Annotated in this window: 214 protein-coding genes, 4 tRNA genes, 1 other RNA gene and 3 pseudogenes (2 of these 222 running past the window's edge); 107 read left to right on the forward strand and 115 right to left on the reverse strand. The window is 64.3% G+C overall.

The window, feature by feature from the left end:
- Positions 1-154 carry the beginning of a histidinol-phosphate transaminase gene (gene hisC, locus AABD04_RS01410; protein WP_341439952.1) on the reverse strand. The gene continues 902 nt to the left of window position 1, outside the view, so only the first 154 of its 1,056 coding nucleotides appear in the window; its start codon is at positions 152-154; its stop codon lies beyond the left edge, outside the window.
- A 93-nt stretch (positions 155-247) separates the two neighbouring features.
- Between hisC and AABD04_RS01415 the strand changes: the two genes are divergently transcribed.
- From AABD04_RS01415 to AABD04_RS01435, 5 genes are all read left to right on the forward strand, one after another.
- Positions 248-1,012, forward strand: a complete 765-nt coding sequence (locus tag AABD04_RS01415; protein ID WP_243597425.1) for a dienelactone hydrolase family protein — start codon at positions 248-250, stop codon at positions 1,010-1,012.
- A gap of 123 nt (positions 1,013-1,135) precedes the next feature.
- Positions 1,136-1,225, forward strand: a tRNA-Ser gene (locus tag AABD04_RS01420).
- A 55-nt stretch (positions 1,226-1,280) separates the two neighbouring features.
- Positions 1,281-1,353, forward strand: a tRNA-Arg gene (locus tag AABD04_RS01425).
- A gap of 137 nt (positions 1,354-1,490) precedes the next feature.
- Positions 1,491-2,171 (forward strand): hypothetical protein, encoded by a 681-nt coding sequence (locus tag AABD04_RS01430; protein ID WP_341439953.1) that lies wholly within the window; start codon positions 1,491-1,493, stop codon positions 2,169-2,171.
- A gap of 90 nt (positions 2,172-2,261) precedes the next feature.
- On the forward strand, positions 2,262-2,852 hold the full coding sequence (locus AABD04_RS01435) for a GNAT family N-acetyltransferase (RefSeq protein ID WP_341439954.1): 591 nt from the start codon (positions 2,262-2,264) through the stop codon (positions 2,850-2,852).
- A 20-nt stretch (positions 2,853-2,872) separates the two neighbouring features.
- Here the strand turns inward: AABD04_RS01435 and AABD04_RS01440 are convergent, their stop codons facing one another.
- From AABD04_RS01440 to AABD04_RS01455, 4 genes are read right to left on the reverse strand one after another with little or no spacing between them, the layout of a single operon-like run.
- Entirely contained in the window at positions 2,873-3,655 is a 783-nt protein-coding gene (locus AABD04_RS01440; protein ID WP_341439955.1) for an SDR family NAD(P)-dependent oxidoreductase, read from the reverse strand.
- A gap of 11 nt (positions 3,656-3,666) precedes the next feature.
- The gene (locus AABD04_RS01445; RefSeq protein ID WP_341439956.1) at positions 3,667-4,998 is read right to left on the reverse strand and encodes an MFS transporter; all 1,332 of its coding nucleotides are present in this window, start codon (positions 4,996-4,998) and stop codon (positions 3,667-3,669) included.
- Positions 4,999-5,021: 23 nt separating this feature from the next.
- Positions 5,022-6,461, reverse strand: a complete 1,440-nt coding sequence (locus AABD04_RS01450; RefSeq protein ID WP_341439957.1) for an FAD-dependent oxidoreductase — start codon at positions 6,459-6,461, stop codon at positions 5,022-5,024.
- A complete protein-coding gene (locus AABD04_RS01455) occupies positions 6,454-7,278 on the reverse strand; it encodes an SDR family NAD(P)-dependent oxidoreductase (RefSeq protein WP_341439958.1) in 825 nt (274 codons plus the stop codon). Before AABD04_RS01455 ends, AABD04_RS01450 begins: the two co-directional genes overlap by 8 nt.
- Positions 7,279-7,495: 217 nt before the next feature.
- On the opposite strand from AABD04_RS01455, the gene AABD04_RS01460 reads away from it, so the two are divergent.
- The gene (locus AABD04_RS01460; protein WP_243594453.1) at positions 7,496-8,158 is read left to right on the forward strand and encodes an IclR family transcriptional regulator; all 663 of its coding nucleotides are present in this window, start codon (positions 7,496-7,498) and stop codon (positions 8,156-8,158) included.
- Positions 8,159-8,177: 19 nt separating this feature from the next.
- Here AABD04_RS01460 and AABD04_RS01465 read toward each other — a convergent pair whose 3' ends face one another.
- The 3 genes from AABD04_RS01465 to AABD04_RS01475 form a co-directional block, all read right to left on the reverse strand.
- Entirely contained in the window at positions 8,178-8,597 is a 420-nt protein-coding gene (locus AABD04_RS01465; RefSeq protein WP_341439959.1) for a nuclear transport factor 2 family protein, read from the reverse strand.
- A 124-nt stretch (positions 8,598-8,721) separates the two neighbouring features.
- Positions 8,722-9,000: a hypothetical protein gene (locus tag AABD04_RS01470; RefSeq protein ID WP_341439960.1), complete on the reverse strand. Its 279-nt coding sequence runs from the start codon at positions 8,998-9,000 to the stop codon at positions 8,722-8,724.
- Between the two features lie 184 nt (positions 9,001-9,184).
- Complete coding sequence (locus AABD04_RS01475; RefSeq protein WP_341439961.1) at positions 9,185-9,643, reverse strand: hypothetical protein; 459 nt, start codon at positions 9,641-9,643, stop codon at positions 9,185-9,187.
- Between the two features lie 111 nt (positions 9,644-9,754).
- On the opposite strand from AABD04_RS01475, the gene AABD04_RS01480 reads away from it, so the two are divergent.
- Positions 9,755-10,630: a bifunctional methylenetetrahydrofolate dehydrogenase/methenyltetrahydrofolate cyclohydrolase gene (locus AABD04_RS01480; protein WP_341439962.1), complete on the forward strand. Its 876-nt coding sequence runs from the start codon at positions 9,755-9,757 to the stop codon at positions 10,628-10,630.
- Here the strand turns inward: AABD04_RS01480 and AABD04_RS01485 are convergent.
- From AABD04_RS01485 to AABD04_RS01510, 6 genes are all read right to left on the reverse strand, one after another.
- The gene (locus AABD04_RS01485) at positions 10,600-11,403 is read right to left on the reverse strand and encodes an IclR family transcriptional regulator (protein WP_243594422.1); all 804 of its coding nucleotides are present in this window, start codon (positions 11,401-11,403) and stop codon (positions 10,600-10,602) included. The genes AABD04_RS01480 and AABD04_RS01485 overlap by 31 nt on opposite strands.
- A gap of 60 nt (positions 11,404-11,463) precedes the next feature.
- The gene (locus AABD04_RS01490) at positions 11,464-12,156 is read right to left on the reverse strand and encodes a GntR family transcriptional regulator (RefSeq protein ID WP_341439963.1); all 693 of its coding nucleotides are present in this window, start codon (positions 12,154-12,156) and stop codon (positions 11,464-11,466) included.
- Positions 12,157-12,197: 41 nt separating this feature from the next.
- A complete protein-coding gene (locus AABD04_RS01495) occupies positions 12,198-13,349 on the reverse strand; it encodes an aromatic ring-hydroxylating oxygenase subunit alpha (protein ID WP_243594420.1) in 1,152 nt (383 codons plus the stop codon).
- A gap of 97 nt (positions 13,350-13,446) precedes the next feature.
- Complete coding sequence (locus tag AABD04_RS01500; protein WP_341439964.1) at positions 13,447-14,610, reverse strand: NAD(P)/FAD-dependent oxidoreductase; 1,164 nt, start codon at positions 14,608-14,610, stop codon at positions 13,447-13,449.
- On the reverse strand, positions 14,607-14,969 hold the full coding sequence (locus AABD04_RS01505; RefSeq protein WP_032405160.1) for a bifunctional 3-phenylpropionate/cinnamic acid dioxygenase ferredoxin subunit: 363 nt from the start codon (positions 14,967-14,969) through the stop codon (positions 14,607-14,609). The genes AABD04_RS01500 and AABD04_RS01505 overlap by 4 nt, the downstream gene beginning before the upstream one ends.
- A 401-nt stretch (positions 14,970-15,370) precedes the next feature.
- A complete protein-coding gene (locus AABD04_RS01510) occupies positions 15,371-16,456 on the reverse strand; it encodes an S-(hydroxymethyl)mycothiol dehydrogenase (protein WP_341439965.1) in 1,086 nt (361 codons plus the stop codon).
- Positions 16,457-16,947: 491 nt separating this feature from the next.
- Between AABD04_RS01510 and AABD04_RS01515 the strand changes: the two genes are divergently transcribed.
- The 3 genes from AABD04_RS01515 to purU all read left to right on the forward strand — a co-directional run bounded on the left by AABD04_RS01515 (position 16,948) and on the right by purU (position 21,979).
- The gene (locus AABD04_RS01515) at positions 16,948-18,462 is read left to right on the forward strand and encodes a BCCT family transporter (protein WP_243611019.1); all 1,515 of its coding nucleotides are present in this window, start codon (positions 16,948-16,950) and stop codon (positions 18,460-18,462) included.
- 177 nt (positions 18,463-18,639) lie between these two features.
- Positions 18,640-21,105, forward strand: coding sequence for a GcvT family protein (locus tag AABD04_RS01520; protein WP_341439966.1), 2,466 nt, complete (start codon positions 18,640-18,642; stop codon positions 21,103-21,105).
- 25 nt (positions 21,106-21,130) lie between these two features.
- On the forward strand, positions 21,131-21,979 hold the full coding sequence (purU, locus tag AABD04_RS01525) for a formyltetrahydrofolate deformylase (RefSeq protein ID WP_341439967.1): 849 nt from the start codon (positions 21,131-21,133) through the stop codon (positions 21,977-21,979).
- A 143-nt stretch (positions 21,980-22,122) separates the two neighbouring features.
- On the opposite strand, the gene AABD04_RS01530 is transcribed toward purU, so the two are convergent.
- The 8 genes from AABD04_RS01530 to glyA are packed head-to-tail and all read right to left on the reverse strand — an operon-like array spanning position 22,123 to position 31,118.
- The gene (locus tag AABD04_RS01530; protein WP_341439968.1) at positions 22,123-23,505 is read right to left on the reverse strand and encodes an L-serine ammonia-lyase; all 1,383 of its coding nucleotides are present in this window, start codon (positions 23,503-23,505) and stop codon (positions 22,123-22,125) included.
- Positions 23,502-23,912, reverse strand: a complete 411-nt coding sequence (locus tag AABD04_RS01535) for a glycine cleavage system protein H (RefSeq protein ID WP_341439969.1) — start codon at positions 23,910-23,912, stop codon at positions 23,502-23,504. Before AABD04_RS01535 ends, AABD04_RS01530 begins: the two co-directional genes overlap by 4 nt.
- 19 nt (positions 23,913-23,931) lie before the next feature.
- A complete protein-coding gene (gene folP / locus AABD04_RS01540) occupies positions 23,932-24,834 on the reverse strand; it encodes a dihydropteroate synthase (RefSeq protein WP_423228109.1) in 903 nt (300 codons plus the stop codon).
- Between the two features lie 30 nt (positions 24,835-24,864).
- Positions 24,865-25,440, reverse strand: coding sequence for a sarcosine oxidase subunit gamma (locus AABD04_RS01545; protein ID WP_341439971.1), 576 nt, complete (start codon positions 25,438-25,440; stop codon positions 24,865-24,867).
- On the reverse strand, positions 25,433-28,276 hold the full coding sequence (locus tag AABD04_RS01550) for a 2Fe-2S iron-sulfur cluster-binding protein (protein WP_341439972.1): 2,844 nt from the start codon (positions 28,274-28,276) through the stop codon (positions 25,433-25,435). Before AABD04_RS01550 ends, AABD04_RS01545 begins: the two co-directional genes overlap by 8 nt.
- On the reverse strand, positions 28,273-28,551 hold the full coding sequence (locus AABD04_RS01555) for a sarcosine oxidase subunit delta (RefSeq protein ID WP_032377699.1): 279 nt from the start codon (positions 28,549-28,551) through the stop codon (positions 28,273-28,275). The genes AABD04_RS01550 and AABD04_RS01555 overlap by 4 nt, the downstream gene beginning before the upstream one ends.
- Positions 28,552-28,602: 51 nt before the next feature.
- The gene (locus AABD04_RS01560) at positions 28,603-29,841 is read right to left on the reverse strand and encodes a sarcosine oxidase subunit beta family protein (RefSeq protein ID WP_032367894.1); all 1,239 of its coding nucleotides are present in this window, start codon (positions 29,839-29,841) and stop codon (positions 28,603-28,605) included.
- A complete protein-coding gene (glyA, locus tag AABD04_RS01565; protein ID WP_341442927.1) occupies positions 29,838-31,118 on the reverse strand; it encodes a serine hydroxymethyltransferase in 1,281 nt (426 codons plus the stop codon). Before glyA ends, AABD04_RS01560 begins: the two co-directional genes overlap by 4 nt.
- Positions 31,119-31,284: 166 nt before the next feature.
- Between glyA and AABD04_RS01570 the strand changes: the two genes are divergently transcribed.
- From AABD04_RS01570 to AABD04_RS01590, 5 genes are all read left to right on the forward strand, one after another.
- Positions 31,285-31,956 carry a GntR family transcriptional regulator gene (locus tag AABD04_RS01570; RefSeq protein WP_341439974.1) on the forward strand — a complete coding sequence of 224 codons (672 nt, stop codon included), beginning with the start codon at positions 31,285-31,287 and terminating at the stop codon, positions 31,954-31,956.
- A 275-nt stretch (positions 31,957-32,231) separates the two neighbouring features.
- Complete coding sequence (locus tag AABD04_RS01575) at positions 32,232-33,767, forward strand: acetyl-CoA acetyltransferase (protein ID WP_341439975.1); 1,536 nt, start codon at positions 32,232-32,234, stop codon at positions 33,765-33,767.
- Positions 33,751-34,560 (forward strand): enoyl-CoA hydratase/isomerase family protein, encoded by an 810-nt coding sequence (locus AABD04_RS01580; RefSeq protein ID WP_341439976.1) that lies wholly within the window; start codon positions 33,751-33,753, stop codon positions 34,558-34,560. The genes AABD04_RS01575 and AABD04_RS01580 overlap by 17 nt, the downstream gene beginning before the upstream one ends.
- A 187-nt stretch (positions 34,561-34,747) precedes the next feature.
- Complete coding sequence (locus AABD04_RS01585; protein ID WP_341439977.1) at positions 34,748-36,400, forward strand: BCCT family transporter; 1,653 nt, start codon at positions 34,748-34,750, stop codon at positions 36,398-36,400.
- 43 nt (positions 36,401-36,443) lie between these two features.
- Positions 36,444-37,037: a hypothetical protein gene (locus AABD04_RS01590; protein WP_341439978.1), complete on the forward strand. Its 594-nt coding sequence runs from the start codon at positions 36,444-36,446 to the stop codon at positions 37,035-37,037.
- Between the two features lie 79 nt (positions 37,038-37,116).
- Here the strand turns inward: AABD04_RS01590 and AABD04_RS01595 are convergent, their stop codons facing one another.
- A complete protein-coding gene (locus AABD04_RS01595; RefSeq protein WP_341439979.1) occupies positions 37,117-38,022 on the reverse strand; it encodes a serine hydrolase in 906 nt (301 codons plus the stop codon).
- Positions 38,019-38,873, reverse strand: a complete 855-nt coding sequence (locus AABD04_RS01600) for a LysR family transcriptional regulator (RefSeq protein WP_341439980.1) — start codon at positions 38,871-38,873, stop codon at positions 38,019-38,021. Before AABD04_RS01600 ends, AABD04_RS01595 begins: the two co-directional genes overlap by 4 nt.
- A gap of 103 nt (positions 38,874-38,976) precedes the next feature.
- Between AABD04_RS01600 and bla the strand changes: the two genes are divergently transcribed.
- Positions 38,977-39,906, forward strand: coding sequence for a class A beta-lactamase (gene bla, locus AABD04_RS01605; RefSeq protein ID WP_341439981.1), 930 nt, complete (start codon positions 38,977-38,979; stop codon positions 39,904-39,906).
- Positions 39,907-39,917: 11 nt separating this feature from the next.
- Here the strand turns inward: bla and AABD04_RS01610 are convergent, their stop codons facing one another.
- From AABD04_RS01610 to AABD04_RS01630, 5 genes are read right to left on the reverse strand one after another with little or no spacing between them, the layout of a single operon-like run.
- A complete protein-coding gene (locus tag AABD04_RS01610; protein WP_341439982.1) occupies positions 39,918-40,727 on the reverse strand; it encodes an HpcH/HpaI aldolase/citrate lyase family protein in 810 nt (269 codons plus the stop codon).
- A complete protein-coding gene (locus AABD04_RS01615; RefSeq protein ID WP_335740126.1) occupies positions 40,724-41,206 on the reverse strand; it encodes a MaoC family dehydratase in 483 nt (160 codons plus the stop codon). Before AABD04_RS01615 ends, AABD04_RS01610 begins: the two co-directional genes overlap by 4 nt.
- Positions 41,203-42,369, reverse strand: coding sequence for an acyl-CoA dehydrogenase family protein (locus AABD04_RS01620; protein WP_341439983.1), 1,167 nt, complete (start codon positions 42,367-42,369; stop codon positions 41,203-41,205). The genes AABD04_RS01615 and AABD04_RS01620 overlap by 4 nt, the downstream gene beginning before the upstream one ends.
- Positions 42,366-44,360 carry an acetyl/propionyl/methylcrotonyl-CoA carboxylase subunit alpha gene (locus tag AABD04_RS01625; protein ID WP_341439984.1) on the reverse strand — a complete coding sequence of 665 codons (1,995 nt, stop codon included), beginning with the start codon at positions 44,358-44,360 and terminating at the stop codon, positions 42,366-42,368. The genes AABD04_RS01620 and AABD04_RS01625 overlap by 4 nt, the downstream gene beginning before the upstream one ends.
- Before the next feature lie 6 nt (positions 44,361-44,366).
- Positions 44,367-45,944, reverse strand: coding sequence for a carboxyl transferase domain-containing protein (locus AABD04_RS01630; RefSeq protein ID WP_341439985.1), 1,578 nt, complete (start codon positions 45,942-45,944; stop codon positions 44,367-44,369).
- 114 nt (positions 45,945-46,058) lie between these two features.
- On the opposite strand from AABD04_RS01630, the gene AABD04_RS01635 reads away from it, so the two are divergent.
- The 3 genes from AABD04_RS01635 (at position 46,059) to AABD04_RS01645 (ending at position 49,062) form a co-directional block, all read left to right on the forward strand.
- Entirely contained in the window at positions 46,059-46,661 is a 603-nt protein-coding gene (locus tag AABD04_RS01635) for an SACE_7040 family transcriptional regulator (RefSeq protein ID WP_341439986.1), read from the forward strand.
- A 122-nt stretch (positions 46,662-46,783) separates the two neighbouring features.
- A complete protein-coding gene (gene nicT, locus AABD04_RS01640) occupies positions 46,784-47,908 on the forward strand; it encodes a Nickel transporter NicT (RefSeq protein ID WP_341439987.1) in 1,125 nt (374 codons plus the stop codon).
- A 53-nt stretch (positions 47,909-47,961) separates the two neighbouring features.
- Positions 47,962-49,062, forward strand: coding sequence for a lipase family protein (locus tag AABD04_RS01645; RefSeq protein WP_341442928.1), 1,101 nt, complete (start codon positions 47,962-47,964; stop codon positions 49,060-49,062).
- Here the strand turns inward: AABD04_RS01645 and AABD04_RS01650 are convergent.
- The 4 genes from AABD04_RS01650 to AABD04_RS01665 are packed head-to-tail and all read right to left on the reverse strand — an operon-like array spanning position 49,059 to position 53,534.
- Positions 49,059-49,874, reverse strand: a complete 816-nt coding sequence (locus AABD04_RS01650) for an SDR family oxidoreductase (protein WP_341439988.1) — start codon at positions 49,872-49,874, stop codon at positions 49,059-49,061. The two genes, AABD04_RS01645 and AABD04_RS01650, sit on opposite strands and share 4 nt — an antisense overlap.
- A complete protein-coding gene (gene mhpA / locus AABD04_RS01655; protein WP_341439989.1) occupies positions 49,871-51,472 on the reverse strand; it encodes a bifunctional 3-(3-hydroxy-phenyl)propionate/3-hydroxycinnamic acid hydroxylase MhpA in 1,602 nt (533 codons plus the stop codon). Before mhpA ends, AABD04_RS01650 begins: the two co-directional genes overlap by 4 nt.
- Positions 51,469-52,404 carry a fumarylacetoacetate hydrolase family protein gene (locus tag AABD04_RS01660; protein WP_341439990.1) on the reverse strand — a complete coding sequence of 312 codons (936 nt, stop codon included), beginning with the start codon at positions 52,402-52,404 and terminating at the stop codon, positions 51,469-51,471. The genes mhpA and AABD04_RS01660 overlap by 4 nt, the downstream gene beginning before the upstream one ends.
- Entirely contained in the window at positions 52,401-53,534 is a 1,134-nt protein-coding gene (locus tag AABD04_RS01665; RefSeq protein WP_335740121.1) for a VOC family protein, read from the reverse strand. Before AABD04_RS01665 ends, AABD04_RS01660 begins: the two co-directional genes overlap by 4 nt.
- A gap of 125 nt (positions 53,535-53,659) precedes the next feature.
- On the opposite strand from AABD04_RS01665, the gene AABD04_RS01670 reads away from it, so the two are divergent.
- Positions 53,660-54,313: a TetR/AcrR family transcriptional regulator gene (locus AABD04_RS01670; protein ID WP_341439991.1), complete on the forward strand. Its 654-nt coding sequence runs from the start codon at positions 53,660-53,662 to the stop codon at positions 54,311-54,313.
- 16 nt (positions 54,314-54,329) lie between these two features.
- Here the strand turns inward: AABD04_RS01670 and AABD04_RS01675 are convergent, their stop codons facing one another.
- Genes AABD04_RS01675 through AABD04_RS01690 form a run of 4 tightly spaced genes read right to left on the reverse strand, consistent with a single transcriptional unit; the run spans position 54,330 to position 58,679 of the window.
- Positions 54,330-55,163, reverse strand: coding sequence for an SDR family NAD(P)-dependent oxidoreductase (locus AABD04_RS01675; protein ID WP_341439992.1), 834 nt, complete (start codon positions 55,161-55,163; stop codon positions 54,330-54,332).
- On the reverse strand, positions 55,160-56,689 hold the full coding sequence (locus tag AABD04_RS01680; protein WP_341439993.1) for a flavin-containing monooxygenase: 1,530 nt from the start codon (positions 56,687-56,689) through the stop codon (positions 55,160-55,162). The genes AABD04_RS01675 and AABD04_RS01680 overlap by 4 nt, the downstream gene beginning before the upstream one ends.
- 17 nt (positions 56,690-56,706) lie before the next feature.
- Complete coding sequence (locus AABD04_RS01685) at positions 56,707-57,768, reverse strand: PDR/VanB family oxidoreductase (RefSeq protein ID WP_341439994.1); 1,062 nt, start codon at positions 57,766-57,768, stop codon at positions 56,707-56,709.
- Complete coding sequence (locus AABD04_RS01690; RefSeq protein ID WP_341439995.1) at positions 57,765-58,679, reverse strand: metal-dependent hydrolase; 915 nt, start codon at positions 58,677-58,679, stop codon at positions 57,765-57,767. The genes AABD04_RS01685 and AABD04_RS01690 overlap by 4 nt, the downstream gene beginning before the upstream one ends.
- 104 nt (positions 58,680-58,783) lie before the next feature.
- Between AABD04_RS01690 and AABD04_RS01695 the strand changes: the two genes are divergently transcribed.
- From AABD04_RS01695 to AABD04_RS01720, 6 genes are all read left to right on the forward strand, one after another.
- Entirely contained in the window at positions 58,784-59,365 is a 582-nt protein-coding gene (locus AABD04_RS01695) for a TetR/AcrR family transcriptional regulator (RefSeq protein WP_341439996.1), read from the forward strand.
- Between the two features lie 102 nt (positions 59,366-59,467).
- Positions 59,468-60,220, forward strand: a complete 753-nt coding sequence (locus AABD04_RS01700; protein ID WP_341439997.1) for an IclR family transcriptional regulator — start codon at positions 59,468-59,470, stop codon at positions 60,218-60,220.
- Between the two features lie 67 nt (positions 60,221-60,287).
- Positions 60,288-61,463, forward strand: coding sequence for a 4-hydroxybenzoate 3-monooxygenase (locus AABD04_RS01705; protein ID WP_341439998.1), 1,176 nt, complete (start codon positions 60,288-60,290; stop codon positions 61,461-61,463).
- 79 nt (positions 61,464-61,542) lie between these two features.
- Positions 61,543-62,742 (forward strand): MFS transporter, encoded by a 1,200-nt coding sequence (locus tag AABD04_RS01710; protein ID WP_341439999.1) that lies wholly within the window; start codon positions 61,543-61,545, stop codon positions 62,740-62,742.
- A gap of 203 nt (positions 62,743-62,945) precedes the next feature.
- On the forward strand, positions 62,946-64,256 hold the full coding sequence (locus tag AABD04_RS01715; RefSeq protein ID WP_341440000.1) for an MFS transporter: 1,311 nt from the start codon (positions 62,946-62,948) through the stop codon (positions 64,254-64,256).
- An 88-nt stretch (positions 64,257-64,344) separates the two neighbouring features.
- Positions 64,345-65,829 (forward strand): amidase, encoded by a 1,485-nt coding sequence (locus AABD04_RS01720; RefSeq protein WP_341440001.1) that lies wholly within the window; start codon positions 64,345-64,347, stop codon positions 65,827-65,829.
- On the opposite strand, the gene AABD04_RS01725 is transcribed toward AABD04_RS01720, so the two are convergent.
- On the reverse strand, positions 65,826-66,878 hold the full coding sequence (locus AABD04_RS01725; protein WP_341440002.1) for an NAD(P)H-binding protein: 1,053 nt from the start codon (positions 66,876-66,878) through the stop codon (positions 65,826-65,828). The two genes, AABD04_RS01720 and AABD04_RS01725, sit on opposite strands and share 4 nt — an antisense overlap.
- Positions 66,879-66,965: 87 nt before the next feature.
- On the opposite strand from AABD04_RS01725, the gene AABD04_RS01730 reads away from it, so the two are divergent.
- A complete protein-coding gene (locus tag AABD04_RS01730) occupies positions 66,966-67,766 on the forward strand; it encodes an alpha/beta fold hydrolase (RefSeq protein WP_341440003.1) in 801 nt (266 codons plus the stop codon).
- Positions 67,766-68,911, forward strand: coding sequence for a PP2C family protein-serine/threonine phosphatase (locus AABD04_RS01735; RefSeq protein WP_423228198.1), 1,146 nt, complete (start codon positions 67,766-67,768; stop codon positions 68,909-68,911). The genes AABD04_RS01730 and AABD04_RS01735 overlap by 1 nt, the downstream gene beginning before the upstream one ends.
- On the opposite strand, the gene AABD04_RS01740 is transcribed toward AABD04_RS01735, so the two are convergent.
- From AABD04_RS01740 to AABD04_RS01750, 3 genes are all read right to left on the reverse strand, one after another.
- On the reverse strand, positions 68,888-69,247 hold the full coding sequence (locus AABD04_RS01740; RefSeq protein ID WP_341440005.1) for an STAS domain-containing protein: 360 nt from the start codon (positions 69,245-69,247) through the stop codon (positions 68,888-68,890). The genes AABD04_RS01735 and AABD04_RS01740 overlap by 24 nt on opposite strands.
- Positions 69,248-69,314: 67 nt before the next feature.
- The gene (locus AABD04_RS01745) at positions 69,315-70,646 is read right to left on the reverse strand and encodes an MCE family protein (RefSeq protein ID WP_341440006.1); all 1,332 of its coding nucleotides are present in this window, start codon (positions 70,644-70,646) and stop codon (positions 69,315-69,317) included.
- Positions 70,647-70,777: 131 nt separating this feature from the next.
- Positions 70,778-71,761, reverse strand: a complete 984-nt coding sequence (locus AABD04_RS01750; RefSeq protein WP_243610970.1) for a sugar-binding transcriptional regulator — start codon at positions 71,759-71,761, stop codon at positions 70,778-70,780.
- 122 nt (positions 71,762-71,883) lie between these two features.
- Here AABD04_RS01750 and AABD04_RS01755 point away from each other — a divergent pair, with 122 nt between their 5' ends.
- From AABD04_RS01755 to AABD04_RS01770, 4 genes are all read left to right on the forward strand, one after another.
- Positions 71,884-72,738 (forward strand): MIP/aquaporin family protein, encoded by an 855-nt coding sequence (locus tag AABD04_RS01755; protein ID WP_243594373.1) that lies wholly within the window; start codon positions 71,884-71,886, stop codon positions 72,736-72,738.
- A complete protein-coding gene (gene glpK / locus AABD04_RS01760) occupies positions 72,735-74,252 on the forward strand; it encodes a glycerol kinase GlpK (RefSeq protein ID WP_243594372.1) in 1,518 nt (505 codons plus the stop codon). The genes AABD04_RS01755 and glpK overlap by 4 nt, the downstream gene beginning before the upstream one ends.
- A complete protein-coding gene (locus tag AABD04_RS01765; RefSeq protein ID WP_341440007.1) occupies positions 74,249-75,955 on the forward strand; it encodes a glycerol-3-phosphate dehydrogenase/oxidase in 1,707 nt (568 codons plus the stop codon). Before glpK ends, AABD04_RS01765 begins: the two co-directional genes overlap by 4 nt.
- 139 nt (positions 75,956-76,094) lie before the next feature.
- Positions 76,095-77,609 carry an alkaline phosphatase D family protein gene (locus tag AABD04_RS01770; protein ID WP_341440008.1) on the forward strand — a complete coding sequence of 505 codons (1,515 nt, stop codon included), beginning with the start codon at positions 76,095-76,097 and terminating at the stop codon, positions 77,607-77,609.
- A 123-nt stretch (positions 77,610-77,732) separates the two neighbouring features.
- Here the strand turns inward: AABD04_RS01770 and glgX are convergent, their stop codons facing one another.
- Positions 77,733-79,775, reverse strand: a complete 2,043-nt coding sequence (gene glgX, locus AABD04_RS01775; RefSeq protein WP_341440009.1) for a glycogen debranching protein GlgX — start codon at positions 79,773-79,775, stop codon at positions 77,733-77,735.
- Positions 79,776-79,898: 123 nt separating this feature from the next.
- On the opposite strand from glgX, the gene AABD04_RS01780 reads away from it, so the two are divergent.
- Positions 79,899-82,289 carry a response regulator gene (locus AABD04_RS01780; protein WP_341440010.1) on the forward strand — a complete coding sequence of 797 codons (2,391 nt, stop codon included), beginning with the start codon at positions 79,899-79,901 and terminating at the stop codon, positions 82,287-82,289.
- An 89-nt stretch (positions 82,290-82,378) separates the two neighbouring features.
- Here AABD04_RS01780 and AABD04_RS01785 read toward each other — a convergent pair whose 3' ends face one another.
- Both AABD04_RS01785 and AABD04_RS01790 read right to left on the reverse strand, forming a co-directional pair.
- Positions 82,379-82,759, reverse strand: coding sequence for a DUF5313 family protein (locus AABD04_RS01785; RefSeq protein ID WP_243610461.1), 381 nt, complete (start codon positions 82,757-82,759; stop codon positions 82,379-82,381).
- Positions 82,756-83,208 (reverse strand): MarR family winged helix-turn-helix transcriptional regulator, encoded by a 453-nt coding sequence (locus AABD04_RS01790; protein WP_341440011.1) that lies wholly within the window; start codon positions 83,206-83,208, stop codon positions 82,756-82,758. Before AABD04_RS01790 ends, AABD04_RS01785 begins: the two co-directional genes overlap by 4 nt.
- 243 nt (positions 83,209-83,451) lie before the next feature.
- Here AABD04_RS01790 and AABD04_RS01795 point away from each other — a divergent pair, with 243 nt between their 5' ends.
- Positions 83,452-84,429 (forward strand): alpha/beta hydrolase, encoded by a 978-nt coding sequence (locus tag AABD04_RS01795; protein WP_341442929.1) that lies wholly within the window; start codon positions 83,452-83,454, stop codon positions 84,427-84,429.
- 7 nt (positions 84,430-84,436) lie between these two features.
- Here the strand turns inward: AABD04_RS01795 and paaK are convergent, their stop codons facing one another.
- The 10 genes from paaK to AABD04_RS01845 all read right to left on the reverse strand — a co-directional run bounded on the left by paaK (position 84,437) and on the right by AABD04_RS01845 (position 93,281).
- Positions 84,437-85,750 (reverse strand): phenylacetate--CoA ligase PaaK, encoded by a 1,314-nt coding sequence (paaK, locus tag AABD04_RS01800; RefSeq protein WP_341440012.1) that lies wholly within the window; start codon positions 85,748-85,750, stop codon positions 84,437-84,439.
- An 18-nt stretch (positions 85,751-85,768) separates the two neighbouring features.
- The gene (gene paaE / locus AABD04_RS01805; protein ID WP_341440013.1) at positions 85,769-86,863 is read right to left on the reverse strand and encodes a 1,2-phenylacetyl-CoA epoxidase subunit PaaE; all 1,095 of its coding nucleotides are present in this window, start codon (positions 86,861-86,863) and stop codon (positions 85,769-85,771) included.
- Positions 86,863-87,324, reverse strand: coding sequence for a 1,2-phenylacetyl-CoA epoxidase subunit PaaD (gene paaD, locus AABD04_RS01810; RefSeq protein ID WP_423228199.1), 462 nt, complete (start codon positions 87,322-87,324; stop codon positions 86,863-86,865). Before paaD ends, paaE begins: the two co-directional genes overlap by 1 nt.
- A gap of 41 nt (positions 87,325-87,365) precedes the next feature.
- Positions 87,366-88,283, reverse strand: a complete 918-nt coding sequence (gene paaC / locus AABD04_RS01815) for a 1,2-phenylacetyl-CoA epoxidase subunit PaaC (RefSeq protein ID WP_341440014.1) — start codon at positions 88,281-88,283, stop codon at positions 87,366-87,368.
- A gap of 28 nt (positions 88,284-88,311) precedes the next feature.
- Positions 88,312-88,674, reverse strand: a complete 363-nt coding sequence (gene paaB, locus AABD04_RS01820) for a 1,2-phenylacetyl-CoA epoxidase subunit PaaB (RefSeq protein ID WP_037175753.1) — start codon at positions 88,672-88,674, stop codon at positions 88,312-88,314.
- Positions 88,671-89,618, reverse strand: coding sequence for a 1,2-phenylacetyl-CoA epoxidase subunit PaaA (gene paaA, locus AABD04_RS01825; protein ID WP_341440015.1), 948 nt, complete (start codon positions 89,616-89,618; stop codon positions 88,671-88,673). The genes paaB and paaA overlap by 4 nt, the downstream gene beginning before the upstream one ends.
- A gap of 129 nt (positions 89,619-89,747) precedes the next feature.
- Complete coding sequence (locus AABD04_RS01830) at positions 89,748-90,518, reverse strand: enoyl-CoA hydratase-related protein (protein WP_341440016.1); 771 nt, start codon at positions 90,516-90,518, stop codon at positions 89,748-89,750.
- The gene (locus AABD04_RS01835; protein WP_341440017.1) at positions 90,515-91,366 is read right to left on the reverse strand and encodes a 3-hydroxyacyl-CoA dehydrogenase family protein; all 852 of its coding nucleotides are present in this window, start codon (positions 91,364-91,366) and stop codon (positions 90,515-90,517) included. The genes AABD04_RS01830 and AABD04_RS01835 overlap by 4 nt, the downstream gene beginning before the upstream one ends.
- A complete protein-coding gene (locus tag AABD04_RS01840) occupies positions 91,363-92,085 on the reverse strand; it encodes an enoyl-CoA hydratase/isomerase family protein (protein ID WP_341440018.1) in 723 nt (240 codons plus the stop codon). Before AABD04_RS01840 ends, AABD04_RS01835 begins: the two co-directional genes overlap by 4 nt.
- The gene (locus AABD04_RS01845; RefSeq protein ID WP_341440019.1) at positions 92,082-93,281 is read right to left on the reverse strand and encodes a thiolase family protein; all 1,200 of its coding nucleotides are present in this window, start codon (positions 93,279-93,281) and stop codon (positions 92,082-92,084) included. The genes AABD04_RS01840 and AABD04_RS01845 overlap by 4 nt, the downstream gene beginning before the upstream one ends.
- Before the next feature lie 110 nt (positions 93,282-93,391).
- On the opposite strand from AABD04_RS01845, the gene AABD04_RS01850 reads away from it, so the two are divergent.
- The 5 genes from AABD04_RS01850 to AABD04_RS01870 all read left to right on the forward strand — a co-directional run bounded on the left by AABD04_RS01850 (position 93,392) and on the right by AABD04_RS01870 (position 98,043).
- Complete coding sequence (locus AABD04_RS01850) at positions 93,392-94,003, forward strand: TetR/AcrR family transcriptional regulator (RefSeq protein WP_222081366.1); 612 nt, start codon at positions 93,392-93,394, stop codon at positions 94,001-94,003.
- Between the two features lie 163 nt (positions 94,004-94,166).
- Positions 94,167-96,194: a phenylacetic acid degradation bifunctional protein PaaZ gene (paaZ, locus tag AABD04_RS01855; protein WP_341440020.1), complete on the forward strand. Its 2,028-nt coding sequence runs from the start codon at positions 94,167-94,169 to the stop codon at positions 96,192-96,194.
- Positions 96,191-96,508 carry an EthD family reductase gene (locus tag AABD04_RS01860; RefSeq protein ID WP_341440021.1) on the forward strand — a complete coding sequence of 106 codons (318 nt, stop codon included), beginning with the start codon at positions 96,191-96,193 and terminating at the stop codon, positions 96,506-96,508. The genes paaZ and AABD04_RS01860 overlap by 4 nt, the downstream gene beginning before the upstream one ends.
- A 23-nt stretch (positions 96,509-96,531) precedes the next feature.
- Positions 96,532-96,900, forward strand: coding sequence for a hydroxyphenylacetyl-CoA thioesterase PaaI (gene paaI, locus AABD04_RS01865; protein WP_341442931.1), 369 nt, complete (start codon positions 96,532-96,534; stop codon positions 96,898-96,900).
- Positions 96,901-96,930: 30 nt separating this feature from the next.
- On the forward strand, positions 96,931-98,043 hold the full coding sequence (locus AABD04_RS01870; RefSeq protein ID WP_341440022.1) for a PucR family transcriptional regulator: 1,113 nt from the start codon (positions 96,931-96,933) through the stop codon (positions 98,041-98,043).
- On the opposite strand, the gene AABD04_RS01875 is transcribed toward AABD04_RS01870, so the two are convergent.
- The gene (locus AABD04_RS01875; protein WP_341440023.1) at positions 98,027-99,433 is read right to left on the reverse strand and encodes an FAD-binding oxidoreductase; all 1,407 of its coding nucleotides are present in this window, start codon (positions 99,431-99,433) and stop codon (positions 98,027-98,029) included. The two genes, AABD04_RS01870 and AABD04_RS01875, sit on opposite strands and share 17 nt — an antisense overlap.
- A gap of 298 nt (positions 99,434-99,731) precedes the next feature.
- On the opposite strand from AABD04_RS01875, the gene AABD04_RS01880 reads away from it, so the two are divergent.
- Positions 99,732-101,033: an MFS transporter gene (locus tag AABD04_RS01880; RefSeq protein ID WP_341440024.1), complete on the forward strand. Its 1,302-nt coding sequence runs from the start codon at positions 99,732-99,734 to the stop codon at positions 101,031-101,033.
- Positions 101,034-101,133: 100 nt separating this feature from the next.
- Here AABD04_RS01880 and AABD04_RS01885 read toward each other — a convergent pair whose 3' ends face one another.
- On the reverse strand, positions 101,134-101,982 hold the full coding sequence (locus AABD04_RS01885; RefSeq protein ID WP_341442932.1) for a sigma-70 family RNA polymerase sigma factor: 849 nt from the start codon (positions 101,980-101,982) through the stop codon (positions 101,134-101,136).
- 84 nt (positions 101,983-102,066) lie between these two features.
- Here AABD04_RS01885 and AABD04_RS01890 point away from each other — a divergent pair, with 84 nt between their 5' ends.
- Positions 102,067-102,312: a DUF1059 domain-containing protein gene (locus AABD04_RS01890; protein ID WP_341440025.1), complete on the forward strand. Its 246-nt coding sequence runs from the start codon at positions 102,067-102,069 to the stop codon at positions 102,310-102,312.
- A 63-nt stretch (positions 102,313-102,375) separates the two neighbouring features.
- Here the strand turns inward: AABD04_RS01890 and AABD04_RS01895 are convergent, their stop codons facing one another.
- From AABD04_RS01895 to AABD04_RS25125, 3 genes and pseudogenes are all read right to left on the reverse strand, one after another.
- On the reverse strand, positions 102,376-102,669 hold the full coding sequence (locus tag AABD04_RS01895) for a winged helix-turn-helix transcriptional regulator (RefSeq protein WP_341440026.1): 294 nt from the start codon (positions 102,667-102,669) through the stop codon (positions 102,376-102,378).
- Complete coding sequence (locus tag AABD04_RS01900) at positions 102,666-103,070, reverse strand: VOC family protein (RefSeq protein ID WP_341440027.1); 405 nt, start codon at positions 103,068-103,070, stop codon at positions 102,666-102,668. The genes AABD04_RS01895 and AABD04_RS01900 overlap by 4 nt, the downstream gene beginning before the upstream one ends.
- Before the next feature lie 53 nt (positions 103,071-103,123).
- A pseudogene (locus AABD04_RS25125) lies at positions 103,124-103,219 on the reverse strand (alpha-ketoacid dehydrogenase subunit beta); the annotation flags it as partial.
- Positions 103,220-103,904: 685 nt separating this feature from the next.
- Here AABD04_RS25125 and AABD04_RS01905 point away from each other — a divergent pair.
- Complete coding sequence (locus AABD04_RS01905) at positions 103,905-105,194, forward strand: cation:proton antiporter (RefSeq protein WP_341440028.1); 1,290 nt, start codon at positions 103,905-103,907, stop codon at positions 105,192-105,194.
- A complete protein-coding gene (locus tag AABD04_RS01910) occupies positions 105,188-107,452 on the forward strand; it encodes an MMPL family transporter (RefSeq protein ID WP_341440029.1) in 2,265 nt (754 codons plus the stop codon). Before AABD04_RS01905 ends, AABD04_RS01910 begins: the two co-directional genes overlap by 7 nt.
- 93 nt (positions 107,453-107,545) lie before the next feature.
- Here the strand turns inward: AABD04_RS01910 and AABD04_RS01915 are convergent, their stop codons facing one another.
- Positions 107,546-108,397, reverse strand: coding sequence for a class I SAM-dependent methyltransferase (locus tag AABD04_RS01915; protein ID WP_341440030.1), 852 nt, complete (start codon positions 108,395-108,397; stop codon positions 107,546-107,548).
- Complete coding sequence (locus tag AABD04_RS01920) at positions 108,394-109,821, reverse strand: ABC1 kinase family protein (protein ID WP_341440031.1); 1,428 nt, start codon at positions 109,819-109,821, stop codon at positions 108,394-108,396. The genes AABD04_RS01915 and AABD04_RS01920 overlap by 4 nt, the downstream gene beginning before the upstream one ends.
- Before the next feature lie 179 nt (positions 109,822-110,000).
- Between AABD04_RS01920 and AABD04_RS01925 the strand changes: the two genes are divergently transcribed.
- The 6 genes from AABD04_RS01925 to AABD04_RS01950 all read left to right on the forward strand — a co-directional run bounded on the left by AABD04_RS01925 (position 110,001) and on the right by AABD04_RS01950 (position 121,706).
- On the forward strand, positions 110,001-110,594 hold the full coding sequence (locus tag AABD04_RS01925) for a nuclear transport factor 2 family protein (RefSeq protein ID WP_341440032.1): 594 nt from the start codon (positions 110,001-110,003) through the stop codon (positions 110,592-110,594).
- Between the two features lie 109 nt (positions 110,595-110,703).
- Positions 110,704-111,711: a DUF1702 family protein gene (locus AABD04_RS01930; protein ID WP_341440033.1), complete on the forward strand. Its 1,008-nt coding sequence runs from the start codon at positions 110,704-110,706 to the stop codon at positions 111,709-111,711.
- A gap of 40 nt (positions 111,712-111,751) precedes the next feature.
- Entirely contained in the window at positions 111,752-113,524 is a 1,773-nt protein-coding gene (locus AABD04_RS01935) for an NAD(P)/FAD-dependent oxidoreductase (RefSeq protein WP_341440034.1), read from the forward strand.
- 14 nt (positions 113,525-113,538) lie between these two features.
- Positions 113,539-115,254, forward strand: coding sequence for an NAD(P)/FAD-dependent oxidoreductase (locus tag AABD04_RS01940; RefSeq protein ID WP_341440035.1), 1,716 nt, complete (start codon positions 113,539-113,541; stop codon positions 115,252-115,254).
- 52 nt (positions 115,255-115,306) lie between these two features.
- Complete coding sequence (locus AABD04_RS01945; protein WP_341440036.1) at positions 115,307-116,146, forward strand: thioesterase II family protein; 840 nt, start codon at positions 115,307-115,309, stop codon at positions 116,144-116,146.
- Positions 116,136-121,706 (forward strand): type I polyketide synthase, encoded by a 5,571-nt coding sequence (locus tag AABD04_RS01950; RefSeq protein WP_341440037.1) that lies wholly within the window; start codon positions 116,136-116,138, stop codon positions 121,704-121,706. The genes AABD04_RS01945 and AABD04_RS01950 overlap by 11 nt, the downstream gene beginning before the upstream one ends.
- Before the next feature lie 141 nt (positions 121,707-121,847).
- Here AABD04_RS01950 and lpdA read toward each other — a convergent pair whose 3' ends face one another.
- Genes lpdA through pdhA form a run of 4 tightly spaced genes read right to left on the reverse strand, consistent with a single transcriptional unit; the run spans position 121,848 to position 126,581 of the window.
- A complete protein-coding gene (gene lpdA / locus AABD04_RS01955; protein WP_341440038.1) occupies positions 121,848-123,215 on the reverse strand; it encodes a dihydrolipoyl dehydrogenase in 1,368 nt (455 codons plus the stop codon).
- On the reverse strand, positions 123,212-124,468 hold the full coding sequence (locus AABD04_RS01960; protein ID WP_341440039.1) for a dihydrolipoamide acetyltransferase family protein: 1,257 nt from the start codon (positions 124,466-124,468) through the stop codon (positions 123,212-123,214). The genes lpdA and AABD04_RS01960 overlap by 4 nt, the downstream gene beginning before the upstream one ends.
- Positions 124,465-125,469, reverse strand: coding sequence for an alpha-ketoacid dehydrogenase subunit beta (locus tag AABD04_RS01965; RefSeq protein ID WP_243610427.1), 1,005 nt, complete (start codon positions 125,467-125,469; stop codon positions 124,465-124,467). Before AABD04_RS01965 ends, AABD04_RS01960 begins: the two co-directional genes overlap by 4 nt.
- Entirely contained in the window at positions 125,466-126,581 is a 1,116-nt protein-coding gene (gene pdhA / locus AABD04_RS01970; protein ID WP_341440040.1) for a pyruvate dehydrogenase (acetyl-transferring) E1 component subunit alpha, read from the reverse strand. Before pdhA ends, AABD04_RS01965 begins: the two co-directional genes overlap by 4 nt.
- A gap of 158 nt (positions 126,582-126,739) precedes the next feature.
- On the opposite strand from pdhA, the gene AABD04_RS01975 reads away from it, so the two are divergent.
- Complete coding sequence (locus AABD04_RS01975; protein ID WP_243594341.1) at positions 126,740-127,225, forward strand: Lrp/AsnC family transcriptional regulator; 486 nt, start codon at positions 126,740-126,742, stop codon at positions 127,223-127,225.
- 28 nt (positions 127,226-127,253) lie between these two features.
- Here the strand turns inward: AABD04_RS01975 and hppD are convergent, their stop codons facing one another.
- A complete protein-coding gene (gene hppD, locus AABD04_RS01980) occupies positions 127,254-128,459 on the reverse strand; it encodes a 4-hydroxyphenylpyruvate dioxygenase (RefSeq protein WP_341440041.1) in 1,206 nt (401 codons plus the stop codon).
- 165 nt (positions 128,460-128,624) lie between these two features.
- Here hppD and AABD04_RS01985 point away from each other — a divergent pair, with 165 nt between their 5' ends.
- Both AABD04_RS01985 and AABD04_RS01990 read left to right on the forward strand, forming a co-directional pair.
- Complete coding sequence (locus tag AABD04_RS01985) at positions 128,625-129,143, forward strand: Lrp/AsnC family transcriptional regulator (protein WP_341440042.1); 519 nt, start codon at positions 128,625-128,627, stop codon at positions 129,141-129,143.
- 165 nt (positions 129,144-129,308) lie between these two features.
- On the forward strand, positions 129,309-130,136 hold the full coding sequence (locus tag AABD04_RS01990) for a transporter substrate-binding domain-containing protein (RefSeq protein ID WP_341440043.1): 828 nt from the start codon (positions 129,309-129,311) through the stop codon (positions 130,134-130,136).
- A 17-nt stretch (positions 130,137-130,153) separates the two neighbouring features.
- On the opposite strand, the gene fahA is transcribed toward AABD04_RS01990, so the two are convergent.
- The 4 genes from fahA to AABD04_RS02010 all read right to left on the reverse strand — a co-directional run bounded on the left by fahA (position 130,154) and on the right by AABD04_RS02010 (position 133,917).
- Positions 130,154-131,320 carry a fumarylacetoacetase gene (fahA, locus tag AABD04_RS01995; RefSeq protein ID WP_341440044.1) on the reverse strand — a complete coding sequence of 389 codons (1,167 nt, stop codon included), beginning with the start codon at positions 131,318-131,320 and terminating at the stop codon, positions 130,154-130,156.
- A 19-nt stretch (positions 131,321-131,339) separates the two neighbouring features.
- A complete protein-coding gene (locus AABD04_RS02000) occupies positions 131,340-132,128 on the reverse strand; it encodes a hypothetical protein (protein ID WP_341440045.1) in 789 nt (262 codons plus the stop codon).
- Positions 132,125-133,318 (reverse strand): homogentisate 1,2-dioxygenase, encoded by a 1,194-nt coding sequence (locus tag AABD04_RS02005; protein WP_341440046.1) that lies wholly within the window; start codon positions 133,316-133,318, stop codon positions 132,125-132,127. Before AABD04_RS02005 ends, AABD04_RS02000 begins: the two co-directional genes overlap by 4 nt.
- A 71-nt stretch (positions 133,319-133,389) precedes the next feature.
- Positions 133,390-133,917: a MarR family winged helix-turn-helix transcriptional regulator gene (locus tag AABD04_RS02010; RefSeq protein ID WP_341440047.1), complete on the reverse strand. Its 528-nt coding sequence runs from the start codon at positions 133,915-133,917 to the stop codon at positions 133,390-133,392.
- Positions 133,918-134,011: 94 nt separating this feature from the next.
- On the opposite strand from AABD04_RS02010, the gene AABD04_RS02015 reads away from it, so the two are divergent.
- Positions 134,012-134,221 (forward strand): hypothetical protein, encoded by a 210-nt coding sequence (locus AABD04_RS02015; protein WP_243594328.1) that lies wholly within the window; start codon positions 134,012-134,014, stop codon positions 134,219-134,221.
- Here AABD04_RS02015 and AABD04_RS02020 read toward each other — a convergent pair.
- Entirely contained in the window at positions 134,193-134,594 is a 402-nt protein-coding gene (locus AABD04_RS02020) for a GAF domain-containing protein (RefSeq protein ID WP_341440048.1), read from the reverse strand. The two genes, AABD04_RS02015 and AABD04_RS02020, sit on opposite strands and share 29 nt — an antisense overlap.
- An 83-nt stretch (positions 134,595-134,677) precedes the next feature.
- Here AABD04_RS02020 and AABD04_RS02025 point away from each other — a divergent pair, with 83 nt between their 5' ends.
- The 4 genes from AABD04_RS02025 to AABD04_RS02040 all read left to right on the forward strand — a co-directional run bounded on the left by AABD04_RS02025 (position 134,678) and on the right by AABD04_RS02040 (position 139,018).
- Positions 134,678-135,559: a dioxygenase family protein gene (locus AABD04_RS02025; RefSeq protein ID WP_341440049.1), complete on the forward strand. Its 882-nt coding sequence runs from the start codon at positions 134,678-134,680 to the stop codon at positions 135,557-135,559.
- 272 nt (positions 135,560-135,831) lie between these two features.
- A complete protein-coding gene (locus AABD04_RS02030) occupies positions 135,832-137,181 on the forward strand; it encodes a lipase family protein (RefSeq protein WP_341442933.1) in 1,350 nt (449 codons plus the stop codon).
- A gap of 54 nt (positions 137,182-137,235) precedes the next feature.
- A complete protein-coding gene (locus AABD04_RS02035) occupies positions 137,236-137,877 on the forward strand; it encodes a TetR/AcrR family transcriptional regulator (protein WP_243594325.1) in 642 nt (213 codons plus the stop codon).
- Between the two features lie 31 nt (positions 137,878-137,908).
- A complete protein-coding gene (locus AABD04_RS02040; RefSeq protein ID WP_341440050.1) occupies positions 137,909-139,018 on the forward strand; it encodes a CaiB/BaiF CoA transferase family protein in 1,110 nt (369 codons plus the stop codon).
- A 101-nt stretch (positions 139,019-139,119) separates the two neighbouring features.
- Here the strand turns inward: AABD04_RS02040 and AABD04_RS02045 are convergent, their stop codons facing one another.
- Both AABD04_RS02045 and AABD04_RS02050 read right to left on the reverse strand, forming a co-directional pair.
- Complete coding sequence (locus AABD04_RS02045; RefSeq protein WP_341440051.1) at positions 139,120-139,848, reverse strand: SIMPL domain-containing protein; 729 nt, start codon at positions 139,846-139,848, stop codon at positions 139,120-139,122.
- Between the two features lie 38 nt (positions 139,849-139,886).
- Positions 139,887-140,438: a YceI family protein gene (locus tag AABD04_RS02050; RefSeq protein WP_341440052.1), complete on the reverse strand. Its 552-nt coding sequence runs from the start codon at positions 140,436-140,438 to the stop codon at positions 139,887-139,889.
- 65 nt (positions 140,439-140,503) lie between these two features.
- Between AABD04_RS02050 and AABD04_RS02055 the strand changes: the two genes are divergently transcribed.
- Positions 140,504-142,153 (forward strand): dihydroxyacetone kinase family protein, encoded by a 1,650-nt coding sequence (locus AABD04_RS02055; RefSeq protein WP_341440053.1) that lies wholly within the window; start codon positions 140,504-140,506, stop codon positions 142,151-142,153.
- Here AABD04_RS02055 and AABD04_RS02060 read toward each other — a convergent pair.
- The 5 genes from AABD04_RS02060 to AABD04_RS02080 all read right to left on the reverse strand — a co-directional run bounded on the left by AABD04_RS02060 (position 142,150) and on the right by AABD04_RS02080 (position 145,999).
- Positions 142,150-142,635 carry a GAF domain-containing protein gene (locus AABD04_RS02060; RefSeq protein ID WP_341440054.1) on the reverse strand — a complete coding sequence of 162 codons (486 nt, stop codon included), beginning with the start codon at positions 142,633-142,635 and terminating at the stop codon, positions 142,150-142,152. The genes AABD04_RS02055 and AABD04_RS02060 overlap by 4 nt on opposite strands.
- A complete protein-coding gene (locus AABD04_RS02065; protein ID WP_341440055.1) occupies positions 142,611-143,300 on the reverse strand; it encodes a DUF998 domain-containing protein in 690 nt (229 codons plus the stop codon). The genes AABD04_RS02060 and AABD04_RS02065 overlap by 25 nt, the downstream gene beginning before the upstream one ends.
- A 9-nt stretch (positions 143,301-143,309) precedes the next feature.
- Positions 143,310-144,353 carry a hypothetical protein gene (locus AABD04_RS02070; protein WP_341440056.1) on the reverse strand — a complete coding sequence of 348 codons (1,044 nt, stop codon included), beginning with the start codon at positions 144,351-144,353 and terminating at the stop codon, positions 143,310-143,312.
- Positions 144,354-144,437: 84 nt separating this feature from the next.
- Positions 144,438-144,854 carry a very short patch repair endonuclease gene (locus AABD04_RS02075; RefSeq protein ID WP_341440057.1) on the reverse strand — a complete coding sequence of 139 codons (417 nt, stop codon included), beginning with the start codon at positions 144,852-144,854 and terminating at the stop codon, positions 144,438-144,440.
- Positions 144,851-145,999, reverse strand: a complete 1,149-nt coding sequence (locus AABD04_RS02080; RefSeq protein ID WP_341442934.1) for a DNA cytosine methyltransferase — start codon at positions 145,997-145,999, stop codon at positions 144,851-144,853. The genes AABD04_RS02075 and AABD04_RS02080 overlap by 4 nt, the downstream gene beginning before the upstream one ends.
- A gap of 255 nt (positions 146,000-146,254) precedes the next feature.
- Here AABD04_RS02080 and AABD04_RS02085 point away from each other — a divergent pair, with 255 nt between their 5' ends.
- Both AABD04_RS02085 and AABD04_RS02090 read left to right on the forward strand, forming a co-directional pair.
- Positions 146,255-148,048 (forward strand): ABC transporter ATP-binding protein, encoded by a 1,794-nt coding sequence (locus AABD04_RS02085; RefSeq protein WP_341440058.1) that lies wholly within the window; start codon positions 146,255-146,257, stop codon positions 148,046-148,048.
- Positions 148,041-149,864 (forward strand): ABC transporter ATP-binding protein, encoded by a 1,824-nt coding sequence (locus tag AABD04_RS02090; protein ID WP_341440059.1) that lies wholly within the window; start codon positions 148,041-148,043, stop codon positions 149,862-149,864. The genes AABD04_RS02085 and AABD04_RS02090 overlap by 8 nt, the downstream gene beginning before the upstream one ends.
- Here the strand turns inward: AABD04_RS02090 and AABD04_RS02095 are convergent.
- On the reverse strand, positions 149,861-150,202 hold the full coding sequence (locus AABD04_RS02095) for a hypothetical protein (RefSeq protein ID WP_341440060.1): 342 nt from the start codon (positions 150,200-150,202) through the stop codon (positions 149,861-149,863). The genes AABD04_RS02090 and AABD04_RS02095 overlap by 4 nt on opposite strands.
- A 188-nt stretch (positions 150,203-150,390) precedes the next feature.
- Between AABD04_RS02095 and AABD04_RS02100 the strand changes: the two genes are divergently transcribed.
- On the forward strand, positions 150,391-150,906 hold the full coding sequence (locus AABD04_RS02100; protein ID WP_335741094.1) for a putative glycolipid-binding domain-containing protein: 516 nt from the start codon (positions 150,391-150,393) through the stop codon (positions 150,904-150,906).
- Here AABD04_RS02100 and AABD04_RS02105 read toward each other — a convergent pair.
- Positions 150,879-151,850 carry a prephenate dehydrogenase gene (locus AABD04_RS02105; protein WP_423228200.1) on the reverse strand — a complete coding sequence of 324 codons (972 nt, stop codon included), beginning with the start codon at positions 151,848-151,850 and terminating at the stop codon, positions 150,879-150,881. The two genes, AABD04_RS02100 and AABD04_RS02105, sit on opposite strands and share 28 nt — an antisense overlap.
- 63 nt (positions 151,851-151,913) lie before the next feature.
- On the opposite strand from AABD04_RS02105, the gene AABD04_RS02110 reads away from it, so the two are divergent.
- The 4 genes from AABD04_RS02110 to AABD04_RS02125 all read left to right on the forward strand — a co-directional run bounded on the left by AABD04_RS02110 (position 151,914) and on the right by AABD04_RS02125 (position 153,388).
- Positions 151,914-152,453, forward strand: coding sequence for a tRNA adenosine deaminase-associated protein (locus tag AABD04_RS02110; RefSeq protein WP_243594312.1), 540 nt, complete (start codon positions 151,914-151,916; stop codon positions 152,451-152,453).
- Positions 152,454-152,456: 3 nt separating this feature from the next.
- Positions 152,457-152,912, forward strand: coding sequence for a nucleoside deaminase (locus tag AABD04_RS02115; protein ID WP_243594311.1), 456 nt, complete (start codon positions 152,457-152,459; stop codon positions 152,910-152,912).
- A 95-nt stretch (positions 152,913-153,007) separates the two neighbouring features.
- A complete protein-coding gene (locus AABD04_RS02120; RefSeq protein ID WP_341440062.1) occupies positions 153,008-153,205 on the forward strand; it encodes a CsbD family protein in 198 nt (65 codons plus the stop codon).
- 93 nt (positions 153,206-153,298) lie between these two features.
- Positions 153,299-153,388, forward strand: a tRNA-Ser gene (locus tag AABD04_RS02125).
- A gap of 208 nt (positions 153,389-153,596) precedes the next feature.
- On the opposite strand, the gene AABD04_RS02130 is transcribed toward AABD04_RS02125, so the two are convergent.
- Genes AABD04_RS02130 through AABD04_RS02140 form a run of 3 tightly spaced genes read right to left on the reverse strand, consistent with a single transcriptional unit; the run spans position 153,597 to position 156,003 of the window.
- On the reverse strand, positions 153,597-154,058 hold the full coding sequence (locus AABD04_RS02130) for a hypothetical protein (RefSeq protein WP_341440063.1): 462 nt from the start codon (positions 154,056-154,058) through the stop codon (positions 153,597-153,599).
- A gap of 23 nt (positions 154,059-154,081) precedes the next feature.
- Positions 154,082-154,996 carry an alpha/beta hydrolase family protein gene (locus AABD04_RS02135; protein ID WP_341440064.1) on the reverse strand — a complete coding sequence of 305 codons (915 nt, stop codon included), beginning with the start codon at positions 154,994-154,996 and terminating at the stop codon, positions 154,082-154,084.
- The gene (locus AABD04_RS02140; protein ID WP_341440065.1) at positions 154,993-156,003 is read right to left on the reverse strand and encodes a PHP domain-containing protein; all 1,011 of its coding nucleotides are present in this window, start codon (positions 156,001-156,003) and stop codon (positions 154,993-154,995) included. The genes AABD04_RS02135 and AABD04_RS02140 overlap by 4 nt, the downstream gene beginning before the upstream one ends.
- A 108-nt stretch (positions 156,004-156,111) precedes the next feature.
- Here AABD04_RS02140 and AABD04_RS02145 point away from each other — a divergent pair, with 108 nt between their 5' ends.
- On the forward strand, positions 156,112-156,801 hold the full coding sequence (locus AABD04_RS02145) for a YceI family protein (protein ID WP_341440066.1): 690 nt from the start codon (positions 156,112-156,114) through the stop codon (positions 156,799-156,801).
- Here AABD04_RS02145 and AABD04_RS02150 read toward each other — a convergent pair.
- Complete coding sequence (locus AABD04_RS02150) at positions 156,782-157,687, reverse strand: sterol desaturase family protein (protein ID WP_341440067.1); 906 nt, start codon at positions 157,685-157,687, stop codon at positions 156,782-156,784. The genes AABD04_RS02145 and AABD04_RS02150 overlap by 20 nt on opposite strands.
- A 113-nt stretch (positions 157,688-157,800) precedes the next feature.
- Here AABD04_RS02150 and AABD04_RS02155 point away from each other — a divergent pair, with 113 nt between their 5' ends.
- The 7 genes from AABD04_RS02155 to tgt all read left to right on the forward strand — a co-directional run bounded on the left by AABD04_RS02155 (position 157,801) and on the right by tgt (position 167,109).
- A complete protein-coding gene (locus AABD04_RS02155; RefSeq protein WP_341440068.1) occupies positions 157,801-158,436 on the forward strand; it encodes an SOUL family heme-binding protein in 636 nt (211 codons plus the stop codon).
- A gap of 60 nt (positions 158,437-158,496) precedes the next feature.
- On the forward strand, positions 158,497-158,955 hold the full coding sequence (locus AABD04_RS02160; protein WP_243594437.1) for an RrF2 family transcriptional regulator: 459 nt from the start codon (positions 158,497-158,499) through the stop codon (positions 158,953-158,955).
- Between the two features lie 86 nt (positions 158,956-159,041).
- Entirely contained in the window at positions 159,042-159,719 is a 678-nt protein-coding gene (locus tag AABD04_RS02165) for a TetR/AcrR family transcriptional regulator (protein ID WP_341440069.1), read from the forward strand.
- Positions 159,720-159,721: 2 nt separating this feature from the next.
- Positions 159,722-162,010 (forward strand): MMPL family transporter, encoded by a 2,289-nt coding sequence (locus tag AABD04_RS02170; RefSeq protein WP_341440070.1) that lies wholly within the window; start codon positions 159,722-159,724, stop codon positions 162,008-162,010.
- Positions 162,011-162,099: 89 nt separating this feature from the next.
- A complete protein-coding gene (locus AABD04_RS02175; RefSeq protein WP_341440071.1) occupies positions 162,100-163,833 on the forward strand; it encodes an ABC transporter ATP-binding protein in 1,734 nt (577 codons plus the stop codon).
- Positions 163,834-163,928: 95 nt separating this feature from the next.
- On the forward strand, positions 163,929-165,788 hold the full coding sequence (locus AABD04_RS02180; protein ID WP_341442935.1) for an ABC transporter ATP-binding protein: 1,860 nt from the start codon (positions 163,929-163,931) through the stop codon (positions 165,786-165,788).
- 82 nt (positions 165,789-165,870) lie between these two features.
- On the forward strand, positions 165,871-167,109 hold the full coding sequence (gene tgt, locus AABD04_RS02185) for a tRNA guanosine(34) transglycosylase Tgt (RefSeq protein ID WP_341440072.1): 1,239 nt from the start codon (positions 165,871-165,873) through the stop codon (positions 167,107-167,109).
- Here the strand turns inward: tgt and AABD04_RS02190 are convergent.
- A complete protein-coding gene (locus tag AABD04_RS02190; RefSeq protein ID WP_423228201.1) occupies positions 167,063-167,746 on the reverse strand; it encodes a pyridoxamine 5'-phosphate oxidase family protein in 684 nt (227 codons plus the stop codon). The two genes, tgt and AABD04_RS02190, sit on opposite strands and share 47 nt — an antisense overlap.
- A 143-nt stretch (positions 167,747-167,889) precedes the next feature.
- On the opposite strand from AABD04_RS02190, the gene AABD04_RS02195 reads away from it, so the two are divergent.
- The 5 genes from AABD04_RS02195 (at position 167,890) to AABD04_RS02215 (ending at position 174,817) form a co-directional block, all read left to right on the forward strand.
- Entirely contained in the window at positions 167,890-168,750 is an 861-nt protein-coding gene (locus AABD04_RS02195) for a hypothetical protein (RefSeq protein ID WP_341440074.1), read from the forward strand.
- 116 nt (positions 168,751-168,866) lie between these two features.
- Positions 168,867-169,043, forward strand: a complete 177-nt coding sequence (locus tag AABD04_RS02200) for a PIN domain-containing protein (protein ID WP_341440075.1) — start codon at positions 168,867-168,869, stop codon at positions 169,041-169,043.
- A 110-nt stretch (positions 169,044-169,153) separates the two neighbouring features.
- The gene (locus AABD04_RS02205) at positions 169,154-173,578 is read left to right on the forward strand and encodes an amino acid adenylation domain-containing protein (RefSeq protein WP_341440076.1); all 4,425 of its coding nucleotides are present in this window, start codon (positions 169,154-169,156) and stop codon (positions 173,576-173,578) included.
- A 50-nt stretch (positions 173,579-173,628) separates the two neighbouring features.
- Positions 173,629-174,105 carry a DUF2231 domain-containing protein gene (locus AABD04_RS02210; RefSeq protein WP_243594297.1) on the forward strand — a complete coding sequence of 159 codons (477 nt, stop codon included), beginning with the start codon at positions 173,629-173,631 and terminating at the stop codon, positions 174,103-174,105.
- Positions 174,098-174,817, forward strand: coding sequence for a VIT1/CCC1 transporter family protein (locus tag AABD04_RS02215; protein WP_341440077.1), 720 nt, complete (start codon positions 174,098-174,100; stop codon positions 174,815-174,817). The genes AABD04_RS02210 and AABD04_RS02215 overlap by 8 nt, the downstream gene beginning before the upstream one ends.
- Positions 174,818-174,819: 2 nt before the next feature.
- Here AABD04_RS02215 and AABD04_RS02220 read toward each other — a convergent pair whose 3' ends face one another.
- The 3 genes from AABD04_RS02220 to AABD04_RS02230 all read right to left on the reverse strand — a co-directional run bounded on the left by AABD04_RS02220 (position 174,820) and on the right by AABD04_RS02230 (position 176,569).
- Positions 174,820-175,701: a M56 family metallopeptidase gene (locus tag AABD04_RS02220; protein WP_341440078.1), complete on the reverse strand. Its 882-nt coding sequence runs from the start codon at positions 175,699-175,701 to the stop codon at positions 174,820-174,822.
- Complete coding sequence (locus AABD04_RS02225) at positions 175,698-176,075, reverse strand: BlaI/MecI/CopY family transcriptional regulator (RefSeq protein WP_341440079.1); 378 nt, start codon at positions 176,073-176,075, stop codon at positions 175,698-175,700. Before AABD04_RS02225 ends, AABD04_RS02220 begins: the two co-directional genes overlap by 4 nt.
- Before the next feature lie 122 nt (positions 176,076-176,197).
- Positions 176,198-176,569 (reverse strand): MerR family transcriptional regulator, encoded by a 372-nt coding sequence (locus AABD04_RS02230; RefSeq protein WP_341440080.1) that lies wholly within the window; start codon positions 176,567-176,569, stop codon positions 176,198-176,200.
- A gap of 111 nt (positions 176,570-176,680) precedes the next feature.
- Between AABD04_RS02230 and AABD04_RS02235 the strand changes: the two genes are divergently transcribed.
- The 3 genes and pseudogenes from AABD04_RS02235 to kynU all read left to right on the forward strand — a co-directional run bounded on the left by AABD04_RS02235 (position 176,681) and on the right by kynU (position 179,022).
- Positions 176,681-177,640 (forward strand): aromatic alcohol reductase, encoded by a 960-nt coding sequence (locus AABD04_RS02235; protein ID WP_341440081.1) that lies wholly within the window; start codon positions 176,681-176,683, stop codon positions 177,638-177,640.
- Positions 177,641-177,688: 48 nt separating this feature from the next.
- Positions 177,689-177,814: pseudogene (locus AABD04_RS02240) on the forward strand (tryptophan 2,3-dioxygenase); the annotation flags it as partial.
- Positions 177,811-179,022, forward strand: a complete 1,212-nt coding sequence (gene kynU / locus AABD04_RS02245) for a kynureninase (RefSeq protein ID WP_341440082.1) — start codon at positions 177,811-177,813, stop codon at positions 179,020-179,022. The pseudogene AABD04_RS02240 and the gene kynU, both read left to right, overlap by 4 nt.
- A gap of 204 nt (positions 179,023-179,226) precedes the next feature.
- Here the strand turns inward: kynU and AABD04_RS02250 are convergent, their stop codons facing one another.
- From AABD04_RS02250 to AABD04_RS02265, 4 genes are all read right to left on the reverse strand, one after another.
- Entirely contained in the window at positions 179,227-179,970 is a 744-nt protein-coding gene (locus AABD04_RS02250) for a queuosine precursor transporter (protein ID WP_341440083.1), read from the reverse strand.
- Positions 179,971-180,048: 78 nt separating this feature from the next.
- Positions 180,049-180,906: a hypothetical protein gene (locus tag AABD04_RS02255; protein ID WP_341440084.1), complete on the reverse strand. Its 858-nt coding sequence runs from the start codon at positions 180,904-180,906 to the stop codon at positions 180,049-180,051.
- A gap of 103 nt (positions 180,907-181,009) precedes the next feature.
- Positions 181,010-181,870 carry a tRNA glutamyl-Q(34) synthetase GluQRS gene (gene gluQRS / locus AABD04_RS02260; protein WP_341440085.1) on the reverse strand — a complete coding sequence of 287 codons (861 nt, stop codon included), beginning with the start codon at positions 181,868-181,870 and terminating at the stop codon, positions 181,010-181,012.
- Between the two features lie 84 nt (positions 181,871-181,954).
- Positions 181,955-182,356, reverse strand: a complete 402-nt coding sequence (locus AABD04_RS02265; RefSeq protein WP_341440086.1) for a hypothetical protein — start codon at positions 182,354-182,356, stop codon at positions 181,955-181,957.
- A 135-nt stretch (positions 182,357-182,491) separates the two neighbouring features.
- Here AABD04_RS02265 and AABD04_RS02270 point away from each other — a divergent pair, with 135 nt between their 5' ends.
- Together AABD04_RS02270 and AABD04_RS02275 are read left to right on the forward strand one after the other, a co-directional pair.
- Positions 182,492-182,953, forward strand: a complete 462-nt coding sequence (locus AABD04_RS02270; protein WP_423228202.1) for a hypothetical protein — start codon at positions 182,492-182,494, stop codon at positions 182,951-182,953.
- Positions 182,954-183,078: 125 nt separating this feature from the next.
- Positions 183,079-183,303 carry a hypothetical protein gene (locus AABD04_RS02275; RefSeq protein WP_341440088.1) on the forward strand — a complete coding sequence of 75 codons (225 nt, stop codon included), beginning with the start codon at positions 183,079-183,081 and terminating at the stop codon, positions 183,301-183,303.
- Between the two features lie 61 nt (positions 183,304-183,364).
- Here AABD04_RS02275 and AABD04_RS02280 read toward each other — a convergent pair whose 3' ends face one another.
- The 4 genes from AABD04_RS02280 to AABD04_RS02295 are packed head-to-tail and all read right to left on the reverse strand — an operon-like array spanning position 183,365 to position 187,225.
- Positions 183,365-184,396 (reverse strand): ABC transporter ATP-binding protein, encoded by a 1,032-nt coding sequence (locus AABD04_RS02280; RefSeq protein ID WP_341440089.1) that lies wholly within the window; start codon positions 184,394-184,396, stop codon positions 183,365-183,367.
- Positions 184,393-185,181, reverse strand: coding sequence for an ABC transporter permease (locus AABD04_RS02285; protein ID WP_341440090.1), 789 nt, complete (start codon positions 185,179-185,181; stop codon positions 184,393-184,395). The genes AABD04_RS02280 and AABD04_RS02285 overlap by 4 nt, the downstream gene beginning before the upstream one ends.
- A complete protein-coding gene (locus AABD04_RS02290; protein WP_341440091.1) occupies positions 185,178-186,017 on the reverse strand; it encodes an ABC transporter permease in 840 nt (279 codons plus the stop codon). The genes AABD04_RS02285 and AABD04_RS02290 overlap by 4 nt, the downstream gene beginning before the upstream one ends.
- On the reverse strand, positions 186,014-187,225 hold the full coding sequence (locus AABD04_RS02295; RefSeq protein ID WP_341440092.1) for an ABC transporter substrate-binding protein: 1,212 nt from the start codon (positions 187,223-187,225) through the stop codon (positions 186,014-186,016). Before AABD04_RS02295 ends, AABD04_RS02290 begins: the two co-directional genes overlap by 4 nt.
- A 168-nt stretch (positions 187,226-187,393) precedes the next feature.
- Here AABD04_RS02295 and AABD04_RS02300 point away from each other — a divergent pair, with 168 nt between their 5' ends.
- Both AABD04_RS02300 and AABD04_RS02305 read left to right on the forward strand, forming a co-directional pair.
- Complete coding sequence (locus tag AABD04_RS02300; protein WP_341440093.1) at positions 187,394-188,062, forward strand: TVP38/TMEM64 family protein; 669 nt, start codon at positions 187,394-187,396, stop codon at positions 188,060-188,062.
- Positions 188,059-188,670, forward strand: coding sequence for a CDP-alcohol phosphatidyltransferase family protein (locus AABD04_RS02305; protein WP_341440094.1), 612 nt, complete (start codon positions 188,059-188,061; stop codon positions 188,668-188,670). Before AABD04_RS02300 ends, AABD04_RS02305 begins: the two co-directional genes overlap by 4 nt.
- Here AABD04_RS02305 and AABD04_RS02310 read toward each other — a convergent pair.
- Positions 188,642-190,105: a dihydrolipoyl dehydrogenase family protein gene (locus AABD04_RS02310; RefSeq protein WP_341440095.1), complete on the reverse strand. Its 1,464-nt coding sequence runs from the start codon at positions 190,103-190,105 to the stop codon at positions 188,642-188,644. The genes AABD04_RS02305 and AABD04_RS02310 overlap by 29 nt on opposite strands.
- Before the next feature lie 36 nt (positions 190,106-190,141).
- Between AABD04_RS02310 and AABD04_RS02315 the strand changes: the two genes are divergently transcribed.
- Positions 190,142-190,792 carry a class I SAM-dependent methyltransferase gene (locus AABD04_RS02315; RefSeq protein WP_341440096.1) on the forward strand — a complete coding sequence of 217 codons (651 nt, stop codon included), beginning with the start codon at positions 190,142-190,144 and terminating at the stop codon, positions 190,790-190,792.
- 106 nt (positions 190,793-190,898) lie between these two features.
- Here AABD04_RS02315 and AABD04_RS02320 read toward each other — a convergent pair whose 3' ends face one another.
- On the reverse strand, positions 190,899-191,612 hold the full coding sequence (locus AABD04_RS02320) for a TetR/AcrR family transcriptional regulator (RefSeq protein WP_032373951.1): 714 nt from the start codon (positions 191,610-191,612) through the stop codon (positions 190,899-190,901).
- An 82-nt stretch (positions 191,613-191,694) separates the two neighbouring features.
- Between AABD04_RS02320 and AABD04_RS02325 the strand changes: the two genes are divergently transcribed.
- The 4 genes and pseudogenes from AABD04_RS02325 (at position 191,695) to AABD04_RS02340 (ending at position 194,657) form a co-directional block, all read left to right on the forward strand.
- Positions 191,695-192,555 (forward strand): NmrA family NAD(P)-binding protein, encoded by an 861-nt coding sequence (locus AABD04_RS02325; RefSeq protein ID WP_032368624.1) that lies wholly within the window; start codon positions 191,695-191,697, stop codon positions 192,553-192,555.
- A gap of 119 nt (positions 192,556-192,674) precedes the next feature.
- Complete coding sequence (arr, locus tag AABD04_RS02330) at positions 192,675-193,103, forward strand: NAD(+)--rifampin ADP-ribosyltransferase (RefSeq protein WP_341442936.1); 429 nt, start codon at positions 192,675-192,677, stop codon at positions 193,101-193,103.
- A gap of 37 nt (positions 193,104-193,140) precedes the next feature.
- Positions 193,141-194,007 carry an alpha/beta fold hydrolase gene (locus tag AABD04_RS02335; RefSeq protein WP_341440097.1) on the forward strand — a complete coding sequence of 289 codons (867 nt, stop codon included), beginning with the start codon at positions 193,141-193,143 and terminating at the stop codon, positions 194,005-194,007.
- Between the two features lie 33 nt (positions 194,008-194,040).
- Positions 194,041-194,657 (forward strand): annotated as a pseudogene (locus AABD04_RS02340) (dihydrofolate reductase family protein).
- A 13-nt stretch (positions 194,658-194,670) separates the two neighbouring features.
- Here AABD04_RS02340 and AABD04_RS02345 read toward each other — a convergent pair.
- Together AABD04_RS02345 and AABD04_RS02350 are read right to left on the reverse strand one after the other, a co-directional pair.
- Positions 194,671-195,393, reverse strand: a complete 723-nt coding sequence (locus AABD04_RS02345; protein ID WP_341440098.1) for a mycothiol-dependent nitroreductase Rv2466c family protein — start codon at positions 195,391-195,393, stop codon at positions 194,671-194,673.
- 58 nt (positions 195,394-195,451) lie between these two features.
- On the reverse strand, positions 195,452-196,360 hold the full coding sequence (locus tag AABD04_RS02350; RefSeq protein WP_341440099.1) for a LysR family transcriptional regulator: 909 nt from the start codon (positions 196,358-196,360) through the stop codon (positions 195,452-195,454).
- Positions 196,361-196,497: 137 nt separating this feature from the next.
- On the opposite strand from AABD04_RS02350, the gene AABD04_RS02355 reads away from it, so the two are divergent.
- Together AABD04_RS02355 and AABD04_RS02360 are read left to right on the forward strand one after the other, a co-directional pair.
- Entirely contained in the window at positions 196,498-197,913 is a 1,416-nt protein-coding gene (locus AABD04_RS02355; protein WP_341440100.1) for an MFS transporter, read from the forward strand.
- Entirely contained in the window at positions 197,910-198,656 is a 747-nt protein-coding gene (locus AABD04_RS02360) for a 3-hydroxybutyrate dehydrogenase (protein ID WP_341440101.1), read from the forward strand. The genes AABD04_RS02355 and AABD04_RS02360 overlap by 4 nt, the downstream gene beginning before the upstream one ends.
- 219 nt (positions 198,657-198,875) lie before the next feature.
- On the opposite strand, the gene AABD04_RS02365 is transcribed toward AABD04_RS02360, so the two are convergent.
- Positions 198,876-198,963: transfer RNA gene (locus AABD04_RS02365), tRNA-Ser, on the reverse strand.
- A 95-nt stretch (positions 198,964-199,058) separates the two neighbouring features.
- Here AABD04_RS02365 and ffs point away from each other — a divergent pair.
- An RNA gene (gene ffs / locus AABD04_RS02370) (signal recognition particle sRNA small type) lies at positions 199,059-199,153 on the forward strand.
- A gap of 54 nt (positions 199,154-199,207) precedes the next feature.
- Entirely contained in the window at positions 199,208-200,494 is a 1,287-nt protein-coding gene (locus AABD04_RS02375; RefSeq protein WP_341440102.1) for an aminotransferase class I/II-fold pyridoxal phosphate-dependent enzyme, read from the forward strand.
- A gap of 69 nt (positions 200,495-200,563) precedes the next feature.
- On the opposite strand, the gene AABD04_RS02380 is transcribed toward AABD04_RS02375, so the two are convergent.
- A complete protein-coding gene (locus tag AABD04_RS02380) occupies positions 200,564-202,081 on the reverse strand; it encodes a DHA2 family efflux MFS transporter permease subunit (RefSeq protein ID WP_341440103.1) in 1,518 nt (505 codons plus the stop codon).
- Positions 202,082-202,186: 105 nt separating this feature from the next.
- Here AABD04_RS02380 and AABD04_RS02385 point away from each other — a divergent pair, with 105 nt between their 5' ends.
- On the forward strand, positions 202,187-202,858 hold the full coding sequence (locus tag AABD04_RS02385) for a TetR/AcrR family transcriptional regulator (protein ID WP_341440104.1): 672 nt from the start codon (positions 202,187-202,189) through the stop codon (positions 202,856-202,858).
- A 136-nt stretch (positions 202,859-202,994) separates the two neighbouring features.
- Positions 202,995-204,272, forward strand: coding sequence for a lipase family protein (locus AABD04_RS02390; protein WP_374640480.1), 1,278 nt, complete (start codon positions 202,995-202,997; stop codon positions 204,270-204,272).
- Positions 204,273-204,297: 25 nt separating this feature from the next.
- Here the strand turns inward: AABD04_RS02390 and AABD04_RS02395 are convergent, their stop codons facing one another.
- Positions 204,298-204,627, reverse strand: coding sequence for a YnfA family protein (locus AABD04_RS02395; protein ID WP_094612013.1), 330 nt, complete (start codon positions 204,625-204,627; stop codon positions 204,298-204,300).
- Positions 204,628-204,732: 105 nt separating this feature from the next.
- Here AABD04_RS02395 and phoU point away from each other — a divergent pair, with 105 nt between their 5' ends.
- Genes phoU through AABD04_RS02420 form a run of 5 tightly spaced genes read left to right on the forward strand, consistent with a single transcriptional unit; the run spans position 204,733 to position 211,691 of the window.
- Positions 204,733-205,386: a phosphate signaling complex protein PhoU gene (phoU, locus tag AABD04_RS02400; RefSeq protein WP_243594260.1), complete on the forward strand. Its 654-nt coding sequence runs from the start codon at positions 204,733-204,735 to the stop codon at positions 205,384-205,386.
- Positions 205,387-205,423: 37 nt separating this feature from the next.
- Positions 205,424-206,227, forward strand: a complete 804-nt coding sequence (locus tag AABD04_RS02405) for a transglutaminase-like domain-containing protein (RefSeq protein ID WP_341440105.1) — start codon at positions 205,424-205,426, stop codon at positions 206,225-206,227.
- A 53-nt stretch (positions 206,228-206,280) separates the two neighbouring features.
- Positions 206,281-206,856: an HhH-GPD-type base excision DNA repair protein gene (locus AABD04_RS02410; protein ID WP_341440106.1), complete on the forward strand. Its 576-nt coding sequence runs from the start codon at positions 206,281-206,283 to the stop codon at positions 206,854-206,856.
- Positions 206,857-206,907: 51 nt separating this feature from the next.
- A complete protein-coding gene (locus AABD04_RS02415; RefSeq protein ID WP_341440107.1) occupies positions 206,908-209,301 on the forward strand; it encodes a helicase-associated domain-containing protein in 2,394 nt (797 codons plus the stop codon).
- A 44-nt stretch (positions 209,302-209,345) separates the two neighbouring features.
- Positions 209,346-211,691: a DNA polymerase III subunit gamma and tau gene (locus AABD04_RS02420; RefSeq protein WP_341440108.1), complete on the forward strand. Its 2,346-nt coding sequence runs from the start codon at positions 209,346-209,348 to the stop codon at positions 211,689-211,691.
- Between the two features lies 1 nt (position 211,692).
- On the opposite strand, the gene AABD04_RS02425 is transcribed toward AABD04_RS02420, so the two are convergent.
- Positions 211,693-211,929 carry a hypothetical protein gene (locus AABD04_RS02425; RefSeq protein ID WP_243611152.1) on the reverse strand — a complete coding sequence of 79 codons (237 nt, stop codon included), beginning with the start codon at positions 211,927-211,929 and terminating at the stop codon, positions 211,693-211,695.
- A 234-nt stretch (positions 211,930-212,163) separates the two neighbouring features.
- Between AABD04_RS02425 and AABD04_RS02430 the strand changes: the two genes are divergently transcribed.
- Both AABD04_RS02430 and AABD04_RS02435 read left to right on the forward strand, forming a co-directional pair.
- Positions 212,164-213,375 carry an acetyl-CoA C-acetyltransferase gene (locus AABD04_RS02430; protein ID WP_032395308.1) on the forward strand — a complete coding sequence of 404 codons (1,212 nt, stop codon included), beginning with the start codon at positions 212,164-212,166 and terminating at the stop codon, positions 213,373-213,375.
- A gap of 9 nt (positions 213,376-213,384) precedes the next feature.
- Positions 213,385-215,520, forward strand: a complete 2,136-nt coding sequence (locus tag AABD04_RS02435) for a 3-hydroxyacyl-CoA dehydrogenase NAD-binding domain-containing protein (RefSeq protein ID WP_341440109.1) — start codon at positions 213,385-213,387, stop codon at positions 215,518-215,520.
- Between the two features lie 59 nt (positions 215,521-215,579).
- On the opposite strand, the gene AABD04_RS02440 is transcribed toward AABD04_RS02435, so the two are convergent.
- From AABD04_RS02440 to mihF, 4 genes are read right to left on the reverse strand one after another with little or no spacing between them, the layout of a single operon-like run.
- Positions 215,580-216,236 (reverse strand): GntR family transcriptional regulator, encoded by a 657-nt coding sequence (locus tag AABD04_RS02440; RefSeq protein WP_341440110.1) that lies wholly within the window; start codon positions 216,234-216,236, stop codon positions 215,580-215,582.
- Between the two features lie 12 nt (positions 216,237-216,248).
- The gene (locus AABD04_RS02445; RefSeq protein ID WP_341440111.1) at positions 216,249-217,421 is read right to left on the reverse strand and encodes a cation:proton antiporter; all 1,173 of its coding nucleotides are present in this window, start codon (positions 217,419-217,421) and stop codon (positions 216,249-216,251) included.
- A gap of 19 nt (positions 217,422-217,440) precedes the next feature.
- Positions 217,441-217,923 (reverse strand): cation:proton antiporter regulatory subunit, encoded by a 483-nt coding sequence (locus AABD04_RS02450; RefSeq protein ID WP_341440112.1) that lies wholly within the window; start codon positions 217,921-217,923, stop codon positions 217,441-217,443.
- A 42-nt stretch (positions 217,924-217,965) separates the two neighbouring features.
- Positions 217,966-218,280, reverse strand: a complete 315-nt coding sequence (gene mihF, locus AABD04_RS02455; RefSeq protein ID WP_008712632.1) for an integration host factor, actinobacterial type — start codon at positions 218,278-218,280, stop codon at positions 217,966-217,968.
- A gap of 333 nt (positions 218,281-218,613) precedes the next feature.
- Between mihF and AABD04_RS02460 the strand changes: the two genes are divergently transcribed.
- On the forward strand, positions 218,614-219,663 hold the full coding sequence (locus tag AABD04_RS02460; protein ID WP_341440113.1) for an alpha/beta hydrolase: 1,050 nt from the start codon (positions 218,614-218,616) through the stop codon (positions 219,661-219,663).
- A 16-nt stretch (positions 219,664-219,679) separates the two neighbouring features.
- On the opposite strand, the gene AABD04_RS02465 is transcribed toward AABD04_RS02460, so the two are convergent.
- Both AABD04_RS02465 and AABD04_RS02470 read right to left on the reverse strand, forming a co-directional pair.
- Positions 219,680-220,567: an oxygenase MpaB family protein gene (locus tag AABD04_RS02465; protein ID WP_341440114.1), complete on the reverse strand. Its 888-nt coding sequence runs from the start codon at positions 220,565-220,567 to the stop codon at positions 219,680-219,682.
- A 3-nt stretch (positions 220,568-220,570) separates the two neighbouring features.
- A complete protein-coding gene (locus tag AABD04_RS02470; RefSeq protein WP_341440115.1) occupies positions 220,571-222,067 on the reverse strand; it encodes an aldehyde dehydrogenase family protein in 1,497 nt (498 codons plus the stop codon).
- A gap of 135 nt (positions 222,068-222,202) precedes the next feature.
- On the opposite strand from AABD04_RS02470, the gene AABD04_RS02475 reads away from it, so the two are divergent.
- A complete protein-coding gene (locus AABD04_RS02475; protein WP_341440116.1) occupies positions 222,203-222,859 on the forward strand; it encodes a GntR family transcriptional regulator in 657 nt (218 codons plus the stop codon).
- Between the two features lie 31 nt (positions 222,860-222,890).
- Here the strand turns inward: AABD04_RS02475 and AABD04_RS02480 are convergent, their stop codons facing one another.
- The 3 genes from AABD04_RS02480 to AABD04_RS02490 are packed head-to-tail and all read right to left on the reverse strand — an operon-like array spanning position 222,891 to position 226,165.
- Positions 222,891-225,257 carry an FdhF/YdeP family oxidoreductase gene (locus AABD04_RS02480; protein ID WP_341440117.1) on the reverse strand — a complete coding sequence of 789 codons (2,367 nt, stop codon included), beginning with the start codon at positions 225,255-225,257 and terminating at the stop codon, positions 222,891-222,893.
- A gap of 48 nt (positions 225,258-225,305) precedes the next feature.
- A complete protein-coding gene (locus AABD04_RS02485; protein ID WP_008712642.1) occupies positions 225,306-225,566 on the reverse strand; it encodes an acyl-CoA-binding protein in 261 nt (86 codons plus the stop codon).
- A 26-nt stretch (positions 225,567-225,592) separates the two neighbouring features.
- Entirely contained in the window at positions 225,593-226,165 is a 573-nt protein-coding gene (locus AABD04_RS02490) for a TetR/AcrR family transcriptional regulator (protein WP_243594244.1), read from the reverse strand.
- A 23-nt stretch (positions 226,166-226,188) separates the two neighbouring features.
- Here AABD04_RS02490 and AABD04_RS02495 point away from each other — a divergent pair, with 23 nt between their 5' ends.
- Together AABD04_RS02495 and AABD04_RS02500 are read left to right on the forward strand one after the other, a co-directional pair.
- The gene (locus AABD04_RS02495) at positions 226,189-227,121 is read left to right on the forward strand and encodes an oxygenase MpaB family protein (RefSeq protein ID WP_341440118.1); all 933 of its coding nucleotides are present in this window, start codon (positions 226,189-226,191) and stop codon (positions 227,119-227,121) included.
- 29 nt (positions 227,122-227,150) lie between these two features.
- A complete protein-coding gene (locus AABD04_RS02500; protein WP_341440119.1) occupies positions 227,151-227,933 on the forward strand; it encodes an alpha/beta fold hydrolase in 783 nt (260 codons plus the stop codon).
- Positions 227,934-228,020: 87 nt separating this feature from the next.
- Here AABD04_RS02500 and AABD04_RS02505 read toward each other — a convergent pair whose 3' ends face one another.
- Together AABD04_RS02505 and AABD04_RS02510 are read right to left on the reverse strand one after the other, a co-directional pair.
- On the reverse strand, positions 228,021-229,337 hold the full coding sequence (locus tag AABD04_RS02505) for a class I SAM-dependent methyltransferase (RefSeq protein WP_341440120.1): 1,317 nt from the start codon (positions 229,335-229,337) through the stop codon (positions 228,021-228,023).
- Positions 229,334-230,686 carry the 3' portion of an FAD-binding oxidoreductase gene (locus AABD04_RS02510; RefSeq protein WP_341440121.1) on the reverse strand. 93 nt of this gene lie beyond the right edge of the window, so 1,353 of the gene's 1,446 nt are visible here — the last part of the coding sequence; its start codon lies off the right edge, out of view; it ends in the stop codon at positions 229,334-229,336. The genes AABD04_RS02505 and AABD04_RS02510 overlap by 4 nt, the downstream gene beginning before the upstream one ends.

Consider the following 230,686-nt stretch of genomic DNA (forward strand, 5'->3'; position numbering starts at 1 on the left):
TGACGCCCCCGACGGCCTCGGCGATCGCCGCATGCACGCTGGGCAGCGGGCCCTGCGTTGTTTCGTTGCTCGCCAGCTTGATTGCCCCCGGAAAGCTACGGCCGGGAATGTAAGCGGGGATTGCGTCGAGGTCGGGGCGGATGTGCGCGGTCACGGCTGCCATTATGCGCCCAGGTTCGGGGTTGACTTCTACGCGTCCGTGATATTGCTGTGCATGACCGGACCGATCGTCCTATCTTCGGTAAGTATGTCGGGAATCTTCAGCGACGCCGCAGTCCTTCGTTCCGCCCCCGCGCCCACATTCGGCGCAGACGACGTGGTGGATACGTCCGCGCACGAGTCACCCCCACAGGAGAAGGTTCCGTTGACGGCCGTCGAACCCGATGGTCCACCTCGCGGCGGAATCGTCGTACTGCACGAGGCGCGTGAGGTGCCCGAGTCTCTGCTCGACCTGCTGCGCGCACTCGCTCTGGAAGGTTGGCTGGCCGTCGCGCCGAACCTGTTCCATCGAGGCCATGGGGACGACAAGGAGGTCTTCGGAGACGACCTCTTCGCGGACTTCGACGCCACCGCCGACTGGCTCGTCAAACGCGGCGTCTACCCCGATTGTGTCGGGGTCATCGGATTCGACGACGCAGGAACGGCAGCCCTCATCGTGGCCACCAGTCGACCGGTCGGCGCGGCGGTCAGTGTCGCTGCAGCGGGCATCGTGGAACCGCTCAATTCCGACGCGGTTGCGTTGGTCGAGGCCGTACCCCGGCTGCAGGCGCCCTGGCTCGGTCTCTACGGCGAGGACGACCCGCACACCCCACCCGATCACATCGAAGCCCTCCGCGACGCCGCCACGCGCGCCTCAGTGGCTACGAACGTCGTCAGCTATTCCGGTGTGAAGCATCGAGCCGACCATCCGAAGGAGCAACCGGGCAGCAGCGACCACACAGATCCCGCCGAGGCCGCTCTGGTCGATGCGCAGACCCGCATCTTCGATTGGTTCGACAGCTTCATGCGGTGACGAGCAACAAGCATCTTTTACGCGAACGCCGTGCGAACCGAAGGCGTCGACCAGCCGTTTTGCCTTCTGGCCTCAGCCGTGTGTAATCTCTTTCCTCGGCGGTCCGAGAGGGCCGGCAGCCTAGGAGGCGTGCCAGAGCGGCCGAATGGGAGTCACTGCTAATGACTTGACCCTTCACCGGGTCCGGAGGTTCAAATCCTCTCGCCTCCGCCACGCTGATCCGCAAGGATCGGCACGTCGGTTCTCCGGAACCGGCACAACTGAACATGCGCCCGTAGCTCAACGGATAGAGCACTTGACTACGGATCAAGAGGTTAGGGGTTCGAATCCCTTCGGGCGCACAGAAGAAGAAGCCCCGAACTGCAGCGATGCGGTTCGGGGCTTCTTCGTTGCGTAGGGATGATCGGCTGAACCCGAAGACGGTGGACAATGAAACAAACCGGGCATAAGGTTTGTCGACATCGTCGGAGGGGGTCACGTGAGCGATCGGCCGGGCAGAATCTCGGACGAACGCGCTCGGCCGGACGGGGTCGGTGCCGATTCTCGACTGCACGACGTCACCGCGCGGTTGTCCGTCCCGCTGTTGCTCATCGCGGTGACGTTCACCGGCGCCTTGCCGTTCTACGTTCGGCAGCCGTTCGGTTCCGGGGAGTCGGTATCGAGTCCGATGTGGTTCGGCGGATCTGCGTACCTCGCATCACCGGGAGCGGGTCTGTATTGGCTGATTGCATTGCCGGTGTGCATCGGGGCAGTCGCTCTCTACTGCACGTGGAGTGAACGTAGATCGGGCACCGGCCTGCACGTTCGTCTGTGGCTCGTAGCCAGTGTCGGACTGTGTGCGGCAACGGTCGTGCTGCTGCGCAGCGGATTGTTGTTCTTCGCGGGCAACCTGACGATCCGCGGACTTCTTCCGCTGTTGACGATGTCGGCAGCAGTGTTGGTCTGGGGCGTTGCTCTGCGGTCGCGCGTAGTGGTCGGGGTGGGAGTCGTGGCCGTCGCCGCGAGTCTGGTGTCCAACCTCTACAACGTAGAAAACCTTGCGCCACAACAGTTCGCGTTCGACGCCCGGTACGGTCTCTGGCTGAACATCCTGCTGACATCGCTCGTCTTCGTCATCGGGGCAGCGGTGTCCGCGTTGTTCGAACGATCGAGGCGATAACGTTCCGGCTGTCGATCGCTACGTGTGCGTGGGTGCCGCGTGCGACCACCTGCAAACGCGTTCGACCGCCTCGAACTAGAGTTCCCGTATGTGAATGCGAAGCAGACAATCCGACCGGCAGTTCCGGCGGACGTGGACCGCGCTGCTCGGTCTCTGGGCCGCGCCTTCTCGGACTATCCGTTCACTCGGCACACCGTCGCGGCCGATGATCACCACGAGCGGGTGGCATCACTGCAGCTTATCTATCTCGACGTCATCGGCTTGCAATGCGGTCGAGTATGGGTCTCCGATGACGTTGCGGCCGTTGCGGTGTGGCTCACCCCGTTCTCGGTTGGGGTAGGCGAAGCATTCGAGTCCGTCGCCGAACGCATCGAGCAACTGCACGGTGATCGCATCGATATCGCGCGAAGAGCAGACGAAGCCACCGAATCGTTGAAGCCGTCGGAGCCGGTGTGGCTGTTGGCGACGGTAGGCGTCGATCCATCCGTGCAAGGGCAGGGCTTGGGGCGCGCCGTCCTCGCACCCGGCCTCCTGCAGGCCCGGGAGGAAGGGTGTCCGGCTTACTTGGAGACGTCCTCGACAGCGAATCTCCACTTCTATGCAGGGTTGGGATTCCGAGTGACCGGGTCGGTGCAACTCCCCGATGATGGCCCCGAAGTGTGGGCTATGTTGCGCCGATAGCTGTCGCCACGTGCCAGGTGTCAGTTCTTCGCCTTCAACTCATTGGTGATGCGGTGGTAGATCCCGCCGGAGGTCAGGCCACCGTCGACGACGATTTCTGTGCCGGTGATGTACCGCGATGAATCCGACAGCAGGAACGCGACTGATTCCGCTATTTCTTCGGCGTCGGCGACACGCCCAGCGGGTACCGATTGCAGGCTTGTCTCCACGAAATCCCCTGAGCCGGAGTGCAGTAACGGTGTGTCGACCAGGCCGGGATGGATCGAATTGACTCGAACTCCGTACTCGGCGAATTCGAGTGCTCCTACCTTCGACAGGCCACGCACTCCCCATTTGCTGGCACCGTATCCTGCAGCGAAGTAGCCGAGCATTCCAGCGATGGACGACACGTTGACGATCGAACCACCACCACCCCGTTTGAGAAGTGGCACACAAGCTTTCATTCCATAGAACACCGAGCTCAGATTGATGTTCATGACGCGGTGCCAGTCGTCGACGGTCGTGTCCTCGATGCCCGTTCGGTGACTGACACCGGCGTTGTTCACCAGTCCGTCGAGGTCACCATCCGATGACTCGATGGTTTTCGCCAGTGCCGTCCACGAGTCCGGTGCGGTGACATCGAGCTGGTAGAACTCTGCCTGACCGCCGGAATCGAGGATGCTCTTCACCACCGCTTCACCTGTGGCCTCAGAGATATCGGTGACCCACACCTTGGCTCCCTGGGACGCCAGCATTTCCGATTCGACTCGGCCCATGCCGCTGCCTGCGCCGGTCACCACGATCGTCTTGTTCGCGAAGTTCATACGAGGGCCTCTCACTCTGTTTTCAGTTCGGTCCCCTTCGTCTCGGTCACGAAGAAGACCGTGGCGAAGGTGATAACGGCGCAGAAGACGAAGTAGCCAGCGGGTGCGAGCGGATTTCCGGTGAGTGAGATCAGGTACGTGGCGATGAAAGGTGCTGTGCCACCCAGCAACATGTTGGTGGTGTTGTTGCCCAAGGCCAGGCCTGTGTACCGCACCGAGGTCTTGAGCATTTCCACGTAGGTGACGTACGAGGCACCGTTGACGACGGACACCGCGATGAACAACACCGACTGCCCGACGACGGCCTGCCACAGCGTGCCGCCGGCCATCATCATGAACATCGGGACACCGAGAACGATGGCCGCGAAGCTACCCGCGAACAGGACGGGCTTCCGCCCGAATCTGTCGGCCATGTAACCCGAAACAGGCAGAGTGATCACTCCCAGAACCAACGCGAGCGAGGTCGACAGAAAAGCTGCTTGCGAAGTCTGGCCGCCCTCGGTCCTGAGGTACGTGGCGGCGTAGACCGATGCGATGTAGTAGCCACCGGTGATGAGCGCACCGAGCAGGATGATTTTCACAACGCTGCCGCCCGAGGTGCTCAGTAGCTCCGAGATGGGGAGCTTCTTGGTCTCGCCCTTGTCCTCGAGCTCTTTGAACTCCGGGGTGTCGTCCAGACGGCTTCTTATCCAGATGCCGACGCCGCCGATCACGAGGCTGAGCAGAAACGGGATTCGCCATGCCCAAGAGAGGATCTGTTCGTCGGTGAACACCGAGTTCAGTGCCAGTGCGCACAGTGAGGCGAGCAATGATCCGATGTAGGTTCCGGTGTTGACCATCGACGTCTGGGTCGCACGCCACCGCGTCGGCGCAGACTCGGAGACGAACGCGTTCGCCCCTCCGAGCTCACCACCCGCAGCGAATCCCTGTAGGCACCTGCACAGGACGAGAACCGAGGTGGCCCACACTCCCAGAGTGACGTATGTCGGGAGCAATCCGATTCCGGCGGTGGCGACCACCATCAGCAGGATGGTCCAGGACAGTGCGTTCTTGCGGCCGTACTTGTCGCCTATGTGTCCGAAAAAGATTCCGCCCGGAACCCGAAGGAAGAAGGCAACGGCGAACGCCGCGAACGTGCCGAGAAGGGCGGCCGTCGGATCGTCGGACACGAAGAACAGCGCGGCGATGGTGGTGGCCATGTAGCCGTAGATGCCGAAGTCGTAGTACTCGACGACGGTTCCGACGACGGCGGCCCGGATCACTGTCAGGGGAGATTGTTTCGGGTTCGTGCTGGGGGCTCGTGCATCCGACTCGGGCTGCACGGCGCGATCGTTCGTAGTCATCGGTGTCCTCGAGGTCGGGGTGGTCAGGCCGTCAGTGGTTGTGCATCGACGGTGTGAAGGGCGGCGTTTCGACCGGCAATCCGGCCCATGGTGAGTGCATTGGCGACAGCGTTACCGCCACCGACGTAGCGCTGTCCGAGAACTCCCGCTCCTGCCTCGCCTGCAGCGAACAGACCGGGTACGCGGGTGCCGCGAGTTGTCAGCACGGCGGAATCGGAATCGATCTCCAAACCTGCATGTGTGCACACCAATTCGGCGGGGAGGATTCGTGCGGCATAGAAGGGGGCGGTCTCGATGGATTCGGGATTCGACATACTGCCCTTGTTGGCGAGTGTCCGATGGCGCAGAAAGTCGGGGTCCTCGCCGTGGGGCAGATGCGCGTTCCATCGCTCGACCGTGGAATCGAGGGCCGCGGCGGGCACCGCCATGAGTTCGGCAAGCTCAACGAGGGTGGATGCTCGAAGCGTCCGGCCGGCGTCTGCCTCGTCCTTGATACGGTCGGGGGCCCAATCGGCATATCCCGCAGGCAGATTCTGTCGAGCGTTGTCGTCGAAGATCATCCAGGCGGAGCCACCCTGACCGTCGATGATTCCGGTCGAGACCGCGTACGAGGCGTCCTCGTCCATGAATCGACGTCCCGCGGCGTTCACGTGAATACGTGATTTCGGGGGAAATCCCGACTGCCAGTGGTGGTAGCGCTGAAAGTAGACGGTGGGCAGCATGAGTCCCCACCCGTGACCTGCTATGGACGCGTCCACCGACGGCGCGTAGCGAATGTGGTCACCGCGGCTGCCCTCGGCAGCAACGACGAAGAGATCGGAGCCGGCCCGGTTGGCAGCTGGAAAATGAATATCGACCAGCTCGGGATCCCGAGCGAAACCACCGGAGGCCACGACGACTGCCGCAGAACGGAGTTCGACATCATCGGCGACGACTCCCGCGACCCGGTCGTTCTCGGTGAGTAGCGCCTGCACGCGGGTGTCGAGAACGACCTCGATTCCGTGCCTGCGGCGTGCAGCGTCCAAAACCTGGACGAGGCCGAATCCCTGGTCCTTCGGAACGTGCCCCCTCCAGACGTCTTCGACGCCAGCCTGGCTCAGGCCTGGTTGGTGTGCGTTGCCGGAAGTCTTTGCGGGGATGTCCAATCCGAGTTCGAGCAGCCACTCCAGTGTAGGTCCTGCCTGCTCGCAGAAGGTTCTGATCAGGCCGGGTTTGAGCATCCACTGATTGAGATCCATGTAGTGCTGGAAGTACTTCTCTGCGCTGTCGTCGATTCCGAGGGCGCGTTGCACGCTTGTTGCTGCAGCGGTGAACAATCCTGCTGACAGCGCCGTCGATCCACCCAGTTCCTTGCGCGCCTCGAAAAGAATGACGGACGCACCGTTCTCCGCTGCAGTGACTGCCGCGGCAAGCCCCGCGCCGCCGCCGCCGATGACGATGACGTCGTAGTCGGTGTCAGACATGTCGCGACCCACCGTCCACTGCGATACTGTGCCCGGTCACGTAACGAGCACTGTCCGACAGCAGGAACAGGAGAGGCCCGAAGACTTCTTCCGGTGCGCCGAGCCGATGCAGGGGAACGGAATCGAGTGCCTTGGCCAGCGCTTCGGGATCTTCCTGCACCCACCGAGTCATCTCGGTGTCGATGTAGCCAGGTGCAATGGAGTTGACGCGAATGCCCACATCTCCGAGCTCGACGGCAAGGGATTCCGTCAGGTGGGCAACGGCCGCTTTGGACGTGCAGTAGGCACCGCGACCCTTACGGACGCGAAGCGCGGATACCGAGGACATATTGACGATCGCGCCACCGTCGCGCATATGGCGCGCTGCTGCTTGCGAACCGAACAGAACGCCTTCGACGTTCACGCTGAGCGTGGCACCTATCTGCTCGGGGGTGATGTCCGCGGCGTACGCGAACGGGAAGATCCCCGCGTTGTTGATCCAGAAGTCGATCCGCCCGAATTCGGCCAGCGCAGTTCGGGCGAGAGCCTCGTGATCATCGGCGACGGTGACGTCGGCTCGCGCACCGATGATCGTTCCGGGTTGCTCGACCAAGGAGTCGGTGGCCAGCTCCGTGTTGAGTTGCTCCGCTGTTTCCTTCATTCGAGCGTCGTTGATGTCGGCACCGACGACATGTACACCGCGCGCCGCAAGTCCCTTGGCGAACACCGATCCCATTCCCTGAGCGGCCCCCGTGACAACAGCAACCTTGCCTGGCAGTTCGGGGTAGACCGCAGTCATCGTGCGATCGACGACGCGTCCTGGATTGGGGTTGTTCATGGCGTTCTCCTCGTGCGAAAGATCGTGATCGGGCCTGCGAAGCGGTCCGAAGGGACAGCTTGCGGCAATCCAGCTTTTGTGCGATAATCGCACGCGGTGTGCGATTCACGTCGAACTGTAGGTGGTCCACTTCACACTCGTCAATAGGGGGCGCTTCATGACCGACACCGATCCACGCCGCACGGACGGCAGTCACTCCGTGGCCATCGATTCTGGGATGTCCAAAACGCTGCACCACGGCCTTGCCGTGCTCGAGTTACTGGCCGAACATCCGAACGGCTTGTCGATCACCGAGATCGCCGACGGAATCGGGGTGCACCGCACCGTCGCGCACCGGCTGGTTCGCACGCTCGAGGCTCATCATCTGTGCCGGCGAGACGACTTCAAGCGCATTTCGCTCGGGGCCGGGCTGGTGGCACTCGCCGAACCCGTCGAACAAGATCTGCGAACCGTGGCGCGCCCCGTTCTCGAAGAACTGGCGGATCAGCTGGGAGCGACCGTCCATCTTGTCGTTCGCGAAAATTCGACGGAGGTCCGGGCTTTGATGGTTGTCGAGCCACGAGGCGCGAAGGTGCACGTGGCATTTCGTGGGGGGCAGGTCGATCCGATCGATCGAGGATCTGCCGGCCTGGCGATGCTCGCATCCTTGCCCCCGGCGGATGGGGAGCGTGCTGAAGTGGCGAGGGCGCGACGCATCGGATATGCGGTCACCCATGGCGAAGTGATTCCATCGGTCGGCGGAGTGTCCGCCGTGGTGCCGGGTCGCCGCGGAGACGCCATGGCGAGTGTGGGTGCGTCGGTGTTCGAGATCGACGACGAAGAGGAACTCGGTGCGGCCGTCGTCGCAGCGGCGGCACGGTTGGGGCGTTTGCTTCGTTAGCCGGTGGTTGGGGGTCGTGTCATGCGTCGTCGCGAGACACGGTCCTGTGTTGGATACGCCACCGATTATCCACTCGCACAACATGATCCCGGACCGATGTGAATCGGACGAGCCGGGTCTCGCCGCCGCGTGGTGTTGCCATGATCTGGAGGTAGCAGTCGACTGTCAGTTCGTCGACGCTCACGAGATCGACGGCAATGTTCGTGATGACGTGCCGACGCCTCTCGTTCGCGTCGGCCGCGCTGTCGAAGAAGCGTTGGGCAAAGGCGGTCAGCTGGTCGCTACCGACCTCGGGTTCGGGGTAACTGGGCGAATCGAAGACGCCGTCTGGGGTGAATGTCTCTGCCCACTCCGTCGCGCGTCCGGAATCGATTGCGTGGCTTTGCCTGCCGTACAGGAGTTGAACCTCGGCAACGGTTGTCGAGTCCGGTTCGGGCATCAGCGTCTCCTTCGGTGCGCTATTCGCACGGATGGTGCGGATCGATGCGACGTTACGTTTCGATCCGTTCGGCAGTCGAGTCAGGGTATGTCCGCGGTTCTCGCATTCCCAGTTCGCCGTGAGATCACATGGACGATGCTGCGAATGTCAGAAACACGATGAACAATCCGACACCACCGAGTGCCGCACCGATCACCGCCTCCCGGCCGTTGGATGCATCGCCTTCCACCGCGCGGCCGAGACCGATCCAGCCACTGACCACCGCGACGATTCCGGTCGGGATGGTCACGAAGTCGCCGATGAACGGTACGAACGCGCAGATGACCGCCATGATGCCCGCCACCAACGCCAGGCTTCCAGCGCCGTCGCGGAACATCGACTGAGAAGGGGACTTACGTTTCACCGTTCTCCTTCTCGGTCCATCGTCGAAGCACCGTTCCGGCCCGTTTCCACAGTTTGCCGACAAAGACGCCTCCATAGTAGAGATCCATTGCCCTGCGCCCCGGTTCGATCCGGGATCGGGCTTCGTTCGAACAGTCGAGGGGCCGCCGGAGTGATGACGTCGAACTTCGCACCTGACCGGGCCGTCAGAGGTTGGGCGTGCTCCTACGGACCCGATGGTTGTGCCATGCCTGTGTCGTCAGGGGCACCGCTATGAAGGCGAAGCCGATGATCGGCAGCGATATCGGCCACGGAATCGACAGGTTGTTCGCCGCCAACAGTGCACCGGCCAACGCCATCGACGCGCCGACGCTTTCCAGCAGGTCGATCTTGCGGGGCCGGACCGGCGGGAGTCCGATCCACGGGATACGTCGTCCCGCGTTCTCTCGTGAAACCCGCCGCGCCGCAGCGATGGAGAGCGCGGTTCCGATCGCGAGCATGCAGACCCCGGCGACGACGGCCCACTCGTGACCTCCGTCGATCCACATCGAAGCCAGGTACAGCGCCGGGCCGCCGGCATAGGCGCAAAACACCTTCCAGGGAGGTGCGGACTCTCGCTCGTCGTGCTGCACGTCGACCGGCCGCATCGGCTGCAGGGGCTCCATGGCTCGACCCTCCCACATCAGTGCTCTTGACCGGCCGCACCAACGCGCCGTACCCTGACCGACAGTTGATATACCAGAAGGCACGACATCGAAGACCCGAGGAACCACAGTATGACCACAGCGCTCAAGATCGACGGGACGGCGGTCAGCGCGGTCGTCAAGGACGATCTGCGCCACCGCGTCGAACTGCTGGCGCAGCACGGAATTCGGCCCGGTCTGGGCACGATTCTGGTAGGCGACGATCCGGGTAGTCGTTCCTACGTCGCGGCCAAGCATCGCGACTGCGCCGAGGTGGGACTGCATTCGATTCAGGTCCGGTTGCCCGCGACCGCGAGCCAGCACGAGATCGAAGACGCCGTGCACGCCCTCAACGACGATCCCGAGTGCACCGGTTTCATCGTCCAGCTGCCGCTTCCCCCACACATAGACACCCATCGGGTGATCGAGCTGATCGATCCACGCAAGGACGCCGACGGACTGCATCCGACCAATCTGGGTCGGCTCGTGCTCGGCATGGACGGACCGCTGCCCTGCACGCCGCGCGGGATAGTGGAACTGCTTCGCCACCATGATGTTCCGATCACCGGCGCACGCTTCTGCATCATCGGGTGCGGTATCACCGTCGGGCGACCGCTCGGGTTGATGCTCACGCGTCGAAGCGAACACGCGACGGTGACGATGTGCCACGAAGCAACCGTGGACACCGCCGCGCACACGCGCGCCGCCGACGTCGTCATCGCCGCGGCGGGTGTTGCGCATCTGGTGCAACCGGATTGGATCAGTGCCGGGGCAACGGTGCTGTCGGTGGGAATCACCCGCACCGTCGAGGGCATTCTCGGTGACGTGCACCCCGGCGTCGAGCAGATCGCGGGGCGGCTCAGTGGAGCGACCGGCGGCGTCGGTCCGATGACGCGGGCCATGCTGCTGACGAACGTGGTGGAATGTGCGGAAGCGGCTCAGGCAGAGGGAATGAAGGACTCGCGGTAGCCCATCTTCTCGCTGATCTCCGCCGTGGCGGCCAGTACGTCGGGGACGATGGCCCGCATTCTGGTTTCGTCGAAGCGATACACCGGACCGGAGACGCTCAGCGCCGCGGTCGTCTTTCCGGTGTAGTCCAGGATCGGGGCAGCGATGGCATTGAGTCCGGTCTCGAACTCCTCGACCACCACGGCATAACCGAGCGAATCGGCAGCGTCGAGTTCGGCGACGAGGCCGGCCGTGGTGGTGAGCGTGTGTTCGGTGTACCGATGGAGGTCGAGAGAGTCGACCACCGTCTGCCGGGTATCGGCATCCAGAGAGGCAAGTAGCACCTTGCCGCTCGCGGTGGCGTGCAGGGGAGTTTGCTCCCCGATCCAGTTGTGGGTTCCTACCGAGCTGGGTCCACGTGCTTGATCGAGGTGCACCGCCGTATTCGCCCGCAGCACAGCGATATTCACGGTTTCGCCGAGCTTTCCGGCGAGACGTTCGCAGACGGCGTGGCCGTATTCGGTGATCTCCAGGCGCTCGGGTACGGCGGCAGCGAGCCGAAGAACCCCGAGGCTCAGCCGATACTTGCCGCGGTTGTGTGTCTGCATCACCATGTCGTGTTCTTCGAGTGACGCGAGCAGCCGCGACACCGTCGACTTGTGCACGCCGATCTCGGCGGCGATGGCGCTCACGCCTGCCTCCCCGAGCCGTGCCACGACCTCGAGCACTCGAAATGCGCGGTCGACGGATTGGACGCCGCCCTCCGGGGCACGTGTCGAATCGTCGGTTGCCACCTTCGCGACTATACGTAACCGGACATTCACCGGGTGGGACGCCCCCTGGGGCGGTGAGGTCTAGATGACGGCCCGAACGGCGTCGTCGAACTCGGTCACGTGTGCTCGGGCGATGGTCGCGGCATTCTCCGAGTCCCCGGCCGCAATGGCCCGCAACAGCTCGGCGTGAGTACCCACATGGTCGGCCAGTGGGGGCAGTCGATCCATGAACAACCAGAAGATCCGTGTGGCCAAGTTGTTGTAGCGGATCAAGGCATCTTCGAGAACCGGATTCGCTGCCAGCCGGTAGACGGTGCGATGCACCTCCGCATCCCACGTGATCAGATCGTGTTGGGTGGGTGACGCAACCTCGAACTCCTCGGTGCGGTCGGCCATGCCCAACAGAACCTGGCGCTGAGTTGCTGTTGCCGCGGTGGCGGCTTTGGCTGCGGCCAGCGGCTCGAGCCGCTGCCGGATCTCGGAGATGTCGCCCAGGTCGGCGACGTCGATCGACGTCGCGAAAGTGCCGCGCCGAGCGTGCGAGATGACGAGTCGTTCGTATTCGAGGCGTTTGAGCGCTTCCCGGACGGGGGTGCGGCCGACGCCGAGCTCGGCTGACAATGCCGATTCGACGACAGCTTCACCCGGCTTGATCACCAGCTTGATCAGCTTGTCGCGAACTGCCGAGTAGGCGACGTCGGCCATGGTCGCCGCCGGTTCGCCCGGCACCCCCGACGGTCCGGGGTTGCTGGACGACGCGACCTCGACACTCATGGTCACCGAGTCTATCGGCACCGAGAATGCGACAGGGGCGATCAGCCCTCGATGCGATTCTTCAACCAGTCGTGGAAGATGCCGATGTGGTGTTCACTACCCACCAGCACACCGCCGTCACGGTACTTCCGTGAGCTCATGGCGGGCTGGCAGCGTTCGCACGCCTCGAAGTCCTGCAGGTTGACGCGGTGGAACAATTCCACCGAGTGCTGTAAGTCCCGTCCTGATGCGACGACACCGGGCAGATACAGCCAATCGCATTCCACCAGAGTGCGATCGGCGGCAAGCGGATACATCCGATGGATGATGACGTGATCCGGGACGAGGTTGACGAACACTTGCGGTCGGACGGTGATGGCGTAGTAGCGCCGGTCCTGTTCGGGTGCGATCCCGGGGAAGGCGTCGTGCCCCTCGGAGCCGTCGAGCGTGAATCCCCTTACGGATTCTCCGAACTCGGCTCCGTGGCCCACGTAGTACTGGGCGGCGTAGCCGTCGGCGAACTCGGGTAGTACCTCGGTCAGCTCGGGGTGGATGGTGGCGCAGTGGTAGCACTCCATGAAGTTCTCGATGATGAGCTTCCAGTTGGCCTTGACGTCGTAGCTCACCCGCCTGCCGAGGCCGAGATCCTCGATCTTGTAACGGTCGATGGATTCGACGTCGCCGAGTCGATCGCGGATGTCCTGCACCACCGTGGTGTCGAAGGATGCGGGGTTGTCGCTCAGGTTGACCCAGACGTATCCGAGCCATTCCTCGACGGCCACCGGCGACAAACCGTAGCGAACCCGGTCGATGTCGGGCATCTTGGTGAGATTCGGTGCGGCGATGAGCTTTCCGTCGAGGTCGTAGGTCCAGGCGTGGTACGGGCACTGGAACGATCGCTTGACCTCGCCCTTGTCCTCCATACAGATTCGCGCTCCGCGGTGAGCGCAGACGTTGAGGTAGGCCTTGATGGCACCGGTTCGCGTCCGAGTCACGATCACACTCTCCCGGCCGATCTGTACGGTCCGGAAAGCGCCTGGCTTGTCCAGGTCCGCGGCGCGAACCGCGCAGATCCACAGCTCTTCGAAGATCTTCTCCTGCTCGAGCTCGAAGATCGCCGGGTCGGTGTAGTAGCGACCCGGGAGAGTGGAGATCAAACTTTCGGGCAGGGGGAGAGGCGTTGCGGGGGCAGTGGTGTCGGGAATGGTGGTCAAGGGGTCCTCCGTACGTGGCCGACCTTGTGGGTCGGTGACGAGACGTCAACTGGCATAAAGTAATACGACGGGTGAAGCATCCGGAACGACGGTGGTGTCAGACTGTTCGAGCGGGTGCCGAGAGCTGACGGCGCCAGCGGGTGAACAACCGGACTTGATTGACACCGAGTACGCCGACCGGAAATCCGTCGGATCGGTACACGGCGAGAAAGCTGCCCACCTCGGGCGAGCCCTCCTCGATGGTGCATTCACTGTCCGGGCCTGCGGTGCCGGCGAATTGAATGCGAGAACCGTACTGATCGGACCAGAAGTACGGGGGTTTGACGTGTTGGCCGCCGTAGCTGCCCGCAAGCAGCGTTGCCACCGCGACGGTGGGGCGTTCGGACGCACCGGCCCAATGCTCGACTCGTCGATGGGTCCCGGTCGAATCGAGCCACGCGGCGCAATCGCCGACGGCGACCACTCCGGGCACAGCGGTCGCGCCGCCGCCGTCGCACAGGATTCCGTTGCCCAGTGCGAGTCCGCTGGTGCCGAGCCACTCGATGTTCGGAATGCCGCCGATGCCGACCACCACGACGTCTGCGTCGAGGAGTCGGCCATCCGCGAGCCGAACGCCGGTCACTCGGTCGGTGCCGGTCAGTCCGTCGACGGCGGTGCCGCAGATCAACGTGGTGCCGTTCTCGTGGTGCAGATTGCCCACCGCGCTACCCAGTCGCGCGCCGAGTGGCCCGGCGAGCGGTGACGGGGCGGCTTCGACGACGGTGACATCGAGGCCCAGTTTCCTTGCGGTGGAGGCCACTTCGGCTCCGATGAAGCCGGCCCCGATGACCACCAGCTTCGCTCCCGGCGCGAGCTCCACCCGCAACCGATCGGCGTCGTCGATCGTGCGCAACACGTGCACCCCCGCGAGGTGCTCGGTACCGGGAAGCGACCGCGCGCGCGAGCCGGTCGCCAGGATGACGCCGTCGGAGGTGAGTTCGGCACCGTCGTCGAGGGTGACGGTTCGACGCGATGGATCGAGTGCCGTGGCTGTACGGCCCAGAATCCAGGTGGCATCGAGGTTTTCGTCCTCCGGCTCGAGTGCGAGAGTGCTCACGTCCACGTCGCCTGCGAGGTATTCCTTCGACAGGGGAGGGCGGTCGTAGGGGCGGTGGCTCTCGGCGCCGACGATGGTGACCGCGCCGTCGAACCCGGTCGCCCGCAGTGCCCGGGCAGAGCACAGACCGGCCAGGGATGCTCCAACGATGGTGACGCTCTTCATGAATGTCCCTCGGCGGCCAGCCGGCTGCGAACGTCGGGCGGAAGATTGGGAGTCGCGGTGCTCAGCTCGATGTAGATCACACCGTCGTCGACGACAACGGTGTGAGTGCGCACCGGGAGCTTCGCGGGCGGAGCATCGACTGCTCCTGTGCGCAGGTCGAATGTGGACGCATGCAGCGGGCATTCGACCGCGCATCCCTCCAGCCAGCCGTCGGCGAGCGACGCGTCCTGATGCGTACAGGTGTCGTCGATCGCGAACAGCTCACCGTCCTCGGTGTGGAACACCGCCACTGGTGGGGTGGTGTCGACGCGTAGAGCTTCGCCGCCGGGGAGGTCGGCCAAAGGGCACACCTTGAGCATCCAGATCCTTCCTGTATCGCTATGCGGAACACGTCTTACTGGACGCAACAATAGTGTGAACATTCACACAGGGGCGTGTCAATAGGTGACAGCACTTTTCACTCCTGCGAAACACGACGTAACCGGAAGCGGACAAACTACGCGTTGTACCAGCTGAGCACGTGTTTAGCATGCGCAATGACGTGCTCGTGCGGTGCGAGGTGACCCCGGCTCGGCGGTGCGCACAGGGGGTCCACGGGCCTGTGCGCAGCGCCGATTCTCCGCTACCGCCGGGTAGTTACTGACATGCTTGATATATCAGAGGGCTCAGCTGCCGCGGGCGATCCATTCTTCGAGGTGTGGTGCCTCGTCGCCGATGCGGGTTCGGTTGCCGTGTGCGGTGTTGACACGGAATGTCCCGCTCACAGGATCACCACCGAACGCAGGACGGTGCCCTGGTGCATCTTCTCGAACGCGGCTTCGACGTCGTCGAGGGTGATGCGTTCGGTGACGAACTTCTCGAGCGGCAACCGGCCCTGCTGGTACAGATCGACCAACTGTGGGAAGTCGCGTTCGGGCAGGCAGTCGCCGTACCAGGACGATTTGAGCGAGCCGCCGCGGGAGAAGAAGTCGATCAGCGGCATCTCGAGGGTCATCTCGGGTGTCGGTACGCCGACGAGCACCACGGTTCCGGCGAGGTCGCGGGCGTAGAAGGCCTGCGTCCAGGTTTCCGGGCGACCGACGGCGTCGATGACCACGTCGGCGCCGAACCCGCCGGTGAGTTCCTGCACCGCTTCGACGGCGTCGACGAGGGAGGAGTCGACGGTGTGGGTGGCTCCGAGTTCGAGGGCCCAGTCGAGTTTTCCTTTGTCGCGGTCGACGGCGATGATCGTCGACGCCCCCGCCAGGCGGGCTCCGGCGATCGCGGCATCACCGACACCACCGCACCCGATCACGGCGACCGAATCTCCGCGGGAGACGTTGCCGGTGTTCATCGCGGCCCCGAGCCCGGCCATGACCCCGCAGCCGAGCAGTCCGACGACGGCAGGATCGGCGTCGGGGTCGACCTTGGTGCACTGGCCCTCGTGGACGAGGGTCTTCTCGGCGAACGCTCCGATACCCAGAGCAGGGGTCAGTGCGGTGCCGTCGTCGAGGGTCATCTTCTGGGCGGCGTTGTGGGTGTCGAAGCAGTACCACGGGGTGCCGCGTTTGCAGGCTCGACATTCCCCGCACACGGCACGCCAGTTCAGGACGACGAAGTCGCCGACCTCGACGTGCTCGACGCGATCGCCGATCGTCTCGACGATGCCGGCGGCTTCGTGTCCGAGCAGAAACGGGAATTCGTCGTTGATGCCGCCCTCGCGGTAATGCAGATCGGTATGACACACCCCGCACGCCTGGATCTTCACGACGACCTCGTTCGGGCCGGGATCGGGAATGGTGATCGTCTCGATCGAGACGGGCTCGCCCTTGCTCTTGGCGACGACGGCGCGGACCTGCTGCGGCATGGTTGGTACTCCTGAAGTAGGGGAAGGAACGGCATCGAAGCCGCTGGCGGCACTTGGGATTGCATTAATATATCAGTTACCAGGCAGTGCGAAATGTTAAATACGAGTATCGAATTCGGACATCTTTCGGAAAGCCTGCCTGTGTAACTGCAGTTCACAGCGTTGTTCGGTTTCCGTAAGCCGTGCTGATGAGCCTGCAATGGATGGCCATCTCTTGACATCGCCCCTGGGTCGGCCCAGTCTTGTTCGGGTTCCAGCAAATTCAAGTTGCGCAGAGAGCAACGAGTCGCGTATCCATCCGACCACCCACGCTGCGTGCACGGGCGACACACCTATTCGGCGAGAGCCGGAGGGAGAACGATGTGACAACGAACAGCAAACCCCGGGTCGACAAGCCTCGGGTCGCGTCATCCGAGAAACATGCGCCCCACCATTACGGCCCACTCGAGGTCTATCACCACGGAGACGGGGGAAAGCCGCGTACCGACAAGGTGGTCTTCGGTGTCACTGCCGCCATCGTGATCGCCATTCTGGCGTGGGGCATCCTCGGCACCGAGAACATGAAGTCCGTCAACGCGTCCGTACTCGATTGGGTGGTGACGAACGTCGGCTGGCTGTTCATCTTCTCGGCCACCGGGTTCGTGATCTTCGCGATCTGGCTCGCGCTCAGTCGCTACGGGAAGATTCCGCTCGGCAAGGACGGCGAGAAGCCCGAATTCAACACCGTCAGCTGGATCGCGATGATGTTCAGCGCCGGCATGGGGATCGGCTTGATCTTCTGGGGAGTGGCCGAGCCGCTCACCCACTTCGTCACCCCGCCGCCCGGAATCACCGATTCGACTGTGGGAACGGCGCTTTCGACGGCCATCTTCCACTGGGGATTGCACCCGTGGTCGATGTACGCGGTGGTCGGATTGTCGATCGCCTACGGCACCTACCGGATGGGCCGCAAGCAGCTCATCAGCTCCTCGTTCATCCCGCTGATCGGCCGTCACGCCGAAGGCCCCATCGGCAAGGTCATCGACATTCTGGCGATCTTCGCCACGATGTTCGGCACCGCGGCATCCCTCGGCCTCGGCGCACTCCAGATCGGTTCGGGTATCGAGGTTCTCGGCTGGGTCAACCAAGCGGGGACGCTTCTGCTCGTGGCTGTCGTCGCGATCCTGACGCTCGCGTTCGTCGCCTCGGCAGTATCGGGAATCTCCAAGGGAATTCAGTGGCTGTCCAACATCAACATGGTGCTGGCCCTGCTGCTCGCGGTGTTCGTGTTCGTCCTGGGACCGACGGTGTTGATCCTGAACCTGCTGCCCACCACCCTCGGTGACTACGCCGCGCACATCGCCGGAATGTCGGCGCGGTCGGCGGCATCCGGTGGTCCCGAGACCGAGTCCTGGCTCTCGTCCTGGACGATCTTCTACTGGGCCTGGTGGATTTCGTGGACCCCCTTCGTCGGTATGTTCCTCGCTCGCATCAGTCGTGGCCGCACCATCCGCCAGTTCGTCATCGGCGTCATTCTCATTCCGACGTCGGTGAGCTTGGTCTGGTTCTCGATCTTCGGTGGAGCCGCAATCGGCGAGCAGCAGAAGGGGACCGAAGACCTGGTGGCCCTCGGTAAGCCGGAATCGCAGCTGTTCGCGGTCCTCGGTCAATTCCCGTTGGCCGGCATCTCGTCGGTGCTGGTGATGGTGTTGGTCGGCATCTTCTTCGTCAGTGGAGCCGACGCCGCCTCGATCGTGATGGGCACCCTGTCGCAACGAGGAACCCTGGATCCGTCCCGTGGAGTCGTCGCCTTCTGGGGCGTGGTCACCGGCGGCATCGCAATCCTGATGCTGTGGACGGGAGGATCGGACGCCCTCAACGGGTTGCAGACGATGACCATCATCGTGGCGGCACCGTTCGTGCTGGTGATGATCGGTACCTGTGTCTCGCTGTACAAGGACGTCACGAGCGACCCGTTCATCGTCAAGAGTCCCAAGGCTCCGCCGAAAGTGAAGTCCGACAAATGAAGTGAGCCGGTGGTGCGGGGCGCGTACACACGCGTCCCGCGCCTTCGGTATTTCGGGGGTTGACCTCGATCACCCCTGCCCATACTCTTGATATATCAATCTATGGTTAGTTGTCGTGCAGGCCGTCGATCGTCCCGGCCGAGCTCCATCTCTCCACCCCGATACGGAAGGACCACCATGGGTTCACCGAGAGTTGTCATCATCGGCGCCGGCATCGTCGGTACCAACGTGGCCGACGAGCTCACCGCACGCGGTTGGGATCGCATCACCGTGCTGGATCAGGGGCCGCTCCCTCTCACGGGTGGATCCACCTCGCACGCACCGGGTCTGGTTTTCCAGACCAATGCGTCCAAGACGATGACCGAACTCGCCCGGTACACCGTCGAGAAATTCATGGGCCTCGAGGTGGACGGGCAATGGTGCTTCAACCAGCTCGGCGGTCTCGAAGTGGCAACCACCGAGGAGCGACTGGCCGACCTGCATCGCAAGCAGGGGTGGGCCACGTCCTGGGGCATCGAAGGATCGGTCATCGACCCGTCCGAATGCGCCAAACTGCATCCGCTGCTGGACCGTTCGCGTGTTCTCGGCGGTCTGTACGTCGAGACCGACGGACTCGCCAAGGCGTCGCGCGCTGTGGTGGCACTGACCCGTCGCGCAGAATCGCGCGGAGCGGTCTTCCGTGGCTCCACCAAGGTCGTCGGTATCGAACAGACGGGTGGTCGAGTCACCGGTGTGGCGACCGACCAGGGCGTCATCGAGGCCGACATCGTGGTGTCCTGCGCCGGCTTCTGGGGACCCGATGTGGGCGAACTGGTCGGCATGAAGGTGCCGCTGCTGCCGCTGGCGCACCAGTACGCCAAGACCGATCAGATCCCGGAACTGGTGGGACGCAACACCGAAGCGGCCGAGGCCGGCATGCCCATTCTTCGTCACCAGGATCAGGACCTGTACTTCCGCGAGCACGTCGACCGTCTCGGCATCGGCAGCTACGCGCACCGACCGATGCCCGTCGACACCAGGACCCTGCCCGGCGGAGACAGTGTGTCCGACCACGCCATGCCGTCCATGCTCGACTTCACGCAGGAGGACTTCGCCCCGTCGTGGGAGCAGTCCAAGCTGCTGTTGCCCTGCCTCGAGACCGCAAAGATCGATCACGCATTCAACGGAGTCTTCTCGTTCACACCGGACGGCGGACCGCTGCTCGGTGAGTCCCCGGACGTCAAGGGCTTCTGGATCGCCGAGGCCGTGTGGGTCACGCACTCGGCCGGAGTCGGCAGGGCCATCGCGCAGTTGCTGGTCGACGGACGCTCCGAGGTGGAACTGCACGGATGCGACGTCAACCGCTTCGAGGACTTCCAACTCGATCCCGCGTACGTCAGCGAAACCTCGCAGCAGAACTTCGTCGAGATCTACGATGTCCTGCATCCCTCGCAGCCGCGAATGTCCCCGCGTGACGTTCGGGTCAGCCCCTTCAATGCGCGGCAGCATCAACTCGGTGCCGTGTTTCTCGAAGGCGGCGGGTGGGAGCGCCCGCACTGGTACGAGGCCAATGCCGATCTGGTGCAGCAGCTTCCGGCCGAGTGGCAGCCGCCGAAGCGTGACGAGTGGGCATCGATGTTCCATTCGCCCATCGCCGCGGCCGAGGCCTGGAAGACCCGTACCGCCGTCGCCATGTACGACATGACCCCGCTCAAGCGGCTGCGCGTGCGCGGCCCCGGTGCGCTGGCCCTGCTCGAAGGATTGACGTCCGGCAAGATGGACAAGACCGTCGGAGCCGTCACGTACACGTTGGCTCTCGACGAGAAGGGCGGCGTACGCAGCGATCTCACCGTCGCTCGGTTGTCGGCCGACGAATTCCAGGTCGGTGCCAACGGCAACCTCGACTACGACTACCTCCGCCGCGAAGCGCCGAGTGACGGCAGCGTCACCGTCGACGACATCACCGGCTCCACGTGCTGCATCGGTCTGTGGGGTCCGCACGCCCGCGACGTCGTGGAGAAGCTGACCCAGGACGACTTCTCGAACGAGAACTTCAAGTACTTCCGCTGCAAGCAGGTTCGGATCGGCGGAGTGCCCGTGACTGCGATGAGGCTGTCGTACGTGGGCGAGCTGGGTTGGGAGCTGTACACCACCGCCGATTACGGTCAGCGACTGTGGGACATGTTGTGGCAGGCCGGTTCCGAGTTCGGCATCATCGCCGGCGGGCGCGCTGCGTTCAACAGCCTGCGGATGGAGAAGGGCTACCGATCGTGGGGGTCGGACATGACCACCGAACACAACCCCTACGAGGCAGGTCTCGGCTTCGCGGTGCGCCCGCAGAAGGGTGAATTCCGCGGCCGCGACGCCGTGCTCGAGATGTCCGACGACACCGTCTCGAAGAAGTTGGTCTGCCTGAAGATCGACGACGGCACGTCGGTGGTACTCGGTCACGAGCCCGTCCTGGTGGACGGTGAACCCGCCGGCTACGTCACCAGCGCCTCGTTCGGCCATACCGTCGGTGCGCCGATCGCCTACGCCTGGGTTCCTGCCGGTAGCGCAGAACCCGGTGCAGCAGTAGAGATTCGATACTTCGATCGGCTCGTGTCTGCCACCGTCGTGGCCGAGCCCCTCGTCGACCCCGAGATGGCCAAGATCCGCAGCTGACGACCCACCAGTACCAGGAGATTCGATGACCGAGAACTTCACCCTCACGCTCAGCTGCGGCCAGCGGCCGGGCATCGTCCGGGCCGTCAGTGCGTTCCTCTTCGACAACGACTGCGACATCGCCGAACACCAACAGTTCGACGACTCGACGGACGGCTCGTTCTTCCTGCGCACCTCGTTCGTGGCCAGCCGCACTACCGACATCGAGAAGCTGACCGAGAGTTTTCGGGAGGTGGCCGACCGATTCTCGATGATGTACACCTTCAACGGGTGCAGTCAGCCGCGCGTACTCGTCATGGTGTCCAAGATGGGGCACTGCCTCAACGACCTCATCTTCCGGTGGCGCTCCCAGAATCTCGGCGGCGAACTGGTGGCCGTGGTGTCCAACCACGAGGTGCTGCGGCCGATGGCCGAGGCTGCCGGGCTGCCGTTCGTCCATGTTCCCGTCACTCCGGGTACCAAGGCCGAGGCCGAGCAGCGTCTGCTGGACCTCGTCGCCGAGTACGAGGTCGATCTGGTGGTGCTGGCCCGGTACATGCAGGTGCTCTCCGACGAGACCTGTCGAGCGTTGCACGGTAAGGCAATCAACATTCACCACTCCTTCCTGCCCGGCTTCAAGGGCGCGAAGCCCTACCACCAGGCCTTCGACCGGGGCGTCAAGCAGGTCGGAGCGACGGCGCACTACGTCACCCCCGATCTCGACGAGGGCCCGATCATCGAGCAACAGGTCATTCGTATCGACCACACCCATGACCCGTCTCGTCTGGCCACCGTCGGACAGGACGCCGAGGCGCTCGCACTGTCGCGGGCGGTGCGCTGGCACTGCGAGAATCGCGTTCTGCTGCACGGACACCGGACGGTCATCTTCAGCTGAGCCGACACACACGAGGGGCCCGTACCGGAATCGGTACGGGCCCCTTGCGTGTGAACCTCACACCCTTTCTGCCGGGTGCGCGCTGGTTCTCTGTGCGGAGAATCAGCGCGCACCCTCGAAAAAGGGTGTGAGGTTCTGTCCCTCTAGCACTCCACGAAGCTGACCGGCACGTTGATCGCGAGACCGCCGCTGGAGGTTTCCTTGTATTTCGAGTGCATGTCGGCCCCGGTGGAGCGCATCGTCTCGATCACCTGATCCAAGCTGACGCGGTGAGTACCGTTGCCGCGCAGCGCCATCCGTGCCGCATTGATTGCCTTGCCGGCCGAGATGGCATTGCGTTCGATGCACGGAATCTGCACCAGCCCGCCGATGGGGTCGCACGTGAGACCGAGGCTGTGTTCCATGGCGATCTCGGCCGCGTTCTCCACCTGCTCCGGTGTGCCGCCCAGCACCTCGGCCAGACCGGCGGCGGCCATCGAGGCAGCCGAACCCACCTCGCCCTGGCAGCCCACTTCGGCTCCCGAGATCGATGCCATCTCCTTGTAGAGCGATCCGATCGCGCCGGCGGTGAGCAGAAAGCGCACCGTGCTGCCGTCGGGGTCGGCGACCCCTGCGGCGGTATAGCGAGTGGCGTAGTGCAGCACGGCCGGGATGATGCCCGCCGCGCCGTTGGTGGGTGCTGTCACAATTCGGCCGCCGGATGCGTTCTCCTCGTTGACCGCCAGTGCGACGAGATTGACCCAGTCCTCGGCGAATTCGCTCGAGCGGTGCGGATCCTCGGCGGCGAGCCGTAGAAACCAGTCGCGTGCTCGACGCCGCACTCCGAGCGCGCCGGGAAGGTAGCCGTCGCGAGAGATGCCGCGAACCTCGCACTCGACCATGACGTCACGGATGTGCAGCAGCCCGTCCCGGATCTCGTCGTGCGTCCGGCGTTCGAGTTCGACCTCGGTCATGACGTCACTAATGCTGCAGCGTCGCCGCTCGCAGAGCTGGAGCAGTTCCTTGGCCGACCCGAATCCGTTCGCCGAGGCGAGGGGTGCGACGGCCTCGACGCTTTCGCCCTCGGTGACCACGAAGCCCCCACCGATCGAGAAGTAGATCTCGGTGTGCAGTTCGGTCGAATCCGCCGCGCGTGCAGTCAGCTTCATTCCGTTGGGGTGGAACGGCAGTACCGTCAACGGATGCAGCACGATGTCGTGGACCGCCAGGTCGATCTCGCGGTGACCACCGAAGACGATGCGACCGGTGGCCGCCATCGATGCCTGACGCTCTTCCATGATCTGGGTCGAAATACTCTCGGGTGCAAAGCCTTCCAGACCCAGCAGTACGGCGGTCATGGTGCCGTGTCCTGCTCCGGTCGCGGCCAGCGAGCCGTACAGGTCCACCGCCACCTCTCGGACGTCCTTTAAGGCAGACATGGTGTGCAGATCGTCGACGAATCGAGCGGCCGCGCGCATCGGGCCGACGGTATGCGAACTCGAGGGGCCGACTCCGACGGAGAAGAGGTCGAACACACTGATGGTCATGAGTCCACCCGAACTGCGTCGGTAGGCTCGCGCGTGGTGAGGGCTTCGAACGACGCGGCGGCGGGAGTCAGGACGGCGTACAGCCAGCCGGCACCGAGTGGATCGGCGGCCACGATCGAGGGATCCTCCTGTACAACGGGATTGAGGATAGTGACCAAGCCGCTCGCCGGGGCGTACACCGTGACGGATCCGGCCGAGGTGTGGATGGTGCCGCACGCCTCACCTGCGGTGAGCACGGCACGTACTGCCGGGAGGTCGACGCTCAGAACGTCGGCCGCGCCGTCGAACGCCGCAGGTGTCACTCCCACTCGGCTCGGGGTCTGGGCGGGTGAGCCGAACGGGTCGACGGCCATCCAGCCGTGCTCGGTGCTGAAGAGCCGGCGGGCGGAGGAGAGGGATGCAGTCATGAGGTGGCCTCGGCATTCGTCATGGGTTGACCTGGGGTGAGAGCACTACGTCGAGCGAACGCACTGCCCGGAGAACGGCCAGTGCGTCGATGGTGGCGGCGACGTCGTGGACCCGCAGGAGTGACGCCCCGTTCTGAGCCGCGATGATTGCGGCGGTGAGTGATCCGGCGAGTCGGCCGTCGACATCTCGGCCGGTGATGGCACCGATCATCCCCTTGCGCGACACACCGGCCATGATCGGTCTGCCACCCGAGGTGAGCGTTCGAAGGCCCTGAAGCAGTTGCAGATTGTGTTCGAGGGTCTTGCCGAATCCGAACCCCGGATCCACCAGAATGCGGTACGCCGGTATCCCGGCCCGGATGCATTCGGCGGCCCGCTCTTCGAGAAACTCGCACACCTCCTCGGTGACGTCGCCGTAGCGAGGGGAGTGCTGCATCGTCGACGGTTCGCCCTGCATATGCGTCAGACACACGGCGGCGCCCAGCTCGGCTGCTGCGGCCAGTGCACCGGGAAGGCGAAGGGCGCGAACGTCGTTGATGACGCTCGCCCCGGCGCGCACCGCCTCCCGCATCACCTCGGGGCGTGAGGTGTCGACCGACAGCGGTGTCGAGGTGCGTCTGGACAGGGCGTCGATCACCGGTACGACTCGGGCGATCTCCTCGTCGACGGTGGGTGGGATTGCCCCGGGCCGGGTCGACTCACCGCCGATGTCGAGCAACTCCGCTCCCTCGTCGACCATCGACAGTGCATGCGCCACAGCACGATCCGAGTCCAGGAACATCCCACCGTCGGAGAACGAATCCGGGGTGACGTTGACGATTCCGCAGACCACGGGATGTAGGGTCGTCAGTCGGGCCAGCAGTCGATCGCGGGCATCGGCTGCCCGTGTAGCTGTGGAGACGGTCGTGAGCACTGCGGTCACCTCTTCTCTCGCGCGAGTCCAACGGGACGATCAGACGTCGGTGTATTCCTCGGCCGCGTCGGTCAGCCAGGTTGCGAGATAGCGTGCGAACGACGAGCGCACGAGGATGCGGTAGTCCGTTCCGGTGTCGTCGCAGGCGATCAGGATCATGCCTGCCATCGCCAGCATCGTCTGTACCGTCGACCCGGCCGGAAAGACGCGGGGGTGCAGATCGATCGAGCACCCCTTGGCCAGCACGTCGCGGGCTCTGGAACCGCTCAGGCGCAAGCTGGTTCGCTGTGCGGACACATCGGTAGCCGCACCCCGATGCTGACGAACGGCCGATCCGAGACGGTGTTCGAGTTCGACCGGATCGAGCCCGGCTCCGATCACCAACCACTCCTCGGGGCCGAGCCAGATGACCGTGGTGTTCGTGCCCTCGGCGACGCGGCCTGGGCCGGGGAGCTCGGTGCCGAGCTCGGCCGAGGTGGCGGCACCGCCCGGTCCGTTCGGGTCGACCCACAGGTCGATCCCGGCCATGAACGGCTCCTCCACGATGCGGACAGCAGGCGAGTCCGGCAGGACTGTTTCTGCGAGTGGGCTTCTGGTGGCGAGACGGTCAGCCATCACGGCGGTTTCCTTCCGGGTCGACGAGTACGGAGCCGGTGACTTCCACGGCGACCAGGGTGTCGCCCACCGGGACGTGCAGGATGTCGCCGAGTCGGTCACGCCCGGCTTCGAGCAGGGCCAACCCGAACGGCCGACCCAATTCTGCGCTGGCGTAACTCGACGTGACGTGGCCGAGCATCGGTACCGGAAGTTCGGGCAGGACGCCGCTGTCGGAGTATTCGATGATCTGCGATCCCTCCGGAAGGACCGTTTCCCGGTCGACCGGCAGAAGGCCGACGAACTGCTTGCGCAACGGGTTTCGGTTCTCGGCTCGGTCGAACGAGCGCTTGCCGATGAAGTCGAGCTTCTTCTTCGATACCGCCCAGCTCATGCCGAGATCCTGCGGGGTGACGGTGCCGTCGGTGTCCTGGCCGACGATCGGGTAGCCCTTCTCGGCCCGCAGCACGTGCATGGTCTCGGTGCCGTACGGGGTGATGCCGAACTTCTCTCCCGCATCGATCAGCCGCGACCACAGTGCGTGGGCGTGCCAGGAATCGATGTTCACCTCGAAGGCCAGTTCACCGGAGAAGCTGATGCGCGCCACTCGTACCGGCACACCGTCGATCGAGGCGTCTCGCCAGGCCATGAACGGGAACGCCTCGTTGGACACGTCGAGTTCGGGAAAGATCTCGCCGACGAGATCGCGGGAGCACGGTCCGACGACGGGGAACGTGGCCCACTGCTCGGTCACCGACGTCAGCCGAACCGCGAGGTGCGGCCACTCGGTCTGCAGCCATTCCTCCATCCAGTCGAGCATTCCTGCTGCGCCGCCGGTGGTGGTGAACACCTGGAATCGATCGTCCGCCAGACGCATCACGGTGCCGTCGTCGATCACCATGCCGTCGGCACCGCACATCACGCCGTACCGAACCATGCCGACCTTCAAGTTGCTCATCATGTTCGTGTAGAACATGTCCAGCACCACACCGGCGTCCGGGCCCTGTACGTCGATCTTGCCGAGGGTCGAACCGTCGAGCATGCCGACGCCCGAGCGTACGGCCGCACACTCGCGGAGCACGGCGTCGTGCATCTCCTCGCCCGGAAGCGGGTAGTAGCGTGGCCGCTTCCACTGTCCGACGTCCTCGAAGACCGCGCCGCGTGCGACGTGCCAATCATGCACTGCCGTAACCCGTTCCGGGTCGAATGCCATACCGCGGTTGCGGCCGGCCAACGCCGCGAACGCCACCGGGGTGTACGGCGGTCGGAAGGTGGTGGTGCCCAGGTTCTCCACCGGCTTGTCGAGCAGTTCCGCCACGATGCCCGAGGACACCACACCGGAGGTCTTGCCCTGATCGTGCGCGGTACCGATCGTGGTGTAGCGCTTGATGTGTTCCATCGACGACATGCCTGCACCGACGGCGCGGATCAGATCGGCGACGGTCGCGTCACGCTGCACGTCGACGAACTGGCTGTCGGCTCCGAAGTCGTCACGCACCCGCCACAGCACCAGCGAGTCGCTGCTGGGTACGGAATCGATTACAGGAAGCGAGGTTTCGGGAGCATCGAAGCCGAGTCTGGTCAGCAAGCCTGCCGCGGCCGAGTTACCGTCGTGGAGACATCCGGCCAGATCGAAGACCCCCGAGGCCGATCCGGCGACACTGATGCCCTCGACGTCGTCCGCTGGCACGAATGCGCCGAGTTCGCCGTCGTAACGCAGTTTTCCGCGGGCTTGGCTGAACAGGTGGACGGCCGGGTTCCAACCACCGCTGACGAGCAGTACGTCGCACGCCACGGTGTCGGTGGCACCGTCGGGCCCGGTGACCAGTGCATGAGTGACGCGGGTGTCACCGTGGGTGCCGGACACGACGCTGCCGGTGCGTACCTCGATACCGCGTTCGCGGCACAGGTCGAGCCAGTATTCGGGTGCCGCGGCGCGGGCATCGACGATGCTCGCGATGCGGACCCCTGCGTCGTGCAGATCGACGGCTGCCTTGTACGCACTGTCGTTGGTGGTGAAGACCACGGCCTCGGTGCCCACCGTGACGCCGTAGCGATGCAGGAACGTACGTGCGCTGTGCGCCAACATGATTCCGGGTCGGTCGTTGTCGGTGAAGACGACCGGACGTTCGTGGGCACCGGTGGCCACCAGGATGTGACGCGATCGAATGCGCCAGACGCGTTGACGGCTCAGTGCTGCAGGAGCTTCCAGTCCCAGGTGATCGGTGCGGCGCTCGAGGGCGAGAACGAAGCCGTCGTCGTAGGAACCGAACGCGGTGGTGCGGCGCAGCAGGGTCACGTCGGGGAAGGTCGACAACTCGGTCACCGCGTCGGAAACCCAGTCCAGGGCCGGCCGGCCGTCGATGACGTCGTCGGAGCCGAGCAGGGAGCCGCCGAATTCGCTCTGATCGTCGACGACGACCACCCGAGCGCCACTGCGGGCGGCGATCAGTGCGGCCGTCAGACCGGCCGGGCCTGCACCGACGACCAACAGGTCGGCGTGGGCGTGCATGGCGTCGTACTTGGCGGAGTCGGAGATCTCGGCGAGCCGCCCCTGTCCGGGGATGCCCCGAGCGACCAGGCCGTCGTACAGCTCGATCGTCGTGGCGAGCAGCATCGGCTCGGGGAACGGCTCCTCGATCTGCACGAGTCCGCCGGTGTCCTCGGCCCATGCTGCGGTGAATCCACGGGGCCTGCCGAGCTTGATGCTGGTGGTCACCTGATGAATGCCGTTGGCGAGCAACGCGGATGCCAGCGTGTCGCCGGGATGTCCCTGCAGAGCAGAACCGCCGAACGCGAAGTCGAAGGTGCTCGTGCGGTCGATGCGGCCGCCGGATGCGGTGCGGAATGCGGTCATGGGTTCACCGGCTTCGGGTCGTCGAGGCGATAGACACTGTGGATTCGGTAGGTGGCGGTGTCTCGTACGGCGTTGAACCAACGCCTACACCCCGCGCTGTGACTCCACCGTTCTGCGAAGAGCCCCTTGGGGTTGTCGCGGAAGAACACGAAGTGCGCCCACTGTTCGTCGGTGAGTGCCGATGGCTCCTCGGGGTAGGCGATGTGCGCCTGGCCGCCGTAGTGGAACTCGGTCTCTTCTCGACTCCCGCACCACGGGCATTCGATCAATTGCATTGCCACTCCAAGATTTCTCGTTCGGGTGCTGCGTGTGTCGGGGCGGAGAGACTAGTGAGCCACGCCTGCGGCACCGTGCTCGTCCACCAGCGCGCCGGTGACGAATCGGTCCAGACTGAACGGTGCGATGTACTCGTGCACCTCGTCGTTGGCGATGGTGTCGGCCAGGCACCAGCCGGCACCGGGGGTCGCCTTGAATCCGCCTGTACCCCAACCGCAATTGAGGAACACGTTGTCGAACGGCGTGCGCCCGACGATGGGGGAGGCGTCGGGACAGACGTCCACGATGCCGGCCCAGGTGCGCAGCAGATGCGCGCGAGCGAAGACGGGGAACAACTCGACCGCAGCGGCCATCTGCCGTTCGATGATGTGGAACGCACCGCGCTGTCCGTAACCGTTGTAGGAGTCGACACCTGCGCCCATCACCAATTCACCCTTGTGCGCCTGAGAAACGTACACGTGCACGGCATTCGACATGACCACCGTGGGATGCACCGGCTCGAGCAACTCCGAGACCAGGGCCTGCAGCGGATGGCTCTGAAGCGGAGTCTTGATGCCGAGCATGTCCGTCAAGGTCGACGTGTGCCCGGCCGCGCACAGCGCCACCTGGCCGGTGGCGATGTCGCCACGCGTGGTCTTGACCCCGGTGACGCGGTTGCCGTCGGTGGTGAAGCCGGTGACCTCACAGTTCTGGATGATGTCGATACCGGCCGCGTCGGCGCGTCGGGCAAATCCCCAGGCGACGTAGTCGTGCTTGGCGATGCCGGCGCGCGGCTGGTACGTCGCACCGAGTACCGGGTAGCGAATGTCGCTGGAGATGTTGACGATCGGGCACAGCTTCTTGACCTCGTCGGGGTCGACCCACTGAGCGTCGATGCCGTTGAGTCGGTTGGCCTCGACGCGTCGAACGCTGTCACGCACGTCCTGCAGGCTGTGCGCGAGGTTGAGGACGCCGCGCTGGCTGAACAGGATGGGGTAGTCGAGGTCGTCGGCGAGCCCTTCCCACAGCTTCAGGGAGTGCTCGTAGATACGGGCGCTCTCGTCCCACAGGTAGTTCGACCGGATGAGGGTTGTGTTGCGCGCCATGTTCCCACCGGCGAGCCATCCCTTCTCCAGCACAGCCACATTGGTGATGCCGTGGTTCTTGGCGAGGTAGTGCGCGGTGGCCAGGCCGTGTCCGCCGCCGCCGATGATCACGACGTCGTAGGACTTCTTCGGCTCGGGGTTGCGCCACAGGAAGTCCGGGTGGTCGGGCAGATGTGCGCCCGGTGGGGTTGCGGGGGCGGTCATCGGTAGCCTTCCGTCAGGTCGGAGTAGAGGGGGAACTGCGCGGCAACGGATTCGACCCGGATTCGCAGTGCATCGAGGCCGCGGTCGTCGGTGTCGGGACGCAACGCGTGAGCGATGACGTCGGAGACCTCGGCGAACGCCGTGGCGTCCAGGCCGCGGGTCGCGAGGGCCGGGGTGCCGATGCGGACTCCCGAACTCACCATGGGCGGCCGTGGATCGAACGGAACTGCGTTGCGGTTCACGGTGATTCCCACGTGATGCAGTCTGTCCTCGGCCTGCTTGCCGTCCAGTTCGGACGTGCGCAGGTCCACGAGCACGAGATGGACGTCGGTGCCGCCCGAGACCACGTCGATGCCTGCGGCTGCTGCGTCCTCGGTCAGCAGTCGGTCGGCCAGGATCTTCGCGCCTTCGAGGGTGCGCGCCTGCCGTTCCCGAAAGTCCTCTTCGGCAGCGAGTTTGAAGGACACTGCCTTGGCTGCGATGACATGTTCCAACGGTCCACCCTGCTGGCCCGGGAAGACCGAGGAATTGAACTTCTTGGCCAGCGCGGCGTCGTTGGTGATGATGACGCCGCCGCGCGGTCCGCCGAGCGTCTTGTGCGTCGTCGAGGTGACCACGTGTGCGTGCGGTACCGGTGACGGGTGCAGTCCGGCAGCGACGAGCCCCGCGAAGTGCGCCATGTCCACCATCAGGTAGGCACCGACGTCGTCTGCGATACGGCGGAATTCGGCGAAGTCGAGGTGACGGGGGTAGGCGGACCACCCGGCCATGATCAGCTTCGGACGGTGCTCGTGCGCGAGGCGCTCCACCTCTGCCATATCGACAAGATGGTCGTGCTCGCGGACGTGGTAGGCCGAGACGTCGTAGAGCTTGCCCGAAAAGTTCAGCTTCATGCCGTGCGTCAGGTGTCCGCCATGGGCGAGTGCGAGACCGAGAATCGAATCGCCCGGCTGCAGCAGGGCAGCCATCGCAGCGGCATTGGCCTGGGCACCGGAGTGCGGCTGCACGTTGGCGAACGACGATCCGAACAGGGCATTGAGCCGGTCGATCGCGAGTTGCTCTATGACGTCGACGTTTTCGCATCCGCCGTAGTAGCGACGGCCGGGGTAGCCCTCGGCGTACTTGTTCGTCAGTACCGAACCTTGCGCCTGCATGACGGCCAGCGGAGCGAAGTTCTCGCTCGCGATCATTTCCAGGGTGTTCTGCTGGCGGCAGAGCTCGGCACTGATCGCGCGGTGCACCTCGGGGTCGAGATCGGCGAGCACGCGGTTCGTCACGCCTCTGGGGTGCGGTGCCGTCGCCGTCGGTGCGAAGTCCTGCGTCAAGATGGCCGCCCTTCTGGAAGATCAATGATCTGGAACTGATATATCAAGATGCCAATAGAGTAAGATCACAACGCAGAGCCGTCAAGGGCGGGGCGTCGACCGGGAGTGAGCACAGAAGATGACAATCGGGATTCCACCGGTGATCGATGCAGCGCAGTCAGTCGGAACCAACGCCGATCGGGCGTACGAAATAATGCGTGAGCAGCTGATCATGCTGGAAATTCGGCCCGGCGAGCCCATCAACGACGACCGCCTGGCCGAGCAATTGGGACTGGGACGAACCCCGATTCGCGAGGGTCTCAAGCGACTGGAACGCGAGCGACTCGTCGTCGCCTATCCCCGGCGCGGAACGTTCGCGACCGCTGTCGACATGACCGACCTGGCCAACATCTCCGAAATTCGCAAGCAGCTCGAGCCTGCGGCCTCGGCGCGTGCGGCCCGCACGGCCACGCGCGCATCGCGAGACCGGCTGACGGAGCTCGCTGCCTCCATCGCGAGTATCGACGACACCGACGATCCACGTGAGGTGCTGCGCAAAGATGTTGCAGTGCATCGGGAAATCTATCGGGCGTCGGGAAATCCCCACCTCGAAGACATCCTGGTCAGCCTCGACGCCCATGCCACCCGCATCTGGTGCCTGTTCCTCGACCGACTGCCGAACGTCGCCGGCCATGTTCGTGAACACGTCGTGCTGCTGCAGGCCATCATCGACGGCGATGCCGACACCGCAGCGGAACTGACCCTCGAACACGTCACCGGGTTCGAGAACGCCATCAGGGAATTGTTGTAGTCCCTCGTGCGCGTTTTGCGTAGCCACAGCTACGCAAAACACTCACGACCGCAGCTACACACCGCCTAGGGGCACGTCGACCAGGTCCTCGGCGCAGGCCGTCGGTATCCGCCTGATCGACACCGTCACGGGGTACGAGAACGTGATGTGGCTGAGAACCGCGCCCGTCATCACCTAGAGGATTGTGGTGGTGTCTGCGGACTCCGCAACTCACCCCGGCTCTGAGCTTCGTACACGATCGGTCGTGCTGCTTGCAGTCGGATAGGTTTCTGTTCATGAGTTCTCCACGCCACGAGGCGTCGACGGTGGATCCGACACGTGTTCCGGTGATCGTGGCTATCGGGGAAACGAGCGGCCGCGGTGAACCCATGGGCGTCGAACCCATGGAACTGATCACGCTGGCTGCCACTGCGGCTCTCCAGGACTCGCAGTCGTCGGAGCCGTGGATTCGACGCGCGGACAGCATCGCGTTCTGCCACATCGCCAGCTGGGCCTACGCCAGTCCCGCCGCTGCGCTGGCACGTGGATTCGGTGCCACACCCGCAGATCTGTTCGACGCTCCGATCGGCGGGCAATGGCCTGCGCGGCTTCTCGATCGCGCGGCCACGCGCATTGCCTCGGGAGAGTCGACGGTGGCGGTGATCGCGGGCGGTGAAGCCCAGGCCTCGATGAGCGCGCTGGTCAAGGCCGGTCGAGACCCCGTCGACGACGGCGGGTGGAGCACCGATCCAGGCGGTCCGCCCACCTTCGATCTGGACCAACTGGGCAGCGCCGCAATGCAGGACGCCGGTCTGATCTCGCCGGTTCGGATCTATCCGTTGTTCGAGAGCCGCTTCAGATTCGAGTCCGGAATGGACCCGGAAGCACGGCAGGCCGAGTGCAGCGAGCTGTATGCCGCCTTCTCCGTTGTTTCCGAGAAGAATCCGTACTCGTGGAACGGCCGTGCGCGGACGGCTGCAGACATCGGCACGCCGTCGGCGAAGAATCGCATCGTGTGCGAGCCGTATCCGCTGTCGATGAACGCCATGCCGTTCGTCGACCAGGCCGCATGCATCGTGGTGACGAGCTTGGCCGAAGCCCGCGAACGCGGTGTGCCGGAGCGCGACATCGTGTACGTCTGGGGCGGTGCGGGTGCCGAGGACTCGGTGGACATTCTGGACCGCACTGGTTTCGGTCGATCCGAAGCGATGGACAACGCGCTGGACCGAGCGTTGCATGCCGCAGAGATCGGAGTCGAGCAACTCGACGTGCTGGATGTCTACAGCTGCTTCCCGATCGTGCCGACCCTTGCCACCCGACACCTCGGAACGCCGAAATCATTGGTGCCCAGTGTGACCGGTGGTCATTCGTCGTTCGGTGGGCCGCTGAGCAGTCATTCGTTGCATTCGATCACTGCCTCTGTCCGTCAGATTCGCGCGGGGAAGACCTGTGCACTGGTGCACGCGAACGGTGGCTACCTGACGTATCACCACTCCGTGCTGCTCGGTGGCGACCAGCATCCACTCGGCTACATCGGAAGTCCCGAACCCGTTGTGCTGACGACGGACCCACCGCCTCGGGGGCCTGTCCAAGAGGGGAATCTCGTGGTGGAAACGGTCTCCGTCGAGCATTCTCGTCAGCAGGAGCCGAACCAGGCCTTCGTCGTCGGCCGAGACATCAGTGGTCGACGCGTCGCCGCACAGACGGCACCCGGTGACACGGCCAGCGCCCATGCGGTGTCGTTGTATCGGAAGAGTCCTGCATGCGAAATCATCGGGACCACAATCACTGTCGAGATCAGCGAAGGGAACATTCGTGTCCGAAGCCGGTAGCACCGAACCTGTCGTCCTGACGAGGCGGGAAGGCCATGTACTCGTCGTCACGATCAATCGGCCGAGGGCGGCCAACAGCATCGACGCCCGCGTGCACACGTTGCTCGGGGAGGCGTGGGAGTCGGCCGAGGCGGATCGCGACGTCAGGGCCATCGTCTTGACCGGTGCGGGTTCGGCGACCTTCTGTGGTGGTGCTGATCTGAAAGCACTCGGAACCGGAGGGCCTGCCGCGGTCACCCCACTCGACACCGAGCACTGGGGGTTCGCCGGGATCGTTCGGCACCCGATATCGGTACCCGTCATCGCGGCCGTGAACGGATCGGCGATGGGAGGAGGAACCGAGATCGCCCTGGTCTCGGATATGGTCGTCGCCTCGGACACGGCCGCGTTCGGCCTGCCCGAGATTCGCCGCGGACTCATCGCCGGTGCAGGTGGTGCTTTCAGGCTGATGTCGGCCGTCCCGGAACACATCGCGCTGGAGATGATCTTGACGGGGCAGCCGATCTCCGCGCAGGATGCGGCGCGGTGGGGGTTGGTCAACAGGGTGGTCGCGCCGAACGACGTCCTCGACACGGCACTCGGTCTCGCACGCCTCTGCGCGGAGGGTGCGCCGCTCGCAGTGCGCGCCTCCAAACGGCTGGCCCGACGCATCACTGATGGAACTATCGCGCACGAAGAAGACTCGTGGTTGCAGAACCGTCAGGAACTGGATCGACTCACCACCACGAAGGATGTCATCGAAGGAATCACCGCATTCCTGCAGAAACGTGATCCGACCTGGACCGCGCAGTGAGTCCGCGGCACTGAGGGGCACCACCAGGAATGGGCGCGTTCACAATTCGAGCAGGTAACAAATCGGCAGCAACGGTGGACAGGGCCGGTCTGGTAAACAAAGCTTAAAGATCGGCGACGGCACGCCCCAACGACCGAGCAGGATCCGAATCCGACGAACCGTGCCGTCGAGGATGGTGACGGCAACCGTGGACACACTTGCTCGCAAACTGGGCCTCAGAACCGATAATCACATCTTCTTCGTTTCGGCCGGGCTGACGCTCGCGCTGCTGATCTTGTTCCTCGTCTTCCAGGACTGGGTGGGGAACGCGTTCGGGGTCGGGAGGGAGTGGATCGTCACCAACCTCGGGTGGTTCTTCATCATCGGCGTCACGGTGTGGTTGGTGTTTCTGATCTGGGTCGCCATCAGCAGGTACGGTCATCTGCGGCTCGGGGAAGACGACGACAGACCTCAGTACTCGAACCTGTCGTGGTTCGCCATGCTGTTCGCGGGCGGAATCGGCACCGTGCTGATGTTCTGGGGTGTGGCAGAACCTATTTCGCACTTCTCCTCCCCACCCTTCGATGGCGTGGAGCCGTACAGCGTCGAAGCGTCCCAGGACGCGATGAGCATCTCCCTCTATCACCTCAGCCTGCACACCTGGGCAATCTTCACTTTGCCCGGATTAGCGTTCGGTTTCTTCATCTACCGATACAAGTTGCCGATGCGAGTGTCGTCGGTGTTCTATCCGATTCTGAAGGAACGCATTTCGGGTCCGATCGGTAAGACGATCGATGTGTTTGCAGTGTTGGGCACGATCTTCGGATTGGCAGTGTCGTTGGGGCTCGGCACTTCTCAGATCAATGCGGGCTTGAGTGAGCTCATCGGACTTCCCGATGCCGTGTGGTCGAAGGTGCTGATCATCGGCCTGCTCACGCTGGTTGCGACGATTTCCATTGCCGTCGGTTTGGACAAGGGCGTGCGTCGGCTGTCCAACCTGAACATTCTCGTCGCGGTCGGTTTGATGATCTTCGTGCTGATCGCGTCGGATACCGTCTTTCTGCTGCGCCAGGTGTTCGAGAGCTTCGGCAACTACGCACAGGACATCGTTCCGTTGTCCTTCTGGAACGACGCCATGGCCGAGTTCACCTCCGACGGCGGGTGGGGATGGCAGGGCGGTTGGACCGTCTTCTACTGGGCGTGGACCGTCACCTGGGCTCCGTTCATGGGCGTCTTCCTTGCACGTATTTCGCGGGGCCGCACGATCCGCCAGTTCGTCGTGGGCGTTCTGGTTGCTCCCTCGCTGTTCACGCTGGTGTGGTTCGTCGTATTCGGTTGGTCGGCAATGAGAATCGACGGAATCGGAGGCAACGGCGGTTCGATATCCGACGCAGTGTCCGAGAGCGTGCCGTTGGCGATGTTCACGTTCTTCGAGAACTTCCCGGCTGCGACTCTGGTTCAGGGAATTGCAGTGGTCGTCGTGGCGCTGTTCTTCGCGACATCTTCCGACTCGGCATCGCTGGTGGTCGACATGCTGTGCTCCGGCGACGGTGAGGCAGGCCCCGTGCGGCAACGAGTGTTCTGGGGTGTCACCGAAGGCGCAGTGGCCGCAACGTTGATCGTGCTCGGCGGTGAGGCGGGACTGCAAGCCCTGCAGCAGGTCATCACCGTGATCGGGCTACCGATCTTTATTCTGGTGTCGCTGATGATCATTGCGTTGGTGATGGGACTGCGAGCCGAGAAGGTGAAGGTGCAGCCGCTCACCAGAGAACAATTCCGCGAACATATCGGCAAATCGACCGTCACCGAGTCCGAGAAAGTGCGGTCGTCTCCACTGGCCAGAGACTCCGGCGACGACTGATGTCGACCTCGCCGGAGTGGAGCGCAGTGCGAGGCCGTTCGGGATGAAGCGGGTGATTCGCGGGGCTCTGGCCGTTGTTCTGGTCGCGCCGCTCAGCGTGGCACTGACGTTCGCTCGGCCGGGCGTCGCTCATGCCTGCACGTGTGCTTACAACACAGACGGAACGCAAGCCGAACAGCAACTCGAGGACTTCTCCTCGGGGGACAACGCTGTGTTCACCGGAACGGCGGTCGCCGAGCGTCGAGAAGGTTTCACCGTCTACTACGACTTCGATGTCCGCGAGATATTCCGTGGCGACGTCGGCGCGAAGACGACGTTGTCCACTGCACGTGACAGCGCAGCGTGTCGAACCGGCTTCGACCTGAAGGAGGAATACCTCGTCTTCGCCGGCACCTACGACACACAGGACGCACCGTGGTCGGTGACCATGTGCTCGGCAACAACGCTGTCCACCAACGAACTCACCCGGGCTGCGACGCTGAAGCAGTTCGGAGAACCCCGCGCCGTGACAGCGGACGAGCGTGCCGCCGCGGACTACCCGCACGGACTATCGATCGTCCAGTGGGTGGGTATCGGTGTCGCTGCCGGCCTGTTCGCCGCCGGAACAGTGTGGATACTCCGAAGAGCACGGCACTGATCGGCGAGGCCCCGAATCGTTCGCCTGCGCTCAGACGACGCGATGGTCTTGCCATACCGATTGCGACGCGGCTTCTCTGTCACGGTGCTGCCGGCCGCGGTGACTGCCGCACAGCTGTGACTGCGATGCGTGCGGCGGTGCCGATGGCCTGATCGACCAGTGGGAGAAACAGATCCATGCGCGCAGCTCGCGTGAAGACCGAGACTGCGACGGGATGCTCGCCGGGAAACGACACCACCGCAACCTCGTTGCGGACGGGCCCGATGGTGCCGGTCTTGCCCGCGACCTCGACTTCCGGGTATGGAATTCCGCTGCGGATCCGGTGCGGCCACACCTGCTGAGACAGCACCTCTTTCATGAACGTGCACTGTCTACGAGATGCGGCCGAGTTCGACCAGATGGCACGGAGAATTGCGTTGCTGTCGTGGGGTGTGGTGCACGAGGTGTAGGCAGGATCGAAACCAGCGCTGTCGATCACTGTGTAGTTACTCGCCAGCAGGCCCAACGCCTCGTCCGCACTCAGCCGACCCGTGTCGCGAACGATCTGGGCACCCAAAGTCTTCGTGCCGCCGACGATCCGGGTGTCTTTCAGTCCGAGATGGTCGATCACTTTCGCGATCGCATCGAGTCCTACCGCGCCGAGCAACGCGTCGGCAGCTGCGTTGTCGGACACGGTGATCATCGATCGAGCCACATCACGCCAACTCATCGTCACCGGATCGGAGCAGTTCGAAATTCCCGTCGGTCCGGGACTGCACCGTGCCGGAACGAGCCGCACCGAATCCGTTGCAATCAGAACACCCTCGTCGAATGCACGTGCCGTCGCAACCAGCAGGACCAGCTTCCATACCGACGCGGCGACGACTGGGTCGTCACCCTCGAGGTCGACGACCGAACCGACGCCGTCGATGCGCTCGGCCCGAAGCCAACCGCGGCACCCTGCGTCGGCGAACACTGCGCGCAGTTGTTCGTCGGCGCGATTCATCCTCTGGCCTGCAACAGGATTCGATCGATCATGTGCGTGACCGGTGCCACCTCTTCGTCTCGACGGACGATCCGCACTCGCAGTGCGACGTCCTCGGCTGCGAGATCGAGATGCGTGGTTCCGGGTAAGGGGCGGTTCCCAGCCGGAACGAGACCGAAGCAGCGACCCGATGCGACGCCGATCGCAACATCGCGAAAGGTGTTCGCAATTACTATTTCCGGATCGAGTGCGTGACGTCGAAACACGTCGAGTATCAGATCGTGGGCGGGTGGATTCGAAGTTCTCGGAGTGGTTGCGAAGGCGAGATCGGACAACATCGTCAAGCGTGGACGCTGCGCCTGCACCGATCGATGACCCACAGGAACGCTGACGCATCGGGGCAATGCGATGACGGGGCCGGCCGCGAGTCGGTCGAGAACCACTGGATGGTCGATCACCGCGATGTCGAGTTCGTGTGCTCTCAGGCGATCGAGCAACGACACCGCAGTACCGGTTTCCAGCCGCGCCTGGAGGCCGACGGATGCGGCCATCCGAGCAGCGATCGCGTCGTCCAACTGCGGGATCAGGCCGATTCGGACCGTTCCGGATGCAGTGAGTGACTGTGCCGTTGTGGTCAATCGGTGCGCGTCGTCGACGATCAGCCGCGCGCGAGGGAGCAGTGCGGCACCGTGCTCGGTGATGGTGGCACCGTCGGGGGTTCGCTCGACGAGCGTGAGTCCGAGATGGTTTTCCAAGGCCTTGATCGCCCGAGATACGGGTGGCTGCGTCACGCCGAGGGTGGCAGCTGCGCGACCGAAATGACGCTCTTCGGCAACGGCGACGAAATATTCGAGATGGCGAACCAGATCCATCGACCTATTGAAACACGCTCACCTGCTCCGATACCGAACCAGTATGGCGGACTTGTGTCCCGCGACTTGGCTCGAGCGCCGGTGTTTGTGATCGGCTGTCGCCATGCGAATTTGGACATCCACCCGACTGATCACCCTGATCGCGGCGGCGACCCTGACCGCGGGCGTTGCCTGCTCCTCGACGACCGTCACCGAACCACCACGACCCGACACGAGCACGTCCCAGTCCGGCACCGAGCAAGCTTCAGCCGACCGGAACTATCTCGAACTCGAGGCAAGAGAGACCGCCCGTCTCGGCGTCAGTGCCATCGATCTCGTCTCCGGTTCGACCGAGACATATCGCGGCGACGAACGTTTCGCGTTCTGCTCTACGTTCAAGGTGTATGCCGTCGGCGCAGTTCTGGCAGCCGTGGATGCCGGAGAACTGCAGTTGACCGACACCAGAACGATCACCGCGGAAGACAAGGTGCCCGAGTCCGCAGTCGATTGGGAACCAGGCTCCGTGGTCACCATCGCAGATTTGGCGGCGGCCGCATTGACCAAGAGCGACAACACCTCCGGCAATCTTCTGATCCGCGAGGCCGGCGGAACAGCGGCTCTCACCGAGTTCGCGAGGTCGCTGGGCGACACCGAATTCCGGCTCGATCGCGTCGAGCCGGAACTCAACACCGCCATTCCAGGCGATCCACGGGACACCACGACACCGAATTCGATGGCTGCCGGCTACCGAACTCTGCTCGACGGCGACGTACTGACGCCGGCCTCGCGCGATCAGTTGCTGGCGTGGATGGCCGACACCCAGACTTCCGACGCCCGGTTCCGCGCTGGAATCCCCGAACAGTGGACCTCGGCCGACAAGACCGGCACCGGCAGCTACGGCGTCTCCAACGATGCCGGACTGCTACTCGGACCGGACGGGCAGAAGGTCCTGCTGGTCGTTCTCAGCGCGACGACCTCTGGCGTCGAGGATTCACCCGCTATGAATTCCCTCGTTGCCGACGCGACCCGGACGGTCGTCGACGCAGTGCAGTGATTCGCGCCGGTCTACGACGGCCGTCTTGCGATGATGCGTCGAGCATGCGCCAACACCGGGGCATCGACCATCCCACCTCGGAAGGTGAAGACGCCGCGGTTCTGCGCCACCGCGTCGAGCACGGCCGTCGCCCAGTCGATGTCCTCGTCAGTCGGCGCATAGGCCTGGCGAATCACCGGGATGTGGCTCGGGTGAATGGCCACCTTGCCGTCGAAGCCGACGGCTACCGCGTCCTCGGCTTCGACGCGGACACCGTCGAGATCGGGGATGTCGAGGAACACGGAGTCCAATGCGAACAGCCCCCTGGCCTTGGCTGCGAGCAGCGTCTGTGACCGAACATGCTGTGCCACATCGCGGTACTGGCCGCCCGAGTACCTGCTCGAATTGCCACCCATGGCTGCGACCAGATCCTCTGCACCCCACATGGCACCGATGGCGTTGTCGGCGGCGAGGGCGTCGAACACCGTCATCGCACCGAGCGGTGACTCGATCAGGGCGACGACGTTCAGCGGTATCAAAGTTGCTATCTGATCGGCGGATTCACACTTGGGCAGCATGACGGTCGTGTACTCGGTGCGCTTCAGCGCCTCGAGGTCCGCGGCCTGATCTTCGGTGCCGTGCGCGTTGACTCGCACGATGGTGCGCGACGGGTCCAGCGGTGTCGACACGACGGACTCGCGGGCGTCGGCTTTGTCTTCGGCACCGACTGCATCCTCGAGGTCGAGTATGACCACATCGGCTCGGGCTGCGGCCTTCTCGTAGCGTTCGGGCCGGTCGGCCGGGCAGAACAGCCATGCCGGACCAGGGGGTAGCCAACTCATGCGGAACCCTCCGGGCGCATCCGAACGAGCGTCTTGCGAACCGCGATCGCGACGATGTCACCGTGTTGGTTTCGGCCGGTATGGGTGAATGTCACGATCCCCTCGCCGGGCCGAGACTTCGATTCGCGCTTGTCCGAGATCACGGTTTCGGCGTAGAGGGTGTCGCCGTGGAACAGCGGCTTAGGAAACGAGACCTCGGAGAAGCCGAGGTTCGCGACGATGGTGCCCTGGGTCAATTGCGTCACCGACAGTCCGACGAGGGTCGAGACGGTGAACATAGAGTTCACCAGTCGCTGGCCGAACGCTGTTGTCTCGCTGTACGCCGCGTCGAGATGCAGGGCCTGGGTGTTCATCGTCTGTGTGGTGAACAACGTGTTGTCCGCCTCGGTGATGGTGCGGCCGGGTCGGTGCTCGTAGACGGTGCCGAGTTCCATCTCCTCGAACCACAGGCCGCGCTGACGAATCCGCTTGTCGCTCACAGTCCCAGGCTCCGAGCGATGAGCATCAGCTGCACCTCGGTTGTGCCCTCACCGATTTCGAGGATCTTGCTGTCGCGGTAGTGGCGAGCGACCACGTACTCGTTCATGAAGCCGTAGCCGCCGTGGATCTGCGTGGCGTCGCGCGCATTGTCCATCGCGGCCTCGGAGGCGACGAGCTTGGCGATGGACGCGGCCTTCTTGAACGGCTTGCCCGCCAACATCAATGCCGCTGCATCGTAGTACGCGGTTCGCGCGGTGTGGGCGCGGGCCTCCATGCGAGCGATCTTGAACGAGATCGCTTGGTTGCGCGCGATCGGGGCACCGAAGGCCTCACGCTCCTTGGCGTACTTCACGCTCTCGTCCACGCAACCCTGCGCGGCACCGACCGACACCGCGGCGATGGCGATCCGTCCCTCGTCGAGGATGTGCAGGAAGTTCGCGTATCCACGGCCTTCCTGCCCGAGCAGATTCTCCTGTGGCACGCGCACATCGGTGAAGCTGAGCGGATGCGTGTCGGACGCGTTCCAACCGACCTTGTTGTAGGCAGCCTCTGCGACGAAGCCGGGAGTGTCGGTGGGCACCAGGATCGAGGAGATCTGCTTGCGTCCGGTCGCCTCGTCGACCCCGGTCACCGCGGTGACGGTGACGAGCTCGGTGATGTCGGTGCCGGAGTTGGTGATGAACTGCTTGCTGCCGTTGATGATCCAGTCGCCACCGTCGCGCTTGGCGGTGGTCTTGGTGCCGCCCGCGTCACTGCCGGCTCCGGGCTCGGTCAGACCGAACGCGGCCAGGGCCTTGCCTGCGGTGAGCTTGGGCAGCCACTGCTGCTTCTGTGCGTCGTTGCCGAAGCGGTACACCGGCATGGCACCGAGTGAGACGCCGGCTTCGAGCGTCATGGCGACGCTCTGATCGACCTTGCCGAGCTCCTCGAGTGCCAGGCACAGGGCGAAGTAGTCGCCGCCCATACCGCCGTACTCCTCGGGGAACGGCAGACCGAACAGGCCCATCTCGGCCATCCCGGCGACGACCTCGTACGGAAACGAGTGCTCGGCATCGTGTTTCGCCGAGACCGGTGCGACGACCGTGCGGGTGAAGTCGGCAACGGATTTGACGAGTTGCTGGTACTCGTCGGGCAGATTCGACGACGACAGGTGATCGGTCATGGCTGGTCCTCTTCGGTGTGGGTGGGAACGATTCGGGCGAGGATCTGATCGACTCGGACCTGATCCCCCACTGCGACAGTCAGTTCGACGGTGCCGTCGATCGGGGTGGTCAGGGTGTGTTCCATCTTCATCGCCTCGACGACGACGATGGCCGTGCCTGCGGTGACGGCGCTGCCGGAGTCGGTTCCGATCGCGATGATCGAACCCGGCATCGGCGAGAGGATCTCGGCGTCACCGGAGTGGGCATCGTCTGCCCGGACGCTCGCCTCGGCAATCCGATCGATTCGCCAGGTACCGCGGGAGCTGGAAATCCAAGTAGCCGAGCCGTTTCGGGCGAAGGTCATCGATTCGCGTAGGCCGTCGACGACGATATTCACGGAATCTTCGGTGCCCGTTGCGCGGAGGGTGCGCGGCGATCCGTCGTCGACGACGACTGTCGCCGCACCGAGGGGTCCCGTGATGGACACGTGCGCCGTCCGACCTCCCGACGCGAGTCGACGGTGGAACGGAGCATGCGTTCCCACTCGCCACCCCGATGGCGCTGCCCAGATGTCCTGACCCGCCGACTGCCACGTGTCGAGCCATTCCACCGCGGTGGCGGCGATCAATGCCTCGTCCGTCGCCTCGGCGGCTGCGAAATGCTCGACGCGACGGTCGAGCAGGCCGGTGTCGAGATTACCCGCGCGAACGTCGTTGTCGGCGAGCAGGAACCGTGCGAACTCGATGTTGGTGACGACCCCGAGTACCGCGGTGTCGGCCAACGCCCGATCGAGGCTGCGCAGTGCGGTCGCGCGATCGGGTCCGTGCGCGATGACCTTCGAGAGCATGGGATCGTAGTTGCTGCCCACCTCGGTTCCGACGGCAAGTCCGGAGTCGACGCGGATTCCCGAGCCGGTGGGTTCGCGTAGACCGACGACGGTGCCGCCGGTGGGGAGGAATCCGCGTCCGGGATCCTCGGCGTAGACGCGGGCCTCGATCGCATGTCCGGTGAGCGTGATGTCGTCCTGCTCGAGAGTCAGAGGCTCACCCGATGCCACCCGAACCTGCCACTCGACGAGGTCGAGGCCGGTGACCATCTCGGTGACCGGATGCTCGACCTGGAGCCGAGTGTTCATCTCCATGAAGAAGAACTCGTCGGGACTGTCGGCCGAGACGATGAATTCGACTGTGCCGGCACCGGAGTAGTCCACGCTGCGGGCGGTGTTGCAGGCGGCCTCGCCGATGCGCGCCCGGGTCTGTTCGTCGAGCAAGGGCGACGGTGCCTCTTCGATGACCTTCTGGTGCCTGCGCTGGAGGCTGCATTCGCGTTCGCCGAGGTGGATGACATTGCCGTGTCCGTCGGCGAGGATCTGCACTTCGATGTGCCGGGGCCGCAACACGAATCGTTCGAGGAAGAGGGTGTCGTCACCGAATGACGACGCCGCTTCACGGCGAGCGCTGGTCAATGCCGCGGGAAGGTCCTCGGCGCGCTCGACGAGCCGCATACCCTTCCCGCCGCCACCGGCGGAGGGCTTGACGAGCACCGGGAAGCCGACGTCGGGTGCGCCGGCGATGAGATCGGCGTCGGACAGGCCCGGTCGGGAGATGCCGGGTACGACGGGGACACCGAAGGCGCTGACGGCGGCCTTGGCGGCGATCTTGTCGCCCATCACTTCGATGGCCTTGGCCGGTGGTCCGAGGAATGCGATTCCCGCTGCAGCACAGACGGTTGCGAACTCCGAGTTCTCGGACAGGAAGCCGTAGCCGGGATGAATTCCCTGTGCTCCTGTGGCTTTCGCCGCCGCGATCACCTTGCCGATGTCGAGATAGCTCTCGCGAGCACTGGCCGGTCCGAGCCGCACGGCCGTGTCGGCCTCGCGGACGTGGCGGGCATCGGCGTCGGCGTCACTGTAGACGGCGACGCTACGAATTCCCATGCGGCGCAGTGTTCGTGCCACCCGTACGGCGATTTCGCCGCGGTTGGCGATCAGAATGGTGTCTATCGTGGTCATCTGTCGTCACATCCTGAAAACGCCGTAGGAGACCGGCTCGAGCGGCGCGTTTGCGCACGCCGAGAGGGCCAGTCCGAGAACCTGTCTGGTGTCGGCCGGATCGATGATGCCGTCGTCCCACAGGCGGGCCGTCGAATAGTAGGGGTTGCCCTGGCTTTCGTACTGATCACGAATCGGAGCCTTGAACGATTCTTGGTCGTCCTCGCTCCACGGCTTTCCCGCCGCGTCGAGTTGCTCGCTGCGCACCGTGGCGAGCACGGACGCCGCTTGCTCTCCGCCCATCACCGAGATGCGCGCGTTCGGCCACATGAACAGGAAGCGCGGAGAGTATGCGCGGCCGCACATCGAGTAGTTGCCGGCACCGTAGGAACCGCCGATGACGACGGTGATCTTGGGGACTCGGGCACAGGCGACCGCGGTGACCATCTTCGCTCCGTGTTTGGCGATGCCGCCTGCCTCGTAGTCGCGACCGACCATGAAGCCGGAGATGTTCTGCAGGAAGACGAGCGGGATACTGCGCTTGTCGCACAGTTCGATGAAATGTGCGCCCTTCATGGCAGATTCGGCGAACAGCACACCGTTGTTGGCAATGATTCCGACGGGATGACCGTGGAGGTGGGCGAATCCGGTGACGAGCGTCTTGCCGTATTCGGCCTTGAACTCGTCGAATTCGCCTGCATCGACGACCCGGGTGATCACCTCACGCACGTCGTACGGGGTGCGTGGATCGGTGGGGACGACGTCATAGAGCTCGGTCTGATCGGTGATGGGCTCACGCGTGGCGACGATGTCCCACGGCCGTGGGGTCCGGGGTCCGAGCGTCGAGACGATGCGGCGCACGCGGTGCAGCGCGTCCCGATCGTCCTCGGCGAGATGGTCGGTGACGCCGGAGATCTTGGAGTGCAGATCACCACCGCCGAGTTCTTCTGCGGTGACGACCTCGCCGGTCGCGGCCTTCACCAGTGGCGGACCACCGAGGAAGATGGTGCCCTGGTTCTTGACGATGATCGCCTCGTCGCTCATCGCCGGCACGTAGGCACCGCCTGCCGTGCACGAACCCATGACGGCGGCGATCTGCGCAATTCCCTTGGCGCTCATGGTCGCTTGATTGAAGAAGATGCGTCCGAAGTGGTCGCGGTCGGGAAAGACCTCGTCCTGACGCGGGAGGAACGCGCCGCCCGAGTCGACGAGGTAGATGCACGGCAGGGTGTTCTGCAGTGCGATCTCCTGCGCGCGCAGATGCTTCTTCACCGTCATCGGGTAGTAGGTGCCGCCCTTGACGGTGGCGTCGTTGGCGATGATCACGCACTCGCGTCCGGAAACACGTCCGATGCCGGCGATCACTCCTGCACCGGGGCACTCGTCGTCGTAGAGACCGTTGGCGGCCAACGGTGCGATCTCGAGAAACGGGCTGCCGGCATCGAGCAACTCGTCGACGCGGTCGCGGGGGAGCAGCTTGCCGCGGGCGATGTGCCGTTCCCGAGACTTCTCGCTGCCGCCGAGCGCCGCCGCGGCGAGCCGTTCGGCCAGCTCGCTGGTGAGGAGCTCGTGATCTGCGCGGTTGGCAGCAATATCGATTGCCATGAGGTGCACGCCTTAGGGGTTGGACGCCGGTGTCACAGGAGTTCAGTTAATGGTTGATAACTGACATCATAGTAAACTACGATTAACTGAGAGTCCAGAGTCGAGGGGGAGCCCGTGCAGGAGCTGGAGGCAAAGCCGACGACGGTACGCGAGCAGCGCAAGGCCGAGCGGCGACAGCAGTTGCTCGACGCCGCGGCATCGCTGTTCGCCGAGCGTGGGTTCACCTCGGTGCGGCTCGAGGATCTGGGCGCGGCAGTCGGAATCAGCGGACCGGCCGTCTATCGCCACTTTCCGAACAAGGAGGCCGTACTCGTCGAGCTGATGGTCGGGATCTCGGAGTATCTGCTCGACGGCGGTCGTGCGGTGGTCGATCGTGGTGAGGTCGCCGTGGACACCGTGTCTGCGTTGGTCGAGTTCCACCTCGACTTTGCTTTCGACACACCGGCATTCATCCGAATTCAGGATCGGGACCTGCAGAGTCTGCCCGAGGGTGCGCGACGCAAGGTACGCCGAATGCAGCGTGAGTACGTGGAACTGTGGGTCGAGGTGCTCTGTGCCGTCGACCCGGAGTTGAACGAGGCCGATGCTCGGACCACAGCGCACGCGGTCTTCGGCCTGATCAACTCGACGCCCTACAGCGCGGGACGTACTCCGTCTCGTAGTGCCAGGCCGGTGCTGCGAGCGATGGCGCTGGGGGCCTTGGGCGTATCGCACTGACCTGAGTGTCCACAATTCGCTTCACCGATCGCGATCCCGCCTGCGGACACAAATAGTGGACACTCAGCGCACCTACGCTCCATAGGAAGAGCAACTCGTCGTCATCGGCGACAATGATCGACATGACGACCCAACTATCGCGTGTCGAGCTCGGCAGACGGCAGAGTCGATTCACTCTCGACGAGATTCCCCGCCTGCTGGCGATGGCCGGCTTCGTGGCCGCTCTGCACGTGATCGGGTGGGGCCTGTTCACGCACTACGACTCCATCCCGAGCATCCACGGACTCACCGGGGCCGACGGCACCCTCGTCTACGCCGGAGCAGGCGTGTTGGCCTACACCCTCGGCCTCCGGCACGCGTTCGACGCCGATCACATCGCGGCGATCGACGACACCACCCGCTTCCTGCTGCAGAAGGGCAAGCGGCCGTTGGCCGTCGGGCTCTTCTTCTCGCTGGGACATTCGACGGTCGTGTTCGTCTTCGTGGCCGCTATCGCGTTCGTCGCGTCGCAGGCGACGGCGTTTCAGGACGCGTTCGCCGGAGTCGGTGGCGTCATCGGCACGCTGGTGTCCGGAACGTTCCTGTATCTCATCGCGGCGTTGAACATCGCAGTGCTCGCGGGAATCGTCGGAGTCTGGCGACGCGCGAAGCGAGGTGAGTACACCGAAGCCGGTCTCGACGAGTTGCTGGCCAAGCGCGGGCTGATGAATCGACTGTTCCGGGGCCGCTACGACAAGATGATCAACCACTCGTGGCAGATGTACCCGCTGGGTCTGCTGTTCGGTCTCGGCTTCGATACCGCCACTCAGGTCGGTCTGCTCGCGATCGCAGGCACGACGGCCATGGCCGGGGGACTCCCGCCGATGGCGATCATCGCGCTCCCGGTTCTGTTCGCCGCGGGCATGACCACCATGGACACCATCGACGGCATCTTCATGTCCAAGGCCTACGGCTGGGCATTCGTGACGCCGGTGCGCAAGATCTACTACAACATGACGATGACGGGACTGTCCGTCTTCGTGGCACTGGTGATCGGCACGGTGCAGCTACTGACCCTGCTCGCCGAGCAGTTCGAGCTGACCGGCGGACTGTGGGACGCGTTGGCCGTCATCGATCTCAACCTGGCCGGCCAACTCGTCGTCGGCACGTTCTTCGTCGTATGGATCGGAGCGGTCGTGTATTACAAGGTGGCGCGCATCGACGAACGCGGTGGCTTCGCACACTCGAACGAAATGGAGACCCAGTGACCTCTCGGCGTCGGATCGGTGCCCTCGCAGTTGCCGCGGCTGTCGCGTCGAGCATGATGACGGCGCTGCTGGCCGTACCTGCTTCCGCTGCACCGGCGATCACTCAGGAGATCGGCGACGTCGTCTCGACGCGCGATCTCGACCGCGATCTCTGGATTCCCGGCGCGGCCTCGGCCGAGGTGCTCACCTACGTCACCACCGACACCTTCGGGGAGAAGGCGCTGAGCACCGGCACCGTCTTCCATCCGCCGGGCACTGCGCCGGAGGGTGGCTGGCCGGTGATCTCGTGGGCCCACGGCACCTCCGGGCTCGGCGACTCCTGTGCGCCGTCGCTGATCGGTCCGTCCTACGCCGAGCGGGATCTGCCGTACCTGGCGAACTGGCTCGCGCAGGGCTACGCCATCGTCGCCAGTGACTATGCCGGCCTCGGAACGCCCGGATTGCCGACCTATCTCGACGGTCGAACCACGGCTCACAACGTGGTCGACATGGTGAAGGCGGGCCGCAACCACAGCGAGGACCTCTCACGATCCTGGGTGGCCGTAGGCCAATCGCAGGGCGGTGGCGCAGCGATCTACACCGCTCGATACGCGACCGAATTCGGCGGCCCCGATCTCGACTACCGCGGGGCGGTCGGTACCGGAACTCCCGCGTACATCGAGAAGTTGGTCTCGATCGGTGGACCCGGCGTTCCGCCGGTGGAACTGCCGTCGGGCCTGACCGCCTACGTCGCGTACATCGGCGCGTCGCTGCGCTACGCGCATCCCGAGCTCGGGCTGGACGACATCCTGACCCCGCTCGGGAAGAAGTACGCAGACCTGGCCGAGACGACGTGCGTATCGGACTTCGAGGCACAACTCGACGGTGTGACGATCGGAGACTTCTTCACCGCGCCACTGACCGGTCTGCCGAACTTCACCGCCGTGCTCGACGAGTACATGGCGATGCCCGAGACCGGTTTCGACAAGCCCTTCTTCATGGGCAACGGCCTGCAGGACATCGACGTTCCGTTTCCGACGACTGCGGCCTACGTCGCACGTCTGACGGCCAACGGTCAGCCGGTGACGTTCAGGGCCTACAACACCGACCACAGTGGGGCCTTCGTCCAGTCGCAGGCCGATACGATTCCGTTCGTCACCAACCTGTTCCGCTAGTTCACCGGCCGCTTGCTGGGCAGTCCGTAGGCACGGGCCGTGAACAGTTCGAGCACTGTGCGCGGCAGCAATCGTTGGGCGAAGAACACCGCCGGAGCATTGCTGCCGACCGCGTAGATGGGCAGCGTCTTCTTGTCCTCGACGGCTCGGAGGACGGTGAGGGCCACGGTCTCGGCCGTGATCCCCTCGGCCTCCTTGGCGTCGAGTTGCGAGATCACCGTGGTGAAGTCGCGAAGGTACGGCGAATGCGGGCCGCAGTACTTGGTGCGGCGGGCCGAGAGCCCGGTGGCGATGGAGCCGGGTTCGACTGTGGTGATGTCGATTCCGTAGGGCTTGAGCTCGTAGCGTGCGGCCGTGGCGAACCCCTTGATGGCCGCCTTGGTGGCGGCGTACGACGAACGGTAGGCCAGCGGAAAACTTGCGAGCATCGACCCGATGTTGACGATCTTTCCGCTGCCACGATCGCGCATGCCCGGCAGTACGGCCTGGGTCAACTCGATCGCTCCGAAGACGTTGAGCTGGAAGAGACGGGTGATCGCCTCGATGGGCAGCTCTTCGAGTGGACCGCACTGGCTTTCGCCTGCATTGTTGATCAGCACGTCCACCGTGGTGTCGGCGAGGCCGTCCGCGAACGCTCGGATCGAGGCCGGGTCCGTCAGATCCAGATCGCGATAGTCGACACCGGGTATGGGGTCGACCACGGAGGAGCTGTTGCGGCTTGTTCCGATGACGCGGTAGCCGCGAGCGATCAGCACCTCGGTGACGGCCTCGCCGATACCGGACGTCGCTCCGGTGACAATTGCAGTGTTCATCTACGCCTCTTGGTTGCTGTGCGCGTGGGCCTCGGCTTCGTCGCAACGGGTTCTGGGCATGTGCTCGTCCGATAAGCAGTGGTCGGCACCTTGGTGTACAGGGACGGCACCGAGGTGCCCGACGTCATGACCGTGCGGTCCGGTCGCACGATCGCGGCGACAGCGTGCCCGCTGCGCAGCCAGACTCCCAGATCGGACGATGCCGCCACCTCGACGACGACGGCCCCCCGACGTTCGATCTCTCGACGGTGCCCGCTGGCCAAGGGCGTCGACGAGACGAACATGAACTTCCCCGGTGCGAGGCGGTCCACACGCATTCCGTTGTCCAACGGGCTGTTGGGACAGAGCTTTCCGGCCAGCGTGCGGACCGGCACGGGCGAACGCAGAACGTACTGCGATCGAGCGAGTGCCGGTGTGGTGCTGGCGGTGACCTTGGCTCCGACGAACGGCAGGTAGCCGAGAGCAGGTGCGATGTTCGTGCGCAGGATGCCGGTGAGCCGGCTGCCGCCGGTCATGGCCCGTCCGATCGCCACTGCCAATTCGATCATCTGCTTGGCGTGGGTCCTTCGCTCGGTCTCGTAACTGTCGAGCGAGGTCTCCTGCAGATGCCCGTCGAGCACGCCGACGAGTTTCCAGATCAGGTTCCGCGCATCTCGCAGCCCTGCGCCCATCCCTTGCCCGATGAACGGCGGCGTCAAGTGTGCGGCATCGCCGAGCAGAAAGACCCGGCGATCGCGCCACCGGTCGACGACCTGTGCCCGAAAGGTGTACTCGGCGCAGCGAATCAGCTCCATGTCGGGATCGTCCACAGCTCCGAGCCACGGCGCGATCAGGGGACGGATCGACGCCAAGTCCGTGTAGGCGTCCATGGTCTCGTCGTCGCGTAGTCGAAACTCCCAGCGATAGCGGCTGGTGCCGATGCGCATGTACGTCGCCGAGCGCTCCGAGTCACACACTTGGTGCACGCCGTCCCACTGGTCGAGCTCCGCATCGGTGGCGATGTCGACCACGAGCCATCGCTGTGCAAACCCGAGGTCCTGCATCTTCGACCCGATGGATGCCCGCACGATGCTGTTCGCCCCGTCGCAGCCGAGGACGTAGTCGGCGGTCACCCAGTGCGGGGTTCCGTCCTCGGTCGAGTCGTATCGGACCCGAACCGAGTCCCTCAGGTTCTGCACGTCGGTGATCTCGCAGTTGCCGCGCATCTCCACGCAGTCGAATCGCGCAATGTGGGTGCGCATCAGACGTTCGAGATCGGGTTGATCGAACATGTTGGCCTGTGGGTAGCCGTGTGGTCGATCGTCGGGATCTCGCTCGAACTCGGCAAGCGTGCGAATGGTGTTGTCGCACAATCTCAGTCCTCGACCGGGGCGGGAGATGGCGGCGAAGTCCTCGGCCAGACCCAGATCGCCGAGGATGCGGTACACCTCGTCGTCGAGGTGCACGGCGCGCGGCTGAGGGTAGACGTCCTCCCACCTGTCCAGCACGAGGCAGCGCACGCCGTATCGACCCAGCAGCAATGCAGCGGTCATCCCCGTCGGACCGGCACCGACGATCACCACCAGAAAGTGAGTGCCGTCGGACTCGGTACCGGTCATCGGTAGGAGACCCGGGTGCGCTGGACACCCAGATCGAGGGCTCCGTCGGGAGTCGAGCAGGTCAGTTCGAGGACGTCGCCGTCTTTGAGGAACGCGGGATTCTTGGCCTGCTTCTTGAAGAAGACCTTCCACTTGACCGACGGCGGAACCAACGATCCGATCATTTCGATCGGCTTGGCGGGGGCCTTCAACGCCGTACCGCCGGGAGTGCCGGTGAGCAGCAGATCACCCGCGTCGAGGCGCTGGAACTTGCTCAGCGCCTTCAGTGATTCGACCGGACGGTAGATCATATCGGCGACCGTACTGTCCTGCCGCACAGAGCCGTTGACCCGCAGCGTCAATGCGAGTTCACCGAACCGGTCGAACTCACCGGCCTCCAGAAGGACCAGGCGCGGTCCGACCGGAGTGAAGGTGGGATACGACTTGCCCTCGTAGAACTGAGTTTTCGGCAGCTGAACATCGCGGGCCGAGACGTCGTTGGTGATCACGAGCCCGGCGACGTAGTCCGCCACGTTGGAGGCGTCGACCTTGGTTCCGACGGTGAGCGTCTTGCCGAACACCAGGCCGATCTCGATCTCGTAGTCGAGCAGCTTCACGTGCGGCGGCTTGATCACGTCGTCGGTGGGTCCGCTGATGGAACCGGAGGTCTTGCGGAAGAACGTCAGCGGAACCGTCTCGGGGTTCATCCCCGAGTCCTTGACGTGGGAGACGTAGTTGGTCATGTTCGCCATGACGCGGCAGGGTGCCGTCACCGGCGAGATCAACGACAGTGTCTCCGCAGCAACGACATCGGTAGCGTTGCGCGCGGACTCGATGGCCGCCCGATCGGCGAGTAGCTCGGCGGTGGTGACCGCGGAGGTGTCGATGCGGGATGCGCCGGCGGGGGTTTCGACCCACCAGGCGTCGGCGGTGCGGAGTACAGCGATGCTCATGAGGATGCCACTTTCATCAGGCCGCGAAGGCGTTCGGTGTCGAATTCGTTGTCGTTGCGTAGCGAGGAGAGGATCGACTTCAGCTCGTGCAATGACGCTCTGCTTGGGGCGATTCCGAGAAAGTCCTTCGACGCAGGCGGTCCCCACTGGGCCAGGCCGGATGCCGTCATCGGGGCCCAGCCGGGTTCGAGGGAGTTGTCGAACATGTCGCCGTCGCTGAAATGTTCCACCAGGAAGCCGTCGGGATCACGCCAGTAGTCGAAGATCTGGCTGCCCTGGATATGCCTGCCGATACCCCACGAATGTCGGTACCCGCGTTGGGTCAGGTACTCGCCGCCCGCGGCGATGGCGTCGAGATCCGACACCTGGTACGCGGAATGCACGTATCGGTTGGATGGGCCGAGAGTCATTGCGAGAGTGTGATGATCGGACGGAGTGTTGCCACGGTCGCAGCGGATGAAGCTCATCACCGGACCACGATCACGCTGGCCGTCGTAGTAGAGGAAGTCGCTGACGATCAGGCCGAGGTGGTGCAGGTACCAGTCGAGATTCTCGAGATAGCCGGTGCGCTGGAGCACTACATGCCCCAGACGCTGGACTCGGGCGGGTTGACGCGGTGGCCGCTGCGTCGCGTTCAGTCGGTGACGCGGGTCGCCGAAGTTGTAGGTGTGCGCTTGCTGGCCCGGTAGTTCGGGATGCTCGGTGTACCCGGACACCACCTGGACCGGCTGCCCGCCAGGGTCGGTGAGAGTGACCGCTATGCCTCCGAGTGTGTCGGGTAGACGCTGCACCCGCTGCCCGGTGGCGTCGGCCAGTGTCACGAGGTCCGCGTCGTCGGCCGCGGCGAAAGCGGCACCGACGAAGCGTGTTCGCTTACCCCGCCGGATGATCACACACGGTGCGCCGACCTGTGTGCCGCGTAGGTGGATCTCGTCCGGCGTGCGCAGCGAGACGGTGAAACCGAAGGCAACGGCGAAAGCCTCTGCCTTGATCAGGTCCGGCTTGCGAAATTCCAGCCAGGCGATGTCTCGAACCTTGATGATCGGATCTTTCGCGCGACCGGGGTGCTCGCCGGGGAGTGCGCCTTGGTCCACGTGCATGTCCTTGTGGCCGTCGACGTCGTGTCCCATGAAGCCCTCCCTCGTTGGTGACACTATCGTCACCTATGACTGCATCATCAGTCAAGGGTGTTGACAAATTCGTCAGCGGTGAGGAAGAGTCAAAGCGTCGTCCAGTGGAGAATCGAGTAGGGACCATGACCCAAACCCCCAATCGACTCGAGCGTCGCAAAGCCCAGACGCGTGGTGCGTTGATTTCCGCCGCGCAGGGCTTCATTGCCAGCGGGGAACTGAACGTGCCGATTGCGGAGATCACCAAGGCCGCGGATGTGGGCATGGGTTCCTTCTACAACCACTTCGAGAGTCGGGACCAGCTGTTCCAGGCTGCAGTAGACGGTGCCCTGGAGTTGCTGGGCATGTATCTCGATTCGCTGACCGATGTCGATGCCGATCCGGCCGATGCGTTCACTCGATCGTTTCGGATCTCCGGCCGCCTCTTCCGTCTGCAACCGGAACTGAGCCGGGTGCTCATTCACTCCGGCCCCGAACTGATCACCTCGCAGCACGGTCTGGGCCCCCGAGCGGTGAGAGACATCGGAGCCGGAGTGGACGCAGGGTACTTCCGGGTACCGGACATCCAGCTGTCCCTGGCGCTCGTGGCAGGCGCGCTCCTCGGCTTGGGTCAACTACTGCTCGAGCAGCCGGATCGTGACGACGCGCAGGCCGTCGACGCGATGGCATACAGCGTGCTGCTTGCGCTGGGGGTCCCCGACGACGATGCCCAGGATCTGTGCGCACGACCTCTGCCCCCGATGAGTGACGTACCCAGCGTGGACGGGGAGCGCGAGTAGCCCAGGCCGGAAAGAGTCAGTGGGCGTGTGTCTTCTCCAGATCACGGATGATGCCCGCGACTCGACGGTCCCGGACGAGCCTGCGTTCCAGAACCGGATTGAGAACTCCGCGGAACCAGAAGTACGGCGTCCATACGGCAGGCGCGACGAGCCGTGCCCGACGCGTATGCACCGCCCGGACCAGCAATTCCGCGGCGCGTTGGGAGGGCAATCGCCTGTTCAGTGGCCATGGGAGGAATCCGCCGATTCGCCGGCCCATCGGATCGTTGTCGAGAGTGTGGCGTGCGAGGTCGGTATCCACCACACCGAAGTAGGCAAGACCGGCCGATGCTCCGACGGCGGCGAGTTCGATCCTCAGGGCGCGACCGAGCTGTTCGACCGCCGCTTTGCTCACCATGTACGCGGACCCGCCCATGCCGGGAGTGAAGGCGGCACAGGATGATACGAGCAGAATGTGACCCCCGCTCGCCACGATCTCGTCGGCTGCGGCCCGCACGATGTTGAGCACACCGCCGAAGTTCACGGCCATCACCGAGTCGAAGACCGCGCGGTCGATCGACCGAATCGTGGCGGGCGGCGGTGTGATGCCGGCGTTGGCGATCACGATGTCGAGACCGCCGAACGTTCTCACCGTCGCGGCGACGCAGTCTGTCATCGCATCGGGATCGGTGACGTCACCGGTGAGCCGCAGGATTCGTCCGGAACTCGCGGCGTCCGTCGCGAAATCCCTGTCCACCACTGCCACGGAGGCTCCCGCGGACACCAGTTCCGCGACCGTCGCGGCTCCGATTCCACGCGCTCCACCGGTCACCAACGCCACTTTCCCGGCCAGTTCCATACGGTTCTTCATGCGAGGTCCTTCGTCGTGACGAGCTGGGTATCGGGTGGGAAATCCGCACTGCGCCAGTGGTAATGGTCGAGATCGATCGTGGCCATACGCTGGGTGAAGTTACGCACCGAACCGGGCCAGTACGTCACGTTCCGGCCCGACGGGCTCAGGTAGTAGCTGCTGCACCCGCCGGAGTTCCACACCGAACCCGCGAGCGTGCGGTCGGTGTGTTCGGCGAATGCCGACTGCGCACGCATGCTCACCTCTAGCGCGGTGATCGCGTGGGAGTCCATGGCGCGCAACGCCGCGAGAATGTAGTTCACCTGCGCCTCGATGGTGACCACCTGCGAGGTGTACACCACCGAATTGGGGCCGAGCAGCATGAAGAAGTTCGGGAAGCCGTGCACCGTGGTACCCCGGTACGACGACATTTCACCGTCGGGCCATTTGTCTGCCAACGACTTTCCATCGCGGCCGACGATGCGTCGGAAGCCTGAATGGCCGGCAACGGTGAAGCCGGTGCCGAGGACGATGGCATCGACCTCGTGCAGCGTCCCGTCGGTGGTGACGATGCCCTCGGGCACGATCCGAGCGATGCCGGTGGTCTCGACGGTGACGTTCTCTCGGCACAGTGCGGGATAGAACTTGTTCGAGAACGTGGGTCGCTTGCAGCCGAATTCGTAACCGGGCGTGAGTTTATTGCGAAGAACAGGATCCTTCACCTGGCGACGCAGGTGGGCACGCCCCATGGCCGTGAGCGGTGCCAGCAACGAGTGATGGCTGATGAGTCCGGGGACCAACGCTTCCTGGAACAGATCGAACACGCGGCGCATGGCCCGCTGGGCCCGGGGGTACTTCCTGAGCACGGATCTGCCGGATTCGGAGATCGGCCGGTCGGGGTGCGGAAGAATCCATGTCGGCGTTCGCTGGAACAGAGTCAGATGTGCGGCCTCGGGGGCCAGACGCGGAACGAACTGGACCGCAGATGCTCCGGTGCCGATGACGGCGATGCGTCGCCCCTCGGCGGAGTGCTCGTGGTCCCACTTCGCCGAGTGGAATACGGTGCCTCGGAACGATTCCAGGCCGTCGATCTCGGGCGTGGCCGGCTCACTGAACGGACCGAGGGCTCCGATGAGGATGCGCGCCGACCACGTTCCTGCACTCGTCCGCACCACCCATCGGGCCTGCTCGTCGTTCCAGGTTGCGTCCAGTACCTCGTGACCGAAGCGGATTCGATCCCGGATCCCGAACTTGTCGGTGCAGTCGTTGAGGTACGCCTCGATCTCGGGCTGCAGCGGGTACAGCCGCGTCCAGTCCGGGTTGGGCGCGAACGAGAAGGAGTACAGCGCGGACGGGATGTCGCACTGAGCACCGGGATAGGTGTTCACGTGCCACGTTCCACCGGCGGCGGCGTTGCGTTCGAAGATCAGAAAGTCGCCGCGTCCTTCCTGCTCGAGTCGGATTGCGGCACCGAGACCGCCGAAACCCGCGCCGATGATAGCGACGTCGATCTGCGGCATTACCGTGCCGGATTGTGTTGCAGTCATGAGAGTTCGAGCTCCTTCTACAGATCGAGGACGAGAACTTCGCCGTCGACGGCACCACGCGAGACGCACAGGGTCAGAGAGTTCTCGCGTTCGGAGGCATCGAGAACGCGGTCGCGGTGATCGACGCGTCCGCCGACGAGACCGACTACGCACGCTCCGCAGAAGCCCTGGCGGCAGGAATAGGGCTGGTCCGGCCTCGACCGACGGAGGGCGTCGAGAGCGGTCTCCTGGGCACCGACCTCGACGGTCTCGCCGGAACGGTCGAGCTGCAACACGAACGGCGTGCCGTCGACCACCGTTGCGGGCGCGAACAATTCGGTGTGGAATTCACGGACGGCCGTACTCGAGAGGGCCTCGGCGCGAAGCCTGCTCGACAGTGCCGCAGGCCCGCAAACGTACATCGCGGAGTTGCCCATCCCGAGATCGACGATGTCCGAAGGAACGGGAAATCCGTCTACATCGTCGGTCTTGACGATCACGTGACCACGCGAGGTCAATGCCATCTGCTGCAGCGCGGCGACGAACGGCAGACTCGCCCGAGAGCGACCGTGGTAGTACAGCGTCCACCGCGCTCCATTCTGGGCGGCGCGTTCGATCATCGCCCGGATCGGTGTGATGCCGATTCCGGCGGCCACGAAGAGGTAGTGCTCGGCCTCGGCCATCGGAAAAGCGTTGCGGGGTCCGCGAACTCGGAGGACATCGCCGCGGGTGAGGGTGTGAATCTCGGTGGACGCGGTGCCGCCGGTGATCTTGCGGACGCTGATGCGGTAGCGATCACCTGCGCCGGGAAGACCGGCGAGCGAGTACTGTCGCACCGAGCCGGACGGGGTGGTGACGTCGATGTGCGCACCGGGCAACCACGTCGGAAGCAGTGCACCGTCTTTGCGAGAGAGCAACAGTGAGCGAACGTCCTCGGCCTCGTCGATCGTGTCGTCGACGACGGTCTCGAATTCGTATCCGACGCGTCGCCGGGGCCGCGCGGGGGACAGGGCCGTCACGATCGACGAATCGGTGACGAGTTTGGCGTAGAGGCGGGACGCGGCACCGACGGCCCGCAGTCCGTTTCCCGGTGCCGTCACCGCTGCGCTGCCACGGCCGCAGGGGACACAGCCAGATACTGCACGGCCTTGTCGATGTCGCCCATCTTCGAAGGGTGGAAGCCCGGACGGATGTAGAGGGCGAGCTGTACGAACAGGAACGACAGACCGGGGATGAGGTTCTTGCGTGACGCGCGTGCGAAAGCGAGCGGCCAGGGGGTGCGCATTCGGCGCTTGCCGGTGCGCGGCGTGGCAACCGAATTCTTGTACAGGTACGCGGCGGTGGTGAACCACAGCACGGCCAATCCGGCGCTGGCGACAACTGCCGTTCGTGCTCGGCGGAATCCGCCACCGTCGACGTACTGGAACGCGTCGAATGCGACGTTGCGGTGCTCGAGCTCCTCCGCGCCGTGCCAGCGCAGCAGGTCCAGCATCGTGGGGTCGACGCCGATGCGGTCGAACTGCGTGTTGTCGAGCAGCCATTCGCCCACCACGGCAGTGAAGTGCTCTGCCGCTGCATAGATTCCGAGGCGCTCGTTCAGCCATGCTTTTCCGGCGCGGCCGCTGAGTCCGTGGTCGCCGAACACCACACCGACGGCGAAGCGAATGCGCTGCAGAATCGGTTCGATGTCCACCCCGTGCGCGACGAGGTAATTGCGGAAGCTCTCGTGGGAGGACGCGTGCGTTGCTTCCTGGCCGACGAATCCGACGACTTCCTCGTGCAGTCGCCGGTCGGCGATGAACGGCAGGGCGCGGGCGAACACATCTGCCATCGCGCGTTCCCCCTCGGGCAGGACCAGGTGCATCACGTTCCAGAAGTGCGTGGCGTACCACTCGTGGGGGATGTACTGCAGCGGAACGCCGGACCAGTCGAATGCCACCGCGCGCGCCACGATGGCGTAGGACTCGTCCGTGTAGCGCCCGTTCGAGTCGACCGTCTTGTTTCGTGACATTTCGAACCCCGTTTCTTTCCGATGTCGAATTCGATGCTACATAGCAACATAGAGTGTTGCAATGTTGCATTCAGCTCGAGTCGGTCGACCGTTAGGATCGAGCGATGCATCCTGACGGTGACGACGGCCCGATTCTCGATGCCGCCTTGGAGCTGTTCGGTGAGGTCGGAATTCCTCGGACCACCATCGGCGACGTCGCCAAGCGCGCCAGGATCAACCGGGTGACCGTCTATCGCAGGATCGGATCCAAGGACGACTTGGTCCGGGCCGTCATGGCGCGGGAGTCGTCGCGACTGTTGGTGGCGGTGACGGCTGCGGCCGCGGAGCAGACGTCACGGGCGGATCGGGCGGCGCACGGATTCGCCACGACCATCGACTCGGTGCGCACCAATCCGGTGCTGCTCACGATGTTCGATTCCGAGAGTTCGTTGGTGCTCGAGCAGTTGACCACGAATGCGTCGGCGTTGCTGGGGCCCGCGATCGACGCTGCCGCGCACATCGCAAGGGGTGAACTGCAATCCGATACGTTCGCCGTGCCCGACGCGCCGGAAATCGTTGTACGCGTTGTTCATTCGATTCTGCTGACGCCGACGGCCGCTGCTCCGCTCGATACCTACGACGATCTGCTCGCGTTCGCGCACCGCAACATCGTGCCGCTGCTCGTCAGTGGGGACCACCGTAACTGACAGTTGCATTCGAGCAGCTGCCTGCCGAACTCGAAGTTATGGATGGATTTGCGTCCGAATTCATCCATAACTTCGAGTTCGCCGGGGGCTATCGTCGTGCAGGTGGCAGGCAATACGCGGAATCCCGGGGCATCGGTGGCCTCGCGACTGTTGGCTCTGCTTGCGGCGTTCGACGAGAAGACCCCTGCGCTCACGCTGACGGAGCTGGCGGACGGTGCCGACCTGCCCCCTGCCACCGCGCATCGTCTGGTGCGTGAACTTGTCGACTGGGGCGCGCTCGTCCGCGGCGACGACGGCCGCTACGTGGTGGGGAGGCGACTGTGGAAGTTGGGCTTGCTGGCACCGGATCACGCCGATCTGCGAGAGGTCGCCTCGCCGTTTCTGCACGACATCTACGGCGCGACGCTCGCCACGGTGCACTTGGCCATTCGCGACGGCGACGAGGTGCTCTACCTCGACAGGTTGGCCGGACACGCGTCGGTGCCTGCGGTCAGCCGGGTCGGGGCTCGCCTGCCCCTGTATGCGACCGGAGTCGGCAAGGTGTTGTTGGCCTACGCCCCGCGCGAGGTGCACGATCGCGTGCTGAGGAACCTGGCCCGCATCACCCCGTACACGGTGACTCATCCGGGAACGTTGGACGGCGAACTACGTCGCGTGCACCGCGAGGGGTACGCGCAGACAGTGGAGGAAATGACGCTCGGAGCGTGTTCGGTGGCCGTGCCGGTTCGCGGCGAGGACGAGAGTGTGGTGGCTGCGCTGGGCATCGTGGTGCCGAGTATCGGTCGTGATCGAGCCAGATTGGTTGCAGCTCTGCAGGTTGCAGCCCGAGGGATCGGGCGAAGCCTGCGCGGATGACTGCAGTAGTTTCACTGAGTGGAAGTTCTGTCTTGTTCGCGGCCTCGACGCGCTGTGTACTCGATGCATGCGTACACAGGTCGCCATCATCGGTGCAGGGCCCGCGGGTCTTCTGCTCTCCCATCTGCTCGCGGAACAGGGAATCGACTCCATCCTGATCGAGTCGCGCACACAGGAGTACGTCCTCTCTCGAATCCGCGCGGGCATCCTCGAACACTCGACAGTCCAGTTGCTCGACGACCATGGCCTCGGCGAGCGGTTGCATCGCGAAGGTCACGAGCATCGCGGAATCTACCTGCAGTGGCCGGAAGAGCGGCACCACATCGACTTTCGTGACCTGGTGGATCGAAGCGTGTGGGTGTACGGGCAGACCGAGGTGACCAAGGATCTCGTGGCGGCCCGTGAGAAAGCGGGCCAACAGATCTACTACGACGTCTCCGACACCGCGTTGCACGACGTCGAGTCCGACGCCCCGTACGTCACGTTCACCGATGCCTCGGGCACCTCGATGCGGATCGATGCGAACGTGGTTGCCGGGTGCGACGGTTCCTTCGGTCCGAGCCGCGCCGCGATGCCGGATTCGGTCCGAAGTACATGGGAGCGAACGTATCCGTATTCGTGGCTGGGGGTGCTCGCGGATGTGGCACCCTCGACCGACGAGCTCATCTACGCCTGGCATCAGGATGGATTCGCGATGCACTCGATGCGATCGTCGACGGTCAGCCGGCTGTATCTGCAGGTTCCGAACGGCACCGACATCGACACGTGGTCCGACGACCGAATCTGGGATGCGTTGGCACGCAGACTCGGTCACGGTCAGGACGGTTGGGAGCTGACGCCGGGGCCGATCACCGAGAAGAGCGTACTGCCGATGCGCAGCTACGTGCAGACACCGATGCGACACGGCAATCTCTTTCTGGCCGGCGACGCCGCGCACATCGTGCCGCCGACCGGAGCGAAGGGCCTCAACCTTGCAGTGGCCGACGTGGCCCTGTTGGCACCTGCTCTGACGTCGCTGCTGGGCAAGAACGACTCTCATGCCGCCGATACCTACAGTGACGACGCCCTCCGACGCGTCTGGCGCTGCACCCACTTCTCCTGGTGGATGACCACGATGCTGCACACCGGAGACGATCCGTTCGACACGCAGTTGCAACTCTCGCAACTCAAATGGGTGGCGTCCAGCGAAGCAGGTGCCACGGGACTGGCGGAGAACTACGCGGGACTGCCCATCGGATTCTGAGCCCCGGCGGCGATCGCTCGGTTCAAGCTGCCGTTCGTTACCCTTGCGGAACAACGAGAGAACGGATCGGTGATTCACAGTGTCTGAGGTCGTCGTCTCGGCGCGTACGACCGAGGCGGTACGTGCGACCTACATCGCGTTCATCGGAGCAGGCTTCGCGTTCGCCAGTTGGGCATCGCGCATTCCGCAGGTCCGGGATCGGCTCGAGCTCACGTCGTCTCAACTCGGCATCGTACTGTTGGCCATTGCGGTCGGCTCTCTACTGGCACTGCCGTTGTCCGGGATCATCATCAATCGCTTCGGGTCTCGGCTCACGGTCACCGTGATGTCCCTCGTTCTTGCGGTCGGTCTGACGATCATCGCCAGCGGCTATCTGGTGGGTGTAGTGCCGTTGCTCATCGGACTGTTCGTGCTCGGATTCGCCAACGGTGCATGGGATGTCGCCATGAACGTGCACGGTGCGGTGGCCGAACGTCGTCTCGGACGCTCGATCATGCCGCGGTTCCACGCGGGTTTCAGCGCCGGCACTGTGGCCGGAGCCCTGATCGGCACTGCGATGGTGGCGCTGAACATCTCGGTCACGGTGCATCTCCTCGCGGTAGCGGCCGCGGTCGTCGTGGTAATTCCGTGGGGGGTTCGCAATTTCCTGAACGAATCCGAAGCAGAGCCCGCGGAGCCGGTTGCCGACTCGCCGCGCAGCAACGCTCTCGCGCGGTGGAAGGAACCGCGCACGCTGTTGATCGGTGTCGTGGCGTTGTCGTTCGCGTTCGCCGAGGGCAGTGGAAACGATTGGCTCAACGTCGCATCGATCGACGGATACGACGCATCCGCCGTTGTGGGGACCCTCGTGTTCACCACGTTTCTGGTGGCCATGACCGCCGTGCGATGGTTCGGCAACGGGCTGCTCGATCGATACGGTCGTGTCGTCGTTCTTCGCGGCCTGGCCGGAGTATCCGTCGTGGGGGTGCTGCTGTTCGTCCTGAGTCCTGTTGTGCCGCTGGCCTTCGTGGGTGCCTTTCTGTGGGGAGCGGGCGTCTCTCTCGGATTCCCGGTTGCCATGAGTGCTGCCGCCGACGAACCCGCAGCCGCAGCCGCCCGCGTGAGTGTGGTCGCCTCCATCGGATACTTCGCGTTCTTGGGAGGCCCGCCCCTCATCGGCTTCCTCGGCGGGCACGGCGACGTACTTCGGGCGTTGCTCGTCGTCGCCGCACTCCTCGCGGGCTCGTTGATCCTGATCGGAGCACTGCGACCCCTACCCGGGTCGAATTCGAGGCATTGATCGTTGCGAGGACGGGTGAGCGCGTCGAGCGAATCCTGGTTCAGGCAGCGAGCGGTCTGATTGCGTCGAACAAACAGGCGTCGGGTAGCCGTTCTACACTCCTACCGTCCATGCCGACCAGGAATGCGGGTTGACGATCGACGCGCCAACGCGAACGCCGCAGAACTCGATTCCCGCAGACACAGATCCACGGAGGCTTCGTCATGACCACATCCACCGCGTGGGACGGAGTGCATCCCACGATCGATCGGCGCCGTCAGCTGATCACCGGAGGAGTCGGTCATCTGATCGAGTACTTCGATTGGAGTGCTTACTCGTTCCTGGCGATCTACTTCGCCCACCAGTTCTTCCCCGGTGGTGAGTCCTCGCTCGTCCCCTTGCTCAGCACCTTCGCCGTCTTCGCCGTCGGCTTTCTGGCGCGGCCGGTCGGCGGGATCGTGCTGGGGAAAGTCGCGGACCGGCGCGGCCGCAAAGCTGCGCTGAGTCTGTCCGTTGCGATGATGGGAATCGGGAGCCTGATCATCGGACTCTCGCCGACCTTCTCTCAGGTCGGTGTGCTGGCACCGATCGTTCTGGTGATCGCCCGTCTCGTTCAGGGATTCTCGACCGGTGGCGAATTGGCCACGGCGAGCGCATTCTTGATGGAATCCGCCCCCGACGATCGCCGCGGGACATTCACCAGTTTCACCAATGTCACCTCCAGCGCGGGCAAGGTTCTGTGCTTGGGCATCATCACCGGCCTGGTTCACCTCGTCGGTACGGAGAACATGAGCGAGTGGGCCTGGCGCGTACCGTTTCTGATCGGTGCAGCCGGTGCGGTCGTGGCCTGGTGGATACGCCGACGGGCTCAGGAAACGCTGGCGGCGGCGACCGATTCCGGCGAGGTGGAGCGAGTGGCGCGGATGAATCGCGGGAGTTTCGCCGAGTTGTTCACCGACCACCGCGGTGCGTTCTGGAGAGCATTCGCCATCGCTGCCCTGACGGGCGCGATGTTCTACGCATGGGGCACCTTCGTCCCCACATGGGCGGTGGTGACCGCGGGTCTGGACAAGGAAAGCGCCGTGCTGATATCGACCATCGCTTTTGTCTTCTACGGGCTTCTCCAGGTCCCGCTGGGGCGACTGTCCGACCGCATCGGACGACGTCCGATGCTCCTGACCTTCGTACTCGGCAACAGTGTGCTGACCGTTCCCCTGTTCCTCCTGATCTCCTCGAATGCACTCGATACCCTGCTCGTTCAGTGCGCAGGTCTCGCGCTGACCGCGATTGTCATGTCGATCAGCGGTGCCATGGTCGGTGAGATGTTTCCCAGTCACGTCCGGGTGCTTGCGACCGGCACGGCAATGTCGTTCGCAACAGCGATCTTCGGTGGCACGGTCCCGCTGATCGGAACCTGGCTGCACAGTGCCGGGGCAACCGAGCTCTTTCCGGTCTACCTCGTAGTCCTCAACGTCGTCGGGGCGATCGTGTTGTGGCGAATTCCCGAAACGGCCCACGCACGACTTCTTCCCTGACATCACGTGCGACACGGAGTCGACCGAACGACCATCGGTGCCGGCCGGAATGCGTCGGCTGTGACGGCCGTCGCACTAAGCTGCAGTCATGCGCATCGACGAGTATCGGAAGTACGACGGTCTCGGCCTGGCCGAGTTGGTTGCCAATCGTGAGGTGACACCGCGCGACTTGCTCGACTGTGCACTGGGACAGGTCAAGTCGATCGATCCGCGGCTCAATTCGGTGGTGCGGGTGATGTCGAAGCAGGCAGACGAGCAGCTGACGCGGCCGCTGCAGGGACCCTTCGCCGGTGTGCCGTTCCTGATCAAGGATCTCTCGCAGGATTATGCAGGCCTGCCCACATCGAGTGGATCGCGTTCGTTGACGGATCTGGCGATGCCGGAGCACTCCACGGTGGTGCAGCGCTGGCTCGATGCAGGCCTGGTGATTTTCGGCAAGACCAACACCCCGGAATTCGGGGCGAAGGGAATCACCGAACCTGCTGTGCACGGTGCGACTCGAAACCCGTGGGATCGCAGCAGGACTCCCGGTGGCTCGTCGGGTGGGTCGGCCGCAGCGGTCGCGTCCGGCATCGTTCCCGTGGCCGGAGCCAACGACGGCGGTGGATCCATTCGGATTCCGGCGGCGTGCTGCGGACTGGTCGGGCTCAAGCCGGGACGCGGACTGGTGCCGTCGGGACCGACCTTCGGTGAGCCGATGCACGGGGCAGCGGTGCAGGGCGTCGTGTCGCGATCGGTGCGCGATACCGCAGCGATGCTCGACGTGCTGGCGGGCGGCGAGGCGTCGTCCGGCTACTTGCCCGCGCGTCCGGACGGAACGTTCCTGTCTCGAGTGGACAAGGATCCGAAGCCGTTGCGCATCGGCATGTATGCCGTGACATCGGTCAATCCGTCGCCCCACCCGCAGGCCGTCGCAGCGATGGAATCGGCGGCGAAGACGCTGACCGACCTCGGCCACACCGTCGAACTTCTCGACGCCCCGCCGTACGACGACAAGAGCCTCAATCGCGAATTCCTGTTGGCCTGGTTCACTTACCTGGCGTGGGAGATGGACGAGGTCAAACGCAGAACTGGCTGCGGCGACGACGCGTTCGAGCGTGACACCCGAATCATGGCGGCTCTGGGCAGAGCTGCCAGTGGCATCGACTATCTCGACGCGGTGGAAGGTCGCCACGTACACGTTCGGGCGCTGGCGACGTACTTCGAGACGTACGATCTGCTGCTGACGCCCACCCTGGCCGAGCTACCGCCGAAGATCGGCGCGTTCGACCTCGCGAAGCCGCTGCAAATGGCGTCGGACTTGTTGTTGCGCAGTAGAACTGCCGGCTTGCTTCGGCACACCGGCATCGTCGATCAGATGATCGACGACAACATCTCGTGGATTCCGTACACCCAGTTGGCCAACGTCACCGGCCGTCCCGCGCTCTCTCTGCCCGTCCACTGGACCCCCGACGGACTACCGATGGGCGCGCACTTCACCGCGCCGCTCGGTGGCGAGGCGCTGCTCGTCCAACTGGCCGGCCAGATCGAACGTGCAGCGCCCTGGGTGGATCGCTACGACACTCTCGACTAGCGGGTCGCTCCCAGTTGAACCTTGCCCAGAATTCCCGACGGCCGTTGCCGCACATGGCCGTCGACGATGTCGACGACTCCGCCGGCCCATTCGGGATCCGTGTCGGCGGCAGCCTGGGGATCGGCGTGGGCGTCGGTGCCCTCCTCGGCCACCACGGTGATGGAACGCTGCAGGGCCTCTCGGACGCTCATCGGCGTCGTATCGGGCTCGGCGAACACCTCCGTTGCGGCGTTGCCTCGACGCACCACCATGTCGTGAGTGAGGCTGTCCACCAACGAGATCACCGTGCCCGGAGGCATGCCGGTGATGGTTGCGACGGCGCGGCCCACCAATCCGGTCGGCAACAGCGGAACCGGGATCTGGGCGCGGCGCAGGCCAGCAACGCTGCCGTATGCCTGCAACAGTTCCGGATAGCTCATCGTCTCGGTGCCGCCGATGTCGAACGAACCCGGACGCGCGGTGTCGCCGAGAGCACGAGCGATGATGGCGACCACATCGACGACGGCGATGGGCTGCACCTGCCTGCGCATCCACGTCGGGATGGGCGTGAGCGGCAGACGCTCGGTCATCCGTCGCACCAGCTCGAACGAGGTCGATCCCGAGCCGAGGATGATCGCCGCCCGCAGCACGGTGGCGTCGACGGAGCTGTCGAGGAACGTCTCCTCGACCTGCAGGCGAGAGCGCAGATGATCGGACAGCGGGGTTCCGTCGTCGGGGATGAGGCCGGAGAGGTAGACGATCCGGCGCAGGCCGTTGCGCTCCGCGGCGGCGGCCATCGACTGCGCGGCGTGTCGATCCTTCTCGACGAAGTCGCCTTCGTCCATCGAATGCACCAGGTAGACGACGGCGTCCACATTCTCGGTCGCAGTGTCGAAGGTCTCGTGATCGTCGAGGTCGAAGTGCACCGCGGTGACGTGAGCGCCCCAGGCGAAGCGTGACTTCTTGCTCGGATCGCGCATGGCGGCGTGCACGTCGTGACCCTGTTCGAGGAGGACCGGGATCAGCCGAGACCCTATGTATCCGGTTGCGCCGGTGACCAGCACTCGCATGTAATTCTCGTTTCTGTAGACATGAGGCCATACCCCGTCGGAGCAGTCTCACTCCCCGGCGTCGGAGGCAGATGACACACTGTCGGGGTGAGTGCGCGTATCAGGAACAACGTGAGGGTCGTCGGGGCAGTCGACGGGCCCGTGGTGATGCTGGCTCACGGGTTCGGGTGTGACCAGACGCTGTGGCGTTCGGTGACCGATATCCTGGCTCCGGTTTTCAGGGTCGTGCTGTTCGATCACGTCGGGTCCGGCGCGTCGGACCCCTCTGCGTGGGATGCCGACAAGTACGCGCCGCTGGAGGCCTACGTCGACGACATCGTCGATATTGTCCGGGAACTCGATCTTCACGATGTGACGTTCGTGGGTCACTCGGTGGCGTCGATGATGGGTGTTCTCGCGGTCCAGGCGGCCCCCGAGCGGTTCGACAAGCTCTTTCTCCTGACACCGTCCCCTCGGTACATCGACGACGGTGACTACCGCGGTGGGTTCAGCCGTGAGGACATCGACGAGCTGCTCGAGTCGTTGGACAGCAATTACCTGGGCTGGTCCGCATCGATGGCACCGATCGTGGTGAATGCGCCGGACCGCCCCGATCTCGAGAACATGTGGACAGCGAGCTTCTGCCGAACCGATCCCGAGTGCGCACGGGTGTTCGCCCGCACCACCTTCCTGTCCGACAATCGCGCTGATCTGGCCGGGGTTGCCCTGCCCACGATGATCGTCGACTGTGCGCGGGATTCGCTGGCACCGCCTCAGGTCGGCAGATACGTTCACGAACACATCGCCGGCAGCGCCCTGAAGACCCTCGACGCCAGCGGGCACTGCCCGCACGTCACCGAACCCGAGCAGACCGCCGAGGCGATTGCGGCCTTCGTGAGATCGTCGTGATCAACGACCTCGACATCGAGGACCTGTACGAGAACGCACCCTGCGGCTATCTGTCGGTTCGTCCGGACATGCGGATCGTGAGACTCAACTCGACGCTGGCGAACTGGCTCGGCTTCGACGTCGACGCCTTGATCGGGACCGACTTCACCCACCTTCTCACCGCCGGTGGCCGGATCCACTACGAGACCCATTTCGGTCCGATTCTGCGCATGTCAGGACAGCTCGACGGCATCGCGCTCGATTTCGTGACGTCGGATCGTCGTCGGTTGCCGGTGTTCATGACCGCGAACGTCAAGACCGACGGGTCCGGCACACCGGTGCTGATTCGCATCACCGCGCTCGACGCCAGGGACCGGCGCACCTACGAACGCGAGTTGCTCGAGTCACGAACGCGAGCGGAGCTGCTGGCGAAGACACTGCAGCGGTCGTTGCTGCCGCCTGCGCTGCTGCCGCCGTCGGGAATGACCGCAGCCGCGCACTATCACGCGGCATCGAGCGACGAGGTGGGTGGAGATTTCTACGATCTGTTCCCGCTGTCGGACGACCGCTGGGGATTCTTCCTCGGCGACGTCTGCGGCAAGGGTGCGTCGGCCGCAGCGGTGACGTCGTTGACGCGGTACACCCTGCGCGCGGCCGCGGTGTACGACCACGACCCGGTCGCTGTTCTGCACAATCTGGATTCGGTCCTGCGGCAGGAGTTCCGCGAGAACGACGCGCAGTTCTGCACAGCGGTGTTCGGCGTGCTCAGTCGTTCGGCCGAGGGATTCGAGGTGTGCATGGCCAGCGGCGGTCATCCGCCTCCGCTGGTGATGCGCGCCGACGGCAGCGCGCACTACGTCCATATGGCGGGTGGGCAACTCGTCGGAATCCTGCGTCATGCGCGGTTCGTGCCTGCCACCGTGACGTTGAGCGCAGGTGACACCCTGCTGCTCTACACCGACGGCCTCACCGAGGCACGGGTGAGCACAGGTCGATACGACGACGAGGGTGCGCTGCTGGAGTTCGCGACCGCCCATGCCCCGGCGGCACCGGCGGGCATCGTCGAGGATCTACGGGTCCTGCTGAACAGCTTCGGCGACGGATTGGCCGACGACGCAGCGGTGATGGCGCTGGGAGTGTCGTCAGTCGAGAGCGGCGAGGGCTGACGCCAGATCTGCGTGCAGCGCGAATTCCTGATCGAGGCCCATCAGTTTGATCGGGCGGCTGGTGGTCGGCCCATCGGCGACGACCGAGAAGGCGACGGTGTCCCCGTGGTCCTTCTGCGTCGTTGCCAGCACGGTCATGGCAGCCGAGGCCAAGAACGAGACCTTGCTCAGGTCGACGATCAGTGCAGTAGGCGTGGTGGCGATCTGTGCGTCGATTGCGCTCGACAATGCGGGGGCCGTGGTGACGTCGAGTTCACCGGCGACCGCGACGACGGCCGCGCGGCCGTCGTTGCTGGACTGGATGGAAAATCCGGCGGTGTTCGTATCGGCTGGCATGTGTGCTCCTGAATCGTTACCCGCCGCGCTCGTCGACGGGGCATGCGGACCATTCAATCAGTAGGTCCTACTCGAACGTGACCTGCGTTCCTCTGAGTGCGGGAGCGCCGACCGTCGTGGTCCAGGACGGCACTGCGTCGGGCTCGATCCCCGTGGCCCCGCCGTAGAGGACGGCCAGGGTCTGCTGCTCGGTGACCGAGCCGGCGTAGGAGGCGGGCACGGGGGAGAGCTGCGGAACCGGAAGTGACGGAATGTCCTGTTCACCGGGGTTTCTCGACGGCACCTGGTACGAACCGTCGTTGGGGGAGCTGCCCGGGTACTGCGGGAAGTATTCGCCCGTCGAGCGGTCGAGGGAGGTGTAACAGGTGGGCCCGCGGTCCTGCTCGAACAATCGCGGCTCGTCCTGGTTGGGCAGATACCGGCCCTTCGGGTTGACGAACGGCATCGAGACGTTGATGCCGGGATACTCGTCACCGTCGCCGAGCAGGATCTTGCCGCGTCTGGCACCCTCGGCGAACTGTGAGACGGTGCAACCGAGGGCAGGCGAGAATTCGGCGAACACCTCGAGGGCCTCGCGTGAATTCGCGGCCAGTCCGATGATGTCCGCGGAGTTGGCGTCGAGGAAGTCGGCGGTGGTGGTGGAGGCGGATGTCAACGACGCGTAGAGCGTCTCGAGGGCCGGGCGCTTCTCGACGACGGTATTGCCCGTGGTCCGCAGATTGTCCAGTGCGTTGATCAACTCGGGGGCGGCATCGGCGTAGGTCTGCGAGAAGTCGGCCAGACCACGCAGGTCCTCCTGAATTGCCGGCAGCTCTGTGTTGAGCCCGGCGAAGATGTTCTCCAGGCGGTCGATCGTCAGGCCGAGCTCCTCGCCGCGACCGCTCAGTCCTTGCGCCAGCGCACCGAGCGTGTTGGACAGGTCCTGCGGTGGCACGGCCTGGAGCAGCGGCAACAGGCCGTCGAGCAGTTGTCCTACCTCGATGGCGTTGCCGCTGCGATCCTGCTTCAGCACGGTCCCCTCGGTGATCGGCGACGCAGGCTTGCCGTCCGGCAGAACCAACGCGACGTAGCGTTCGCCGAACAGCGTCTTGGGCAGCAGCCGCGCGGTGGCGTTCGACGGGATCATCTCCGCCATGTCCGGTTCGATTGCCAACTCCGAGGTGACGACGCGACCGGCTGTCGATGCCGATCGGACTTCGCCGACGATCATGCCGCGAACTTTGACGTCCGCATTGCGGGGAAGAGCGTTACCGACGCTGTCGGTCTCGAGGGAGACCGTCACGACGTCCTTGAACGTCTTGTTGTACGAGGTGAGACTCCACCCGACGAATACGACGATGAGTACGACGAGAGCGAGTCCGAGGAGTCGGTTCTGGACCGGCGAGGGGGAGCCGGTCATGGATACGTCGCAACGACAACAACAGCCATGTCGCGAACCTTAGTGCTACACGACGTAACACTTACTACCGGAAGTCGGCTTGTGAGATGGACTTAGCACTTTGTCTCGAATGTGATGTGAGCCATAAGCCGTCAGCCACGCGAGCGCAGAATCAACTGCGCCGCGCTGATGTCGTCGATGACGAGGTCGGTGATCAATCCGCCGCGCAGGGCGGCCGTGAGGGCATCGAGCTTGGATGCTCCGGCGACGATGCACACCCGCCGCGGAACCACCTTGAGTCGATCCAGACTCGGTCCACTCGATCTGTCGTTCAACGCAATTCGGTCGTGGCTACCGTCGGACCGCAAGAACACGGTGGCGATGTCTCCGACGACGCCGTCGCGCTGGAGCTCTGCTCGATCCTCGCGCTCGAGGTAGCCGGCGCTGTAGACGTGACTCGGAACGGCACTGCTCATGACACCGATGCTGAACACGGCGAGGTTCATCCGATCCTGAAGTTCGAGGACTCGTTTGATGCTGCGTTCACGCCACAGGTGTCGGCGGGTTTCGGGGTAGTCGAAGAATGCGGGCACCGGAAACCCCTGCGCCACAGCGCCGTACGCGTCGGCAAATGTTCTGATGATGTCGGTGGCGTAAGAGACTCCCGTGGTGCGGGTGTTGGCTGCGCCGTTGAGTTGCACGACGGTCGAGTTGTGGGTTCGTTTGGGTGCGAGCTTGCGACTGACGGCGCTGACGGTGGTTCCCCAGGCGACTCCCATCACCATGTCGGACTCGAAGAACGACGTCAGCAATCGGCCGGCGAACGTGGCTACCCGATCGAGGCGCTGCAATTCGTCGACGGTTTCCGAGACGGGGACGACGTGTGCACGAATGTCGTACAGATCGGCGAACGCGCGCTCGATTCGCGGTGCCTGGCCGAGTGGTGTGGAGATCTTGATCTCCACGAGGCCGGATGCCCGGGCGAAGGTGATGAGTCGTGAGACTGTCGAACGAGATACGCCCAGCTCACGGCCGATCGCCGCCATCGTCAAGTCCTGGAAGTAGTACAGACGCGCCGCCTGCGTGGCATGGCCGGTCCTGGGATCCGATTCGGGGTCGATGGGCGGTTCCGTCACCGGCATCAGTGTACGACCGATTTGCACATATGTGCACCAGCTGTGCAACGCAGTGCAGGCCGTCTACCGTGGCAAACAGCACGCACTGTGGCGTGCATCACCAACTTTGCGGAGGCTACACAATGGCTCGTAAGGAACCGGAATGGGGACTGCCGGCACACATGGCTGCCGAGTTCGCCGGAACCATGATTCTCATTCTGTTCGGCGTCGGCGTCGTCGCGCAGGTGGTCTCGGGCGGTGAATCGGGGAGTCTCGGAGACCACGATTCGATCGCCTGGGCCTGGGGGCTGGGCGTGATGTTCGGCATCTACGTCGCGGGCCGTATCACCGGCGCGCACCTCAATCCCGCGGTCACCATCGCGTTCGCACTCTTCCGCGGCTTCAGCTGGAAGATGGTTGCGCCCTACGTTCTCGCGCAGACCGCAGGTGCCTTCGTGGCCGCACTGCTGGTCCGCTGGAACTACAACGACATGATCAACGCAGTGGACCCCGGGCACACCACGGCCACTCAGACGATCTTCTCGACGCTTCCCGGAAACGGAACGTTGCCCGTCAGCGTGTCCTCGGCCCTGATCGATCAGATCATCGGCACGGCGATCCTGCTGTTCCTCATTGTGGCCGTGACCGATTCGCTCGGCACCGCACCGATGGCCAACATGGCTCCGCTGATCGTCGGCCTCATCGTCGTCGCCATCGGCTTCGCATGGGCCACCAACGCCGGATACGCGATCAATCCGGCCCGAGATTTCGGACCTCGCCTGGCGTCGTACATCACCGGATACGGTGGAGCCTGGCGAGATCAATACGGTGGCCTGTACTTCTGGGTCCCGATCGTCGGACCTCTCGTAGGCGGACCGATAGGAGTGATCCTGTACGACTTGCTCATCGGTAGGAACCTCCGCAAAGAAGAAGGTTCGACGCCCGAGCCGCCATCACGACTCCCAGCAGACACCCAGACCACAGGAGAGAAGCCATGACCGAGTTCGCAGGAAAGTACGTCGCCGCGATCGATCAGGGAACCACGTCTTCACGCTGCATGATCTTCGATCACGCGGGTGCCGTTGTCGCGGTCGACCAGAAGGAACACCAGCAGATCTTCCCGCAGGCCGGATGGGTCGAGCACGACGCGTCGGAGATCTGGGACAACGTGCGTGCCGTCGCGGCCGGTGCCATGGCTGCTGCGGATCTGACGCGCGAGGACATCGCCGCTGTCGGTATCACCAACCAACGTGAGACGGCTCTGGTGTGGGAGCGCGCGACGGGCAAGCCGATCTACAACGCCATCGTCTGGCAGGACACCCGAACCGATCGCATCGCCACCGCCCTCGGTGGGGGCGACGCCAACAAGTACACCGCCAAGACCGGCCTGCCTCTGGCCACCTACTTCTCCGGCCCCAAGATCAAGTGGATCCTCGACAACGTCGACGGCGCACGGGCGAAAGCCGAAGCGGGAGAACTGTGTTTCGGCAACATGGACACGTGGGTGCTGTGGAACATGACCGGCGGTACCGACGGCGGACTGCACTACACCGATCCGACCAATGCGTCGCGCACCCTGCTGATGGATCTCGACACCCTGCAGTGGGACGAGGGTATCTGTGCAGACATGGGCATCCCGATGTCGATGATGCCCGAGATCCGCTCGAGTTCCGAGGTGTACGGCACCGGCCGCGAGCGCGGTCCGTTCCGTGGAGTGCCGATCTCCGGCATCCTCGGCGATCAGCAGGCAGCAACGTTCGGGCAGGCCTGCCTGTCTCCCGGTGAGGCCAAGAACACCTACGGCACAGGCAATTTCGTGCTGCTCAACACCGGCACCGAAAAGGTCATGAGCAAGAACGGCTTGCTGACCACGGTCTGCTACAAGATCGGCGACCAACCGACGGTGTACGCACTCGAAGGTTCCATCGCCGTGACGGGCTCGTTGGTGCAGTGGCTGCGCGACAACCTGGGCATGATCTCGTCGGCAGCCGACATCGAGACCGACGCGCGGTCGGTGGACGACAACGGTGGCGCGTACTTCGTGCCTGCATTCTCCGGCCTCTTCGCTCCGCACTGGCGAGCGGACGCCCGCGGTGCCATCGTGGGACTGACGCGCTTCGTCAACAAGGGCCACCTGGCCCGTGCCGTGCTCGAGGCCACCGCGTACCAGACGCGTGAGGTGATCGAGGCCATGAACGCCGACTCCGGTGTCGATCTCGAGGTGCTCAAGGTCGACGGCGGAATGGTCGTCAACGAACTGCTGATGCAGTTCCAGTCCGACATCCTCAATGTGAAGGTGGTGCGGCCCGTCGTGGCCGAAACCACTGCTCTCGGAGCGGCATACGCTGCCGGACTCGCCGTAGGCTATTGGGAGAGCGAAGACGATATTCGCGAGAACTGGGCCGAGGACAAGACATGGACCCCGTCCATGGACGAAGACCAGCGGGCAAAGTTGTACGCCGGCTGGAAGAAGGCAGTAACACGTACTCTCGATTGGGTTGATGAAGAATGAAGTCCAGCACACCGGTTCTGAGTCCACAGGCACGAGCGGATGCGTTGTCGCGGATGGAAGCCGAAGAGCTCGACATCCTGGTGATCGGCGGCGGCGTCGTCGGAGCGGGCACCGCACTCGATGCCGTGACGCGAGGACTGAAGGTCGGTCTGCTCGAAGCGCGTGACTACGCGGCCGGCACATCCAGCCGCTCGAGCAAGCTGTTCCACGGCGGTCTGCGGTACCTCGAGCAGTTCAACTTCGCGTTGGTGTTCGAGGCGCTCAAGGAGCGATCGCTGGTGCTGAACAAGCTGTGCCCGCACCTCGCTCGCCCGGTGTCGTTCATCTACCCGCTCGAGAAGGCGATCGACCGTCCATACGTCGGGCTCGGCATCGGCGTGTACGACGTCATGGGTGCCGGACGCGGCGTGCCGAGCCACCACAAGCACCTCGGCAAGAAGAAGACGCTCGAGTCCTTCCCGTCCGGCAAGCGCTCGGCGATTCGCGGTGCGGTGAAGTTCTACGAGGGCCAGGTCGACGACGCACGGCACACGATGATGCTCGCGCGTACCGCAGCTGCCTACGGCGCGTTGTGCGCCAACAGCACTCGCGTCACGGGATTCCTCAGGGAGGACGACAAGGTTGTCGGCGTCGTGGCCAGCGATCTCGAAACGGGCCGCTCCTTCGAGGTCCGGGCCAAGCAGGTCATCAATGCGGCCGGTGTCTGGACCGACGAGGTGCAGCAGATGGTCGGTGGCCGTGGACAATTCCAGGTTCGCGCGTCCAAGGGCGTGCACCTGGTGGTACCGCGCAATCGCATCAACAGTGCCACCGGCATCATCACGCGTACCGAGAAGAGTCTGCTGTTCGTCATCCCGTGGGGCAGTCACTGGATCATCGGCACCACCGATACCGACTGGAAGCTCGATCTGGCTCATCCGGCCGCGAGCCAGAGCGATATCGACTACATCCTGGGCCACGTGAACAAGTTGCTCGCCGATCCGTTGGACCGCACCGATGTCGTCGGTGTGTACGCGGGACTGCGACCGTTGCTGTTCGGCGAATCCGATTCCACCAGCACTCTCTCCCGTGAGCACGCAGTGTCCAGCCCGGTACGAGGGTTGACGGTGATCGCCGGCGGCAAGTACACCACCTATCGCGTGATGGCCAAGGATGCAGTCGATTCCGCGGTGCACGGGCTCGAGCGGACGGTACCGAAGTGCGTCACCGAGGACATTCCCCTCGTCGGTGCCGACGGGTACCTCGGTGCGTTCAACTCGCGCAATCTGACGGCCGAACGCACCGGTATGCGCGTCTCACGCGTCGAGCACCTGCTCGGTCGGTACGGCACTTTGATGGGTGAACTGCTGGAGATGATCGACGCCGATCCCGAGCTCGGTCAGCCTTTGGAGAGCGCGCCGGAGTACCTCAAGGCAGAGGTGGTCTATGCCGCCAGTCACGAGGGCGCACAACACCTCGACGACATCCTGACCCGACGCACCCGCATCTCCATCGAGGTACCCGATCGTGGTGAAGCGGCGGCCGAAGAGGTGGCTCGACTGGTTGCGCCGATCCTCGGCTGGGATGATCAGCATGTGGCCGAGGAGATCGAGCACTACCGGCTTCGAGTTCTGGCAGAACGGGATTCACAGCAGCAGCCCGACGACGACACGGCCGATGCAGCACGACTCGGAGCGCCGGACGTGCGCCTCGGGGTGAGCTGAGCTCTTCGGTCGTAACGGTTCGACGAGGTAGCGCCGCAGGGTCGGGCTCGGACGTTGTCCGTCCGACCCTGCGGCCACACACTCGTCTGTCTGCCTGAGCGCTACGAGCCGTTCATGTCGATGCTGGACGGTGGACGGCATGCAGCTCACCCGTCGATCCCTTCTCAGATATGCCGCTCTCGGTGCCGCTGCCACGCCGGTGCTGGCGTGCAGCCCGGCGTTGGTTCGCGCCCGGCCGATACTGACACACGGAGTCGCCAGCGGTGATGTGCGTGCCGACGGAGCGCTGGTGTGGGCACGTTCCGATACTCCGGCGACGATGATCGTCGACACGTCCGCGACGGACTCGTTCTCCTCGGTGACGACGATGCGCGGCCCACTGCTGACCCCGCAGTCCGACGGCACGGGGGTGCTGCGCCTCACCGGATTGCCTGCGGGACAGAAGGTTCACTATCGTGTCACGCTCGAGGGCGAGGACGGTGCGACGTCCGAACCCGTGACCGGAGTGTTCTCCACAGCTCCCGACCGCCCATCCGACATCCGCTTGTTGTGGGGTGGCGACACCGCAGGCCAGGGCTACGGCATCAACCCCGAGATCGGTGGTATGACCATCTTCTCGGCGATGGCCGACAGGCAGCCGGATCTGTTCCTGCACAGCGGCGATGTCATCTATGCGGACGGCCCGCTCGAGGAGCGCGTGACACTTCCCGACGGCCGTATCTGGCGAAACACCATGAGCGAGGCCAAGTCCAAGGTCGCCGAGACGCTCGACGAGTACCGCGGACAGTACGCCTACAATCTCACCGACGACAACTACCGCCGCTTCAATTCGTCTGTCGCTCAAATGGTCCAGTGGGATGATCACGAAACCGTCAACAACTGGTACCCCGGTGAGATCCTCGACCTCGAGCAATACACGGTGAAAGAGGTGGACGTGCTGTCGCGGAGAGCGTTGCAGGCGTTTCACGAGTGGTTGCCCATCGCGCCAACGGAAGCCGTCGACGGCCGGGTGTACCGCAAGATCGCGTACGGGCCGCTGCTCGACGTCTTCGTCCTCGACATGCGCACGTACAAGGACGCGAACGGTGCGAACACCGCTGCGTCAGGGGAGATCCTCGGCTCGGCGCAGCGTCAGTGGCTGATCGACGAGCTCTCCCGCTCCACCGCGACGTGGAAGATCATCGCGAACGACCTGCCCCTCGGACTCGTCGTGCCTGATGGGAAGGACGCGCAGGAAGGCGTCGGAAACGGCGACTCCGGTGCGCCACTGGGGCGTGAGACCGACATCGCGCAGGTGCTCACCGCGATCGACCGGAACGACGTCACCGGCACCGTCTGGCTCACAGCCGACGTGCATTACACAGCAGCGCACCACTATTCGCCGGAACGAGCCGCCTACCAGGAATTCCGCGAGTTCTGGGAATTCGTCAGCGGGCCACTCAACGCAGGCGCGTTCGGCCCCAACGACTTGGACGGCACCTTCGGCCCGGAGGCAGTGTTCGTGCACGCGCCGCCGGAGCAGAACGCGTCACCCCTCGACTCGTTTCAGCATTTCGGTGAGGTGCTCATCGACGGGGACTCGCGCGAACTCACCGTCAATCTGTGCGACGGGACCGGGGCTGTGCTGTTCACGAAGGTACTGCCTGCCGCTTGATCGGCCCGAGTGGGAATCTCGTACGCCCACACGTGCGCTCGCGTCCGGCCCGACGGTTCTATCGCGTGGGCCGGACGGTCCGAGTCCGAGGGATGGAATCGGTGTTCTCGAACGATGGACAGGTCAGCCCTGCAGCAACGTGAACGAATGCTCGCGGATCAGGATCGACGGGCCACCGGACTCGTAGGCCTGGTCCGGATCACTCGAGGTCGACTGACTCCACTTACCCTCCGGCAGAGTGAATTCCACTGTTGCAGAGGAGCTGTTGACCATCCACGCGAAGGCTGCGTCACCGTCGCCTCCGCGCATCAGAATCAGAATGCTCTGTGCGTTACCGTCCGCCCAATCCTCGTCGGCCAGCTTCTGACCATCGGCTCGGTAGAAGTCGACCGTATCGGGACCGGCCCCGTCTTCGTCGGAATCGCTGTCGTGCCGGAACCACGTGGGGCGCAGGGCCGGGTGCTCGTCGCGGAGCGCGATGAGGTGGGTGGTGAAGTCGATGAGATCCTGGTCGGCCGTGCTCCAATCGAACCAGGACACCTCGTTGTCCTGGCAGTACGCGTTGTTGTTGCCGTTCTGCGTTCGGCCCAGTTCGTCACCGCCCAGGATCATTGGAACGCCGGCCGAGAGCAGCAGTGTGGCAAGGTGATTGCGTTGCTGGCGGGCGCGCAGCGCATTGATGCCCTCGTCGTCGGTCGGGCCTTCGGCTCCGCAACCCCACGAGCGGTTGTCGGATTCGCCGTCCTGACTGTCCTCGCCGTTCTCCTCGTTGTGCTTGTCGTCGTAGGAGTTGAGGTCGGCCAACGTGAAGCCGTCGTGTGCGGTGATGAAGTTGACGCTGGCCAACGTGGGTCGACGGGTGCTCTCGTAGACGTCCGGGCTGCCGGTGACGCGCTGAGCAAGTGCAGGTAGCATGCCGCTCTCACCGCGCCAGAAGTCACGGACGTCGTCGCGGAATTTACCGTTCCACTCCGACCAGCGAGCCGGGAAGCCGCCCACCTGGTAGCCCTGGGTGTCCCAGGGTTCGGCGATGAGCTTGACCGGGGCGAGCGTCGGATCCTGATGGACGAGGCTGAGGAACGCGCTGTGGACGTCCAGGTCCGAGTCCTGGCGAGTCAGGGTGCTCGCGAGGTCGAAGCGGAAACCGTCGACGTGCATCTCGGTCACCCAGTAGCGCAACGAGTCCAGGATCAGCGCCAGGGCCGCGGGGTGACCGACGTTGAGGCTGTTGCCGGTGCCGGTGGTGTCGTAGTACGCACTTCGGTCGTCGTCGACCAGTCGGTAGTGCGAGCCGTTGTCGATTCCCTTGAGCGAGAGAGTGGGTCCGAGATGGTTGCCCTCGGCGGTGTGGTTGTAGACGACGTCGAGAATGACCTCGATACCGTTCTCGTGCATGGCCTTGACCAGAGCCTTGAACTCGTCCACCTGGCCGCCGGTGTCGCCGCTGCTGCTGTATTCGTTGTGCGGGGCGAAGAAGCCGATGGAGTTGTATCCCCAGTAATTGCGTCGACCCTCTTCCAGCAGATGTGAATCCTGGACGAACTGGTGGATCGGCAGTAACTCCACTGCCGTGACCCCGATACGCTTCAGATGGGCGATGGCGGCCGGGTGGGCCAAGCCGGCATAGGTGCCGCGAATCTCTTCGGGCACATCGGGATTGGTAGCGGTGAAGCCCTTCACGTGCACTTCGTAGACGACGGTTCGATCCAGCGGTGTCCGCGGCGACTCGTCGTCCTCCCAATCGAAATTCGATTGCACGGCAATGGAATACGGCATGTATGGGGCCGAGTCCTCGTCGTTGCGGGTCTCCGGCTCGTCGTGCAGATGCGAGAAGACTGCCTCGTTCCAGTCGACCTGGCCGGTGACGGCGGTGGCGTACGGGTCGAGCAGCAACTTCGCCGCGTTGTGCCGCAGTCCCGACGCGGGATCCCACGGGCCGTCGACGCGTAGCCCGTACCGCGAACCGGGCGTCACGTCGGGAACCAGATCGTGGAAGACGTGACCGGTGCGCAGAGTCAATGGCGTTGTACTGCGCTCTGTTCCGTCGTCGTTCAGTACGACCACGGACACGGAGTCCGCAGTTTCCGAGTAGACGGCAAGGTTTGCGCCGTCGTTCGACAGACGCGAGACGCCCAGGGGGTACGGGAGACTTGATGAGGAGGGCATGCTCGCCCCAGTACCCCCGCTGAGGATGAGCGAAACGCCTGCATACCTGGCGCTCGGCTACTACCGATGCCGAGATTGCGACCGCCGAACTCCTGCGGAACGCTGGTTACGAAGGACGAGGCAATGAACTCCGCACGACCCGACGACGGTTCGGCCCGCCCTGTCGAGCTGTTTCCGGGTGACAACGCTACCGACGCCACGTTCCGGGAGCTGGACTGGTCGGCGACCGAATTGGGGCCGGTGGACCAGTGGCCGTACGAGTTGGTGACGGCCGTGCGCACCGTCATGCCGTCGACAATCCCGATGCTGATCTGGTGGGGTCCGCATCTGGTGCAGATCTTCAATCACGCCTACACGAACTTTCTCGGGGCGAAGTTCCCCGAGGCTGCAGGTCAACGTGCCAGTGACTGTTGGTCCGAGATGTGGGACTACGTCGGCGGACTGTGCGCGCAGGTGGTGGACGGTCGCGAGCCGGTGCACGGCGTTCGGCAGATGTTCGTCATGGAGCGATACGGCTACCTCGAGGAGACGTACTGGACATTTTCGTACAGTCCGATCTTCGGTCCGAATCGGACGGTTCTCGGGGTGTTCGTCGCCACCACCGAGGTGACGATGCAGGTACTGGGCGAACGCCGGATGCACGCGTTGCTCCGGCTCGGGTCGCTCGACATGGGCGACGGGACCGGCCCACCGGGCATCGCCCGCGCCGCCGTGGAAGTTCTCGGAAGCGAACCCCGTGAGTTCCCGCTGGTAGCGGCCTATCTGCGCGAGGACCTGGCCGAGAACGGTCGGCTGACGCGCATCGCGACGAGCGGCGACACCGGCTGCGAGGCGTCGACGTGGGAGTACGCAGACGTGGTTCGGGTGGTCGACGGATCGGTCCCCTGCGAGGTCACGGAGGTCGTCGGTAACGTGCCGCGAGCGGTCGTGACGCCGCTGACGATGGCGGGCCGGATCGAGCCGGTCGGGGCCCTGCTGATCGGTGTCAACGGACATCGCGTCGTCGACGACTCGATCGTGTCGTTCTGCGGAGTGGTGGCCGAACGCGTATCGACTGCGCTGACCGCCTCGCAGGCCTTCGAGATGGAGCGGCGACGCGTCGTGGCCCTGGCCGAGGCAGATACGGCGAAGACGCGGTTGCTCGAGACCGTGGGCCACGAATTCCGAACGCCGCTGACCCTGCTCGCCGGACCACTGGACTCGGTGCGCGAGAGCTCGTCCTCGCAGTTGAGCGAACCCGATCGACAGTCCCTCGACGTCGTCCATCGCGCCGCGGTGCGACTGCGCCGACTCGTCGACGATCTGTTGGATGTCGTCAGTGCCGATGCGGGCCGACTAGAGGCTCGACTCGAACCCACCGACCTCACCGCGGTGACGCGCGACTGCGCGACGCTGTTCGCGGCGGTGGCGTCGGACAGTGGTCTCGAGCTCGTCGTCGATACGCCCGAGAACGTCGTCGTGCTCACCGACGGCGAGATGTGGTCGAAGATCGTGTTCAATCTGGTCGCGAATGCCGTCAAGTACACCCCGTCCGGTCGGGTATCGGTGCGGCTGAACGCCGAGAGCGACACCGTCCGCCTCGTGGTCGCCGACACCGGGCTGGGGATTCCCGCCGACGAGCTGTCGCTCATATTCGATCGGTTCCACCGAGTCGAGCACGCGGACGCACGCAGTATCGAAGGATTCGGCATCGGGCTCGCGCTGGTATCGGACCTGCTCACGGCCCTGAACGGGCGCATCGACGTGGAGAGCGAGGTGGCCGTCGGGAGTACGTTCACCGTGGTCGTGCCGCGGGTGCCCGTCGAGGCCGCTGCGCCGGTCGAACGATCGGCAACACCCACCGATTCGGTGTCCGCGATCTTTTCCGCCCACGAATCGACGACGGCGACCTCTGGTCGAGCGGACATCCTGCTCGTCGAAGACAACGTCGACATGCGCGACTACCTCGTGCGACTACTGACCGTCGAAGGATGGACGGTCGCCACCGCAGGCGACATCGAGATCGCACTCGACCTGGCTCGATCGACGCCGCCGGGAATCGTGTTGACCGACGTCATGCTCCCCGGGCGCAGTGGCCTCGACCTGGTCGACGACATCCGCCGTGACACCGATCTGCGGCGTGTGCCGGTGATCTTGTTGACCGCGCGAGCCGGAACCGACTTCGTGCTCGACGGCCTGGGCCGCGGTGCCGACGACTACATCGTCAAACCGTTCCAGGATCGAGAACTCGTGGCCCGCGTGCGGGTACACCTCGAACTCTCGCGTATGCGCGAGCAGATCCTCGTCGAAAGCGGTAACCAGGCCTCGACGCTGCGGGCAGCCCTCGACACCCGCGGAACGATCGGCCGGGCACTGGGAATCCTGATGTCGGTGTATCGCATCGACTCGGACGCGGCCTTCACCCAACTGACCGAACTGTCGCAGAACTCCAACCGCAAAACCCGGGACCTGGCCTCGATGATCATCGACGACTTCACCGCCGGACTGAGCAACAACGGTCGACCGCCGTCCTGACCCACCGCGGCCGAGTCCACCAAATGTGACATCGACCCCCGAAAAGTCCACCGAACGTGACATCGAGTGCCCTCGGGGGTGGGCGGCACTCAGTGATTGCGGCGGTAGTTCTCTCGCTCGCGTTCCATCTCCGCCATCTTCTTCGGGCTCTTCAGATCGGCCGGTAGCCCGTGGATCTCGAGGCGCCGGGCGCGGTTCTGGTCCATGTAGGCCGCCGTGTAGAACAGCGCGAGCAGCAGGCTGAGCAGCACCATCGAGGCGCGTAGCCAGATCGCGCCAGGGAAGAGAACGAAGAATCCGATGAAGATCGGCAGGAACGGAATCATCGACCGCAGGATGTGACGCGGCGTCGCTCCCGGCCCGACGAGGTCGCGTCGAACCCAATCCTGCATCTCGTCGGGGAGTTTGCGGCCGAGGACGGCGTACCCCAGCCATTGGCCGGGGGACGGACGGGTGCGGTTCTTGTTCATGACAGTGCTCCTGCTGCGATGGCGGCGTCGTTGACACGGCTGAGGACGCGTCGTAGATCGTCGAGTTCGGCGAGTGACGCACCGAGCTTCGACACAACGGCGGGTGGGATTTTTTCGGCCTCGGTCCGCAGCGCGGCTCCGGCCGCGGTGAGGGAGACCAGCAGGACGCGCTCGTCCGCGACGCTTCGATTGCGGGTGAGCAGCCCCATCGATTCCAGACGCTTGAGAAGTGGCGAGAGAGTGGGGGAGTCGAGTTGCAGTGCCGATCCGATTGCTTTGACCGACATCGGCGACTCTCCCCACAGAGCCAACATCACCAGGTACTGCGGATGCGTCAGTCCCATCGGCTCGAGCAATGGCCGATACACCGCGAGCACCGCACGGTTGGCGACGGCGAGCGCGAAGCAGACCTGGCGATCGAGCGCGAGCGGATCTTCGGTGGTGGTCACGGGGACCAGGCTACGGGAACTTCTTCGTGCACGAACTATTAGTGGACTAATCGATCGGTCGTCGCCGATTCGATGCCCGAAAAGCGTTCGAAAGAAGGGGGAATGCCCGTACAACGCGCGGTTGCTGTAGTGCCGGTCGGTCCGGATTTTTGCTTCGAGTATTCGGCGTTCCATCCGGTTGGTTGCTGTGCAATGCTCCATGTCGATTCCCTGTTTACTGTGACAAACCCCGAGAGGATCGCCATGCGTCGTCGACGCATCTTCACCCCGTTCGTCGTCGTCGCAGCCTTGACCTTGTCCTCGATGGGCGTGGCGACCGCCGCTCCTGGTGCCCCTGTCGCCCGGATTGTCGACACGTCGATCGCGTCGGACACCCTGCGGACTCTGAGTGTCGAATCGCCGGCCATGGGTGCCGTCGTCGACGTCCAGGTACTCACCCCGGTAGTGCAGACCGGCTCGCGGCCGACGCTGTACATGCTCAGCGGAATCGGTGAGGAAGACCCGAACAACAGCATGTGGCTACGCAAGGGTGGAGCGGCCGAATTCTTCGCCGACAAGAACGTGAACGTCGTACTACCGCTGGCCGGCCCGGGCAGCTTCTACACCGATTGGCAACGGGACGATCCGAAGCTCGGCCGATACCAGTGGGAGACGTTCCTGACCGAGGAGCTTCCGCCGCTGATCGACGCAGCCGTGGACGGGAACGGACGCAACGCGATCGCGGGACTGTCGATGGGAGCGCAGTCGGCCATGATGCTGGCCGCTCGTAACCCGGATCTCTACTCCGGGGTGGCGTCGTACAGCGGTTGCTTCGCGTCGTCGGAGCCGTTGGGCCAGGCGAGTATTCGCGCGATCGTCGGGGCATTCGGCGGAAATGCCGACAACATGTGGGGCGGCCCGCTCGATCCCGCATGGGTGGAGCACGATTCGGTCGTCAATGCCGAGAGCCTGCGCGGCACCGACGTGTACGTGTCGGTGGGCACAGGAGCGCCGGGGCGGTACGAAAGTTTCGATACCGTAGAAGCTTTGGACGTGGTGGTGATCGGCGGAATCATCGAGGTGGGGGCGAACTACTGCACCCATCGACTGGCCGATCGTCTGAATCAGCTGAACATTCCCGCCACCTTCGACTTCACCGAGACCGGAACCCACTCGTGGCCGTACTGGGTGGAACAGCTACCCAAGAGTTGGCCGACACTGGCTGGGTCACTCGGGATCTGAGCCGGCGTCAGCTTCGAGTGGCCGGTCGATTGTCGATCAGCCTGCGGGCCTTACCGATCGAACGCTCCAACGCGGCCTGCGGCAGTACCTCGACGTTCACCGTCACACCGATCCGGTTCTTGACCAGCTTCTGCAGCGTCACGCCCAGAAGGGCGTACTGATCGGACGGCACATCGGGTCTGGCCTCCACCCGCACCGTCAGGTTGTCCATTCGGCCTGCGCGATCGAGCACGCACTGGAACTGCGGTGCGAGCGCGGGGACACCCAGGATGAGCTCCTCGATCTGCGTCGGGAACAGGTTGACGCCGCGCAGGATGATCATGTCGTCGGTACGCCCGGTGACCTTCTGCATCCGACGCATCGTGCGGGCCGTGCCCGGCAGCAGACGCGTCAGATCCCGGGTGCGGTACCGCACGATCGGCATCGCTTCCTTGGTCAGGGACGTGAACACCAATTCACCTTCCTCACCGTCAGGCAGGACTTCGCCGGTCACCGGGTCGATGATCTCCGGGTAGAAATGATCCTCCCAGATGTGCAGTCCGTCCTTGGTTTCGACGCATTCCATCGCCACACCCGGTCCCATCACTTCGGACAGGCCGTAGATGTCGACGGCATCCATCGCCAGAGTGTTCTCGATTTCGGTGCGCATCTCCTCGGTCCACGGCTCGGCACCGAACACTCCGGTCGTCAGAGACGTCGAGGCGGGGTCGATACCCTTCTTCACCATGGCGTCGACGATCGTCAGCATGTAGGACGGGGTGACCAGGATGGCGTCGGGCTCGAAGTCCTGGATCAGTTGGATCTGTCGATCGGTCATGCCACCGGACATCGGAATGACCGTGCAGCCCAGCCGTTCTGCGCCGTAGTGGGCACCGAGACCGCCGGTGAAGAGCCCGTATCCGTAGGCCACGTGCACCTTGTCGGAGGGCTTGACGCCACCCGCGCGGAGGCTGCGGGCGATGAGATCGGCCCAGTTGTCGATGTCCTTGGCGGTGTAGCCGACGACGGTGGGTCGCCCGGTGGTGCCCGAGGACGCGTGAATGCGTGAGACCTGGTTCTGCGGCACGGCGAACATGCCGAACGGGTAGTTCGCCCGCAGGTCCTGCTTGGACGTGAAGGGGAACTTCGCCAGATCGCTCAGGTCCTTCAGATCGCTGGGATGTACACCGGCATCGTCGAACGCCTTCGTGTAGTGCGCCACGTTGTCGTAGGCGTGCTGCAGCGACCACCGCAGGCGCTCGAGCTGCAGCGTCGAGATCCGGTCGCGGCTGGCGTGCTCGATGTCAGGGCTGTCGGTCGGGGTGGACAAGACGCTGGTCATGATTGCTCTCTCGTGGTCTCAGGCGTCGAAGTCGACGGTGACGGTGTCGCTGACGGGGAAGGTTTGGCAGGTGAGCACGAAGCCGGCGTCGACCTCGTTGTCCTCGAGCGCGTAGTTGCGGCGCATGTCGACCTCGCCGAAGGTCACCTTCGCGCGGCACGTGCCGCACACGCCGCCCTTGCATGCGAACGGCAGATCCGAGCGCAGCTGCTCTGCCGAATCGAGGATCGACTCGTCCTGAGGCAGTGCGCCTTTCACCTCGCGGCCGTCGAGGATGATCGTGACCTCACTGCTGGGGCCGGTGATCCCCGGCTCGCGGTGCGTCTCCTGCGGCGGGGGTACGTCGTCGACGTAGAACAGTTCGTGGTGGATGCTGCTCTTCGCGACGCCGAGTTCTTTCAGAACGTCTTGCGCGTCGTTCACCATCCCGAACGGACCACACAGCCAGAAGTGGTCGATGTCCGGCGTCGGGACGACGGTGTCCAGTATTTCGCGCAGCCGATCCGCATCGAGCCTGCCACTGAACAGTTCGACCTCACGTGGCTCCCTGGACAGCACGTGGATGACGTCGAATCGACTGCCGTACTGGTCCTTGAGATCGGCGATCTCCTCGGCGAACATCACGGTCCGGGTCCGCCGATTGCCGTACAGCAGAACCACTTCGGCGTCCGGGTTGGCAAGAACGGAGCCAGCGATGGACAGCATCGGTGTGATGCCGGAACCGGCTGCGATCAGGACGTGCCTACCGGCCTGGGTGGGATCCGCATGAAAGGTGCCGGTCGGACCCTGGACGTCGATGCGGTCGCCGGCCTTGACCTCGTGGACGAGCCACGAGGAGAACAACCCGTCGCTCACCTCACGGACACCGACGCGGGGACGCGCACCGGCCGGAGCGCAGATGGAGTAGGAGCGGCGATGTTCGACGCCGTCGACGGTGCGGCTGAGCATCAGGGATTGTCCCGGGCGGAAGTCGAATTCGTCCGTGAGGTGGTCGGGCACGTCGAACGTGACGGCTACGGCGTCGTCGCAGAGGGATTCGACGTCAGCAACCGTCAGAGTGTGAAAGGGCTTGTTGCGCAGATTCTTCAGTGCCGGCTCGGCAGTGACGGTCATCAGATTTCCTTGACGTGGTCGAAGGGTTCGAGGCAGTCGTCGCACCGGTACTGGGCTTTGCACAGGGTGGCACCGAACTCGGAAGTGAGCCGAGTATTGGTGGAACTGCATTGGGGACAGGCGATCTGCCGTGGTTTCACGGTGAGGGTCAACGGGACCGGACCACTCGTCCGTGCCGGGGCGGGGCCGGGCACGGAGTAACCGGATTCTCGTAGCTTCCGCAGGCCCTCTTCGGAGATCCAATCGGTACTCCACGCAGGGGAGAGGCTGGTGACTATCTCGACATCCGCGTAACCGTGATCCTGAAGCTTGTGGGCGATGTCGTCGCGCATCGTCGCCATCGCGGGGCATCCGGAGTACGTCGGAGTGATCGTGACGAGCACACTGCCGTTCTCGCGTACCTCGACGTCACGCAGGACGCCGAGATCGTCGAGGGTGAGCAGTGGCATCTCGGGATCCATGACGGTCGCGGCGATCTCGCGCGCCGTTCGTTGAAGTGTGGTCACCAGACTCCCTCCGGATGTGCTCTCGCCACGACCTGCATCTCGGCGATCAGCGGCCCGAACGCTTCGGTGTGAATGCCGCGCCGGCCACCGCGGCCGCCGATGTTGCCGACGGACTTGCCCTCGGGTGCATCCAATTCTGCTGCATGCAGTACCTGCGCCAGAACGGAATCGAACTCCTCGCGAACGTCGCGTGGGTCGACGGCGACACCGACCTTCGCGAGCGCGATCTCTTCGTCCGTCGGGACGAAAAGTTCGGAGACATACGGCCAGATGCGCGTCACGGCCTCGCGGACGCGTCGCTTCGATTCGTCCGTTCCGCAACCCAGAGTGACGACCCATCGAGCCGCGTAATCACGGTGGTAGGTCAGCTCTTTGACGCCCTTGTTCGCAACCGCGGCGAGAACGGGGTCGCGGGATTCCTGCAGGCGAGCGAATACAGCGAGCCGCCACGTCGAGAACACCAGCAGGCGCACCTGAGATTTGGCGAAATCACCGTTGTCGAGCTCGGTGAGCCGAACGTTGCGGAAGTCGGCGTCGTCGCGGAAGAACGCGAGAGCATCCTCTGCGGGTGCGGGCGAGGTAGCCGAAATGACCGGCACCACCGTCGGATCGGCTTTCGCGGCGCGGGCCAGCAGCAGCCGAGCCTGCCCGAGCAGATCGAGGCCGACGTTGGCCAGCGCCACTTCCTCTTCGAGTTCCGGTGCGCGGGTGCTCCACTCGGCGAGGCGCTGCGAGCTGATCAGCGCATCGTCACCGAGCATGAGGCAGTACGCGGCAAGGGCTTTCAGGTCGACGTCGTCGGGAACGGTGGTATCGACTCCGGCGAGCGGGTCGTCGAAGCTCGTCCCGAATGCCCACTGCCCGTGCGAGTCCTCGTCGACGAGGCCCTCGTAGGCGCTGTCGTGATCGGTCATGAGTGCTTGTCCTCTTGAAGTATGGGTCTCACATGTGGGGGACGTTGTCGGGGATCTCGTAGAAGGTCGGGTGGCGGTAGACCTTGTCGCCACTCGGTGCGAAGAACGGATCCTTCTCCGACGGCGACGACGCGACGATCGAATTGGACGGAACCACCCAGATGCTGACGCCTTCGTTGCGGCGGGTGTAGACGTCGCGAGCGTGACGAAGTGCCATGTGGTCGTCGGCAGCGTGGAGTGATCCGACGTGTACGTGGTTCAGGCCGCGTTTGCCGCGGAGGAACACCTCGTACAGGGGCCAATCAGCCTTGACTGCTTCCTTTTTCGGCTCGACCGGAACTCCCTCGGTAGGCACTGCTCCGTGGCCGCCTTCTGCGGTGAACTCGCTCATGATGCTGCGTTCCTTTCGGCAAATGCGGTCGCGGCCTCGCGGACCCAGGCACCGCCGTCGTGGGCTGCTCGACGGTTCGCGATGCGCTCGACGTTGGAGGCTCCGTTGCCCTTGATCACCTGCATGAACTCGGACCAGTCGGGCTCGCCGAAATCGTGCGACTTGCGCTCCTCGTTCCACTTCAGATCCGGGTCGGGGAACGTGACTCCGAGTGCCTTCGCCTGCGGGATCGACATGTCGACGAAGCGTTGGCGCAGTTCGTCGTTGGTGTGGCGCTTGATGCCCCACTTCATGGACTGCTCGGTGTTGGGGGACTCGTCGTCCGGCGGGCCGAACATCATCAGTGCCGGCCACCACCAGCGGTTGACGGATTCCTGAACCATGGCGCGCTGTTCGTCGGTGCCGCGCATCATCGTCGCGAGCAGTTCGTAGCCCTGGCGCTGGTGGAACGACTCCTCCTTGCAGACGCGGATCATCGCGCGTGCGTACGGCCCGAAGCTGCTGCGGCACAGGGGAACCTGATTGCAGATCGCTGCGCCGTCGACGAGCCAGCCGATGGTGCCCACGTCGGCGTACGTCAGGGTGGGGTAGTTGAAGATCGAGGAGTACTTCTGCTTGCCCTCGATGAGTTTGACCGTCAGGTCGGCGCGGTCTGCCCCCAGCGTCTCCGCGGCGGAGTACAGGTAGAGGCCGTGGCCGGCTTCGTCCTGCACCTTGGCCATCAGGATCGCCTTGCGGCGCAGCGACGGCGCGCGGGTGAGCCAGTTGCCCTCCGGCTGCATGCCGATGATCTCGGAGTGCGCATGCTGGGCGATCTGACGGATGAGCGACTTGCGGTAGCCGTCGGGCATCCAGTCGCGAGGCTCGACGCGCTGCTCACGGGCGACGGTCTCGTCGAACCCGTCCTGCAGCGTCTCGGCGGACAGGGTGTTTGACGTGGTCATAAGTCCTACTTTCATTACCGAATGATCGGTTGGTAACCAGTATGCCTGGAAGTGACCCTGGGCACAAGAGCGGCGAGAGCGGCTTCGCCGCACGTGCGCGAAAATTCGTAGCAGGGGTCGAGTTTCCGCTCACATGCCGACGAAGGAGGCTCTTTTCTTGGCAAGGAAGGCATCGACGGCGGCTCTGTGGTCGACGGTCTGGCCCAGAGCGGTCTGTGCCTGCGCCTCGCGGTCCAGTGCGTCTGACAGTCCGGATCGCGCGATCAGCGACTTGACCTGCTTGTAGGCCCTGGTCGGACCGGACGCGAGGGAGGTGGCCAGCGTGCGTGCTGTTTCGAGAACGTCCGCGTCGTCGACGACGCGATGCACCAGGCCCCAGTCGAGGGCCTGGGCGGCTGTGACCTTGTCGCCGAGCAGCATCAGACCCGCCGCCCGACTCGATCCCAGTGCCTCGACCAACGTGTAGCTCAATCCCGAGTCGCTGGCCAGGGCGATACCGGTGAACGCCGTCGCGAACGAGGACTTGGTACCGGCGACTCGGATGTCTCCGGCGAGTGCGATGCCCAGACCTGCACCGACGCACGCGCCGGGGATGGCGACGACGATCGGCACCTCGAGCGCTGCGAGCCTTCGGATGACCGGGTTGTAGTGCTCACCGACGGTATCCATCGCTGTGGCCGGGTCGGCTTCGAGTGCGGGGACGTGCTCGCCTAGATCCTGGCCGACGCAGAAGTTCTTGCCCTCGGCGGTGATGAGCACGGCACGCACCTCGGGTGCGGCCGCGTTCTGAACGGCCTCGGCCAGCGCGACCTTCGTCGCGACGTCGAGGGCGTTGTGTGCCTCGGGGCGAGCGAGCGTGATGGTCGCCAGGCCGTCGGTGATGTCGAACCGTACCGTCATGCGTTCGTCCAATCGTGAAAGCCGCGACCGGACTTGCGTCCGATGTCGCCGCGAGCAACCATGTCTCGCAACAACTGCGGGGGAGTGAACCTGTCGCCGAGTGTCGACGCCAGGTGTTCTGCGATCGCGAGCCGAACGTCCAACCCGACGAGGTCGGTCGACCGCAGTGGACCCATCGGGTGCTTGTAGCCGAGTTCCATGGCGCGATCGATGGATTCGGCGTCGGCGACGCCCTCCTCCAGCATCCGGATGGCTTCGAGCCCGAGGCAGACGCCGAGCCGGGAGGTCGCGAAGCCGGGGGAGTCGTTGACGAGCACCTCGGTCTTGCCCAGGAGCGACACCCATTGCTGCACCCGCTCCACCACATCCGCGGATGTGGCCGGCGCGCGCACGATCTCGACGAGAGTCGACGCCGGAACCGGGTTGAAGAAGTGCATCCCGATGAAGCGACTCGGATCACTGAGTGCTGCACCGAGTTCGGCGATGGAAATAGAGCTCGTGTTCGACGCGATGACCGTCTGAGCCCCGGCGATCTTGTCGATGAGAGCCAGCACCTCGACCTTGAGCGACGCGATCTCGGGCACCGCTTCGACAATCAGATCGAGCTCGGCGGGCAGATCCGCAGGCCCGGCGACGGTGGAGACCCGAGCAAGAATTGCAGCGGGGTCCTCGCTGAGCTTGCCGCGCTCGTGCGCTCGGGCCAAGCCCGTCGAGACTCGGCCGAGGGCTGCTTGTTGGTCGGCTGCTTCGGCGATGACGACGGTGGAACCGAGGGCCGCGAATACCTGGGCAATACCTGCACCCATGCGGCCGCCACCGACCACACCTACTGCGCGAGGAGCTGTCATTTCTTCTTCTCCAGAAATGCCGTCATCCGGCGTTGTTTGTCTTCGGTCTCGAACAGAACAGCCTGCGCGATGTCGTCGGCCCACGGGTGCGAACCGGGTGCATCGAGAATCTTTTTGGTCAGCTTCAGTGCCAGAGGTGCTTGCTTGGCGATGCGATCCGCGAGGGAATGCGCTGCGCCCAACGGCTCGTCGACGACGTCCAGCACCAGGCCGGAGCGGAGTGCCACCGATGCGTCGAGCGTCCGGCCACCGAGAAGTACCTGCTTCGCGACGGACACTCCTACCAGCGTCGGTAACCGGTAGCTGGCCCCGGCGGCAGCCATGATGCCCAGCCCAGGTTCGGGATTACCGAACACGGCCGTCGGCGACGCGATCCGGATGTCGCAGGCGTAGGACAGCTCGGCTCCACCGCCGAGGGCGTAGCCGCGGACGGCAGCGATCGTCGGCAGGGGGAGTGCGGCGATGCGGTCGAACAGGTTTCGGTTGATGCCGCGCAGTGCGTCGTCGCGGGTGCGGGCCCGCAGCTGATTGATGTCGGCACCCCCGGCGAAATGTTCGCCCGCGCCGGTCAGGATGACGATCTTCGGATCCTGCTCGACGAGCGCGCACACCTCGTGCAACTCGCCGATCATCTCGGAATCGATTGCGTTGCGCTGCTTCTCGCGATTCAGAGTGACGACAACGCGGTCCGTCAGCTCCTCGACGACGAGCGTGTTCACGGTGCCTCGATCAACATCGACACGCCTTGCCCGACGCCGACGCACAGGGTCGCGAGCCCGCGGGACGCCTTCTCGCGTTCCATGCGACCCAACAGCGTCAACAGGATTCGGGCACCCGACGAGCCGAGGGGGTGGCCGAGTGCGATCGCCCCGCCGTCGGCATTGACGATGTCCTCGTTCAGTTTCAACTGGCGGATGACGCCGAGCGACTGTGCCGCGAAGGCCTCGTTGAGCTCGACGGCACCGAGGTCCTCGACCGACCACCCGGCGCGAGTGAGCGCCTTCTGCGTGGAGGGCACCGGCCCGAGTCCCATGATGTGCGGTGCGATACCGGCACTCGCGCTGGTGACGATGCGGCCCCGAACCTCGAGGCCGTATTTGTTCACGGCCTCCTCGGAGGCCACGACCAGCGCCGACGCACCGTCGGTGAACGGTGAGGACGTTCCGGCGGTGACGATGCCGTCCTTGCGGAACACGGTCTTCAGCGTGCCGAGCTTCTCGAGTGTGGTTCCGCGTCGCGGCGTCTCGTCCTCGGTGACCTCGCCGTTCTTGGTCGTGACGGGCACGATCTCGTCGGCGAAGCGTCCGGCATCCTGGGCGGCGGTGGCACGCTGCTGACTGTGGAAGGCGAAGGCATCGGACTCCTCGCGGGTGATGCCCTCGCTGAGTGCGACCTCCTCGGCGGTTTCGCCCATCGACAGGGTGATCTTGGGATCGGTCCCCGCATCGTGCGAGGCGAAGGTCGGATTGGTGAATCGCCAGCCGAGGGAGGTATCGAAGATGTCGCCGGGCTTGGCCCACGCCGTCCCTGGCTTGGCCATGACCCACGGCGCGCGCGTCATGGACTCGACGCCACCGGCGACGATGATGTCGGCCTCACCGCTACGAATGGTGCTCGCGGCGTTGGCAACTGCCGTCAGGCCGCTCGCGCACAGGCGGTTGACGGTATATCCCGGCACCGTGTGGGGGAGTCCTGCGAGCAGAACCGCCATTCGAGCCACATCGCGATTGTCCTCGCCTGCCTGATTCGCGGCACCGAGAATCACCTCGTCGATCCGGTCGACGGGCACACCGGCTCGCCGGACTGCCTCGGCGACGACCAGCCCGGCCAGATCGTCGGGACGCACCGAGGCGAGGGCTCCGCCGTAGCGTCCGTGCGGAGTACGTGCGCCGGCCACGAGAAATACTTCGCCCACTGGGATCTCCTTCGTACGGTTGCGTCATTAATAACCGAACATTCGGTCGTTTGGCAAGGTTTGCTGCCCACGGTGCTGTGGAATCGGGCGCTGACTGAGAAGATGTGGCAATGACAACCGCACGCGCGCCGCGCAAGACCGGACAGCCAGGGCGGCCGGGATACGACCTGGACTCGCTGTTGGCAGTGGCGGTCAAGGTCTTCAACGACCGTGGATACGACGGCACCAGCATGGAGGTTCTGGCGAAGCGGCTCGGCATCACCAAGTCCTCGATCTATCACCACGTGTCCGGCAAGTCCGAGTTGCTCGAACTCGCGCTGTCGCGGGCGCTCAATGCACTGTTCGCCGTCACGACCGAGGATCGGGCCACGACCGGGCGATACATCGACCGCCTCGAATACCTGGTGCGACGCAGTGTGGACATCCTGTGTGCGGAACTGCCCTACGTGACGCTGCTGCTGCGCGTGCGAGGCAACACCGACGTCGAGCGCCGGGCTCTTGCCCGTCGGCGCGAATTCGATTCGTTCGTCACCGGGCTTGTGGTGGCCGCGGCCGAAGAAGGAGATCTGCGTGCCGGAGTGGATCCGGCGCTGGCGTCCAAGCTCGTGTTCGGCACGGTCAACTCGCTCATCGAGTGGTACCGCCCGCGCACCGGCGGATCCGTCGAAGAATTGGCCGACGCCGTCGTGGCGCTGACCTTCGATGGGCTGCGCCGCACGTAGACCCGGTGTCCGCGCACCTGAGTGTTCACTATCGGCGACCGTGCGCGGCTTTCCGCCGACCGGCGGCGATCGTGAACGCTCAGGTCCGCTCTTGGTCCTTGACATCTCGGCGTCCGACGGCGATGGTAATTACCGACCGAACGTACGGTGAGATGGAGGCGTTGTGAGCAGACTTCTGGAAAGCTATGCCCAGGGAGCGTGGTATTCCGCGAGCGACGAGGGAGCGCCGCTGATGAGCGCCATCGACGGCAGTGAGATCGCCCGGGTGTCGTCCAGCGGTCTCGACGTCGCAGGCATGGTGGACTACGCCCGCACCGTCGGCGGCCCAGCGCTCGCAGCACTGACGTTCCACGAGCGTGCAGCCCTGCTCAAGCAACTGGGCCTGACGCTGATGGCCGGCAAGGAGGAGTTCTACCAACTTTCCCGACACACCGGAGCCACCACCCGCGATTCCGGAGTCGACATCGACGGCGGATTCGGCACTGTGCTGAGCTACGCGAGCAAGGCCCGACGCGAACTCCCCAACGAGACGGTCTATCTCGACGGTGCCATCGAGCAGCTCGGCAAGAAAGGCACCTTCCTCGGTCAGCACATCTACACCTCGCGGCGCGGTGTTGCCGTGCAGATCAATGCCTTCAACTTCCCCGTCTGGGGCTTCCTCGAGAAGCTGGCACCCGCGTTCATTGCCGGTGTGCCGTCGATCGTCAAGCCCGCCAGCCAGACTGCGTACCTCACCGAGCTGGTGTTCCGACGGATCATCGAGTCGGGGTTGCTGCCCGAGGGTTCGGTGCAGCTGCTGTGTGGCAGCGCCCGCGGCGTCCTCGACCACCTCGGCGGCCAGGACTCGGTGGCGTTCACCGGATCCGCCGATACCGCTGCGACCCTGCGCTCACACCCCAACGTCGTCGGCGAAGGACTGCACTTCACGGCCGAGGCGGATTCTCTCAATGCGTCGATACTCGGTTCAGATGTGGCACAAAGTGATCCGGAATTCGATCTGTTCGTCAAGGGTGTCTTCACCGAGATGACATCCAAGGCCGGCCAGAAGTGCACGGCGATCCGCCGCGTGCTGGTGCCGCAAGACTCGGTCGAGCCCGTCATCGAGGCGCTGAAGGCAAAGCTGGAGAAGGTCGTCGTCGGTGATCCGGCCGACGAGGGGGTCACCATGGGTGCACTCGCCAGCATCGACCAGCGCGACGAGGTCCTCAAATCCATTCGTGGACTGACCAAGTCGGCGACGGTCGTCTTCGGCGATCCGGACGCCGTGGATTCGCGACCCGGTGCGTTCATGGCACCTGTGCTGCTGAAGGCCGGCGACAAGACCGCATCCGAACCGCACGAGATCGAGGCATTCGGGCCGGTATCGACGGTCATCGGTTACGAGAACACTGCAGACCTGCTCGATCTGGTCGCCCGCGGCAAGGGTTCTTTGGTTGCTTCATTGGTGACGAAGGATTCCGCCGTCGCGCGCGAGATCGTCCTGGGCAGTGCCCCGTACCACGGACGCATCCTGGTCCTCAACTCCGAGGACGCCAAGGAATCGACCGGCCACGGCTCGCCCCTGCCGGTACTGGTGCACGGCGGACCCGGCCGCGCAGGCGGCGGTGAAGAACTAGGCGGCATCCGCGGCGTCCTGCACCACATGCAACGCACCGCAATTCAGGGAACTCCGGATGTCCTGACGGCCATCGGCAACAAGTGGGTGACCGGCGCGAAGCAGACGACCGGCGACGTCCACCCGTTCCGCAAGAACCTGGGCGAGCTGAAACTGGGTGACACCATCATCGGTGGCCCACGACAGGTCACCCGCGCCGACATCGATCACTTCGCGGAATTCACCGGCGACACCTTCTACGCGCACACTGATCCCGAAGCGGCAGCGGCCAATCCGCTGTTCGGCGGCATCGTGGCGCACGGCTACCTGGTGGTCTCACTGGCCGCCGGGCTGTTCGTCGACCCGGCACCGGGCCCTGTCCTCGCGAACTTCGGCGTCGACAGCCTGCGATTCCTGACGCCGGTCAAGGCCGAGGATTCGTTGACGGTCACGTTGACGGCCAAGCTCATCACTCCGCGTCAGAGTGCCGACTACGGCGAGGTGCGATGGGACGCAGTGGTCGTCAACCAGGACGGCGATCCCGTCGCGACCTACGATGTTCTCACTCTCGTCGCGAAGCCCGAGGTCGCGTCATGAGCGTGCGAGTGGCCGTCTGTTACGGGATGCCCGAGGACCCTGCGGCATTCGATCGTCACTACGCAGACGTGCACGTGCCCCTCGCGCGTGCAGTTCCAGGGCTGGTCGACTTCACCTGGGGCACGCTCGACTCGCTCGACGATTCACCGCCGCCGTACTACGTGATCGCCAGTCTGTACTTCGCGGACGAGGCATCGCTGAAGGCAGGATTGGCCTCGCCCGAGATGACAGCGGCAGGCAAGGATCTGCGCAACTTCGCGACCGGGGGCGTCACGATGTTCACCCAGAACGAGCGATTGGTGTTGCAACCGTGACCGATTCGCCTATCGCCCGCGAGATGTTCGAGGTCGACGCCGCGTCCCGCAAGCTCGGCATCGAACTGATCGAGCTGTCACCTGGCCATGCGAGGATGTCGATGGTCGTCACCGAGGACATGGTCAACGGGTACGCCATCACCCACGGCGGCTACGTCTTTCTGTTGGCGGACACGACGTTCGCAATGGCTTGTAATTCGCACGACGATTCGGCCGTCGCGGCCCGCTGCGACATCCGCTATCTCCGTCCGACGAAGGTAGGAGATGTGCTCGTCGCCGACGCCGTCGAGCGTGCGAGGTTCGGCCGCAACGGACTGTACGACGTCTCGGTGACGTGCCGAGGCGAGCTGATCGCGGAATTCCGAGGCGACAGTCGCACCGTAGCCCGGTAACGGCACCGCACATGGAAGTACGGTGAGTCGGTGAGCACTGCGGATCTGTCTGCCCTGGCCGACGCTACGGCGGCTGCTGTGGGCGGTGCGGTATCGGTGATGGATCCACAGGGCTACGTCGTCGCATACTCGTCCGTTCCAGGCCAGCCGATCGACGACGTGCGACGCGACGGCATTCTGGGCAAGCAGGTCCCGGCTCGATACATGGTGCACCACATAGATCCGGACTTCCGACGCAGTTCGGCCGTCCACGTGGTCGATGTGGCCGGGGCGCTACCGCGTCTGGCAGTAGCGGTCTCGGCCCACGGCGAGTACCTCGGCTCCATCTGGTGCATCGTGTCCACCGCCCCGTCCGGCCCACCCGATCGTGGGGCGGTGACCGCATTGACTCGCGCGGCCGCTGCTGCGGTGCCATTGCTCCTTGCTCGACGTCGTCCGGCCGAACCCGGTAACCCCAGGGCACGTGCGTTGTTGACCGATCCCGCCGTCGTCACCTCGCCCGGTAGCTGCTTCGCGGTAGTGGCTGCGAAGGTGGACTCGGCGCAACCCGATGCCCTGCTCGTGCAGCTCGGGGGTCTGTTGGAGCTCACGTTCGGCGGCGAGGCAGATTCCGGGTTCATCGTCGACGAACACGTCGTGTTCTTCGTCGTGGCGAGGGACGACGACCGCGGTGTCGCCGAGGAGGCCGAGGAGGTACGACGCCGCGCGGAGGTGGCGTTCGGGGTGCCGGTGACCTTCGCGATCGGCGGGCCGCATGCGCGGCCTGCGGTGGCGCGTAGTCACGCACGCTGGGCGCTCGATGCGGTTGAGAATGGCGCGCATACAACGACATTCGAGCAGAGCCGGGTGGCGGTCACCCTGAACAGGGCGACCGATGCGCTGTCGGACGTACCGTTGGCGATTCCGGCCGTCGAACGGATGCTCTCCTCCGACGCTGCCGAAGGTACCGAGTACGCCGCGACGGTGCTGGCGTTGTTGGCGCATGAGTCCAACGTCGCCGCCGCAGCTGCGTCGCTGTACCTGCACCCCAACACCTTCCGCTACCGACTCCGGCGTACCAAGGAGTTGTTCGGGCTCGATCTCGACAATGCGGACACCCGGTTGCTGGTGTGGATGTCGCTCCGGCTCAGGGCCGGGCGGTGAGTACCTTGCCTGGATTGAGCAGATAGTGCGGGTCCAGTAGTTCCTTGATGCCACGCTGCAGTTCGGCTGCGACCGAGTCGAGTTCGGTTTCGAGAAGGTCCCGCTTGAGCAGTCCCACTCCGTGCTCGCCGGTGATGGTTCCACCGAGCGAGAGAGCGAAGGCCGCGATCTCGTCGAATGCTCGGTGAGCCTTGGCCAACGAGGACGGGTCGGTCGGATCCACGATGACCGTCGGATGAATGTTGCCGTCGCCGGCATGGCCGACGACTCCGATGACGATGCCCAGCCGATCAGCCACCCGACCCACCTCGTCGATCATCGTAGCGAGTTGCGAAATCGGTACGGACACATCGTCGACCAACGGTGAACCCAGGCGCTCCAGCGCGGGGTAGGCCAGTCGACGGGCCTGAACCAGCTGCTCCGACTCGACCTCGTCCTCGGCGACCGCCACGTCCGCTGCACCGGATTCGGTGCACAGCGCGGCGATGGCCTCTAGCTCTTCCACGGCACCCTCGCCGATGTCGGATTGGGCGATCAGCACTGCGGCGGCGTCGGTTCCGAAGTCCATCCGCGCGTAGGCATCGATGGCGGCAATGGTGGTGCGGTCCAACAGCTCGAACAGGCTCGGGGTGATACCTGCCGCACGAATCCGCGACACTGCCTCTCCTGCCGCGACAGTGGACGGGAAGGTAGCGGCCATCGTGAGCGGGGTTGCACTGGGGAAGTCGAGACCGACGGTGGCCTCGGTGATGATGCCGAGGGTTCCTTCCGAACCGACGAACAGGTCCGCAAGAGACAAGCCCGCGACACCTTTGACAGTGCGGCGACCCACGAACGTCGCGCGGCCGTCGGCGAGTACGACACGCAGACCACGCACGAACCGTGCTGTGACGCCGTACTTCACGCAGCAGAGCCCACCTGCGTTGGTGGCGATGTTGCCGCCGATGGTCGACGCCTCCCAGCTGGACGGGTCCGGCAGGTACGTCAAACCCTGTTCTCGGGCAGCGTCTTTCAGTTCCTTGTTCGTCACGCCGGGTTGCACGACGGCGACGCGGTTGACGACGTCGAGCTCGATGATCTTGTTCATGCGGCGGGTGTTGAGGGCGATGGCTCCGATGCTGGCGTTGGCGGCACCCGCCAGACCTGTCAATGCACCCTGTGGCACCACCGGAATGCGATGTGCGGACGCGATGCTCATGACTGCCTGGACGTCCGACTCGGTGGTCGGTAGTACCGCGGCGAGCGGAAGGGTGGATTCGCAGAGGGCTGCCGCGTCACGTCGGTAGCTTTCGAGGATGTCCGGGTCGGTCACCACCGCGTCGGCACCGAGGGCGCGCATCAGTTCGTCGATGACCGGCGAAAGTAGAACGAGGGTGGTCGGAGCAGTCATGAGTTCGAGTATGACCGGCGTCACTGGCGGTGTCTGCGTCGTTTCGGACGAACACTCGCGCTTCGGTCGGTAGATTTCGACGAACTTGTGAGCGGGCACGCTCGTCATGGCCTGCGCCACCTTGACAAAGCATCGTGTCGACGGTCACAGTGATTACCGACCGAATGGACGGTGAGTTATATCCGGTTTTCGGTCGCCGAGAATGTTCGTGTTCCAACCCTATTACCCTGCCTCACGACACTCCGAATCGCCGCTCCTGTATCCGAGCGCCGGAGCCCGAACGAAACGAGACAAGTCGATGTCAACACAGGTCGAGACGCCTACCGGGGTGTCGCGCGAGCATCGCCGCGCCGCGATGGCCAGCATGGTCGGAACCACGGTCGAGTGGTACGACTTCTTCATCTACGCGCAGGCAGCGTCGCTGATCTTCGCCCAATTGTTCTTCGCGCCCATGGGCTCGTCCGGACAGCTCGTCGCCTACGTCACCATCGGCATCAGCTTCATCTTCCGGCCTCTCGGGGCCATCGTCGCGGGCTACTTCGGCGACAAGTTCGGCCGCAAGAAGGTCCTCATTGCCACACTCACCCTGATGGGTGCGGCCACCGTGGGAATGGGATTGCTGCCGACCTACGCAACCATCGGCATCTGGGCTCCGATCATTCTGATCGTGCTGCGAATCCTGCAGGGATTCTCCACCGGCGGCGAGTGGGGCGGCGCAGCGCTGATGGCCGTCGAGCATGCACCGAAGGGCAAGCGTGGAATCTACGGTGCCGCAACCCAGATGGGTGTCCCACTCGGCATGCTCATCGCGGTGGGAACTCTGGCGCTGTGCACCGGTCTGCTGAGCGAAGAGCAGTTCGAGGCCTGGGGCTGGCGCATCCCGTTCCTAATCAGCTTCGTGCTGATCCTCGTCGGCTTCTACATCCGACGTCGCGTCGAGGAGACTCCGGTGTTCAAGGAGCTCTCGGAACGCAAGGAGCGCAACCACACTCCGGTTCGCGCACTGTGGCGCACCAACAAGAAGCAGGTCATGCTGGCCGCGCTGTCGTTCATCGGCACCAACGGCAACGGCTACATCATCGTCGGCGGCTTCATCGTCGCGTACTCGACCAGGGAATACGGTCTCGCTCGCGTGGACGTGTTGGTGGCAAGTCTGTTCGCGGCCATCGTCTGGGGAGTGTTCACTCTCCTCGGCGCGCATCTGTCCGATCGCTACGCTCGAACCACCATCATGAACCTCGGCAACGCGGCAATGGTGTTGTGCGCCATCCCGTTCTTCCTGCTCGTCGACACCGGTGAATTGCACTGGATCTACGTGGCACTCGGTCTCTTCGCCGTCGGACTCGGGCTGTCGTACGGTCCGCAGCCGGCCCTGTATGCCGAAATGTTCCCCGCAGCAGTCCGATTCAGTGGAGCATCCATCGGCTACGCGATCGGCACGGTGCTCGGTGGAGCCTTCGTTCCGACCATTTCCGAGGCACTGTTCAAGGGAACCGGCACCTCGATGTCGATCTCGATCTACCTGATGATCCTGGCCGCAATCTCCTTCGTTGCGACCTCGCGAATCAAGAACCGTAGGGACGAGGATCTGAACGTCTGAGTTATCTGTGACGAAAGCCCCGACACCATAGTGGTTTCGGGGCTTTCGTATGGATACGAGACCGACTCACCCACTATCTCGATCGTCCAATGCGAATCAGTCATGCTCGCTCGCTCCCACCCTGACGCCGTCGTACCCCGGCCAGCACGTCGCCGGCGGCGCGGAACTGCAACCTCCGAACCTGCCCGGCCTCGATGATGAAGTCGAAGGCAACCTTGATCTCGCCGAGGTGAATCCATGCAGCGCCCGGGCGATCCTCGACAAAAACGGGGAACGCGGCGGCGGCGGCACCGTTGAAGAAGCCGGCCACTTCATCGCGGCCTTGCAGTCGGTTGGGCGTGCCGAGCGCGGTCGCGGCCGCGTCGGCGGAGACCACCACGTCGGGAGAGAGTAATTCCAGCAACCGTGCGAAGTCACCCTCGCGTGCCGCGGCCATGAATGCATCCACGATTTCCCAGTCTGCGAGCACGTCTCGTGGTGGGGCAGGGCGCACTTTGTTGCGGGCGCGAGAGGCCAGCTTGCGCGCTGCGACCGGGGTCGTGTCCAGCATGGAGGCAATGAGGTCGAACTCGACACCGAAACTGTCGTGCAGCACAAAGGCCACCCGCTCCGCAGGTGTCAACCGCTCGAGCACCACCTGCAGCGCTATGCCGACGGCATCGGCGAGGACCACGTCGTCGGCCGGATCTGGTGCCGTCGCCTCGACTTCGATGCTGTCCGCGGGCACCGGCGTGTGCGCCCGCAACCGGTCCAGGCACAGCCGTGAAGTCACCGTGGTAAGCCATCCCGCCAAGTTGTCGATGGATTCCTCGGTGGCGTGCAGCCTCAGCCACGCCTGCTGTACGACGTCCTGGGCCGCGTCTGGGTCGCCCAGGATTCGTGCGGCGATGCGGTGCAGTCGCGGGCGCTCGGCCTCGAAGCCGTCACGAAGTTGATGGTCGCTCACCATGGTGGTCACACTTTCCTCGTCGGGTGCGTCATCACTGTGACGCATCCGGACCGGCCGGTGTGACCAGCGGAAGAGGAACACTTCATGAAAACCATGACTTGCCAGGATCTCGGAGGTCCTTGCGACCTCGGACACCGCGCTGAGAGCGCCGACGAGATCATCAAGGCGCAGGACCGACATCTGAAGGACCAGGTGCACGCCGGCGACGCCTCCCACGTGCCGGCCCGCGACGACATGAAGGGCCGCTGGCGCCACCCGAAGAAGTCCTTGGACTGGTACAACAACGTGAAGAAGGGGTTCGCTGACCGGCAGGCAGACGACGTTCGGTAGGGCCTAGCGCTGGCGCGCCGTTCGACCGTCTCACCGCCATGGCGGTGAGCGCTCTCCGCGCGGTCAACGAACCTGTGGCGCAGCTTCTTTGCCCCATTGCTCGAGAGCGGCAATTGCGTCACGCAAGGCCAGGCCTCTCTCGGTCAGCGCGTACGCCCGAGTGTTGTGCCGGAGGGGGAGACGAGTCAACACTCCGGCAGCTTCGAGTTCGCGTAGTCGGGTAGCGAGCATGTTCGTCGGTACGCCCAGGTCGCGCTGCAGATCGCCGTACCGTTGCGGCTCCTCGAGTAGCCGCTCGACAATGAGAAGTGCCCACCGTGCGCCGACGATGTCGAGGGCAGCGGCGAGGTCGCTCATTCGGCCGTATCGGTGTCCGGCTTCATCCAGAACGGCGAGTAGTGGTAGCCGTCGAGGTCGTCGAACTGGCGTTGGTACATGAACGCGTAGTCGTCGATGTCTCCGATGCGTCCACCGGCAGCACCGGCACGCTCGGTGAGCTCGTCGACCGCCTCGCGGCTACCCAGGTCGAACGAGACCGTGACCTTCGACGGGGTGTCGGGTCCGCCGATCAGCTCCTCGGTGCCGCCCACGCTCGCATACATCTCGCGGCTGCCGAGCATGACGTACTGCCCCGGTGTGATGGCGAAGCACGACACGTTGTGGTCGGACATCTCGGCGTTCAGCGTCCAACCGAGGGCTGTGTAGAAGGACGTTGCGCGCTCGACGTTCTCGACGGGGCAGGTGATGAACAAGCTCATGCTCTGATACTTGCAAAATGCAAGTGTGGCGTCAAGGCCCGATCTTGCTGTCCCCAGCTGTGCGCCGAGTCGCAGTGATACCCGACGCCGCCGATACCGCCCGCGAATGGAACTCTTATGACAATCGGTACCGTGAGCGCGCCACGAGTCGGCGCTGCGTCCCCGAAAGCCGATCTACAAAAAGTCCCGGAACCGTTGCGGCTGAAAGACTTTCGTCGTTCCATTCAGTAGGCGACGGATTTTGATGTGTGCAGGACGAGTCAGGTCGGCTCGCCCGCAATGGCATCAGTGCGCAATGTATCCACAAATCTGGTGAGTATGTGGTTCAGGTGCACAGTCTTCGAGATGGCGATGGCAGCGGCAGCGGCAGTATGTAAATGTATAGCCGTGGGCAATAGCCCAACCCTCGAGTGCATCTCCGTACAGATCTTGTCGGGCATGTGCGAATCCTTCGCGACCGGAAGGATTAGGCATCGAACCTGGGGTGGTGCACCTATTTTCGTTTGCAAGGCTCGAAGAAATTTGCAGCAGTTATATTCGCGGCCCCCACGCGCTCGAAAAGTGCGCCGACCATTGACGATGTTGCGGCATTCTCGATAAGGTTCCTCACCAGCCCCGACAGGGATGATGGGGTGGGGGGATCGGGGGCGGGCCTCAGTGGCATGGACTTTCGTCAGTATCGGGAGCAGTGAATTTTTAGGACGAGCCTTGTCGAAAGACGTGGCTTCGCGTGGATCGTTTGCCTACTGAGCGCTGAAACTGCAAAGGAAGCCATTGCCTTCACTATTGAACATTGCCGGTCATTTCTTTCTTCAGATAACAGTTATTCTACTGATGTACCGTCTGTTGTGGCCACTGTTTCGCAGGTTGGCTCAAGTGCAGGTAGTCGCGATCATGGTTGCCGGATTTGTCCTCGGGCCATCGGTTCTGGGCTGGGTCCTGCCGGGCGCACAACAATGGCTGTTCCCCACCACACTGACCATCGGCAGCGAGACCATCGCCCACCCGAATATCGTCGCCATCTATGTGGTGGGTCAATTAGGCCTCGTGCTCTACATGTTCTTGGTGGGGGCCTCCTTCCGAACCGAAATCCTCCGAGACCATGCGCGGCAGGCGGGCGCGACATCGGTCGCGGGTATCGGTGCGCCACTCATTCTCGGTGGTGCTGCGGGATGGTGGTTGGTCAGCCGCGGTGGCTTCTTCAACGACGAGGTGGCCGCCTGGCAGGGGGCATTGTTCCTCGCCTCGGCGGTGGCCATCACCGCCTTTCCGATGCTGGCCTGGATCGTCTACGACTCGGGCCTGGCGAACACCCGACTCGGAACCATGGCGTTGTCGTGCGCGGCCATCGACGATGCGTGTTCCTGGATCCTCCTGGCAACCGTGGTAGCCACGGCGAAGGGCACCCCGCTGGGCGCAGTCGTCGCCGTCGGTGGGGGACTGGCATATCTGCTCTTCATGATCTACGTAAGTCGCCCTCTACTCGCCAAACTCGCGACCTGGACACCGCGCCACGGCGACCGTGGGACCACCGGCGATATGCCGATCACGCACGTGACCGTCGTCCTTCTCGTCGTGTTCGCGGCTAGCTGGTTCACCGACCTGGTCGGGATCTACTCGGTATTCGGTGCATTCATCGCCGGGATCGTGATGCCGCGAGGTCCGCTTCTCGACACGATTCGAAATCGATTCGAGCCGCTGACCGCGTACGTTCTGGTGCCTGCGTTCTTCATCTATTCGGGGCTCAACACCCAGCTGAATCTGATCTTCGACGCCTCGACACTTCTCGTGGCGACCGTGGTCCTGGTCGTGTCGTTCGCGGTGAAGTTCGGTGCTGTCGGGCTGGCCGCTCGGTGGCAGGGAATGAGTTGGTTCGAGGCCGGTTCGATGGGCGCACTCGCCAATGCCCGGGGACTGATGGAGCTCATCCTGGTGAACATCGGATTCGAGGCGGGAATCATCTCGGCGCGCCTCTACACCGTTTTGGTTCTCATGACCCTGGTCACGACCTTCGTTGCAACCCCATTGCAGCGCCTGTTCGAACGTCGACTTCACAGGTCGGGGTACATGTTCGGCCCGTCCGGGGAGCAGCCACTGGAAGAGGCGGTGAGTCGACCATGCTGACAAGGTGTGCGCGATTCACCGCCCACGCGCCACGGTCGGTGTTGGTTGCCGCGCTTCTGATTGGCTTCGCCGCCGCGATATTCGGCATCCCGGTCGCGGGACATCTGTCGGCGGGCGGGCAGCGGGATCCGTCGTCGGACTCCTCGCGGGTAGCCGACATTCTGGTCGAGAACTACAGCATCAGCGAGCAGTCGCTGGTATTTGTTCTCAGCAGCGATGAGGGGGCGAGGAGTCCGGCGGTCACCCGGGTTGCGGGCGAACTCGAAAGGGACCTGCTCGGCTCTGGGGTGGTGCTCGATTTCGTCTCCGCCTGGCGAGCTCCACCGCTGCTGGCCTCACGATTGTTCAGCATCGACGGCACATCGGGGTTGATCGTTGCGGGAATTGCCGGGGACGAGGACGAAGCGCAACAGCGCGCGGTCGCGTTGGTTTCGAGCATCGGTCAGGACCGTGATGGGGTCACCGTCCTCGCAGGTGGCCTGGCCGTGGCGTCGGATGAGATAAACGCGACGACACAGCGCGACCTGATAGTCGCCGAATTGATCGCCGTTCCGTTGATCTTCGTGGCGCTGGTGTGGATCTTCGGTGGACTGTATGCGGCGGCGCTTCCTCTTCTGGTCGGGGTCTTCTCGATCCTGTGTTCCCTGTCGATATTGCGCGCACTGACCTCCGTGACCAGTGTGTCGATATTCTCGCTGAATCTGGCGACCGCACTGGGTCTCGGTCTGGCGGTGGACTACTCGCTCCTGATCATCAACAGGTATCGCGAGGAGGTCACCGCCGGACACGGACGTCCGGATGCGCTCGAGCGTGCAATGGCGAGCGCGGGCCGAACCGTGCTGTTTGCGGCCCTCACCGTCGCCCTGTCGCTCGGTTGTATGACGTTGTTCCCCATGTACTTTCTCAGGTCGTTCGCCTATGCAGGTGTGGCGGTTGTGGTGATGAGCGCGGTGGCTGCACTGGTCATCGTGCCCGCAGTCATCACCGTGCTGGGCGACCGTATCGATGCTCTCGACGCACGGACGGCGCTGCGCCGCGTCACGCGCCGGTCGCAGCCGGAACCGGTGGCCATCACCGATACCTTCTTCTATCGTGTCGCACGAAACGCGATGGCGCACGCGGTACCCATCGCAGGAGTTGCGGTGGCGGCGTTGTTGATCCTCGGATTGCCGTTCCTCGACATCAAGCTCGGATTTCCGGACGACCGAGCATTACCGGCGTCGACCTCGGCCCGTCAGGTGGGGGACGAGCTGCGCGCGAACTACGGCGACGACGCGGCGACAACCCTGTATCTGGTGTTGCAGGAGGCGTCGACCCTCACCGACGCAGACTTCGGCGCCTACGCCTCGGGTCTGTCGCGTGTCGCCGATGTCACCGCGGTCTCGGCACCTACCGGCACCTACGTCGGCGGGATCAGAGTCGGGCCCCCGCTCACTGCAACGGGGACGAACGCCGGAACGGCACTTCTCACCGTCCAGACCGGGGCACCACGCTACAGCGAATCTGCGGATGCACAGTTGGATGCCCTACGCGGGGTGCCCGTCCCCGCGGGCGGATCGTCGTTGTTGATCGGTGGCGGAGCGCAGTTGGACCGCGACGCGGTAGCAGGCATCATGTCCCGGCTGCCGTGGGTCATCGGCATCATCGCCCTCGTGACCTTCGTCCTGCTGTTCATGTTGACGGGTTCGGTCTTGTTGCCCATCAAGGCCCTTGTCCTCAACTTCCTCTCGCTGACCGCTACTTTCGGTGCGCTTGTATGGATATTCGGCCAGGGCCACCTCGGCGGCCTGGGCACCACGCCCACCGGCGTGATCGCCTCCAACATTCCAGTGTTGATGTTCTGCATCGCATTTGGGCTCTCGATGGACTACGAGGTGTTCTTGATGTCGCGGATACGAGAGTACTGGGCCGCCTCGAGTGGTACTCGCGAAGACAGCTGCGAGGCTATTGCACTGGGGGTCGCTCGAACCGGGCGTGTCATCACAGCAGCCGCGGTGATCTTGTCGATCTCGTTCGCCGCCCTCATCGCCGCGGAGGTGTCGTTCATCCGGATGTTCGGAGTGGGTCTGACCATTGCCATCCTTGTGGACGCCACCGTCATCCGCATGTTGCTGGTGCCGGCATTCATGCGAATCCTCGGCCGCGCGAACTGGTGGGCACCGGCACCGCTCGCGCGGTGGCATGACCGTTTCGCGATGAGGGATGAATCGGTAGCCAGCCCATCGGTTCACGCGGGTGTGGACGGGTCTCGCACGTAGAGTTTCCGGTCGTGCACCCGAAAATGGCCGGTGTGCAATCGCATCGAAGTCGATGTCAACGATGCAAGCACTGGCGCGGCATGCGCGTCTGGCTCAACGGTTGCCGGGCACGCCCTGACCGCGAGGGGAACTCGCTGCAGTGAACGTGTGAATTCGATACCCGTCGCGCAGGCTTCTCAGCACGGTGTTGAAAACCATGGCGGGCACGGCGACGGCCCCCAACTCACGGGCCCTGCCGACGATCGAACGCGGTGTGTCGGGCTGCAGGTAGCCGTGGTCGAGAAATATCCGCTCCGGTTCTGGTTCGAGGAACTTGAACTCGGTACCGAGGGCGAGTATCTGGTCGTAGAGCTTTCCGATGTGCTTGTCGAAGAAAACTTTGTCCATGAGGTCGCAGATCAACGTGTGGCGTCCGAAGGCGTCGGCCAGTACGCCCAGGAGGTCGATGACCTCGGCCGCCTCGAGGTACATGAAAACGCCCTCGATGACCACCAGTGTCTCGGCGTCGGGGTCGCATTGTTGCAACGCGATAGGAAGGTCGCCGGCCGAGAAGTCGACGGCGATGCGCCGCAACGGATTCGGGCACGAACTGGTGGGGAGCCGGCTGTTCTTGTGGTCGATGATCGCGGGTTCGTCGAACTCGAACCATCTTCCCCCGGTGAGCCGGTAGGCGCGGCTGTCGAAGCCGGCCCCGATGTTGACGACCTGGATTTCCGGGCCCTTCTGCAGGCGTTCGTCGATGTCGTCCTGAATCATGCGCGCCCGCACCACGTTGCTGACGTTGCGGCGCTTGGTGCCTGCGAATCGCGCCAGGATGGCACGACCCTCGTCGGTCATGAAACCCTCGGCGTAGGTGTCTTCGCAGATCGGGTGTGGAGACGTTGCATCCTGTGCCCGGATACCGCAGCAGAAGAACGCTGTCCTGGAGATCGCGTTGGTCGTCACGTCAGCGTCGATTCATGGATATCGGTTGCGGACGGTAGGCCACGTTCACGAACCCAATCGTGGTGTAGTCGCCCCAGTCGGGTGACGGGTTCGGCGACACCGTCCATGTCGTCGGCTATCGCGCGGGCCGGCAGTGTCGCTTCGAGAGCACCACAGATGGTGGAGATGGCCTGATAGATGCGGGGAGCGAAAACGTAGTCCTCCGGAACTACCATCCGCGAGAGCGGATTGTCGGAGTCGAGGTCGAACAGCCACCGTGCGGTGCGGGCACCGCTCTTCGCGTTGTAGGTGGCGGGCTGAGGTGCCAGCACCACCTCGTAGAGCACCTGCGAATACCACTCGTAGATGTCCTCGGCGGTCAACGGCGATCCAGCGGCGATGAAGCCCGCGGTCACGAGGTCGGTCCGCAGCGAGATGATGTCACCGTCGATCACGTTGCGCATGATGGAGACCCACAGCCTGCGCTTGTCCTCGGAAAGCACCTTGACACAGCCGAAGTCGACGAATCCGATCGAACCGTCCGGATGAAACCGATAGTTTCCGGGGTGAGGGTCGGCGTACAACAGGTTGGAATGACGAAAGTTGCCGTCGCTGAAACGGATCACCACTTCGGCCCAGGTGTTCTTCAGTTCCTGATCTGCCAGTTGCGCTGCTGCCCAGCCCATCCCGTCGAGATAGGTCATGGTCAAGACCCGATCGGTGGAGGCCTCGGGCACGACGTCGGGAACATGAATGAACGGGTGCCCGCGGTAGAGGTCCGCGAAAGCGGTGATAGTGGACGCTTCGCGTCGGTAGTCGACCTCCTCGCCGATACGCTCTGCCATCTCGTGCACGAGACTTCGATGATCGAACAGTGTGCTTCCGCCGGACGATGCGGAGGTCGCGAACCGCACCAGGGTCGCCATGAGCTCGGTGTTGGCCAGGTCCTCCCGAATCGCCTGCGCAACACCGGGGTATTGAATTTTCACCGCGACGTCACGACCGTCGTGCAATACACCGCGATGGACTTGGCCGATAGACGCTGCGGCAATCGGCTCTTCGTCGAAGTGTACGAACAGATCTGCGGCCGTAGGGAGTTCAGCGGCCAGGACATCGCGAACCAGTTCGGGTGCCATCGGCGGTGCGTCCGATTGGAGCCGGGTCAGGGCCTCCTGGTAGGGCGATCGTCCGGTCGTCCCGCCTCCGTCCAGGTCGATCATGGACAGTAGTTGCCCGATCTTCATCATGGCGCCTTTGGAGTTTCCGAGAAGGTCGGTGTATCGCGCCGCCGTGCGTTCGTGGAAGCGATCCATCGCACCGGACTCGCCGGTTCTCTCGCGCACTTCCGCGACAAACCGCTCGCCGACGGTGCGCGCCGTCAACCCCGCCAACGGCAGCGTTCGCTTGAGTCGTCCCTGAACGACGGGGTTCTCTCGATTTGTCATGCACAACTCCAGATTCGGTAAAGTTCAATTTTTGACAATTGCCGTTGCAGTGTTGTGTGGTCGACGCGGTCCAGATTAACGGAGAATTGGCGAACTTCACTGCGATTCATTGATACCACGATATCGATCCACGGCACCGCTTGACTTCTCTTACGGAGTGGCGTCTTATAGTCGCTGAAGTGCACAATCGAACCTCGGGGGAAGGTATCGTTTTGTCTATTCCAGGCTCTATTCCTGAGTTGAGTCCTTTATCTTTAGCCGTGCGAGCGGGAATTGAAGCATTGCGTACGGCGGATCAGGCCGGGGATGCCGACGCCATGGGCGAGTTGCTTGCACCTGACGTCGTGTGCCGGTCGCCGTTCGCGTCCACCGTTCGTTTCGAAGGCCGGGAAGAAGTAGTGGCACTCCACCGCGACGTGTTCGCCATCCTGGAGGATCGCGACTCCGGCGAACCGCTGGTGAACGAGTCGACGGGGAGCTTCAATTTCTCCGGCCGGGTGCGCGGGACGCCGGTGGACGGGATGATTCTTGCGACTTTCGATGAGCGGGGCCAGATTTCGGAGCTCAAGATCTTCATTCGTCCCCTGTTGGCCTTGTCGGCCATGTTCCGTGCGCTACCCCCGAGAGTCTCTCGACGGCGTGGGGGGCCTGTCAAAGCTCGCTTGACGGCGATGGGTGGTTGGCTGTTCGCGCTCATTGCCCGACCGATCGAGAAGCTGGCACCGTTTCTCATTCCCCATTCTGGGGCACTGCCCAACCGGGATGAGTCGTAATTCGGTGTCCATGCAAATGATGAGTAACAGTATCTGATCTGAACTAACGAAATATCTGAAGCTGTGCACACCGACCACGGGTCGAGAGGGCAATACGAAAGCGAGTGTCATGCGACTGAGTACCTTTATCAAGCCCTTCACGCACCTCAAGCTGGATTCGTTCAGGGAGCTATCGAATCAGCGTTTCGGTGCGTTGGACGACAATGAGACCGACTGGGACTATTTTCAATTCGTGGTGCAGAAGTTCTTCGAAGGATTATATCTAGCTGTCGATACTAATAATCAGGAAAAGCTGCTCAGGGAGCTCGACAAGGAAACGATCGAGTATCGAGGGTTCGTGTACGAGGGTGCCGGAATGGGCCTGATCATGCTCGATTCCTTCCTCCCTTTCAAGAACCGTTTCGATTCGTTCATGCGACTCGCCGGGGCGCAGTACGAACTGCTCGTCCAGATCGGTGCGGGTATGGGGTTCGGGTATCTCGCCAAGGGGATGCCGGTTCGACTGGTGCGACGCGACACGAACAAGTTCGTCGATCGACAGGATCCGATGCAACGCTGGTTGGTCGTCGACGGCTACGGATTTTTCGACGGCATGGTGAACTGGAAGAGGGTCATCACCGAGAGGGAACAGCCCGGTGAACTCGTGGGATACGGCTTGCGGGCTTACGACCAGGGGGTGGGCAGGAGCCTGTGGATCTGCACCGGCGGGCATCCGGGCAGATTTCAGCAATCCATCAAGACGTTCCCGCGTGGGCGCCAGGCTGATCTGTGGGGTGGCATCGGGGAAGGATTGGCCTACGCCGGTGGCGTGGACGACTTCTCGCGGGTCCGTGACCTTGTCCGGGAGGCGGGCGATTTCGCCGATCACTTTGCTGCTGGGGTCGTGGTCGGTGCCGTGGGGCGAGTGCGAGCCGGTGAACGTTCTGCTCATACCGATTTGGCAAGCAACGCGATCTGGGAGTGCGATTCGTCGACGCTCGTCGCGAGCGCGGATGCGCGGTGGACCGACGGGTTGGGCAGCGTCGCGGACGCAGATCTCTACGAGCATTGGCGGGCGGGTCTTCGACGAGAATGGTCGGCCGACCACAAGCATCTGGCCGACCTGCATTCCTCCTGACGGGTTGTGCGTTCGAGTGATTCGAGACGAGTGAAAGGGCATGAAGGTGACCGTGCAATCGGAGTTGTCAGGGCTGTCGAAGGAAGCGCGTGCGGCGCTTGCCGCTCGTATCGCGAAGCACCTGTCGCAATCGGATACACCGCGACCGGATCATGATGTGGTGATCGTGGGCGGTGGTGTAGCGGGTCTGACCCTGGCGTTGGAGATATCTCGTACCCGGCCGACTCGTGTCCTCGTGGTCGACTCGGACACCGGGCCTGCACCTGAGGCCACGCATAGGGTCGGTGAGTCGACAGTCGAGGTTGCGTCGCATTACCTCAGAGAAAAACTGTGCATGGGTGAGCACCTGACGGCGTCGCAGCTGCCGAAGATGGGCTTGCGAATGTTCTTCTCCGACGGCGTGAACACCGACATAGCGCAGCGGCTGGAGGTCGGCAGCTCGACACGGATTCCCTTCGTCACCTACCAGATCGACCGTGGTCGCCTCGCCAACGAGCTCGCGAGGCGGTGCGCCGCCGATGGTGTCGACATCACGTGTGGGAGGGTGCAGTCGATCGAGCTCGGCGCAGGCAGTCGGCCTCATTCGCTCACTGTCCGCACGGGCGACAGAACATTCACTACAACCGCCACCTGGGTGGTCGACGGATCCGGCCGGAATCGGACGTTGTCCAAGCAGCTCGATCTGCGTCGGTCCAATGAGCACAAATGCAATGCGGTATGGCTCCGCGTGGCTGCAGAGCTGGACATCGGGCAGTGGAGTTCGGATCCCGATTGGCACGCCAGGATCGTCGACGGTGATCGGGCGTTGTCCACGAATCACCTGATGGGGCAGGGTTATTGGGTGTGGATAATCAGGCTGGCCTCTGGGTCGACGAGCATCGGCATCGTCGCCGATCCTGCCTTCCATCAAGCCTCTGCTTTCGACACGCTCTCCAAGGCAACGGCCTGGCTCCGCGAGTACGAGCCGCAATGCGCCGACGCGTTGGCAGAGGTGGAGGACCGGGTCCAGGACTTTCGGGTCATGAAGAATTACAGCCATGGGGCAGCGAAATTCTTCGACGGCAAGGAGCGCTGGTGCTTGACCGGTGATTCCGCTATCTTTCTCGATCCGCTCTACTCCTCCGGATTGGACTTGATCGCCATCGGAAACGGGCTGATCACCGACATGATCGTCCGAGACCTCGACGGCGAGAACGTCATCGGTCGTTCCAAGACCGTGAACACGTTGTTCGGGACTCTCGCCGAGATGTGGTTGGCGATCTATCAGGACCAGTACCCGCTGATGGCAGCACCGAAGGTGATGACCTCCAAGATCATCTGGGACGTGGCGCTCTACTGGGGATTTCTGGGCTTCCTCTACGTCAACGACCGGTTCGTCACCGTTGCCGACGACCCGTCGATCGTGCCCGGTCTGGAACGGATGGTGGGTCTGAGTAACCGAATGCAACAATTCTTCCGCGAGTGGGCCGCCATCGAACAAGGCCGGCCGCAGGCCCAGTTCGTCGACGCGTACTCGCCGTTGAACTTCATGCGCGTGCTGCACGCAACGATGATCGACGAAATCCCCGATGTCACTGCCCAGTTCGATACCAATGCCGAGCTGCTCGGCCGAGTCGCTGGGCAACTGGTAGAGCTCATCATCGCTGAGAACTGCAACAGATTCTCCGACGACGCGGTGATGCGCCAAATTCAAGCGTGGCAACAGGATCCGTTGTTGCGAGATGTGCGATCGGTCTATCGACGTCAGCAGGGCGTCAACCCGTTGAGTACTGACTGGATCATTGCTTCGGCCCCAGTGCAGTCATCCACCTAATCGAAGGAGACATCATGCCGGACTCAGCTGGCTCGACCGCCACCGCGGATCCCACTACTGTCGATGTGGCTGTCCTCGGCGGTGGGATATGCGGGCTCACCCTGGCTCTGGAACTGCGCCAGAAGGTGCCGGGATTGTCGGTGACCGTGGTGGAGAAGAGCGTGCACCCGGTCAAAGAAGCAACACACAAGGTCGGCGAGTCGACGGTGGAGATCCAGGCGCACTACCTGCGGGACATCCTCGGACTCGGGGAGCACCTGGAGAGTGATCAGATACGGAAATTCGGCTTGCGCATGTTCTTCACGTACGGCGACAACGAGGATATCGCGAAGCGAGTCGAGTACGGCCAGACGGGTGAGGCACCCCTGGCCACGTATCAGCTCGATCGTGGTCGAATCGAGAACGAGTTGGGTATGCGTATTCAGTCGGCTGGTGCGACTTTCGAGACCGGCACCCGGGTGGTCGACGTCGCGCTCGGCACGGGCGACGAGCCGCACTCGATCACCGTCACCAAGGGTGGGATCGAGCGCAGGTTGGCTGCCCGATGGGTGATCGACGCCAGTGGGCGTGCGTCCATCCTGAAGCGCCAACTCGGTTTGCAGAAGTCGCTCCCGCACGAGGCCAATTCGAGTTGGTTCAGGCTCGAAGGCCCCGTCGACGTCGACAACTGGTCCGACAATGCGGAATGGCGTGACAAGGTGCCGAGTGGTAAGCGCCGGTTGTCCACCAATCATCTTATGGGCCAGGGATACTGGGTATGGCTGATTCCGCTTGCCTCGGGGTCCACGAGTGTCGGTGTGGTTGCCGACGCCAAGGTCCACTCGTTCACCTCGATCAGTACGTTCGAGAAGACACTCGCCTTCTTGCAGGTACACGAACCGCAGCTGGCCGCGCATATCGTCGCCAATCGCGAGAAGCTCCAGGACTTCCGTGCGATGCGGGACTACGCCTACGGTGCCGAACGCGTGTTCTCCGGTGACCGGTGGTGCTTGACCGGTGAGGCAGGGGTCTCGATCGACCCGCTGTACTCCTCGGGGGGTGATCTGATGGCGATCAGCAATGGTCTCATCACCGACCTCGTCGCGCGTGACCACGCCGGCGAAGACATCGGCCCTCTCGCCGACATCCATGATCAGGTGTACCTACTGGTCAGCGACATGTGGTTACTGATCTACCAGGACCAGTTCGCGGTGATGGGCAACGCGCAGGTCATGGTGGCGAAGGTGTTGTGGGACACGATGATCTACTGGGCGGTTCCCGGCACCATGTACTTCCACGACCAGCTCAGACGTATGTTCCAGAGCCCGCCCATCCTCACCGGACTGGTCCAGATACGTACTCTTCACAGCAGAGTCGAGCAATTCTTCCGCGAGTGGTCGGCGATCGACAACCCGGTTGTCTCCGATCATTTCGCCGATCCGTATCTCTTTTTCGGATTCTTCCTGGAGCTGCACGAGCAGATGGCCACCGACCTCTCCGACGGCGAGTTCGAAGATCAGCTGCTGAAAAATGTCGCACTTCTCGAACAATGTGCCGGACAGCTGGGTGCCACGGTGATGGACAAGCTCAGAGATTCGACCGATCCGGCCGTGACCGCTCAATTGACCCGATGGCGGGCGGACAAGCAACTCGCAGATCTGGTGAACAAATATCGTGTGGGTGCCTACCCGGAACCAATAGACGGCTCTTGGATCACGTTCGGCGGTCCGCAGGCAAGGGTGCCCGCATGAGCCGAGTCCGATTGCTGCAACTGCGTCGGTGTCGGGTCGAGGAGCTGACCCATTGACGACCGACAAGCTGATCGATCCGGTGGTGCGACCGGGGTCGACGAGCAGCGACAAACGCGCAGAACTGTTGACCGCATTCCGCAGGGTGCACAACCGGTGGTTGGGTGGCCGCGACAACCCCGACGCGGGGCCGTTGATGTTGTGCTTCACCTATGCGGGCGGCAGCACAGGGGCGTTTCGCGGATGGGAAGACATGCTTCCCGTGAACGTGCGCCCGATCGTCCTACCGGGCCGCGACGGTCGCATCGACGAGCCCGCGTACACCAGGTTGAGCCCCCTGATAGCGGACCTGGTCGAGTACGTCGGACCGCATGTCACCCCGGACACCGTCTTCTTCGGTCACAGCATGGGGGCACTGGTCGCCTTCGAGTTCACCCGAGAGCTGCGTCGGAGGGGAATGACAGTTCCGAAGAAGCTGCTTCTTGCGGCTTTTCGTGCGCCGCACCTCGAGAGCGACCGCAAACCTATCCACGGGTGGCCCGACGACGTGTTGCAGGCGGTCCTACACAGGGAAGGTGTCCCTGCGGCGACGCTGACCAACCCACAGATCATGGCGGCGCTCCTGCCGACGCTGCGCGCTGACCTGGAGCTATGCGAGACCTACGAGTTCGCCGACGAGTCTCCTTTGGAGGTCCCGTTGGCCGTGTTCGGGGGCAGCGATGACGTCCGTGTCCGTCCGCCGATGCTGCGTGGGTGGGATCGGCACACCTCGCAGGGGGCAACACATGTGACCGTGAACGGTCCGCACCTGTTCATCAACGTGTCGCGGGACGAACTCCTTGCGGCAGTCCAGCACGAACTTCACGCGATGGTCGGAGATCACGATGTCAACTGAACCAGCAGCGCGAGCACCCCTGGCCATCGTAGGAATCGGGTGTCGGTTCCCCGGCGGGGCCGACACACCAGAAGGATTCTGGGACATGATGTGTGGAGGTATCGACGCCACCGGCATCATTCCTGAAGCGCGATGGAATTCCGCGAAATACTTCGATCCGAATCCGGCCAAGAACGGCAAGATGATCACCGAACGTGGTGGTTTTCTGAACGAGGTCGATCAGTTCGACCCCCAGTTCTTCGGGATCTCGCCCCGGGAGGCGCACTCGCTCGATCCGCAGCAGCGTCTCCTGTTGCGTGCCACCTGGGAGGCGTTCGAGGACGGCGGAATTCGCGCTGAGGATCTGGCCGGACAGCAGGTGGGCGTGTTCATCGGAGGGTTCACCACCGACTACCAACTGCTGCAGAACCACGGCCGGAGCAGTCGTTACCGATTCAAGCCGCACTCTGCCACCGGAATGATGATGACAATGCTGTCGAACCGGATCTCGTACACGTTCGACCTGCGAGGCCCGAGCATGACCGTGGACACCGCATGTTCGAGCTCATTGGTCGCCGTACACCTTGCCGCGCAGAGTATTTGGAACGGTGAGTCCGAGATGGCACTGGCCGGCGGAGTGAACGTCATCATCGGCCCCAACACGTTCGTCGCGGAATCCAAGAGTGGATTCCTCAGCCCCGACGGACGCTGCAAGTCCTTCAGTCGGTCCGCGAACGGATATGCGCGCGGCGAGGGTGGAGCAATAGTGATCATCAAGCCACTGGAGCAGGCGCTCGACGACGGTGATCGAATCTACGCGCAGATCCTGGGCAGCGGCGTGTCACAAGACGGCCGTACCGACGGCATCACGGTTCCCAGCGAAGAAGCCCAGGAGGCAGCGATCACTGCGGCCATCGGACGCGCGGGGGTGGAACCGGCCGACATCGGTTACGTCGAGGCGCACGGAACCGGCACCCCGGTCGGCGATCCCATCGAAGCCCGCGCACTGGCCAAAGCACTGGCCGGCGGCAATCCTCGACGCCGACCTCTGCTGATCGGCTCGGTCAAGACCAACATCGGCCACCTCGAAGCGGGTGCCGGCATAGCAGGACTGATAAAAGCGGCGCTCGTCGTGAAACAAGCGTTCATACCGCCGAATCTCCACCTCGATGCGCTGAACGATCAGATCTCGCTGGGTGAGCTCAACATCGACATCCCGTCCGTCGGCCGCGACTGGCCGACCGGTGACGGCGAACGACTGGCCGGGATCAACTCCTTCGGCTTCGGCGGCACCAATGCGCACGTCGTGCTTGCCCAACCACCCGAGAATGCCGATGCCGGGGCCGAAGAGGATCGGCCGTCGTTCCCGCTGGCGGTTCTACCGATCTCGGCGCGTGCCGACGATGCGGTTGCCGACTCCGCCGGGCAGTTGGCCGAATACCTTCGTGCGACCCCCGACATCACGATGGCCGACCTGGGCTACACACTCGGTCAGCGGCGATCCCACCTCAGTTACCGGCGAACCCTGGTCGTCGACGGCATCGACGATGCACGGAGTCAGCTCGCAGCAATCGCCGACGGCAGCGACCGAAAGAAGCCCGTGAACGCGGGGAGATCGCGTTCGGACACACCGAAATTGGCTTTTGTCTGTACCGGCATGGGTGCACAGTGGTGGAAGATGTGTCGCGGCTTGCTCGATGTGTATCCCACGTTCACCGCGAGCATCATGCGCAGCGATCGCGCCCTGCAGCCGTATATGGGCTGGTCGTTGATCGACGAACTCCGAGCCGAAGAGTCGCAATCGCGCATGGCGGAACCCAACGTGGCGCAATCGGCCAACTTCGCGATCCAGGTCGCCTTGGCCGAGCAGCTCCGTGAGTTCGGCGTGGTACCCGATGCCGTTATCGGACACAGCGCCGGTGAGGTGGCCGCGCACTACCTCGCGGGCATCCTGACGTTCGAGCAGGCGATCGCGGTGATCCTCCAACGCAGTGAGGCTGCGCAGCGCGTCAAAGGTCTGGGCGGGATGTTGGCGATCGGTCTCAGCGCCGACTCGCTCATGCAAACCATCGATGCCACGACGCGTGAGGAGATGGGGTCTCGGGTCTCGATCGCCGCGATCAACGGCCCGTCGGCCGTGGTTGCCTCAGGCGATCGCGACATCCTCGGCACCATAGCGGCACAGCTGACCGAGGTCCATATATTCAACCGATTCCTCAATGTCGATGTGCCGTACCACAGCCACTACATGGACCCGCTTCGCGACGATATGCTCACCGCGCTGAGCGACATCTCGTCCGCGCCCGCCCAGATTCCCGTCTACTCGACGGTCACCGGTGAGCTGCTGAACGCGGAGGCTGCGAATGGCGCGTACTGGTGGCAGAACACGCGCTGGACGGTCCTCTTCGAACCGGCGCTCCGTCGGATGCTCGACGACGGCTACACACACTTCGTCGAACTCGGTCCGCACCCGCAGATGGCATCGGCCATCGTCGAGATCGCGGCCGGCCGGGACTCCGCGGTCGTCGTCCTGGCAAGTCAGAAGCGCAACGAGGATGACAGTCGGACGCTGATGGAACTCGTCGGTGACCTGCACTGTCACGGACATCCGATCGCGTGGGATGCGTTCTATCCCAAAGCTCGTGCGCGACTGCTCTCCCTGCCGAGGTACCCATGGCAGGCCAAGAGTTACTGGAACGAGACTCCTGAGACTGTGGAGGAGTTGCACTACAACCCGGTCCATCCGATTCTGGGTCAGCCGGTCCTCGACGTGCACCCGACATGGGAGGCCGAACTCAGCCTGGCGACCCTCCCGTTTCTCGCTGACCACAAGGCGCAGGGCAGCACCCTCGTGCCGGGCACAGCATTCATCGAGATGGCAGTGGCAGCGGGAAGAGAAGCGTTCGGCTCGACCGACTTCTGCGTCGAGAACCTGAACCTGCAGCACGCCGTCATACTCGATCAGACCTGCGACCCAACAGTACGTACCACCCTCGACCGGGCCACCGGCGTGATCGAGTTCGCCGCGATGACGGCCACTACCGGTGGCGACCTGCACTGGGTGATTGCGGCGACAGCGGAGTTGAACACGATCTCCCGAGGGTGCCGTGTCGGTCCGGCTCCGAAGCACCCCGGGGACAGCGCCGTCATCGAATTCGACGAGTTCTACGCGCGCAGCCGTGCTTTCGGCTTCGAGTACGGCGAGGCATTCCAGTCCGTCCGCCGCGTCACCGCAGGGGACGGTTGGGCGACAGGCGAACTCGTCGTCCCCGAATCGATCCATTCGGACCTGGACAGGTACCGGTTCCATCCAGCGCTCATCGATGGTGCGCTGCAGACTCTCCTGGCGATGTCCATCTCCGGGAAAGATCTCGGTACCGAGGCTTTCCTGCCGTCGGGCATTCGACGAGCCACCGTCCACGGGTCTCCGCAGCAGACCATGACGGTCGAGGTTCGGATGGTGTCGGTCAGCAAGTCGATGATCGAAAGCGACATCACCATTTCGAGCCGGACCGGTGAGCTGTTGGTCTCGCTCGAGGGCTTCACCGTTGCGTCACTCAACTCGTCGATCGGTATGTCGCCCGAGCACGTCGACAAGGGTCTGCTCGACGTTCGCTGGGTGGCGGGAGATGAACTGGACGAGAGCAAGAGCATCGCGGCCAAGGATCTTTCGTGGTTGGTCCTGTCCGATTCCTCTGGCATCGGCTCACTCGTGGCTCGACAACTCCGCGAGAGCGGACAGCGGGTGCGCACGGCCGTTCACCGCGCCGTGGACCGGCTCGTCGAGGTCGACGGTGAGTATCGGATCGATGGCGGTCAGCCGCAGCAGTTCGTCGATCTCATCGACGCGCATGTGCAGATCGAGGGTGACCTCGCGGGCATCGTGAACTGTTGGCCACTGGACGTTCCCGATGCGGCGGACTCGGGGACGGATGGCGCGGCTGAGGAAGGACGGAGGGTCGGTGTTTTCGCGGCCCTCCACCTCGCTGCGGCTATGGCACGGCACGAGACTGTCTGTCCGCGTCTCTATTTGGTCACCGCGAATGCGCAGCCGGTGCCGGGAACCGATCGACTCGCCGTCGACCAGGCTCCGCTGTGGGGGCTGGGGCGGGTGATCGGCCACCAGGAACTGACCGACAAGTGGGGCGGTCTGATAGACATCGACGACGCCGACGATCCGGCCCAGACCGCTGAACGACTCTGCAGGCACATCTTGACCGAGGGTGCCGAGGATCAAGTCGCGTTTCGTGGCACCGAGACCTTTGTCCCGCGGCTGTTCCCCATGGATGGGTTGACCAAGGCCTTTCCCACGAAGCTGACGCCGGATGCGACCTATGTGGTCACCGGAGGCTTGGGGGCGCTGGGTCAGGTAGTTGCCAGGTACCTCGCGAAGCGTGGAGCTCGCGATATCGTGCTCTTCAGCCGTACGGAGCTTCCGCCACGCAGCCGATGGTCGGAGATGTCTGTCGACGACGCGCAGTACTCGGTGGTCGACGCGATTCGAGGGATCGAGAAGCTGGGCGCGCACATCACCACGGCACGTGTCGACATCACCGACCTCGAGCAGGTGCAACGGTGGGCACGTGATCACACCCGACAGGGTGGCCGGCCGGTTCGAGGCGTCATCCACGCCGCTGGTGTTGTCGAGGACCAGCTGTTGGTGAACATGGACGAGGCGTCGTTCGCGAAGGTGCTGGCTCCCAAGATCGACGGTGCCCGCGTCCTGAGTAGCGTCTTCCATGCGAACGACCTGGAATTCTTCGTGATGTTCGGTTCGGCCGGATCGGTTATCGCTTCGCCCGGTCAAGGCAACTATGCCGCCGCGAATTCGTTCCTCGATGTCTTTGCCTGTCAGTTGCGAGCCAAGGGGTTGCCTGCGCTGACAATCGGTTGGGGGCCGTGGTCGGTCGGGATGGTCGAGGAACTGAAACTGGAAAAGATGTACGAGATGCGAGGCGTCGAGCTCATCACCCCCGAGGCCGGCGGGCGGATCCTCGACCGAGTGATGAGTCAGGAGGTGCCCACCGTGGTCGCCATCTCCGCGGACTGGGCTCGTCTTCGTAAAACCGGTATGGCCGGTCAGCTGCCTGCGATCTACGCCGAATTGGGGAAGGCCGACGCCCTGAGTGACGATGCGGGCGCTGGGTTCTCGTTACTGGACGTGCTCAAAGACACGCCGGAGGCCGATCAGCTCGGCGTCGTTGCGGGTTACGTGACCCAGATCGTCGCCGGCGTGTTCGACCTGCCACTCGACGATGTCGGCGGCGACGCGACGATGAATGACCTCGGTCTCGATTCCATGATGGCGATCGAATTGAAGTCCAGGATCGCCGCGGTCATCGCAGTCGACGTGCCGGTGCTGGAACTGCTCAAGGGCATTACGGTGAGCGGGCTGGTCGATCGCATCTTCGCCGAACTCCAGTTCGACGAGGACACCGGACCGGTGCCGGTCCTCGACGACCGCCCGGAGACGGTCGCCGACGACCACGACGTCGACCGACTCATCGAACAGCTCTCCACGGCCGACCTCCTGGAACTGCTTGCCGACCTCGAGGCGGAGTCTCCTGTTCAACCGAAGTGAGCTGCATTCTCCGCACGAGCAAATCAGCGGTGAGGTCGATTGTTGTTGCATCCCAAAATAACCGGACAGGAACCAACTCGACGGCAATCGATCTCACTGAGGACGAAGTGATCGATCTCGTAATCCACTGAGCTGTCGCATTCAGCTGTGCGCGTGCAACGGCCGTCCCGACAGCGCCATCATTGCCTCACCGAGTGCTTCGTTCTGCGTGGGGTGGGCGTGCACGAAACTACCGACCTCCGACGGTAAGGCCTCCCACGCAACCGCGAGTTGCGCCTCGCCGATCAGCTCGCCCACGCGGTCACCGACGAGGTGAACCCCGACGACGGGACCGTCGTCGCGTGCGCGAATAACCTTGACTCCACCGGCGGTGGCGAGGATGCGACTCTTGCCGTTGCCGCCGAGGTCGTAGACCACCGAGGTGACGATGCCGTACTTCTGCTCCGCGGCCTTCTCGGTGAGGCCGACCGACGCGACCTCGGGGTGCGAATAGGTCACGCGCGGAACGAGATCACCGTCGATACGTGCCGGGGCGAGGCCGGCGATGTGCTCGGCAACGAACATGCCGTGCTGAAAACCGCGGTGAGCCAACTGATATCCCGCCACGATGTCGCCGACGGCATAGACGCCGTCCGCGGTGGTGAGCAGATTGTCGTCGACAGTGACGAAGCCCCGTTCGGTGGCGATGCCCTGCTCGGCCAAACCCAAGCTGTCGGTGCGGGGGCCGCGTCCGACGGACACCAGCACGACATCGGCTGAGAGGGTGTCTCCGGATGACAGCGCCACTGCGACCTCGTCGGAAGATTCGGTCACGGTCTCGACCTTGGTGCCGGTACGAATGTCGATGCCGCGCTTGCGTAGTGCCTTGGTCAGCTGCTTCGACGACCATTCGTCTTCACCCGGCACGATGCGATCGAGGGCCTCGACGACGGTGACCTTGGCTCCGAAAGAGGCCCAGATGCTTGCGAATTCGATGCCGATGACTCCGCCGCCCAGTACGACGACGGACTCTGGCACCCGATCCAACGACATCGCCCCGTCGCTGGTGAGCACCCGCGGCCCCAGTTCGACACCGGGAATGGTGCGTGAATACGACCCAGTGGCGAGAACCAGCGAGGCACCGGTGATGCGTCGACCCTCCACCTCGACGGTGCGAGGACCGACCACCTGACCACGGCCGGAGACGATCTCGATGTTCGGACGCTTCAGCAGGCCCTGCAGTCCGGAGTACAAGCCTGCGACCACACTGCGCTGATAGCCCAGTGCCGCAGGCATATCAACACCCGTCAACGATGCCGTGACGCCGACACGCGCCGCACCGCGGACCGCATCGACCACCTCGGCGGTGTGCAGGAGAGCTTTGGTGGGGATGCATCCGCGATGTAGGCAGGTGCCCCCGAGCTTGTCTTCCTCGACCAGCGCGACCGACAGGCCGAGTTGTTCGGCACGCAGGGCGCAGGAGTATCCGCCGGAGCCGCCGCCGAGGATGAGAACGTCCACGTCACTCATCGGACGGATCCCAATGCCACGACGGGGTTTTCGACGAAATCGGCCACGGTGCGCAAGAAACCGCCGGCCACTCCGCCGTCGCACACGCGGTGGTCGAAGGCCAACGACAGCTGCGCGACTTTGCGGACGGCCAATTGGCCGTCGACCACCCACGGCCGGTCGATGATGCGTCCGATGCCCAGGATCGCGGCTTCGGGATGGTTGATGATCGCGGCCGAGCCGTCGACCCCGAAAACTCCGTAGTTGTTCAGCGTGAATGTTCCACCGCTCAGCCGGGCTGCGGGCAGGGAGCCGGTTCGCGCGAGCTCGGTCAGCTCGACCAACCGCTCGGAAAGTTCCTTCAGGTCGGCTTTGTCGGCCTGCGGCACAACGGGAACCATGAGTCCACGATCGGTCTGCGCGGCAATGCCGAGTCCGACGTTCTCGTATCGCAGGATCTCGCCCGCCGCAGTATCGACCGTGCTGTTGAGCTCGGGGAACTTGGACAGCGCGATCATCGTCAGCTTGGCCAGCACCGCCAGCAGCGTCACCTTCACGCCGTCGATGGAGGCGTCGAGGTCGCGTCGGGCTTGCAGCAGAGCCGTCGCGTCGACGTCGACCCAGACGGTCGCCTCGGGAATCTCCGAACGACTGCGAGAGAGCTTGTCGGCGATGGTCTTACGAATCCCGGTGATGGGGATTCGCGTGACCCCCTCGGCACTGGGAGTGCTCGAGGACAGTGCCCGTTCCACGTCCGCTCGGGTGATGACTCCATGACTGCCGGCGACATCGATAGACGCCAGATCCAGCCCACCCTGCAACGCCATGCTCCGAACGATGGGGGAGAGCACCTTCGGTGCACGTGAGCGGAAATTCGTAGCCTGGGTCGAACTTCCGCTCACCTGCGGCGCAGCCGCTCTCTTGCGACGGCCGGTCGGGCCGTGTCCCGTGCCGTAGCCGATTAGCACATTGCCCGAGCCAGCCCTTTCCTCTTCGCGGTAACGCTCATGGGCAGCGGACACATCGGCGACCGCACCGCCGGTGATGCTGATCAGTGGAGCGCCGACGGCGAGTGAGGTGCCCTCGGCCGCATGCAGTTCGCCGACAACGCCCTCGAAGGGGCAGGGCACCTCCACGGAGGCTTTCGCGGTTTCGACCTCGACGACGACCTGATCGATGGTGACGGTATCGCCGGGCTTGACCTTCCACTCCACGATCTCGGCCTCGGTCAATCCTTCACCGAGGTCAGGGAGCAGGAATACCTGCATGCTCATACCGTGACCGCCTTGCTGAGGTCGGGAGCATCGTTCCACTGCAATCGGTCCATCGCATCGAGAACACGATCCGCGGACGGCAGGTGGAAGTGCTCGAGTTTCGGTGCAGGGTAGGGGATATCGAGTCCGGTAACGCGTAGTACCGGAGCGTGCAGGTGATGGAAGCAACGCTCGGATACCCGCGAGGCGATCTCCGCCGCGACACCGGAGAAGCCCTGTGCTTCCTGAATCACGATGCAGCGTCCGGTCTTGCGTACCGAGGCTGCGACGGTCTCGTCGTCGAACGGATTGAGCGATCGCAGGTCGATGACCTCGACGCTCCGGCCGTCCTCGGCCGCGAACTCTGCTGCCTGCATGGCGACCGACACGGTGGGTCCGTACGCGAGAAGCGTGACGTCGGTACCGGCACGGCGCACGACGGCGGTGCCGATCGGCTCGGTCTTGGTCAGCTCGATGTCGTCCTTGGAGAAGTACAGCCGCTTCGGTTCGAGGAAGATCACCGGATCGGGGTCGGCGATGGCGTCACGCATCAGTGAGTACGCGTCGGCGACAGTGGACGGGGAGACGACCTTCAACCCGGGGGTGTGGGCGTAGTAGGCCTCGGACGAGTCGCAGTGATGCTCGACGCCGCCGATACCTCCCGCGAACGGGATGCGAATGACCATCGGCGCGGTGAGTGATCCGCGAGTTCTATTGCGCAGCTTGGCAACATGGGACACGATCTGCTCGAAAGCCGGGTAGGCAAAGGCGTCGAATTGCATCTCGACGACGGGCTTGTAGCCCGACATCGCCATGCCGATCGCGAATCCGACGATCCCCGACTCGGCAAGTGGGGTGTCGAAGCAGCGGTCGTCGCCGAAGTCTCGGGTCAGGCCGTCGGTGACGCGGAAGACGCCGCCGAGCGTGCCGACGTCCTCGCCGAACACGACGACCTTCTCGTCTTCGGTCAACGCGTCGCGCAGGGCGGCGTTGAGGGCTCCGGCCATGGTCATCGTGGTCATGACAGTTCTCCTGCAACGATTTCGGCGGCGACCTGATTGCGTTGTTCTGTCAGGCCGGGGGTGGGGGAGGAGTAGACGAACCGGAACAGGTCCTCGGGGTCGACGTCCTGGTCGACGTTCATGCCTGCGCGAAGTGCTGCGGCATCGGCGTCGGCGGATACCGTCATCTGCTCGCGCAGCTCGTCGGTGAGCAGACCCTGGGCTTCGAGGTAGGAGTCGAGGCGCGAGAGAGGATCTCGGGCCAGCCACCCTTCGACCTCGTCTGCCTTGCGGTAGCGCGTGGCGTCGTCGGCATTGGTGTGTGCGTCCATGCGGTAGGTGTGCGCCTCGACGACCACCGGTCCCTTGCCTGCTCGGACGTATTTCACGGCCTCGTCCATCACGGCCATCATCGCGATCGGGTCGTTGCCGTCGACCTGCTCGCTGCCGATGCCGTAGCCGACGCCTTTGTGCGACAACGACGGAGCTGCACTCTGCCGTGCCAACGGAACACTGATGGCGAATCCGTTGTTCTGGACCAGGAAGATGACCGGGGCCCGGAACACCGCGGCGAAGTTCAGGGCCTCGTGGAAGTCGCCCTCGCTGGTCGCTCCGTCTCCGCAGAACGCGAGGGCGATGGTGTCTCGTCCCTGCTTGGCCTCGGCGTACGCGAAACCGGTCGCGTGCAGCAATTGTGTTGCCAGAGGCGTGCATTGGGGAGCGACCTTGTAGGAAGTCGGATCGTAACCACAGTGCCAGTAGCCGGCGAGCATGCCGAGCAACTCCACCTGGTCGACGCCTCGCGCCGCGAGAGCCATCGAGTCACGATACGTCGGGAACATCCAGTCCTGCTCGCCCAGGCAGAGGGCCGCGGCGATCTGACATGCCTCCTGTCCGCGTGAGGACGGATAGACCGCGAGCCGGCCCTGCTTGGTCAATGCCGTTGCCTGCTGGTCGAATCGGCGACCATGCACCATCGAGCGGTACATCTCGAGCAGACGCTCGTTCGACGGGTGTGCGTAGCGGGCGGCACTGTCCACGCCCGTCCCATCGGGTGCGAGGTACTGCACGGGACGGTCGGCAGGCATGAACTGTTGGTAGGACGTTGCCGGAACCTTCTCGACGGTCGTCATGTCGCACTCTCCTGAAATCGGCTTGTACGGCGATTCTGGCCGATTCGATGAGGAAGAAGTCCGATGGTCGTAGAATTGCAGACATATTGCTGACATTCCAGGTGCGAACTGACTATCTGTCGGGTCGAGGCGAAGAACCACGAGCTAGGAGCGGACGAATGGACGACGTCTCGAGACGTGTGGAATTGGACGACACGGATCGTCGTATCCTCGCCGAGCTGACCTCGGACGGCCGGGTCTCGATGCGGGTGCTGGCCGATCGTCTCAATCTCTCTCGTGCACATACGTATACGCGCGTCGACCGTCTGAAGGATGCGGGTGTCATCGAGCGGTTCACCGTGCAGGTCGACCATGCAGCATCCGGACTCGGGACTTCGGCGTTCATCGCGCTGTCCATCCGTCAGGATTCGTGGCGGACCGTGTCCGAGGGGCTGAGGGCGATGGAATTCGTCGACCATTTCAGTTTACTCGGAGGGGATTTCGACGTGCTGGTACTCATCAGGACTCCCGACAACGAGAGTCTGCGGCAGGTGGTGCTGGAAGGGCTGCAATCGCTCGACGGAGTCCGAGCCACCCGCACGTGGTTGATCTTCGACGAGGACCGAGGCGGTCTGGGACGAACGACGCCGCCCACCGAACGCTGACAGTGGGCGGCGTCGAACAGGTCACGAGTCAGAAGTTGCCGCGAGCGTCCTGCTCGCGCTCGATGGCCTCGAACAGTGCCTTGAAGTTACCGATGCCGAACCCGAGCGAGCCGTGGCGTTCGATGAGCTCGAAGAACACCGTCGGGCGATCCACCAGCGGCTTGGTGAAGATCTGCAGGAGGTAGCCGTCCTCGTCTCGGTCGACGAGAATTCCGCGCTTCTGCAACTCTTCGATCGGCACTCGCACGTTACCGATACGGGCGCGTAATGCGGGATCCTCGTAGTACGAATCGGGAGTGGCGAGGAATTCGACGCCGGCGGCGCGGAGTGCGTCGACCGAGGCCAGGATGTCGTTGGTCGCGAGCGCCAGATGTTGTGCGCCCGGGCCGCGGTAGAACTCGAGGTACTCGTCGATCTGGGAGCGCTTCTTGGCGATGGCCGGTTCGTTCAGCGGGAACTTCACGCGGTGGTTGCCGTTGGAGACCACCTTGCTCATCAACGCCGAGTAATCGGTGGCGATATCGGCTCCGACGAATTCGGCCATGTTCGTGAAGCCCATGACTCGGTGGTAGAAGTCGACCCACTCGTCCATCTTGCCGAGCTCGACGTTGCCCACCACATGATCGAGAGCCTGGAAGATGCGCCTGGGAGCGCCTTCCGGTCGCTGCAACGTCGACGTCCGCGGTACGTAGCCGGGCAGATAAGTGCCGGTGTAACGAGAGCGATCGACCAAGGTGTGTCGGGTGTCGCCGTAGGTCGCGATGGTCGCGGTGCGGACCGTGCCGTGCTCGTCGGACATGTCGGTCGGCTCGTGCAGTACTCGCGCGCCCTGGGCTCGCGCATGCTCCATGCATCGGTCGACATCGGGAACGGCCAGCGAGATGTCGATGACGCCGTCGCCGTGGCGCGTGTGGTGTGCCACCAGATCACTGTCCGGGTCGACGGCTCCCTTGATGACGAAACGCACTGCAGCGGATTTGAGTACGAAGGCATGGTGGTCACGTTGGCCGGTCGTCGGACCGGAGTACGCAACGAGCTCCATGCCGAACGCGGACTGGAAGAAATGCGCGGTCTGCGTCGCGTTGCCGACCACCCACACGATGGCGTCCCAGCCACTGACCGGGAACGGATCTCGCTTGTCGTCGTACTCGACCAGTCCGACGAGCTGTCGAAGCTGATCGGCGTCGAGATCGGCCAGTCTTTCGTCGTCGTTGAGGATGTTGTCGAGGCTCATGAGGGCTCCCTGTTGGAATCCGGATTGCGCGAACTGTCGCAATCAGCCGAACACCGCGGAACAAAGCTGTCAATCGACCAGCGATCTGCTAGCTGAGCTGTGCAGATAGAGTAGACAGTTGGCCGAGTAGCTATACAATTCGCCTAGAAACTAACGAGGTGCTACATGGACTCCGCATTGGACGAACTGGATCGAGCATTGCTCGCTGCGCTGCAGGACAATTCGAGGATCGGCGTGCTCGAGCTGTCGCGAACGCTCGGTGTGGCACGCGCGACGGTGTCGGCCCGTCTGCAGCGACTCGAAGACACCGGCGTCATCACGGGCTACCATCCTCGAATTGGCTTGGCTGCAGCCGGTTACGGCGTGCAGGCGTTCGTCACGTTGGAGATCGCTCAAGGCGCACTTGGCGACGTGGTCGCCACTTTGGAGCAGATACCCGGTGTGCTGGAAGCCTTCGCGACAACCGGTGCCGGTGATGTGCTGTGTCGAGTCGCAGCGGCGTCCCACGACGATCTGCAACGAACTCTGATCGTGCTCAACCAATCTCGGACCATAGCGCGGTCGACCAGTGTGGTGGTGCTGTCGGAACTGGTCGAATTTCGCACGATGCCGTTGCTGAACACCGCAGAGCTGGATCGCGCACCGAAGGCTCCGGCGTATCGCGACTCGCACACGAAACGGTAGGCGGGCTGGCGGAGGATCGTCGATTCTCCCAATTCGACACGTGTGGAACGAAGACTGGATAGAGTTCTTTTCAGACCGAACGATCGGTTGTGAACATGCTCCCTGCACGAAGTCAAATGTGCGGTATGCGCCGCACGGCACCCCTTGTCTCGAGGAGATTCGGTCATGAACAGAACCGCCACGCTCTCGTCTACCCTGACCGCCGCCGGGATGGCGCTCTGCGTGGGCGTGCTCGGTGCCTGCAGCGGGTCGAGCGACGCTGGCGAGGCCATGGAGTCACCCGCAGCCACGTCGAGGCTGGATTCTGTACTCGAGAGTGGAACGCTGAAAGTGTGCACGACAGGTGATTATCGACCGTATTCGTACCTCGACCCCACCACCCAGGAATACGAGGGAATCGACATCACGATGGTCGAGGACCTTGCCTCCCGGATGGATGTGAAGGTCGAATACGTGCAAACTACGTGGCCGAACCTCAGTCAGGACTTTCTCGACCAGTGCGATATCGCGGTGGGAGGCGTTACTGTATCGACGGACCGTGCTGCGATAGCCTTTTTCTCGTCGGCCACCGTGGAGGATGGAAAGACGCCGATCACGTTGTGCACCAACGTCGACAAGTACGACACGATCGACGAGATCAACCGGGCAGGAGTCCGGTCGATCACCCCGCCCGGTGCGACCAACGAGAAGTTCGCCGAAGCGAATTACCCGAACGGTGAGATCATTCGGTTCGCGGACAACAACGCCATCTTCGATGAAATCATCGCCGGCCGCGCCGATGTCATGACCACGGACGCGTCGGAAACCCTGTGGGTGCAGAACGAACACCCCGAACTGTGTGCTGTTCATCCCGACAACCCGTTCACGCACACACAGAAGGCATACATGCTTCCACGCGGAGACGGTGTGATGCAGCAGTACGTCGACAGTTGGCTCTCGATCGCGGAGCGTGATGGCACGTTCGATGCGGCCAAGAAGCCATGGTGGGGCTGACCGCGAGATAGCGACTCTCAGGCCGACAAGATCCGGCCACGGACGTCACCGAAGCCGATTCGCGATCCATTCGGCCCCGGAGCGCTGGCGGCAATGACCACCTCGTCGCCGTCTTCGAGGAACGTTCGAGTGTCGGCACCGAGCGACACCGGTTCCGCTCCACCCCAGGTCAATTCGATGAACGCGCCGCGCTGGTTCTTCTCCGGCCCGGAGATGGTGCCCGAGGCGAACAGATCGCCGGTTCGCGATGTCGCACCGTTGACGGTCTCGTGCGCCAGCATCTGAGCGGGGGACCAGTACATCGCACTGTAGGGCGGGTGGGACACGACGTGGCCGTTCCACGCGACCGTCAGGTCGATATCCAAAGCCCACGAACGAGATTCGCGGAGGTACTCGAGCGGCTCGGGATCCTGCACCGGCGTCGAGGTTCGCGCCTGCTCCAGAGCGAGCAAGGGCACCACCCAGGGCGAGATGGACGTCGCGAAACTCTTACCGAGGTTCGGCCCCAGCGGCACGTACTCCCAGGCCTGGATGTCGCGAGCCGACCAGTCGTTGACGATGACGGCACCGAAGACATGCTCGGAAAACTCATCCGGTGATATCGGACCATCCGCCGGAACGCCGACGACGAAGCCCATCTCCGCCTCGATGTCCAGTCGCCGACTAGGGCCGAAGGTGGGCGACGCCTCGTCGGGTGCCTTGCGTTGACCGCACGGCCGCCTGACGTCGGCACCGGAGACGACAACCGTGCCGGCCCGGCCGTGATACGCAACGGGTAGGTGCTTCCAATTCGGTAGCAGCGGTTCGGCATCGGGACGAAAGAGTCGGCCGAGGTTGGACGCGTGGTGCTCGGAGGCGTAGAAGTCCACGTAGTCGGCCACCTCGAACGGCAGGTGCATCGTCACATCGGAAACCGAGACGATTGCTTCCGCGGGGGTCGTGCCACTGACGATCATGGCGGTGACGGACTCGCGGACCTCGACCCAGCGGCTTCGTCCGCGGGCCATGAATGCATTGAGGCTGGATGAGGAAAAATCGGGATCATTCAAAGCCGCAGAAAGATCGATCACGTTGTTGCCGTAGCGAACTCCGACACGAGCGTCCGTGCCCGGAGTGCTGAAGATGCCGTAGGGCAGGTTGTCGATTCCGAACTCGGAATCGGCGGGGATGTCGATGTGCGTCATGGACGGCGCGCTCCTTGGTTCACAGAGGTGGGACGAGTCCGAGGCGGACGAGATCGTCCAGGGGTTCACGGATGCTGCAGGTGCCGAACGATGCGAAGGCGCGTTGGCCCTCGATCCCGGCGACGAGCCCGGCGAGGACGTCGGCATCTCGAATCGCCAGTATCTTCTCGAGCTCACCGACGCGAGCGCCGCTGTGCGCGGCTTCGGCCGCAAGGATCACGTTGAGGAAACCGTGCTGCTCGAATCCGCTGTCGGGATCGGTATTACGGGCAGCATGGTGCAGACCCGCGGTGGCTTTGAAGTGGACCTCGCGCCGTGCCGCCTCGTAGATGGACGCAGCGAGTTCCCGTTCGTCCGGATACTGGTCGGCCGTGACGCCGCCGGTCCTGAATTTGGCGCGATACCCGAACTCGTCGACGGCGTCGAAGATGTCGTCTCGTCGGTCATCTCGGGGGATCTCGACGTAGATGTCGAGGTCCTGAGTGATGGTGCGCAGGGCATCGATGTTCGTGCCTTCGGGGACGGCGACTTCGATGGATACCACCGTCACGCCAGCGGTGCGGTCGGCGGCGCGTAGGCCTGCCTCCACGGTGCCGGGGCCGGCAGGTGCGGTCAACGCCACTTCCATCCGAGCACCCAGGTCCAGCTCGTTCACCCGATCCATCGGAACGACCAGCGGGCCGACAAGGTCTGCGAAGGCACTGGCCCGGTGCTCGAGGTGTTGGCGCACAGCAACATCGAGCGGCGCGTCACCGGGAGGGAAGACAGCGGCGTCGTCGCACAGGCGATGGAAGAACTTCGGGATCATCGGTTCGGCCCCCGGCCGGCCCAGGTCCACGCGTATCCAGCGTCCTCGCACGCGAGAGCGCCCTCGCCGAGTTCGAGCGGACGGAAGGTATCGACCATGACGGCCAGTTCGTCGAAGAACTCGGCACCGATACTGCGTTCGTACGCTCCTGGTTGCGGCCCATGAGCGTGACCGCCCGGATGTACCGAGATGGAACCCTGGCCGATTCCGGAACCCTTACGGGCCTCGTAGTCGCCGCCGACGTAGAACATGATTTCGTCGGAGTCGACATTGGAATGGTAGTACGGCACCGGGATTGCCAGTGGGTGGTAGTCGACCTTGCGCGGAACGAAATTACAGATCACGAAGTTGGCCCCCTCGAATGCCTGATGTGCCGGCGGTGGTTGATGCACACGGCCGGTGAGTGGTTCGTAGTCGGAGATGTTGAACGTGTACGGGTACAGGCAGCCATCCCAGCCCACTACGTCGAACGGATGGTTGGGGTAGACGAATCGGGTTCCGACAATGCCCGTCGAACCGCGATGTTTGACAAGCACTTCCACGTCGCTGCCGTCGGTGAGTAGAGGCTCGGTGGGGCCGTGCAGATCGCGTTCACAGTAGGGAGCGTTTTCGAGCAACTGGCCGTACTTCGACAGGAAGCGCTTCGGCGGCGCGATGTGACTGTTGGCCTCGACGGCATAGGCGCGAACTGGACCGTCGGGAATCCAACGGTGCGTCGTCGCGCGCGGAATGAGAACGTAGTCACCCTGCCGTGCCTGCAGCGCCCCGAATACCGTTTCCACGGTGGCAGAACCGGATTCGATGTAGACCATTTCGTCACCGATCGAATTGCGATACAGCGGTGAGGTTTTCGAGGCAACGACGTAGGACAGTCTGACGTCGGCATTGCCGAGGACGAGGCGTCGTCCGGTGACCACGTCGGTGTCGGCAACAACGGACTCCGGAAACAGGTCGTGCAATTTCAGATGTCGGGGCTTGAGCGGATGATTGGGAGTGGTCGAGTGATCGGGGAGGTCCCAGACCGTGGCGTCGACGATGGCCGACGGTATGTGGCGGTGGTACAGCAGGGACGAGTCCGAGGAGAAGCCCTCTTCGCCCATCAGCTCCTCGTAGTAGAGATTGCCGTCCGGCGTTCGGTGCTGGGTGTGCCGCTTCGGCGGTATCGATCCGAGCTGCCGGTAGTAGGCCACGTCGTCGCTCCTGTGCTCTGTTCAGGCTTGTAATAAATACATTAACTACTTTGACGTGATCTACGCAACCATCAGTTGCGTCCCCGGACGTCGAACTGGCTGCGGTGAGTGATGAGTTTGGTCAACAGCATCACCAGGATCCGCTGTTCGGGTTCGGTGAGCGCACTGGCCCACGCGTTCTCCCGTTCGTTCTGTTCGGCGAACGCCTCGACCATCTCGTCGTGCCCCTGCGCGGTGAGGGCAAGGCGCACCGAACGCCCGTCCTTCTCGTCGGGCGTACTGGCGAGCAGGCCGCCGGTGATGAGTGTCTTGGACAGGTTGGACACGGCCGCGCGGCTCATACCGGTCAGTTCGGCGGCTCGTCGGGGTTCGATCGGGCCTGCCAGCCACGTCACGAACATCAGTCGAAACGACGACCACGACCAGCCTCGGGGGCGATGAACCGTCGCTTCCAAGTCGTAGGTGACGATGTTCGACGCCCGGTTGAGCGTCAGCAGAACCTCGGTGGCCAGCTGATGCTCGAACCCGTAGTCCCGGGCCAGCGTGGTGTTGGCGGTCTCGATGAACGACCAGAAGTCGGGCTCGGGTGCGTCGGTCACGGATTTACTGTAACCACGAACTCATCTGATCAACACCTTTATTACTTCGGTACGCGCGATTCGTCTCTCTTCCAGGAGGGTTCATGATGGACTCATGAGCTCGAAGAACCTGTTCGGTGGCCCACGGACCCTGCTGATCGTGGCAGCGGTGGTCGTCGTGATCGCACTCGTCGCTGCCGCCGCGACGCTGATCGTCCGTGCCGTGCTCGGACCACCCGAGGGCGAGAACAAGTTCGAGATTCAGGGCTACGCCGTCGTGCAGATCGATCCCCAGGTCAGCGACCTCGCGCTCGCCACACGCTAGCCGACTCCGCGGCGACCTGAGGGTCGTGTGTCTGCTGAAAGTTTCGCCCGCCGCGCGCGAATGTCCGAAGCGTGGCGGCGGGTACCTCGTGCTCGGGAATCGGCTCGCTCGTCCACTCGCAGTTCCGTACGAAGATCATGTTCGACAACACCGCGTCGGCGCTGCGATCTTCCCGCAGTGGGCCGGAAATTCGGCCGAGAAAGAACTCGCCGCTCTCGGTACGCGTCCAGACGAAAGATCCGTCCGGGACCTGCTCGAAGCGCTCGACGCGTCGTAGCGATCGTTCGTCGTCGGCCGACATGCCGCAGAGTCCGTAGGTGAGGGCGCGCTCGACACCGTTCGGCATGGGAGCGCGATAGACGGCGTCCGGCATACAGCCGAGCGTAGCGATGCTGGCTGGAATGCCCGATCGGTGCTAACTTGAAGGTTCAACCTAGGCACTTCGAAGGACCCGCCATGACATCCGTGATCAACCCGCCGGTCGCGGGCGCAGCGTTCGACGCATTTCTCGCCGACACAGCACCCGTGAGCCGGTCGCAGCAGATGTGGACCCCGAACGATGGTCCGATGCCTGCCCTCTACATCAGCCACGGTGCACCCCCGGTCTTCGACGACGCGCTCTGGATGAACGAACTCTTCACCTGGTCGCAGTCGATGCCCAAGCCGAAGGCGATTCTCATCGTCAGCGCGCACTGGGAAGAGGCCCCGCTGAGCCTGTCCGCATCGGCGGCCGCAACTCCGCTGGTCTACGACTTCGGCGGATTCGCGCAACGCTACTTCTCGATGGAATACCGGACGCCCGACGCCGAGGTCTTGGCTGCTCGCATTGCCGCGGCCATCCCGGCGTCGGAGAACCTGCACCGCCACACCTCACGCGGACTCGATCACGGTGCCTGGGTGCCGCTGAAGGTGATGTACCCGTACGCCGATGTTCCCGTTCTGCAGTTGAGCCTGCCGACGCATGCCCCCGACCGGCTGATGGCGATAGGCGTTGCGCTGAAGGAACTTCGAGCCGAAGGGGTGTTGGTCATCGGTTCGGGTTTCATGACGCACGGACTGCCGTTCCTGTCGCGGGAGAACTTCGTGACCAACACAGTGCCGACATGGTCCGAGGACTTCGATCTCTGGGCCGCGGACGCGTTGTCCCGCGGTGACGTCGACACCTTGGCGGACTTCCGTAGCGCCGCGCCGGGAATGCCCTATGCCCACCCCACCGTCGAACATTTCACTCCGCTGTTCGTGACCCTCGGTGCTGCCGAAAATCCCGAGGCGCCGGTTACCACGGCGATCACCGGCTTCCAGTTCGGCTTGGCGAAGCGGTCGTTCTCGGTCGTGTGACGGTTGGACGCAGCCGGTCGCAATTGGAACAGATTCACTTCTGAATTCTTTTCGAGCCGGGGATTGTTATCCACGCCACTTCGCTCTACAGTTCTCAGCACCATCTCGGACATCGGTGTCCAAGATGGCCGGATGCGCTACGAACTGTCGCCGGGCGCGCCTCCTGTGGACCCCGTTGTCCGGCGCGAAGGAGTACAGCCGTGTCTTCTGCCCGATCTTGGACGCTGCGGGTAGCGATCAGCCTGGTGACCGCGGCCGCAGCCGTTGCCGCGATGACCACCCCCGCTGCCGCTGCACCCGAGGCGAGCGATTCGCCCGAGGTGACGGTTCAGCCACCGTTGGCACCGTTCACCTGGCCGAAGATTCCGGAGTTCGACACCGACTTCTACCTTCCGCCCGCCGACGTGGTGGCCGCAGCCGCGCCAGGCCAGATCATCGCTGCACGGCCCGTCGAGCTGGCCACCCTCAACGTCATTCCCACTCAGGTCGACGCGTGGCAGTTGTCGTTCCGGTCCAACAACGGACGCGACGAGCCGATAGCTGCGGTGACCACGGTCATCAAGCCCCGCGGCGTGCCTGCGGCACCGCGGCCGCTGATCTCCATCCAGCTGGCCGAGGATTCACTCGCTGCGTACTGCGCGCCCTCGTATGCGATGCGTGCGGGCGCGATTCCCTGGCCGGTGACCGGCGCGGTGACGTCGGGTGCTCAATTCCTCGAGGTGCAGGCAGCGTTGGCCCAAGGATGGGCGGTGTCGGTACCCGATCATCAAGGCCCGAACAACTCGTTCGCCGCAGGGCCGGTCGCCGGTCGGATCACCCTCGACGGCATCCGAGCGGCCGAGAACTTCGCGCCGATGCAGCTGGCCGGTCAGGCCACCAAGGTGGGGATGAGCGGCTACTCCGGCGGCGCGATAGCCACCGGACATGCAGCCGAACTGGCTGGAAGTTACGCTCCCGAGCTCGATATCGTCGGAGTCACCGAGGGCGGCACCCCGGCCGAACTCGGGGCATTGGTCGACAATGCGAACAACACTCTGGGCTCGGGCATCGTCGCCGCCGGAATCATCGGTGCCAGTCGCGAAGATCCCGAGTTGGCCGGCTTCATCGACGAACACATCGACCCGTTCGGCAGGGCGTTGTTCGCAGCCAAGGACAATCTCTGTGTCGGCTACTCGTCAGCGCTGCTGCCGTTCGTCAATCTCAAAGGCTTCCTCCACACCGACGGGGACCCGATTCAACAACCAGTGGTGAAGAAGGCCCTGTCTGCGATGCAGCTCGGTGGCACCACTCCGAACATGCCGCTCTACGTCTACCATTCCAACCCGGATTGGCTGGTGCCGATCGGACCGGTCAACACGATGGTCGACTCGTACTGCAGCCGTCCCGGTGCCGATGTCACGTACACCCGCGATCACTTCAGCGAGCACATCACCCTGGAGCTGATCGCCTTTCCGAGCGCGGTCTTGTGGATGCGCGACCGATTCGCCGGTGTTCCGGTGGAACCGGGTTGCCGAACCAACGATGTCGGCTCGATGGCGCTCGACACGCGTGCACACCCGCTCTTCGTCGATGCTGTAGGCGAGATAATCGCAGGCCTGTTCGGTAAGCCGATCGGGTCGTGATGGAACCCAACGTCGACGGGGCTGCGAACGGTCTGTCGCCTGTAGACTCCCTCGGTGACTGTCGCCGATGATCAGGGCCGCATCTACGCCGGACAATCCTCCTCTGCTCGGAAAGCCGATCGTCGTGCACGGTTCTTGCAGGCCGGAATCGAGGTCATCGGGGTACGCGGCTACGCAGCCACCTCGGTGTCGGATATCTGCGTTGCTGCCGGTCTGGCACGCAGCCAGTTCTACAGTGCGTTCGCCAACCGTGAGGCGCTGCTCGTGGACGTCTACGACCTGATCCAAGACGATGCGCTGGCCGCCGTCGTGGCCGCCCTCGACGATCAGGTCGACCGAGATCGTCGCGCCCTGGTCGTTGCCGCGATGACGGCCCTGGTGGGATCGATCGGAAACGATCCACGCCGAGCGCGGATTTCCTATCTGGAGATGTTGGGTGTCAGCGATGCCGTCGAACAGCACCGGGCGCGCCGTCGTGCACAGTGGGTGGAGTTCTTCGAGAACACCCTGCGTTCGGAAGTCGGTCCCGACTTTGTTCCCCCGGGTGGATACCGTTCGGCTGCAACGGCATTCCTCGGAGCGCTCACCGAGATCGTCTCCGACTGGTCCCGTACCGCTCCTCCTCGCCCACCCATCGAGCAGATCGTGGAGACGATGGTTGCCGTCCTGGGAGCGTTCGTTCCGGACCTGACCTGATCCGCAGCCTGTCGCGCAATACAGTGGACCGATGACGAATGCCACCGGTCCACTCGAAGGGCTCGTCGTCGCGGATTTCTCGCGCGTACTCGCAGGCCCGTACGCGACGATGATGCTCGGCGACATGGGTGCCGAGGTCATCAAGATCGAGCGGCCCGGCACCGGCGACGACACCCGTTCGTGGGGTCCGCCGTACGACTCCGCCGGTACAGCAACGTATTTCAACTCCGTCAACCGCAACAAGACCTCGCGTGTCATCGACCTGCAGTCCGAGGCCGGCTGCGCCGAGGCACGTGAGATCGTCGCGGGCGCGGACATCCTGATCGAGAACTTCCGAGCCGGTGCGATGGACCGGCTGGGGCTGGGTTACTCGACGCTCTCGCACACGAACCCCGGTCTGATCTACTGCTCGATCACCGGATTCGGTACCGGTGGAGGTGCAGCGCTGCCGGGATACGACCTGGTGGTCCAGGCGGTCGGCGGGTTGATGAGCGTCACTGGTTCCGATGCCTCGTCTCCCACGAAAGTGGGTGTGGCGATGGTCGACATCGTCACCGGACTCCACGCGCTCAGCGGAATCCTTGCCGCACTGCATCATCGAACGAACACCGGTGCGGGCCAGCAGGTACATACCTCGCTGATGGCGTCGGTGCTGTCCGCGTTGAGCAACCAGTCGGCGGCCTATCTCGGAGCAGGCGTCGTGCCCGTGCCGATGGGTAACAAGCATCCCTCGCTCGTGCCGTACGAAGTGTTCGAGACTGCCGATCGCCCGCTGGCGCTGGCGGTGGGAAACGATCGGCAGTTCCAGGCATTGGTCGAAGTGCTGGGTACCCCGGATATGGCTGCGGATCACCGTTTCTCGTCCAATTCGGCGCGCGTCGAACATCGAGATCTGCTGGTCGACACCCTGAACTCGGCGTTGCAGACGCGTACCGCCGACGAATGGTATCGAGAACTGATGGCCCGCAACGTTCCCGCAGGGCCGGTCAATTCCATCGAGGAGGCGTTCGCGTTCGCGGAATCGCTGGGGCTCGAACCGCGGGTCCAGGTTCCGGGAGCCGCGTCCGACGGCGTCCGTAATCCTCTGGACTTCTCGGCGACGCCGGTGAACTATCGCTTGCCGCCACCGCAAGCCGGATAGTCGACCTGCAACTTTCGCTCCACTCCGGGACGTGAGTCGGCGGATCCCCGTCTGCAACCTCTTCAGTGGAGCAACCGTTGCAGCGGCAGCAACTCACTCCGCTAGTTCAACGCCCACTTCACCTGGACGGACACGCTGACGGTCTGCTGTCCCGGTTCGATGGGCACTGCCATGTCGAACGAAGCGGAGTCGCGAAAGCTCGTCGGTTGCTCCTGGCCGGTGATCGACTCGGTGATCGACAGAACGTCACCGAGTTCGCCGCCTGCGAGCGTCGCGTACTGCTCGGCCCGGTCGCGGGCGTCGGCGAAGGCTCTGGACCGAGCATCGGTGATCAGCTCGGAATCGTCGTCGATCTCGAAGGAGACCCCCGAGATCCGGGTCGCGTTGCCGCCGGCCGAGGTGGCGTCGCCCAGGACTGTGGATGCCGTCGACAAGTCACGCACCGTGACCTGCAGGGTGTTGGTGGCCTGATATCCGGAGATGTCCGAGGTGCCGCCCGGCAGCGCGCCGGAGTACTGCGGATCGATCGACACCTGCTGCGTCTGAATGTCCTCGCGCGCGACGCCGGCGGCAATCACCGCGTCGGTCACCTCGGCGACCGCAGTATTGGCCTGTTCGATGGCGGCGGTGACGTCCTCGGCCGTGGCCTGAACGCCGATCTGGGTGGTCAACGTATCCGGCGCTCCCTGGACTTCTCCCACGCCGTTGACGTTCACTCCGGGAGGTCCGTCCGGGGACGTGGTCGCTGGACTGCTGCAACCCGCGGTCAGGGCTGCGGCCAGCGCCAGGGCTGATACGCATGATCCGGTCATCCAACGATTTCGACTCACCGCCGTAGTGTCCACCATTGCAGGTGAATTGAAAAGGCTCAGGGCTTGCGATACTCGGCGTCGAACGTCACGATCACCTCGTCCACCACTTTCATGGCTCCGAACATCTGCGAATACGGCCTGATCTTGTAATCAGATTGCCGCACAGTGGTTTCGGACTCGATGTGCCATCGATCGCCGAGGTCGGAGGCGGTCACATCCACCGCGATCTCCCTCGAGACACCGTGTATTTCGGCCGTACCGACCAGTCGAAACCCGGAGTCGGCAGAAGTAACTTCCGACGACTGGAATCGAATGGTTGGATATCGATCGGCATCGAAGGTCTTGAGCGCGTTGCCTTTTGCCACGATCTTCTCCGGCCCGATCAGGGGTGTCAGTCCGCCCTCGCCGTGGATCACCTCGAGTGAGCCGACCTCGGCTGTCAGGGACACCGCGGCAGGTGCGTCCCCGGACCACTCGACTGTCGCAGTCCAGGATGTCACCGCAATCGTCAGACGATGGCCCATCTTGGATGCCCTTCCGGTGACATCCGTCCGAACAGCCAGCTGCCCGCCGTCCGATGCGTCGAGCGTCCAGGTCTCGGTAGTCATGCCCCGACTGTATCCGTCTCGCAGAACCGACGAAGGCACGCGGCGCAGGTGGTTAGGGTGGAGTCATGTTCTCCAATTCCCCTCGAACATTCGTCGCCGACGCCCTCCGCGGCTTCGTCGCCGCCACCGACGACGTCACCTGGCATGCCGACCCCGGATTTCTGACCCGGCGCTACCGCATCTCCGACGGTCAGGTCGCCCTGCTGTCCGGTGGCGGGTCCGGCCACGAGCCACTGCACGCTGGATTCATCGGTCGCGGCATGCTGACCGGCGCATGCCCGGGCTTGGTGTTCACCTCACCCAACGCCCTCCAGGTGCACGAGGCATCCAAGGCCGTGGACGCCGGCGGCGGGGTAGTGCATATCGTCAAGAACTACACCGGCGATGTGATGAACTTCAGCATCGCCCGAGAGTTGTTGCAGGAGGATGGCATCGTCGCGGACGTCGTTCTCGTCGACGACGACGTGGCCAGCGAGAGTGAGGACGGACCCGGTCGACGCGGCACCGCAGCGACCATCGTTGTCGAAAAGGTCTGCGGCGCAGCGGCAGAACGCGGAGACAGCCTGCAGGCGATAGTCGCGCTTGGGCGTCGAACAGCGGAGAACGCACGCAGCATGGCGGTCGCACTGAACCCGCCGACGCTGCCGGGTGCCGACGGACCGTCGTTCGACTTGGCCTCGGAGGACATCGAACTGGGCATCGGAATCCACGGGGAGCGTGGAACGGATCGGGTGCCCCGCCTGCCCGCCCAGGAGATCGTTGCGAAACTGACCGATCCCGTCGTCGAGTCCCTCGGCTTGGACTCGGGCGACTCGGTAGTCGCGGTCGTCAACGGGCTCGGGGCAACGCACCCGTTGGAGCTGCACCTGTTGTTCGGCGAACTCTCGGAGTACCTGCACGGCAAAGGGATCGAGATAGCCCGCTCGCTCGTCGGCAGTTTCGTCACCGCATTGAACATGGGCGGTGCCTCGATCACCCTCGTGCGTGCGGACGACGAGATGCTCGAACTCTGGGACGCGCCCACCGACGCACCCGGCTGGCCCAACGCTCACAGTCGTGGCGCGAAACCGGTGGCCGAACGCGGCGGATTCGGACCCACGTTCGAGCCCTCCGACACCGGGGCCGTATCGGCGTTCGTGTCGACGTGGATCGGAACGTGGGCCCAGCGCGTGCTGGACGAAGAGCCTGCTCTGACCGACTTGGACCGGAAGGCCGGCGACGGTGACTTCGGAACCAACATGGTGGCCGCCCTCGAACAACTCGATCTGGACGCTGTCAAGGAAAACTACTCGGCAGCAACGGTATTCGAGGCAGTGAGCGAGGCCTACCTGGGGCACGCGGGCGGCACGTCGGGCGCGCTGTTCGGCATCTGGTTCCGCCAGTTCTATCGGACGATGCTGGAATCCGAGCCCGATCTCGCGGCTGTCGGAAAGGCCGCCCGTGCCGGGCTCGACAGCATCACCGAACTCGGTGGAGCCCGGGTGGGCGACAAGACGATGGTCGACGCCATCGCCCCTGCCGTCGATGCGCTCGAGAAGGACGGCGGCACCCTGCAGAATGCAGCCGACGCCGCGAAGGCCGGAGCCGAATCGACGAAGGACATCACCGCCAACCGCGGCCGCGCCAGCTATGTCGGTGAGGCCGCGCGAGGCGTCGTGGATCCGGGTGCGCTGGTCTTGGCCTGGTTCTTCGAGGCCGCAGCAGGTGCCCTCTAGCCGAGCGAGTTGACGAACACCGCGGCGATCGCTTCGAGGCCGGCCTGATCGTCGGCGTCGAAGCGGTCCGGCACGGGGCTGTCCAGGTCGAACACCCCGATCAGGGTCTCGCCCTGGTACAGCGGTACGACCACCTCGGAGCGAGTGTCGGCGTCGCACGCAATGTGGCCGGGGAAGGCATGGACGTCGGCGACTCGTTGTGTTTCGCGGGTGCTCGCCGCCGCGCCACAGACGCCCTTGTCCAGAGCGATGCGCACGCAGGCGGGCTGACCCTGAAACGGCCCGACCACCAGTTCGGTGCCGTCGTACAGGTAGAAGCCGACCCAATTGACCTCGGGCAGAGCGTGATACACCAGCGCAGAGAGATTGGCTGCGTTGGCGATCAGGTTCGATTCCTCGTATACGAGGCCACGGGCCTGCTCGGTGAGCTGCTCGTACTGCTCTACCTTGGAACCGGTCAGTTCGGTCGCGGTGAAAGACATGCGCCGAGTCTAAGCGCACACCCCAGCACCACCAGATACGCCGACATGCCGCCCACCTGAACCCGTTGCGCGATGCCGAGGCCGTGGTTACCGGGCAGATTGTCGGCGATCAGTAGCCATGCGGTGGCCAGCGTCGTGACAGCCAGTACTGCGACACCGAGCGTCCGAAGCAGGGGATAGACCCCATAGCGGAACGCGGCGAGCGTGAACGCGATCATGACCGTGAAGATCGCGAACACTGCGACGGAGCTGGTGAGTGCGTGCAGATGATGAAGTTGCGGAAACAATCCGCTCGGCTCGATCGGGCAACTCGGATCGTCGGCCGCCACACACTCGAGGGGGAGTTTCGCGTCGGCGATGGTGGCGATACCGAAGGTGCCCGACGCCACCCAGCCGGTGACGAAAAGCCGTCGACGCGGGGTTGCCAGGAAGCCGAGAACCGCGGCGAGAATAATCAGCGAACCCGTGACGACGTCTGCGGTGGAGAAGAATTCGCGGTACGGCTGATCGCGGGCGTCGAGTTGGCTGAGGAACGACGTGGCTGGGTCGAGACCGGTGTCGAGGAAGAACTCGGCCACCCACGCGGAATACAGCAGTCCGGCGAGGATCGAGCAGATCGCCACCACTCTGCGGCGGATATCCACGCCTTCGGATCTCGAACGCACCGACCAAGGCTAGCCAGTGAGCACATCGGCAGCTGCCACCGCCAGTGCGACCGCGGAGTCGCAGCCGTCCGCCATGACGGACACTGTGGGCACCGTGCGGGCGTCGCGCGCGGCGGAGTCGTCTGTCTCGGGCATGCCGAGTACGGGGTTGCCCACCTCGATGTCTGCGATACAGGTCGAAGCCAGTTCGCGCGTGTAGACGGAGTAATCGCCCTGCCGGACGGTATCGGGGTCTTCGGCGCGAGTGTCGCCGGAGACATATTCGAGCGATACGTCGAGCATGACGAGGTTTTCGTCCAGCGATGCCGAGGATGCCGTGAAGGTGCACCCGTATGGATCCGCATCAGGACTCCACCGGTCCACCGTCCACGTGGCGGGCAGGTGCTCGAGGACTCCGCACGGATCTTTGGTGGCGAGGGGAAGGTTGTACTTGGAGTCGGCACGGAGCGGGGGGTCGTCCAGTAGACCGAGGGCTGACTGCGCGAATGGTGTCGCCGAGGGGCACGCATCCTCGTAGGGGCGATAGACCTCGATGCGGGCGTAGCTGCGACCGGACTTGGTGCGGAAGCCGTCCATGATCCCCGAGTCGGCACCGTCGAACACCTCGCGCAGCGGGAAGGTGATGTTGCACGAGGAGGTCGAAAGGTCGTTCACGTACACCTGCTGGCCGCCGATCGTGACCTCCTCGATGTCCGGATCGTCGGGGTCGGGTGCGTATGCGTCGAGATTGATCGTGACGGAGTCGGTGACCGTCGACTGCCCGGTGATCAGCTCGGCTGTGCACGTGCTCAACTCGCCGTCGGGCCGCAGCTGCACCACTGTGCCCAAGGCGGCGAGATCGTCTTCGGTGAGAAAGCCGCAGGGGTCGAGGCTGCGCACGAATTCTGCCGAATCCGTGAGGTATTGGTCCGCCTCGGACATCTCGAACCCGTACCGGTTCTGCGGCGAAGAACCGCCCGCCGAGGACGCGTTGCCCAGCAGGACCACCGCGCATCCACTCGTCGTTACGGACATCGCCAGCGCTACAGCCGCGAGCAACCAATTTCTACGCACCGTTTTCCCCCGAACTCGAATCAACCGATCATGGGGTTGGACGCGCGGGGGCTCGAAATGGTTTCAAGCGGGAGTGGAGCCGAACTATTCTGCGGCAAGTTCGTCGACCACGCGGTCGGCTGCCTCGGCGGGGTCCTCGTGTTCCCAGATTCGTACGACGCGCCAGCCCTCGTCGATCAATCGCCTGTCGGTGTCGCGATCGCGTGCGACGTTGGCCGCCAATTTGTCGGCCCACCACTGCGCGTTGTTGCGGGGTTTGGTGGCGTGCACCGGGCAGCTGTGCCAGAAACAGCCGTCGACGTAGACCGCGACCTTGCGTTTGGGAAAGACCAGATCTGCCCGACGCCGCATGCCCTTCAGCGGAGCGCGATCGACGAAATAGCGCAGGCCTCGTCGGTGCAGCGCTCGCCGCAGCGCCACCTCGGGTTTGGTGTCGCGGCGTTTCTGCTTGCTCAGTCGCGCACTGGTTCTGGCGTCGGTGGCGGGCCGGTCTGCGCTCACACCGGAACCCGATCGGCGTACCCGCCCATGCGCTCGAGGTGGGCGTCGAGGTCGTCGAGAAACCCTGGGGCGAAACGCAGGCTGCCGGCTCGGGCGCGCTTGAGGAAGCCAGCCGTCGCGCGTGCCGACAGCAGTTTCGAGTCGTCCAGAAAGCCGATCAGATCCTCGTAGGGCTCGTGCACCGGCATGGTCGACACGGCGACCCGGTAGCTGGTGCGATCACGGCCCCACGCCGCTGTCGGCCAGGCCTGCCCGGGAAGAAGAGCCAGATCGTTCGAGGCGTCGTACGGCTTGGGATCGTCGAGTGCTCTCGCCGCCCATGACGCCATCCGCACACTGACGGCGTTGCCGACGAGCTTCCACCGATGCCCACTGCGGACGCCCGGCTGCTGGACGGCGGGCAGTGTCCACTCGGGATCGAAGCCCTGCAGTCGCTCGGCCCCGATGATGCCGGGAGTGACGATCTCCCCGGACGGCAGCCGAACGGCCGGGGGACTGGCGATGCCCAGCGAGGATCCGCCCTTGAGCGTCGGGACCGCATTGACGGCCCAGCCCAGGCCGCGAACGCCCTCGGTCCAGTAGAAGCCGCACGGCTGGGTGCTCGGATCGCCGTCGGGCAGCGGGCCTGCATCCTGCGAGAACAGCACCTCGCGCGGATCGTCGGTGCGCGAGGCCAGCATCACCACCCGCTGCCGACGCTGCGGCAAACCGAACGCACGGGCGTCGACGACGCGGTAGGCCCACATGTAGCCGAGGTCCTCCAGCGCATCTGTGATGTGTCGCATGGCGGCCCCGCGGCCGAGCTGCAGCATGAAGGGCACGTTCTCCATCAGCAGCCACCGCGGACCGCGTCGACGCGAGACCAGCCGAAACACCTCGTCCACCAACCCGGAACGGGCACCGGTGATACCTGCCGTGCGGCCGGCCTGGGAGAGGTCCTGACACGGGAAGCCCGCGGCGACGAGTTCGGTGTCGGCGGGCAGGCTTCGGAGCGTGGTGACGTCGGTGTGCAGGGGTATCTCGGGCATCCGCGCTCGTAGGACGGCTCCGGCACCGGGATCGATCTCGCACAGCAACTGCGTCGTCCACCCCGCGTCGGCCAACCCCAGCTCGAGCCCGCCGATCCCCGCGAACAACCCGACCATCGACCGTGCGCTCACGTGTGCCCTTCTCTCGCCCGACGGTCCTACGGTACTCGAGAGTCGGTGCGCTGAGTGTCCACTATTTGTGCCCGGAAGCGGGATGCCGTGGGCGGGCACAAATTGTGGACATCGACGGTAGTCGCGCTTGACCTCGACCGTGCTCGAGGTTTCACACTGGAATGCGAGGGCCGAAAAATCGGTTGGAAACTGAGCCTGTGCAATGAAATCATGCGAGCACAGCAATAAGGAGAAGAACCTGTGTCTACGGGTGTGCTCGATCCCGAAACCCGAACCCTCGATCAGTCGTACCCGGACACCGCGAAGCCGCCCAGCTCACTGCGTCGTTTCGCGCCGTTTCTGCTGCCGTACAAGTGGTTCTACATCGGCTCCATAGTGGTCTCGTTGATCGCGACCATGACCGGTCTGGTGATTCCGCTGGTGATGCAACGCGTCATCGACGGCCCCATCACCGACCGCAATTTCTCTGCCGTCTGGTGGCCCGCGGCGTTCGTCCTGCTACTCGGCACCATCGACGCAGTCGGTATCTGGGTTCGCCGCTACCTGGTCTCCCGCCCGTCGAGCCAATTCGAGATATCTGCGCGCGCAACGGTATTCGACAAGCTGCAGCGACTCTCGGTCTCGGCTCACGAGGGCTGGGAATCGGGTCAGCTGCTCTCGCGTGCCATCGCAGATCTCGGTTCGCTGCGGCGGTTCATGGCCTTCATCGGTCCGTTCATCATCATCAACTCGGTGACGCTCGTGGTGGGCATCGGCGTATTGCTGGTGCAGTCCTGGCAATTGGGGCTGATCATGCTGGTGACGTCGATACCGCTGCTGATCGCCTGCACAAAGTTCGAGACGCTGTATCGCGTGGTGGCCCGTGAGGCTCAGGATCAGGCGGGCGACGTCACGACGACGGTCGAGGAATCCATCCAGGGTATTCGCGTCCTCAAGGCTTTCGGGCGAAGTGCGCACCTGGGCAAGCAGTTTCTGCGGCAGGCTCGTACTCTGCGCGGGACCGAGCTGAAGAAGGTGCGCTACCTCGCGATCATCTGGGCCGTCATCGTCGGGCTGCAACCGATCACCATCGGCGCGATTCTGGCCGTGGGGACGTACTCGATCGTGCAGGGCACGATGACGGTCGGCACGTTGGTCGCGGCGATCGCCATCGTGGCCTTCCTGCTGTGGCCCATCGAATCGTTCGGCTACCTGCTGGCCGAGCTGAACAATGCACGCACGGCAGCAGATCGCTACTGGGAAATCATGGACACTCCCGAGACCGTGACCGATCCGGTCGACCCCGTCGAATTGCCCGAAAGAATCCGTGGCCGAGTGCAATTCGATCGCGTCGGTTTCACCTTTCCCGACGCGTCCTCGCCGCTGCTCACCGGCGTCAGCTTCGTTGTCGAGCCGGGGGAGACCGTCGCACTCGTCGGCAATACCGGCAGTGGAAAGACTGCGCTGACGAACCTCGTACCCCGTCTGTTCGACGCCACCGAGGGATCCATCACCATCGACGGCATCGACGTGGCCTCGATGCGGTTGGCCGATCTCCGCTCGATCGTCACGGTGGCGTTCGAGGATCCGGTGTTGTTCTCGGCCAGTGCGCGCGAGAACATCGCGCTCGGTTCGCCCGGCGCATCCGATGCCGAGATCGCCGAGGCCTTGGAGATCGCGCACGCAACGGATTTCGTCGAGCAGCTGCCCTGGGGTCTGGCCACTCGCATCGGTGAGCAGGGCATGAGTCTGTCCGGCGGGCAGCGGCAGCGGCTCGCGCTGGCGCGGGCGGTGCTGGGCAAGCCTCGGGTATTGGTGCTCGACGACCCGCTGTCCGCGCTCGACGTGGACACCGAAGCAGAGGTGCAGAAGGAATTGCGGCGCGTGTTGGCGCACTCGACGACAGTGCTGGTGGCACACCGGCCGTCGACCGCAGCGTTGGCCGACCGAGTGCTCTATCTCGAGAACGGAACAATCGTGGAGCAGGGAACACACGAGGGACTGCTGGCGTCGTCGCCGCGGTACCGCGAGGTGATGGGGTCGGTCCATGGCTGAGCAGACCGCAGTTGCGGATTGGCGTGGCGTCGGCGGCGAGGAGACCGAGGTCGACGCCACCGGAAACCTGGTGCTGGCCGGACGTTCTCGTCGGTTGCTCGCCTCGCTGGTGCGCCCGTACAAGAAGCAGGCCCTGCTGTCCTTCCTGATCATTCTGGTCGACAACATCACGTACGTTGCCGGTCCGCTGTTCATCGCCTATGCACTGGACAACGGCGTCGGCGCTGCGGGACAGGGTGATTGGGGTCCCATGCTGTGGGCGGTCGGCGGCTACACCGGCTTCGGTCTGCTCGGGATGTTCACCACCTACGCATTTCTCACCGTCTCGGGTCGGCTGAGCCAGAACATCCTCTACGACCTGCGCGGACGGGTGTTCGACCACGCCCAGAAGCTGAGCCTGTCTTTCCACGAGAACTACACCTCGGGACGGCTGATCTCGCGACTGACCAGTGATGTCGAATCTCTGCAGACACTGCTCGAGAGCGCGCTCAACGACGCCCTGACAGCCATCCTGTCGATGGTGTCGATCGCGATCATCCTGGTGTACCTCGACGTACCGATGGCGATGATCGTGCTGGCCGGATTCGTTCCGCTGGTGCTCGTCACGCGATGGTCGCAGCGGCGACAACGCCAGGGATACCGTCGAACACGGGTGGCGATCGCACGCGTCGTGGTGCACTTCGTCGAGTCCATGGGCGGCATCCGCGCGGTGCAGGTGTTCCGGCGCGAGGGCCGCAACGATGCCATTCTGAACACCGAGGATTCGGAGTATCGGGACGCCACCACCGCAGCGCTGCGCGGGATGGCGAGCTACACCGGCATCGTGCGGTGGATCGGCAACGTCACGCTCGCGATCATTCTGGTGTTCGGTAGCTGGCGAGTGATCAACGGCCACATGGACATCGGTGTTCTCGCGGCCTACGTGCTGTATCTACGCCGGTTCTACGGGCCACTCGACGAGCTGGCGATGGTGTTCAACGCCTACCAGTCGGCCGCGGCTGCGCTGGAGAAGATCTCCGGGGTACTCGAGGAAGAACCGTCGGTGGTTGCCCCGAAGAACCCGGTATCGATCGGAACGGCGAAGGGCGACATCACGTTCGACGACGTCCACTTCTCCTACGGTTCGGAACGCGACGTGCTGCCGGAATTCTCGCTGCACGTACCCGCCGGACAGGTGGTCGCGATGGTCGGAGCCACCGGAGCAGGCAAGTCGACACTGGGAAAGTTGTTGGCGCGCTTCTACGATCCGACGGCCGGAGCCGTCCGCCTCGACGGCGTCGACATGCGGGAGATCGGTGACGAGGACCTGCGTCGCAACGTCGTGATGGTGACGCAGGAGTCGTTCCTGTTCTCCGGATCGGTGGCAGACAACATCCGACTCGGACGTCCCACCGCGACCGATGCGGAGGTGCAGGCAGCTGCGGACGCCGTCGGACTGACGGAGTTCATCGCCTCGCTGCCGGAGGGAATCGACACCGACGTGCGCAAGCGCGGTGGCCGATTGTCCTCGGGCCAAAGGCAATTGGTGGCCTTCGCGCGGGTGTTCCTCGCGGCACCGTCGGTGATCGTGCTGGACGAGGCGACGTCGAGTCTGGACATCCCGAGCGAGCGGCTGGTGCAGCGCGCGCTCGAGACCATCCTGCAGGGGCGGACGGCGCTGATCATCGCGCACCGACTCTCGACGGTGGCGATTGCGGATCGGGTACTGGTCATGGCCGACGGCGACATCGTCGAGGACGGAACGCCCGAGGATCTCATCGCGGGCGAGGGACGCTTCGCGCATCTACACGAGGCGTGGGAAGACTCGCTCGTCTAAGTCCACGGGGTGATCGGCGGCTTGACCCACATGATCTTCTCGTCCGCGTGCTGGGGCGTCGCACCGTCGTGGCCCGGGTGCTCGGCTGCCCAGGCGGTTTTGCGGTCGAGCAGCTCGGCCACGATGGTCCACGTTTCCATCGTGCTCGGCGGGTGCAGGTCGGCGGCGCGTGCCAGCTTTCTGCGGACGGCGTCGGTGAGGTCGAGCAGCTCGGCACCCGTGATGCCGCGATCCCACACGTAGCGAGCCAGAGCTGTCGCCTTGTCCTGTCGGCTCTTCGCGGCCTGCTCGGAGTGCGCGAAATCGAACTGCCCGCCGCCGGTGTTCTCTGTCGTCACGGGCACAACCTTAATGAACTGCGAGAAAAGGCACGTCCGCTTGATCTTCTGGGGGCCTCGTCGCCTACCGTAGGTGGGTGATCACTCAAGCATCGGGTGCAGAGCATGTATCCATCCCCGCGACCGACTCCACAGACGCGAAAACCTGGCCGTCGATCCTGACGTGGCGAGCGCACGACGTTCCCCGCATGGAGTCCGTGCGGGTCCAGCTCTCGGGCAACCGCATCAAGGCTGCCGGACGCATCATCGGTGCCGCATGCAGCGATCACCCCGCTTTCAGCGCGTCCTACGACCTGGTGACCGACGAATACGGCGTCACCAAGCGGCTCTCGGTCCGCACCTCGCTGGCGTCCGGTGACCGGCAGGCCTCCGTCAGCCGCGACGACGAGGGCTACTGGATGGTCGAGAACAGCGCCAGCCACCAGCGCTCGACCTACAGCGGCGCGCTCGACGTCGACATGGTGCTCAGCCCCTTCTTCAACACACTGCCGATCCGCCGATTCGGTCTGCACACCCAGGTCCAGGACCTCGAGGTGCCCACGGTGTACGTGAACCTGCTCGACCTCAGTATTCAAGAAGCAACCTTGACCTACAGCAGTGGTTCCGAGGGCATCCACGTCATCTCACCGGTCTCCACGTCGTCGGTCACGGTCGACGCCGACGGCTTCGTTCTCGACTACCCGGGACTTGCCGAGCGGATCTGACGTACGACGCCACCGCGTCGACCCGCGTCCTGCAGTTCTTCCCGCCACCCCGGCTCGCCCGGGGTGATGTCGGTGATCTCGAAGCGCTGATGCTGCTCGTACTGCAGGCGCGCTGCGTTCCCGGCGTCGACCAGGGTTTTCGTCGAGCCTTCGTCCAGTTCTTCCCGCGCGGCAGTGAGCGCGGCCAGTGCCTCGTCCAGCGCGGTGCGCAGAGCGGCAGCGTTGCCCTCGGTCATCGCGCGGACGAGATTCGGCGACGACGACGCCACCCTCGTCCCGTCCCTGAAGGAGCCCGCAGCCAGGCCCAGGGCCAGCGGTCCGCCCGCCGCTCCCACCATTGCCAGGGCCTCGGCCAGCAGATGCGGAAGGTGCGAGATTCTGGCGACGGCTCGATCGTGCTCGACGCTCTCGGCCGGAACCACCACCGAACCGCAGTCGAGGGCGAGCTGGGCCACCCGGACCCACACGTCGGCGTCGACTCCGCGGTCGGTGGACACCACCCACACCGCGTCGGTGAACAGCGTCGGATCGGTGGCCGACCACCCCGACTGATTGGTGCCTGCCATCGGATGCCCGCCGACGTAGCGAGCCTGTAGTCCGCGAGCAGTCACCGCGGCGGCGACCTCGGCCTTCACACTGACGACGTCGGTGATCGGGGCGGCAGGCGCATGCTCGGCGATGGCAGCCAGAACCGAGTCCACGGCAGGCATCGGGACGGCGACGACGATCAGCGCATCTTGATCGGATGCCCTGGTCAAAGCAGCTTTCAGGTCGGTACCCACGTCGTAGCCGTCGGCTGTAGCACCGGCGATCGCGTCGGCCGATCGGTTCCAGCCCCACACCGGCCGGCCGGCATCGTGTGCTGCGCGCAGGATCGACCCACCGATCAGTCCGAGACCGAGAACGCACACCGAGGAAGAAGTCACCCGATCAGATTGGCACAGGTGGGTGCCGTCGATGGGAGGTGGACTTCGAATACCGGCCCCTACCGGACTACCGTTGCGCGCATGGCCGCACAGCGCGCGAACAACAACCGCGCATCCGCACCGGAATACGACGACCTCGAGGGATTCGGCGTTGCAGTTGTCCGAGAGGACGGCAAGTGGACCGTGACGCCGCTGTCCGACGACGCACTGACCAGCCTGTCGGCGGCAGAGACCGAATTGCGTGAACTGCGCAGCTCGGGAGCAGTGTTCGGACTGCTCGACGTGGACGAGGAATTCTTCGTCATCCTGCGTCCCGCACCGAACGGCACCCGCCTCCTGCTGTCCGACGCGGTCGCCGCCGTGGACTACGAAATTGCCGCGGACGTTCTCGACGCGTTGAACATCGAGATCCCGGACGTCGACCCCGACGAACTCGACGACATCGAACCCTACGAAGAAGGCGACCTCGCCTTGCTGGCCGACCTCGGACTACCCGAGGCCGTGCTCGGCATCATCGTCGCCGAGACCGACGACTACCCGGACGAGCAGCTGCAGTCCATCGCCGAACGGCTGGGCTTCGAAAGCGAGTTCGCCGCAGCGGTGAACAAGCTGCGGCGGTAACCGATGCCGGTGTCCGACGCGGACATGATCCGCGCAGCGCTGTCGGCCGCGGCCGAGGCATCGGATGCCGACGTCCCCGTCGGAGCCGTCGTGTTCGACGCCTCGGGACGTGAGATCGCCCGGGCCTGCAATGCGCGGGAGGCGTCGGGCGACCCCACCGGGCACGCGGAAGTGATCGCGTTGCGTCGAGCAGCGGCTGTCCACGGTGACGGCTGGCGACTCGAAGGCTGCACGCTGGCCGTCACGTTGGAACCCTGCACGATGTGCGCCGGGGCGTTGGTCCTCGCCCGCGTCGGCGCAGTGGTGTTCGGCGCATGGGAACCCAAGACCGGAGCCGTCGGCTCGCTGTGGGACGTCGTACGAGACCGTCGACTCACCCACAGGCCGCAGGTTCGCGGCGGGGTGTTGGAAGCCGAATGCGCCGAAGTCCTGACGCAATTCTTCGCCCGCCAGAGATAACGATCTCGTCACATGCTGGCCGCGGACCGCGAATGTGTGGACTGTAGAAGGCGGGAGCGCAACGACGTGCTTCTACTTCTGTGAAGGAGAAAAGTATGGGCATCGGCGACAAGATCTCGAACAAGTCCGAAGACCTCGGCGGCAAGGCGAAAGAAGCTGCAGGTTCGGCCACCGGAGACAAGGACCTCGAAGCAGAAGGCAAGGGCGACCAGACCTCGGCAGCATTCAAGGACGGTGCCGAGAAGGTCAAGGACGCAGCCTCGAACATCAAGGACAAGCTCACCGGCAAGTAGTTTTATGCGCGGGAGTGGAGCCTGCGAAACGACCCATTGGTCCGCTGAGCAGGCGATTTAGCCTCAGGCCGTCATTCCGGTACAGTCTTCTGCGGTGGCGTGTCCGAGCGGCCTAAGGAGCACGCCTCGAAAGCGTGTGAGGGTTCACCCCCTCCGAGGGTTCAAATCCCTCCGCCACCGCCACAGCTCCCCACCCGATCCGTCGGGTGGGGAGTTTTTTTGTGCGCGTGGGGTGGGGGCTGCGCCGGGCCAGGTTTCGCCGCAAACGCGCGCGCATTCGTCAGACGCGAGCAAGTTCGCTGCCTAGACCGCGCGCACTTGGCAAACGCGCGCGCGTTTGCGGGATCACCGGGGCGGGCCCAGCCGGGCAGAACTCCAGCTACTCAGACGCTCAGCATTGCCCCGCACCGGCGGCGTCGAGTCCACGCAGAATTTCGTTCTGATCGCCGGGCGGTACGTCGTTCCAGCTGGGCGCGGTGGTCATTTCGGTGCGCAGACCCTCGACCGACTTGGCGCGATCGGAGATCCCGGTTTGCTCCAGCGCATCGATGGACGGCATGAACTGGGTACAGGTCTGCTGGTAGAGCGCTTCACCGGTGACCCCTGAGGTCGCATCCGTCGGAGCTGCAGGTTCGGCAGCAGGCGGCGGCTCGACGGCCGGAGCCGGAGCCGGGGCCGGAGCGGGCGCGTCGACCGTGGTGGTCGCGGCGACCGTCGTGGAGGCGGCGGCAGTGGTGGTCGTGGCGGCAGTTGTAGTGGTCGACGCTTCCTCGCTCGACGGGTCGTTGCTACATCCGGCCACCGAGACGGCCATGATCAGCCCGAGCAATCCGGTCGCGATTCTTCGTTTCATCGCAACTGTGTACCACCTGGACCTCAGAGCAGGGTCTGCGCCCGCCCCGTGATGGTGCTGAGCGTCGTCGACCAGGCCACGTTCTTCGGGTCGAGGAACGCGCCGTGTCCGGCTCCGGGCAGAACGACGAGCTCGGGGTCGGTGCTGCCCGCCTTCGTGGCGGCGTCGACGTAGACGCGGCTCTGGTTGACCGAGACGGTTCGGTCGGCGTCACCGTGCAACGCGGTCAGCGGAACGTCGAGGGGGAGGTATTCGATGGGTGAGGCGATCTTGTAGCGACCGGGCACTTCGTTGGGCATGCCGCCGAGAAAGGCGGGTACGAACTTGTCGCCGCCGATGTTCGCCGCTCGTTTCATGTCGAAGACGCCGGCCATGATGGTGGCGCTGCGTGGCCGGATTCTCGGTTCCGCTCCCGGTGCATCGACCGGCATCAGGTGTCGAGCGGCCACCCATGCGGCCAGCTGCCCACCGGCCGAGTGTCCGGTTATATGGACGCGATCGAGATCGAGCCTCCCGCCCGCTGCGTCCTGTACGACGGTTGCCAGTGCCTCGGTGGCGTCGTCGACGTCGGAGAGGGTGTTGGCCCAGTTGTTCGGCCCACGCCGATACTCGACGTTCCAGACGGCGATGCCCTCGTCGGCGATGGCCGTCGCCATCTGCTGGAAGTACGACAGGTCGAGGTCTTCCTGCCACCCTCCGCCGTGGATCATCACCACCACCGGGAGCGAGGTGGCGGTGTTGTCGGGGAGGTAGAGATCGCCGATGTTGTCCGGCTCGTACCCGTACTTCAATCTGAGGGGGTCGCTGGTCGGACTCGAAACCGGTTGCAGCGCTGCCGAATAGGTCTCTGCAGTGCTCGGTGAGGAGTCGGTGCCGGCCGAGCTGCAACCGACCAGTGCGACCGTCAGCACGCCGGAGAGGAAGTGGCGACGGTTCACGCGCGCCGAGCCGTCCACCCGAGCAGTTCAGCGAGCGGCCAGGTGTTGATCACGCGCTCAGCAGGGACGCCCTGTGCTTCGGCGCGGATGCAGCCGTAGCCCTGCCAGTCGAGTTGCCCGGGTGCGTGCGCGTCGGTGTCGATGGAGAACAGGCAGTCGCGTTCGAGGGCGATGTCGATCAGTCGCTCGGGGGGATCCTGGCGCTCGGGTCTGGCGTTGATCTCGACTGCGGTGCCGAATTGACGGCAGCCCTCGAACACCACGGGGGCGTCGAACGTCGATTCGGGTCGGGTGCCGCGTCCGCCCTCGACGAGCCGTCCGGTGCAGTGGCCGAGGACGTCGACATGAGGGTTGGCGATGGCGGTGACCATACGTTTGGTCATGGTCTTGGAGTCGGCTCGCAGGTTGGAGTGCACGCTCGCCACCACCACGTCCAGCTCGGCGAGCAGTCCCTCGTCCTGGTCGAGCGAGCCGTCGTCGAGGATGTCCACCTCGATTCCGGTGAGGATGCGGAACGGTGCGAGCCGCTCGTTGAGTTCGGCGACGATGTCGAGTTGGGCGCGTAGACGCTCGGCGGTGAGGCCGTTCGCGACCTTCAGACGTGGGGAATGATCGGTCAGCGCGCAGTACTCGTGTCCGAGCATCGCGGCGGTGCGCATCATTTCCTCGATGGGGCTGCCGCCGTCGGACCAGTTGGAATGGGTGTGCAGATCGCCTTTCAGTGCGGCGCGAAGATCGTTGTCGCCGATGGGCTCTGCGGCAGCCCGTTGCTCGAGCAGGTAGTCCGGGACGTCCTGGGTCAGAGCCTGTCGAATGATCAGCGAGGTCTTGGCTCCGATGCCGGCCAGCGAAGACCAGGTGTCTGCCTTCTCGTGCTCGGATCGCTGTGCGGGACTGAGGGATTCGACCACATCGGCGGCCCTGCGGTATGCCTTGACGCGGTGGGTGTCCGAGCGTGATCGTTCGAGCCAGAAGCCGATCTCTCGAAGCGCGCCCACCGGATCCATGTGGACCATTGTGCCTGCCGGTACCGACACATGTTCACGGGGTAATCGGACAAAACTCTCAGGGAGTTACCAGGCGCTAGCTTGAAGCTGAAACTAGTATCGAAACTCATGAGCAAGAAATGGTGGATAACAGGCGTAGCGGTCATCGTGCTCGTGGCACTCGGGCTGTACTTCGGGCCCAAGATCTATGCCTCGTTGCAAGAAGACGATGCACCGGCCGCGACGGTATCGACCTCCGGTGCCCAAGCGGCCACCGTCGTGGACATCAATGGACGGTGGATCGTCACCCCGGGTGACGAGACCAACACCACGGCCGCGGGCTATACCGTCGACGAGCTGCTCAATGGCTCCGACGTGACGGTGGTCGGATCGACGACCGAGGTGGCCGGCAATGTGACGATTGCCGACGACATGCTGACCGACGGGCAGATCGTGGTCCTGACGAACTCGATCAGCACCGACAACGACCGCCGCGACAATCAATTCCGCGGAAACATCTTCGACACCGCCACCTATCCGACGGCGACTTTCTCGATCGACTCACCGATCGACCTGTCGAACCTGCCCCAGGACGGCACCACCGAAACCGTCACGGCCGAGGGCACATTGACGCTCAAGGACCAGACCCGGCCGGTCTCGGTCGAGATGGAGGTGCTCCTGTCCGGGGACACTCTCATCGCGTCGGGTTCCATTCCGACGACGTGGTCCGACTACGAGATCGAGCCGCCTTCACTCGGTTTCGTCACGGTCGATCCGTCCGGGACCATCGACTTCCTGATCAATCTGAATCAGCAGTAGCGCGTTCTCGGGGGCCGGCCGGCGTCCATCCCGGCGGTCCGACGAGATATCCGACGCGTTCCTTCCATGACCGCGATGCCGCAACATCCCGCGCGATGTTGCGGTATTCGTGTGTCTGGAGGGTCCAGATGTTGAACGTGTCGACCGGTTTCGTCAGGCCGTAGTTGGGGCGCTCAATCTCCTCGGCGTAGGTGCCGAACAGGCGGTCCCAGATGATCAGGATGCCGCCGTAGTTCTTGTCCAGATACTGCGGATCGCGGCCGTGATGGACGCGATGATGCGAGGGCGTGTTGAAGACGAACTCGAACGGGCGCGGCAGCCGGTCGATGCGCTCGGTGTGTACCCAGAATTGGTAGACGAGGTTGATCGAGAATCCGACGAACACCATCCACGGCGGCATTCCCAGTAGGGGGAGCGGAAGCCACATGATGACCTCGCCGCTGTTGTTCCACTTCTGACGCAGCGCCGCGGCGAAGTTGAAGTACTCGCTCGAATGGTGGGCCTGATGCGTCGCCCAGATCAGTCGGGTTCGATGCGCGATGCGGTGATAGCCGTAGAACAGCAGGTCGACGCCCAGGATCAGGATCAACCACGTGTACCAGGCGTCGGCCGGGAGATGCCACGGCGCGACGTAGACGTAGATCGCCGTGTACCCGACCAGGGCGAGTGCCTTCCACGCCGTGGTGGTCGCGATCGACACCAGGCCCATGCTGAGGCTGGCCCGCGCATCCCGCGCGGAGTAACTGCCCCGCGAACCGTCCTCGAGCTTTGCGGCTGCGATCCATTCGATCGCCAACAGCAGCGCGAATGCAGGAATGGCCAGCGCCACGGGATCGCGCAGCGGCTCGGGCAGTGCATTCCACGCCGTACCGATCCACTCGTACATCGAACCTCCAGTGCGTGACAGCCAGGTAAAAAGTGTAACGCTGTCGGTCCAGCTTTCCTACGGCTCGTACCGTGGAAGGTGCGCACCTATCGGCAAAGAGAGCGGAGTCGGACTTGTTGCAGAAAATCGCGTCCACGGCCGGACAGGTGGTCGAGTCCGTGGTGGGTGTCGTCGGAATTCGGGTCGGCACCGAGGAGCCACCGCACACGAGTCGGCGACTGACCGATGCGGTGGAGATTCGTCGCTACGAACCACGCATCGCGGCCCAGACCACCGTCGACGCGGATGAAGAAGAGGCACGCCAGGAGGGTTTTCGTCGCCTGGCCCGGTACATCTTCGGCGGAAACGGGGGTAAGCAGAAGGTCGCGATGACCGCTCCTGTCAGCCAGTCGTCCGCAGGCTCGCAGAAGATCGCGATGACGGCTCCCGTGTCGAGCACGTCCGGCAGCGACGGCTGGGTAGTTCGGTTCTTCATGCCGGCCGAGTGGACGATGGACACGCTGCCCACGCCCGACGACGACCGCGTGACGTTGACGGCGGTTCCGGCGGAGACAGTGGCCGTGCTGCGTTTCAGCGGTAGCCGCGGCCGGGACGCCGTCGAACCGAAGCTGGCGGCGTTGACCGACACTCTGCGCGCCCACGGCATCGAGATGTTGGGTGAGCCGATGACCTGGTTCTACGATCCGCCCTGGACCTTGGCACCTTTCCGTCGCAACGAGGTGGTCGTGGCGGTACCGGACGGTTCCTGACCGCTCGGCTCACTGCGGCAACTGCTCGCTACATTCCTATCGGAATGATAGGAATTGAGCGTGCACATCACGGCCAAGGCGGACTACGCGGTCCGGACGCTCGTCGAACTCGCGGCCGTCGGCGGGCAGCGGCCGGCGAAGGCCGAGGCCCTGGCCGCCGCGCAGGGCATCCCGCACAAGTTTCTCGAATCGGTGCTCTCGGATCTGCGTCGCGCAGATCTGGTGTGCAGTAGACGGGGACCCGACGGCGGGTACTGGCTGGCGCGGGAGGCGTCGGACATTTCTGTTGCGGACGTGATCAGGGCAGTCGAGGGGCCGCTGGCGTCGGTGCGCGGGCAGCGGCCCGAGGACGCGGAGTATGCCGGGCCCGCCGAGCCGCTCACCCGGGTCTGGCTGGCGGTGCGCGTCAATCTTCGCGCGGTGCTCGAGGCGGTGTCGCTCGCAGACATCGTCGAGGACGATCTGCCGGGCTTTGTGAAAGAGCTGGTCAGCGAGCCGACCGCATGGGCGCGTCGATGACCTGAGTCACATCTGTCGCCAGCTGTGTCGGGATCGACAAAATTGCACTCCACTGCAAACTTGCAGAACCGTGCAAGTTCCGTAGCTTGGTAAGCGTGACTTCTCCGACGGGCCTTCGAGATCTGAAGAAGGCTGCCACCCGCGACGCCCTCGGCATGGCCGCCGTGCGTCTGGGCAAGGAGCACGGCTTCGAGGCGGTCACCGCCGACGCCATCGCGCACGAGGCGGGAGTGTCCACCCGAACGTTCCACAACTACTTCTCCAACAAGGAAGAAGCAGTTCTTCATCACATCGAGGTGTCTGCCCTCGAATGGTTCGAGCTCCTGCGCGCCAGGCCGTCGACCGAACCGATCTGGGACTCGTTGCGGCACATCGCAATCAACCTCGTCGCGGATCCCGGCCGGGATCTGGACGACACCTTCGCGGCAGCACGGCTCATCGAAGCCAACCCGGCCCTGATGGCCCGCAAACTCGAAATGCACCAATCGCTGACCCGCAAACTCGGCGAGGCCATCGCCGAGCGAACCGGCACCGATATCGACACCGACCTCTACCCGAACCTGCTCCAGATGGCCGTCGGTGGTGCCGTCACGGCAGCACTGAACATCTGGGTCACCGACTCTGCAGGCGCATCGACACCGAGGGCCCTCATCGAGGACGCCTTCGACCAACTGCGCGCCGGGTTACCCGAGCCCAAGGGTCATTCCGCAGGCTCCACTCCCGAACCTCACACCCCCACGTCCGAACACAACCGAGGAGCTTGACCGTGGCCACCTATCTCTACCGAATCGGAAGATTCGCGTACCGACGCAAGGGCATTGTCCTCGGACTGTGGCTCGCGATTCTGATACTCGCCGGCGTGGGCGCAGCCACGCTGTCCGCGCCGACGGTCAACTCGTTCAGCATTCCGGGAACACCCGCTCAGGCCGCGCTCGACCTGCAGGAGGAGAGGTTCGGCGGAGCCGAGGATCCGCTGCAGGCGGTCAACGCCGAGTACGTCTTCCAAGCGCCGGAGGGGCAAACGCTGGACACCCCGCAGTACACCTCGGCCATCGATGCCACCATCGCCGAAATCGAGAAGATCGACGCCGCCAAACCAGCGGAAGGTGCACCGCCACTGGCCAATCCGGTCGCGGCCAACCAGTCGATCATCGAGCAGTACACCGAAGCGGCAACCGAGGCCGGCACGCCGGCCGACCAGGTAGCAGCCGACGCCGCCGCTACGTCGCCGCTGAGTCCTGACGGCAACGTCGGTACCGTCACCGCGCCGATCAACGTCGATCTCGCCGACGTCACCGACCAGATTCGTAGCGATCTCGATGCCGCCGCGCAGCCGGCCCGCGATGCAGGCTTGAACGTCATCCTCGGCGGCACCGTCGCGCAGGAGAACCCGTCGCCCGGTGGAACATCGGAGATCGTCGGTCTTGCCGTCGCCGCCGTCGTGCTGCTGATCATGTTCGGATCGGCCGCCGCAGCCAGCCTGCCGCTGATCACCGCCATCGTCGGCATCGGCATCTCGAGCTTGGCGATCACCACGGCATCCGGTTTCGCCAGCTTGTCCTCGTTCACCCCGATCCTCGCGATCATGATCGGACTCGCAGTCGCGATCGACTATTCGCTGTTCATCCTGGCGAGATACCGGCACGAGCTCACGCTGACCGACGACCGCGAAGAAGCCGTCGGACGGTCGGTCGGAACGGCCGGTTCCGCCGTCGTGTTCGCGGGCGCAACGGTGCTGATCGCCCTCGTCGCGTTGCGCGTCGTCGGCATTCCGTTCCTGTCTCAAATGGGCCTGGCCGCAGGCTTCGCGGTGTTCGTTGCCGTCTTGATCGCATTGACGTTCCTGCCCGCCATGCTCGGTGTCTACAAGGGCAAGGCCTTCGCGGGCAAGCTCAAGTTCGTCAACACCACCGACCCGGAGGATCCCAACGCCGCTCCCACCAACGGACTTCGGTGGGCTCGATTCCTGGTCAAGAAGCCGATCCTCGGACTCGTCGGCGGCATCGTGCTGCTCGGTGTCATCGCAGGCCCGACCACCGGGTTGTCTCTGGCGCTTCCGTCGATCGCCACCTCGGACCCGTCCACGCCTGCCCGCCAGGCATACGACGTCACCGAAGAGGCTTTCGGGCCGGGACGTAACGGTCCGCTGCTCGTCATCGCCGACGCCTCGGGCGTCGCAGAAGCCGACCGCACCGCGTCGTTCGGCAAGGTCGTCGAGACGATCACCGAGCAACCCGACGTCACCAATGCTCAGATCATCGCCGTCAACCCGGCGGGTGACACGGCTCAGATTCTCGTCACCCCGTCGAGCACGCCCAACAGTGACCAGACGAAGGCTCTGGTGACCAACCTGCGCGACGCGGAAAGTGGATTGCAGCAGAGCGAGGGCGTGTCCTACGGCGTCACCGGCGAGACCGCAATCGGGATCGACATCTCCGAGCGGCTGCAGAGTGCGCTGATTCCGTACCTGGCTGTGGTGGTCGGCCTGGCGTTCGTTCTGCTGATGCTGGTGTTCCGCTCCATCCTGGTGCCACTGACCGCCACGCTCGGGTTCCTGCTCAGCGTGCTCGCGACCTTCGGTGCGACGGTGTTCATCTTCCAAGAGGGCGGGCTCGGCCTGATCTCCAACCCGCAGCCGATCGTCAGCTTCATGCCGATCTTCCTCATCGGTGTGGTGTTCGGCCTCGCGATGGACTACCAGGTGTTCCTCGTCTCGCGCATGCGGGAGGAGTTCGTCCACGGTGCCGCCGCCAAGGATGCCGTCGTCGACGGCTTCAAGTACGGCGCACGAGTGGTCACCTCGGCCGCGGTCATCATGATCTCGGTGTTCGCCGCGTTCATCGCCGAGCCGGACTCGTTCATCAAGTCCATCGGCTTCGCGCTCGCGGCGGCCGTCTTCTTCGACGCGTTCGTCGTGCGCATGGTGCTGATTCCGTCGGTGATGGCACTGCTGGGCGACAAGGCCTGGTGGCTGCCCAAGTGGCTGGACAAGATTTTGCCCAACGTCGACATCGAAGGTGCCAAGCTGAAGACGGCACCGGAGAAGACCGCCTAGTTCCCGCCGGCCGGTCGGCCGAAGATTACCCGCAACACTCGAAAAACGGAGAGACTGTTATCCATGTGTACGAGTAATCTTCGGCCATCATGCTGATCCCCCTGCTGCGCACGTATCTGGCTCCGTACAAGATGCCGATCGTCGCGCTGGTCCTGCTACAACTCGTCGCGACCTTGGCGGCGCTGTTCCTGCCCAGCCTCAATGCCGACATCATCGACAACGGTGTGACCGTCGGCGACACGGGCTACATCGTGTCCGCCGGCGGAGTGATGCTGTTGGTGTCGGGAGTGCAGATCATCAGTTCTGCCGCAGCGGTGTTCCTCGGTGCTCGCACGGCCATGAGTGTCGGACGTGACCTGCGCGGGGCCATCCTGCACCGCGTCGGCACGTTCTCTGCTCGCGAGGTCGGCCAATTCGGTGCCCCGTCGCTGATCACCCGCAACACCAACGACGTGCAGCAGGTGCAGTTGTTGATCATCATGGGCTTCACCATCGTGGTGATGGCTCCCATCATGTGCATCGGCGGCATCGTGATGTCACTGCGTGAGGACATCAGCCTGTCGTGGATTCTGCTCATCGCAGTGCCCGGCCTCGCGATTGCAATGAGCTTGATCATCGTTCGGATGGTCCCGGCGTTCCGCTCCATGCAGAAGCGCATCGACGCGGTCAACCGCGTATTGCGCGAACAGATCACCGGGATTCGCGTCGTGCGGGCCTTCGTTCGCGAACAGTTCGAGGTCGACCGTTTCGGTGCGGCCAACACCGCGTTGACCGAGACGGCACTCAAGGTCGGTCGGTTGATGGCCTTGATGTTCCCGACAGTCATGCTCATCAGCAACGTCACCAGCGTCGCCGTCATCTGGTTCGGCGGTCACGCCATCGACAACGGCACGATGCAGATCGGTTCGCTCACTGCGCTTCTGAGCTACATCATGCTCATCCTGATGTCGGTGATGATGGCGTCGTTCATCGCGATGATGGTGCCGCGCGCATCGGTGTGTGCCGATCGCATCAGCGAGGTTCTGGCCACCGAATCCTCGGTGGTGCTGCCCGAGAATCCCCGGACGTTCGTGTCCTCACCGGGCACGGTCGAGCTCGTCGGGGCCGAATTCTCCTATCCCGGAGCCGAATACCCGGTACTGCGCGGGGTGAATCTGACTGCCGAGGCAGGCAAGGTCACCGCCATCATCGGCGGCACCGGATCGGGTAAGTCGACGCTCGTCAATCTGATCCCTCGGCTGATGGACGTCACCGGCGGTCAGGTGCGGGTCGGCGGTGTCGACATTCGCGAACTCGATCTGGACCTGCTGCGATCGGAGATCGGATTCGTGCCGCAGAAGCCGTACCTGTTCTCCGGCACCATCGCCAGCAATCTGCGGTACGGCAAGGCCGACGCCACCGACGCAGAATTGTGGGAGGCGCTCGAGATCGCCCAGGGTGCCGACTTCGTGCGCGCGATGCCCGACGGCCTCGAGACTGCCGTCGCGCAGGGCGGCACCACCGTGTCGGGAGGACAGCGGCAACGACTGGCGATTGCCCGGGCGTTGGTACGCAAGCCCAAGATCTACCTGTTCGACGACTCGTTCTCCGCTCTCGACCTCACTACCGACGCCAACCTTCGCGCGGCGCTGCGTCCGGTGACACGAGATGCATGCATGATCGTTGTGGCTCAACGAGTGTCGACCATCGTCGACGCCGACCAGATTCTCGTGCTCGACGACGGAAAGCCGGTGGGCGTGGGTAACCACGAGCAACTGATGGACACGTGCCCCACCTACGCCGAAATCGTCGACTCCCAGCGGCAAGTCGCAGGTGCACTGTGACCGACATCGACACCACCAAAGATTCCACAGCCGGCAAGGATTCCGCGGCCGAGCCTTCCACCGAGAAGAAGAAGGGCAGCCGCGTCGCGAAGGCGCTGCCGGCCACGAAAGCCAAGAACTTCAAGGGCTCGTTCAAGCGTGTCGTCGGTTTGCTCGCTCCGGAACGATTCCTGCTGAGCCTGATGCTCATGCTGGGAATTGTCAGCGTCGTCCTCAGCGTGGCTGCGCCGACCGTCCTCGGGCACGCCACCAACCTGATCTTCAACGGAGTCGTCGGCGGAGATCTGGAACCGGGTCAGACGAAAGAACAAGCGGTCGAGGGCCTTCGGGCCGCCGGTAACGACACCGTCGCCGATCTGGTCTCGGGCATGGACGTCACACCCGGTGCGGGAATCGATTTCGGTGCCGTCGGGACGGTCCTGCTCTGGGTGCTCGTACTCTATGTGGCGTCTGCACTGCTGGCGTGGGGTCAGGGCTACATCCTCAACATCGCGTTGCAACGTCGAATCCTGTTGCTGCGCGGCAGCGTCGAGGCCAAGGTGCATCGCCTGCCGCTGCAGTACTTCGACAACAATGCCCGAGGCGAGACGCTCAGCCGCGTCACCAACGACATCGACAATGTCTCGACAAGCCTGCAGCAGACGCTGAGCCAGCTGATCACCGGCATTTTGACCGTGCTCGGCATCCTCGGCGTGATGATCTGGATTTCGCCGTTGCTCGCTCTGGTTGCGCTGCTGACGATCCCGGCCTCGTTCCTGGTGACCGCGCTGATCGCCAAGAGGTCGCAGCCGCACTTCGTGGCGCAGTGGCGGCACACCGGCAAGCTCAACGCCCAGATCGAGGAAACCTACACCGGCCACGAGATCGTCAAGGCGTTCGGCCGCCAGGCGGAGGTGGAACGCGAGTTCGGTGACCGCAACGAGAAGCTCTTCCAAGCAGGCTTCCGGGCGCAGTTCATCTCCGGTCTGATCATGCCGATCATCATGTTCCTCGGAAACATCAACTACGTCGTCGTCGCCGTCGTGGGCGGCCTTCGCGTGGCGTCGGGAACATTGAGCCTGGGCGAAGTGCAGGCGTTCATTCAATATTCGCGGCAGTTCACTCAGCCGCTGTCGCAGGTCGGCGCGATGATCAACCTGATTCAGTCCGGAGTCGCGTCCGCCGAACGCATCTTCGAGGTACTCGACGCCGACGAGGAAGATCCGGATGTCGTGCCGGCGGCCGCTCCGACGGAGCGACGCGGACGCGTCGTGTTCGACGACGTCTCGTTCAGCTACTCGCCGGAGCAGCCGCTCATCCAGAATCTGTCGCTCACCGCCGACCCGGGACATCTGGTGGCGATCGTCGGACCGACAGGAGCCGGCAAGACCACACTGGTCAACCTGATCATGCGGTTCTACGAGATCGATTCCGGCCGAATCACACTCGACGGTGTCGATACACGCAAGATGACGCGCAACCAGCTGCGCTCACGAACCGGCATGGTGTTGCAGGACACCTGGTTGTTCGGTGGCACTATCCGCGACAACATCGCCTACGGCGACCCGACCGCCAGCGAGGAAGAGATCCTCGAAGCAGCTCGGGTCAGCTACGTCGACAAATTCGTCCATTCGTTGCCCAACGGATACGACACGATCATCGACGAGGAGGGCAACAACGTCAGCGCCGGTGAGAAGCAGCTCATCACCATCGCCCGTGCCTTCCTGGCCAAGCCGCTGATCCTCATTCTCGACGAGGCGACCAGCTCGGTCGACACTCGCACCGAGCTGCTGGTGCAGAAGGCGACGGCAGCGCTGCGAAACGATCGCACCAGTTTTGTTATTGCGCACCGCCTCTCGACCATTCGTGATGCCGACACCATCGTCGTGATGGAGAACGGCAGCATCGTCGAGCAGGGCAATCACGAGGAATTGCTCGACGCCAAGGGTGCGTATTACCGGCTCTACAGCAGTTGAGCGGCTGGTGCCGCAGGTGCACGGAAACTCGTAGCAGGCTACGAATTTCCGCTCACAAGCGGCGAAGCCGCATACTGACGCGGTGAGTTCTTCCAGTTTCGGCTTCGATATCGGCACCCGGCTCGACGGTGAGTTGGGCCGCACCGGCACCATCCACACCCCGCACGGTGACATCGCCACCCCCGCGTTCATCGCGGTGGGAACCAAGGCGACCGTCAAAGCGGTGCTGCCGGAGGCGATGAAGGAGCTCGGCGCGCAGGCGGTACTCGCCAACGCGTATCACCTGTACCTGCAGCCGGGCTCGGACATCGTCGACGAGGCGGGCGGGCTGGGCAAGTTCATGAACTGGGACGGTCCGACGTTCACCGACAGCGGCGGATTTCAGGTCATGTCGCTCGGCGTCGGGTTCAAGAAGGTCATCTCGATGGACGCCACGCGCGTGCAATCCGACGACGTCATCGCCGAGGGCAAAGAACGTCTCGCGCACGTCGACGACGACGGGGTGACGTTCAAGTCCCACCTCGACGGCTCCAAGCACCGCTTCACCCCCGAGGTGTCGATGCAGATTCAGCATCGCCTCGGCGCAGACATCATGTTCGCGTTCGACGAGCTGACCACGCTGATGAATACCCGCGGCTATCAGGAGATGTCGGTCGATCGGACGCAGGCGTGGGCGAAGCGATGCGTCCTCGAACACGAACGGCTCACGGTCGAGCGTGCCGACAAGCCGTACCAAGCGTTGTTCGGAGTGGTGCAGGGCGCGCAGTACGAGGATCTACGACGCAAGGCCGCACACGATCTCGAAACCATCACCGGAGAGACGGGTCGCGGTTTCGACGGTTACGGCATCGGCGGCGCACTCGAGAAGCAGAACCTCGGCACCATCACCCGGTGGGTGAACGAGGAACTGCCCGAACACAAGCCGCGGCACATGCTCGGGATCAGCGAACCGGACGATTTCTTCACCGCCATCGAGAACGGTGCCGATACCTTCGATTGCGTCAATCCTTCACGCGTGGCACGCAATGCGGCGATCTACGTGCCGTCGGGCCGTTTCAACATCAACACCGCCAAGCATCGACGCGACTTCACTCCGATCGACGAGAACTGCGACTGCTACACCTGCGCGCACTACACCAAGGCCTATATCCATCACCTGTTCAAGGCCAAGGAAATGCTTGCCTCGACGCTGTGCACCATCCACAACGAGCGTTTCACGGTCAAACTGGTCGACGACATCCGTGCCTCGATCGATCAGGGACGCTTCGCGGAATTCAAGACGGAGTTCCTGGGTCGCTTCTATGCGTCGAAGACTGCCTGAGCTGATTCTCTAGCTCCGAAATACGCTGTAGCAGTTCCTGTTCCCGTTCGGCGGCCTTGCGCTGATACACCTCGGAGAGGTCCGCGAGGTAGGCCGCGTCGTAGCGGGGGATGATGCTGCGGGTGCAGTTCCAGTCGAATGCCTCGATGTCGATGACGACGCTGCGTTCACACGTGGCGGCGACGGTCGTGTCGCCGATCTTTCGCAGTCGGTCCAGCAGTTCGGGATCGTCCGCGGCCTCGACGGTACGTGCCCGTCCGTAGAGCTTGAGGCGTTGCCGCAGAGGGTAATTCACCAAGAATAGGGCGACGCGGTCGTCGTGATCGAGATTGGCTGCGGTGACGTACTGATGGTTGCCGGCGAAGTCGGCGAATCCCAACGTTCGGTCGTCGAGTACCTGCAGGAAGCCTTTCGGCCCACTTCGATACTGGATGTAGGGCCACCCGGACTCGGCGACGGTGGCGATCTGGAACTGATCCAGCGCACGAATCATGGCCTTCTCGCGAGTGTCGAGAGGCGTCGGGCCGTCGTCGGGTCGCTCGGTCTGTGAGCCGTAGGCGGTGTAACTGCCGTCGACCTTCTGTCGCGCAATCGCAGCGGGACCGAACATCAGATGGTGATAGTGGTTGCTCTGCAGCACGGGTGTCACCTTAGGACACCGGGGCCTCGCGGCAATGGACGTGTCGGAGGCAACTGCAATGATCTTCGACGCGGGATATGTGTCGATCGCGCACAATGGACGAAGACGTCAGAATGCGCCCCAGTGAGAAGGTGATAGCCGTGACCACTCAGTTCGAGTTTCGACTGAAGGGAGTGACTGCACCTGAGGGCGAGCTGGATGCCAACGACCTGATTGCTCTCGTAATGGGTCTCGAGGCAGTTGCTATGAGCATCGGCCGAAGCGAGACCGATACCGATCGGCTCGGCCGCGCACCCTCACGAGTGCACCGTGTCGCCAATCTTGTCATCGGGTTGGCCCCTGGCAGCACCAAACTTCTTGTTCGCCGCGCGGGAGCTGGTGCGGACGCGTTGGATTTCGATCTGGCAGACGAGGAAGGCTTCGACGCAACATTCCAGAAACTGGTGGAATCGATCGGTCTCGACCATCGGCCGGACTGGGTGAGTGATTCGCTTTCGAACGCGGCCGGTGAATTGGTATCGGCGCTTCGCCGCGCTGCCCCGGAGGTCGAGTTCAAAGCCGATGGACTGACTGTGCAGACATTCGATACGGCTGCACTTCGACCCGAGACCTGGCAGGTCGCAACTGGCGTGTCGACCGAACTCCGAACCTTCATCGGACGCCTGTATTCGGCGAACCTACACACGCACCGCTTTCAGGTGGAGGATGACGCCGGTAACCAAGTCGCTCTCCCCGATGTGGCCGACGACTCGGGACTCGGTCCACTGCTCGGCAGGTACGTGACCGTCACCGGTAGCCCGGAAGCCGACGCGGGCGGACAGTTGAAGAGGCTGTTGAATGCCAGGATCGTTGCCCTTCCCGAAGCAGTAGCAGAGATAGGTGTTCCCGACCCGGTCTCCCTCGGAGACATCTTGGCTGCTGCCTCCGGTATCGAGCCCGGGGGGATCGACGGGGTGAGCGACGATGAAGCTGACGCATTCTTTGCGGCTATCGGGCTATGACCCGGTCCTCTAGCCGGGCTGCTGTTCTCGTTGATACCGACGTGTTCAGCATCCTGTACATCGACACCCGGGCAAAGCTCGACTCGGCTCCTACGATTTCGATCGACAGTGGAGTCGTGGATGCTTACGCGTCTTTGACCGCTGCATGCAGGCGTGTAGGCCATGCGCTGCACGACAAGATTCACACCGGTGATCGTTGGATCGCAGCATGCGCGATCTCGAAGGAGGTGCCGTTGCTGAGCCTGGACGGCATCTATGCGGGAGCGCCGGACTTGGCTCTGCTGGGAGGTTGAGCGGCCGCCTCGCACGGGCACACACCATTCGCGGCATCAGTCTCGCGCAGTCGGCGCGTACTCTGGTACTACAAAGTATGTAGTAATTGAGAACGCCATGGGGGTCCACCATGATCGACGACGTCTTACCTGTGAGTTCGTCCCAGGCCGACATCTGGATTGCCCAACAGTTCATGCCGGACGTGCCCTTCACCATTGCGTACTACGTCGACATCATCGGCGCTGTGGACGTCGACGTGCTTGTCGAGTGCGGCCTTCGGGCGCATCGAGAGTTCTCGTCGTCGACGATGCGAATCATCGAGGTCGACGGCAGTCCGAGGCAGCGATTCGAGCCTCGGGAGACCGAAAGGATCGAGATCCTCGATTTCCGCGGACACGACCGTCCGGCCGATGCGGCCGTGCAGTGCATGAACGACGATTGTCGGACGCCCTTCTCGATGGACGGACAGCTGGTGCGGTTGCGGGTCCTCCGCGTCGGGGACGATCGCGTCTTCTGGTACACCAGAGCCCACCACATCGCGCTCGACGGTTATGCCTCGATGAAGGTGCTCGAGCGGGCCGCGGCCCTGTATGCCGCGGTGCAAGGCGGCGTCGAGCCACCACGGATCGATCCGACGACTCCGGCAGCCCTTCTCGCCGAGGACGAGCGCTACCGCACCTCCACCCGCGCGCGACGCGATCGAGCGCATTGGGAGTCGACCGACCCGGGATATGCCGGGCCTCTCGGCCGGACGGCTCGGCCCGCGTCGGTGCCGGTCGTCGTCGGCGAGGATAGGTCGATCTCTCCGGCCGCTCCGGGTCATGCCACGTCGACCGTGGTGATCGCGGCATTTGCTGCCTTCCTCTCGCGCATGAACGATGTGGACGACGTCGATCTGTCTCTGCCGGTCTCTGCGCGGCCGACGGCAATGCTGCGCCGGGCCGGATCGTCGTTGTCGCATGTGGTGCCGTTGCGGTTGCCGGGCGTCGGATCGGCGACGGTGAACAACGTGATCAAGTCGGCCGAGGTGGCGGTCGGAGGCCTGCTCCGACACCAGCGCAGCAGGCCGCCGGTGTCCGAGAGTGGGAATGCCCTGCACGCAGGGCGTTTCGGTCCGACGATCAACGTGATGATGTTCGCGAACACCGTGGCCGTCGGGGACTTCGACGGCGAGATCAACATTCTGACCACAGGCCCCGTGTCGGATCTCGCCGTCAACATCTATCCCGGTCGAGGCGGAGCGCGTCCGCGCATCGACTTCGAGGCCAACCCTGCCGCGTACACACCGAGCGACCTCGCCCGCCACCACGAACGGTTCCTGCACTTTCTCGACCGTTTTGCCGAATCCGGCTGCGGGGACACCGCGGTAGCAGACCTCGACCTGTTCCTGCCCGAGGAGCCACGAACGACGCCCGCCTCGGTGGGCGCGACCACGACGGAACAGGGATCACTGAACGAGGTGTTCTCGACGGCAATCACACAGCACAGCAATCGAATTGCACTCCAGGACGCCGACGTCTCGATCACCTACGGAGAACTGGCCGCACGAGTCTCCGCACTCGCATCCTCCTTGACTGCCCGAGGGATCGGTACGGAGGACCGGGTCGGTGTGCGCATCGGCCGGTCTATCGAGGGGGTCGTTGCGTTCTGGGCGATCGCACGCGTGGGTGCGGTGTACGTTCCGGTCGACCCGAATCATCCCCTCGAGCGGGCACACTTCGTTCTGCGTGACAGCGGGGCGGTGTTGGGTCTGTGCACGGGCGGCGGAGAGATCGGTGAGGTGGAGTGGGTGAACATCGATGATGTTCTCGCGGAGGGAGGCCCGGACGATGAAGCTGCGTCGACGACACCGCACCACGCGGCATACGTCATCTACACCTCCGGCTCCACCGGCACTCCCAAAGGTGTCGTCGTGACTCACGATGGCATCGCTGCTCTGGTGCAACAGATTCGGAGCAGCTACGACATCGACGTCGAGTCACGAGTCTGTCATCTCGCCTCACCCGGATTCGACACCGCCATCGTCGAGGTGCTTGCTGCAGCAACCGCGGGCGCGGCCGTGGTGATCGCACCGCCGGATAGCTACGGCGGCGCAGAACTATCGGATGTGATTGCTCAGCAGGCAATTACCCATCTGCTGATCACGCCCTCGGCTCTGGCGACGTTGGATCCTGCCGCGCTGGCAGGTGTCGGGACTGTCATCATCGGCGGTGAGGCGGCACCGCAGGACGCGGTCGACCGCTGGTCGGTGGGTCGACGACTGCTCAACGCCTACGGCCCCACGGAGACGACCTGCAGTGTCACGATGACCGAGCCACTGCACCCGGGCAGCGCGGACGGAATCGGACGAGCCATGGTGGGGGCGGTGATTCACCTTCTCGATCGCACTCTGCGGCCCGTTCCGTTGGGCGCGGTCGGCGAGATCTACATCGAGACTTCCGGCGTCGCGCGCGGATATCTCGGCCGCACCGCGGACACAGCGGCGCGTTTCGTCGCGAACCCGTTCGGCAGCAACGGGAGTCGGATGTTCCGCAGTGGAGATCGGGCGCGTCCGCGCGGCGACGGTACGCTCGAGTTCCTCGGCCGCACCGACGATCAGATCAAGATCCGGGGAAATCGCGTCGAGTTGGGCGAGATCGACGCAGCGCTGCGGGCGCATCCGGAGGTGGCTGCGGCAGCATCGGCATTGCGTCGCAGCCGGACTGGCGACCTGCGTATCGACGGGTACGTCGTTGCCGCGAGCAGCGAACACGTGCTCGACACCGAGCACATCCGCCGGGAGCTTATGGGGCGATTGCCTGCCCACATGGTGCCGGCGACCCTCTCGATACTCGACGAGATTCCGCTGACGATCAATCGAAAGGTCGACCGCGGCGCACTTCCTCTTCCGGACCTGGACTCTCCACAGACCGGTACTGCGATAGAGCCGTCCGGTGCCACCGAGGAGATGGTGGCCGTAGCGTTCGCGCGCGTGCTCGGAATGGACGATATCGATTGCGCCGCCTCGTTCTTCGACCTCGGAGGCGACTCGCTGGCGGCGACCCGTGTTGTGTCGTCGGTGCGGGCCGAGGCTTCGGTGGACATCGGCGTGCACGACCTCGCCGGTGCGCCGTCCGTTCAGGCCTTGGCTGCACGGATAGACGAGCGTCGACTCACTGGGCTGCAGCAGAATTCGCGGCCCGAACGCGGAATAGCGGAGGGCGTAGTTGCAGTTCCGCTCGCTCCGCAGCAACGCCACATCGATCGGAGTGCGCAACTCCCGCTGTACAACCTGCCGTTCACGGTCACGATCTCCGGGGAGTTCCACGCAGCGGCAGCTGTGCAGGCGATGACCGACCTGATCGATCGGCACAGCATGCTGCGGACGCGCTACCCGGATGTCGACGGTGTTCCGGTGCAGGTTGTCGAGTCGGATTCGGCGAGGACGGTACCGAACCTGGATATTGTCGACTTCGACGACGCCGCGGTGGTGCAGACGCTGGAGCATCCCTTCGACGTGCGCACCGAGTTCCCGATCCGAGCTCGACTGTTCGCAGTAGCGCCCGATCACCACGTTCTCGCGTGCGCCGTTCACCACAGTGCAGCGGACGGGTGGTCACTGGGTCTGTTGGCGTCGGATTTCGCATTGGCGTATCACGCCAGGATGGCCGGCACCGCACCGTCGTGGCTCGAATTACCCTTGCAGTACGCCGATTACAGCGTCTGGGCCGCTGACCGCGATGTGTCGGCCGATCTCGACTTCTGGCGCGCGGAATTGGCAGACATACCCAGCTCGAGGGGCTTGCCGTTGGACCGCACTCGTACACAGGACTGGGACTTCTCCGGCGCTCGCACGTCGCTTCGGTTCGACGCAGACACCACCGAGAGAATGACCGATCTGGCACAGCGTTGCGGGACTGGACGATTCACCGTGCTGCGCGCAGCACTGTTGATTCTGCTCGCCCGGACGACGGAATCCACCGACATCGTCATCGGTACCCCGGTTGCCGGTCGCGACGACCCGAGACTCGAGCAACTCGTCGGAACCTTCACCAACACCGTCGCCATTCGAACAAAGATCGCCGCGGCCACGACGGTCGAGGACGTTGTGCAGGTGGCACGTGCGAGCGAACTACGGGCCTTCGATCATGCATCGGTGCCGTTCGAGGATGTCGTCGCCGACCTCGCTGCTGACTCGACGAATGGCCGGCACCCGATCTTTCAGGTGGCGCTGTCGTTGGACGTCTTCAATGCCGCGACTTTCGACGTCGGGGACGTGCGCTTCGAGATCACGCCGCGGCCGATCGATATCGCCAAGTGCGACCTTCATTTTCACGTCACCGAACGTCGGGACGGCGAAGGGAAGACAGGAGTGGAGCCCGCGGAACGACCCAGGGGCGCTATCGGTACGGACATCGATATCGTCTATCCCACAGCATTGTTCGACGCGAATTCCGTTGTTGCACTGGGGCAGCGTCTCGAGCAGATAATGCATGCGATGGTTGCAGCACCCGTCTCGGCATGGCGAGCCCTGGCAGCACTCGAACGGTCGGCGCAACTACTACATGGTGTGTAGCATGTTCTGTGCGTGAGGTGCACGCGACTTCGAAGCCAGCGGGAGAACTCATGTCCACCTTCAACGGTCTACCGGCCCATATTCTGCTCGTTCACTTCATCGTGGTGCTGGCACCGTTGACCGCGTTGCTCGCCATCGCCGCCAGTATCTGGTCCGGAGTGCGCAGCAGATTGGTGTGGCTCATCGCTGCCCTGGCGGTGTTCACGCTGGTGCTGACTCCGCTGACGACCGAGGCGGGCGAGTGGCTCGAGAAGCGCGTCCCCGAGACCGCGGCGGTCGAACAGCACACCGAGATCGGCGACTGGATGATCTACTTCTCCGTCGGTCTGGTCGTCGTCGCCGCGGCGCTCGTGTTCCTGCATCTGCGTGAGCGTCGCGGCAACGCGCCTGTGCGGTGGCAGTCGATTGCGGTGGTGGTCTTGGCAGTGGTGATCGGAGCGACCACAATCGTCCAGGTGTACAGAATCGGTGAGTCCGGCGCGCGCGCCGCGTGGGACGACGTATCGGTGACGGCCGGCGATGAGTGAGCCAGAGCCGAGCCTGCACGAGCACGAACCGCACGGAGATCTGTCCGGTCGGCTGAACTGGTTGCGGGCCGGGGTGCTCGGTGCGAACGACGGCATCGTGTCCACCGCCGGCCTGGTCGTCGGTGTCGCGGCCGCCACCACAGACAGAGGATCGCTGCTGACCGCGGGCGTTGCCGGGCTTGTCGCAGGAGCCGTGTCCATGGCTCTCGGGGAGTACGTCTCGGTGAGTACACAACGCGACGCCGAGCGTTCGCTGTTGATCAAGGAACGCCGCGAACTCGACGAGCAACCCGAGCAGGAATTGGCCGAGCTCGCGGCACTGTACGAGGCCAAGGGACTGTCGGCCGACACCGCGCAGACCGTCGCTCGCGAACTCACCGAACACGATCCGTTTGCCGCGCACGTGGACGTCGAACTGGGAATCGACCCGGATGCGCTGACCAATCCGTGGCAGGCGGCTGCGTCGTCGGCGGTGTCGTTCATCAGCGGGGCACTGCTCCCGTTGCTGTCCATCCTGTTGTTGCCTGCTTCGCTGCGTATCCCGGTGACGTTCGTCGTGGTGCTGCTGGCTCTCGCCTTGACCGGAAGTATCAGCGCGCGACTCGGCGGTGCGCCGGGTCGGCCGGCAATGACGCGAATAGTGATCGGTGGTGCGATCGCGATGGCCGTCACCTACGCGATCGGCCAACTCGCGGGCGTCGCGGGTATTTGAGATCAGCGGAAAATCGACGTGGCGACTTCTCCGGTTTCGGGGGCCACCACATCCTGGACGACATCGAACATTGCCACCGAGATGACGGTGAAGGCGAGGACGAGAACCACTCCGGCGGCGACGATTCCGCGGTCGGGACGGTGCCGTGGTGGTTCGCTGAGGGCCTGCACGCGGCGAACGACGTCACCGCCGGTACTGGCGAGAGTGTGGGTCTCGTGGGCGAGATGAGCGCGAAGCAACGCAGTCCTGGCAATGGCAGACAACGTATCTCGACGGCCGAGAGTTGCTGCGCTCTCGTCGGCCTGACGCTCGGCGGCGTGCCGGACCTTGGACGGAACCGGCCGAAGAATCGGATCCAGTCGAGCCGCGACTTCGCACATCTGGATCCACACGCTGTGGCGGTGCCGTAGGTGCGCGCGCTCGTGTTCGACCACGGCGCGTAACTCGTTGTCCGACAAAGCCTCCGCGAGGCCGGTGGTGATCACGACGGCACCTCCACCGGAGGGGACGGCAAAGGCGTCGGGAACGTCGGAGTCGACCACGACGATGCCGCCCGTCGCCCGCGCTTCGTCACCGAATTCGGATGCGATCGACGCGCCGACGACGACGCGTCGAACATGGCGGGCGACCTCGACCACACGCCATAACATCCACGCGGAGATGATGATTCCCACCGCTATCCAGGCACGCTCACCTGACGCCAGTAGCACCGCGGCAACCGCGGCCAGAGATGCGGCCACTGCAAACGCGGTGACCATCGACAGGATGGGCAACAGGACGACGGCGGTCGACGGATTGAGTCGACGGTCGAGTTGATCGGCTCCGAACCCCAGCATCAGCGACAGCACCCACGGCAGGACGGCGACGATCAGGAGCAGGGTCATGGGTGGTGCTCGGCTGCATCCGACTTGGCCAGCAGTTCGCGCAGCGTCGCCTCGTCCTCGGGATCGAGTGCGGCCACGAAGTTGGCCAACACATCCGCTCGTTCGGCTCTCGCGTCGAGTTCGGTGCGCATCCGCATCGCGGCCCGAAGCGCGGGGATCTCGTCGACCGGGGCGTTGAGGGTGTAGACGAAGGACCGTCCGCGGCGCTCGCGATCGACGAGGCCTTTGCCGTGCAGGCGCACCAATGCGGTCATGACCGTGGTGTGGGCGAGCTCGGAGTCCAGATGCTCGCGGGCCTGGGCCACCGAGAGTTCCGTGTGCTCGCCGAGCAGCTCGAGGATCGACTCCTCCAACTGTCCTGACGCTCTACGCACTTCGATTCCTCACTCGATCCGACTACGTCGAGGATAGTTCAGCGGGCGGCGGTATCGACACCCGAATCGAGGTCGACCACCGCGGAGTCCAGATCAGGGCGACTCGGCCGTGGTCCTCCAGTCTAGGTAAGGAGGTCTGCGTGGTCGGTGCGACGGAGGAAGCCGATGACGGCATCGCGGCTTTTCTCGAGGCACACGATTCGGTTCTCCACCACCCGCAACTCACGCGCGAGCTCCTCTGCAGCCGCGCGACCACCTATCGCCGAATAGCGCTCCGGCTCAGGAGTTTCGATGTCGAGGACGATCTTGATCATGCGCGTGGAAAGACCTGCCTCGACGAGCGCGCGCACGTGGCGTGCGTGCTCGATCTGCTCGTCGGAGTAATCGCGGTACCCGTTTGCCGACCGCGCAGCGTCGATGAGTCCCTGCTGTTCGTAGTACCGCAGCATCCGTGCCGGTGCTCCGATCGCATCCGCTGCCTCACTGATTTTCATGCCGGGGTCCTTCCGTCGGTGGCCACCGATTTGACCTTGACAGTGATGTCAACGTTTATGGTCGCAGGCGTGTTCGGCACCCGATCCTCGAGGAGCCGAAGAAAGGAACACATGACCAACGACTGGAATGGCCCGTCACGGAAGATCCTCGTCATCGGAGCCGGTGAACTCGGCATGCCCGTCCTACGCAACGTCGTCCGTCGAGCAGCTGGCGTCGCGGAATCCGTCGTCGATGTCTTGCTCCGTGGGACCACCATCGACTCCACCGTCCCGGCCAAGCAGCACGACGTCGCGGAGATCCGCGAACTCGGGATAGGCATCGTTCGTGGAGACCTGGTCGAGAACAGCGTCGATGACCTCGCTGCGGTCTTCGCCGACTACGACACCGTCATCGGCTGCACCGGGATCACTGCAGGACTGGACACTCCGATGAAAGTCGCGCAGGCGGCCTTGCAAGCGAAGCTTCCGCGATACTTCCCGTGGCAGTTCGGTGTCGACTTCGACGTCATCGGCCGGGGCAGCCCCCAGGACATCTTCGACTCCCAGCTCGACGTGCGGGATCTCCTCCGTTCACAGCACGACACCGAGTGGGTGATCATCTCCACCGGCATGTTCATGAACTACCTTTTCGATGCCGGCTCCGGGATGGTCGACCTCCCGAACGACACCGTCAATGCCCTCGGGACCGTCGACACCGCAGTGACCGTGACCACGCCGGAGGACATCGGCGCGCTCACCGCGGAGATCCTCTTCGCCGAGCCACGCATCCGTGACGAGATCGTCTTCGTCGCCGGGGACACGATCACCTACGGCCAACTCGCCGAGACCCTCGAAGCAGTCCTCGGTCGTCCGTTCGCGCTCCGGGTGTGGTCGGAACCGCTCCTGATGGCAGAACTCGGTGCAGACCCGGACGACATGACCCGGAAGTATCGCGCCGTCTTCGCGCAGGGACGCGGTGTCTCATGGGACAAGGCCGACACGTTCAATGCCCGGCACGGGATCCCGACCACGACGCTCCGCGAGTGGGTCGCACAGAACCTCGCCGAGCGCCCCACCATGGCGCATCGATGACTTTGCGGAATTACCTGATCGGGACGGCGAACAGGCATCCGCCTACCAGTGCTCCGTACCATCGGAACGAAGAGCGGGACAGGAGGCTCGAGTGGCGTCGGATTTCTACAGAAAGCACTCGAACTCGCCTTCTTCCCTGAACTGCATCCTGTGAGAACGGAAATGGGACGATGACGGAACGCGCACTCGAACTCGACGAGAAGGATCCACTGCGCAGCTACCGCGACAAGTTCCTGGGTAGTGACGACCCGTCGATCACCGCGTATCTCGACGGAAACTCGCTGGGCCGGCCCACCAAGGCAAGCGTCGAACGGATCAACACCTTCATGACGCAGGCCTGGGGTGGCCGCCTCATCCGCGGCTGGGACGAGCAGTGGTTCGATCTCCCCGTCACCATCGGCGACGCATTGGCCGACGCCACCCTTGGGGCAGCGCCGGGGCAGACCACAATCGGCGATTCGACGACTGTGCTGCTGTACAAGCTGGCACGGGCGGCGATCGCCATGCGCCCGGGCCGCACCGAGATCGTCATCGACCGTGACAACTTTCCGACCGATCGCTATCTGCTCGAAGGCATTGCAGCAGAGCTGAATATGAGCCTGCGATGGATCGAGACGGACCGCCGCGGTGGTATCGAACCGGAACAGCTCACCGAGGTGGTGGGGGAGAACACCGCCTTGGTGGTGATCACCCACGTCGCCTACCGTTCCGGCTTCCTCGTCGACGTGGCCGAGGCGACGCGCATCACGCATGCGGCCGGCGCGCTGATGCTGCTGGACGTGTGTCATTCCGTCGGATCGGTACCGCTCGAACTCGATTCCTGGGGAGTAGATCTGGCCGTCGGGTGTACGTACAAGTACCTCAACGGAGGACCCGGATCGCCGGCTTTCGCGTACGTGCGCAGTGATCTTCAGGGCGATTTCGTCCAGCCGATCTGGGGCTGGATGGGTCGCGCCGATCCGTTCGAGATGGCGCAGGGTTACGTTCCGGCACAGGGGATTCAGCGCGTCATCAGCGGCACACCGTCGGTGTTCGGGATGATCGCGATGCAGGACACCATCGAGATGATCGCCGAGGTGGGAATGGACGCGATACGCGCGAAGTCCGTCGCACTCACCGAATACGCCCTCGAGCTCGCCCGCGAGATGCTGGTACCGCTCGGGGTGGAAATTGCCTCACCCGAGGACTCGAATCGGCGCGGCGGTCACGTCACCATCGATCATCCCGAGTTCAAGGCGATCACCGCTCGTCTGTGGGAGAAGGGCGTCATCCCGGATTACCGCGCGCCGCAGGGTATTCGACTGGGATTGAGCCCACTGAGTACTTCTTACCAAGAGGTGTATCTCGGAATCGTGGCGATCCGAGACGAACTCCGCGCCTAGCACTGCCGGGGCCATCCTCGACGACTTCGACTCTCGTCCGGGCAGCGCCACCTCGTTGGTGCCCACGGTGCTCGGGGCCTACGTTCGTCTGCTCGGAGGGGGTTCGCCATCGCCGACGTCGTCGTCTGGATGGACGCACTCGGGGTGCCACCTCGAGGCAGCGCGAGGGCGCTACCTCGAGGTCGGTCGAGAATGGGTTGCGAGCTAACTGCTCTGGTACGACGGTTCGCGCTTCTTGATGTACGCGATGACGCGGTAGGTGATGGGCAGGACGAGGACCTCGACGAGTGTCTTCCACAGGAATCCGACGACGACGTAGTTGATGAAGTCGGTCCATGTGCTGATGCCGATGACGCCTGCGGCGATGGCGCAGAAGATCAGCGTGTCGAAGAATTCGCCGACGACGGTCGAGCCGATCAGGCGTGCCCACAGGTGCTTTTCCTTGGTGCGTTCCTTGATCTTGACCAGGACGTAGGAGTTGAGCAGCTGGCCGACGGCAAAGCCGGCGAGGCCGGCGAGTACCAGTCGGGGGACGACGCCGACGACGGTTTCGAGTGCCTCTTGGTTCTCGTAGAACGAGGCGGCGGGAAGTTCGATGGCGATCCAGAAGCACACCGAGGTGAGGATCAGGGAGCCGAAACCGAGGTAGATCGCGCGGCGAGCGGCTTTGAAGCCGTAGACCTCGCTGAGGACGTCGCCGAGGATGTAGGCGAGGGGGAAAAGGAAGAATGCGCCGTCGGTATTGATCGGCAGGATCTGCAGCGGTCCGAGCATGACGTCGGAGGAGGCGAAGAAGGCGACACCTTTGCTGGCGGCCACATTCGAGATCAGCAGCGTCGCCACGAAAAGCGCGACGATGGTGGGGTAGTAGCCCCGGCTGATGTGAGCGAACGTGGCCTGCCCAGACTCGGTGCCGCTGTTGGCGGCGGTGGGTTCGGTAGTAGTCACCGCTCGATCCAAGCACCGAGACGACGATGGGCGCGAATCCCGGGTGAGGGATGCGCGCCCATCGAGGGTGACTACAGGTCAGGCGACGTTGCCACCCACGGTGACGCGGTAGGCGTAGGTGCCGGCGATGATCGTGATCGGGATGGAGGCCAGCAGGCCGATGCCGAGCAGGAGTGCGCCGACAATGTTGATGCCGACCAGGGCGAGTGCGAGCACGAAAAGGGTTCCACCGTTCGAGGCAATCGCCTGAGCGCTCGCCTTGATGGCGGGAATCGGTTCGTCACCGCGGTCGATGACGAACTGGAAGGTCCACCACGTGAAGAACGTGATGACGATGCCGGGGATGATCAGCAGGACGAAGCCGATGCTGGTGGCAATGCCGACGAGGATTCCGGCGATGATGACGGCGGCAACATTGCCGAACTGGAAAAAGGACCCGAATGCAGGCTTGATCCCGTCCACCTCGTGCAGAGCGCCGCGGACGAGTGCCGCCTGAATGAGGAGCGCGACGACGCCGACGACAACACTGAAGATCAGGCTGAAGACGACGTTGTCGGAGCTCAACACGACGTTCAAGACGCCCTGGATGATCGCGGCGATCAGGACGATGCCGACCCAGACGAGGGCGTTGTCCTTGAACTTGTTGAAGGCGTAGCCGATGGCCGTTCCCACGGACAGCTGCGTCGGCATAGGTGACTCACCGAACGCCGGAGGAGGCGGGTAGTTACCCTGCGGGGGCGGTGGGTAGCCACCGGGTGGTGGGTAGCCGCCTTGCTGCGGGTAGTCGCCGGGAGGAGGCGGGTAGTTGCCGGGTGGCGGGTAGTTGCCCTGCGCGGGTGGTGGGTAGTTACCGGGTGGTGGGTAGCCGCCCTGCGGCGGGGGATAACCACCGGGGTTCTGTGGATCCTTGTCGGGGTCGTAGCCGCCTGAGGTCATGGTGTCCTTCTCCCTCGGGAAGAGTTGTCGCGGCTACTGTACGTCCGATTCGTGCGCAGTTGGGTCCTGTCGCGTTGCAACGTGATCTCGATCGGTCGGTAGGTCAGGTATTCGCGGGGTCGAACACCCATGGTTCGCGTGGTACCAGCGTCGGCTTCCACTGTTCGAGCAGTTCCTCGGCGTTCTTCGCATTCGGCACGCCGAGCGAGGTGGTGATGAGCGACCACGCGTCGGGCCGCTCGCGCAGCGTCACAGCGCCGTCCCGCTTGGCCAGACGCTTGCCCTCGACGTTGAGTGCGAGGGGCACGTGGACGTAGGTGGCGGGGGTGAGGCCGAGAAGTTGAGCGAGGTAGCCCTGCCGAGGCGCGGAGGTGAGCAGGTCGTCGCCGCGCACGATCTGGTCGACGCCAAGTGCGCCATCGTCGACGACGACGGCAAGGTTGTAGGCGGGCACACCGTCGGATCGGCGGAGTACGAAGTCGTCCACCTGGCCTCGGTAGAGGCCGTGCAGCTGATCGACGATGGTGAATTCGGTTGTCTGCGAACGTAATCGAATGGCAGGTGGGCGGTCCTTCGCTGCTCTCTGGTCTGCGGTCAGATTTCGACAGGTGCCGGGATAGGCGCCGTCGGGGGCGTGGGGTGCGGATGCAGCCTGTTGGATTTCCCGACGCGTGCAGAAGCATTCGTACGTCAGCCCGGCGGCGGTGAGCGTGCGAATTGTGGCGTCGTAGATTTCCCGACGCTCGGATTGCCGCATGATGGGCCCGTCCCAGTCGATGCCGATTGCCGCAAGGTCGTCGAGTTGACGTTGCTCGGAGCCGGGTTTCACGCGATCGAGGTCTTCGACGCGCATCACGAACCGTCGTTCGGTGGAGCGGGCGAAGAGCCAGGCCAGTAGTCCTGTGCGGAGATTCCCGAGATGGAGATCGCCAGAGGGACTGGGTGCAAAGCGTCCGGCGGGCATGGGGTAATCCTAGTTTTCGACTCCGGTCGACGCGGTTCCGGTGTTGGGGGCGAGGGATCGGTGGAGTTGATGTCGGATGTGCGTTCAGCGTCCGGGGGCCAGCGCGGTGATGTTCGCCGAGGTCTGCGCGTCCGTGTCTGCTGTCTCGTCGAAATAGCCCGGATCGTCGATGAAGTCGATTCTTGCGAAGCCGGCGAATATCGCAAAGAAGTATCTGCTCTCGTTCGAGGGACCTTCCCATCCGCAGATTGTGAAGCCGTTCTGATCGCGACCGAATACCCCGGATTCTTTGGTGTCGGTGATCAACCCAGCACGTTCGATGGCGGCGTCGGGAATGGTGCACAGGTCCCAAGGTGTCGGTGGGCTGGTGGTGGTGGCTGCCGTCGATGTCGGGCCGGCGGCCGTGTTGGCCTCGGTCGTGTTCGCGCATCCCGAGACGAGTGTCAGCGCAACTGCTGCCGGTAGCCATAGTGTTGCTCTGCGCATCGACCTCATCCACCACTCGCGAACGTGTGCGGGCTTGGACGCAGGGCCGGGCCGGTCGGTTCCAGGAGGGGTCGAAAGATTCCGGCTGTCGATATTGCCGAAGAGTGACTTTGAAAGTACTTTGTAAGTATGTCTGTGGGTGAGGTGCCGTTCTCGGATATCCAGAACAAGGGAAAAGCGACACTGTCGGCGTGGCAGCAGTCGGGGGCTCGACCGCTCCGTGTGACCAGGCGTGATGACGAAGATCTGGTGTTGATGACGGCAGCTCGCGCAGACCAGGAGCGGAAGGTGCTCGTGGCGGCCACTGCAATGGTCGATGCTCTTCTGCACTCGGGGGACCGAGCTCTTGTTCGCACAGCCGTTGCAGCCGCGTTCCCGTGGGTGAGCTACCTGTCCGATGAGGAAACCGCCGAGTTCGTCGACGAGCTGATGGGTTCGCTGAGGGTGGGCTCGTCGTTGGACAATCCGGCTCCGGCGGCCCACGCAATCGAAACGTGGCGCCACACGGCGGAGGTGTATGCCGATCCAGAACTGGCCCGGATTCTGTCGGCACCTTCCTCGGGAGATGGTGGGACTGTTCCGGTACCGCAGCTGTGAGTCCCAAGAGGGGCGATCGAGTTGCGCCGCCTGCTGCAGGTGAGCTCTGGGAACTTCGATTTGCTACCAGCGAAGCAGCTAAAGGTTGGGACGAGCTGTGCCGACAAGCACCGTCCAATACGCTGGTGGCATACGAGGAGATGCGTCGTCGTACCGCGAAAGGCGAGTCGACCACACGACATCACCGCTTGAAGGGCAAGCTCGCGGTCGGGGTCCACAACGGCATCGAGATGGAGCAATGGCAGTACGAAGTCACCGCCGGTGGACGGGTCTGGTACTTGGTCGACACCGAACACCACACGCTGTGGCTCAAATTCGCTAGCACCAGGCATCCCAAACCGACCGAGTGATGTTGACGCTCAGCTCTCGCAGTACTGCGTCGAGAATCGCCGCACATCATCTGTCGGACAATCAGCCCTTGACAACAAACCGCGCCCCACCCGGAATGTCCAACCCCACTGCATCCCCGACCCGCACCGAAGATCCCGCCGCCAACTCCACCTTCACGGTCTGCGAGCCCACCGTCACGTCGGCGATGCTGCGGAATCCGGTAGGCCTCAAGTCCGAAACAACTCCGCGAATCCCGTTGTCATCCACAGTGATCAGCTCTTGCCGCAGCAGCAACACGGCCGGCCCTGACGGCAGATCCAGACCCTCGACCTCCAACTCCCCGAGCTCGGAGCGATGCACCCCAACCCCGTCCCACTGCCCCTCGATTTCGTTCATTCCACCCATCAGTCGCGACACCGCCAATGTGCTCGGTCGCGTGTACGCCGTTGCGATATCGGAGTGATGCTCCAATCGACCGTCGATCAGCACCGCCACCGAATCGGCCAGCACCGCCGCTTCCTGCTGATCGTGGGTGACGAGCAACAGCGTCTGATCCAACGTCGAACGCAATTCGCGCACCAGGTCGTGCATCTCGGTGCGCAACACCGGGTCGAGCGCACTGAAGGGCTCGTCCAACAACAACACTCGCGGTGAACCGGCGAGTGAACGCGCCAACGCCACCCGTTGGGCCTGTCCACCCGAGACCTCGGAGACCGCTCGATCACCGATGTCGCCGAGATGCACCAGGTCGAGATACTCGCGGGCGCGTTCGCGCGACCGCTTACGACTCTCCCCGGCAGCGCGGTAGGCAAAGCCGATGTTGTCCAGCACGCTCATGTGTGGGAACAACATCGGACGTTGGAACACCATCCCGACGCCGCGGTTCTCGGCCGCAACGCCGTTCACCTCGTGGCCGTCGATATGGACCGTGCCGGCGGTGGGCGAATCCAGACCCGCGATGAGCCGTAGCGCAGTGCTCTTGCCCGAGCCCGATGGTCCGAGTATTGCCGTGCAGGATCCCGGTGACACGGTGAGATCCAACGAATCCAGAGCCGCAACCGATTGACCGGCATGCACTTTCGTGAGTCCGTGCACGGACAGCTCGACGCTCATCGTGCACTCCTACGGCGCAGCCGAGCGAGCATGAGCACCAACAACAACGGCGGCACGACGGCAGCGACCGACAGCGCAGCCACCACCGAATCGTTACCGGTCCCGGCAGCGAACGAGGCGACGAGAATGGGCACGGTGACCAGTCTGCCTCCGCCGATCAACAAGGTGATCACGTAGTCGCTCCACGCCACGAGGAACGCGAGCAGTGCCGCACCCGCCAAGGCCGGAGCCAACAGTGGAATGCGAATCCGCCGCAGCACCGTGGCACTCGACGCACCGAGGGTGCGAGCCTCCTCCTCGTAGCCGATGTCGTACGCGCCGAACGCCACTCGCATCAGATACGTCGTATACGGAATGGCCGCAACGGTCAGCAATGCGATCACCGCCACCGTGCTCGGAATACGTGAGCGCAGCACCAGGACGTCGAGTCCCAATGCCACAGCAAACGGGGGCAGGGCCAGCGGAGCGAAGAGAACGCCGGCCACCACAGCGGGGAAGCGCACAGTACCGTTCACGAGTGCGCGGGCGGCCAACGCGCCCAACGGTGTTGCGATGGCGGCGACGGCGAGAGCGAGCAGGGTCGAGCGAACGAACGCATCGACGCCACCCGCGTCGAGAGCACTCCGAACGCCGTCGAATCCCCACTCCTGAGGAACCGAACCGGGAAACGACCAGCGATTGCTGATGGCCCACAAGACAACCGGAATCAGCGGCAGCAGGAACCACAGGACTAACACGGCCCGGCCCAATGCCGGAAAGACCCGGGTCACTTCCACCTTGTTCATTTCCACGCCGCCGATCTGCGCAGATAGTGCAGTGCCACCGCGGCCACGACCACCGTCAGAGCGGTAGCGATCGTCGCGGCAGCGGCTGCCTGCGGACGCGTCTCGAGGTCGATCGAGGTGAACAGTCGAATTGCCATCACCGACAACGGTTCCGGATACGGTCGCCCCAGAATGCGGGCCACCTCGTACGAGCCGACGGTGTAGGCGAATGCGATGGCCGCCGATGCGATCAGTGCGGGCCGTGCCAACGGCAGCGTGACCAAACGGAGCCGAGCCCACCGGCCGGCACCCAAGGTCGCGGCCGTCTCGTCGAATGCAGCTACGCGGGTGGCGAGCGTCCCGGCCACGACGACGGCCACGAAAGCCGATTCCTTCCAGGCGTATTCGGCGACGACGGCGATCCACCACTTCCCACCGACCAACTCCGGCCAGCCACCGTCGGTCAATCCGAGAATGCGGGGCAGCATCCCTGAATCTGCCAGCAACAGCGCCATCGCCGCCGCGCCGATCAGGTGCGGCACCGTGACGGTCACCCCAGCAGCGACCAACGCGGCGCGTCCACCCGACAAGGCCGTGAGCGCCGCGGCCAACCCGATCACCGCAGCCAACGCCGTCGAGGCGATGGCAATCGACAGCGTCAGCACCACCGACCGCCATAGATCACCGCCCAGCGCGGAGTACGCGTCGACCGATAGTTCGGGGGTTCCGACCAACGGCATCAGACCCAGGCTCTGCAGCACCACGGTGCCGAGACCGCCGCCGACGACGAGAACGACCAGCACGACGGCTGGCAGCACCGCAGCCGTGCCGCGAAAGCTCTTCGTGGACGCGCTCACTGACCGGCGAGCACGCTTCGACGCCAACCCTCGTCGAGCGGGGTCACCCAGTCCGCCGAGAGTTCGGGATGCGCGTTTTCCGACAGCTCCTCGTAGGAGGGCAGAACCGTCGAACTCGGCAACGCCTCGAACTGCGCTCGGGCGTCATCGGGCAATCGGTCGATATCGAGCACAGTGAACTGCCCCCACACGTCCGGCGTCGCCTTCGCGAGTTGCTGCTCGGGCGACAACGCAAGATTGGCAACCACCTGCGCCGCGGCGGACTTCCCCGACGTCGACGGAATGGCAAGGAAACTCGCATTCCCGACGGTTCCCTCGTCGAGAGTCAGGACGCGGGTCTCCGGGGGGAAGGTGCCGTCGGCGACGAGTTTCGGGAGGGTCGCGGGGCCGTACGTCATCGTCATGTCGACCTGGCCACCGGCGTAGAGGGCGTCGAGCTCGGAGGAGGACTGCGGATACGTCGTTCCCTCGCGCCACAGTGACGGGGCGAGCTCGTTCAACTGATCGAACAAAGCCGGGGCCAGGCGATCGTAAGAGTCCTGATCGAACTGAGCGGGGACCTCGTCGACACCGCCGGAGGCATTGATCAACGCCTCACGCACGAACACCGAGCCGGTGAAGTCCGGGGGAGCGGGGTAGGTGAAGCGGCCCGGGTTGGCCTTGGCCCAGTCGAGCACCCCGTCGAATGTCGTCGGTGGATCTTCGATGGCTGCCGCGTTGTAGACCAGGGTGAATTGAGCTTTGTGCCAGGGTGATTCGCAGTTCTCGACCGGGGTTCCGAAGTCGTCGAGCAGTAGCGGATCCTCGGGATCGGTGAATTCCATGTTCGGCAGATTCTGCGTCCAGCCGCACAGCCACGCCCCGGCTTGCTTACCGGTGCCGAAGTTCGCGCCGTTGACCCACACCAGATCCACTTCGCCGTCGGTGACCCCGGCCTGCCGCTCGGAGAGGATGCGGTTGACGGCGTCGGTGGTCGATTCCACCGGCACCCGGCGCAGCGTGACGCCTTCTTCGGCGGCAGCGGGAGTGAGCACGTCGTCGACGTAGGCATTGCCCTGCTCGTCGCCGCCGTACATCCACAGCGAGACGGTCTGCCCCTGTGCCTGCTCCTGGATCTCGCTCCAGGACAAGTCCTCGGCGCGCGGAGCCTCCGATGATGGTGCCGCGCAGGCCGTGAGCAGCAGCCCTGCGCTCGCCGCAATCGTCACTGCGCACCGTACTGAACGAATCACCGTGGGCCCTCCAGATCAACCGAAACAGGCGTCGTCGACGCTGCCCTCACCACCGTAATCGGTCGAATGAGACAACCGCTGAACACGCGGGCACACCGGTCGTGTGCACAATGGATCCTGACCGCCGGACGAGAGGTACACACCGTGACGCAGGACCGCCCGACGCGTAGTCGCCGAGGCACCACCCTGAAATTGCTCGCGGCTGCCGTGGTCGTCATCGCTCTGATGGTCGTGCTCGGCACCGTCGACCTACCCGATCCGTCGTTCATCCGTGACCGAGTGGCGTCGGCCGGGCCCTGGGGCATCGCGCTGTTCGTCGTGCTCTATGCCGTTCTGTCGGCCACTCCGTTCCCCGCCAGCACGTTGACCATTGCGTCGGGACTGCTGTTCGGATTGGCGGTGGGCGCAGCCGTCGTGGTGTTCGCCGCCACGATGGGGGCGTATCTCGGGTACTGGGGAGCGCGGGCGCTGGGACGCGGGCAGGTGGCCCGCACGGAGTGGGACAGGCTCCGCCGGCTCGACGCCATGCTCGGACGACGGGGATTGCTGTCGGTGTTGCTCGTGCGACTGGTGCCGCTGCCGTTCTCCTTGGTCAACTACGCGGCCGGAGTCAGCGCGGTGGGGCAACGTGACTACGTGGTGGGCACCATGATCGGGATCGTGCCCGCGACCGTCGCCTACACCGCGCTCGGTGCGTACGGAACGTCGCCGCTGTCGTGGCCGTTCGCCATCGCACTGCTCGCGGTGCTGGCGATCGCGGCCGGGTCGGCCCTGTTGGCACGCCGCCTGGGACTCACCGGTGCAGCCGAGTGATCGACAACTATCTGCGACGCCACCTCGAAGGCCCGCTCGATCGCTGTGCCCGCGCTCTCGACCGACCCATGATCACCCCGGACCGCATCACCGCCGCCGGACTGGTGCTGGGCCTGGGTAGTGCGCTGGCGGCGGGCTTGCAGTTCTGGCTGCTCGCATTGGCGTTGTGGATCGTCTCCCGGATCGCCGACGGTGTGGATGGGCCGCTGGCGCGTCGGCGTTCCAATACAGCCGGTGCCGGCGGATTTTTCGACATCACCGCCGACTTCGTGGTCTACGGCACCACGGTAGTGGGCGTCGCGGTGGGTGCGTCTGCCGCGTACGACGCCCCGTGGTGGCCGTTTTTGCTGGTGTTGTTGGCGTACTACATCAACGGCACGGCGTTCCTCGCGTTCTCCTCGATTGCCGAGCGCACCGGTCGCACCATCGACGACGGCCGCTCGCTGTCGTTCCTCGGAGGGTTGGCCGAGGGTGCCGAAACCATTGCGGTGCACAGTCTCTGGTTGCTGTTGCCGGGAATCTCGTGGCAGATCGCGGTGGTCTGGGCGGTGGTGGTCGCGGTGAGCTCCACCCAGCGGATCATCGCCGGGTATCGCGCCCTCTCCTGATCCACAGGCTCCGACCTTTGGCCAAGGCCCCAACTGCTCGCGAAATCACCGGAGAACCCAACTGCGCCTTGACGTCCGCGATCGCAGCGTTCCACGGCCCGTCGTTGTACGTCGGATACGGGTGCGTGGCCCCGGCGAGGTCGCGGGTGCGTAGCCCCTGCTCGATGGCGATGATCAGCTCCCCGATCGTCTCGCCCGCACGTGGTCCCACCACGCAGGCACCGACGATGCGACGCTTGCCGTCGAGCACCAGCGTCGTCGAACCGTTCGTAGTCCTCTCGGTGACGGCGCGGTCGACGTGGTGGTGGTCGAGAATCTGCAGCCGTAAACCGCGACTGCGAGCGGTCCGCACATCGATTCCCGCCGAGGCGATCTCGGGATCGGTGAACGTCACCCGCGGCGTCCCCGTCGTACTCACTTTTCGGTTCAGGCCCAGTGTCGCGTTGCTCGCAGCCAGGCTGCCGTGCACACCGGCAGTGTGGGTGAACTGAGGGTGACCGGTGAGATCTCCGGCCGCCCAGATACGGGGATTGGTGGTGCGCAGATGCTCGTCGACCTGAACGAATCCGTTGTCGTCCAATTCCACACCGGCCAAATCCAACCCGAGGGACGCGGTCCGCGGAGTCCGTCCGGTGGCGACAAGTACCCGATCGAACTCGATCTCGACACCCGTGTCGGTGGTGGCCGAACCGTCGTCGATGCGCACGACGGCGGTGGAGGTCAGCACCCGCACACCCTCGTCGGACAGGGCCTGCGTCAGAATCGAGGTCGCCGACGCGTCCTCGCGGGGCAGGATCGTGGCCGACCGTCCGACGAGGGTCACGTCCGACCCGAGGCGCGAAAATGCCTGCGCCATTTCGCAACCCACCGACCCGGCCCCGACGATCAGCAGCCGCTGCGGTAAGTCCTTCAGATCCCACAGGGTGTCGCTGGTCAGGTAGTCCACGTGCTCGATGCCGTCGATCGCCGGCACCGTGGGATGCGCGCCGGTGGTCACGATCGCCTGACCGAAATGCAGTATCTGCGTACCGACGGAAACGGTGTTCGGACCGGTGAAGACTGCGTCGCCGTGGATCACACGGACTCCGGCCTCGGTCAGGGCCTCCGGCGAATCGATCGGCGCGATCTCGGCGATCGAACTATGCACGTGCTGCATCACGCGCGCGAAATCCACGCGCGGTGGCTGGGTGACGATGCCGAACCGGGACGCGGTTCGAACCGTCTGTGCCACCGAGGCCGCCGCGAGAAGGGCCTTCGACGGCACGCATCCGGTCCAGAGGCAGTCGCCGCCGGTGCGGTCCCGTTCGATCAACACGACGCGAACGCCGAAGCCGGCCGCGGTCTTCGCTGCCACGATGCCGGCGGTACCGCCGCCCACCACGACCACGTCGGCGCGGCTCTCGGGCACACTCGAAGACGAACGACGAATTCCCATACCTCCCACTATGCCCGCGCCTTGGAGAGACCCGAGATGAGACGACCGACCAAGTACACCTTCTCGGCGCGCCTTTACGACGTGATCTCCGCCGAATGGCCGGTGTATCGAGCCGGACGGGACGCGGCTTTTGAGCTGATGAATCTGCCTGTGGGGAGCCATGTTCTGGACCTCGGCTGCGGGACGGGGCTGAACTTCGCCGGGTTGCAGCGGATGATCGGCCCGACCGGCTCGATCACCGGAATCGACGCCAGCCCGCAGATGCTCGAACAGGCCCGACTTCGAGCTGCCCGCGCGGGATGGATGAATGTCACATTGATCCCCGCCGACGCCACCGCCCTGACGTCCGCTGATCTGGGGGAGCAGGTCCCGTTCGATGCGGCGTTGAGCACCTACGCGCTGTCATTGATGACGCCATGGCAGGCGGCGCTCGAATCGATGACCTCGGCTACGCGAGTGGGCGGCGTCGTGGCCGTCGTCGACATGCAGCGGCCCGTCGGACGAGCCGCAGCGTGGACGCCGCTCGCGAAGCTTGCGTGTCGACTCGGAGGGGCGGACATCGAGGCGCATCCATGGACGGCGATGGCGCCACTGCTGCAGGATCTTTCGGCCCGCGATGTCCGCGGAGGTCATATCCAGATTCGCATCGGGACTGTCGGTGCCCGCCCCGCAGAGCCGAATTCATGAACGGTGGCGTCGAACGGCTCGTCGTCGCGCGAGGTCTGCCTCGTCGAACGGCGATCGAGTCAATTAGTGCGGCCATACCACCAGCGTCCGCGCATCGGGTGCATCGTCACCCGGATATCCGATCGAGCCACTCGGCCAACAACTGCCGCTCCGAATCGCTCAGTACGTCGATGTCGGAAATTGAGGCGCGCAAGGCAATCGCTGCACCGTGCGCAGAGCTTTCGGGATACCGAGGTGTGTCGACGACGATGTGGCGCATGACTGCATCGAACAGCTCGTCGGCGAGTCCGACGTCTCGGCGATCGTGCTGTGTGCCGAGGATGGTCAGGACAGCACCCGTACCCGCGGCATGAATGAGCTCCACCGCGCGCTGCTCGGTGACCCGAAGTCGGCCGGTGCGGGCTATCCGGCGAATCCGTGCCGCGAGAACGGCTTCTCCCTCCCGGACCGCGGGAGAATCGGGCACTCGAGCAGGGTCGCTGAGTAGAGCGAACAAGGTTGGGTTGGCGATCCCGAACTCGATCTGTGCGCGCCATCCGGTTCTCAGATCCTCCACGGGGTCACCATTCTCGGCGAGCTCATTGTCTGCGATCTCGGACTTCGTGGACACGTAGGTGGCCATGACATGTTCGGCGACGGCGTCGAGCAGACCATTCTTATCCCCGAACAATCGGTAGATGGCCGGTGCCTGAACCCCGGCCGACTCGGCGACGCCGCGAGTGGTCACCGCCCCCGGGCCGTTTTCCTGCAGAAGCCGAGCTGCGGCATCGACGATTCGTCGACGTGTGCTGTCTCTGGTGCTCGTCGACGAATCCTTCACGTATCGACGATAACGCACTGTTGCTATCGCTGTGTTTCCGGTGTTAGCTTTTATATAATTCCATTGATAACAGGAGGTCGTCATGATCGTCATCACCGGAGCTACCGGGGCGTTGAACGGTGCCACCGTCGACCATCTACTCGAACTCGTCCACCCCTCGGAGATCGCCGTCGCGGTTCGCGATGTGGCTCGGGCGCAGCGCTTTGCGGATCGTGGCGTGCAGGTGCGTCGAGGCGATTATGACGATTCGGACTCGCTGACGACGGCGTTCGACGGGGCAGACCAGGTGTTGCTCGTCTCGTCCAGCGATCCCGGGGCCGACGCGACAGCGTTGCATCGCAACGCGATCGACGCGGCGGTCGCCGCCGGTGCCGGGCGCATTCTCTATACGAGTCACCAGGGCGCGGGGCTCGACAGTCCGTTCAAGCCTGCGCGCGATCATGCTGCGACCGAGCAGATGTTGGCCGACAGCGGTGTGGCGTGGACGTCGTTACGCAACGGCTTCTACGCACACAGCCTCGATTTCGTCATGGGCGATTGGCGCGAGACCGGCGTTGTATCCATACCCGTGGACGGCCCTGTTTCGTGGACCGACAGAGCGGATTCGGCGGAAGCTGCCGCCGCGATACTCACGTCGGATGGCGCATACGAGGGCCCCACGGTGTTGACGGCCCGCGATGCTCCGACAATGACCGAGGTAGCGGCCATCGCGTCGACAGTCGTGGGTCGAAAGATCGAGGTATCGATCGTGGGTGAGGAGCAGTGGGTCGCCGATCGCGTGGCTGCAGGTGCGAACGAGTTCATGGCTCGCTTCACCCTTGGCATCTTTCTCGCCGCCCACGACGGCCGATTCGCCGGTACCGACCCGCTGTTGGGCGAACTGCTCGGTCGCGAACCACGAACTACGCGTGACTTTCTCGTGTCGAGTGAACGCGCGACGTGACATAGCCGTGCCCGCCGCCGTTGCCTTCAGTTTATCGCTGAGTTGGGGGCTTGCGGCAAGACCCAGTCGGTGGTGCACACTCTTCCGGCTACCGACACGGAGGAATTTCTATGGCAGACATGGCGGATACACCGGAGCGATTTCGGGTGCACGAGTCCGGTGCCTACTTTCATGGCACGAAGGCCGATCTGAAGGCCGGCGATTACTTGTCTCCCGGCTATCGCTCGAATTACCGTCCCGAGCACATCTCGAACTACATCTACATGACCAAGGTGCTGGACGGTGCCGTGCTCGCGGCCGAGATGGCCGTCGGCGAGGGGCCTCCTCGGGTCTACATCGTGCAGCCGACCGGCAGTGTCGAGGACGATCCGAACGTGACGGACAAGAAGTTCCCCGGCAATCCGACGCACTCCTATCGCAGCGCAGAACCGGTGCGCGTCGTCGAGGAGATGACCGATTGGGTCGGGCATTCGCCTGAATACCTGAGCCGGTTTCGTGAAGGTCTGGAGAAGTTGAGGCAGACGGGAACGGCGGTTCTCTACGACTAGCCGGTGAGTTTTCGCTCGTACCGAGGTCCACCCCAGCATGACGACACACACAGTTTCCGTTCCCGGTGCGACCCTGACGTACGACGTGGTCGGCGAACTCGAACCCGGGGTTTCTCCCTTGGTGCTCATCGGCTCACCGATGGATGCGAGCGGATTCGGGACGTTGGCATCGCATTTCCGCGACCGCGTGGTCGTCACGTACGACCCGAGAAACGTGGGACGCAGTCGACGAGACGACCCGACTGCCGCGGTCACCTTCGACCAACATGCCGACGACCTGCACGCAGTGCTCACCGCCGTCGGCCATGGGCCTGTGGATGTGTTCGCCTCGAGCGGGGGTGCGGTCAATGCGCTGGTACTCGTCAGCAGATACCCGTCCGATGTCCGGACGTTGGTGGCCCACGAACCACCCGCCGGAGGCACCTTGCCGGATCGCGAGAACATCGCGACCGTGTGCGCAAACATGGTGGCCGCATACGATGCTCACGGCCGCGGTCCGGCCATGGCCCAGTTCATGGCGTTGCTCATGCACGCAGGACCCATCGACAACACGTTCTTCGATCGCCCGACACCGGACCCGGCGCAGTTCGGCCTCTCGGCCGAGGACGACGGAACCCGCGACGACGCCCTGATGTCCAACATGCGCGGCGGCGGCGTCGATTTCGCACCCGACGTCGATGCAATGCGTGCTGCTCCCACCACGGTTGTGATCGGAGTCGGCGAGGAATCCGGCGGTCCCGAGGACGGTCACATCGCCGCTCGCGCAGCGTATTCCACTGCGGCGTTCCTCGGATCGGAGCCGATTGTCTTTCCCGGCGGCCACTCGGGCTTCCTCGGCGGCGAATTCGGTCAGACGGGAAAGCCGACCGAATTCGCCGAGACACTACGGAAAGTATTGGGCTGATCGAGCTTTCGTCCTACAGAACCAGGAGCAATCATGGGCCTCATCACGCTGGAGCTTTTTGCCACCCTCGACCTCGTCGCGCAATCACCCGGAAGCCCGGAGGAAGACCCCGAGAATTTTCCCTACGGCGGCTGGCAGGCTCCTTTGCTCGACCAGGTTTCGGGGGCACAGGTCGCCGCCGCATACGAGTGCACGGATGCGCTCCTACTCGGGCGGCGTACCTACGACATTTTCGCCGCGTACTGGCCGCACCAACACGATTCGTTCGCAACGTTGTTCAACACCATCCCGAAATACGTGGCCTCGCGCGGCACACCCGATCTGCGGTGGGACGGTTCGACTCAACTCGGACCGGACTTGGCCGGGGCGGTGCGTGAGATCCGAGATCGACACGACAACATCAAGGTGGTCGGAAGTCTCGATCTGGTGCAGACCCTGTTGCGCGAGAAGCTCTTCGATCGACTCGATCTATGGGTGCACCCCATCCTTCTCGGAGTCGGGAAGAGAGTGTTTGCCGACGGCACCGTGCCCAGCAACCTGACGCTGATCGAGCCACCAGCCGTCGGAGGCAAGGCACCGTCTACCTGCGATACGGCCTCGACGCCGGGACTCCGGACGTCGGCGACATGGACGACCTGCGAGGCGGCTGATCCGGCCAGCACATCACTTCTTCTGTCGTCGGCTACCGGCGTGCCAGTCCTGCTGCACGCCCGCTTCGTCCTCCTGAACGCCCAGCGCCTTCAGCTGGGGGAGCTCACGCATGCTGCGCTTCATCTCGGCAAATCCAGGGAATCGTGCGAGTCCGATCACGTTGTCCCACAGTGGCACTGCCTCGTCGTCGCTGGGGAGCCTGCTGATCACCGGACCGAAGAACGCGACACCGTCCGGCGGCTCGAAGGCGATGATGGGTGTGCCGACGTCCTTACCGGTCAGCGACAGCGCATGATCGGTTTCGGCCCGGATCTCGTCGTCGATCGTCGAATCATCGAGTGCTGCAGTGTGATGGGTGGGCAGCCCGACTTCCTCGAGGATCGGCCCGAGGAATGCGGCGGTGCCGCGATGTCCGTGACTTGCAGCGTCGTCGGGCACCGCCTCGGTGTCGAAGATGTGCGTTCCGAGGGCCTGATACAGCGGCCCGACAGCGTCCGACCCATGCTCACGGCGAACAGCGGCCGCCGCCCGCAACAGTCGCAGACCTGCGGTGTGCCCGGCCTCGTATTCGGGTGGGAAGTGCGAGTCGTAATCGATATGGGAATTGAGCAGTCGTAGTGAGATGAACCGCCAGTCGACGCTGTAATCGCGCTGTGCTTGGACCTTGCGGACCCATTTGCTGGTCATCCAGGCGAACGGGCACACCGGATCGAAATAGAAGTCGATATCGGCCATGGGGGGTGCTCCTTCTGACGACGGTTCCTTGTTCTCGACGGTATACGCCGCAGCGATGTCAGTTCTCGCCCAGCAGAGCAGCGCGCTGCTCGTCGACCACGGCGCGAATCGCGTCCACCACCGCCGAGACCTCCGGCCGTCGCAGTGTTTCGCTCCGGGTGACGAGCCAGTAGGTCAGTTTCACCGCGATGGCGTCGGGCAGGATTCGTTGGAGGTCGGAGTGACGGTCGGCCATGAAGCACGGCAGCAGTCCGATACCTGCGGACGCGCGGGTGGCCTCGACGTGGACGAAGACGTTGGTGGAGGTCACCGATTCGCGCATCGTCGGGGTGAAGTTGGGGGCCAGGTCGAGATCGTCGACGTGCAGCATCGAGTCGATGAAGTAGATGAACGGGTGTGCGGAGAGGTCGGCCGGCACCTGTGGCGTTCCGTGTTCTTTCAGATAGGCCTCGGATGCGTACAGGCCGAGGCGGTAGTCCCCGAGCCGGATCGCCTCGGCGCGGTGCACCTGCGGTTGGCCGACGACGATCTCGATGTCCAGACCCGATCGCTGCTGAGACGCACGCCGGGTGACGGCGACGATCTCCACCGACACCCGAGGATGCGTTCGCTGCACTCGCGCGGCTGCCGGGGCCGCGATATAGGCACTGAAGCCGTCGGTCGCCGAAATGCGCACCACACCCTCCAACGCACCGGCGTCGGTCGAGACCAACGTGCGCAAGGCGTCCTCGACGGCCTCGGCCGCGGTCAATGCGCCGCGGCCCAGCTGCGTGAGCTCCCAGCCTCCGCCGGCGCGGGTCAGCACTCGCCCGCCGAGCGTGTCCTCGAGCGCGGCGATGCGTCGGGAAATGGTCGTGTGGTTGATGCCCAGGTCGTCGGCCGCGGAACTGTAGCGACCGGTTCGGCTCACAGCGAGGAGCACCAGTAGGTCGTCTGCACTGGGGATCTTCGCGCCACCGAGCGTCATGTGTGCAGTTTTGCAGATCCGACCTGCGTTCATGGCTCTTGCGTCGACAAAGATCTGCACCAATACTCAGAGCAACCCGCCGATGTGTGGTCTGTCACAAACATTAAACCGAAGTGCCGAGTAACACAGGAGAGTCAATGAGCGTCGATCAGCCGCTGGCAGGACGGTCCGAACCGGACCCCGATGCCACCCCCGCAGGCCTCAAGAAGGTAGTCGGGGCATCGATGGCGGGCACCATCGTCGAGTGGTACGAGTTCTTCCTCTACGGAACCGCCGCGACGCTGGTGTTCAGCAAGATCTTCTTCGCCGCCGGAACCAGTGAGCTCGACGCCATCCTCGCGGCCTTCGTCACCTACGCCGTCGGCTTCGTCGCACGTCCGTTGGGCGGCATCGTCTTCGGCCACTACGGCGACAAATACGGCCGAAAGAAGTTGCTGCAATTCAGCCTCGTCCTCGTCGGCGGAGCCACGTTCCTCATGGGCTGCCTACCGACCTTCGAGGCGATCGGCTACTGGGCACCGGCACTGCTGGTGACCCTGCGATTCATCCAGGGCTTCGCCGTCGGCGGCGAATGGGGCGGTGCGGTTCTCCTTGTCGCAGAACACAGCCCGAACAAGTCCCGCGGATTCTGGGCCAGTTGGCCGCAGGCAGGCGTGCCCGCGGGCAACCTGCTCGCCACCGTCGCGCTGCTGGTGCTGACGACCACCCTGTCCGACGAGGCCTTCCTCAGCTGGGGCTGGCGAGTCGCGTTCTGGCTCTCTGCCGTCATCGTCTTCGTCGGCTACTACATCCGCACCAAGGTCTCCGACGCCCCGATCTTCCTCGAGGCACACAAGCAGGCCGAGGTCATCAAGGCCGCGTCGTACGGCGTCTTCGAGGTCGTCAAACGTTACCCCCGCGGCGTCTTCACCGCGATGGGTCTGCGTTTCGGTGAGAACGTCATGTACTACCTCGTCGTCACCTTCTCGATCACGTACCTCTCGGTCGAGGTGGGCACCGACACCTCCACGATCCTGTGGTGGATGCTCATCGCCCACGCGATCCACTTCTGCACAATTCCGTTGGTGGGCAAGCTCGCCGATCGGGTCGGTCGTCGCCCGGTCTACTTCGCCGGTGCCGTCACCGCGGCCACGTGGGGCTTCTTCGCCTTCCCGATGATGAACAGCGGCCACAACGTCGTCATCATGCTGGCCATCATCATCGGCCTGATGTTCCACGCCTTCATGTACGCCACGCAGCCGGCCATCATGGCCGAGATGTTCCCGACGCGGATGCGGTACTCCGGTGTGTCCCTCGGCTACCAGGTCACCTCGATCGTCGCCGGCTCGCTGGCCCCGATCATCGCGGTCAAGCTGCTCGACGTCTACGGCTCGTCCGTCCCGATCGCGGTGTACCTTGCCGTGGCCTGCGCGATCACCGTGGTCGCCGTCGTCATCGCACGAGAGACAAAGGGATTGGCACTCGAAAGCATCGACATCGCCGACGCCAAGAACCTGGCCACCGAGGCCGAGCTGGCCAAGGCCGGCCTGCTCGACCAGAACGCACAGCGGTGACCGACCTGACCGGACGCTCCGCCCTCGTCACCGGGGGAGCGTCCGGCATCGGGGCCGCGTGTGCCCGCGAGCTCGCCGGCCGCGGTGCACGCGTCACCGTCGCCGACGTGAACGACGTTGCCGCAAAGGAATTGGCGTCGGAGATCGGCGGTGAGGTCTGGTCGGTGGATCTGCTCGACACCACCGCGCTGGACGACCTCCGGTTGGACGTCGACATCCTCGTCAACAATGCGGGTATCCAAACGGTGGCACCGATCGTCGACTTCGACCCCGGTGCGTTCCGTCGCATTCAGACGCTGATGGTCGAAGCACCGTTTCTGTTGATTCGTGCGGCGCTCCCTGGGATGTATGCCCGCCGGTTCGGCCGGGTCATCAACCTGTCGTCGGTGCACGGACTGCGGGCGTCGGAATTCAAGGTCGCGTACGTCACCGCGAAACATGCACTGGAAGGACTGTCGAAAGTGACGGCCCTCGAAGGTGCCACCCACGGTGTGACGAGCAACTGCGTCAACCCGGGATACGTCCGTACACCGCTGGTCGAAAAGCAGATCGCCGACCAAGCCACGGCGCACGGGATTCCCGAGAACGAGGTACTGGAGAAGGTCCTGCTGACCGAGGCCGCCATCAAGCGACTCGTCGAACCGGCCGAAGTCGCCTCACTGGTGGGTTGGTTGACCTCCGAGAACGCAGGCATGGTCACAGGAGCGTCCTACACCATGGATGGTGGTTGGTCGGCTCGTTAGGTTCGCTTCACCCCGTTCCGCGTCAATGGTCCACTGCACACGTCTGGGCGCGTCAATGTGACATCGACGCGGAATCGTGAACTGCGTGAATGGACCGCTGCATACGTCTGACCGGTGCAAGGGTCCATTGACGCGAACGGGGTGGGCGCGAACGAAGGCGAACGGGTGAACCACCCCCGAACAGCAAGAAGCCCCCGTGACGTGTCACGGGGGCTTCTCTGGCGGAGGATAGGGGATTTGAACCCCTGAGGGCGTTAACCCAACCCGCGTTCCAGGCGAGCGCCATAGGCCACTAGGCGAATCCTCCGTGGGGGAGCTTACCCGGTTACCCCCACCATCTCCCAAATCGGGAGGCGTGAAGGGTGGTGATGCGTTGCCCGACGGGAGGCGGCTACACTTGCCAACGGATCCCGCGCGGCGCGCATCCTGTGAACTCCCCCAGGGCCGGAAGGCAGCAAGGGTCAATGGGCTCTGCCGGGTGCGCGGGGTCCCCTTTACTTCAGTGACATCTGAATTGTCCGGGGAACCCAGTCACCGAGAGGCCGCTCCGCATGCCAGCGCAAACCCAGTTGGGTCTGATGAACCATGAGGAGCTTGCCTCCGAGCACGAGCGGCAGAGCGCGAAGTACACGCAGCTCAAGACCGAGAATCTGAAGCTGGATCTGACGCGCGGCAAGCCGTCACCCGAGCAGCTCGATCTTGCCGCCGAGCTGTTGACGCTCCCGGGCGCGGACTACAAGGACGGCAACGGCACCGATTGCCGCAACTACGGCGGCCTCGCGGGCCTGCCGGAACTGCGCGCCATCTTCGGTGAGCTGCTCGGCATCCCGGTGCAGAATCTGCTGGCCGGCAACAATGCCAGCCTCGAAATCATGCAGGACCTCGTTGTCTGGGCGCTGCTGCACGGTCTGCCCGATTCGCCGCGAGCCTGGTCGGCCGAGCCCAACGTGCGCTTCCTGTGCCCGGCTCCCGGCTACGACCGACACTTCGCCATCACCGAGAGCTTCGGCATCGAGATGATTCCGGTTCCGATGGGACCCGACGGCCCCGATGTGCACGAGATCGCCAACTTGGTGGCGTCGGATCCGCAGATCAAGGGCATGTGGGTGGTGCCGAACTACGCGAACCCCACCGGTGCGGTCTACTCGGAAGAAGTTGTTCGCGCGTTGGCCACCATGCCCGCGGCTGCGCCCGACTTCCGCCTGTTCTGGGACAACGCCTACGCGGTACATCCATTGACCGAGGAATTCGCGCCGTCGTACGACGTGTTGGGCATGGCCACCGAGGCCGGGTTCGCCAACCGCCCGTTCGTGTTCGCGTCGACCTCGAAGGTTACGTTCGCCGGTGCCGGGGTCAGCTTCTTCGGAAGCTCCGAGGAGAACCTCGCCTGGTATCAGAAGCACCTCGGCAAGAAGAGCATCGGCCCGGACAAGCTGAACCAGCTGCGGCATCTGCGCTTCTTCGGCGACGCCGAGGGGGTGCGGGCTCACATGGCCAAGCATCGCGAGATTCTCCGGCCCAAGTTCGCGCTGGTGCAGCAGATCCTCGAGGACCGGCTCGGTGCGTCGAAGATCGCGTCCTGGACCGAACCCAAGGGCGGTTACTTCATCAGTCTCGATGTGCTCGAGGGCACGGCTGCGCGCTCGATCGCGCTGGCCAAGGGTGCCGGAATTGCTCTGACGGCCGCCGGCTCGGCTTTCCCGTACGGAAAAGATCCGGAAGACAAGAACATTCGCCTCGCCCCGAGCTTCCCGTCGCTCGATGAGCTGGAGAAGTCGATGGACGGTGTCGCGACCTGCGTGTTGCTGGCCGCGACCGAGAAGCTGCTCGAAGGCTAGAGCCTGCGGCATGTGAGCGGAACTTCGTAGTGGGCTACGAAGTTCCGCTCACATGCGGCGCAGCCGCTCTCAGTGCCCGACGACGACCGCACCCTCGGGCGCGCTGGGCAAGGGCCCCTTCTTCAGAAGCGTGGCCGAGAGCACCGCGCCGAGGAGGAAGATTCCCGACGCCCACCAGAAGGTGGTCGTGTAGCTCGCGATTTCAGCGTTGGCCTGCAGCAGAGCCGCATCGGTTGCCGTTGCCATGTTGGAGTTGACGTAGCCGGTCGCCGCGTTGGCTGCCACGGTGCTGAGCAGCGCCGTACCGATCGAGCCACCCACCTGCTGCATCGTGTTCACGGTCGCGGATGCGACGCCGGAGTCGTCCGGGTCGACGCCCGAGATTGCACCCTGCATGGCCGGTGCCATGGTGGCACCGAGGCCGAGTCCCATGATGATCAGGCCGGGCAGAATGTGCGTGACGTAGCTGCTGTCGATGGAGATCTGCGTCAGCAGCGCCATGCCGATCGAGGCCACGACCAGACCGGTCGTCATGAGGATGCGGGGTCCGAAGCGGGGGAGAATCAGCGCGGTCGACAGCGTCGCGGTGAGGATCAGAGCCGCGATCATCGGCATGAACGCGAACCCGGTGGTGATCGGGGTGTATTTCAGCGTGTTCTGCAGGTAGTAGGTCAGGAACAGGAACACCGCGAACATGCCTGCGCCGGTGACGAATACGGCCAGGAACGATCCCGCACGGGTGCGGTTCAGGACGATCCGCAACGGCAGCAGCGGGTGCTCGACGCGCATCTGGATGGTCACGAATACCGCGAGCAGAACGACACCTGCGGCGAGGAAGCCGAGGGTGACCGGGTTGCTCCAGCCGTCGGACTCGGCGTGAGCAAAGCCGTAGACGATGGAGAACAGCGCAGCGGAGACGACGAGCGTGCCGGGGATGTCGAGCTTGGGTCGGACGTCGACCTTGTGCTTGGCCAGGAACAAAAAGCCGCCGACGAAGGCGAGTGCAGCGAAGATCAGATTGACGTACAGGCTCCAGCGCCAGTTCGCCCATTCGGTGAGCATGCCGCCGAGAAGTAGGCCGAGTGCACCGCCGCCGCCGGCGATGGCACCGAAGATGCCGAATGCCTTGGCGCGTTCCTTCGTGTCGGTGAAGGTGGTGGCCAACAGCGAGAGTGCCGCGGGAGCGAGCAGTGCACCGAACACTCCCTGACCGGCGCGGGCAGCGACGAGCATGCCGAAGTTGACGGCTGCTCCGCCCACTGCCGACATCAGCGCGAAGCCGACGAGTCCGATGAGGAAGGTGTTGCGCCGTCCGAAGAGGTCGCTGAGTCGTCCACCGAGCAGCAGCAGGCTGCCGAACGCGAGTGCGTACGAGGTGACGACCCAGGAACGGTCGGCATTGTCGAAGCCCAGGTCGAGTTGGGCGGCGGGGAGTGCGATGTTCACGATGGTCGCGTCGAGCACGACCATGAGCTGAGCCAGTCCGAGCGTCGCGAGAATCAGCCAACGATTCCGATGCGCACGTTCGTCGACCGCCATGGCAGTCGACGTGGCGTCGCCCACGTTCTCCGATGAAAGGGTGGTCATAGTGTCCTCGGTTCGACTATGCGGAGGTGTACCCTCCGGTTGTAGGGCCAAGGTAGCAGCCAAGTGGAGGGATGTCCTCCGCTTATCGGGTGAAACGGACATCGAATGAGTGTGAGAGCGGACACAGCGGCATCGAAGCCCCTACGGGCGGATGCCGAACGCAATCGACGCCGCATCGTGGATGCGGCCCGTGAGCTGTTCGCTTCGCGCGGTATCGACATCACGCTCGACGACGTCGCCGCCCACGCCAAGGTGGGCGTCGGCACCGTGTATCGCCGCTTCTCGTGCAAGGAAGAGCTCATCGACGGCGTCTTCGAGCAGCGCCTTGAGGGGATGCTCGCCAGTGCCGAACGCGCCCTCGAAGCGGAGGATCCCTGGAGTGGCTTGGTGGGTTTTCTCTCGGACGTATGCGAGGAAATGGCCTCCGACCGTGGCCTCGGCGATGTCGTTCTCGGGTCGGACGAGGGCTGCCGCGGCATCGCGGAGGTGCGCCGACGTATCGATCCGTTCTTTGCGAAGATCGTCGATCGCGCCCTCGAATCCGGTCAGCTGCGTCCCGATGTCGCCGTCACCGATTTCTATCCGGTGCTGGGCATGATCGGCTCGACCGTCGAATTCTCCAGCCATGTCGATCCCGCGAACTGGCGTCGGTATTTCACGGTGCTGCTCGACGGCCTTCGCGGTGATTCGGTGCCCAGGACGACGCTTCCGGGTCGTCCGTTCACCGACGACGAAGTGGACGTAGCAAAAGCAGCGATGCATCGTCGTCGGCGCTGATCGGGAGAATCCAAAACAGCCCTATGCCTTGTGTGATGCATCACGTAAGGTGCGTCTCGATAAGTGCTACACGGGGTAGCGCTCACTTGACGACAAGTGATCGACGTTGGGGGTTTCCAGGGTGCGGTACAAGCGTGTGTTCGGTTCGGCTGTGGCAGTAGCCGCAGTGTTCATCGGGGTGGCGGCACCGGCGTCGGCTGCTCCATCCACGGGTTCGACCGTCGAATCCGACTTCTACATTCCCCCGAGCCCGCTGCCCGCCGGTTCTCCCGGTGATGTGCTCCGGGCGGAGCCGTCGCATCTCGCACTTTCGGTGCCCGGAATCGGCGGGCCTCTGCCCGGTGCGGCAACGCGAATCATGTACCGCAGCAACGATTCCAACGGCGAAGCCAATGCCGTCACAGGAACCTACATCGATCCTGCCGCGCCGTGGACAGGGCCCGGCCCGCGTCCGCTCGTTGTCCTCGCCCCGGGAACCCAGGGTCAGGGTGACCAGTGCGCGCCGTCGAAGATGCTGAACAACGTCATCACCTACACCCCGCCGCTCGGCTTCATGGTCGAGTACGAGGTGCTCGCGGCGTATTCGCTTCTGTCCCAGGGCTATGGCGTCGTGATCACCGACTACGAGGGTCTCGGTACCCCCGGTGCGCACACCTACGTCAACCGCGCATCGGAGGCACACGCTGTGCTCGACGCGGCCCGCGCAGCCCAGAAGCTGCAGGGCACCAAGATTTCCGCGGACGGCCCGGTCGCTGCGTACGGCTACTCGCAGGGTGGTGGCGCAGCCGCTGCTGCAGCGGAACTCGCCGATGAGTACGCACCCGAGATGAACCTCGTCGGCACCTACGCGGGCGCACCTCCGGCAGATCTGAAGGCAACCCTCGAGCAGGTCGACGGCACCATCCTCACCGGTGTGATCGGCTACACCCTCAACGGTCTGCTCAACTCCGACCCCGGTCTACTGCCGATCGTCGACGAGAACATCAACGACGCAGGCAAGGCCATGCTGAATCTGGTCGCGAATCAGTGTGTCGGAGAGACGATTCTGAACGTCGGGCTGCACCGCACCAACGAGTACACCAAGACCGGCGAGCCGCTGTCGGTAGTGCTGGACAGATTGCCCGTTGCCCAGGAGATTCTGGCCAAGAACAAGATCGGTGAGCGGACGCCGAACGCGCCGGTACTGATTCAGTCCGGTACGTCCGACGACATCGTGCCCCACGGACAGGCCGTCGGACTGGCCGGTGACTGGTGCGGCAAGGGTGCCACCGTGCAGCTGAGCGCCGCGCAGGTTCCGGCCATCGTCCCGGGTTCCGGTGCCGGACATCTGATTCCGGACATCCTCGGCCTCGGCGAGGCGCAGAACTGGATCAAGGACCGCTTCTACGGAGTCCCGGCACCGTCCAACTGCTGATCGATGGAGCTACGGCCCGCGCGACTCAGCGCGGGCCGTACATGATCACTGCGACGCCGATCAGTGCGATCGAGGACCCGGCGATGTCCCAGCGATCGGGCCGAAAGCCGTCGGCCACCATCGCCCACAGCAGTGATCCTGCAACGAACACCCCGCCGTATGCCGCCAGGATGCGACCGAAATTGGCGTCGGGCTGCAGCGTCGCCACGAAGCCGTAAGCACCGAGGGCGATCACGCCCGCTCCCGCCCACAGCCACCCGCGATGCTCGCGAATGCCCTGCCACACCAGCCATGCCCCACCGATCTCGAACACGGCTGCCACCGCGAACAGCATGACCGACTTCACAATGTTCATGCGACAAAGGCTCCCACAGCGTCGAACAGGTGTAGAAGGATGCGATCGGGGGTACATGACCTCAGGCCCCGCGTCGAGGGCCGAGTCGGTAGGGGTGAGTAGTACATGCGGGACAGTTACACGGAGACGCTCGAGTCGATGGCGTCGAAGTTGTCCGAAATGTCGAGAATTGCCGAAGAGGCAATGGCCGACGCCACCCGAGCATTGCTGACGGCCGATATCGTCCTGGCCGAGCGAACCATCGAATACCGCGAAGAGATCGACATACTCGCGGTCGAATGGGAGCACGGAGCCTTCGGCTTCCTGGCCCTGCAGGCACCCGTAGCTCACGATCTACGACGCGTCGTCTCCGGTATCAACATCGTCGCCGATCTGCAGCGCATGGGCGGTCTGGCCGTGCACATCGCCGAACTTGCTCGTCGTCGCCATCCCGCACACGTACTGCCACCCGAGGTCGAGGGCGTGTTCGAGCAGATGGGGCGAGTTGCCGTCGCGCAGGCCGAGGCGACGCAACGCGTCCTGGAAACCCGAGACGCCGAACTGGCCGACCAACTGCGAATCCAGGATCAGGAAATGGACGAACTGCACCGCAGCCTGTTCATGCTGACCTCCGCACCCGACTGGCCGCACGGCGTGCCGGCCGCAGTGGACATCACGCTGCTCGGACGCTTCTACGAGCGATACTCCGACCACACGGTCGAGGTCGCCAAACGCGTCATCTTCCTGGTGACCGGCGGTCGCCCCACCGACGAGTCATAGTCTGCGCGAACGGCCCGAAGATGGCAGGATCGGCACGATGAAACGTGACGTCTCTGCGTACCTCGATGTCGACGTGACCGAGGCCAGCACCCTCGAGTTCCAGATCGCAATCGCACCGCATCCAGGCACCGATGTATGGGAAGCACTCTCCTTCACGCTCGACGGTCAGCCGATCGAGGCGCAGGAGATCAGCGGTGCTCACGGCACCCGCATCCACAAGATCGACGCCGGCGTCGGCAAGCTCGAGGCGTCGTACTCGGCGACCATCTACGGCAACACCGAGCCCGCTCCGGTCTCCGATTACGACCTCTCGCTGTACCTGCGACCCAGTCGATACTCCGAGGCGGACAAGTTCTTCGGTTTCGCTGCAACGGAATTCGGTTCCTACCCGCCGTCGGAGAAGCTGCTCGCCGAGGTCTCGTCCTGGGTCGGAGCGCGTCTGAGCTACGTACCGGGCAGCAGTGACCCTATCGACGGCGCGGTCGACACCCTCCTCGCCGGTGCCGGTGTGTGTCGCGATTACACCCACCTCGTGGTGGCCCTGCTTCGCGCGGTCAACGTGCCCGCTCGCCTGGTGGCGGTGTACGCACCGGGCTGCGATCCCATGGACTTCCACGCGGTCGCCGAAGCATTCGTCGAAGGCCAATGGCGAGTGGTGGACGCGACGTGCCTCGCACCTCGATCGACCCTGGTGCGCATCGCCACCGGACGCGACGCATCCGACACCGCCTTCCTCGACAACCACGGCGGATCGATCATTCTCAACAGCGCCGTCGTTGGAGCCGTTGTCGATGGCCCCTTGCCCTTCGACGACATCACCCAACTGGTGTCGATCACCTGACCTGCACGCTCCGCCCTGGCACCCGCCATCGCAGGCGTGGCAGGATCGATCGCATGTCTCGCACACTGCACCTCGTCGGCGATCCTGAGGCCGATGCACTGCTCGCCGAGGATCCGTTCGCATTGCTGATCGGCATGCTGCTCGATCAGCAGGTACCGATGGAATCGGCGTTCGCAGGGCCGAAGAAGCTCGTCGATCGTCTCGGGGATCTGAAAGTGGATACCGTCGCCGATGCGGATCCGGACGAATTCGCAGCGTTGTGTGCGCAGACCCCGGCCGTGCATCGGTTCCCGGGCTCGATGGCCAAGCGCATCCAAGGTCTCGCGGCTTACCTGGTCGAGAACTACGACGGCAAGCCGCAGGAAATCTGGACCCGCGACGAACCCGACGGCGCCGAAGTGCTGAAGCGACTCAAAGCGCTTCCCGGCTACGGGGATCAGAAGGCACGCATCTTTCTCGCTCTGCTCGGCAAGCAGATGGACGTCACGCCGGACGGGTGGCGCAAGGCCGCGGGAGCGTACGGCGACGACGGTGCGCGTCGATCCATCGCCGACGTGGTGGACGAGAAGTCGCTGCTCGAGGTTCGCGAGTTCAAGAAGGCAGCGAAAGCCGCAGCCAAGAACAAATAAGTCTGTCGGTGCCGGTCGTTACAGTGACCAGAACTTTCACCGGGGGGCGAGATGACCGAAAGTATCGGTACTTACGAGGGCTGGCTGGCGTCTCTCGACGAGGACGCACTGACCGATCTGCTGCACCGTCGGCCGGACGTGGCCACCGACCCGCCGCCGCGCTCGTTCGGCTTGCTCGCGCAGCTGCTCGGTGCCCCGGCTCGGGTGTCGATGCTGCCGCGTCGACTCGACAGCGGCTCGCTCGCTCTGCTCGAATTGTTCGCGCTCATGGGCGATCTGAGCCGAGCCGAGATCGGGCACTGGGCGAGTGAGGGATCGGTCAACGAGACGCCGCACATCGATGCAGCTCTCGCGACCCTGACGGCCCACGGATTGATCTGGCCGCACTCCTTGCCCGGCGCCGGCACCGTCGAATATTCACCCATCGATCTGTCCGGGGTGTTCTCGCATCCCTTCGGACTTGCGCGCAGGCAGCGAAAGCTGTTCCTGCACTGCGCCGTCGAGCAGGACCGATTGGCTGTGCTGTCCATCCTCGGTATCGATCCGGCGCTCGAGCGAGGGGCGCGCGCAGACGCCGTTGCAGCCGCGATGACGCCCGAACGCATCAGGGCGCTGTTCGACGGCGGGTCGGAGGAGATGCGAGCGATGTTGTCTCGCTTCGTCGATGGCAAGCCGGTGTCACTGATCTTCGACATTCCATCGAGCGCGGGGACGCCTGCCTTCGAGCGGGGATTGCTGTATCGACTGGACGGGCACCGCGTCGAGATGCCGTTGGAGGTGAGCATCGCTCTGCGAGGTGACGGGTGGCGCTTGCCCATCGACCTCACCCCACCGACCTTCGACACCCGCGTGCTCTCGCCCGATGAGGTGCAGCGCAGTCGTTCCATCGCCCTGCTGCAATTCTGCGAACACACGCAGGCGCTACTGACTGCCATCGACACCGACGGACTGACGATGATGAAGACCGGTGGCATCAGCGCCAAGGTTCTTCGGTCGCTGACGAATCGTTTGGGCTTCGCCGACGAACACGACACCGCGTTGATGCTGATGCTGGCACGCGAAGCCGGGCTACTGGCCGAACGTGGCACGACCGGCGTCACGTTGACCTCGGCCTACGAGACATGGTCGACGAGCACCCGAGCCGAACAGGCAGCCACGTTGGTGGCCGCGTGGTGGAGTTCGCCGTTCACACCGACCCACCGGGTGCCGCGTGCGTCCCAGAAGACCGTTCCGGCGCTCAAGAAGATGCTCGACGACCCCGCGGCAGCGGACCTGCGCGCGACGGCGCTGACAGCTCTGCTGCGGTACGAGGACGCCGACTGGCCGGCGACGGTTCTGCGTGATTCCGGGGAGTTCGCCCAGTACCTCGACTGGCACATCCCGGTCGTCTCGACGACTGCCGGGCCCGGGCACATGCACGCGCTGTGGCTGGAGGCCGGCCGACTCGGGATAGTGGCCGACGGTGCGCCCACCGACCTGTGCCGCACTCTCACCGAGTTCCCCGCGGGACGAGACGGTGATCCTGGCGAAATCCGTGCGGTTCTGACAGCCCAGCTGCAGGACATGGCCGAGTGGGTTCCGTTCTCCGTTCGGCTGCTGCCCGATTCGACGGCGGTGGTGACCGGGCCACCCAGTACCGAGGTGGCGTCGATACTCGGCGCGGCCGCACAACCCGAGTCGAGGGACGTCGCATCGGTGTGGCGGTTCACCCCGGCGAGCATCCGCGGATTCTTCGACACGGGCGGCACCGGCGACCAGTTGATCGATGCCTTGACGGCGATGGCCGACACCGACGTTCCTCAGGCGCTGGGGTACACCATCCGGGACTGCTGGCGCACCTACGGCGCACTGGCTGTGCGCAGGATTCCCTGCGCGATCGTCTCCGAGGACGTCGTCCTACTGACGAACATCGAGACCGACGAGTCCCTGGCCGTGCTGCAGTTCCAGCGTCTGGCGCCCACGGTCCTGGTCAGTTCGGCCTCGCCGATCGACACCATCGCCGTGCTCCGCAGGCACGGATACTCCCCGGTGCGACACTCCGACACCGGGCAACTCCAACTCGACAGCACAACTCGGATCCGCGCCGAGGCCACCCGATCGACGCATCGCGCAGTCCACCCGGCGCAGCACCGACGCGAACCACGCGAGCTCGCGCGGCTGCTGCTGGCCGGCACCAGCGGCAGCGTCGACGAGGCACGGGTGCGGTCTGCGCTGGATCCTCTCAGCCGGCTACTGCCGCGGGAGCTGGACCTGTTGACCGACGCCGCGGCACGAGGCACACCCGTCTCGATCGACTATCAGAACTCCAAGGGAGCCATCGTGCGGCACGCGATCTCGGACGCGCTGCAGGACGGCCATTGGTTGTACGCGCTCTCGGAATCGACCGGGAGCCGCGAGAGCTTCGCCATCATGAACATCAGAGCGGTATCCGCCGGCCGACAATGACCGGCGATGCAACAGTGTCCGTGGTCGCCGGTACCCTTTCGGGCGTGGCCCTCTACCGGAAGTACCGTCCTGCGACGTTCGCCGAGGTCGTCGGTCAGGAGCACGTCACCGAGCCGATCAGCGTGGCGTTGGACAGCAACAGAATCAACCACGCCTACCTCTTCTCCGGGCCGCGTGGCTGCGGAAAGACCTCATCCGCGCGCATCCTCGCCCGATCGCTGAACTGCGCCGAAGGTCCGACGTCGACACCCTGCGGTGTGTGCAACTCCTGCGTCGCCCTCGCCCCCGGTGGACCGGGCAACTTCGACGTCGTCGAGATGGACGCAGCCAGCCACGGTGGCGTCGACGATGCTCGTGATCTGCGAGACAAGGCCGTGTACGCCCCGGCCGAATCGCGCTACGTCATCTTCATCATCGACGAGGCACACATGGTGACCCCGGCAGGCTTCAACGCGCTGCTCAAGGTCGTCGAGGAACCGCCCGAGCACCTCGTTTTCATCTTCGCGACCACCGAGCCCGAGAAGGTGCTCCCCACCATCCGCTCGCGTACCCACCACTATCCGTTCCGGCTGCTCGCGCCGTCGACGATGCGCGTGCTGCTGGAGAAGATCTGTGGACAGGAGCAGGTCCCGGTCGAGGATGCGGTCTACCCGCTGGTCATCCGCGCGGGCGGCGGGTCGCCCCGTGACTCGCTCAGCGTCATGGATCAGCTCCTGGCCGGAGCCGGGCCCGAGGGCGTCACCTACCCGCGGGCGCTGTCGCTCCTCGGCGTCACGGACGTCGCACTGATCGACGAAGCAGTCGACGCATTGGCCGCGGGCGACGGCGGCGCACTGTTCGGCACCGTCGACAAGGTGATGGACGCCGGCCACGACCCACGCCGCTTCGCCATCGACCTCCTCGATCGCATGCGAGATCTGATCCTGATGAAAGCCGTGCCCGACGCCGGGGAACGCGGTTTGGTCGACGTGCCGGGCGACGTACTCGAGCGACTGCGTGACGAGGCCGATCTGCTCGGCTCGGCCACGTTGACTCGCTATGCCGAGATCGTGCACTCGGGACTCGGCGAGATGCGCGGTGCCACGGCCCCGCGTCTGCTGCTCGAAGTGATGTGCGCCCGCATGCTGCTGCCCTCGGCCTCCGACGCGGAATCAGCGGTACTGCAACGACTCGAACGGGTGGAACGTCGGCTCGATGTCACTCTCCCGGCGGGCGAGCAGGCTGCGGTCGCCCAGGCAGCCGCGGATCCGACGCGACCGCAGCTGCAACCTTCCGACGAGCCCGCGCCCTCGGGCCCGGCACCGGTGAACAAGTTCCAGCGACCGTCGCAACGCCCACCGGCCGCGGAGCCGGCACCTGCCCCCGTTGCGCCTGTCCCCGTTGCGCCTGCCCCCGTTGCTCCGACACCGGCGGCCTCGGCTCCGGCACCGGCGGCCTCGGCTCCGACACCGGAGCCAGCTCCCACACCGGAGCCAGCTCCCACACCGGAGCCAGCTCCCACACCGGAGCCAGCTCCCACACCCGAACCCGTCGCAACGCCCGAGCCAACGCCTCAGCCGGCCCCGGTGTCCGAGTCGAAGCCGGAACTCGAATCGACTCCAGAGTCCGCGCCGGAACCGGAACCCGCTGCTGCGCAACAGGATTCGGCACCAGTCGCCTCGGTTTCCCACGAAGATTTTCCGCCGGAGCCCGAGGACGATTACGGCCCAGAGCCGGAGCCCGTGTTCGAGCCGCAGCCGGACCCCGTGGCGGCCCCAGCCGCCGCGTCGAGCGAGCCCGACGCCGCCGCGGTTCGAGCGGTGTGGTCCGAGGTGCGCACGAAGGTACGAGAGCGGAGCCGGACCGTCGAGGTGATGCTCTCCGGTGCGTCGGTGCGCGCTGTCGAGAACGGCACCATCACGCTCGGCCACGATTCGGCACCGTTGGCCAAGCGGCTGGAGGAACCCCGCAACGCCGACGTCATCCGCGACGCTCTGCGGGACGTCTTCGGCGTGGAATGGTCGGTGGTGTGTCTGGTCGGTGCCGCGGCACCACCGGAACAGTCATCAGCAAAAAAAGATGAACCGGCAGCGAAACCCGCGTCGCTGCCGAAGTTCTCGAGGCCGAGCCAGGCAGGGGCTCCCCGTCCCACCTCGGACGGCTTCGGATCAGCGGGCGATGGATCCTCGGCGGGCATCGGAGCCGACGACATTCCGATGCCCGAAGCGCCGGACTACCCCGACGAGCCCGAGCCGGTAGGCCCACCGCCCCCGGAGACGCCGGAGGACGAAGAAGAGCTGCTCAAGGCTGCGGCCGAACCGGCGGATCCGACGGTTCGCCGGGACCCGGAAACCGTCGCGATGGAGTTGCTGGTCAGTGAACTGGGAGCGGTACCGCTCAAAGAGACCTGATTCAGCCGACGGTGAGGTCCTCGTTGTCGGCGAATACCAACCGGCCACTGTCGAGTGCCACGGCCCAGCGCCTGGCTACTGCCCATTCCCTCGACGTGGTGTCGGGAGTCTGCACGCCGAAGTCTTCGACGATCGCTCCGGTTTCGTAGGCGTCCTGAGCGGACTTATCATCGGCGTCGGGGGTGTGAATGCGTACTTTGACGCGAGCGCCCACGCTCAGTTCGTTGTCGGTTTCCATGGTCGGTCTTCTTCCAAGTTCGGTAGATCTGATCCTTGGGAGTGTCCCACGGACAGGTCGTTCAAACCCGAACCGGAGCGTCGGGTCATGCACCACGCTCGTTTCGGTCCTTACGCCGGATCTTCTCGCGGCCCTACTCTGACATGAGCTGAGGTCTGCCATGGCCTCACACCGATGCGGTCGGCCGCGACGGCGACCGCGAGAAGATCGAGTATCTGGAAGGAACTGCGCGCTGTGACTACAGAGGCATTCATTTATGAAGCCATCAGGACTCCCCGAGGCAAAGGAAAGAACGGCTCCCTGCACTCGGTGAAGCCGATTTCCCTGGTGACCGGCCTGATCGACGAGCTTCGTCGACGTTTCCCCGACATGGACGAGAACCGGATCTCCGATCTCATCCTCGGCGTGGTCTCACCCGTCGGAGATCAGGGTGCGGATATCGCGCGCACGGCAGTGCTCGCGGCAAAGATGCCCGACACCGTCGGCGGCTTCCAGCTCAACCGCTTCTGCGCGTCCGGCCTCGAGGCCGTCAACCTGGCCGCGCAGAAGGTGCGCTCGGGCTGGGACGAGCTGGTCATCGCCGGTGGCGTCGAATCGATGTCGCGCGTACCGATGGGCAGTGACGGCGGCGCGTGGGCCATGGACCCCGTCACCAACTACGACACCTACTTCGCCCCGCAGGGCATCGGTGCCGATCTCATCGCCACCATCGAGGGGTTCAGCCGCGAGGACGTCGACGCCTATGCCGTGCAGTCGCAGGAGCGCGCCGCAGCGGCGTGGTCCGGTGGCTACTTCGCCAAGTCCGTCGTTCCTGTCACCGATCAGAACGGTCTGCTCATCCTCGATCAGGACGAGCACATGCGTCCGGGCAGCACCGTGGAATCGCTCGGCAAGCTGAACCCGGCCTTCACCGGTATCGCGGCCATGGGCGGGTTCGACGATGTCGCGCTGCAGAAGTACCACTGGGTCGAGAAGATCGATCACGTGCACACCGGCGGTAACAGCTCCGGCATCGTCGACGGCGCAGCACTCGTCCTCGTCGGCAGCGAGCAGGCCGGTAAGGACCTGAACCTGGTGCCGAGGGCGCGCATCGTCGCGACCGCCACCAGTGGTGCCGATACGACCATCATGCTGACCGGGCCCACCCCGGCGTCGAAGAAGGTTCTCGCGACCGCGGGCCTGACCGTCGACGACATCGATCTCTTCGAGCTCAACGAGGCGTTCGCCTCCGTGGTGCTGCGTTTCCAGAAGGATCTGAACATCCCGAACGAGAAGCTCAACGTCAACGGCGGTGCGATCGCCATGGGCCACCCGCTGGGAGCCACCGGAGCCATGATCACCGGCACCGTGCTCGACGAGCTCGAGCGCCGCGGCGGTCGATACGCGTTGATCACCCTGTGCATCGGCGGCGGCATGGGCGTCGCCACCATCATCGAGCGAGTCTGAGGTATTACGATGTCTGACAACATGATTCAGTGGGACCAGGACGCCGACGGCATTGTCGTCCTGACGATGGACGACCCCAACCAGGGCGCCAACACGATGAACCAGCTGTACAAGGACTCGATGGGTGCCACCGTCGATCGGCTCGAGGCCGAGGTCGACTCCATCACCGGCGTCGTGATCACCTCCGCCAAGAAGACGTTCTTCGCCGGTGGCGACCTGCACACCCTCATCTCCGCTCAGCCCGAGGACGCCCAGCGGGTGTTCGACGAGGTCCAGGAAGTCAAGGCTCAGCTGCGCCGCATCGAGAAGCTCGGTAAGCCGGTCGTGTCCGCCATCAACGGTGCGGCACTCGGCGGCGGACTCGAAATCGCGCTGGCGACGCATCACCGCATCGCGGCCAACGTGTCCGGCGTGCAGATCGGTCTGCCCGAGGTGTCGCTCGGGCTGCTCCCCGGCGGCGGCGGTGTCACTCGTGTGACGCGTCTGCTCGGCATCCAGACCGCCTTCATGTCCGTCCTCGCGCAGGGCACCCGGTTCCGTCCGGAGAAGGCACTCGAGATCGGCTTGATTCACGAATTGGTCGGCAGCGTCGAGGAATTGGTGCCCAGCGCCAAGGCGTGGATCAAGGCCAACCCCGAGGGTGGCGTCGCACCGTGGGACGTCAAGGGTTACAAGATCCCCGGCGGCACGCCGTCGAATCCGAAGCTCGCCCAGATTTTGCCTGCCTTCCCGTCCAACCTGCGCAAGCAGATCAAGGGTGCCCCGATGCCGGCTCCGCGCGCAATTCTCGCGGCGGCCGTCGAAGGTGCGCAGGTCGATTTCGACAATGCATCCACCATCGAGTCGCGGTACTTCACCGAGCTGGTCACCGGCCTGGTGTCCAAGAACATGATTCAGGCGTTCTTCTTCGATCTGCAGGCGATCAACGCCGGCAAGTCTCGCCCCGACGGCATCGAGAAGACCACCTTCACCAAGGTCGCGGTTCTCGGCGCAGGCATGATGGGCGCGGGCATCGCCTACGTGTGCGCCAAGGCCGGAATCGACGTGGTGCTCAAGGACGTTGCCCTCGAGTCGGCACAGAAGGGCAAGGCGTACTCCGAGGCCATCGAGGCCAAGGCACTCTCGCGTGGCAAGACCACCCAGGAGAAGTCCGACGCTCTGCTCGCGCGTATCCACCCGACCGCCGACGCCAAGGACGTCGAAGGCGCAGACCTCGTCATCGAGGCCGTCTTCGAGTCGGAAGAGCTGAAGCAGAAGGTGTTCCAGGAGATCGAGGACCTCGTCGATCCGACGGCGCTGCTCGGTTCCAACACCTCGACGTTGCCCATCACGAGCTTGGCTCAGGGCATCAAGCGTCAGGAAGACTTCATCGGAATCCACTTCTTCTCACCCGTGGACAAGATGCCGCTGGTGGAGATCATTCGCGGCGAGAAGACCTCGGATGCTGCCTTGGCCAAGGCATTCGACTTGGTGCAGCTCATCAAGAAGACTCCGATCGTCGTCAACGACAGTCGCGGCTTCTTCACCTCTCGCGTGATCGGCACGTTCATCAACGAGGCCATCGCGATGTTGGGCGAGGGCGTCGAGCCGTCGACCATCGAGCAGGCCGGTCTGCAGGCCGGCTACCCGGCTGCGCCGCTGCAGCTCTCGGACGAGCTGACGCTCAACCTGATGCAGAAGATCCGCAAGGAAACCTACGACGCCATCAAGGCTGCCGGTGGAACTCCGCCCGAGGATCCGGCCGGCGAGGTCATCGACAAGATGGTCGACGAGTTCGAGCGTCCGTCGAAGGCCAAGGGCGCGGGCTTCTACGAGTACGAGGACGGCAAGCGCGCCGGCCTGTGGCCCGGACTGCGTGATGCCTTCAAGTCGGGCTCGGCGGACATCCCGTTCGAGGACCTCAAGGAACGCATGCTGTTCATCGAGGCCATCGAGACGCAGAAGTGCTTCGACGAGGGTGTGCTCAACACCACCGCCGACGCGAACATCGGCTCGATCTTCGGCATCGGCTTCCCCGCGTGGACCGGAGGCGTGCACCAGTACGTCGTCGGCTACCCGGGAGGTCAGGCCGGATTCGTCGCTCGTGCAGACGAGTTGGCGAAGAAGTACGGCGAGCGTTTCCAGGTTCCCGCCTCGCTGCGCTGACCCCATGTGAACGGAACTTCGTAGCCCACTACGAAGTTCCGTTCACATGCGCGTAGCGCTCAACCGCGATGCGCGATCAACCTCTCGGCGCCGTCTGTGAATTGTTGCTTCATCAATTCGCAGGCGGCGTCGATGTCGTTTCGAACGAGAGCGTCGATGAGTTCCTCGTGGTTGCGGACTGCTGCCCGTCCCCACTCACGGTCGGTGGCGTACAGGCGGGTGGGGGTGTAGCGGGTGGCGTTGTTGAGGAACCACGCCAGCTTCGCTGATTCGGCCAGTCGATTCAGCACGCGGTGGAACTCGAATTCACAGTTCTCCACGTCCTCCGGCTTGCCGTTCTCGACGGCGATCGACAGCGCTGCGGTGAGCTCGGCCAGCCGGTCGAGCTCGGCGTCGGTGATCTTCGGCGCAGCACGGCGCACCAGCTCGACGGCAATCCGCCCCTGTAGCCAGAAGATGTCGACGATGTCCTCCGGTGTCAGCGGCGACACCCTGTATCCGCGATGCGGGACGAGTTCGACGATGCCCTCGCCCCGCAGCGTCAGCAGCGCCTCACGGACCGGAGTGACACTGACACCGAGTTCCGCGGCCGTCTCGTCGAGGCGAATGAAGTCGCCCGGGCTCACTTCCCCGGACATGATGCGGTGCCTGACGTGGCTGGCGACTTCCTCGGACAACTGGGGCCGTCGCCGCAGAGCCGTCCGCTTCTCAACCATTCCGAAAGCCAATCACACGGCGGGCTTCGTGCGCAGGAGCACCTGCGCGACCGGTTCGACGACTCGGGCCGCAATGGGCCCCAAGACGGCCATCAGCAGCACGTACGCAGTCGCCAGAGCGGCCAGCTCTCCGTCCACCGCGCCTGCGGCCACGGCGAGTCCGGCGATGACGATGGAGAACTCACCGCGCGCCACCAACGCCGCACCCGCGCGTAGTCGGCCCGGTCTCCCGATTCCCTGACGCCCCGCCGCCCACCAGCCCGTCGCGATCTTCGTGACCGCTGTGGCCACCGCGAGCACGACGGCCCAACCCAACACCGGGGGAATGGTGGCCGGATCGGTAGCGAGACCGAACACCACGAAGAACATGGCCGCGAACAGGTCGCGCAACGGTTCGAGCACGCGGGCGGCGTTGTCGGCCGTCGAGCCGGAGATCGCGATACCGAGCAGGAATGCCCCGACTGCGGCCGAGACCTGCAGTTCCGACGCGATGCCTGCGACCAACAGGGCGGCACCGAGGACGTTGAGCAGCATGACCTCCCGGTCCTTGCTGTCGAGCAGGGCGGAGACCGCATTGCCGTAGCGCAGAGCGACGACCAGGACGATCGTCACCACCAGTAGGGAGATTCCCAGGGCTTCGAGACCGCCGAGGAAACTGGCACCCATCAGAACCGTGGTCAGGATGGGCAGGTAGATCGCCATCGCGAGGTCCTCGAACACCAGGATGGACAGCACGACGGGCGTTTCGCGGTTGCCGAGTCGGCCCAGATCGGTGAGGACTTTGGCGATGATGCCCGACGACGAGATGTAGGTGACGCCGCCCATCACCAGTGCCCCGACTGCGCCCCAGCCGAGCAGCAGCGCGACCATCGCGCCCGGTGTGAAATTCAGGACGATGTCCACCAGTCCCGCCATCCAGGATCGACGCAGGCCGGTGACGAGTTCGGCGGCGGTGTATTCGAGTCCGAGGAGAAGCAGCAACAAGATGACGCCGATTTCGCTGGCGAGCTCACTGAACTCGCCGATGCCGCCGAGGTCGACGATGCCGCCGTTGCCGAAGGCGAGACCGCCGAGCAGATAGAACGGGATGGGGGAGATGCCGATTCTGCCCGCGAGACGAGCGAGAAGTCCGAGAACGAAGAACACTGCACCCAGCTCGGTGAGGGCGAGTGCTCTCTCGGCCATTGCTCAGCCCCGGCTGATCTCAGGCATTGCCGAGTAGCTTCGTGGCTGCGTCGAGTCCGTCTGCGGTACCTACAGCGACCAGCAGATCGCCGGCGGCCAGCATGAAGTCGGGGGTGGGGGACGGTTGTACCTGGCCGGCGCGCATGACAGCGACGACCGATACTCCGGTCTTGGTGCGCATGGCGGTGTCGCCGAGTGTGCGGCTGACGAACCGCGAATTCGCACGGATGGGAAGTTGGCGAGTGTTGATTCCGGGGAGGTCGCGATGCTCTTCCCCGAGCTGAGCGATGAGTTGCGGCGACCCGAGCAGATTGCCCAGGGCCGCCGCTTCCTCATTGCTCAACGTGATGGACGCCTGCGTCGCATCGGGGTCGTCCTTGCGCGAGACGATCAACTCGTTCGCGCCGTCCTTGCGGGTAATGACGCCTATGCGGCGCCCGGAAGCGAGGGCGAAATCCTTACGCACCCCGATTCCCGGCAGCAGGGTCACTTCGACGTTCATGGCCGAAATGCTAGCCCTGCACGTAGTGCGCTACCTGCAGAATCAGGATGCGACGGCAGCCAGGAGGGCTTCGCGCTGGTTTGCGCCGAGGCCACCGATGCGGCGGGTATCGGCGATGGACAGCTGCTCGAGCAGCTGTGCGGCGCGCACGGAACCAACACCCGGAAGGGCCTTGATCAGGGCGGACACCTTGGTCTTCTTGACGATCTCGTCGTTCTCCGCCTTGGCGAGAACGTCAGCGACGCTGAGTTCGCCGGACTTGACGGACGCGAGCAGCTTCGACCGCGCAGTGCGTGCCTCGGCCGCCTTGGCCAGCGCCGCGGTGCGCTGTTCCGGTGTCAATACTGGTAAAGCCATGGCCTGTTCTCCTCGATTGTGGTGACCCGTCGCTCGTTGACAGGTCTCGACCCTCTTGCATCGTGCCTGGTGGCTCTCCCAATCTAACCGAACAACACGACTGTCATTCCGGTCGAGCCACCGAACCTTCTCCGCCAGGCTACGTCCTATCCGATTCGGGGTGTGCCCCGACCAGCACTTCGGCCCCCTGTCGGCCTTCGAAGGCCGTCGTGTATCGGGCATGTCCGACGCCTCCTCTAGCGTCTGTCGGGCAGGTATGGGCGACTGCAGTGCGTCCCCGGATCGACGGCCGCGCCGTACCCGAACGGGCGGTTGGATTGTTACTCTGGCTACATGCTGCGCACCGGACAACTGCTGGCCGCACTGGTGACGTCGATTCTTCTCGTCGGCGCGGGGACCGCGACCGCTGCTCCGATCAATGTTCCGTGGTCGCCGGACGACGCGCTCGATTCCGAAGTGAGCTTCGAGTCCGGTGGCATCACCTTCCACGGCAGCCTTCGCACGCCGGTAGGCGATACCCGCGGCGTCGCTCTGGTGCTGCCGGGCAGCGGGCCGACCGATCGCAACGGCAACTCGGGTGATCTGCAGCTGAACACGACCGCGTACGTTGCCGACGAGCTGTCCAGGCGCGGGATTGCGAGCCTGCGATTCGACAAGCTCGGCAGTGGCCGCACCGGACTGGCCGGTGTGGATCCCAACAACCCTCCCGGCTTCGACGCGCAGGTCGACAATGCTGCGGACGCACTGGCGTTCCTGCAACAGCGGACCGGTGTCGGGGCGGACCGAACGACGGTGATCGGGCACAGCGAGGGCGCGCTGACGGCTCTGCGCCTGGCCGATGCCGACAGTGCGGCGATCGCGAATGTCGGTTTGCTCGAGCCGTTGTCGATCCGCTACCTCGACCTGCTGACCGCGCAGGTCGATCGCAACATCGACGAGGCCGTGGCGACGGGCCAGTTCACCGAGGACCAGGCCGCGTCGTCTCGGAATCGTTTTTCCCAGGCCGTCGCCGATATCCGTGCGGGACGACCGTTGTCCGCCGAGCCCGACCCCATCGTCGACGGTCTTGGACTGCGGCAGAACGCCGTGTTCCTGCGTGAAGCGGATGTCACGGACCCGGCGAATCTGGCTGCCGCACTTCCGGACTCGTACTCCACGTTCCTGACCTGCTCGGACAAGGACCTCAACGTCTCCTGCGGCCAGGTCGACAACGTCCGAGTGGCCCTGGCGCACACCGACCTCGACTTCGCACACTTCGCCAACAGCTCGCACACGTTGGGCGAGCTCGGCCCGCTACCCGCGGATCCGAACACCGCTCTGGCACCGCTGCCGCTCTCGTGGGAGTTTCGCGATGCGTTCGGCCGGTGGGTGGACGGACTGTGACCCGGCGAGTTCGCAGTTACGTCGCCGCCACCGGACAACTGCGATGGGTGCCCAGATCTCGCGGGCTGTACCCGACGGGATAGCCGGGGTAGGTCTTGTTCGACGGGTCGGCGGTGGCCCGCGATTGCGTTCGCTTGGGTAGGAATCGCTCCACCCGCGCTCGGGCACGCAGCGCGCGTACGGCCACTCGCTCGACCGTCGGCGAGCCTGCGGGGAAGCCGAAGGCACCGGCCATCCGGTCGTCCAACAGTGCGAACACTCCCTGCTGCACGGCTGGGGTCAGCGCAGCGGGGTACCAGGAGCAGTACAGGTCGAGGGTGTACGTGCCGATCCGGCGATTGTCCTCGCTGAAGCGGAACGTCCGCTCTTCGTAGTCGAGCTTGAATTGCGCGAACTCGGTGTACGACTCGGGAATGTGCTTGATACCCATTCGCTTTCCCACTTCGGAGTAGAAGTGGAAGGTGGCGAGTCGTTCCTTGGGGTGCAGCCGGCGCCAACCGTAGGTATCGATCCACTCGATGGGTTCGTAGATGAACGTCGTCAGTACGTAGAGCATGTCGTCGTTGGAGATGTCGTACTGCGCGTGCATCCGGTTGACCGTGCGCAGCGACTCCCGACCCCGCTCGGAGTCGTAGCCGTGCTCGAGCATCTCGGACATCAGTAGCGCGGTGTCGTCGTAGCGCTTCTGGGGCCGCTTCTCGAACTCGCCGGTTCGCGCGAGCAATTCCGAGATACTCGGCACGCAGTACGTGCGGAACAACGCGAACTCGAGGGCGCGCTGGTAGTCCCACGGGAACTCGTACCCGGCCGTGATGCGGTGGATCGTGTGGCAATCTCGGACCGGATCGAGTTCCTCGATGCGCCGTAGCCAACCGAAGCGCCCCTTCTTCGGCGAGACGTCCATTGGTCAGCCCCGTCCGTGACGAAGCCTCAGCGCCAGTACGGAGAGTTTCATGTTGCGCGCCTTGCGCTTCATCGTCAGCAGGTTCACAGGTGCTGCGAAACTCTGTACTGTCAACGATTTGACGGTACTGAACTCGCGCAAGCCGTCGGCCCCGTGGATGCGGCCGAAGCCCGAATCGCCGGTGCCACCGAACGGCAGCGCCGGAACACCGGCGAAGCCGAGAACCGAATTGACCGTCACCACACCGCAATCGAGCTTCTCGGCGGCGCGCCTACCCACTGCGCTGTCCTGGGTGAACACCGACGCTCCCAGTCCGTACTTCGACGCGTTGGCTCGCTCGATGGCCTCGTCCAGATCTCGCACCTTGTTGACCACGACGGTCGGGCCGAAGGTCTCCTCGGTGATGGCCGTGGAGTCCTCGGGCACGTCGGTCAGGATCACCGGGTCGATGTACGGTCCGTGCAGCGAATCGAGGCCGCCCACAACGGCTTTGCCGCCCTTGGCCAGGGCGTCCTCGATCTGGCCTCGGACGATCTCGCTCTGCTTGCCCAGGGTCATCGGACCGTAGGACGAGGTCTTCGTTCCGCCGGGCTTCAGCGCCTGGACGGCGGTGGTGAAGTCGGCGACGAAGCGGTCGTACACCGGAGCGGCGACGTAGATGCGTTCGACGCCCGCGCAGGTCTGGCCCGCGTTGCCCATCGCGCCGAACGTCGCGAATTCCACTGCGGCAGCGATGTTGGCGTCTGCGTCGACGAGCATCGCGTCCTTGCCGCCGCACTCGGCGACGAGTGGGGTCAGCGACTTCGCGCAGGTGGCCATGACCTTCTTGGCGGTGGCGGTGGACCCGGTGAACGCGATCTTGTCGACGCCGGATTCGACGAGGGCGGTGCCGGTGGATCCGTCGCCCGTGATCGTCTGGAACACCGGGTGCGGAGCGGCCAGTGACTGCCACTTCTCGGCCAACCAGGTACCGACGCCCGGCGTCAGTTCGCTCGGCTTGAACACCACGGTGTTGCCGGCTGCGAGGGCGTACGCGATGGAACCCATCGGTGTGTAGAGCGGGTAGTTCCAGGGGCCGATGACTCCGACGACGCCGAACGGGCGGTAGCCGACGTAGGCCTTCTGGTTCACGGCGAGCAGGCCGGATCCGACCTTGCGTTGCTTCAGCGTCTTCTCGGCGTTGCGTGCCGCCCAATCGATGTGTTCGACGCCCAGCATGACCTCGAGCAGGGAGTCCTCGTCGGGCTTGCCGGTTTCCGCGGCGATGACCGCGGCGAGGCTCGGGGCGTCGCGGGCGATCGCGGACTTGAACTCCAGCAGCCACCGCATGCGGCCCTCGAAGCCCTGCGCGTCCCACCATCGCGCGGCCGATCGGGCGCGAGCGACGGCGATGCCGACCTCTCCGGTGCCCGCGATCGGATACGTGGCGAGTGCGACACCTGTTCTGGGGTCGAGGCTTTCGAAGGTGCTCTCGTTCGTTCGTTCGATCTGGTCCGTCACGGGCTCTATCCTCCAGCAGATCGCATCACATATATTTGATGTGATTCAATGTTGTCCAGGACACACTATGCGTCACTTCGGATTGCTACAACCCCCGCCGTCCGACCGTTCAGGAGCAAGTGCAGGAGTGGTTCCATGAGCACCGATCTCACTCGCGCCGCATCGCCCGAGCGACCGATTCCGCGTCGGCCGCAGCTGTCCGAGGATGTCGCTGGGAGTATTCGCCAGCGGATCGTCACCGGAGTGCTGCAGCCCGGCTCGTTCGTACGCATCGACGAGGCAGCGTCCGAGCTCGGGGTCAGCGCGACTCCTGTTCGGGAGGCACTCGTCGCGTTGCGAGGTGAGGGGCTGGTCGAACAGGTGCCCCATCGTGGCTACCGCGTGAACGAGTTGTCGCCGCAGGACGTGGACGACATCTTCTGGCTGCAGGGCACCATCGCCGGCGCGCTCGCCGGCCGAGCAGCCGACAACATCACCGCCGAGCATCTCGGCCGGTTGACTGCGCTCAACGACGGTCTGCGCGCCGCCGTGGCGCGCTCCGACACCGAATCGGTGGAGTACTACGAGTTCGAGTTCCACCGACTCGTCAACAAGATCGCAGGCGGAACCAAGCTGGCGTGGTTCTTGCTCGGCGCAGTCAGATACACCCCGCGGGTGTACGCGACCGACAGGCAGTGGGGTGACGACGCCGTGCGCAGCCACGAAGAACTGATCGAGGCCTTCGAACGACGCGACGCCGAGGCCGCCGACGACGTGATGCGCCGACAGTTCCGGCAGTGGGACATCGTCTAGGACGACCCACTGCCGGCCGTGTCGGTGACCGTCAGCTCAGGTGATGCGGCTGCGGGTGCGACTTGTGGCCCTCGTCCGAGCCCTCGTTGTCCTGATGGCCGTTCGCCGTTCCCTGCGAACCCGTACCGGCGGGAACCATCGAGATGATCACCGACTTCGAGGTGGGGCAATTGCTCTGCAGCGCGGTCGAATCCAACGGAATCAGCGGATTGGTCTCCGGGTAGTACGCGGCAGCCGATCCACGCGGGGTGTCGTACTCGACGATGCGGAACGACGGAGCGCACCGTTCGACGTCGTCGTCGTCCCACTTGGTGACGAGGTCGACCATGTCGCCGTCGCGGAAGCCGAGGGTGGAGATGTCTTCTCGGTGCAGGAAGATGACTCGGCGGCCGTTCTCGATGCCGCGGTACCGATCACTGAGGCCGTAGATCGTGGTGTTGAACTGATCGTGGCTGCGCAGCGTCTGCAGGATCAGATGGCCCGGCGGAACCTGCAGCACATCGATCGGCGAGACCGCGAATTCGCCCTTGCCGCTCTTGGTTTCGAACGTCCTGCTGTCGCGAGGGGGATGCGGTAGGACGAAGCCGCCGGGGCGTCGAACATTGACCTCGTACCCCTCGCAACCGGCGACGACGCGCGAGATGTGCTTACGGATGTTGCGGTAGTCGTCCCGGAAACCCTTCCAGTCGAGACCGTATCGGGTTCCGAGGGTGGCCTCGGCGATACCGCTGACGATCGCGACCTCCGAGCGCAGGAACTCGCTCGCGGGCTTGAGCGGTCCTCGGGACGAGTGCACCGAGCAGGTGGAGTCCTCGACCGAGATCCACTGCTCACCACTGGCCTGCACGTCCTTCTCGGTGCGTCCCAGGGTGGGCAGAATCAAGGCGGTCTCACCGCAGACGAGGTGGGATCGGTTGATCTTGGTGGAGATCTGCACCGTCATCCGCATCTTGCGGAGCGCCTCGAAGGTGACGTCACTGTCCGGCGTGGCCTGGACGAAGTTTCCGCCGAGTCCGAGGAAGAAGTGCGCCTTGCCGTCGCGCATGGCACGGATGGAATCGACGGTGTCCAAGCCGTGCTCACGCGGCGGCTCGAAGTCGAATTCCGCCGCCATCGCGTCGAGGAAGGCCACCGGAGGGCGTTCCCAGATGCCCATGGTCCGGTCGCCCTGGACGTTCGAGTGGCCACGAACCGGCAGCAGACCAGCTCCTGCCTTGCCGATGTTGCCTTGCGCGAACGCGAGATTGGTGACTTCCTTGATGGTGGCGACGGCGTTGCGGTGCTGCGTGAGGCCCATGGCCCAGCAGAAGACCGTCGCCTTGGAGTCGCGCAGCATCTCGGCGGCCTCGGTGATCTGCGCTACCGACAATCCGGTCACCTCGGTGACGAGGTCCCAATCGACCTCGGCGACGTGCGCCTTCCACGCGTCGAAGCCGACGGTGTAGTTGTCGAGGAACTCGTGATCGAGTGCGTCCCACTTCACCAGCAGCGAGCCGAGTGCCTGGAACAGCGCGAGGTCGCCGTTGAGCTTGATCGGCAGGTGCAGATCCGACAGGTCCGTTCCCGGTCCCACCATGCCGCGGGGGGTCTGCGGATTCTTGAAGTTCAGCAGACCCGCTTCGCGAAGGGGGTTGATGGACAGGATCTTTGCGCCGTTCTGCTTCGCCAGCTCGAGGGCCGAGAGCATGCGCGGGTGATTGGTGCCGGGATTCTGTCCGGCCAGGATGATCAGTTCGGCGTTGTGGACGTCGTCGAGGGTGACACTGGCCTTGCCGATGCCGATGGATTCCTGCAGTGCGATGGACGTCGACTCGTGACACATGTTGGAACAGTCGGGCATGTTGTTGGTGCCGAACGACCGCGCGAACAGTTGGTACGTGAACGCGGACTCGTTGGAGGCGCGGCCCGACGTGTAGAAGATGGCCTCGTCGGGACTGGCGAGAGACTTCAGCTCGTCGCCGATCAGGCGGAACGCGTCGTCCCACTCGATGGGCTCGTAGTGGCTGCCGCCGGGCAGCTTGATCATCGGATGCGTGATGCGGCCCTGCTGGCCGAGCCAGTGCTCGGTATGTCCGTCGAGCTCGGCAATGCTGTGCTGCGCGAAGAACTCCGGGGTCGCTCGCGTGGTCGTCGCCTCCTCGGCCACGGCCTTCGCGCCGTTCTCGCAGAATTCCGCCGCGTGCCGGTGGCCCGGATCCGGATCGGGCCAGGCGCAACTCATGCAGTCGAAGCCCTCGGCCTGATTCAGTTTGAGAAGTGTCTGAGCGGTGCGCTTCGGGCCCATGTGCCCGAGTGCACGCTTCATGGACACGGCAACGGCGACGGGGCCTGCCGCGTGGGTCTTCGGCTTCTCGATATCGAGCTCGGCCTCGTCGACGTCGCTGTCGGTGCGTCTCATGCGGGTCCCTTCGTTGCGTTACCCCCGCACTCGACCATAGCCGTTGGCTCAGCCGGCGAGGAGCTTGGTCACCAGATCCACGTACTGCTGCTTCGCCGAATCCTGGCTCGTACCTTCGAGCTTCGCCCAGGCATCGAACTTCGCACGGTTCACCATGTCCAGCCGCCCCGGCCGCTTACCCGAGACATCACCGATCGAACCCTGCTTGTAGAGCGAGTACAGGCTCAGTAGATCGTCGTTGCTCGGCTTGGACGTGAGTTTCTTGACGTCAACCTGCGCATCGGCGAACGACTGGTCGAGATCGGACATGAAAACTCCTTCTGGTCGAGGTGGTGTCATCCTTGCACGGAGGCTGTGGAAATCAGCCGAATGCAGTGCGCCACGAGAGCGTCACGGCTGACGGTGACGGTGCCGTCGAGGTAGCCGATGAACAGAGCGGTCAGCGCCCCGACCGTTCCGACGGCGATCAACTGTCGGTCTTCGGTGTCGGGAAGTTGTGTGTGGACCAGTTCGACGAAACCGGGCAGCAGATCGAGACCGCGGCGGCTCAGCGCCGGTTCGGCCAACGGCGCAATGAGTAGTACCCGCCCCGTTCGCGGTTCGTCGATGATGAGTTCGACGAATGCTCGGACCGGCGCGTCGATGGTGTCCTCGGGGGTGGCCGCCGCAGAGACGGCGTCGAGCAGAGCGTTTCGAGCCCTGGTGCCCACCCACTGATACACGGCGCGGACGAACGAATCCCGGTCGGTGAAGCTCTCGTAGAAGTAGCGCTCGGTCAGTCCGGCGGTACGGCAGACGGCGCGCACGTTGACGGCCGGCCCGTCCGGGGAGCCGAGGAGCTCGACCCCGGCTGCGAGCAATGCGTCGTACCGCTTGGTTCTGCGCTCCTCCAGCTGTTGACTACGCATGTTGTCAACTCTAGTCTGACAACATGCGTAGTCAGAGTGATCGTCCGGTCCCGCTCGGTCCCGACTCGCTCACCTGGAAGTACTTCGGCGACTGGCGTGGGATGCTGCAGGGCGTCTGGGCAGGGTCGATGCAGAACATGCACCCGGGGCTCGGGGCCGGGGTGGAGCAGCATTCGACGTTCTTCGACGAGCGCTGGCAGCGCCTGTACCGATCGTTGTACCCCATCGGCGGCGTCGTGTTCGACGGCGATCGCGCCGAGGAGACCGCTCTGCAGGTTCGCGGATACCACACGAACATCAAAGGAATCGATGCCAAGGGTCGCAAGTACCACGCGCTCGATCCCGACACGTTCTACTGGGCGCACGCCACCTTCTTCATGGGCACGGTGCTCACCGCCGACCACTTCATGGGCGGACTGACAGAGGTGCAGAAGGTGCAGCTGTTCGACGAGCACGTGCAGTGGTACCGCCTCTACGGCATGAGCATGCGGTCGGTGCCCGCCACCTGGCCCGAGTTCCAGCAGTACTGGAACCACATGTGCAGCACCGTGTTGGAGGACAACATGGCCGCGCGTGGGGTGTTGGACCTGTCGAAGCTGGGGCCACCCCCGTACGCATCCTGGCTGCCCGAGCCGATCTGGGCCGTGTTCCGTCGTCCGGTGGCGAGGCTGTTCGTCTGGATCACCGTCGGGCTCTACGACGAGCCGGTACGCACGCTTCTGGGCTATAGCTGGTCTGCGCGGAACGCGAAGCGTTTCGCGCTGTTCGGAAAGGCGGTGAACCTCGTGTTCGGGGTGGTGCCGCCGCGTCGTCGCCTGCACCCGCGGGGCCGCGCCGGTTGGGATCGCGCCACGGGGAGAATCCCTTCGACGACACCGCTCGTCCACACCCCGGCCCGAAATCTGCCGCCCGTGGAGCGACGCTCGGACCCTTCGCATTACAGCCCGAAGGTGTAGATCGGCGCGCTCGGGGTACCACGCGGGGTATGCATACCGTCAGAACCGGAACCGGAACCCCGATCGTCCTCGTCCACGGGCTCGGGTCCTCGCACCGAAACTGGGACCCGATCGTCCCCGCCCTCGCCAAGCATCGAGAGGTCATTGCCCTCGACCTGCCCGGGTTCGGGCAGACCCCGCCTTTGGCAGAGGTCTCCATCGCGACGTTGACCGACGCTCTGCGGGAATTTCTCGACAACGAGGGACTGGCCGACGCCGACCTCGTCGGTAGCTCCATGGGCGCGCGAATGGTCGTCGAACTGGCCCGCCGCGGTCATCGCGGGTCGATGGTGGCGCTCGATCCAGGCGGGTTCTGGAACGACCGTCAGGTCAAGATCTTCGGAGCCACGATCACCGCGTCGTTGGCGCTGATGAAGAACGTGCAGCCGCTGGTGCCGTTCCTGGCCGGCAACCCCGTCACCAGAACGGCTGCGCTGGCTCAGTTCTCGGCTGCTCCGTGGAAGCTGCCGAGCGGATTGGTGGAGCGGGAGCTGAAGGGCTTCTCTTCCAAGACGTCCCCGTCGCTCGACGCTGCGCGAAAGGCCCTGATCCACGGGCCGAAGCAGTTGGGTGCCACGAAAGGCTCACTGCAGGGTTCACTGCTCATCGGCTGGGGTCGCCAGGACAAGGTGACGACGCCCAGCCAGGCAAAGGTGGCGCTGGAGCGATTCCCCGACGCCACCCTGCACTGGTTCGACAAGTGCGGACACTTCCCGCACTGGGATCAGCCGACCGAGACGGCTCGGGTGATCCTGCGCGGAACGGGTCGCTGACGCTCCCATGTGCACGGAACTTCGTAGCAGGTTACGAAGTGTTTCCTGGTCGTTCCGCGGGCTCCACTCCTGTCCCGCTCACATGGGTCAGCCGTTCCACCAAGGCCGCAGGGGGACGCCTGCTTCGCCCTTCGGCCCGAGCTTGACGGCCAAGACCTGGTGCAGCTGAACCACATTGCGCTCGAACCCCAAGCGGGAACCGGCCATGTACAGACCCCACACTCGGGCGGTTCCCTCGCCGGCTTCGGCGACACACGCGTCCCAGTTGTCGACGAGGTTCCGGCACCATCCGGCGAGGGTCAGCGCATAGTGCTCGCGCAGATTCTCCTCGTGGCGAACCTCGAGTCCGACGTCCTGGATCTCGGTGATGATGCGGCCGGAGCCGGTGAGCTCCCCGTCGGGGAAGACATACCGGTCGATGAAGCTGCCGGCCTTGGCATGGGCGCGGTTGTCCGGCCGGGTGATCGAGTGGTTGAGCAGACGACCGCCGTCACGCAGCTTGGACTGGATGAACGAGAAGTACGACGGGTAGTTGTGCACTCCGATGTGCTCGGTCAGTCCGATCGACGAGATGGCGTCGAAGTTGGTCTCGGGCACGTCGCGGTAATCGGAGAAGCGCACCTCGGCGAGGTCGGAAAGTCCTTCGTCGGCGATGGCTTTCTGCGCCCACGACGCCTGCTCCTGGGAGAGCGTCACGCCGATGACCCGGACGCCGCGGCGTGCTGCGTAGCGCACCATCGAGCCCCACCCGCAGCCGATGTCCAGCAGGCGATCACCCGGTTGCAGGCCGAGCTTGTCGAACACCAGGCGGTACTTGTTCTCCTGTGCAGCCTCGAGAGAGTGGTCCGCGCTCTCGAACGCCGCGCAGGTGTACGTCATCGAGGGGCCGAGCACCTGCTCGTAGAATGCGTTGGACACGTCGTAGTGGTGATGGATCGCTTCGGCGTCGCGAGTCTTGGAGTGGCGCAGACCTTCTGCTATACGACGCCACCGCGGAATCGCCTCCTGGGGCGGGGGAGCGATGGGCCGCAACACATCCCAGCCGAGCGAACGCGCGATCGACGTCAGTGTCATCGCCGACGGTCGACGGAAATGCAGCTCGTCGCCCATCAGCGCGAGCAACTCGTACGGGTCGCCGGGATGAACGCCGGTGGCTTCCAGGTCGCCCGAGACGTAGGCACGCGCCATGCCGAGGTCGCCGGGAGCAGTTGCGAGATAGGTGGTTCCGCGTGGACTCTTGAGGTTGAGGCCGATCTTCGCGTCCTCGGGTCCTGCGGTGCTGCCGTCGTACGCGGTGAAACGCAATGGGATGTTGCCGTCGGAGATCAGTTCGAGAATCTCGGAGATCTTGAGCTTCTGGGCACCGTTCACCGTGCGATTGCCGGAGTCCTTGAACGTCGTCATTTGCGTTGCACCGCCTTCGAGTACAAATCCAACAATCGGGATTCGGGATCGTATTTCTTTTTCAGTTCTTCATATCTGTCGCCGCCGTACAGCACAGCGAATTCATCCTCGGTGTAGTAAGCGTCCGAGTACAGCGATTTATGCCCGTCGAAGTCGGTCACTTTCTTCTCGATGGCGCGGTTCGCGGCACCCTCGGGTTCGCCGGCAACGATCGGTACCGAGGACCAGAAGCCGATGTTGACGTAGGTGCGCTTCGGTTCGAGTGGGTACAGCGGCCACGGCCGGGCCGGATTGGCGCCGGGGGCCGCCGGCTCGCGAAGACGCAACGGGCACAACCACAACGGCTCGATCGGAATGTTGTCGAGGAACCACGTCACGAAGCCGGCGGTGTGTTCGATCGGAACCTCGACGTCCTGCACGACGCGTTCGCGCGGCGGCTTTCCCTTGCGCTTCTCGAGTCGGTCGGCAATGTCGTACTTGCGATCGAGGCCGATCAGTTTCCAGTAGAAACTACTGCGTCGATACTTACGCGGCCAAAAGCGTCGAATTGTCGGGTTCTGCGTTCCGAATGCGCGGGAGCACCAGAACCAATCGGTGTCCCAGCGCCACAGGTAGTCGTGAATGGTCAGCCGGTCGGTCTTCGGTGTGTCCGAATCGTGCTGAATCGAACGGTAGAAGATGTCGGCACCGGTGTAATCGCTCACCGGCCCGGGTTCGTCGGTCTGAACACCGAGCGTGAGGTAACTTTCGTCGGCGCTGAAGACCACGCCGTCGAGGTACTGGACCGCGATGCCGTCGTATTCGCGGCTGGTGACGATGGTGTCCATCGTGGACTGAAGGGTCTCGAGGTCGTGGAATCGTAGGTGCCGCAACGCGACATACGGCAGCACGGTCTCGAGCTGGATCTTCAGCCGAGTCGAGTAGCCGAGGGTGCCGTAGGAATTGGGGAAGCCCCAGTACAGATCTGCATATTCGCCCTCTGGCGTTGCGGTGACGATCTCGCCGCTGCCGGTGAGGACGTCGATTTCGAGTACCGACTCGTGCGGGAGACCGCTGCGGAACGACGTCGACTCGATGCCCAGGCCGGTGACGGCACCACCGAGGGTGATCGTCTTGAGCTGCGGGACGACGAGGGGCGCGAGGCCGTACGGAAGCGTCGCGTCGACCAGGTCCTCGTACGTGCACATGCCGGCGACATCGGCTGTACGCGCAGCCGGGTCCACGGTGATGACCTTGCTCAGTCCCGACACGTCGAGCCCCGGCGTGGTGGTGGTCGTCCGGGCCCGGAACAGGTTGGACGTCTTCTTCGCCAGACGCACCGTCGCAGCGGCCGGAATTGCGCGATAGCT

The sequence above is a fragment of the Rhodococcoides navarretei genome (assembly GCF_038069675.1).
Lineage (GTDB): Bacteria > Actinomycetota > Actinomycetes > Mycobacteriales > Mycobacteriaceae > Rhodococcoides > Rhodococcoides navarretei.

Coding starts and splice junctions, on each gene's coding strand:
- AABD04_RS02485 (WP_008712642.1), bottom strand. CDS start 225,566: ATGTCCGATCTCGACCAGTCGTTCGCCGATGCGCAGGTTGACGTCAAG.
- AABD04_RS02405 (WP_341440105.1), top strand. CDS start 205,424: ATGAAACGTGACGTCTCTGCGTACCTCGATGTCGACGTGACCGAGGCC.
- AABD04_RS02285 (WP_341440090.1), bottom strand. CDS start 185,181: ATGAACAAGGTGGAAGTGACCCGGGTCTTTCCGGCATTGGGCCGGGCC.
- gluQRS (WP_341440085.1), bottom strand. CDS start 181,870: ATGCCCGCCGGACGCTTTGCACCCAGTCCCTCTGGCGATCTCCATCTC.
- AABD04_RS01465 (WP_341439959.1), bottom strand. CDS start 8,597: ATGCCCGAACCGGACTCGACAACCGTTGCCGAGGTTCAACTCCTGTAC.
- AABD04_RS01690 (WP_341439995.1), bottom strand. CDS start 58,679: ATGTCACGAAACAAGACGGTCGACTCGAACGGGCGCTACACGGACGAG.
- AABD04_RS01460 (WP_243594453.1), top strand. CDS start 7,496: ATGTCCAAAACGCTGCACCACGGCCTTGCCGTGCTCGAGTTACTGGCC.
- AABD04_RS01745 (WP_341440006.1), bottom strand. CDS start 70,646: ATGACCGGCTCCCCCTCGCCGGTCCAGAACCGACTCCTCGGACTCGCT.
- paaD (WP_423228199.1), bottom strand. CDS start 87,324: ATGGATCCCGAGATGCCACTGCTCACCCTCGACGATCTCGGCGTCCTG.
- AABD04_RS01670 (WP_341439991.1), top strand. CDS start 53,660: ATGACCCAAACCCCCAATCGACTCGAGCGTCGCAAAGCCCAGACGCGT.
- AABD04_RS02055 (WP_341440053.1), top strand. CDS start 140,504: ATGTTCTCCAATTCCCCTCGAACATTCGTCGCCGACGCCCTCCGCGGC.
- AABD04_RS01960 (WP_341440039.1), bottom strand. CDS start 124,468: ATGAGCATGCAGGTATTCCTGCTCCCTGACCTCGGTGAAGGATTGACC.
- AABD04_RS02445 (WP_341440111.1), bottom strand. CDS start 217,421: ATGGCCGAGAGAGCACTCGCCCTCACCGAGCTGGGTGCAGTGTTCTTC.
- glgX (WP_341440009.1), bottom strand. CDS start 79,775: ATGCCCTCCTCATCAAGTCTCCCGTACCCCCTGGGCGTCTCGCGTCTG.
- AABD04_RS01645 (WP_341442928.1), top strand. CDS start 47,962: ATGATGACGGCGCTGCTGGCCGTACCTGCTTCCGCTGCACCGGCGATC.
- AABD04_RS01445 (WP_341439956.1), bottom strand. CDS start 4,998: ATGACTACGAACGATCGCGCCGTGCAGCCCGAGTCGGATGCACGAGCC.
- AABD04_RS01510 (WP_341439965.1), bottom strand. CDS start 16,456: ATGCCGCAGCAGGTCCGCGCCGTCGTCGCCAAGAGCAAGGGCGAGCCC.
- AABD04_RS01885 (WP_341442932.1), bottom strand. CDS start 101,982: ATGGTGAGCGACCATCAACTTCGTGACGGCTTCGAGGCCGAGCGCCCG.
- AABD04_RS01720 (WP_341440001.1), top strand. CDS start 64,345: ATGCGCATCGACGAGTATCGGAAGTACGACGGTCTCGGCCTGGCCGAG.
- AABD04_RS02375 (WP_341440102.1), top strand. CDS start 199,208: ATGCCAGCGCAAACCCAGTTGGGTCTGATGAACCATGAGGAGCTTGCC.
- mihF (WP_008712632.1), bottom strand. CDS start 218,280: ATGGCTTTACCAGTATTGACACCGGAACAGCGCACCGCGGCGCTGGCC.
- AABD04_RS01905 (WP_341440028.1), top strand. CDS start 103,905: ATGTACCGTCTGTTGTGGCCACTGTTTCGCAGGTTGGCTCAAGTGCAG.
- hppD (WP_341440041.1), bottom strand. CDS start 128,459: ATGAGCCTCGACAACATCCTCAACGACGACGAAAGACTGGCCGATCTC.
- AABD04_RS02505 (WP_341440120.1), bottom strand. CDS start 229,337: ATGACGACGTTCAAGGACTCCGGCAATCGCACGGTGAACGGTGCCCAG.
- AABD04_RS01560 (WP_032367894.1), bottom strand. CDS start 29,841: ATGACCGCCCCCGCAACCCCACCGGGCGCACATCTGCCCGACCACCCG.
- AABD04_RS01990 (WP_341440043.1), top strand. CDS start 129,309: ATGAACAGAACCGCCACGCTCTCGTCTACCCTGACCGCCGCCGGGATG.
- AABD04_RS02415 (WP_341440107.1), top strand. CDS start 206,908: ATGACCGAAAGTATCGGTACTTACGAGGGCTGGCTGGCGTCTCTCGAC.
- AABD04_RS01595 (WP_341439979.1), bottom strand. CDS start 38,022: ATGAATCGCGCCGACGAACAACTGCGCGCAGTGTTCGCCGACGCAGGG.
- AABD04_RS02220 (WP_341440078.1), bottom strand. CDS start 175,701: ATGACCCTGCTCCTGATCGTCGCCGTCCTGCCGTGGGTGCTGTCGCTG.
- AABD04_RS02015 (WP_243594328.1), top strand. CDS start 134,012: ATGAGCTCGAAGAACCTGTTCGGTGGCCCACGGACCCTGCTGATCGTG.
- AABD04_RS02350 (WP_341440099.1), bottom strand. CDS start 196,360: ATGACGCTCGGTGGCGCGAAGATCCCCAGTGCAGACGACCTACTGGTG.
- AABD04_RS02355 (WP_341440100.1), top strand. CDS start 196,498: ATGAGCGTCGATCAGCCGCTGGCAGGACGGTCCGAACCGGACCCCGAT.
- AABD04_RS01715 (WP_341440000.1), top strand. CDS start 62,946: ATGACCACATCCACCGCGTGGGACGGAGTGCATCCCACGATCGATCGG.
- AABD04_RS01475 (WP_341439961.1), bottom strand. CDS start 9,643: ATGGAGCCCCTGCAGCCGATGCGGCCGGTCGACGTGCAGCACGACGAG.
- AABD04_RS02050 (WP_341440052.1), bottom strand. CDS start 140,438: ATGACTACCGAGACCTGGACGCTCGACGCATCGGACGGCGGGCAGCTG.
- AABD04_RS02100 (WP_335741094.1), top strand. CDS start 150,391: ATGGAGTCCGTGCGGGTCCAGCTCTCGGGCAACCGCATCAAGGCTGCC.
- AABD04_RS01705 (WP_341439998.1), top strand. CDS start 60,288: ATGCGTACACAGGTCGCCATCATCGGTGCAGGGCCCGCGGGTCTTCTG.
- AABD04_RS02090 (WP_341440059.1), top strand. CDS start 148,041: ATGGCTGAGCAGACCGCAGTTGCGGATTGGCGTGGCGTCGGCGGCGAG.
- AABD04_RS02215 (WP_341440077.1), top strand. CDS start 174,098: ATGAGTGAGCCAGAGCCGAGCCTGCACGAGCACGAACCGCACGGAGAT.
- AABD04_RS02030 (WP_341442933.1), top strand. CDS start 135,832: ATGACCACCCCCGCTGCCGCTGCACCCGAGGCGAGCGATTCGCCCGAG.
- AABD04_RS01785 (WP_243610461.1), bottom strand. CDS start 82,759: ATGAACAAGAACCGCACCCGTCCGTCCCCCGGCCAATGGCTGGGGTAC.
- AABD04_RS01630 (WP_341439985.1), bottom strand. CDS start 45,944: ATGGCAATCGATATTGCTGCCAACCGCGCAGATCACGAGCTCCTCACC.
- glpK (WP_243594372.1), top strand. CDS start 72,735: ATGACCGAGTTCGCAGGAAAGTACGTCGCCGCGATCGATCAGGGAACC.
- AABD04_RS02460 (WP_341440113.1), top strand. CDS start 218,614: ATGCTGCGCACCGGACAACTGCTGGCCGCACTGGTGACGTCGATTCTT.
- AABD04_RS01550 (WP_341439972.1), bottom strand. CDS start 28,276: ATGACCGCATTCCGCACCGCATCCGGCGGCCGCATCGACCGCACGAGC.
- AABD04_RS02500 (WP_341440119.1), top strand. CDS start 227,151: ATGCATACCGTCAGAACCGGAACCGGAACCCCGATCGTCCTCGTCCAC.
- AABD04_RS01755 (WP_243594373.1), top strand. CDS start 71,884: ATGGCTCGTAAGGAACCGGAATGGGGACTGCCGGCACACATGGCTGCC.
- AABD04_RS02325 (WP_032368624.1), top strand. CDS start 191,695: ATGATCGTCATCACCGGAGCTACCGGGGCGTTGAACGGTGCCACCGTC.
- AABD04_RS01725 (WP_341440002.1), bottom strand. CDS start 66,878: ATGCGAGTGCTGGTCACCGGCGCAACCGGATACATAGGGTCTCGGCTG.
- AABD04_RS02475 (WP_341440116.1), top strand. CDS start 222,203: ATGAGCACCGATCTCACTCGCGCCGCATCGCCCGAGCGACCGATTCCG.
- AABD04_RS01965 (WP_243610427.1), bottom strand. CDS start 125,469: ATGACCACGATGACCATGGCCGGAGCCCTCAACGCCGCCCTGCGCGAC.
- AABD04_RS01880 (WP_341440024.1), top strand. CDS start 99,732: ATGTCAACACAGGTCGAGACGCCTACCGGGGTGTCGCGCGAGCATCGC.
- fahA (WP_341440044.1), bottom strand. CDS start 131,320: ATGACGCACATCGACATCCCCGCCGATTCCGAGTTCGGAATCGACAAC.
- paaA (WP_341440015.1), bottom strand. CDS start 89,618: ATGACCACGTCAAACACCCTGTCCGCCGAGACGCTGCAGGACGGGTTC.
- AABD04_RS02230 (WP_341440080.1), bottom strand. CDS start 176,569: ATGAAAATCAGTGAGGCAGCGGATGCGATCGGAGCACCGGCACGGATG.
- mhpA (WP_341439989.1), bottom strand. CDS start 51,472: ATGACCGGTACCGAGTCCGACGGCACTCACTTTCTGGTGGTGATCGTC.
- AABD04_RS02140 (WP_341440065.1), bottom strand. CDS start 156,003: ATGGATCCGGTGGGCGCGCTTCGAGAGATCGGCTTCTGGCTCGAACGA.
- AABD04_RS01890 (WP_341440025.1), top strand. CDS start 102,067: ATGAAAACCATGACTTGCCAGGATCTCGGAGGTCCTTGCGACCTCGGA.
- AABD04_RS02490 (WP_243594244.1), bottom strand. CDS start 226,165: ATGCGTAGTCAACAGCTGGAGGAGCGCAGAACCAAGCGGTACGACGCA.
- AABD04_RS01520 (WP_341439966.1), top strand. CDS start 18,640: ATGGGTTCACCGAGAGTTGTCATCATCGGCGCCGGCATCGTCGGTACC.
- AABD04_RS01985 (WP_341440042.1), top strand. CDS start 128,625: ATGGACTCCGCATTGGACGAACTGGATCGAGCATTGCTCGCTGCGCTG.
- AABD04_RS01770 (WP_341440008.1), top strand. CDS start 76,095: ATGCAGCTCACCCGTCGATCCCTTCTCAGATATGCCGCTCTCGGTGCC.
- nicT (WP_341439987.1), top strand. CDS start 46,784: ATGACGACCCAACTATCGCGTGTCGAGCTCGGCAGACGGCAGAGTCGA.
- AABD04_RS01935 (WP_341440034.1), top strand. CDS start 111,752: ATGAAGGTGACCGTGCAATCGGAGTTGTCAGGGCTGTCGAAGGAAGCG.
- AABD04_RS01920 (WP_341440031.1), bottom strand. CDS start 109,821: ATGACAAATCGAGAGAACCCCGTCGTTCAGGGACGACTCAAGCGAACG.
- AABD04_RS01620 (WP_341439983.1), bottom strand. CDS start 42,369: ATGACCGATCACCTGTCGTCGTCGAATCTGCCCGACGAGTACCAGCAA.
- AABD04_RS01480 (WP_341439962.1), top strand. CDS start 9,755: ATGACCACAGCGCTCAAGATCGACGGGACGGCGGTCAGCGCGGTCGTC.
- AABD04_RS01680 (WP_341439993.1), bottom strand. CDS start 56,689: ATGACTGCAACACAATCCGGCACGGTAATGCCGCAGATCGACGTCGCT.
- paaK (WP_341440012.1), bottom strand. CDS start 85,750: ATGACCAGCGTCTTGTCCACCCCGACCGACAGCCCTGACATCGAGCAC.
- AABD04_RS02040 (WP_341440050.1), top strand. CDS start 137,909: ATGACGAATGCCACCGGTCCACTCGAAGGGCTCGTCGTCGCGGATTTC.
- AABD04_RS02000 (WP_341440045.1), bottom strand. CDS start 132,128: ATGATCCCGAAGTTCTTCCATCGCCTGTGCGACGACGCCGCTGTCTTC.
- paaE (WP_341440013.1), bottom strand. CDS start 86,863: ATGACCGTCACTGCCGAGCCGGCACTGAAGAATCTGCGCAACAAGCCC.
- AABD04_RS02345 (WP_341440098.1), bottom strand. CDS start 195,393: ATGGCCGATATCGACTTCTATTTCGATCCGGTGTGCCCGTTCGCCTGG.
- purU (WP_341439967.1), top strand. CDS start 21,131: ATGACCGAGAACTTCACCCTCACGCTCAGCTGCGGCCAGCGGCCGGGC.
- AABD04_RS02435 (WP_341440109.1), top strand. CDS start 213,385: ATGTCTGACAACATGATTCAGTGGGACCAGGACGCCGACGGCATTGTC.
- AABD04_RS01625 (WP_341439984.1), bottom strand. CDS start 44,360: ATGACCACGATAGACACCATTCTGATCGCCAACCGCGGCGAAATCGCC.
- AABD04_RS02145 (WP_341440066.1), top strand. CDS start 156,112: ATGAGCAAGAAATGGTGGATAACAGGCGTAGCGGTCATCGTGCTCGTG.
- AABD04_RS01590 (WP_341439978.1), top strand. CDS start 36,444: ATGAAGCGGGTGATTCGCGGGGCTCTGGCCGTTGTTCTGGTCGCGCCG.
- AABD04_RS01895 (WP_341440026.1), bottom strand. CDS start 102,669: ATGAGCGACCTCGCCGCTGCCCTCGACATCGTCGGCGCACGGTGGGCA.
- AABD04_RS01780 (WP_341440010.1), top strand. CDS start 79,899: ATGAACTCCGCACGACCCGACGACGGTTCGGCCCGCCCTGTCGAGCTG.
- AABD04_RS01830 (WP_341440016.1), bottom strand. CDS start 90,518: ATGACGGTACGGTTCGACATCACCGACGGCCTGGCGACCATCACGCTC.
- AABD04_RS01455 (WP_341439958.1), bottom strand. CDS start 7,278: ATGAACAACCCCAATCCAGGACGCGTCGTCGATCGCACGATGACTGCG.
- paaC (WP_341440014.1), bottom strand. CDS start 88,283: ATGACCGATCACGACAGCGCCTACGAGGGCCTCGTCGACGAGGACTCG.
- AABD04_RS01660 (WP_341439990.1), bottom strand. CDS start 52,404: ATGAGCATCGCTGTACTCCGCACCGCCGACGCCTGGTGGGTCGAAACC.
- paaI (WP_341442931.1), top strand. CDS start 96,532: ATGTTCGAGGTCGACGCCGCGTCCCGCAAGCTCGGCATCGAACTGATC.
- AABD04_RS01530 (WP_341439968.1), bottom strand. CDS start 23,505: ATGACCATCAGTGTGTTCGACCTCTTCTCCGTCGGAGTCGGCCCCTCG.
- AABD04_RS02255 (WP_341440084.1), bottom strand. CDS start 180,906: ATGACCTCAGGCGGCTACGACCCCGACAAGGATCCACAGAACCCCGGT.
- AABD04_RS01910 (WP_341440029.1), top strand. CDS start 105,188: ATGCTGACAAGGTGTGCGCGATTCACCGCCCACGCGCCACGGTCGGTG.
- AABD04_RS01610 (WP_341439982.1), bottom strand. CDS start 40,727: ATGAGTTGGCTACCCCCTGGTCCGGCATGGCTGTTCTGCCCGGCCGAC.
- kynU (WP_341440082.1), top strand. CDS start 177,811: ATGACGGAACGCGCACTCGAACTCGACGAGAAGGATCCACTGCGCAGC.
- AABD04_RS02380 (WP_341440103.1), bottom strand. CDS start 202,081: ATGACCACCCTTTCATCGGAGAACGTGGGCGACGCCACGTCGACTGCC.
- AABD04_RS01555 (WP_032377699.1), bottom strand. CDS start 28,551: ATGCAATTGATCGAATGCCCGTGGTGCGGGAGTCGAGAAGAGACCGAG.
- AABD04_RS02205 (WP_341440076.1), top strand. CDS start 169,154: ATGATCGACGACGTCTTACCTGTGAGTTCGTCCCAGGCCGACATCTGG.
- AABD04_RS01795 (WP_341442929.1), top strand. CDS start 83,452: ATGCGTCGTCGACGCATCTTCACCCCGTTCGTCGTCGTCGCAGCCTTG.
- AABD04_RS01505 (WP_032405160.1), bottom strand. CDS start 14,969: ATGCTCAAGGTGTGCCCTTTGGCCGACCTCCCCGGCGGCGAAGCTCTA.
- AABD04_RS01975 (WP_243594341.1), top strand. CDS start 126,740: ATGGACGACGTCTCGAGACGTGTGGAATTGGACGACACGGATCGTCGT.
- AABD04_RS01940 (WP_341440035.1), top strand. CDS start 113,539: ATGCCGGACTCAGCTGGCTCGACCGCCACCGCGGATCCCACTACTGTC.
- AABD04_RS02315 (WP_341440096.1), top strand. CDS start 190,142: ATGAGACGACCGACCAAGTACACCTTCTCGGCGCGCCTTTACGACGTG.
- AABD04_RS01570 (WP_341439974.1), top strand. CDS start 31,285: ATGACAATCGGGATTCCACCGGTGATCGATGCAGCGCAGTCAGTCGGA.
- lpdA (WP_341440038.1), bottom strand. CDS start 123,215: ATGAGTGACGTGGACGTTCTCATCCTCGGCGGCGGCTCCGGCGGATAC.
- AABD04_RS02385 (WP_341440104.1), top strand. CDS start 202,187: ATGAGTGTGAGAGCGGACACAGCGGCATCGAAGCCCCTACGGGCGGAT.
- pdhA (WP_341440040.1), bottom strand. CDS start 126,581: ATGACGACCGTCGAGAAGGTTCCGGCAACGTCCTACCAACAGTTCATG.
- AABD04_RS01650 (WP_341439988.1), bottom strand. CDS start 49,874: ATGAACACTGCAATTGTCACCGGAGCGACGTCCGGTATCGGCGAGGCC.
- bla (WP_341439981.1), top strand. CDS start 38,977: ATGCGAATTTGGACATCCACCCGACTGATCACCCTGATCGCGGCGGCG.
- arr (WP_341442936.1), top strand. CDS start 192,675: ATGGCGGATACACCGGAGCGATTTCGGGTGCACGAGTCCGGTGCCTAC.
- AABD04_RS01850 (WP_222081366.1), top strand. CDS start 93,392: ATGACAACCGCACGCGCGCCGCGCAAGACCGGACAGCCAGGGCGGCCG.
- AABD04_RS01535 (WP_341439969.1), bottom strand. CDS start 23,912: ATGACTGCATCCCTCTCCTCCGCCCGCCGGCTCTTCAGCACCGAGCAC.
- AABD04_RS01835 (WP_341440017.1), bottom strand. CDS start 91,366: ATGACAGCTCCTCGCGCAGTAGGTGTGGTCGGTGGCGGCCGCATGGGT.
- AABD04_RS01900 (WP_341440027.1), bottom strand. CDS start 103,070: ATGAGCTTGTTCATCACCTGCCCCGTCGAGAACGTCGAGCGCGCAACG.
- AABD04_RS02235 (WP_341440081.1), top strand. CDS start 176,681: ATGACCAACGACTGGAATGGCCCGTCACGGAAGATCCTCGTCATCGGA.
- AABD04_RS01450 (WP_341439957.1), bottom strand. CDS start 6,461: ATGTCTGACACCGACTACGACGTCATCGTCATCGGCGGCGGCGGCGCG.
- AABD04_RS01545 (WP_341439971.1), bottom strand. CDS start 25,440: ATGGCTGACCGTCTCGCCACCAGAAGCCCACTCGCAGAAACAGTCCTG.
- AABD04_RS02335 (WP_341440097.1), top strand. CDS start 193,141: ATGACGACACACACAGTTTCCGTTCCCGGTGCGACCCTGACGTACGAC.
- AABD04_RS02150 (WP_341440067.1), bottom strand. CDS start 157,687: ATGTACGAGTGGATCGGTACGGCGTGGAATGCACTGCCCGAGCCGCTG.
- AABD04_RS02425 (WP_243611152.1), bottom strand. CDS start 211,929: ATGGAAACCGACAACGAACTGAGCGTGGGCGCTCGCGTCAAAGTACGC.
- AABD04_RS02060 (WP_341440054.1), bottom strand. CDS start 142,635: ATGTCTTTCACCGCGACCGAACTGACCGGTTCCAAGGTAGAGCAGTAC.
- AABD04_RS02465 (WP_341440114.1), bottom strand. CDS start 220,567: ATGGACGTCTCGCCGAAGAAGGGGCGCTTCGGTTGGCTACGGCGCATC.
- AABD04_RS02310 (WP_341440095.1), bottom strand. CDS start 190,105: ATGGGAATTCGTCGTTCGTCTTCGAGTGTGCCCGAGAGCCGCGCCGAC.
- AABD04_RS02080 (WP_341442934.1), bottom strand. CDS start 145,999: ATGGTCGGGTTGTTCGCGGGGATCGGCGGGCTCGAGCTGGGGTTGGCC.
- AABD04_RS02265 (WP_341440086.1), bottom strand. CDS start 182,356: ATGCGCAGAGCAACACTATGGCTACCGGCAGCAGTTGCGCTGACACTC.
- AABD04_RS02410 (WP_341440106.1), top strand. CDS start 206,281: ATGTCTCGCACACTGCACCTCGTCGGCGATCCTGAGGCCGATGCACTG.
- AABD04_RS02480 (WP_341440117.1), bottom strand. CDS start 225,257: ATGAGACGCACCGACAGCGACGTCGACGAGGCCGAGCTCGATATCGAG.
- AABD04_RS01500 (WP_341439964.1), bottom strand. CDS start 14,610: ATGAAGAGCGTCACCATCGTTGGAGCATCCCTGGCCGGTCTGTGCTCT.
- AABD04_RS01695 (WP_341439996.1), top strand. CDS start 58,784: ATGCATCCTGACGGTGACGACGGCCCGATTCTCGATGCCGCCTTGGAG.
- AABD04_RS01490 (WP_341439963.1), bottom strand. CDS start 12,156: ATGAGTGTCGAGGTCGCGTCGTCCAGCAACCCCGGACCGTCGGGGGTG.
- AABD04_RS01950 (WP_341440037.1), top strand. CDS start 116,136: ATGTCAACTGAACCAGCAGCGCGAGCACCCCTGGCCATCGTAGGAATC.
- AABD04_RS02210 (WP_243594297.1), top strand. CDS start 173,629: ATGTCCACCTTCAACGGTCTACCGGCCCATATTCTGCTCGTTCACTTC.
- AABD04_RS01930 (WP_341440033.1), top strand. CDS start 110,704: ATGCGACTGAGTACCTTTATCAAGCCCTTCACGCACCTCAAGCTGGAT.
- phoU (WP_243594260.1), top strand. CDS start 204,733: ATGCGGGACAGTTACACGGAGACGCTCGAGTCGATGGCGTCGAAGTTG.
- AABD04_RS01875 (WP_341440023.1), bottom strand. CDS start 99,433: ATGACTGCTCCGACCACCCTCGTTCTACTTTCGCCGGTCATCGACGAA.
- AABD04_RS01740 (WP_341440005.1), bottom strand. CDS start 69,247: ATGCCAGCCGATACGAACACCGCCGGATTTTCCATCCAGTCCAGCAAC.
- AABD04_RS02175 (WP_341440071.1), top strand. CDS start 162,100: ATGCTGATCCCCCTGCTGCGCACGTATCTGGCTCCGTACAAGATGCCG.
- AABD04_RS02495 (WP_341440118.1), top strand. CDS start 226,189: ATGCGTAGTCAGAGTGATCGTCCGGTCCCGCTCGGTCCCGACTCGCTC.
- AABD04_RS01600 (WP_341439980.1), bottom strand. CDS start 38,873: ATGGATCTGGTTCGCCATCTCGAATATTTCGTCGCCGTTGCCGAAGAG.
- AABD04_RS02450 (WP_341440112.1), bottom strand. CDS start 217,923: ATGAACGTCGAAGTGACCCTGCTGCCGGGAATCGGGGTGCGTAAGGAT.
- AABD04_RS01665 (WP_335740121.1), bottom strand. CDS start 53,534: ATGGGACACGACGTCGACGGCCACAAGGACATGCACGTGGACCAAGGC.
- AABD04_RS02280 (WP_341440089.1), bottom strand. CDS start 184,396: ATGAGCGTCGAGCTGTCCGTGCACGGACTCACGAAAGTGCATGCCGGT.
- AABD04_RS02020 (WP_341440048.1), bottom strand. CDS start 134,594: ATGCCGGACGCCGTCTATCGCGCTCCCATGCCGAACGGTGTCGAGCGC.
- AABD04_RS02395 (WP_094612013.1), bottom strand. CDS start 204,627: ATGAACATTGTGAAGTCGGTCATGCTGTTCGCGGTGGCAGCCGTGTTC.
- AABD04_RS02115 (WP_243594311.1), top strand. CDS start 152,457: ATGCCGGTGTCCGACGCGGACATGATCCGCGCAGCGCTGTCGGCCGCG.
- paaB (WP_037175753.1), bottom strand. CDS start 88,674: ATGAGCGAGTTCACCGCAGAAGGCGGCCACGGAGCAGTGCCTACCGAG.
- AABD04_RS02120 (WP_341440062.1), top strand. CDS start 153,008: ATGGGCATCGGCGACAAGATCTCGAACAAGTCCGAAGACCTCGGCGGC.
- AABD04_RS01575 (WP_341439975.1), top strand. CDS start 32,232: ATGAGTTCTCCACGCCACGAGGCGTCGACGGTGGATCCGACACGTGTT.
- AABD04_RS02130 (WP_341440063.1), bottom strand. CDS start 154,058: ATGAAACGAAGAATCGCGACCGGATTGCTCGGGCTGATCATGGCCGTC.
- AABD04_RS01765 (WP_341440007.1), top strand. CDS start 74,249: ATGAAGTCCAGCACACCGGTTCTGAGTCCACAGGCACGAGCGGATGCG.
- AABD04_RS01675 (WP_341439992.1), bottom strand. CDS start 55,163: ATGAAGAACCGTATGGAACTGGCCGGGAAAGTGGCGTTGGTGACCGGT.
- AABD04_RS01415 (WP_243597425.1), top strand. CDS start 248: ATGTCGGGAATCTTCAGCGACGCCGCAGTCCTTCGTTCCGCCCCCGCG.
- AABD04_RS01860 (WP_341440021.1), top strand. CDS start 96,191: ATGAGCGTGCGAGTGGCCGTCTGTTACGGGATGCCCGAGGACCCTGCG.
- AABD04_RS02025 (WP_341440049.1), top strand. CDS start 134,678: ATGACATCCGTGATCAACCCGCCGGTCGCGGGCGCAGCGTTCGACGCA.
- AABD04_RS01440 (WP_341439955.1), bottom strand. CDS start 3,655: ATGAACTTCGCGAACAAGACGATCGTGGTGACCGGCGCAGGCAGCGGC.
- AABD04_RS02440 (WP_341440110.1), bottom strand. CDS start 216,236: ATGGTTGAGAAGCGGACGGCTCTGCGGCGACGGCCCCAGTTGTCCGAG.
- AABD04_RS02110 (WP_243594312.1), top strand. CDS start 151,914: ATGGCCGCACAGCGCGCGAACAACAACCGCGCATCCGCACCGGAATAC.